The organism is Aminobacter sp. Piv2-1 (assembly GCF_037625995.1).
Classification (GTDB): domain Bacteria; phylum Pseudomonadota; class Alphaproteobacteria; order Rhizobiales; family Rhizobiaceae; genus Aminobacter.
The window spans coordinates 163,472-376,003 of sequence record NZ_JARKMU010000006.1; the positions used below are offsets into that span (position 1 = coordinate 163,472).

The 212,532-nt window shown below is 65.1% G+C and carries 200 protein-coding genes, 2 tRNA genes, 3 pseudogenes and 1 riboswitch (1 of these 206 running past the window's edge); of the genes and pseudogenes, 95 read left to right on the forward strand and 110 right to left on the reverse strand.

All coding sequences use genetic code 11. The features are described from left to right. From AmiPiv_RS13090 to AmiPiv_RS13115, 6 genes are all read left to right on the forward strand, one after another. Positions 1-1,231, forward strand: partial view of a sensor histidine kinase gene (locus AmiPiv_RS13090; RefSeq protein WP_340037902.1) — the 3' portion only. The gene continues 158 nt to the left of window position 1, outside the view; the window shows 1,231 of its 1,389 coding nt (coding positions 159-1,389); its start codon lies off the left edge, out of view; its stop codon occupies positions 1,229-1,231. Positions 1,232-1,472: 241 nt separating this feature from the next. Next, entirely contained in the window at positions 1,473-2,990 is a 1,518-nt protein-coding gene (locus AmiPiv_RS13095; RefSeq protein ID WP_340037903.1) for a GGDEF domain-containing protein, read from the forward strand. Between the two features lie 142 nt (positions 2,991-3,132). Beyond that, positions 3,133-3,882 carry a YebC/PmpR family DNA-binding transcriptional regulator gene (locus AmiPiv_RS13100; RefSeq protein ID WP_340037904.1) on the forward strand — a complete coding sequence of 250 codons (750 nt, stop codon included), beginning with the start codon at positions 3,133-3,135 and terminating at the stop codon, positions 3,880-3,882. A gap of 118 nt (positions 3,883-4,000) precedes the next feature. Further along, positions 4,001-4,765, forward strand: a complete 765-nt coding sequence (locus tag AmiPiv_RS13105; RefSeq protein WP_340037905.1) for an RDD family protein — start codon at positions 4,001-4,003, stop codon at positions 4,763-4,765. Beyond that, on the forward strand, positions 4,762-5,064 hold the full coding sequence (locus tag AmiPiv_RS13110; RefSeq protein ID WP_340037906.1) for a SelT/SelW/SelH family protein: 303 nt from the start codon (positions 4,762-4,764) through the stop codon (positions 5,062-5,064). The genes AmiPiv_RS13105 and AmiPiv_RS13110 overlap by 4 nt, the downstream gene beginning before the upstream one ends. Positions 5,065-5,162: 98 nt before the next feature. Beyond that, on the forward strand, positions 5,163-6,239 hold the full coding sequence (locus AmiPiv_RS13115; RefSeq protein WP_340037907.1) for a D-alanine--D-alanine ligase family protein: 1,077 nt from the start codon (positions 5,163-5,165) through the stop codon (positions 6,237-6,239). 32 nt (positions 6,240-6,271) lie between these two features. On the opposite strand, the gene AmiPiv_RS13120 is transcribed toward AmiPiv_RS13115, so the two are convergent. Next, positions 6,272-6,760: an anthrone oxygenase family protein gene (locus tag AmiPiv_RS13120; RefSeq protein ID WP_340037908.1), complete on the reverse strand. Its 489-nt coding sequence runs from the start codon at positions 6,758-6,760 to the stop codon at positions 6,272-6,274. After that, positions 6,757-7,599 (reverse strand): NAD(P)H-binding protein, encoded by an 843-nt coding sequence (locus tag AmiPiv_RS13125; RefSeq protein WP_340037909.1) that lies wholly within the window; start codon positions 7,597-7,599, stop codon positions 6,757-6,759. The genes AmiPiv_RS13120 and AmiPiv_RS13125 overlap by 4 nt, the downstream gene beginning before the upstream one ends. A 95-nt stretch (positions 7,600-7,694) precedes the next feature. On the opposite strand from AmiPiv_RS13125, the gene AmiPiv_RS13130 reads away from it, so the two are divergent. Together AmiPiv_RS13130 and AmiPiv_RS13135 are read left to right on the forward strand one after the other, a co-directional pair. Continuing rightward, entirely contained in the window at positions 7,695-8,318 is a 624-nt protein-coding gene (locus tag AmiPiv_RS13130; protein ID WP_340038108.1) for a TetR/AcrR family transcriptional regulator, read from the forward strand. Between the two features lie 477 nt (positions 8,319-8,795). Further along, positions 8,796-9,464 (forward strand): DUF3291 domain-containing protein, encoded by a 669-nt coding sequence (locus AmiPiv_RS13135; RefSeq protein ID WP_340037910.1) that lies wholly within the window; start codon positions 8,796-8,798, stop codon positions 9,462-9,464. Positions 9,465-9,557: 93 nt separating this feature from the next. Here the strand turns inward: AmiPiv_RS13135 and rpmE are convergent, their stop codons facing one another. Beyond that, positions 9,558-9,779, reverse strand: a complete 222-nt coding sequence (gene rpmE, locus AmiPiv_RS13140) for a 50S ribosomal protein L31 (RefSeq protein ID WP_340037911.1) — start codon at positions 9,777-9,779, stop codon at positions 9,558-9,560. A 188-nt stretch (positions 9,780-9,967) separates the two neighbouring features. Between rpmE and AmiPiv_RS13145 the strand changes: the two genes are divergently transcribed. From AmiPiv_RS13145 to AmiPiv_RS13155, 3 genes are all read left to right on the forward strand, one after another. After that, positions 9,968-11,773 (forward strand): ABC transporter transmembrane domain-containing protein, encoded by a 1,806-nt coding sequence (locus AmiPiv_RS13145; protein WP_340037912.1) that lies wholly within the window; start codon positions 9,968-9,970, stop codon positions 11,771-11,773. Between the two features lie 66 nt (positions 11,774-11,839). Then, on the forward strand, positions 11,840-12,070 hold the full coding sequence (locus tag AmiPiv_RS13150) for an AbrB/MazE/SpoVT family DNA-binding domain-containing protein (RefSeq protein ID WP_340037913.1): 231 nt from the start codon (positions 11,840-11,842) through the stop codon (positions 12,068-12,070). Beyond that, positions 12,067-12,477: a PIN domain-containing protein gene (locus AmiPiv_RS13155; RefSeq protein ID WP_340037914.1), complete on the forward strand. Its 411-nt coding sequence runs from the start codon at positions 12,067-12,069 to the stop codon at positions 12,475-12,477. The genes AmiPiv_RS13150 and AmiPiv_RS13155 overlap by 4 nt, the downstream gene beginning before the upstream one ends. A 4-nt stretch (positions 12,478-12,481) precedes the next feature. On the opposite strand, the gene AmiPiv_RS13160 is transcribed toward AmiPiv_RS13155, so the two are convergent. Further along, entirely contained in the window at positions 12,482-13,171 is a 690-nt protein-coding gene (locus AmiPiv_RS13160) for a nitroreductase family protein (protein ID WP_340037915.1), read from the reverse strand. 208 nt (positions 13,172-13,379) lie between these two features. Between AmiPiv_RS13160 and AmiPiv_RS13165 the strand changes: the two genes are divergently transcribed. Beyond that, entirely contained in the window at positions 13,380-13,670 is a 291-nt protein-coding gene (locus AmiPiv_RS13165) for a BrnT family toxin (protein WP_340037916.1), read from the forward strand. 97 nt (positions 13,671-13,767) lie between these two features. Continuing rightward, positions 13,768-13,989: a YegP family protein gene (locus AmiPiv_RS13175; RefSeq protein ID WP_340038109.1), complete on the forward strand. Its 222-nt coding sequence runs from the start codon at positions 13,768-13,770 to the stop codon at positions 13,987-13,989. 16 nt (positions 13,990-14,005) lie between these two features. On the opposite strand, the gene AmiPiv_RS13180 is transcribed toward AmiPiv_RS13175, so the two are convergent. Together AmiPiv_RS13180 and AmiPiv_RS13185 are read right to left on the reverse strand one after the other, a co-directional pair. After that, the gene (locus AmiPiv_RS13180; protein ID WP_340037917.1) at positions 14,006-15,658 is read right to left on the reverse strand and encodes an FAD-binding dehydrogenase; all 1,653 of its coding nucleotides are present in this window, start codon (positions 15,656-15,658) and stop codon (positions 14,006-14,008) included. A 140-nt stretch (positions 15,659-15,798) separates the two neighbouring features. Beyond that, entirely contained in the window at positions 15,799-17,283 is a 1,485-nt protein-coding gene (locus AmiPiv_RS13185) for a carboxypeptidase M32 (protein ID WP_340037918.1), read from the reverse strand. Positions 17,284-17,419: 136 nt separating this feature from the next. Here AmiPiv_RS13185 and AmiPiv_RS13190 point away from each other — a divergent pair, with 136 nt between their 5' ends. Continuing rightward, positions 17,420-17,773 carry a DUF1304 domain-containing protein gene (locus tag AmiPiv_RS13190; protein ID WP_340037919.1) on the forward strand — a complete coding sequence of 118 codons (354 nt, stop codon included), beginning with the start codon at positions 17,420-17,422 and terminating at the stop codon, positions 17,771-17,773. A 46-nt stretch (positions 17,774-17,819) separates the two neighbouring features. On the opposite strand, the gene AmiPiv_RS13195 is transcribed toward AmiPiv_RS13190, so the two are convergent. The 8 genes from AmiPiv_RS13195 to AmiPiv_RS13230 form a co-directional block, all read right to left on the reverse strand. Further along, complete coding sequence (locus tag AmiPiv_RS13195; RefSeq protein ID WP_340037920.1) at positions 17,820-18,221, reverse strand: hypothetical protein; 402 nt, start codon at positions 18,219-18,221, stop codon at positions 17,820-17,822. Between the two features lie 351 nt (positions 18,222-18,572). Beyond that, positions 18,573-19,604, reverse strand: a complete 1,032-nt coding sequence (locus AmiPiv_RS13200; RefSeq protein ID WP_340037921.1) for a peptidoglycan -binding protein — start codon at positions 19,602-19,604, stop codon at positions 18,573-18,575. Beyond that, positions 19,605-20,627 (reverse strand): MotA/TolQ/ExbB proton channel family protein, encoded by a 1,023-nt coding sequence (locus AmiPiv_RS13205; protein ID WP_340037922.1) that lies wholly within the window; start codon positions 20,625-20,627, stop codon positions 19,605-19,607. A gap of 196 nt (positions 20,628-20,823) precedes the next feature. Next, on the reverse strand, positions 20,824-21,513 hold the full coding sequence (trhA, locus tag AmiPiv_RS13210) for a PAQR family membrane homeostasis protein TrhA (protein WP_340037923.1): 690 nt from the start codon (positions 21,511-21,513) through the stop codon (positions 20,824-20,826). A gap of 76 nt (positions 21,514-21,589) precedes the next feature. Beyond that, positions 21,590-22,390, reverse strand: coding sequence for an inositol monophosphatase family protein (locus AmiPiv_RS13215; RefSeq protein ID WP_340037924.1), 801 nt, complete (start codon positions 22,388-22,390; stop codon positions 21,590-21,592). A gap of 33 nt (positions 22,391-22,423) precedes the next feature. Then, on the reverse strand, positions 22,424-22,990 hold the full coding sequence (gene efp, locus AmiPiv_RS13220) for an elongation factor P (RefSeq protein WP_340037925.1): 567 nt from the start codon (positions 22,988-22,990) through the stop codon (positions 22,424-22,426). Positions 22,991-23,096: 106 nt separating this feature from the next. Continuing rightward, complete coding sequence (locus AmiPiv_RS13225; RefSeq protein WP_340037926.1) at positions 23,097-24,224, reverse strand: tetratricopeptide repeat protein; 1,128 nt, start codon at positions 24,222-24,224, stop codon at positions 23,097-23,099. Beyond that, positions 24,224-24,874: a thiamine phosphate synthase gene (locus tag AmiPiv_RS13230; protein WP_340037927.1), complete on the reverse strand. Its 651-nt coding sequence runs from the start codon at positions 24,872-24,874 to the stop codon at positions 24,224-24,226. Before AmiPiv_RS13230 ends, AmiPiv_RS13225 begins: the two co-directional genes overlap by 1 nt. 174 nt (positions 24,875-25,048) lie before the next feature. Between AmiPiv_RS13230 and AmiPiv_RS13235 the strand changes: the two genes are divergently transcribed. Next, entirely contained in the window at positions 25,049-25,819 is a 771-nt protein-coding gene (locus AmiPiv_RS13235) for a sulfite exporter TauE/SafE family protein (protein WP_340037928.1), read from the forward strand. Positions 25,820-25,873: 54 nt separating this feature from the next. Beyond that, on the forward strand, positions 25,874-27,508 hold the full coding sequence (locus AmiPiv_RS13240) for an acyl-CoA synthetase (RefSeq protein WP_340037929.1): 1,635 nt from the start codon (positions 25,874-25,876) through the stop codon (positions 27,506-27,508). Positions 27,509-27,550: 42 nt separating this feature from the next. Here the strand turns inward: AmiPiv_RS13240 and AmiPiv_RS13245 are convergent, their stop codons facing one another. Continuing rightward, positions 27,551-28,102 carry a DUF2269 family protein gene (locus AmiPiv_RS13245; protein ID WP_340037930.1) on the reverse strand — a complete coding sequence of 184 codons (552 nt, stop codon included), beginning with the start codon at positions 28,100-28,102 and terminating at the stop codon, positions 27,551-27,553. A 455-nt stretch (positions 28,103-28,557) separates the two neighbouring features. Here AmiPiv_RS13245 and AmiPiv_RS13250 point away from each other — a divergent pair, with 455 nt between their 5' ends. From AmiPiv_RS13250 to AmiPiv_RS13360, 23 genes are all read left to right on the forward strand, one after another. After that, positions 28,558-28,947 carry a hypothetical protein gene (locus tag AmiPiv_RS13250; RefSeq protein ID WP_340037931.1) on the forward strand — a complete coding sequence of 130 codons (390 nt, stop codon included), beginning with the start codon at positions 28,558-28,560 and terminating at the stop codon, positions 28,945-28,947. A 379-nt stretch (positions 28,948-29,326) separates the two neighbouring features. Next, positions 29,327-29,860, forward strand: a complete 534-nt coding sequence (gene rcdA, locus AmiPiv_RS13255) for a protease adaptor protein RcdA (RefSeq protein ID WP_340037932.1) — start codon at positions 29,327-29,329, stop codon at positions 29,858-29,860. Between the two features lie 86 nt (positions 29,861-29,946). Continuing rightward, entirely contained in the window at positions 29,947-30,468 is a 522-nt protein-coding gene (gene ruvC, locus AmiPiv_RS13260) for a crossover junction endodeoxyribonuclease RuvC (RefSeq protein WP_340037933.1), read from the forward strand. A 60-nt stretch (positions 30,469-30,528) separates the two neighbouring features. Further along, entirely contained in the window at positions 30,529-30,780 is a 252-nt protein-coding gene (locus AmiPiv_RS13265) for an AbrB/MazE/SpoVT family DNA-binding domain-containing protein (RefSeq protein WP_340037934.1), read from the forward strand. Between the two features lie 116 nt (positions 30,781-30,896). Next, positions 30,897-31,166, forward strand: coding sequence for an AbrB/MazE/SpoVT family DNA-binding domain-containing protein (locus AmiPiv_RS13270; RefSeq protein WP_340037935.1), 270 nt, complete (start codon positions 30,897-30,899; stop codon positions 31,164-31,166). Further along, positions 31,147-31,560 carry a type II toxin-antitoxin system VapC family toxin gene (locus tag AmiPiv_RS13275; protein ID WP_340037936.1) on the forward strand — a complete coding sequence of 138 codons (414 nt, stop codon included), beginning with the start codon at positions 31,147-31,149 and terminating at the stop codon, positions 31,558-31,560. Before AmiPiv_RS13270 ends, AmiPiv_RS13275 begins: the two co-directional genes overlap by 20 nt. A 13-nt stretch (positions 31,561-31,573) precedes the next feature. Next, entirely contained in the window at positions 31,574-32,194 is a 621-nt protein-coding gene (ruvA, locus tag AmiPiv_RS13280) for a Holliday junction branch migration protein RuvA (protein WP_340037937.1), read from the forward strand. 66 nt (positions 32,195-32,260) lie between these two features. Then, entirely contained in the window at positions 32,261-32,554 is a 294-nt protein-coding gene (locus AmiPiv_RS13285) for an AbrB/MazE/SpoVT family DNA-binding domain-containing protein (protein WP_340037938.1), read from the forward strand. Further along, the gene (locus tag AmiPiv_RS13290; protein ID WP_340037939.1) at positions 32,551-32,943 is read left to right on the forward strand and encodes a PIN domain-containing protein; all 393 of its coding nucleotides are present in this window, start codon (positions 32,551-32,553) and stop codon (positions 32,941-32,943) included. Before AmiPiv_RS13285 ends, AmiPiv_RS13290 begins: the two co-directional genes overlap by 4 nt. A gap of 61 nt (positions 32,944-33,004) precedes the next feature. Beyond that, the gene (gene ruvB / locus AmiPiv_RS13295) at positions 33,005-34,045 is read left to right on the forward strand and encodes a Holliday junction branch migration DNA helicase RuvB (protein ID WP_340037940.1); all 1,041 of its coding nucleotides are present in this window, start codon (positions 33,005-33,007) and stop codon (positions 34,043-34,045) included. Positions 34,046-34,160: 115 nt separating this feature from the next. After that, positions 34,161-34,634, forward strand: a complete 474-nt coding sequence (gene ybgC, locus AmiPiv_RS13300) for a tol-pal system-associated acyl-CoA thioesterase (protein ID WP_340037941.1) — start codon at positions 34,161-34,163, stop codon at positions 34,632-34,634. Positions 34,635-34,993: 359 nt separating this feature from the next. Then, positions 34,994-35,707, forward strand: a complete 714-nt coding sequence (tolQ, locus tag AmiPiv_RS13305; protein ID WP_340037942.1) for a protein TolQ — start codon at positions 34,994-34,996, stop codon at positions 35,705-35,707. A 10-nt stretch (positions 35,708-35,717) separates the two neighbouring features. Further along, entirely contained in the window at positions 35,718-36,161 is a 444-nt protein-coding gene (tolR, locus tag AmiPiv_RS13310) for a protein TolR (protein WP_340037943.1), read from the forward strand. 8 nt (positions 36,162-36,169) lie between these two features. Then, on the forward strand, positions 36,170-37,237 hold the full coding sequence (locus tag AmiPiv_RS13315; RefSeq protein ID WP_340037944.1) for a hypothetical protein: 1,068 nt from the start codon (positions 36,170-36,172) through the stop codon (positions 37,235-37,237). 77 nt (positions 37,238-37,314) lie between these two features. Then, entirely contained in the window at positions 37,315-38,592 is a 1,278-nt protein-coding gene (tolB, locus tag AmiPiv_RS13320; protein WP_340038110.1) for a Tol-Pal system beta propeller repeat protein TolB, read from the forward strand. A gap of 244 nt (positions 38,593-38,836) precedes the next feature. After that, positions 38,837-39,343, forward strand: coding sequence for a peptidoglycan-associated lipoprotein Pal (gene pal, locus AmiPiv_RS13325; protein WP_340037945.1), 507 nt, complete (start codon positions 38,837-38,839; stop codon positions 39,341-39,343). A gap of 162 nt (positions 39,344-39,505) precedes the next feature. Continuing rightward, a complete protein-coding gene (ybgF, locus tag AmiPiv_RS13330) occupies positions 39,506-40,570 on the forward strand; it encodes a tol-pal system protein YbgF (RefSeq protein WP_340037946.1) in 1,065 nt (354 codons plus the stop codon). Between the two features lie 5 nt (positions 40,571-40,575). Then, a complete protein-coding gene (gene tilS, locus AmiPiv_RS13335) occupies positions 40,576-41,916 on the forward strand; it encodes a tRNA lysidine(34) synthetase TilS (protein WP_340037947.1) in 1,341 nt (446 codons plus the stop codon). Positions 41,917-42,020: 104 nt separating this feature from the next. Then, the gene (gene ftsH / locus AmiPiv_RS13340) at positions 42,021-43,955 is read left to right on the forward strand and encodes an ATP-dependent zinc metalloprotease FtsH (RefSeq protein ID WP_340037948.1); all 1,935 of its coding nucleotides are present in this window, start codon (positions 42,021-42,023) and stop codon (positions 43,953-43,955) included. A gap of 463 nt (positions 43,956-44,418) precedes the next feature. Further along, entirely contained in the window at positions 44,419-44,862 is a 444-nt protein-coding gene (locus tag AmiPiv_RS13345; protein ID WP_340037949.1) for a hypothetical protein, read from the forward strand. Between the two features lie 238 nt (positions 44,863-45,100). Continuing rightward, positions 45,101-46,453 carry a phosphoglucosamine mutase gene (gene glmM / locus AmiPiv_RS13350; protein WP_340037950.1) on the forward strand — a complete coding sequence of 451 codons (1,353 nt, stop codon included), beginning with the start codon at positions 45,101-45,103 and terminating at the stop codon, positions 46,451-46,453. A 211-nt stretch (positions 46,454-46,664) separates the two neighbouring features. After that, complete coding sequence (locus tag AmiPiv_RS13355; protein ID WP_340037951.1) at positions 46,665-47,444, forward strand: outer membrane protein; 780 nt, start codon at positions 46,665-46,667, stop codon at positions 47,442-47,444. 193 nt (positions 47,445-47,637) lie between these two features. Continuing rightward, positions 47,638-48,474: an outer membrane protein gene (locus AmiPiv_RS13360; protein ID WP_340037952.1), complete on the forward strand. Its 837-nt coding sequence runs from the start codon at positions 47,638-47,640 to the stop codon at positions 48,472-48,474. Positions 48,475-48,559: 85 nt separating this feature from the next. On the opposite strand, the gene AmiPiv_RS13365 is transcribed toward AmiPiv_RS13360, so the two are convergent. Continuing rightward, on the reverse strand, positions 48,560-49,216 hold the full coding sequence (locus tag AmiPiv_RS13365; protein ID WP_340037953.1) for an outer membrane protein: 657 nt from the start codon (positions 49,214-49,216) through the stop codon (positions 48,560-48,562). A gap of 359 nt (positions 49,217-49,575) precedes the next feature. Continuing rightward, positions 49,576-50,259 carry an outer membrane protein gene (locus AmiPiv_RS13370; protein WP_340037954.1) on the reverse strand — a complete coding sequence of 228 codons (684 nt, stop codon included), beginning with the start codon at positions 50,257-50,259 and terminating at the stop codon, positions 49,576-49,578. Between the two features lie 321 nt (positions 50,260-50,580). Between AmiPiv_RS13370 and AmiPiv_RS13375 the strand changes: the two genes are divergently transcribed. After that, entirely contained in the window at positions 50,581-51,756 is a 1,176-nt protein-coding gene (locus AmiPiv_RS13375; protein ID WP_340037955.1) for a phosphoserine transaminase, read from the forward strand. 180 nt (positions 51,757-51,936) lie between these two features. Next, a complete protein-coding gene (gene serA / locus AmiPiv_RS13380; RefSeq protein ID WP_340037956.1) occupies positions 51,937-53,535 on the forward strand; it encodes a phosphoglycerate dehydrogenase in 1,599 nt (532 codons plus the stop codon). A gap of 76 nt (positions 53,536-53,611) precedes the next feature. Here the strand turns inward: serA and AmiPiv_RS13385 are convergent, their stop codons facing one another. Beyond that, positions 53,612-54,526 carry a DMT family transporter gene (locus tag AmiPiv_RS13385; RefSeq protein WP_340037957.1) on the reverse strand — a complete coding sequence of 305 codons (915 nt, stop codon included), beginning with the start codon at positions 54,524-54,526 and terminating at the stop codon, positions 53,612-53,614. A 197-nt stretch (positions 54,527-54,723) separates the two neighbouring features. On the opposite strand from AmiPiv_RS13385, the gene AmiPiv_RS13390 reads away from it, so the two are divergent. Both AmiPiv_RS13390 and AmiPiv_RS13395 read left to right on the forward strand, forming a co-directional pair. Next, complete coding sequence (locus AmiPiv_RS13390; protein WP_340037958.1) at positions 54,724-56,022, forward strand: adenylosuccinate synthase; 1,299 nt, start codon at positions 54,724-54,726, stop codon at positions 56,020-56,022. A gap of 74 nt (positions 56,023-56,096) precedes the next feature. Then, a complete protein-coding gene (locus tag AmiPiv_RS13395) occupies positions 56,097-57,599 on the forward strand; it encodes a hypothetical protein (protein ID WP_340037959.1) in 1,503 nt (500 codons plus the stop codon). Positions 57,600-57,638: 39 nt separating this feature from the next. On the opposite strand, the gene AmiPiv_RS13400 is transcribed toward AmiPiv_RS13395, so the two are convergent. From AmiPiv_RS13400 to AmiPiv_RS13415, 4 genes are all read right to left on the reverse strand, one after another. After that, positions 57,639-57,938, reverse strand: a complete 300-nt coding sequence (locus tag AmiPiv_RS13400) for a CcdB family protein (protein ID WP_340037960.1) — start codon at positions 57,936-57,938, stop codon at positions 57,639-57,641. Continuing rightward, complete coding sequence (locus AmiPiv_RS13405; protein ID WP_340037961.1) at positions 57,938-58,180, reverse strand: type II toxin-antitoxin system CcdA family antitoxin; 243 nt, start codon at positions 58,178-58,180, stop codon at positions 57,938-57,940. The genes AmiPiv_RS13400 and AmiPiv_RS13405 overlap by 1 nt, the downstream gene beginning before the upstream one ends. Positions 58,181-58,329: 149 nt before the next feature. Beyond that, entirely contained in the window at positions 58,330-60,144 is a 1,815-nt protein-coding gene (locus AmiPiv_RS13410) for an ABC-F family ATP-binding cassette domain-containing protein (protein WP_340037962.1), read from the reverse strand. Positions 60,145-60,147: 3 nt separating this feature from the next. Next, positions 60,148-60,792: a thiamine diphosphokinase gene (locus tag AmiPiv_RS13415; protein WP_340037963.1), complete on the reverse strand. Its 645-nt coding sequence runs from the start codon at positions 60,790-60,792 to the stop codon at positions 60,148-60,150. 96 nt (positions 60,793-60,888) lie between these two features. Continuing rightward, positions 60,889-61,009: riboswitch (TPP riboswitch) on the forward strand. Between the two features lie 45 nt (positions 61,010-61,054). Here AmiPiv_RS13415 and thiB point away from each other — a divergent pair. The 4 genes and pseudogenes from thiB to AmiPiv_RS13435 all read left to right on the forward strand — a co-directional run bounded on the left by thiB (position 61,055) and on the right by AmiPiv_RS13435 (position 66,209). After that, positions 61,055-62,059 carry a thiamine ABC transporter substrate binding subunit gene (thiB, locus tag AmiPiv_RS13420; RefSeq protein WP_340037964.1) on the forward strand — a complete coding sequence of 335 codons (1,005 nt, stop codon included), beginning with the start codon at positions 61,055-61,057 and terminating at the stop codon, positions 62,057-62,059. A 144-nt stretch (positions 62,060-62,203) separates the two neighbouring features. Further along, positions 62,204-63,820, forward strand: a complete 1,617-nt coding sequence (gene thiP, locus AmiPiv_RS13425; protein WP_340037965.1) for a thiamine/thiamine pyrophosphate ABC transporter permease — start codon at positions 62,204-62,206, stop codon at positions 63,818-63,820. After that, positions 63,817-64,577: pseudogene (gene thiQ, locus AmiPiv_RS13430) on the forward strand (thiamine ABC transporter ATP-binding protein). Before thiP ends, thiQ begins: the two are co-directional and overlap by 4 nt. 162 nt (positions 64,578-64,739) lie before the next feature. Beyond that, the gene (locus AmiPiv_RS13435) at positions 64,740-66,209 is read left to right on the forward strand and encodes a M48 family metalloprotease (RefSeq protein WP_340037967.1); all 1,470 of its coding nucleotides are present in this window, start codon (positions 64,740-64,742) and stop codon (positions 66,207-66,209) included. A 3-nt stretch (positions 66,210-66,212) separates the two neighbouring features. Here AmiPiv_RS13435 and AmiPiv_RS13440 read toward each other — a convergent pair whose 3' ends face one another. Continuing rightward, positions 66,213-67,082, reverse strand: a complete 870-nt coding sequence (locus tag AmiPiv_RS13440) for an RNA polymerase factor sigma-32 (RefSeq protein WP_340037968.1) — start codon at positions 67,080-67,082, stop codon at positions 66,213-66,215. Positions 67,083-67,333: 251 nt separating this feature from the next. Here AmiPiv_RS13440 and AmiPiv_RS13445 point away from each other — a divergent pair, with 251 nt between their 5' ends. The 3 genes from AmiPiv_RS13445 to AmiPiv_RS13455 all read left to right on the forward strand — a co-directional run bounded on the left by AmiPiv_RS13445 (position 67,334) and on the right by AmiPiv_RS13455 (position 69,673). Further along, a complete protein-coding gene (locus AmiPiv_RS13445) occupies positions 67,334-68,107 on the forward strand; it encodes an amino acid ABC transporter substrate-binding protein (RefSeq protein WP_340037969.1) in 774 nt (257 codons plus the stop codon). A gap of 115 nt (positions 68,108-68,222) precedes the next feature. Beyond that, a complete protein-coding gene (locus AmiPiv_RS13450) occupies positions 68,223-68,903 on the forward strand; it encodes an amino acid ABC transporter permease (RefSeq protein WP_340037970.1) in 681 nt (226 codons plus the stop codon). Continuing rightward, positions 68,900-69,673: an amino acid ABC transporter ATP-binding protein gene (locus AmiPiv_RS13455; RefSeq protein ID WP_340037971.1), complete on the forward strand. Its 774-nt coding sequence runs from the start codon at positions 68,900-68,902 to the stop codon at positions 69,671-69,673. Before AmiPiv_RS13450 ends, AmiPiv_RS13455 begins: the two co-directional genes overlap by 4 nt. A gap of 96 nt (positions 69,674-69,769) precedes the next feature. On the opposite strand, the gene AmiPiv_RS13460 is transcribed toward AmiPiv_RS13455, so the two are convergent. From AmiPiv_RS13460 to AmiPiv_RS13475, 4 genes are all read right to left on the reverse strand, one after another. Further along, positions 69,770-70,354, reverse strand: a complete 585-nt coding sequence (locus tag AmiPiv_RS13460) for a CarD family transcriptional regulator (protein WP_340037972.1) — start codon at positions 70,352-70,354, stop codon at positions 69,770-69,772. Positions 70,355-70,708: 354 nt separating this feature from the next. Then, a complete protein-coding gene (gene fdxA / locus AmiPiv_RS13465) occupies positions 70,709-71,047 on the reverse strand; it encodes a ferredoxin FdxA (RefSeq protein WP_340037973.1) in 339 nt (112 codons plus the stop codon). A gap of 137 nt (positions 71,048-71,184) precedes the next feature. Then, a complete protein-coding gene (locus AmiPiv_RS13470) occupies positions 71,185-71,568 on the reverse strand; it encodes an RNA-binding S4 domain-containing protein (protein ID WP_340037974.1) in 384 nt (127 codons plus the stop codon). A gap of 5 nt (positions 71,569-71,573) precedes the next feature. Further along, positions 71,574-74,786 (reverse strand): helicase-related protein, encoded by a 3,213-nt coding sequence (locus tag AmiPiv_RS13475; protein WP_340037975.1) that lies wholly within the window; start codon positions 74,784-74,786, stop codon positions 71,574-71,576. Positions 74,787-75,530: 744 nt separating this feature from the next. On the opposite strand from AmiPiv_RS13475, the gene aqpZ reads away from it, so the two are divergent. Then, positions 75,531-76,220, forward strand: coding sequence for an aquaporin Z (gene aqpZ, locus AmiPiv_RS13480; protein WP_340037976.1), 690 nt, complete (start codon positions 75,531-75,533; stop codon positions 76,218-76,220). Positions 76,221-76,352: 132 nt separating this feature from the next. On the opposite strand, the gene AmiPiv_RS13485 is transcribed toward aqpZ, so the two are convergent. The 5 genes from AmiPiv_RS13485 to AmiPiv_RS13505 form a co-directional block, all read right to left on the reverse strand. After that, on the reverse strand, positions 76,353-77,435 hold the full coding sequence (locus AmiPiv_RS13485) for a porin (RefSeq protein WP_340037977.1): 1,083 nt from the start codon (positions 77,433-77,435) through the stop codon (positions 76,353-76,355). A 112-nt stretch (positions 77,436-77,547) separates the two neighbouring features. Beyond that, positions 77,548-77,775 carry a hypothetical protein gene (locus tag AmiPiv_RS13490; RefSeq protein ID WP_340037978.1) on the reverse strand — a complete coding sequence of 76 codons (228 nt, stop codon included), beginning with the start codon at positions 77,773-77,775 and terminating at the stop codon, positions 77,548-77,550. A gap of 302 nt (positions 77,776-78,077) precedes the next feature. Further along, on the reverse strand, positions 78,078-78,812 hold the full coding sequence (locus AmiPiv_RS13495) for a GntR family transcriptional regulator (RefSeq protein WP_340037979.1): 735 nt from the start codon (positions 78,810-78,812) through the stop codon (positions 78,078-78,080). Between the two features lie 359 nt (positions 78,813-79,171). Further along, complete coding sequence (locus AmiPiv_RS13500) at positions 79,172-79,894, reverse strand: beta-ketoacyl-ACP reductase (RefSeq protein WP_340037980.1); 723 nt, start codon at positions 79,892-79,894, stop codon at positions 79,172-79,174. A 111-nt stretch (positions 79,895-80,005) separates the two neighbouring features. Then, the gene (locus AmiPiv_RS13505) at positions 80,006-81,190 is read right to left on the reverse strand and encodes an acetyl-CoA C-acetyltransferase (protein WP_340037981.1); all 1,185 of its coding nucleotides are present in this window, start codon (positions 81,188-81,190) and stop codon (positions 80,006-80,008) included. A 296-nt stretch (positions 81,191-81,486) separates the two neighbouring features. Here AmiPiv_RS13505 and phaR point away from each other — a divergent pair, with 296 nt between their 5' ends. Together phaR and AmiPiv_RS13515 are read left to right on the forward strand one after the other, a co-directional pair. Further along, positions 81,487-82,089 (forward strand): polyhydroxyalkanoate synthesis repressor PhaR, encoded by a 603-nt coding sequence (gene phaR, locus AmiPiv_RS13510; protein WP_340037982.1) that lies wholly within the window; start codon positions 81,487-81,489, stop codon positions 82,087-82,089. Positions 82,090-82,328: 239 nt separating this feature from the next. Beyond that, positions 82,329-82,757: a GlcG/HbpS family heme-binding protein gene (locus AmiPiv_RS13515; protein ID WP_340037983.1), complete on the forward strand. Its 429-nt coding sequence runs from the start codon at positions 82,329-82,331 to the stop codon at positions 82,755-82,757. A 48-nt stretch (positions 82,758-82,805) separates the two neighbouring features. On the opposite strand, the gene AmiPiv_RS13520 is transcribed toward AmiPiv_RS13515, so the two are convergent. From AmiPiv_RS13520 to mtgA, 3 genes are all read right to left on the reverse strand, one after another. Further along, positions 82,806-83,219 (reverse strand): hypothetical protein, encoded by a 414-nt coding sequence (locus AmiPiv_RS13520; RefSeq protein ID WP_340037984.1) that lies wholly within the window; start codon positions 83,217-83,219, stop codon positions 82,806-82,808. A 159-nt stretch (positions 83,220-83,378) separates the two neighbouring features. Then, positions 83,379-83,561: a 50S ribosomal protein L32 gene (rpmF, locus tag AmiPiv_RS13525; protein WP_340037985.1), complete on the reverse strand. Its 183-nt coding sequence runs from the start codon at positions 83,559-83,561 to the stop codon at positions 83,379-83,381. Positions 83,562-83,716: 155 nt separating this feature from the next. Further along, positions 83,717-84,424, reverse strand: a complete 708-nt coding sequence (mtgA, locus tag AmiPiv_RS13530) for a monofunctional biosynthetic peptidoglycan transglycosylase (RefSeq protein WP_340037986.1) — start codon at positions 84,422-84,424, stop codon at positions 83,717-83,719. 129 nt (positions 84,425-84,553) lie between these two features. On the opposite strand from mtgA, the gene AmiPiv_RS13535 reads away from it, so the two are divergent. From AmiPiv_RS13535 to AmiPiv_RS13550, 4 genes are all read left to right on the forward strand, one after another. Further along, positions 84,554-85,471 (forward strand): polyprenyl synthetase family protein, encoded by a 918-nt coding sequence (locus AmiPiv_RS13535; RefSeq protein ID WP_340037987.1) that lies wholly within the window; start codon positions 84,554-84,556, stop codon positions 85,469-85,471. A gap of 118 nt (positions 85,472-85,589) precedes the next feature. Further along, positions 85,590-87,917 (forward strand): response regulator, encoded by a 2,328-nt coding sequence (locus tag AmiPiv_RS13540; protein ID WP_340037988.1) that lies wholly within the window; start codon positions 85,590-85,592, stop codon positions 87,915-87,917. 185 nt (positions 87,918-88,102) lie between these two features. Continuing rightward, positions 88,103-88,294 carry a hypothetical protein gene (locus tag AmiPiv_RS13545; RefSeq protein WP_340037989.1) on the forward strand — a complete coding sequence of 64 codons (192 nt, stop codon included), beginning with the start codon at positions 88,103-88,105 and terminating at the stop codon, positions 88,292-88,294. A gap of 2 nt (positions 88,295-88,296) precedes the next feature. After that, positions 88,297-88,767, forward strand: a complete 471-nt coding sequence (locus AmiPiv_RS13550) for a PTS sugar transporter subunit IIA (protein ID WP_340037990.1) — start codon at positions 88,297-88,299, stop codon at positions 88,765-88,767. 6 nt (positions 88,768-88,773) lie between these two features. On the opposite strand, the gene AmiPiv_RS13555 is transcribed toward AmiPiv_RS13550, so the two are convergent. The 3 genes from AmiPiv_RS13555 to AmiPiv_RS13565 all read right to left on the reverse strand — a co-directional run bounded on the left by AmiPiv_RS13555 (position 88,774) and on the right by AmiPiv_RS13565 (position 91,712). Continuing rightward, on the reverse strand, positions 88,774-89,625 hold the full coding sequence (locus AmiPiv_RS13555; protein ID WP_445206956.1) for a lytic transglycosylase domain-containing protein: 852 nt from the start codon (positions 89,623-89,625) through the stop codon (positions 88,774-88,776). Between the two features lie 2 nt (positions 89,626-89,627). Continuing rightward, entirely contained in the window at positions 89,628-90,881 is a 1,254-nt protein-coding gene (ispG, locus tag AmiPiv_RS13560) for a flavodoxin-dependent (E)-4-hydroxy-3-methylbut-2-enyl-diphosphate synthase (protein ID WP_340037991.1), read from the reverse strand. A gap of 99 nt (positions 90,882-90,980) precedes the next feature. After that, the gene (locus AmiPiv_RS13565) at positions 90,981-91,712 is read right to left on the reverse strand and encodes a class I SAM-dependent methyltransferase (RefSeq protein ID WP_340037992.1); all 732 of its coding nucleotides are present in this window, start codon (positions 91,710-91,712) and stop codon (positions 90,981-90,983) included. 161 nt (positions 91,713-91,873) lie between these two features. On the opposite strand from AmiPiv_RS13565, the gene AmiPiv_RS13570 reads away from it, so the two are divergent. The 5 genes from AmiPiv_RS13570 (at position 91,874) to AmiPiv_RS13590 (ending at position 98,607) form a co-directional block, all read left to right on the forward strand. After that, complete coding sequence (locus AmiPiv_RS13570) at positions 91,874-92,656, forward strand: 3-hydroxybutyrate dehydrogenase (protein WP_340037993.1); 783 nt, start codon at positions 91,874-91,876, stop codon at positions 92,654-92,656. Positions 92,657-92,684: 28 nt separating this feature from the next. Then, positions 92,685-93,803 carry a patatin-like phospholipase family protein gene (locus AmiPiv_RS13575; RefSeq protein WP_340037994.1) on the forward strand — a complete coding sequence of 373 codons (1,119 nt, stop codon included), beginning with the start codon at positions 92,685-92,687 and terminating at the stop codon, positions 93,801-93,803. Positions 93,804-94,059: 256 nt separating this feature from the next. Continuing rightward, positions 94,060-95,190 (forward strand): efflux RND transporter periplasmic adaptor subunit, encoded by a 1,131-nt coding sequence (locus tag AmiPiv_RS13580; RefSeq protein ID WP_340037995.1) that lies wholly within the window; start codon positions 94,060-94,062, stop codon positions 95,188-95,190. A gap of 3 nt (positions 95,191-95,193) precedes the next feature. Then, positions 95,194-98,352, forward strand: a complete 3,159-nt coding sequence (locus tag AmiPiv_RS13585) for an efflux RND transporter permease subunit (RefSeq protein ID WP_340037996.1) — start codon at positions 95,194-95,196, stop codon at positions 98,350-98,352. Positions 98,353-98,448: 96 nt separating this feature from the next. After that, on the forward strand, positions 98,449-98,607 hold the full coding sequence (locus AmiPiv_RS13590) for a DUF3309 family protein (RefSeq protein ID WP_340037997.1): 159 nt from the start codon (positions 98,449-98,451) through the stop codon (positions 98,605-98,607). A 185-nt stretch (positions 98,608-98,792) separates the two neighbouring features. Here AmiPiv_RS13590 and AmiPiv_RS13595 read toward each other — a convergent pair whose 3' ends face one another. After that, entirely contained in the window at positions 98,793-99,980 is a 1,188-nt protein-coding gene (locus tag AmiPiv_RS13595; protein ID WP_340037998.1) for an MFS transporter, read from the reverse strand. A gap of 366 nt (positions 99,981-100,346) precedes the next feature. Between AmiPiv_RS13595 and AmiPiv_RS13600 the strand changes: the two genes are divergently transcribed. Then, a complete protein-coding gene (locus AmiPiv_RS13600) occupies positions 100,347-101,192 on the forward strand; it encodes an SH3 domain-containing protein (RefSeq protein ID WP_340037999.1) in 846 nt (281 codons plus the stop codon). 220 nt (positions 101,193-101,412) lie between these two features. Here the strand turns inward: AmiPiv_RS13600 and pyc are convergent, their stop codons facing one another. The 7 genes from pyc to AmiPiv_RS13635 all read right to left on the reverse strand — a co-directional run bounded on the left by pyc (position 101,413) and on the right by AmiPiv_RS13635 (position 111,591). Beyond that, positions 101,413-104,871 (reverse strand): pyruvate carboxylase, encoded by a 3,459-nt coding sequence (gene pyc, locus AmiPiv_RS13605; RefSeq protein WP_340038000.1) that lies wholly within the window; start codon positions 104,869-104,871, stop codon positions 101,413-101,415. A 192-nt stretch (positions 104,872-105,063) separates the two neighbouring features. After that, entirely contained in the window at positions 105,064-106,179 is a 1,116-nt protein-coding gene (locus AmiPiv_RS13610) for a branched-chain amino acid ABC transporter substrate-binding protein (protein ID WP_340038001.1), read from the reverse strand. Positions 106,180-106,312: 133 nt separating this feature from the next. Beyond that, positions 106,313-106,660 carry a DUF6867 family protein gene (locus AmiPiv_RS13615; RefSeq protein WP_340038002.1) on the reverse strand — a complete coding sequence of 116 codons (348 nt, stop codon included), beginning with the start codon at positions 106,658-106,660 and terminating at the stop codon, positions 106,313-106,315. Positions 106,661-106,671: 11 nt separating this feature from the next. After that, positions 106,672-107,400 (reverse strand): ABC transporter ATP-binding protein, encoded by a 729-nt coding sequence (locus tag AmiPiv_RS13620; protein ID WP_340038003.1) that lies wholly within the window; start codon positions 107,398-107,400, stop codon positions 106,672-106,674. Continuing rightward, the gene (locus AmiPiv_RS13625) at positions 107,397-109,232 is read right to left on the reverse strand and encodes an ATP-binding cassette domain-containing protein (protein ID WP_340038004.1); all 1,836 of its coding nucleotides are present in this window, start codon (positions 109,230-109,232) and stop codon (positions 107,397-107,399) included. The genes AmiPiv_RS13620 and AmiPiv_RS13625 overlap by 4 nt, the downstream gene beginning before the upstream one ends. Further along, positions 109,232-110,683 carry a high-affinity branched-chain amino acid ABC transporter permease LivM gene (livM, locus tag AmiPiv_RS13630; RefSeq protein WP_340038005.1) on the reverse strand — a complete coding sequence of 484 codons (1,452 nt, stop codon included), beginning with the start codon at positions 110,681-110,683 and terminating at the stop codon, positions 109,232-109,234. The genes AmiPiv_RS13625 and livM overlap by 1 nt, the downstream gene beginning before the upstream one ends. Positions 110,684-110,688: 5 nt before the next feature. Then, entirely contained in the window at positions 110,689-111,591 is a 903-nt protein-coding gene (locus AmiPiv_RS13635) for a branched-chain amino acid ABC transporter permease (RefSeq protein WP_340038006.1), read from the reverse strand. A gap of 782 nt (positions 111,592-112,373) precedes the next feature. On the opposite strand from AmiPiv_RS13635, the pseudogene AmiPiv_RS13640 reads away from it, so the two are divergent. Further along, positions 112,374-113,034 (forward strand): annotated as a pseudogene (locus tag AmiPiv_RS13640) (GntR family transcriptional regulator). A 4-nt stretch (positions 113,035-113,038) separates the two neighbouring features. On the opposite strand, the gene AmiPiv_RS13645 reads toward AmiPiv_RS13640, so the two are convergent. Then, positions 113,039-113,356, reverse strand: coding sequence for a hypothetical protein (locus AmiPiv_RS13645; protein ID WP_340038007.1), 318 nt, complete (start codon positions 113,354-113,356; stop codon positions 113,039-113,041). A 357-nt stretch (positions 113,357-113,713) separates the two neighbouring features. Further along, a complete protein-coding gene (locus AmiPiv_RS13650; RefSeq protein ID WP_340038008.1) occupies positions 113,714-115,210 on the reverse strand; it encodes a CoA-acylating methylmalonate-semialdehyde dehydrogenase in 1,497 nt (498 codons plus the stop codon). Positions 115,211-115,395: 185 nt separating this feature from the next. On the opposite strand from AmiPiv_RS13650, the gene AmiPiv_RS13655 reads away from it, so the two are divergent. The 3 genes from AmiPiv_RS13655 (at position 115,396) to AmiPiv_RS13665 (ending at position 117,374) form a co-directional block, all read left to right on the forward strand. Beyond that, positions 115,396-116,277 (forward strand): LysR family transcriptional regulator, encoded by an 882-nt coding sequence (locus AmiPiv_RS13655; protein WP_340038009.1) that lies wholly within the window; start codon positions 115,396-115,398, stop codon positions 116,275-116,277. A gap of 61 nt (positions 116,278-116,338) precedes the next feature. Beyond that, a complete protein-coding gene (locus AmiPiv_RS13660; RefSeq protein WP_340038010.1) occupies positions 116,339-116,968 on the forward strand; it encodes a transcriptional regulator in 630 nt (209 codons plus the stop codon). Between the two features lie 4 nt (positions 116,969-116,972). After that, complete coding sequence (locus AmiPiv_RS13665; protein WP_340038011.1) at positions 116,973-117,374, forward strand: VOC family protein; 402 nt, start codon at positions 116,973-116,975, stop codon at positions 117,372-117,374. Between the two features lie 3 nt (positions 117,375-117,377). On the opposite strand, the gene AmiPiv_RS13670 is transcribed toward AmiPiv_RS13665, so the two are convergent. The 10 genes from AmiPiv_RS13670 to AmiPiv_RS13715 all read right to left on the reverse strand — a co-directional run bounded on the left by AmiPiv_RS13670 (position 117,378) and on the right by AmiPiv_RS13715 (position 126,990). Beyond that, positions 117,378-118,631 carry a D-amino acid dehydrogenase gene (locus AmiPiv_RS13670; RefSeq protein WP_340038012.1) on the reverse strand — a complete coding sequence of 418 codons (1,254 nt, stop codon included), beginning with the start codon at positions 118,629-118,631 and terminating at the stop codon, positions 117,378-117,380. A gap of 80 nt (positions 118,632-118,711) precedes the next feature. Next, complete coding sequence (locus AmiPiv_RS13675; protein ID WP_340038013.1) at positions 118,712-119,254, reverse strand: nucleoside-diphosphate kinase; 543 nt, start codon at positions 119,252-119,254, stop codon at positions 118,712-118,714. A gap of 64 nt (positions 119,255-119,318) precedes the next feature. Continuing rightward, positions 119,319-119,747 (reverse strand): nucleoside diphosphate kinase regulator, encoded by a 429-nt coding sequence (rnk, locus tag AmiPiv_RS13680; protein WP_340038014.1) that lies wholly within the window; start codon positions 119,745-119,747, stop codon positions 119,319-119,321. A 353-nt stretch (positions 119,748-120,100) separates the two neighbouring features. After that, on the reverse strand, positions 120,101-120,619 hold the full coding sequence (locus tag AmiPiv_RS13685) for an RNA pyrophosphohydrolase (protein WP_340038015.1): 519 nt from the start codon (positions 120,617-120,619) through the stop codon (positions 120,101-120,103). Between the two features lie 6 nt (positions 120,620-120,625). Next, on the reverse strand, positions 120,626-121,783 hold the full coding sequence (locus AmiPiv_RS13690) for a divergent polysaccharide deacetylase family protein (protein ID WP_340038016.1): 1,158 nt from the start codon (positions 121,781-121,783) through the stop codon (positions 120,626-120,628). 108 nt (positions 121,784-121,891) lie between these two features. Beyond that, entirely contained in the window at positions 121,892-123,220 is a 1,329-nt protein-coding gene (locus tag AmiPiv_RS13695; protein ID WP_340038017.1) for a S41 family peptidase, read from the reverse strand. Position 123,221: 1 nt separating this feature from the next. Further along, on the reverse strand, positions 123,222-124,541 hold the full coding sequence (locus AmiPiv_RS13700; RefSeq protein WP_340038019.1) for a murein hydrolase activator EnvC family protein: 1,320 nt from the start codon (positions 124,539-124,541) through the stop codon (positions 123,222-123,224). Between the two features lie 145 nt (positions 124,542-124,686). Next, positions 124,687-125,169 (reverse strand): 23S rRNA (pseudouridine(1915)-N(3))-methyltransferase RlmH, encoded by a 483-nt coding sequence (rlmH, locus tag AmiPiv_RS13705; RefSeq protein ID WP_340038020.1) that lies wholly within the window; start codon positions 125,167-125,169, stop codon positions 124,687-124,689. Between the two features lie 15 nt (positions 125,170-125,184). Further along, a complete protein-coding gene (gene rsfS / locus AmiPiv_RS13710) occupies positions 125,185-125,562 on the reverse strand; it encodes a ribosome silencing factor (RefSeq protein ID WP_340038112.1) in 378 nt (125 codons plus the stop codon). Between the two features lie 177 nt (positions 125,563-125,739). After that, complete coding sequence (locus tag AmiPiv_RS13715) at positions 125,740-126,990, reverse strand: MFS transporter (protein ID WP_340038021.1); 1,251 nt, start codon at positions 126,988-126,990, stop codon at positions 125,740-125,742. A 213-nt stretch (positions 126,991-127,203) separates the two neighbouring features. Between AmiPiv_RS13715 and AmiPiv_RS13720 the strand changes: the two genes are divergently transcribed. Beyond that, a complete protein-coding gene (locus AmiPiv_RS13720) occupies positions 127,204-128,034 on the forward strand; it encodes an AraC family transcriptional regulator (RefSeq protein WP_340038022.1) in 831 nt (276 codons plus the stop codon). Here AmiPiv_RS13720 and AmiPiv_RS13725 read toward each other — a convergent pair. The 4 genes from AmiPiv_RS13725 to obgE all read right to left on the reverse strand — a co-directional run bounded on the left by AmiPiv_RS13725 (position 128,024) and on the right by obgE (position 132,196). Next, entirely contained in the window at positions 128,024-128,626 is a 603-nt protein-coding gene (locus AmiPiv_RS13725) for a nicotinate-nucleotide adenylyltransferase (RefSeq protein ID WP_340038023.1), read from the reverse strand. The two genes, AmiPiv_RS13720 and AmiPiv_RS13725, sit on opposite strands and share 11 nt — an antisense overlap. 87 nt (positions 128,627-128,713) lie before the next feature. Beyond that, entirely contained in the window at positions 128,714-129,994 is a 1,281-nt protein-coding gene (locus AmiPiv_RS13730) for a glutamate-5-semialdehyde dehydrogenase (RefSeq protein WP_340038024.1), read from the reverse strand. Between the two features lie 4 nt (positions 129,995-129,998). Continuing rightward, complete coding sequence (proB, locus tag AmiPiv_RS13735; protein ID WP_340038113.1) at positions 129,999-131,141, reverse strand: glutamate 5-kinase; 1,143 nt, start codon at positions 131,139-131,141, stop codon at positions 129,999-130,001. Between the two features lie 17 nt (positions 131,142-131,158). Continuing rightward, complete coding sequence (gene obgE, locus AmiPiv_RS13740; RefSeq protein ID WP_340038025.1) at positions 131,159-132,196, reverse strand: GTPase ObgE; 1,038 nt, start codon at positions 132,194-132,196, stop codon at positions 131,159-131,161. A gap of 120 nt (positions 132,197-132,316) precedes the next feature. Between obgE and AmiPiv_RS13745 the strand changes: the two genes are divergently transcribed. After that, positions 132,317-133,177: an endonuclease/exonuclease/phosphatase family protein gene (locus tag AmiPiv_RS13745; protein ID WP_340038026.1), complete on the forward strand. Its 861-nt coding sequence runs from the start codon at positions 132,317-132,319 to the stop codon at positions 133,175-133,177. A gap of 12 nt (positions 133,178-133,189) precedes the next feature. On the opposite strand, the gene AmiPiv_RS13750 is transcribed toward AmiPiv_RS13745, so the two are convergent. From AmiPiv_RS13750 to rplU, 3 genes are all read right to left on the reverse strand, one after another. Next, entirely contained in the window at positions 133,190-133,780 is a 591-nt protein-coding gene (locus AmiPiv_RS13750) for a GNAT family N-acetyltransferase (RefSeq protein WP_340038027.1), read from the reverse strand. Positions 133,781-133,899: 119 nt separating this feature from the next. Then, the gene (gene rpmA, locus AmiPiv_RS13755) at positions 133,900-134,169 is read right to left on the reverse strand and encodes a 50S ribosomal protein L27 (RefSeq protein ID WP_340038028.1); all 270 of its coding nucleotides are present in this window, start codon (positions 134,167-134,169) and stop codon (positions 133,900-133,902) included. A 25-nt stretch (positions 134,170-134,194) separates the two neighbouring features. Further along, positions 134,195-134,626: a 50S ribosomal protein L21 gene (gene rplU, locus AmiPiv_RS13760; RefSeq protein WP_340038029.1), complete on the reverse strand. Its 432-nt coding sequence runs from the start codon at positions 134,624-134,626 to the stop codon at positions 134,195-134,197. Between the two features lie 428 nt (positions 134,627-135,054). Between rplU and AmiPiv_RS13765 the strand changes: the two genes are divergently transcribed. Continuing rightward, a tRNA-Ser gene (locus AmiPiv_RS13765) sits at positions 135,055-135,144 on the forward strand. Positions 135,145-135,273: 129 nt separating this feature from the next. On the opposite strand, the gene AmiPiv_RS13770 is transcribed toward AmiPiv_RS13765, so the two are convergent. The 10 genes from AmiPiv_RS13770 to rfbA form a co-directional block, all read right to left on the reverse strand. Next, positions 135,274-135,513 (reverse strand): hypothetical protein, encoded by a 240-nt coding sequence (locus tag AmiPiv_RS13770; protein WP_340038030.1) that lies wholly within the window; start codon positions 135,511-135,513, stop codon positions 135,274-135,276. A gap of 139 nt (positions 135,514-135,652) precedes the next feature. Further along, positions 135,653-136,912 (reverse strand): glycosyltransferase WbsX family protein, encoded by a 1,260-nt coding sequence (locus tag AmiPiv_RS13775; RefSeq protein ID WP_340038031.1) that lies wholly within the window; start codon positions 136,910-136,912, stop codon positions 135,653-135,655. Between the two features lie 2 nt (positions 136,913-136,914). Continuing rightward, complete coding sequence (locus tag AmiPiv_RS13780; RefSeq protein ID WP_340038032.1) at positions 136,915-137,751, reverse strand: glycosyltransferase family 2 protein; 837 nt, start codon at positions 137,749-137,751, stop codon at positions 136,915-136,917. A 288-nt stretch (positions 137,752-138,039) separates the two neighbouring features. Next, on the reverse strand, positions 138,040-138,795 hold the full coding sequence (locus tag AmiPiv_RS13785) for a TylF/MycF/NovP-related O-methyltransferase (RefSeq protein ID WP_340038033.1): 756 nt from the start codon (positions 138,793-138,795) through the stop codon (positions 138,040-138,042). Further along, positions 138,788-140,029 carry a glycosyltransferase WbsX family protein gene (locus tag AmiPiv_RS13790; RefSeq protein WP_340038034.1) on the reverse strand — a complete coding sequence of 414 codons (1,242 nt, stop codon included), beginning with the start codon at positions 140,027-140,029 and terminating at the stop codon, positions 138,788-138,790. Before AmiPiv_RS13790 ends, AmiPiv_RS13785 begins: the two co-directional genes overlap by 8 nt. 3 nt (positions 140,030-140,032) lie before the next feature. Further along, positions 140,033-140,941 carry a class I SAM-dependent methyltransferase gene (locus AmiPiv_RS13795; protein ID WP_340038035.1) on the reverse strand — a complete coding sequence of 303 codons (909 nt, stop codon included), beginning with the start codon at positions 140,939-140,941 and terminating at the stop codon, positions 140,033-140,035. Between the two features lie 23 nt (positions 140,942-140,964). Next, entirely contained in the window at positions 140,965-141,867 is a 903-nt protein-coding gene (gene rfbD, locus AmiPiv_RS13800) for a dTDP-4-dehydrorhamnose reductase (RefSeq protein WP_340038114.1), read from the reverse strand. Positions 141,868-141,869: 2 nt separating this feature from the next. Continuing rightward, a complete protein-coding gene (gene rfbB / locus AmiPiv_RS13805) occupies positions 141,870-142,949 on the reverse strand; it encodes a dTDP-glucose 4,6-dehydratase (RefSeq protein ID WP_340038036.1) in 1,080 nt (359 codons plus the stop codon). Then, positions 142,946-143,509 carry a dTDP-4-dehydrorhamnose 3,5-epimerase gene (gene rfbC / locus AmiPiv_RS13810; protein ID WP_340038037.1) on the reverse strand — a complete coding sequence of 188 codons (564 nt, stop codon included), beginning with the start codon at positions 143,507-143,509 and terminating at the stop codon, positions 142,946-142,948. Before rfbC ends, rfbB begins: the two co-directional genes overlap by 4 nt. Then, complete coding sequence (gene rfbA / locus AmiPiv_RS13815) at positions 143,502-144,383, reverse strand: glucose-1-phosphate thymidylyltransferase RfbA (RefSeq protein ID WP_340038038.1); 882 nt, start codon at positions 144,381-144,383, stop codon at positions 143,502-143,504. Before rfbA ends, rfbC begins: the two co-directional genes overlap by 8 nt. Before the next feature lie 663 nt (positions 144,384-145,046). On the opposite strand from rfbA, the gene AmiPiv_RS13820 reads away from it, so the two are divergent. The 3 genes from AmiPiv_RS13820 (at position 145,047) to AmiPiv_RS13830 (ending at position 147,308) form a co-directional block, all read left to right on the forward strand. Next, positions 145,047-145,640, forward strand: coding sequence for an ankyrin repeat domain-containing protein (locus AmiPiv_RS13820; protein ID WP_340038039.1), 594 nt, complete (start codon positions 145,047-145,049; stop codon positions 145,638-145,640). Positions 145,641-145,651: 11 nt separating this feature from the next. Next, positions 145,652-146,122 carry a nucleoside deaminase gene (locus tag AmiPiv_RS13825; protein WP_340038040.1) on the forward strand — a complete coding sequence of 157 codons (471 nt, stop codon included), beginning with the start codon at positions 145,652-145,654 and terminating at the stop codon, positions 146,120-146,122. An 85-nt stretch (positions 146,123-146,207) separates the two neighbouring features. Beyond that, positions 146,208-147,308, forward strand: coding sequence for a CaiB/BaiF CoA transferase family protein (locus tag AmiPiv_RS13830; protein WP_340038041.1), 1,101 nt, complete (start codon positions 146,208-146,210; stop codon positions 147,306-147,308). Between the two features lie 16 nt (positions 147,309-147,324). On the opposite strand, the gene lepB is transcribed toward AmiPiv_RS13830, so the two are convergent. The 8 genes from lepB to AmiPiv_RS13870 form a co-directional block, all read right to left on the reverse strand. Beyond that, a complete protein-coding gene (gene lepB / locus AmiPiv_RS13835) occupies positions 147,325-148,290 on the reverse strand; it encodes a signal peptidase I (RefSeq protein ID WP_340038042.1) in 966 nt (321 codons plus the stop codon). Between the two features lie 88 nt (positions 148,291-148,378). After that, the gene (locus AmiPiv_RS13840) at positions 148,379-148,777 is read right to left on the reverse strand and encodes a F0F1 ATP synthase subunit epsilon (RefSeq protein ID WP_340038043.1); all 399 of its coding nucleotides are present in this window, start codon (positions 148,775-148,777) and stop codon (positions 148,379-148,381) included. After that, positions 148,777-149,016 (reverse strand): hypothetical protein, encoded by a 240-nt coding sequence (locus AmiPiv_RS13845; RefSeq protein ID WP_340038044.1) that lies wholly within the window; start codon positions 149,014-149,016, stop codon positions 148,777-148,779. The genes AmiPiv_RS13840 and AmiPiv_RS13845 overlap by 1 nt, the downstream gene beginning before the upstream one ends. A gap of 1 nt (position 149,017) precedes the next feature. Continuing rightward, on the reverse strand, positions 149,018-150,559 hold the full coding sequence (gene atpD, locus AmiPiv_RS13850; RefSeq protein ID WP_340038045.1) for a F0F1 ATP synthase subunit beta: 1,542 nt from the start codon (positions 150,557-150,559) through the stop codon (positions 149,018-149,020). A 60-nt stretch (positions 150,560-150,619) separates the two neighbouring features. Next, on the reverse strand, positions 150,620-151,504 hold the full coding sequence (locus AmiPiv_RS13855) for a F0F1 ATP synthase subunit gamma (RefSeq protein WP_340038046.1): 885 nt from the start codon (positions 151,502-151,504) through the stop codon (positions 150,620-150,622). A 16-nt stretch (positions 151,505-151,520) separates the two neighbouring features. After that, positions 151,521-153,050 (reverse strand): F0F1 ATP synthase subunit alpha, encoded by a 1,530-nt coding sequence (gene atpA, locus AmiPiv_RS13860; RefSeq protein ID WP_340038047.1) that lies wholly within the window; start codon positions 153,048-153,050, stop codon positions 151,521-151,523. After that, a complete protein-coding gene (locus AmiPiv_RS13865) occupies positions 153,050-153,610 on the reverse strand; it encodes a F0F1 ATP synthase subunit delta (RefSeq protein WP_340038048.1) in 561 nt (186 codons plus the stop codon). Before AmiPiv_RS13865 ends, atpA begins: the two co-directional genes overlap by 1 nt. Before the next feature lie 238 nt (positions 153,611-153,848). Beyond that, the gene (locus AmiPiv_RS13870; RefSeq protein WP_340038049.1) at positions 153,849-154,244 is read right to left on the reverse strand and encodes an AGROH133_08824 family phage infection protein; all 396 of its coding nucleotides are present in this window, start codon (positions 154,242-154,244) and stop codon (positions 153,849-153,851) included. 143 nt (positions 154,245-154,387) lie between these two features. On the opposite strand from AmiPiv_RS13870, the gene AmiPiv_RS13875 reads away from it, so the two are divergent. Beyond that, entirely contained in the window at positions 154,388-154,906 is a 519-nt protein-coding gene (locus AmiPiv_RS13875; RefSeq protein WP_340038050.1) for an SAM-dependent methyltransferase, read from the forward strand. A 1-nt stretch (position 154,907) separates the two neighbouring features. On the opposite strand, the gene AmiPiv_RS13880 is transcribed toward AmiPiv_RS13875, so the two are convergent. Then, positions 154,908-157,091, reverse strand: coding sequence for a primosomal protein N' (locus tag AmiPiv_RS13880; RefSeq protein WP_340038051.1), 2,184 nt, complete (start codon positions 157,089-157,091; stop codon positions 154,908-154,910). 85 nt (positions 157,092-157,176) lie between these two features. On the opposite strand from AmiPiv_RS13880, the gene fsa reads away from it, so the two are divergent. Beyond that, positions 157,177-157,830 carry a fructose-6-phosphate aldolase gene (gene fsa, locus AmiPiv_RS13885; RefSeq protein ID WP_340038052.1) on the forward strand — a complete coding sequence of 218 codons (654 nt, stop codon included), beginning with the start codon at positions 157,177-157,179 and terminating at the stop codon, positions 157,828-157,830. A gap of 59 nt (positions 157,831-157,889) precedes the next feature. Here fsa and AmiPiv_RS13890 read toward each other — a convergent pair whose 3' ends face one another. Continuing rightward, positions 157,890-158,327, reverse strand: a complete 438-nt coding sequence (locus AmiPiv_RS13890) for an Lrp/AsnC family transcriptional regulator (protein WP_340038053.1) — start codon at positions 158,325-158,327, stop codon at positions 157,890-157,892. 133 nt (positions 158,328-158,460) lie between these two features. Between AmiPiv_RS13890 and AmiPiv_RS13895 the strand changes: the two genes are divergently transcribed. Next, on the forward strand, positions 158,461-159,360 hold the full coding sequence (locus AmiPiv_RS13895; protein ID WP_340038054.1) for a DMT family transporter: 900 nt from the start codon (positions 158,461-158,463) through the stop codon (positions 159,358-159,360). Here AmiPiv_RS13895 and AmiPiv_RS13900 read toward each other — a convergent pair. From AmiPiv_RS13900 to leuS, 3 genes are read right to left on the reverse strand one after another with little or no spacing between them, the layout of a single operon-like run. After that, positions 159,357-160,484 carry an AAA family ATPase gene (locus tag AmiPiv_RS13900; RefSeq protein WP_340038055.1) on the reverse strand — a complete coding sequence of 376 codons (1,128 nt, stop codon included), beginning with the start codon at positions 160,482-160,484 and terminating at the stop codon, positions 159,357-159,359. The two genes, AmiPiv_RS13895 and AmiPiv_RS13900, sit on opposite strands and share 4 nt — an antisense overlap. 25 nt (positions 160,485-160,509) lie before the next feature. Then, positions 160,510-161,073, reverse strand: a complete 564-nt coding sequence (gene lptE / locus AmiPiv_RS13905) for an LPS assembly lipoprotein LptE (RefSeq protein WP_340038056.1) — start codon at positions 161,071-161,073, stop codon at positions 160,510-160,512. Then, a complete protein-coding gene (gene leuS / locus AmiPiv_RS13910; protein ID WP_340038057.1) occupies positions 161,060-163,678 on the reverse strand; it encodes a leucine--tRNA ligase in 2,619 nt (872 codons plus the stop codon). The genes lptE and leuS overlap by 14 nt, the downstream gene beginning before the upstream one ends. 144 nt (positions 163,679-163,822) lie before the next feature. On the opposite strand from leuS, the gene AmiPiv_RS13915 reads away from it, so the two are divergent. From AmiPiv_RS13915 to AmiPiv_RS13925, 3 genes and pseudogenes are all read left to right on the forward strand, one after another. Beyond that, positions 163,823-164,485 carry a YggS family pyridoxal phosphate-dependent enzyme gene (locus AmiPiv_RS13915; RefSeq protein WP_340038058.1) on the forward strand — a complete coding sequence of 221 codons (663 nt, stop codon included), beginning with the start codon at positions 163,823-163,825 and terminating at the stop codon, positions 164,483-164,485. Between the two features lie 79 nt (positions 164,486-164,564). Then, positions 164,565-164,819: a type II toxin-antitoxin system Phd/YefM family antitoxin gene (locus AmiPiv_RS13920; protein ID WP_340038059.1), complete on the forward strand. Its 255-nt coding sequence runs from the start codon at positions 164,565-164,567 to the stop codon at positions 164,817-164,819. Further along, positions 164,819-165,213: pseudogene (locus AmiPiv_RS13925) on the forward strand (type II toxin-antitoxin system VapC family toxin). The gene AmiPiv_RS13920 and the pseudogene AmiPiv_RS13925 overlap by 1 nt, the downstream one beginning before the upstream one ends. A gap of 73 nt (positions 165,214-165,286) precedes the next feature. Here the strand turns inward: AmiPiv_RS13925 and AmiPiv_RS13930 are convergent. From AmiPiv_RS13930 to AmiPiv_RS13940, 3 genes are all read right to left on the reverse strand, one after another. Further along, positions 165,287-166,393, reverse strand: a complete 1,107-nt coding sequence (locus AmiPiv_RS13930; RefSeq protein WP_340038060.1) for a branched-chain amino acid ABC transporter substrate-binding protein — start codon at positions 166,391-166,393, stop codon at positions 165,287-165,289. 269 nt (positions 166,394-166,662) lie between these two features. After that, positions 166,663-167,790, reverse strand: a complete 1,128-nt coding sequence (locus tag AmiPiv_RS13935) for a DUF2235 domain-containing protein (RefSeq protein ID WP_340038061.1) — start codon at positions 167,788-167,790, stop codon at positions 166,663-166,665. Between the two features lie 110 nt (positions 167,791-167,900). Then, positions 167,901-168,173: an usg protein gene (locus AmiPiv_RS13940; protein WP_340038062.1), complete on the reverse strand. Its 273-nt coding sequence runs from the start codon at positions 168,171-168,173 to the stop codon at positions 167,901-167,903. Between the two features lie 309 nt (positions 168,174-168,482). On the opposite strand from AmiPiv_RS13940, the gene acs reads away from it, so the two are divergent. After that, positions 168,483-170,438, forward strand: coding sequence for an acetate--CoA ligase (gene acs / locus AmiPiv_RS13945; RefSeq protein ID WP_340038063.1), 1,956 nt, complete (start codon positions 168,483-168,485; stop codon positions 170,436-170,438). Between the two features lie 354 nt (positions 170,439-170,792). Here the strand turns inward: acs and AmiPiv_RS13950 are convergent, their stop codons facing one another. Both AmiPiv_RS13950 and AmiPiv_RS13955 read right to left on the reverse strand, forming a co-directional pair. Then, complete coding sequence (locus tag AmiPiv_RS13950) at positions 170,793-171,062, reverse strand: PepSY domain-containing protein (protein WP_340038064.1); 270 nt, start codon at positions 171,060-171,062, stop codon at positions 170,793-170,795. Positions 171,063-171,130: 68 nt separating this feature from the next. Next, positions 171,131-171,343, reverse strand: a complete 213-nt coding sequence (locus AmiPiv_RS13955; RefSeq protein ID WP_340038065.1) for a DUF1674 domain-containing protein — start codon at positions 171,341-171,343, stop codon at positions 171,131-171,133. A gap of 99 nt (positions 171,344-171,442) precedes the next feature. Between AmiPiv_RS13955 and htpX the strand changes: the two genes are divergently transcribed. The 4 genes from htpX (at position 171,443) to purH (ending at position 177,430) form a co-directional block, all read left to right on the forward strand. Continuing rightward, positions 171,443-172,453 (forward strand): zinc metalloprotease HtpX, encoded by a 1,011-nt coding sequence (gene htpX, locus AmiPiv_RS13960; RefSeq protein ID WP_340038066.1) that lies wholly within the window; start codon positions 171,443-171,445, stop codon positions 172,451-172,453. After that, a complete protein-coding gene (locus AmiPiv_RS13965) occupies positions 172,444-173,853 on the forward strand; it encodes an RsmB/NOP family class I SAM-dependent RNA methyltransferase (protein WP_340038067.1) in 1,410 nt (469 codons plus the stop codon). Before htpX ends, AmiPiv_RS13965 begins: the two co-directional genes overlap by 10 nt. A 102-nt stretch (positions 173,854-173,955) precedes the next feature. Next, positions 173,956-175,686, forward strand: coding sequence for a heparinase II/III family protein (locus AmiPiv_RS13970; RefSeq protein WP_340038068.1), 1,731 nt, complete (start codon positions 173,956-173,958; stop codon positions 175,684-175,686). A 127-nt stretch (positions 175,687-175,813) separates the two neighbouring features. Continuing rightward, positions 175,814-177,430 carry a bifunctional phosphoribosylaminoimidazolecarboxamide formyltransferase/IMP cyclohydrolase gene (gene purH, locus AmiPiv_RS13975; protein ID WP_340038069.1) on the forward strand — a complete coding sequence of 539 codons (1,617 nt, stop codon included), beginning with the start codon at positions 175,814-175,816 and terminating at the stop codon, positions 177,428-177,430. Between the two features lie 202 nt (positions 177,431-177,632). Here purH and AmiPiv_RS13980 read toward each other — a convergent pair whose 3' ends face one another. Next, positions 177,633-179,009 carry an MFS transporter gene (locus tag AmiPiv_RS13980; protein ID WP_340038070.1) on the reverse strand — a complete coding sequence of 459 codons (1,377 nt, stop codon included), beginning with the start codon at positions 179,007-179,009 and terminating at the stop codon, positions 177,633-177,635. Between the two features lie 117 nt (positions 179,010-179,126). Beyond that, positions 179,127-183,929, reverse strand: coding sequence for an NAD-glutamate dehydrogenase (locus AmiPiv_RS13985; protein WP_340038071.1), 4,803 nt, complete (start codon positions 183,927-183,929; stop codon positions 179,127-179,129). A 413-nt stretch (positions 183,930-184,342) separates the two neighbouring features. On the opposite strand from AmiPiv_RS13985, the gene AmiPiv_RS13990 reads away from it, so the two are divergent. Beyond that, entirely contained in the window at positions 184,343-184,657 is a 315-nt protein-coding gene (locus AmiPiv_RS13990; protein WP_340038072.1) for a YciI family protein, read from the forward strand. A gap of 71 nt (positions 184,658-184,728) precedes the next feature. On the opposite strand, the gene typA is transcribed toward AmiPiv_RS13990, so the two are convergent. From typA to AmiPiv_RS14005, 3 genes are all read right to left on the reverse strand, one after another. Continuing rightward, positions 184,729-186,549 carry a translational GTPase TypA gene (gene typA / locus AmiPiv_RS13995; protein WP_340038073.1) on the reverse strand — a complete coding sequence of 607 codons (1,821 nt, stop codon included), beginning with the start codon at positions 186,547-186,549 and terminating at the stop codon, positions 184,729-184,731. Positions 186,550-186,681: 132 nt separating this feature from the next. Next, positions 186,682-187,641, reverse strand: a complete 960-nt coding sequence (locus AmiPiv_RS14000; protein WP_340038074.1) for a small ribosomal subunit Rsm22 family protein — start codon at positions 187,639-187,641, stop codon at positions 186,682-186,684. Positions 187,642-187,788: 147 nt separating this feature from the next. Then, a complete protein-coding gene (locus AmiPiv_RS14005; protein WP_340038075.1) occupies positions 187,789-189,837 on the reverse strand; it encodes a M3 family metallopeptidase in 2,049 nt (682 codons plus the stop codon). Positions 189,838-189,967: 130 nt separating this feature from the next. On the opposite strand from AmiPiv_RS14005, the gene AmiPiv_RS14010 reads away from it, so the two are divergent. Further along, positions 189,968-190,444 carry a MarR family winged helix-turn-helix transcriptional regulator gene (locus tag AmiPiv_RS14010; RefSeq protein WP_340038076.1) on the forward strand — a complete coding sequence of 159 codons (477 nt, stop codon included), beginning with the start codon at positions 189,968-189,970 and terminating at the stop codon, positions 190,442-190,444. 56 nt (positions 190,445-190,500) lie between these two features. Continuing rightward, complete coding sequence (locus AmiPiv_RS14015; RefSeq protein WP_340038077.1) at positions 190,501-191,694, forward strand: multidrug effflux MFS transporter; 1,194 nt, start codon at positions 190,501-190,503, stop codon at positions 191,692-191,694. A gap of 120 nt (positions 191,695-191,814) precedes the next feature. On the opposite strand, the gene AmiPiv_RS14020 is transcribed toward AmiPiv_RS14015, so the two are convergent. Genes AmiPiv_RS14020 through AmiPiv_RS14035 form a run of 4 tightly spaced genes read right to left on the reverse strand, consistent with a single transcriptional unit; the run spans position 191,815 to position 194,170 of the window. Further along, positions 191,815-192,222, reverse strand: coding sequence for a nuclear transport factor 2 family protein (locus AmiPiv_RS14020; protein ID WP_340038078.1), 408 nt, complete (start codon positions 192,220-192,222; stop codon positions 191,815-191,817). Between the two features lie 25 nt (positions 192,223-192,247). Then, positions 192,248-193,006 (reverse strand): DUF429 domain-containing protein, encoded by a 759-nt coding sequence (locus AmiPiv_RS14025; RefSeq protein ID WP_340038079.1) that lies wholly within the window; start codon positions 193,004-193,006, stop codon positions 192,248-192,250. Beyond that, positions 193,003-193,908, reverse strand: coding sequence for a pyridoxal kinase PdxY (gene pdxY, locus AmiPiv_RS14030; protein ID WP_340038080.1), 906 nt, complete (start codon positions 193,906-193,908; stop codon positions 193,003-193,005). The genes AmiPiv_RS14025 and pdxY overlap by 4 nt, the downstream gene beginning before the upstream one ends. A gap of 4 nt (positions 193,909-193,912) precedes the next feature. Next, positions 193,913-194,170 (reverse strand): hypothetical protein, encoded by a 258-nt coding sequence (locus AmiPiv_RS14035; RefSeq protein ID WP_340038081.1) that lies wholly within the window; start codon positions 194,168-194,170, stop codon positions 193,913-193,915. Positions 194,171-194,277: 107 nt separating this feature from the next. On the opposite strand from AmiPiv_RS14035, the gene AmiPiv_RS14040 reads away from it, so the two are divergent. The 5 genes from AmiPiv_RS14040 (at position 194,278) to ppa (ending at position 197,899) form a co-directional block, all read left to right on the forward strand. Then, complete coding sequence (locus AmiPiv_RS14040; protein WP_445206957.1) at positions 194,278-194,907, forward strand: LemA family protein; 630 nt, start codon at positions 194,278-194,280, stop codon at positions 194,905-194,907. Positions 194,908-195,121: 214 nt separating this feature from the next. Beyond that, positions 195,122-195,955 carry a TPM domain-containing protein gene (locus AmiPiv_RS14045; RefSeq protein ID WP_340038083.1) on the forward strand — a complete coding sequence of 278 codons (834 nt, stop codon included), beginning with the start codon at positions 195,122-195,124 and terminating at the stop codon, positions 195,953-195,955. Positions 195,956-195,962: 7 nt separating this feature from the next. Continuing rightward, a complete protein-coding gene (locus AmiPiv_RS14050) occupies positions 195,963-196,601 on the forward strand; it encodes a TPM domain-containing protein (protein WP_340038084.1) in 639 nt (212 codons plus the stop codon). A gap of 139 nt (positions 196,602-196,740) precedes the next feature. After that, positions 196,741-197,247 (forward strand): GNAT family N-acetyltransferase, encoded by a 507-nt coding sequence (locus tag AmiPiv_RS14055; protein WP_340038085.1) that lies wholly within the window; start codon positions 196,741-196,743, stop codon positions 197,245-197,247. Between the two features lie 115 nt (positions 197,248-197,362). Next, entirely contained in the window at positions 197,363-197,899 is a 537-nt protein-coding gene (ppa, locus tag AmiPiv_RS14060; protein ID WP_340038086.1) for an inorganic diphosphatase, read from the forward strand. Positions 197,900-197,993: 94 nt separating this feature from the next. Here the strand turns inward: ppa and AmiPiv_RS14065 are convergent, their stop codons facing one another. The 3 genes from AmiPiv_RS14065 to AmiPiv_RS14075 form a co-directional block, all read right to left on the reverse strand. Continuing rightward, the gene (locus AmiPiv_RS14065) at positions 197,994-198,602 is read right to left on the reverse strand and encodes a hypothetical protein (RefSeq protein WP_340038087.1); all 609 of its coding nucleotides are present in this window, start codon (positions 198,600-198,602) and stop codon (positions 197,994-197,996) included. An 88-nt stretch (positions 198,603-198,690) separates the two neighbouring features. Further along, positions 198,691-199,014 (reverse strand): DUF167 family protein, encoded by a 324-nt coding sequence (locus AmiPiv_RS14070; RefSeq protein WP_340038088.1) that lies wholly within the window; start codon positions 199,012-199,014, stop codon positions 198,691-198,693. A gap of 15 nt (positions 199,015-199,029) precedes the next feature. Next, the gene (locus AmiPiv_RS14075; RefSeq protein ID WP_340038089.1) at positions 199,030-199,320 is read right to left on the reverse strand and encodes a YggT family protein; all 291 of its coding nucleotides are present in this window, start codon (positions 199,318-199,320) and stop codon (positions 199,030-199,032) included. Positions 199,321-199,599: 279 nt separating this feature from the next. Here AmiPiv_RS14075 and AmiPiv_RS14080 point away from each other — a divergent pair. Further along, a tRNA-Ala gene (locus tag AmiPiv_RS14080) sits at positions 199,600-199,675 on the forward strand. Positions 199,676-199,928: 253 nt separating this feature from the next. Here AmiPiv_RS14080 and AmiPiv_RS14085 read toward each other — a convergent pair. The 4 genes from AmiPiv_RS14085 to AmiPiv_RS14100 form a co-directional block, all read right to left on the reverse strand. Beyond that, the gene (locus AmiPiv_RS14085) at positions 199,929-201,638 is read right to left on the reverse strand and encodes a recombinase family protein (RefSeq protein ID WP_340038090.1); all 1,710 of its coding nucleotides are present in this window, start codon (positions 201,636-201,638) and stop codon (positions 199,929-199,931) included. 74 nt (positions 201,639-201,712) lie between these two features. Continuing rightward, entirely contained in the window at positions 201,713-202,282 is a 570-nt protein-coding gene (locus tag AmiPiv_RS14090; RefSeq protein WP_340038091.1) for a DUF2924 domain-containing protein, read from the reverse strand. A gap of 5 nt (positions 202,283-202,287) precedes the next feature. Continuing rightward, entirely contained in the window at positions 202,288-202,728 is a 441-nt protein-coding gene (locus tag AmiPiv_RS14095; RefSeq protein WP_340038092.1) for a DUF3489 domain-containing protein, read from the reverse strand. Positions 202,729-203,324: 596 nt separating this feature from the next. Further along, on the reverse strand, positions 203,325-207,353 hold the full coding sequence (locus AmiPiv_RS14100; protein ID WP_340038093.1) for a hypothetical protein: 4,029 nt from the start codon (positions 207,351-207,353) through the stop codon (positions 203,325-203,327). A 341-nt stretch (positions 207,354-207,694) separates the two neighbouring features. Here AmiPiv_RS14100 and AmiPiv_RS14105 point away from each other — a divergent pair, with 341 nt between their 5' ends. Both AmiPiv_RS14105 and AmiPiv_RS14110 read left to right on the forward strand, forming a co-directional pair. Then, positions 207,695-208,327: a tyrosine-type recombinase/integrase gene (locus AmiPiv_RS14105; protein WP_340038094.1), complete on the forward strand. Its 633-nt coding sequence runs from the start codon at positions 207,695-207,697 to the stop codon at positions 208,325-208,327. A 478-nt stretch (positions 208,328-208,805) separates the two neighbouring features. Then, positions 208,806-210,008: a hypothetical protein gene (locus AmiPiv_RS14110; protein WP_340038095.1), complete on the forward strand. Its 1,203-nt coding sequence runs from the start codon at positions 208,806-208,808 to the stop codon at positions 210,006-210,008. Between the two features lie 61 nt (positions 210,009-210,069). On the opposite strand, the gene AmiPiv_RS14115 is transcribed toward AmiPiv_RS14110, so the two are convergent. Then, positions 210,070-212,361, reverse strand: coding sequence for an AAA family ATPase (locus AmiPiv_RS14115; RefSeq protein WP_340038096.1), 2,292 nt, complete (start codon positions 212,359-212,361; stop codon positions 210,070-210,072). Positions 212,362-212,532: the final 171 nt, after the last annotated feature.

Genomic DNA, 212,532 nt, shown 5'->3' on the forward strand with positions numbered 1-212,532 from the left:
GGCGATTGCCGAGCGGGTGGTGGTGGCGGAGAACGGCGCGCTTGAAGTCGACATCCCCTATGTCGCGCTCGAAATGCTGACTTCCGCCGCGCAGGACCGGGTCTTCTACCGGGTCGACGGCCCGGACGGCTTCATCACCGGCTACCAGAACTTGCCGGTGATCGACGGCCTCGGCCAGGAGGAAAGCGGCTATTCGGACGCGACCTTCCGCGGCGAGCCGATCAGGCTGACTTCGCTCTACCGCGCCGCCTCCACGGGCGCCACCTCGATCCCCTTCGTCGTCACCGTCGCCGAAACGACCATCGCCAGGACCCAGCTGGCGCAGACGATCCTGCTGCGTTCGGCGCTCAGGCTGGCGATCCTGATCGGCAGTGCGGCAGCCATCGTCTGGTTTGCCGTCACCTTCTCGCTCAGGCCGCTCTACCGGCTGCGCGACGCCATTGCCGAGCGCAATCCCGACGACCTGCACCCGATCGAGCAGTCGGTGCCCAAGGAGGTGCGGGGGCTGGTCGACACTGTCAACTCATTCATGGGCAGGCTGGGTTCCGCGCTCGGGGCCATGCGCCATTTCACCGGCAACGCCAGCCACCAGCTGCGCACGCCGCTGACCATCATCCGCACCCAGCTTGCGCTGTCGTCGCGCGCGCATTCGCTGGAGGAGGCCCGCCGCGCCGCCCGCATCGGCGACGAGGCGGTGGCGCATGCCGAACGCGTCATCGCCCAGCTGCTGCTGCTCGCCAAGGTCGACCAGGCGGCATCCGAGCAACTGAAGAGCCTCGGCGCGGTGGACCTGACCGAACTCGCCCGGACGCTCACCGCCGACCGCATCACCCAGGCCCATGCCGCGGGCATCGACCTCGGCTTCGAGGGCGAGGAGGCGCTCTACATGCGCGGCGAGCCGATGCTCCTCGGCGAGATGATCCGCAACCTGATCGAGAATGCGCTCGCCTATGCCGGCTCGGGCGCCGAGGCGACCGTGAAGGTGCTGCGCGAGGGCGAGAACGTCATGCTCGAAGTCGAGGACACCGGGCCGGGCATCCCGGCATCGGAGTTCGAGACCGTGCGCCAGCGCTTCGCCCGCGGCCGCGCCGGCGACCAGCCCGGTGCCGGCCTCGGCCTGCCGATCGTCGAGGAGATCGCCGCGCTGTTCGGCGGCAGGCTGGATCTGTCTTCGGGTGCGGAAGGCCGGGGCCTGCGCGTACGGATAAGGTTCCCCGAAGCTTCCGCCTAGACGCGCCGCGGGTGGATCGAGGCCGGCAGCGGCTCGGCCCGATTGCAACCATGCATTGGAAGCCCGTCTGGCCGGGAACATCCTCGCAGCCGAGGCAGATGACGCTACGGCATCCCTAGCGCCATTCCGCCGCAACCGCGAGACAACCACAGGGCGAATTCGATGTTGCTTATTAAGCCCAAGTGAACTGTTTTCGACGATAGTCGGGATGAAGGGGCGTCTTGACGCGAACGGAAGGAATATGCTCGCTGCCAGTCGACGCCACCACCCAGCAGATATCAGCATTGCGCAAAGGTCACTGGTCGCCCTGACCGTTGGGGCGGCGGTCCTCGTCGCATCGCTCTTCGGGATATTTACCCGCCCAGTCGGTTTCCTGGCCGCCGTATGGCCGGCGAACGCCATTCTCCTGGGCCTGATGGTGCGCCACCCCGCCTATGCCGCGGCTTCCGGATGGCTGGCGGCCTTCGCCGGCTACATCGCCGCCGACTTCCTCACCGGCAGCGACCTGCGCACCAACCTCTGGCTGTCCTCCGCCAACATGGCGGGCGCCATGGCCGGCTCTGCGCTGTACAGTCCGATGTCCGAGAAAATTCGCAGGCTACGCTGCTCGATCTCGGTGCTTTATCTGTTCGCCGTGTGTTGCGCGGCGGCGATGGCGGCGGCAATCGTCAGCGCCGCCGGAGCAGCGCTGCTGTTCGGCCGCGACATCACCGACGGCCTGGCCTTCTGGTTCGCCAGCGAACTGGTCAACTACCTCGTCGTCCTGCCCGTCATCCTGACCTTTCCGGGTGCCGGCACGCTGATGCGCCAACGGTGGAAGCCGCTGGAGGCGAATCTGGCCACCCTGCTGCACGCCGCACCCGCCGCAGCTCTTGCCGGCACGGTCGGCGTGGGCCTTGTCGTAGGCGGTCCGGGCGCACTCGCCTTCCCCATCCCGGCCCTGCTGTGGTGCGCGCTGACCTACAGCCTGTTCACCACGACCACGCTGACCATGTTGATGTCGGCCTGGCTGCTGATCTCGCTCCCGGCCCAGCTGATCCCCTTGTCCAAGCTGCCGAACCCGCTCCGCGTGCTCGACTCGATCCGGCTGGGCGTGGCACTCATGGCGCTCGGCCCGCTGACGGTTGCGAGCACGAACGCCGCGCGCAAGGAACTGATAGACCGGCTGTTCAAGGCCGCGAATTTCGATTCCCTCACCGGGGCGCTGTCGCGCGGCGCGTTCATGGAACGGGCGAAATCCCGCCTCGCGGAGCTGTCGCGCGGCTCGCGCGGCGTCGCGCTGCTGACGATCGATCTCGACTATTTCAAGCGCATCAACGACCGCTTCGGACATGCCGCGGGCGACAGCGTGCTGACCGAGTTCGTCCGCCTGGTTTCCCCCGAACTGCGGGGGGCCGACCTGTTCGGCCGGACCGGCGGGGAGGAATTCGCGGTGCTGTTGCCGCAGGCCGACCTGATCGAGGCGACCGGCATGGCCGAGCGCATACGCCTCACGATGGAGCGGGCAGAACCGATGCTGCCGTCGGGCCAGCAACTGCGCATGACCGTCAGCATCGGGGTGGCGGCCTGCGCCGCCGTCGAGATCAGGGGGCTCGACGAGCTTCTGCTGATCGCCGACCGGGCACTCTATGAGGCCAAGGCAGCCGGCCGCAACATGGTGCGCGTCGGCAGGTGCGGCCCAGACGGCGGCAGGGAAAGCCCGGCCTCGGATACCGCCGAAGACCATGACGATCGGCCTGTCCGGAAGCGCGCGCAATGACGCCTTGGGCGAAGCACGGTCATCGGCGCGGCGTGCCCCCGTTTTCACGAGGCCTCGAAAGCCCGGAAGTCTGGACGTATTGAGCCGATTTATCTATAAGGCGGCCCATTCCAACACTGCCGAAGCGACAAACAGGGGTCCCATGGCCGGCCATTCACAGTTCAAGAACATCATGCACCGCAAGGGCCGCCAGGATGCGGTGCGGTCGAAGATGTTCTCCAAGCTCGCGCGCGAAATCACCGTTGCAGCAAAGACCGGCGTGCCCGACCCCTCGATGAACCCTCGCCTGCGCCTGGCGGTACAGAACGCCAAGGCCGTGTCGATGCCCAAGGACAACATCGCGCGCGCCATCTCCAAGGCCTCGATGGGCGACGCCGAGAACTACGAGGAAGTGCGCTACGAGGGCTACGGCCCCGGTGGCATAGCCCTCATCGTCGAGGCTCTGACCGACAACCGCAACCGTACCGCTTCCAACGTGCGCGCCGCCTTCACCAAGGCCGGTGGCGCGATGGGCGAAACCGGCTCGGTGTCTTTCATGTGGGACCGCGTCGGCGAGATCGTCTATGAAGCCAAGGCCGGCGACGCCGACAAGGTCATGGACGCGGCGATCGAAGCCGGCGCCGACGACGTGCAGTCGGACGAGGACGGCCACACCATCACCTGCGCCTTCGAAAACCTCGGCGAAGTCTCCAAGGCGCTCGAAAGCTCGCTCGGCGACGCCGAGTCGGTGAAGATCGTCTGGAAGCCGCAGAACAACATTCCCGTCGACGAAGAGCGCGCCCAGTCGCTGATGAAGCTGGTCGCCACCCTCGAGGACGACGACGACGTGCAGAACGTCTACGCCAACTTCGAAGTCGATGACGAAACGCTGGCCAAGCTCAGCGCGGCGTAAGCAAATCCACAGACTAGATCTCATTTCATTGGCGCCGGTCGAAAATCCTCGACCGGCGCCAATTGCGTTTGGGCAATGGATAGTCCAGCCTCGATCTTGGTGGGGGGAGACTATCGAGATGACTGACGTTCAGGGCGCTCCGGCGCGGGCAGGCTTTTGGCGGCGCTTTGCGGCACTGATGATCGACTTGCTGATCGTATTGGTGCCACTTCAAATCATCGTGGTGATCCTGTTTGCGATGAGCAACGGCGCGATCCAGGGCAGCTTTGGTCTCTCATCCAGAATTTGCGAGACCGCCACACAAGCGCCTGCCGGCCTTGAGCCACCTCCGCCAGCCGACGCCAACACATTCACAGAATGCAGAACCGGCTTCTTCGGGCTGCCGACCTCAAGAACTCTTGACGCTGGTATCGTCAAGCAGGAGGGCAACACGACGACCGGCCGCTTCGTCACATATTCGCTGGATGCTGACGGCAAGCCGATCAATGCCTTTCATACGGACTGGATCACGATACTCGCTGTGGTCATCTATCTGATCGCCATGGAACGGCGGTCTGGCGCCACGGTTGGCAAGCGGACACTAGGCATCCGGGCCGTGCCGACCAATGCACCCGGACAAGTCGGCCTGCCGCTGAAACAAGCCGTCATCCGTACGGCAGCCCAATGGATCGGCATGGTGCCGGCCCTGTTCTTTGCGCTCGTGGTGCTCTTTTTCATCGAGGATCCGATGGCCGCCATGGAGACGAGCGGCTACTGGAGGATGTTTGCCATCGCCGCAATCATCCAGCTCGCCTGGCTGCTCTGGATCATCATCTCGGTTTCCAGAAAGCGCGATCCGATCTATGACCGGATTGCAGGAACCAGTGTATTGAGAACTTCATGAGCCTTCCCCAGATCCGCATCACCTACTGCACCCAGTGCATGTGGCTGCTCCGTGCCGGCTGGATGGCGCAGGAGCTGTTGTCGTCCTTCGGGCAGGAGCTCGGCGAGGTGACGCTGGTGCCGGGCACCGGCGGGGTGTTCACGATCACCTGCAACGACACCCTGATCTGGGACCGCAAGCGCGACGGCGGCTTTCCCGACGCGGCCCAGCTCAAGCAGCTGGTGCGCGACGTGATCGATCCCGAGCGCGATCTCGGCCATTCCGACCGCAAGGGGCACAAGGCCAAGGGCGAGGCCTGAGAGCGGCGCGTCTCGCGCCAGGCGCCACAGATAAGCTGGAATCGCCGGCCACTCGGTAGGCTACTTAGTTGAAGTCGGTTCGGCTGGCTGGAGAAAGCATGACCAAAAGACCACGCATCGCAGTGCTGTTTGGCGGACGCTCCGCCGAGCATGACGTTTCCATCATGTCGGCGAGCAACGTGGTCAAGGCCATCGACCAGGCGCGGTACGAGGTGGTGCCGATCGGCATTTCCCGTGACGGGCGGTGGCTGCTGGCCGAGCTCGACCAAGAGGGCGCCCTGCCGCCTGCCGTGCCGGAAAGCGGCACGGAGGTGAGCCTGCTGCCCGGCGGCAAGGGTCGGCTGGTCGCCCTGCCCCAGGACCAGGCGCCCTTCGAGCTGCCCAGGATCGACGTGCTGTTTCCAGTCCTGCATGGTCCGTTCGGCGAGGACGGCGCGGTGCAGGGCCTCGCCGAGGTTGCTGACGTTCCCTATGTCGGCTGCGGCGTGCTCGGTTCGGCCAATGCGATGGACAAGGACACGGCCAAGCGGCTGATGAAGGAGGCCGGGCTGCCGGTCGCCCGCGGATTGACGGTGCACGCAGGCGAAAGGCCTGCCTTCGAGGCCGTGAAGGCAACGCTTGGCCTGCCCGTCTTCGTCAAGCCGGCGCGGCAGGGCTCGTCGGTCGGCGTCAGCAAGGCCGAGACGCCGGAGCAGCTTGAGACGGCGCTGGCCGAGGCCTTCCGGCACGACCGCAAGGTGCTGATCGAGGAGTTCGTCGCCGGCCGCGAGGTCGAGTTCGCCGTGCTCGAGGCGCCAGACGGCTCGATCTCCGTGTCCGTGCCGGGCGAGATCGTGCCGGCCGCGAGCCACGGCTTCTACACCTACGAGGCCAAGTACATCGACGCCGACGGTGCCGCATTGCGCATTCCCGCCGAACTGCCCGACGGCGCCACCGCCAAGCTGCAGGAGGTTGCCCGCGGCGCCTTTCTGGCGCTGGGCTGCGAAAGCATGGCGCGTGTCGACTTCTTCGTGAAATCGGACGGCTCGGCGCTGGTCAACGAGGTCAACACCATCCCCGGCTTCACCAACATCAGCATGTATCCGAAGACGATGGCCGCCTCGGGCGTTTCCTATCCCGACCTCGTCGGCCGCCTGATCGAACACGCCGTGGCGCGCTGGAAGCGCCAGGGCTGAAGCACGAAGGCCGGGGCGACCCGGCCTTTTCTCTAGATGGAGCGGGCGAAGGCCATGACGAAGGCACCGAGCGAGACGACGCAGGCGGCCGTGCGGACATGGTTCCACGGCAGCCAGTCGCGCAGGTAGGTAGCCCAGAGCGCTGCCCCCTCGGTGCTCGACGGATCGACCGCTGCAAGCTGGTCGTTGAGCGGCACGTTGAAGATGACCGTCACCAGGAAAGCGCCGACCAGATAGGCCACGGCACCCGCGAGCAGCCAGGCCGCGCCCGCCTCCGACCAGCCGAGCAGCGCCCTGGCGCCCAGCACCAGCGAGAGCACCACCATGCCCATGAACACCGCCATGAAGGCGGGGTTGATGATGGTCAGGTTGATCTGCTGCATGGCGGCGACGCCCTGCGCCGCCGGCAGCCTGGCGAACGACGCCATGATGGTGTTCGAGAAGATGAAGAACAGCCCTGCGGCAAGGCCGCTGCCGATCACGGCAAGGAAGATGAGCGCGGAAAACAGAGTGCCGATCATTTCGTTTCTCCCCAAGTACCCGTTGCGGCCACCGCGGTCGCGTAGTCGTGAAAGTCCCGCGCGGGTCGCCCGAGCGCGCGTTCGACGCCGTCGGCGATATGGGCGTTGCGACCGTCGAACACCTCAGTGAACAGCATCATCAGCAGTCCGACGAGATCCGCAGGCAGACCTGCGGCGCCCAGCCCTGCCTCGAATTCGGCCGATGTGATCTCGGTGAAGCGGACATCCCGGCCGGTAGCCCTGGCGATCTCGGCCACGGCGTCGCGGAAGCTGAGCAGGCGCGAGCCCGTCATCTCGTAGAGCTGGCCGATGTGGCGGTCGTCGATGAAGGCGGCAACGGCCGCGTCGGCGATATCGTCGGCATCGACGAAAGGCTCGCCGACGTCGCCGACCGGCAAGGCGACTTCGCCCGACAGCACCGCGTCCAGCAGGAAGGCTTCGCTGAAGTTCTGCATGAACCAGCTGCAGCGCAGGACGGTCCAGTCGGCGCCGGAGGCGATGACGGCCTGTTCGGCACGCTGGGCCTCGGGCTCGCCGCGACCGGAGAGCAGCACCAGGCGCTTGACGCCCATGCCGACCGCAAGGCGAGCGAAGTCGCCGACGATGCCGGCAGCGCCGGGAGCGGCGAGGTCAGGGTGATAGGCAATATAGACGGCGCGTACGCCCTGGAGCGTTGCCACCCAGGTCGAGCGGTCGTCCCAGTCGAAGGCGGGCGAAGCGGCGCGCGAGCCGATGCGCACCGGCAGGCCCCGGGCGGCAAGGCGCTCGGCGACGCGACGGCCCGTCTTTCCGGTGCCGCCGAGGATGAGGAAAGGAGCATTGGCAATTTCAGACTGCATCTTGGCCTCCACTAAACGTGAGCAATCCTCACATTTGCAAATGTGATAAACCCTCATATTATGTCCGTCAAGCGGAATCGTCGCAGGGCATGACCATGGACAAGATCGAGGAGAGCGGCGCGCTGCGCCGGGCGCCGAGCCAGAAGCGCAGCCAGGAGCGGGTGGAACGCATGCTGCAGGCCGCCACCGCCCTGATCGAGGAAGCCGGCAGCGATGCCATGCGCATGGGCGAGGTTGCCGAGCGCGCCGGCGTGTCGATCGGCTCGCTCTACCAGTATTTTCCGGACAAGGGCGCCATCGTGCGCACGCTGGCCGAGCGCTACAACGCCGAGGGCCGCGCCTGCATCGCCGACGGGCTGGCGGGCGTGCGCGACATGGACGGCCTGCTCGCGGCCTTCGGCGGACTGATCGACACCTATTACGGCATCTTCCTCGCCGAGCCGGTGATGCGCGACATCTGGTCGGGCACGCAGGCCGACAAGGCGCTGCGCGACATCGACCTGCGCGACAGCCGCGCCAACGGAGCGCTTCTGGCGGAAGCCTGGCAGCGGGTGGCACCGGGCGCGAGCAACGAAGACATTGCGCGCAAGGCCTTCCTGATCATGTCGCTGGGCGAGGCCACCATGCGGCTGGCGATCTCGGTCGAGCGGGCCGAAGGCGATGCGCTGGTGGCCGACTACAAGGCGATGGCGCTGAGGGAGATCGAGGCGGTCGGGTAGGCGGTCTGGCAGCCAGCGCCACGCTGCCCGTTCAAGAGAGTATTGCGGTGCCCCTCATCCCCTCCGGACCTTCTCCCCGCAACAACGGGGAGAAGGAGGCCGGCCGCAATGCTCGCGCCTCTTCCGGGACCTACGGTCTGACTCCAGCAGCACCTTAAATCAGCCGCAACGCCCCCCTCTCCCCGCCCGCGGGGAGAGGGTAAGGGTGAGGGGCAGCGCGCCACTTGCGAAGACACGCATCCAACCGCAAACAACAAAAAACCCGCCACGAGGGCGGGTTCCTTGTATTCGATGAAGCGGGCCGGCTTAGATGCCAAGGCCTTCGTAACTTCGACAGACGGCCGCCGCGGGGTCGAGCAGCGTGCTGGCCGCCGGTGGTGGGGGTCCTGCCTTTGGAGATAGCGTACCCCCACCCTTTATCCCTCCCTACAAAGGGGGAGGGAGGGCATCCGCGCCGGGCCGGCGTTGGCACGGCCGATGCAACACATCTCAACACTTGATTGCGGAGGCGCGAGCGTCGGCAATTGCAGCTATTTCCAAGATGATGCAGGTTGCTTCAAGTTTCTGGTAAACATCATCCACACGAGAGAAACTATGAAAGGAAAATTGCTGGCGTTGTACACCTTTGGTGTATTTCGCGCGCCTGCCGAAGACCCTCAGAACCAAGGCTTCCATGATCGCAACGACATCAACTTTGCAGTTGCCGAGACCAGCGAAGGATTTATCGCACGATCCGGTTACGAGGATGAGCCAGGTCCCGCCAGTTGGGGGAAGCAGGTATTTCCCAGGTTTTACGAGGAACGAGGCGATAACTGGTCGCCCTCGACGCTATCGCTCTGGAAAGACCTGGCGTCGCCGATGGCGTTTTCCTACGCTGGAATTCACGCCGAAGCCCTTAGGCATGGCCGGGAGTGGTTTCTCAAGCCTGCGTGGCCGCAGTACGTGCTCTGGTGGGTGGATGGCGATCACACTCCGACATGGGCAGAAGCCATCGCACGGCATGAACATCTGCACGACCACGGCGCCCAGCCATTCGCATTCAACTTCAAACAGCCGTTTGATCAAGATGGTCGGCCGACGACGATCGATCGCGAGAGCCTCAGGCTAAATGTTCGGTTGAACGAAGAAAGGCAGGCCGGGCTGTAGCCGCAGGGGCCCCTCCCTGCCCTTCACTCCTGCAGCCCAACAAAAAAACCCGCCACGAGGGCGGGTTCCTTGTATTCGATGAAGCGGGCCGGCTTAGATGCCGAGGCCTTCGTAGCGCTTCTTGAACTTCGACAGACGGCCGCCGCGGTCGAGCAGCGTCTGCTGGCCGCCGGTCCAGGCCGGGTGCGTGGTCGGGTCGATATCGAGGTTCATCGTATCGCCTTCCTTGCCCCAGGTGGAGCGGGTAAAATACTCGGTGCCATTGGTCATGACGACCTTGATGGTGTGGTAGTCGGGATGGATATCGGCCTTCATCGCTCTGTTCCTGCTGTCGCGGCGCGGCTTGCGCAGGTGTCCTGCGGCGATGCGCCTCTTCCTAAACTTCGAAGCCGCAGCTAGATAGGCCACGGCTTCAGAAACGGTCGGCGTGCCTATACATCAGCCGATTTCGAATCACAAGGCCGCGCAGCCGGCAAATGGGCCGCGGCCCGAAGGGAAAATTCATGGCGGATACGACCGAGGGCGCGAACCAGGAGCGCAGGCGTTCGCTGCGTCCGCTGAGCCGGCTGTCCCCCTATCTCGGCCGCTACCCCAAGCTGGTCGTCGGCGCGATCATCTCCCTGATCCTTGCAGCCGTGACCACGCTGACCCTGCCGATCGCAGTCCGCCGCATGATCGACCACGGCTTCTCGTCATCCGATTCCAGCTTCATCGCCCGGTATTTCGGAATGCTGGTGGCGATCGCCGCCCTGCTCGCGCTCGCCTCGGCCTGCCGCTACTATTTCGTCATCACGCTCGGCGAACGGGTCGTCTCCGACCTGCGCCGCGACGTCTTTGCCCATGTGACCAGGCTGTCCCCGGCCTTCTTCGACACCGCCATGTCGGGCGAGATCGTCTCGCGCCTGACCGCCGACACCACCCAGATCAAGTCGGCGGTCGGCGCCACCGCGTCCGTGGCGCTGCGCAACGTCATCCTCGGGCTGGGCGCACTTGCCATGATGGTGGTGACCAGCCCGAAGCTTTCCGGCCTGGTGATCGCCGCGATCCCGCTGATCGTCCTGCCGCTGGTCGCCTTCGGCCGTTCGGTTCGGCGCAAGTCGCGCACCGCGCAGGACACGCTTGCCAATGCCACCGCCTTCGCCAGCGAGCAGATCGGCGCCATCCGCACGCTGCAGGCCTTCACCAACGAGAAGCTGGTGACGGGCCGCTTCGCCGCCGCGGTGGAGACGGCCTTCCAGGCTGCACGCGCCTCGGTGCTGGCGCGCGCCATCCTGACCTTCTTCGCCATCTTCACCATCTTCGCCTCGGTGGTGGCGGTGCTGTGGTTCGGCTCGCGCGACGTGCTGGAAGGCACGATCTCGCCCGGCACGCTCGGCCAGTTCCTGCTCTATTCGGTGTTCGCCGCCGGTGCCTTGGGCGCCCTGTCGGAAGTGTGGGGCGAACTGAGTGCCGCCGCGGGTGCCGCCGAACGCATCACCGAAATCCTGGCCGAGAAGTCGACGGTCGCCGCACCGGCATCGCCGCAGCCGCTGCCGGCCAAGAGCACGGGCGCCATCGAATTCCGCGACGTAACCTTCTCCTATCCGGTGCGGCCGGACCGCGCCGCGGTGCACGGCCTGAGCTTTACGGTCAAGCCGGGCGAGACGGTCGCCATCGTCGGTCCGTCCGGCGCCGGCAAGAGCACGGTGTTCTCGCTGCTCCTGCGCTTCTACGACCCGGAGAGCGGTGCGGTGCTGATCGACGGCGTCGATCTCCAGAAGGCCGATCCCGAGGCGGTGCGCGGCCGCATCGCCATCGTGCCGCAGGACGTGACGATCTTTGCAAGCTCGGCCGCCGACAACATCGGCTTCGGCCGCCCCGGCGCGCCGCAGGCGGAGATCGAGGCCGCGGCGAGCGCAGCACTTGCCGACGAGTTCATCGAGAAGCTGCAGGGCGGCTACGACACCCAGGTCGGCGAGCGCGGCGTCACGCTTTCCGGCGGCCAGCGCCAGCGCATCGCGATTGCCCGCGCCATCCTGCGCGACGCCCCCATTCTGCTGCTCGACGAGGCGACCTCGGCGCTCGACGCGCAGAGCGAAAGACAGGTGCAGACCGCACTCGAACACCTGATGCAGGGTCGCACCACCATCGTCATCGCCCACCGGCTGGCGACGGTGCTCAAGGCCGACCGCATCCTGGTCATGGATGGCGGCCGCGTGGTCGAGGAAGGCACGCACCAGAGCCTGGTCGCCAGGGGCGGCGTCTATGCGCGCCTTGCCAAGCTGCAGTTCGACGCCGGCGCCAGCGCCCTTCAGGGCGCGGCGGAGTAGCTGCGCATTGTCTTGGCGGATATCGCTCCATGATATACATTCAAGCCGTATATCATGGAGGTTGCCATGCAGGTTTCGAAATGGGGCAACAGCCTCGCCATCCGCCTGCCGGCCCAGGTGGTCGAGGCGCTGGATCTGAAGGAAGGCGACGAGATCGACATCCGCGTCGCGGGTGAACGCGCCTTCGACATCGAACGCGACCGCAGCCGCGCGCGGGCGCTCGAGCGCATCCAGTCGCTGCGGAAGCCGCTGCCCAAAGGCTGGAGCTTCGACCGCGACGAAGCCAACGCCCGATGAGCGCGCCCGACGAGCTTCTCGACACCAACATCCTCGTCTATGCCTTCAGCACCGATCCGCGCGGGAAAACGGCAGAGGAATTGCTGGCCAAAGGCTGCTCGGTCGGTGTCCAGGGTCTGAACGAGTTCGCCAATGTCGCCCGCCGCAAGCTCGGCATGAATTGGGAAGAGATCGGCGCCGCCATCTCGATCATTCGCACGCTCTGCCCCCGCATCCTCCCCCTCGACGCGGAAACGCACGCCGAAGCCCTTGTCCAGGCGCAGCGCAACAACCTGTCGTTCTACGATGCGCTGGTGGTCGCCGCGGCCCTGCGCGCCAACTGCACGACACTGTGGTCTGAAGACATGCAGCACGGCCGCGTCATCGATGGACGGCTGCGGATCGCCAATCCTTTCATGGTGGAGTAGCGCCTCAGAGGAAGGTCGCGATCTCCAACAGCGGGCGCTTTTCCATCGCATGCGCCGGGATGGTGGCACCGTCCTTCGGATAGCCGACGACCATCAGGATATAGGGCTTGTCGTGCGGGTCGCGGCCGCAGATCTCGTTGAGGAAGCTCATCGGGTTGGGCGTATGCGTGAGCGTTGCAAGCCCGGCGCGGTGGAGCGCCGCGATCAGGAAGCCGGTGGCGATGCTGACCGATTCCGGCACGTAGTAGTTCTTGCGGGCGACGCCGTCGGCCGAGCGGCTCTTGCGCTCGCCGAAGACGCAGATCAGCCAGGGTGCTTCCTCGAGGAAGGGCTTCGACGCATCGGTGCCGAGCGGCGCCAGCGCCTTCAGCCACTCCTCGCCCGCCCTGCCCTCGTAGAAGGCGCGCTCCTCGACTTCGGCCGCCTCGCGGATCTGCCGCTTGATATCGGCATCGCCGATGACGGCGAAATGCCAGGGCTGGTGGTTGGCGCCGTTGGGCGCGGTGCCCGCGGCGAGGATGCAGGTCTCGATGATGTCGCGCGGCACCGGCCGGGTGGAGAAATCGCGGACGGTGTGGCGCGTGCGGATCTCGTCGTAGAAGGCCTGGGCCCCGGCGCGCATCTCCTCGACCGGCTTTTCGACGTAGTCGGGCAAGGGCACGGCGCGGTAGGCGTGGGCGGACTGTATGGTCATCGTCTGTTGCTCGTCATGCAGGGTTGGCAGCGGACAACTTGGGCGGCACGACGGCATTCGTCAATCGGGCAGCTTCTCCAAGCTTTCTGCGAAAGCAACCGAACTCTCTCGCAGATCAGCAGCGCTCCGCACTTTCCCTCATAACGATATTTACTTATTGTTGCATCGACACTTTCCATGACCACCATGTCACCTCCAATTCTGATCAATGAGAATCGACGGTTTCGACTGGGATGACGGCAATTGGCCCAAATGCGCCAAGCATGGGCTTTCCAAGGCTCAAATCGAATCGGTCTTCGACGGAGAACTCGACATTTTCGACGATCCCTTCGACTCCGATGAGCACCGCTTCCGCGCGATCGGGCGTGACGGTCAAGGACAACACATCTTCATCGTGTTTTGCATCCGTGAACTGCGTGGCCTAGAATTGCTCCGCCCGATCAGCGCCAGATACATGCACGCAAGGGAAATCAGGCACTATGAGCAGCAAAAAGCTTAAGCCTCTTCCTGACTTTGCGACCGACGAGGAAGCCGAGCGCTTTGTCGACGAGGCTGACCTGACCGAATTCGACCTGTCGGGAGCCAGATCGGTTGTTGTGCGTGCCAGCAAGGAGCAGCCGGCTCCGAGCAGAACAACGGCGTTCCGCTTCGAGATCTACAAGGACCGCTCCGGCAGCTTCCATTTTCGATTTCTCGCAGCCGGCGGCGAGGTGGTCTTCAGTTCCGAAGCATTCCAGTCGAAGACGGAAGCCCTCAAGGCGATCGAGTCCATTCGCGCCAACGCCGACCGCGCTGCAATCTCCGACGTAGCAGCCTGAGCCATCCCCAACGATTTCAGGCGCCAGCAAACCTCCCCGCATTCCTGCCCGAGAAGATGCAGCCGCCGAGGAACGTGCCTTCGAGCGCGTTGTAGCCGTGGTAGCCGCCGCCGCCGAAGCCGGCGACCTCGCCCGCCGCGTAGAGGCCGGGGACCGGCTCGCCGGCTGAATCCAGCACCTGGCCGTCGAGATTGGTGTGCAGGCCGCCCAGCGTCTTGCGCGTCAGCACGTTGAGGCGGACGGCGATCAGCGGGCCGTTGGCCGGGTCGAGGATCTTGTGCGGCCTCGCCGTGCGCACCAGCCGGTCGCCGAGATATTTCCGCGCCCCATGGATCGCCGTGACCTGAGCGTCCTTGGAGAAGGGATTGTCGATCTCGCGGTCGCGGGCGGCGATCTGGGCGTGCAGGCGGTCATGGTCGATGAGGTCGCTGCCGACGAGCGCGTTCATGCCTGCGACCAGTTCCGGCAGGCTGTCGCGGACGACGAAGTCCTCGCCGTGTTGCTTGAAGGCCTCGACCGAAGGCGGCGCGCCCTTGGCGCGGCGGCTCTTCAGAACCTCGATCCAGCGCTTCGAGGTCAGGTCCGGGTTCTGTTCGGAGCCGGAGAGCGCGAACTCCTTCTTGATGATCTTCTGGGTCAGCACGAACCAGGAATAGTCGTGGCCGGTCGAAAGGATGCGCCCGAGCGTGCCGAGCGTGTCGAAGCCGGGCAGGAACGGCGCCGCGAGCCGCTCGCCGAGCGCGTCGAACCACAGCGACGACGGGCCGGGCAGGATGCGGATGCCGTGGTTCGGCCAGATCGGGCTCCAGTTGGTCAACCCCTCGGTGTAGTGCCACATGCGATCGCGGTTGATGACGGTGCCGTCGGCGGCTTCCGTGATCGCGATCATGCGGCCGTCGACATGATGCGGCACGCCGGCGACCATCTTCGTGGGCGGCGGGCCGAGGCGATCAACCGGCCAGGCCTTGCGGACGAGGTCATGGTTGCCGCCGATGCCGCCGGAGGTGACCACGACGGCGCCCGCGTGAACCTCGAAATCGCCGATCACGGCGCGGCTCGATCGCTGGCCGCGCTCGACGGTCGATGGCTCGAGGACCTCGCCGGCGACGCCGGTCACCGCATTGTTGGTCTTAATCAGCCGGCTTGCCTGGTGGCGGAACCTGAGCGCGATGCGGCCAGCCGCTTCGTGTTCCCGCACCCGGCGCAGGAACGGCTCGAGCACGCCGGGACCGGTGCCCCAGGTGACATGGAAGCGTGGCACCGAATTGCCATGGCCATGCGCAAGCGCGCCGCCGCGCTCGGCCCAGCCTACGACCGGGAACCAGCGCATGCCCTGCGCGTGGAGCCAGGGACGCATCTCGCCGGCGGCGAAATCGACGAAGGCTTCCGCGACCTTGCGCGGCCAGAAATCCTCGGGCCGGTCGAACTGCGCCGAACCCAGCCAGTCCTGCATGGCAAGTTCGCGGCTGTCACGGATGCGCATGCGCCGCTGCTCGGGGCTGTCTATGAAGAACAGGCCGCCGAGCGACCAGAAGGCCTGGCCACCGAGCGAATTGGCGCCCTCCTGCTCGAGGATGACGACGCGCTTGCCCGTGTCGGCGAGTTCGGCCGCGGCAACGAGACCGGCGATCCCGCCGCCCACGACAATCGCATCCGCCCGTTCCGCCACCTGCCCCTCCCAAGGTCTCGTGGTTTGGATGCGAGTTTCGGGGAATGGTCCGCAAGTTCAAGCGGAAAGTCGGAACTTCGAGATACCGCTGCGGAAAGGCGCCGTGCTTGCGGCGCCTTTGGCAAGTCTTGCCCGGCCGCTCAGCGCCCGTAGCGCTTCTTGAGATGGGCGGTGAAGTAAGTCGCGTTCAGCTTTTCGCCCGTGGCGCGTTCGAGCAATTGCGGCGTCGACCAGCGCGAACCTTGCGACCAGATGTTCTTGTGGCGCCATTCGTTGATCGTCTCGAAATGGCCCCTGGCGATCTCGTCGTCGACGGCCGGATGCTGCCTGACGATCGCCGCCCATTGCTGTGCCGCCATCATCGCGCCCAGCGTGTAGGAAGGGAAATAGCCGAAGGCGCCGCCCGGCCAGTGCACGTCCTGCATCGGGCCGTCGGCCGGGTCGTCGATGGTGGACAGGCCGAGATAGTCGCGCATCTTGGCGTCCCACGCCTCGGGAAGGTCCGACACCGCCAGGCGGCTGGCGACCAGCTCCTGCTCCAGCTCGTAGCGCAGGATGACGTGCAGCGGATAGGTGACCTCGTCGGCGTCGACGCGGATCAGGCCGCGCTCGACCTGGTGCACATGTGGCAGGATCTCGGCGAGCGACCAGCTTTCGCCGAGGTGCTGGTCGACCAGCGGCAGCGCCCAGCGCCAGAAGGCCGGATTGCGGCCGAGCTGCTTTTCGACGAACAGGCTCTGGCTCTCGTGCACCGCCATGCCGCGCGCCTTGCCGAGCGGCCAGTGCGACCAGGCCTGGGGCAGGTTCTGTTCGTAGAGCGCGTGCCCGGTCTCGTGCAGCACGCCCATCAGGGCGGACAGGAAATCGCCGGTCTTGTAGCGCGTGGTGATGCGCACGTCGGTCGGCACGCCGCCGCAGAAGGGGTGGTGCGACACCGACAGGCTGCCGCGGGTGAGGTCGAAGCCGATTGCCGCCATCATCGCCAGCCCGAGTTCGCGCTGGCGCTCGACCGCATAGACGCCGGACAGCGGGCGCACCGGGTTGCTGGCACGCCGCTCTTGCTGCACCGCAAGCGCCTCGGGAACGAAGTCCTTCAGGAACCCCTTCAGGTCGGCGAAGACCGGCGTGATGTCGGCCGTCCGGTTGCCCGGGTCGTATTGTTCCATCAACGCGTCGTAGGGATCGAGCCCCAGCGCGTCCGAGCGCAACGCAGCCTCCTCGCGCACCAGCGTGACCACGCCCTCCAGCGCCGGTTCGAAGCCCGCCCAGTCGTTCTTTGCCCTGAGGTCGCGCCACAGCTGCTCCGAGCGCAGCCGCGCCGCGGTGAAGCGCTCGACGAATTCGGACGGAAGGCAGGTCATGTTGGTGTACTGGCGGCGGAATTCCTTAAGCGCTGCCGCCTGCTCCTCGTTCAGGACCTCCTTCTCCGCCGCGACGATCCAGTCGGCGATCTCGGGCGCGGTGGCCTGGCGGTGGTGCATGCCGGCCAGCGCCGACATCGCCTCCGCGCGCTTGGCGCCGCCGCCGACCGCCATATGGGTCGCCTCGTCGGCCCCGAGGATGGCGAGCGCGTGTTCCAAGGCTTCGAGCTTGCGGCCGAGTTCGTCGAGCTTGGCAAAGGACATGGCGACTCCTGTGTTGCGGAAAGGGCCGAAAGGATACCAAACACGGCCGCGCCGCAAGCCCGTTCGGCTGGTCCAGGCTTGTCCGGCATGCGCCCGGTGTGGTGAGGTAGAGGGCCAGAGAGGGAGGCAGGAAACGATGCTGGCTAAGGCACTGGTCGGGCTTGTGGCCCTCATCCATCTCTACATCGTCTATCTGGAAATGGTGCTGTGGGACACGCCGCGCGGCCACAAGGCCTTCGGCCTCCAGCCCGACTTCGCCAAGGCCTCGCGCGTGTTGGCCGCCAACCAGGGCCTCTACAACGGCTTTCTCGTGGCCGGACTGCTGTGGGGGCTGGTGCTAGGAGAATCAGGCCGGGCAGTGCAGGTCTTCTTCCTGGTCTGCGTCGCCATCGCCGGGCTGTTCGGCGCGGCGACCGTAAGCCGCAAGATCCTGTTCATCCAGACCCTGCCGGCGGCCGCGGCGCTGCTGGCGCTGTGGCTGGGCTGGTAGGCGCCCCCCGGATCGCTCCGGGGAGCGCTATTGCGTCGTCGCGGCGTCAGCCGCGCATGGCGTCGCGACCGATCTGGTCATTCAGCCCGGTGATCTGCGCCATGAGCTGACGGTATTCGCCGCCGGGGATCATACCGCTGGCGGCATCGGCGACCGCCGACTTGCGGATCGCCGCGATCCGCGCTTCGAGCCCACGCGCCTCAGCCGGCGTGATCAGCTTCGCCTTGCGGTCGGAAACGATGCGGGCATTGGTATCGCGCAGGTCGTTGAGCACGGCGCTGAGCTGGCCGCCCGGCACATAGGTGGGGAGCGGCGCGGCGTCGGTACCGTGGTCGTCGCGTTCGACGGAACGGAAATGCGGTTCGTGCGGAGAGGCCGCATAGGCCGCGGCAAGCGGCGTGGAGATGAGCAGAGCGGCAAGGGCAGTCCTGAAGGTCAAAGAGCGCATGGTCGCGTCTCCCGAAGATTGTCGGGGAGCCATTGCTCCCCGCACCGAGCAGCCCGTCCGGTTCCGTCGCGTCGCGGTGGGAGGCCATCGCCGGCGGTTCCCAGGCTGCCGGGGGAGTCTAGGTCCGCACCCCGCGCCGAGCCAAATTAAGAAAAGATAATGTTTGCGGGCCCGCCGCAGCCGCAATCGGCTCCCGGCTGCCGCAACTCCGCCCCAGTTGGGGCATGTCGGGCCGCGCACGAACTCTTGATCGAGAGCGGCGGCATTCTGACGAATGCCATTCCGCCGCCGAGCAGTTTTCTGAGCCGCGTCCGCGCAACGCCAGACGATTCCGCCTGGCTGCAAAGTGCTTCAGCGCTCGGTGAGCTTGAGTTCGATGCGGCGGTTCTTAGAGCGCGCCTCGGGCGTGTCGGCGGCGTCGAGCGGCTGGAATTCGCCGAAGCCGGCAGCCACCAGCCGGTTGGCCGGCACGCCGTTCTCGATCAGGAATTTCACCACCGAGGTCGAGCGCGCCGAAGAAAGCTCCCAGTTGTCGCGATACCGCCCGGTACCCGAAAGCGGGATGTTGTCGGTGTGACCGTCGACGCGCAGCACCCAGTTGATCTCGGGCGGGATTTCCTTCTGCAGCTCGATGATCGCGTCGGCGAGCTTCTTCATCTCGACCTTGCCGGCGTCGTTGATCTGCTCCGAGCCGGTCGGGAACAAGACCTCAGACTGGAATACGAAGCGGTCGCCGACGATGCGGATGTTCTCGCGGTCGGAAAGGATCTCGCGCAGACGGCCGAAGAAGTCGGAGCGATAGCGATTCAGCTCCTGCACGCGCTGGGCCAGCGCCACGTTGAGGCGGCGGCCGAGGTCGGCGATCTTGGTGTTGGATTCCTTGTCGCGCGCCTCCGAAGCGTCGAGCGCCTCCTCGAGCGCCGCAATCTGCTTGCGCAGCGCCGAAATCTGCTGATTGAGCAATTCGACCTGGCTGAGCGCCCGCTGGCTGATCTGGCGCTCGCTGTCGAGCTGGCCGGAAAGCTCGCCGATGCGCACGTTGGCCGCGTCGCCTGCACCCGCGCCTTGCGCCAGCAGTTGCTCGAGCCGGCTCTTTTCGGCTTCGGCGGAGGACAGGGATGCCTGCAGGTTGGCGAGCGCATCCTCGGCATCCTGCGAATTCGATTTCTCCAGCGCCAGAAGCTGGGTCAGCTCGTTGATCTGGGAATTCAGCCGGTTGAGCACCTCGTCCTTGCCGGAAATCTCGCGGCTGAGCAGGAACTGCGCCAGCACGAAGACCGAAAGCAGGAACATGATGGCCAGCAGCAGCGTCGACAGCGCGTCGACGAAGCCCGGCCAGTAGTCGATGCGGCGGTCGCCGCGCCGCCCGCGCGCCAATGCCACCTAGTGGACTCCCTCTTTCTTGAGGGCGTCGGCGATCTTTTCGAGCGTGGTGCGCATGGCCTTCTGTTCGTCGGACTGGGCTTCGACCCAGTCGCGCATGATCTGCTGCTCGCTGCGCATGTTCTTGACCAGGCCGGAGATGCCGTCGGCGAGGTTGGCCATGGCGGCGGCGACGCGCGGATTGGAACCGCCCTGCTCCTGCAGGTGACGCAGGCGCTCGGAGAGCACGCGGATCTCGTCGGAGGACGAGCCGTTCTTGGCATCGGCGACGACGATGTCGGAGGAGAGGTCGGTGACGGTCGACAGCCAGTTCTCGAGTTCGGTGTAGAAGCGCGTCTGGGCGCGGCCGGCCTGGAGATCGAGGAAGCCCAGCACGAGCGAGCCGGACAGGCCGAAGAGCGACGACGAGAACGCCGTGCCCATGCCCTGCAGCGGTGCGGCGAGGCCCGCCTTGAGCGCCTCGAGCACCGCGGCGGCATCGCCGGAGCCCGGATCGAGCGCCTGGATGGTGTCGCCGATCGAACCGATGGTCTGCAACAGGCCCCAGAAGGTGCCGAGCAGGCCGAGGAAGACGAGCAGGCCGACGAGGTAGCGAGAGACGTCGCGCGTCTCGTCGAGGCGGGTGGCGATCGAATCGAGCATCGTGCGCATCGAACTGGCCGAAAACGCCATCGACGAGGAGCGGCTGAGCATCGCCTTCATCGGCGCGAGCAGCACCGGCTCGGTGACCTCGGAGCCGGCGCGGAAGGAATTGACCCAGCGCACTTCGCGGAACAGCCGCCCGACCTGCACGAAAGCCAGCCCGATGCCGACGACGAGCACGCCGATGATCAGGCCGTTGAGACCCGGGTTGGTGACGAAGGCGTTCGAAATCTGGCGCGTCAGGATCGCAGCGATGAAGGCGACGATCGCTAGGAAGATGATCATCGTCAGCAGGAACACCTGCGGACTGGACAGGCGGTGCGGATCGTAGCTGAGGACGTCCGAGCCTCTGCCCGACCCGAGTGATTTCAACAATGCCATCGGCGCCCCGGTTTCCAATTCCCCGCGGTCAGGGCGCCGCGCCTCGAACGGAGGCGGCTGGGGCGCTCTGGAACCAAGTGTTTGCGCATCGCGCCGCCCAAGCCGACCCCGGCATCGGACCGATGCATCAATGGACCAAGACTGTAAGCGGAAATGTGACGAAAATGAAAGACGCTTGCGCGCAGCCGACGCGCAATCAGAGCCGCGCCACCACCAGAAGGTCGATCATCGCCGCCACATGCAGGCCTGCCCCGGTGATGACGAAGCCGTGCCACACCGCGCTCTGGAAACGCAAGCCGTGGCGGGCATAGAACATCACGCCGCAGGAATAGACGACGCCCCCGGCCAGCAGCAGCCAGAGCGTGGCCGGCGGCAGGGCGGCACCGAGCGGCCGCGCCACGACGATGCCGCTCCAGCCGAGCGCGAGATAGAAGACGAGCGCGAGCCGGTCAAAGCGCCCGGGCAGGAAAAGCTTGACCCATATGCCGACAATCGCCGCGACCCAGACGACACCGGCCATCCAGGCGGCGGTGGCGTGATCGGGCAGCTGCGCCAGGAACGGCGTATAGGTGGCCGCGATCAGAAGGAAGATGCCGGCGTGGTCGAAGCGGCGCAGCACCCATTTCGCCGGCGAGACCGGCCAGAGATTATAGGCGAGCGACACCGACAGGGAGGTGAGCAGCGCGACGACGAAGAACACAGCCGCGATGTACTCGCCGAATGCCGCGTGGAAGGCCGACACGGAAAGCAGCGTCGAGCCGGCGGCGATGGCCAGCACGATGCCGACCACATGCACCACCCCGTCGGCGATGAGTTCGGCGCGCGAAAGGGCGAAGCGCCCGGTGACGGGCACGGAAGCCTCGGCCGTGCGGAAATCGTCCGTCATCGCTCGCCCCTGCGCCTGAGACCAATATGGCCGGGCGCAGGCGGGGTAGGCAAGGTAGCCAAAAGGGCCAAGAGGGTCAGCGCGGGGTGACCGGCTTCTTCAGCGTCTTGAGCAGGGCCTTGTGGATGAGCTCGTTGCCGACGACGATCGAACCGCCCTCGAGCATGTCCTGGCCACCCTTGCCGTCGGAGACGAAGCCGCCGGCCTCGCGCACCAAGAGGATGCCGGCAGCGACGTCCCAGGGCGACAGCGCCGTCTCCCAGAAGCCGTCCATGCGACCGGCGGCGACATAGGCGAGGTCGAGCGCGGCCGAGCCGAGGCGACGGACGCCGGCCACCTCGGCCATGACGTTGCGCAGTTCGAGCAGGAAGTTGCCGTGGTGGCCGCGGCCGAGATGCGGCACGCCGCAGCCGATGACCGCGTCCGTGAGCTTGGTGCGCCCCGATACGCGCAGGCGACGGTCGTTGAGGAACGCACCACCGCCACGCTCGGCGGTGTAGAGCTCGTCCATCGCCGGGTTGTAGACCACCGCGGCGACGATCTGGCCCTGGCGCTCCAGCGCGATCGAGATCGAGAACACCGGGATGCCGTGCAGGAAGTTGGTGGTGCCGTCGAGCGGATCGACGATCCAGCGGTGCTGGCTGTCCTCGCCCTCGACAGCGCCGCGCTCTTCCATCAGGAAGCCGTAGCCGGGACGGGCCTTGGCAAGCTCGGTGAAGATGATGTCCTCGGCCTTGCGGTCGGCCTGGGAGACGTAGTCGCCCGGCCCCTTCAGCGAGACCTGCAGGTTCTGCACCTCGCCGAAGTCGCGCGCCAGCGACCGGCCGGCCTTCATTGCGGCCTGCACCATGACATTGATGATCGCCGAACGCGCCATTCTCTAGACCCTCAGGACTTCAGGTTGACGAGATCAGTCCGCGCGGCGGACGTAGGTGATCTCATTGGTGTCGACGATGATGCGCTCGCCCGACGAGATGAAGGGAGGCACCAGGACGCGGACACCGTTTTCGAGCACGGCCGGCTTGTAGGACGAGGCGGCCGTCTGGCCCTTCACGACGGGGTCGGCTTCGGTGATGGTCAGCGTCACCTGGTCGGGCAGCGCGATACCGATCGGACGCTCTTCATAGAGCTCGACGGTCACCATCATGCCGTCCTGCAGGAAGGCGGCGCGGTCGCCGACGAAATCCTTGAGCAGCTCGAGCTGTTCGTAGCTCTCGGTGTCCATGAACACCAGCGCATCGCCCTGCTCGTAGAGGAAGGAGAAGTCCTTCTGTTCGAGGCGGACGCGCTCGACGGTCTCGGCCGAACGGAAGCGTTCGTTGAGCTTGGTGCCGTTGATGAGATTCTTGAGTTCGACCTGGTTGTAGGCGCCGCCCTTGCCGGGCTTCACCGCGTTGGTCTTGACCGCCACCCACAGGCCGCCGTCATGCTCGATGACGTTGCCGGGACGGATTTCGTTGCCGTTGATCTTGGCCATGATTTGATTCCGGAAGAGAGCATTGCGCCGCCGAAGGGGCGCCATCGGCGCTCCCAAGACCACAAAATGCCCTTCTAGGCAAGAGAAGTCGCGCTTTTCGCGACAATCAGCGGATGCGGTTGGCCCGTTCCAGCGCCTGCCTCATCTCGTCGTCGGTGAGGCCGCGCAGAAAATCGTCCATTTCGGGATCGGTCAGGCCGGCGCGCCGCGCCACGATGTACCATGCGCCTGCCAGGATCGGATCCGGATCTACGCCGATGCCGCCCATGTAGAACTTGGCGAGGCGGTTGCGCGCGGCAACGTTGCCGCTATCGGCCGCGAGCTTCATCCAGCCGAAGGCCGATTTCAGGTCGCGGTCGCCGCCGCGCCCGTCGACCATCCAGAGCGACAGGTCGAACTGCGCCGTGTCGTAGTTCTGACGTGCGGCCTGGACGAGCAGCAGCCGCGCCCGGCGGTCGTCGCGCAGCTTGCCGCCGACGCCGTTGGCGTAGACCTGCGCCATCGCATATTGCGCATCCGCAAGTCCGGTCTCGGCGGACCGCTCGTAATAGGGGACGGCCTTGACGAGGCCTTTCTCGCCGGCCTCGCGCTGCACCAGCATCTGGGCATAATTGAACTGCGCGTAGCGGTTTCCGGCCTCGGCCGCCGCCTGCATCAGCGCGGTTGCCGCCTTCTCGTCGCGGGTGACGTATTTGCCGTCGAGCAGCAGCAGCGCATATTGGAACTGCGCCTCGGGCACGCCCTGCTCGGCGGCGCGCTGGTACCATTTGGCAGCCTCGGTATCGTTGCGAGGCATGCCCAGGCCGCGGGAGAGTATCTCGGCGATCAGCGTCTGCGCCGCAGCATCGCCTGCCTCGGCCCGCGGCAGGCCCAGATTGTAGGCGGTCTTGTAGAGGCCGCGCTGGAACGCGCCATACGGTTCGTCGGTGGCCTTGCCCCCGAAGCGGTTGGGATCGATGCCGTCGGGCGCCTTTGCAGTCGGATTGGCTCCGAGATCGGACGGAGACGCGGGATCTGCCTCAGGCTGCCCGGCCGGCGTCGTCTTCGTCGCGGGTGCCACCCCCTCCGCCGGGGCCGGCCCGAAACGGCTCGGATCGATCGTCTCGGCAGGCTTGCCGAGCGCAGGCACGGCTCCGGCGTCCGAAGGGTCGAGCAGCCCGCCCTCCACCGCGGCAGCGGGCTGGAGCCCAATGCCCAGACACAGTGTTGCAGCGAGAAGGCCCGGGCGCCGCATCACTGTTCCCCGAAGCTCGGGGCGGTCTCGTCGAGCATGGCATTGGCGCGTGCCACCGCGTCGCGCGGATCGACGCCATCGCCGAACACCGCCGCCGACAGGGCGACGAATTCGGCGCCGGTCGCGGCCACGGCCTGGACGGACGCGACGTCGGAACCGCCCATGACGATGCACGGAATCTCGATCATCTCGGCCCACCACTCGCCCAGCGACAAGTTGCGCGGATGCGGTTCGGGCTTGTTGTCGTAGCCGAAGCGGCCGAAGAACATGTAGTCGGGACGCTCCTCGCCCAGCTCGAGCGCGTCGTCGCGCGTCTTGGCGCCGCCGGTGCCGACCATGAGGCGGTCCTGGTGGCGCTCGATGGCATCGGCAAGCTCTTCCCTGCGACCTTCGACGTGGATGCCGTCGGCATGGATCCGTCCGGCGATGCGGGTATCCCCGGCAACCACGACGGCCACGCCGGCGCCGCGCGCCGTGGCGGCGACCTTCTCGGCGAAGCCCTGGAACGAAGCTTCGTCGACACCTTCGGCCGTCAGGATCAGCGAGGCGACGTCGCCGCCGCCGAGGGCCGCCTCGACCGCGAGCGGCGGCACGGACGGCGGCACAATCAGCACGATGCGGCAGCGATTGGGCGGCGTGTCTGGGTTCATCTTCCTCGATCCGGATGCTGTCGCCTATGCAAGGCGAACATGTTTGCATTGGGGCATAGAACAAAGTGCCGCCGTTGAACAGGACGCACGGCCCGGCCCAAGCATATGAAAAGACAGGCGCGGCTCTCGCCAACCGGCGGCAATGCCGCTATGGGGCGTTGACAGGGGCTCTCCATGACCGCGCTTCTCCTCGATCCATGGTTCTACGCAGCCGCCGTTCCGGCGGTGATTCTCGTCGGCCTGTCGAAGGGCGGCTTCGGCGGCGCGGTCGGCTTCGTCGGCGTGCCGCTGATGGCGCTGGCGATGTCGCCGGTGCAGGCGGCGGCGATCCTGTTGCCCATCCTCATCCTCATGGACATCGTCTCGCTGTGGACATGGCGCGGCGTCTTCGACCGCACGATCCTGCGGCAGATGCTGCCCGGCTCGGTTCTGGGCATCGGCGTCGGCTGGCTGACCGCCTCGACGGTGACGGTGGACATGGTGCGTTTCATCGTCGGCGCCATCGCCATCGCCTTCGTGGCGCGCTGGGCCTATACGAGCCTCCGACACGGTGCCGACCACAAGTCCCAGCCGAACGGGACAGCCGGTGCCTTCTGGGGCTCGGTCGCCGGCTTCACCAGCTTCGTCGCCCATGTCGGCGGCCCGCCCTTCCAGGTCTACACCCTGCCGCTCAAGCTCGACCCGAAGCTGCTGACGGGCACCAGCGTGATCTTCTTCGCGGTGACCAACGCCATCAAGCTGGTGCCCTATTTCGCGCTCGGCCAGTTCGACGCCACCAACCTGACCGCTTCGCTTGCGCTGATGCCGCTGGCGCCGCTGGCCACGCTTGCCGGCGCCTGGCTGGTGCGCCGGATGCGGCCGGAGATCTTCTACCCCTTCACCTACGCCACGGTGGCGCTCGTCGCCGTGAAGCTGCTTTACGACGGGGTACGCGACTTTATGTGAGGATGACCCCGCCGGGGCGGCAACATAGGCTCGGGACGACAAGGGAGGAACGCCATGGGCAAGTACGAGGACAACCTCGACAAGAACCCCGCCAACCACCAGCCGCTGACGCCGCTGAGTTTCCTGGAGCGCGCGGCCAAGACCTTCCCCGACCATGTCGCGGTGATCCATGGCAACCTGCGGCTCGCTTATCGCGAATTGTGGCAGCGGTCGCTGAAGCTGGCCTCGGCCCTTGCCGCCAAGGGCATCGGCAAGGGCGACACGGTGACCGTCATGCTGTCCAACACCCCGCCGATGCTCGAAGCGCATTTCGGCGTGCCGATGACCAGGGCGGTGCTGCACGCGCTCAACACGCGGCTGGATGCGGCGATCATCGCCTTCCAGCTCGACCATGCCGAGACCAGGCTCCTGATCGTCGACCGCGAGTTCTCGGGCGTGATGAAGGAGGCGCTGGCGCTCGCCAAGGTGAAGCCGCTCGTCATCGACTACGACGATCCCGAGTATCCCGAGGATGCCCCCTACCCCAAGGGCGAGCGCATCGGCAGCCTCGACTACGAGGCCTTCGTCGCCTCGGGGAGCGAGGCCTTTGCCTGGTCCATGCCCGACGACGAGTGGGACGCGATCTCGCTCAACTACACCTCGGGCACCACCGGCAATCCCAAGGGCGTGGTCTACCATCACCGGGGCGCGGCCCTGATGGCCTACACCAACACCATCCATGCCGGCATGGGCAAGCACTGCGTCTATCTCTGGACGCTGCCGATGTTCCATTGCAACGGCTGGTGCTTCCCGTGGACGCTTGCCGTGCAGGCCGGCACCCATGTCTGCCTGCGATGGGTACGCGCCAGGCAGATGTACGACGCCATCGCCGACCACGGCGTCACCCATCTCTGCGGCGCACCCATCGTCATGTCGCTGCTGATCAACGCCAGGGACGAGGACAAGCGGGAATTTCCGCAAGTCGTGACCTTCAATACGGCCGCCGCACCGCCGCCCGAGGCGGTGCTTTCAGGCATGGCCGACGCCGGCTTCGCCGTCACCCACCTCTACGGGCTGACCGAGACATACGGTCCCGCAGTGGTCAACGAATGGCACGGCGAATGGGACGGGCTCGACAAGGGCGCGCGCACCGCCAGGAAGGCGCGCCAGGGCGTGCGCTATGCCGCGCTCGAGGACCTGAGGGTGATGAACCCGGAGACGATGGAGAAGACGCCCGCCGACGGCGAGACCATCGGCGAGGTCATGTTCCGCGGCAACATCGTCATGAAGGGCTACCTCAAGAACGGGCAGGCCACCGACGAGGCCTTCGCCGGCGGCTGGTTCCACTCGGGCGACCTCGGCGTGATGCATCCGGACGGCTACATCCAGCTCAAGGACCGCTCCAAGGACATCATCATCTCGGGCGGCGAGAACATCTCGTCCATCGAGGTCGAGGACGCGCTCTACAAGCATCCGGCGGTCGCGTCCTGCGGCGTGGTCGCCCGTGCCGACGACAAATGGGGCGAGGTGCCGGTGGCTTATGTCGAACTGAAGCCGGGCAAGGCGGCGACCGAGGCCGAGATCATCGAGCACTGCCGCTCGCTGCTCGCCCGCTTCAAGGTGCCGAAGGCGGTGATCTTCGCCGAAATCCCGAAAACTTCGACCGGCAAGATCCAGAAATTCCGCCTGCGCGACATGGCCAGGCAGTAATGACGACGGATGCGGCGACCCCGGAGGCCGCCGCATCTCGTCTCAGGCGGCCGCCGCGGCAGCCGGACGCAACCCGTCGAAGGCCGCCCACAGTCCGAGCCCGAACACCGCGGCCATGGCCAGCAGGACGGGCACGTCGGATGGTGTCGGCTTGAGCACCATGTCGGCGACGATGACCAGCATCACCGCGTAGTCGAAGCGCGCCACCTTGAGGATGCGGCGACCGTTGTCCAGCACGGCTGGCGTGACGCCTTCGCGGGCGATGAGCGCCGACATGCGGTCGGCCGTCGGCTTGAACACCAGCGTGCCGATCAGGAAGGTGGCCGCATAGCCGGCGAGGCCGATGATGATCCAGACGTCGGCGAAACCGACCCAGAACCAGCACATGACGAGCCCGAGCAGCAGCGTGGCCAGCGAGGCCGGCATGAACAGCCTGTTGCCGAGCTCGCCGACCGAGCGCATGACCTGCAGCATGCCTTGGGTGTCGCCGGCACGGTCGGCGCGCACCGCAAGCAGCATGAGCGCAAAGCCGCCGCCGACCCAGACGGTGGCCGCCACGACGTGCAGGAACTTCACCACTGAATAGAAATCCATCGTTCCGAACCTTTCCATCCGGTTGGCCGAAGAGGCGGGCTGCCACTTCAGGCACCGCTGATTTTCGGCGGCGGCAAATAGCACCGGGGCTGTTTCGGCAGTGTGTCGGCGGAAGGCCATCCTTGTTTCCGGGCCGGATTCGGGACGCGCGCGGGCGCGGAAATCCGTGGAATTCCACTCTTGCAACCCCATTCCCGGTGCAGAGCTGGGGCAAAGGCCGGCCGGGTCATGCTATGCTTGGCCGCGCCGCCCAATCCGCGGTGCGGCTTCAGCGGGCCGTGGGGAGGAAACGGCCACCTCGCCAACCAGTGTAACCATCGGAAGCAAGCCGCAGGATCGCGCGGCATGCGGCGGAAACATCGCCGGTGCAAATGCGCCGGTACCGGCCGCTTGCCGCGGTCTGCCCACTCAACAACCCATTCCCTGCGGGGGGAAAAGGCAATCGGAGCAAAGGTATGCAAGGGGTCGCACGGAATTTCTTCACGCTCGCCGTCATCTACGCACTCGCCGGCATGGCGCTGGGGCTGTACATGTCGATCAGCCAGGATCACACCCAGATGCCGGTGCACGCCCACACCATGGTGGCGGGCTGGCTGATGTCGTCGGTCTTCGCCTTCTTCTACCACCTGTTCCCGGCCGCCCGCGACAAGGCGCTGGCAACGGTGCATTTCTGGCTCACGGCAGTGAGCGGCATCGGCCTGCTCGTCGGCCTGTTCTTCCTGCTCGGCGGCAACCCGGCGATCGAGCCGGTCGTCGCGGCTTCGTCGATGGGCTTCTACGCGGCGATGTTCCTGTTCGTCTTCATCGCCCTGCCGACCGTCTGGAAATCGCAGCCGGCAAACTAGCGGATCGTGCCGGCACTGTGCCGTGCCGGGACAGTGGGGGACAAATCGGCGTCAGCCTTAAGCCTCCATTAAGCATTCCAGTGTTTTACTGTGGGCATCCAGTCATCTGGATTCTTACCGAGTGGTTGGAGCCACTTTGTTTGACGCCTCCCTGTTAAACTCCTGAGAGCCGCGCATTTCCGCGGCTCTTTTTTTTTCGCGCTGCGGCGTGCGGGAGAGTTGCCGGCCAACCGCGGCGTTAACCCTTTGTTAAACATGCGCTTGCGTTCAGCCGAGCGGAAGCGCATTTTCAACGGGCTTGGCGTATTAGGAGCAGGCGCGCGCAGAATCCGTCGCGAGAGACGGGCGGGTCGCGAGCCAGGGATGCAGGGTATCAGTAATGAACGAGCCTTCGAGGGAAAGCGCGAACACCATCAAGCTCGCCGAGCGGCGGGTCTTTTCGCCCTCCTTCAAGCCCCTCTACAACGAGGGCATGGGGCTGGTGGAGCGCGCGGCCGAATATCTCGACGGCGCCGGCCGGGTCGAGGCGAAGAAACTGTCGCGACTGGCAGCGACCCTCTATGCCGCCGAATCGATGCGGCTGACGACACGGCTGATGCAGATCGCCTCCTGGCTGCTGCTGCAGCGGGCGGCCAACTCCGGCGAGATGACCCGCGACCAGGTCGCCTCGGAAAAATCCAAGGTCAGGCTGGACACCGCCTCCGCTCATGACGATGCCGCCGGCTGGAACGAGCTGCCCGCCGATTTCGTCGACCTCGTGCGCCGCTCGCTGCGGCTGCAGGCGCTGGTCCGGCGCATGGACGAGGAGATCTACGGAACCGGCGCGACCGTGATGCCGGTTCAGCCGATGCGTCGCAGCAATCCGGTCTCCGACCAGATCAACCTGCTCAACACGGCCTTCGCCCGCAACTGACGCGGTTCCCCGCCGCATGGCAGGGATTGTTTCCGGTTTGTTCACATTTGTCTGGCGTCTTGCCTCCGTGGAGATAGAGTTCGCGGATGAGAGAGACGATTCGCATCATAGGCATCGACCCGGGGCTCAGGCGCACCGGCTGGGGCATCATCGAATCGCTCGGCAATTCGCTGCGCTTCGTTGCCGCCGGCACGGTGCGCTCCGACGACAAGGCGGCGCTCGCCAGCCGGCTGTGCCAGTTGCATGACGGCCTCGCCGACGTGATCCATCGCGAGATGCCGCATGAGGCCGCGGTCGAGGCGACCTTCGTCAACAAGGACGCGACCGCCACGCTGAAGCTCGGCCAGGCACGCGGCATCGCCATGCTGGTGCCGGCCCGCGCCGGGCTGGCGGTCGCCGAGTATTCGCCCAACGCCGTCAAGAAGGCGGTCATCGGCGTCGGCCACGGCGACAAGAAGCAGATCGCCATGATGGTCAAAGTGCTGCTGCCCAAGGCCGGCTTCGACACCGCCGACGCCGCCGACGCGCTGGCGATCGCCATCTGCCACGCGCACCACCGCCAGAGCCCGAGTTATCGGTTGGCCGAGCTGGCAGCTGCCCAGGCTTGATGTTCTTGACTTGTTCTCATCGCTGAATCATTTCTTGCCGGCAAGAAGAGGAATGATTCCATGCGCGTGACCAGCAAGGGCCAGGTGACGATTCCGCGCGACCTGCGCGAGACCTTCGGCATCGTGGCGAATACCGAAGTGATCTTCGGCATCGAGGGCGGCAAGATCACCATCGTTCCCAAGGATGAGATCGGCCGGCTTGCCGAGCGCGACCGGCTCGACCGCTTCCTGGCGATACTGGACCGGCTGGAAGGAACCGTCGAACCGGGAATCGGCGCGGACGAGCTGTTTGCGTTGGCGCGGGAGAGGTAGCGCCGTACCACGGGACGGATCCGCTGCCTGTGCCAGCTGGCAGGCCGTCCCGTAGCAGCGCCATGTTCTTGACTTGTTCTCATGCGGCAGATAAGTAATACCTACGAGGTATTACCATGCGCGTGACCACAAAAGGCCAGGTGACCATCCCCAAGGAGATCCGCGACCGGCTCGGCATCGAGCCCGGCTCGGAGGTGGATTTTGTCGTGTCCGACGGTGTGGTCACGCTGGTAGCGCTCGAGGACGACGAGGCGCGGCAGCGCCGGGCAAAGGCCATCAGTGCCTGGGCGGACAAGGTGGCCGGGACGATCGACCTCGGCGGCATGACGACAGACGAATATATGGAGTGGCTGAGGGGGCCGCGCGATGACCTCGGTCCTCGTTGATTCCAACATCTTCCTGGACATGTTCCAAGGCGGCCCGGCAAGCGGCTGGTCGCGTAGCAACCTCGTGAGGGAGGGAAGCGTCGCCGCCCTTGTCGTCAATCCAGTCATCTGGTCGGAAATCTCGGTACGATTTCCGACGGAAGCGGATCTTGCGGAATCGCTGGCAGGCCTCGCCGTCCACAAGGCGCAGATCCCCTACGAGGCGGCTTTCGCAGCGGGCAAGGCCCATCTGGCATATCGCCAGAATGGCGGCAGCCACGATCGCACCCTGCCCGACTTCCTGATCGGGGCGCATGCGCTGGTGGCGGGACACAGGCTTCTGACCCGAGACGCCACGCGCTATCGCAGCTACTTCCCCGACCTCGACATCATCGCACCTGACACCCATCCATGACGGGACGCACCACATGATCGGCAAGTTGAAGGGCACGGTCGACGAGATCGGCGAGGACTACTGCGTGCTCGACGTGCATGGCGTGGGCTACGTCGCCTATTGCTCGGCGCGGACGCTGGCCTCGCTGTCGGGGCCCGGCGAGGCTGCCGTCCTCCACATCGAGACCTATGTGCGCGAGGACATGATCCGGCTCTACGGCTTCCAGTCGGAACTGGAGCGGGAGTGGTTCCGCCTGCTGCAGAACAACGTCCAGGGCGTCGGCGCAAAGGTGGCGCTGGCCGTGCTGTCGACGCTGGCGCCGGCCGACCTCGCCAATGCGATCGCGCTGCGCGACATCGCCATGGTGAGCCGCGCCCCCGGCGTGGGCAAGAAGGTCGCCGAGCGCATCGTCACCGAACTCAAGAACAAGGCGCCGGCCTATGCCGGCTCGGCCTCGGGCACCATCGGCCTCAAGCAGGAACTGGGCGAAGGCGTGGCCCCCGCCCCTGTCGCCGACGCCGTGTCGGCGCTGGTCAATCTCGGCTATTCGCGCGACATCGCCGCCAATGCGGTCGCCGCCGCGATGAAGACGGCCGGCGAAGGCGCCGATTCGTCCAAGCTGATCCGCTTCGGCCTGAAGGAGCTGGCGCGGTGACAACATTGCTCGCAGAAACATTTCTTACTATTTTTAGAAGGTAAGAACTTTCTGACGAGGTATGACATGGGTGCCTACACGACAATGACCTCGAAAGGACAGCTGACGATTCCGAAGGACGTGCGTGACGAACTCGCACTGACGCCCGGCACGAAGTTCTTTGTCACCGTTCGCGACGGTGAGGTCGTAGCACTGCCGAAGAACAAACGGATCGCCGATCTCGCAGGGATTCTCGGCGAACCTGTCATGGGGGCAGGCGCGACGCTCGAAGACATCGATGAGGCCATCGGCCAAGCGGTTGCTGAAGACGACGCGCGGATCATTCGTGAATGGAACGAACATCACGGAAACAAGACATGAAGGCAGTCGACACCAACGTCCTGCTCCGTTTCGTTCTCCGTGATGATGAGCAACAATTTGCTGCCGCGGCCGCCTTCTTCAACGCCCGTACGGCAGAAGACCCAGCCCTCGTAAGTCTGATCGTATTGACCGAACTGGTCTGGGCACTGCGTCAGAGATACGGATTCGATCGGGACAAAGCACGTTTCCTCGTCGAGACCTTGCTCGAAACGGCAGAGCTTGTTTTCGAAGACGAAGCGTCCCTCTCTCGCATCATTGCCCACGCAGACCGAGGCGACATCGCAGACCATCTCATTTCCCACTCGGCACGACGAGCGGGTTTCACTTCCACAGTCACATTCGATCGCGAGGCCGCCAAGATTGTCCCCGGCATGGAACTGCTGGCATGACTGCGGTTGCACAACTGCCCGGCGACGGACGGATCTCATTCCTTTCAGAAAGCGCTAGTCCTTGACTGCCAATCCCCGCCTCATCTCCCCCGACAAGCGCGGCGAGGACGCCGATGCCAGCCTGCGGCCGCAGACGCTCGACGAGTTCGTCGGGCAGGCGGCGGCGCGCGCCAACCTCAAGATATTCATCGAGGCGGCCAAGCAGCGCGGCGAGGCGCTCGACCACGTGCTGTTCGTCGGCCCGCCCGGCCTCGGCAAGACGACGCTCGCCCAGATCATGGCGCGCGAACTCGGCGTCAATTTCCGCTCGACCTCGGGCCCGGTCATCGCCAAGGCCGGCGATCTCGCAGCGCTGCTGACCAATCTCGAGGAGCGCGACGTTCTGTTCATCGACGAGATCCACCGGTTGAACCCGGCGGTCGAGGAAATCCTCTACCCGGCGATGGAGGACTACCAGCTCGACCTGATCATCGGCGAAGGCCCGGCGGCTCGCTCTGTGAAGATCGACCTCGCCAAGTTCACGCTGGTCGCCGCCACCACGCGGCTTGGCCTGCTCACCAATCCGCTGCGCGACCGCTTCGGCATCCCGACGCGGCTCAATTTCTATACGGTCGAGGAACTCGAGCTGATCGTGCGCCGCGGCGCCCGCATCCTCGGCATGCCGCTCGCCGACGACGGCGCCATCGAGATCGCGCGGCGCGCCCGCGGCACGCCGCGCATCGCCGGCCGCCTGCTGCGCCGCGTCCGCGACTTCGCCGCCGTCGCCGGTTCCGGCCCCGTCGACCGCCGCATCGCCGACGAGGCGCTGTCGCGGCTCGAAGTCGACTCACTCGGCCTCGACCAGCTCGACCGGCGTTATCTGTCGATGATCGCGATGAACTTCGGCGGCGGCCCCGTCGGCATCGAGACCATCGCCGCCGGCCTGTCCGAGCCGCGCGACGCCATCGAGGACATCATCGAGCCTTACCTGATCCAGCAAGGCTTCATCCAGCGCACGCCGCGCGGGCGCATGCTGACCGCCAACGCCTGGAAGCATCTCGGGCTCGACATGCCGCGCGACCTGGCCGTCCAGCAGATCAACCTGTTCCAGGAAGAGGACTGACGCGAGACGGCGCCGCCTGCCGCATGGAGATGGCGGCGGAGCTCTTGATCGGCGCGCCCAGGCCTGTCATCGGTCGCAAGCGGGCGGCGTCCGCGAACCGGAAGAAGGACCATCGATGCCCCATCATGCTGAACAGGACGTGCTTGCCGCCGGGCTTTCCGGGGCGCTGACGCCCTTCGGTCATCGGCTGATGGCACGGGTCTATTATGCCGACACGGACTTTTCCGGCGTCGTCTACCATGCGCGCTATCTCGAATTCTTCGAACGCGGCCGCTCTGATTTCCTGCGCCTCGCCGGCGTGCACCACACCGAGCTGCATGACGGCAAGCATGGCGAGAAGATCGTCTGGGTGGTGCGCCGCATGGAGATCGACTTCCGCGGCCCGGCCAGGATCGACGACATCCTCACCGTGGACACCAGCACCGAGGAAATCTCGGGCGCGCGCATCACCATGACCCAAAAGCTCAAGCGCGTCGACGAAGTGCTGGTCGAGGCACGCGTACAGGCAGCGATCGTCGGCGAGAATGGCCGCCCGAGGCGCTTTCCGAAGGAATGGGTCGCCGCCTTCATGCCGCAGGGCGAACGCTGAAGACGTTCCCAAGCAATTCTGGCCACCGATCCGCAAGTTGCCGCAGAGTCATGCCGCAGCGCGGCATATACTAACCCATCCTTAACCATAACGGTCCATTAAGGGCCAAGTGAAAGTCGTAAGGATTTCGATGCGGCCTTCCTTTCACCAAATTTCGCTCCGAAAAGGCCGCGAAAGGCGCATTTGGGGCACTTCCGGAAGCTTCGCGCGAACGGACCAAATGGGATGATGCGCATGGGCTAGCCATGAGCCTGTTTTGAACCTGGGACAGCGATGTCGACGCCACCTCGGCGTAGCCGCGTCCAGGGTTCCAAGCAGGTCGAGTAGCCAGGCCCGGAAATCTTAAGGACTGTTTCAAGATGGAAAACCTACCTCTCGCCCAGACCGGCGCAGAATTGTCGATTTGGGCGTTGTTCTGGCAGGCCGGCTGGGTCGTCAAGCTGGTGATGCTTGGCCTGCTCGGCGCCTCGGTCTGGACCTGGGCCATCGTCATCGACAAGGTGATCTCCTACAACCGCATGCGCGCGGCGCTGAACCGCTTCGAGCAGGTTTTCTGGTCGGGCCAGTCGCTCGAGGAGCTCTACCGCAACCTGTCGGACCGCAAGACCACGGGCATGAGCGCGATCTTCGTCGCCGCCATGCGCGAGTGGAAGAAGAGCTTCGAGAAGGGCGCGAAGTCGCCGCTCGGCCTGCAGACCCGCATCGACAAGGCGATGGACCTGGCGCTGACGCGCGAGATGGAGCGGCTCGAAGGCCGCCTCGGCTTCCTCGCCACCATCGGCTCGGCCGCGCCCTTCATCGGCCTGTTCGGCACCGTGGTCGGTATCATGACCTCGTTCCAGGCGATCGCCGGCTCGAAATCCACCAACCTGGCCGTCGTCGCCCCCGGCATCGCCGAGGCGCTCCTGGCAACGGCCATCGGCTTGCTCGCCGCCATTCCCGCCGTCATCGCCTACAACAAGCTGTCATCCGATGCCGGCAAGATCGCCGCGCGTATGGAGGGCTTCGCCGACGAGTTCTCCGCCATACTGTCGCGCCAAATCGATGAAAAAGTCGCGCAGCGGGCGGCCTGAGGAGTAGATCATGGGAATGTCAGTTGGCGCAGGTGGCGGCGGACGCGGGCGGCGGGGACGCCGCCACACGCTGGTGTCCGAGATCAACGTCACCCCACTGGTCGACGTCATGCTGGTGCTGCTCATCATCTTCATGGTGGCCGCACCCATGATGACCGTGGGCGTGCCGATCGACCTGCCGGAAACGCAGGCCAAGGCGCTCAATTCCGATACCCAGCCGATCACCGTCTCGGTCAACCAGGGCGGCCAGATCTATCTGCAGGAAACCGAGCTCGCGATCGAGGAAGTCGTGCCGAAACTCGAGGCCATCGCCAAGACCGGCTATGAGGAGCGCATCTATGTGCGCGGCGACAAGACCGCCGACTACGGCACCGTGATGCAGGTGATGGCGCGCATTTCCGCCGCCGGCTTCCGCAACATCGGCCTCGTCACACTGCAGGAACAGGACCAGTAGTCCGAAAAATGAAGACCGGCCTCGCGACATCTGTGGTCCTGCATGCAGCGGTGCTGGGCTTCGGCCTGTTCTCGCTGTCGGCGCCCTCGGCCCTGGAGGTTGCCGACGTCGAGGCGCTGCCGGTCGACATCGTGCCGGTGGAATCGATCACCCAGATCCAGAAGGGCGACAAGAAGGCGCCAGCCAACGAGAAGCCGGCCCCGACCCCGACCAAGCGGCCCGACATCGTGGCCGATGCGCAGAATGTCGGCGACAACCAGATCGACAGCGACAAGCCGCCGACGCCCGAACCGACCAAGAAGCAGGTGGAGACGACCGGCGCGCCGCCGCCCTCGCCCAAGCCCGAGCCCAAGCCTACGCCCGTGGAGAAGCCGAAGCCCGAGCCGGTGAAGCAGGCCGAGCAGAAGCCGGCGCCGGTGCCGGCGACCGAAGTGACGCCCGAGCCGCAGCCCAAGCAGGAAGTGAAGCCGGACCCGGTGGCCGAGACGATCGTCTCCGACCAGGCCGAGGCGGAAGCCGTGAAGCTGCCTGAGAATGCGCCGGCGCCGGAGGCGAAGCCCAAGCCGCCGCAGGCGCAGACGGCCAAGACGCCCGACCGCAAGCAGGAAGACAAACAGACCCAGCAGGCCTCGGCCAAGCCGAAGTCCGAGGAAAAGCAGTTCGACGCCGACGAGGTCGCAGCACTGCTCAACAAGGAGAAGCCGTCGGGTGGCGGCGCCAAGCGTTCAACCGAGCAGGCCTCGCTGGGCGGCAAGAAGGATACCGGCGGCTCGAAGCTGAGCCAGAGCGAGATGGACGCGCTGCGCGGGGCAATCCAGCGCTGCTGGAACGTGCCGGCGGGCGCGGCCGACGCCCAGAACCTGCGCGTGTCGGTCCAGTTCAAGCTGAGCCAGAGCGGCGAGATCGAAGGCCGTCCGGAGATCATCTCCGGCGGCGGCTCTGCCGGCATCGAACGCGCCGCCGCCGAATCGGCGCGCCGCGCGGTGCTGCAGTGCGCGCCCTACAACCTGCCCGCCGACAAATACGAAGCCTGGGCGGATGTCATCGTCAATTTCGACCCAAGCGAAATGTTCTGAGCGCCGCCCGCTCACCCGGAACTGAAGAGGCCTGTCTAATGAAGCAATTCATCAAAGCGATCCTTCTGATCGGCGCCATGGCGAGCGGCATGACCGCATTCGCAACCTTGCCCGCACGCGCGCTGGTCGAGATCGACGTCAACAAGGGCAACATCGAGCCGTTGCCGATCGCCATCACCGACTTCCTGTCGGGTGATGCGATGGGCGCCGAGATCGCCGGCATCGTCGCCGCCGACCTGCAGCGCTCGGGCCTGTTCGCGCCGATCGACAAGGGTGCTTTCATCGAGAAGATCTCCAATCCCGACGTCGCGCCGCGCTTCGAGGACTGGAAGGTCATCAACGCCCAGGCGTTGGTCACCGGCCGCGTCAGCCAGGAAGCGGACGGCAGGCTGAAGGCCGAGTTCCGCCTCTGGGACACCTTCGCTGGCCAGCAGCTGGCGGGCGAGCAGTTCTTCGCCAACAAGGCCAATTCGCGCCGCATCGCCCACATCATCGCCGATGCGATCTATGAGCGGCTGACCGGCGAGAAGGGGTATTTCGACACCCGCGTCGTGTTCATCGACGAGTCGGGCGCCAAGACCGCGCGCAAGAAGCGCCTGGCGATCATGGACCAGGACGGCGCCAACGTGCGCTACCTGTCCGACGGCCGCGCCATCGCGATGACGCCGCGCTTCTCGCCGACGCGCCAGGAAATCACCTACATGTCCTACGAGAGCGGCCAGCCGCAGGTCTACCTGCTGCAGATCGAAACCGGCCAGCGCGAACTCGTCGGCAACTTCCCCGGCATGACGTTTGCCCCGCGCTTCTCGCCCGACGGCCAGCGCGTGATCATGAGCTTGATGCGTGAAGACGGCAATTCGAACATCTTCTCGATGGATCTGCGCAGCCGCACCACCACGCGCCTCACCAACTCCAACGCCATCGACACCTCGCCGTCCTATGCGCCGGACGGGTCCAAGGTCGTCTTCACCTCCGACCGCGGCGGCCAGCCGCAGATCTATGTCATGGGCGCCGACGGTTCGGGCCAGACGCGCATCTCCTTCGGCGGCGGCAGCTACTCGACCCCGGTGTGGTCGCCGCGCGGCGACCTGATCGCCTTCACCAAGCAGTCGGGCGGCCAGTTCCAGATCGGCGTGATGAAGACCGACGGTTCGGGCGAGCGCATCCTGTCGACCGGCTTCCAGCAGGAAGGCCCGACCTGGGCACCGAACGGCCGCGTGCTGATGTTCTTCCGCGACGCTCCCGGCGGCGGCGGTCCGAGGCTCTTCTCGATCGACCTGACCGGTCGCAACGAGCAGGCGATCCCGACCCAGGGCTTCGCGTCCGACCCGGCCTGGTCTCCCCTGCTCGACTGAGACCGTTAACCCTACCGCCAGAGCGCGACCAATCGAAACAGGCGGCATCATTTGAGCAATGATGCCGCCTTTCTGCCGTATTTCGGCCTAGTCTGCGCGGCGAAATTGCTACGTACGGTGTCGCGGCGCGGGGACGCATAGGCTGGCGGCAACGAATTATTAACCATGTTTCTTGAATGGCCATTAACTGCAACGTGGTTACTGGACGTTCAACGAAATCACTCGAATGCGAAGGAGAGGCGGCATGCGCCGTATCGCGAAGTTTGCAACTAACCCCGTCGTCGTGGCCCTCGTCGCCACCATGGCAATCGCCGGCTGCGCCTCGAAGAAGAGCCCCAACAGTGCCGCCGACCTCGGCCTCGGCGGCGCCGGTGCGGCCACGCCCGGCTCGAGCCAGGACTTCACCGTCAACGTCGGCGACCGCATCTTCTTCGACACCGACTCCTCGTCGATCCGCGCCGACGCGCAGGGCATCCTGGCACGCCAGGCACAGTGGCTGAACCAGTATCGCCAGTACGCGATCGTCGTCGAGGGCCATGCCGACGAGCGCGGCACCCGCGAGTACAACCTCGCACTCGGCGCCCGCCGCGCCGCCGCGACCCGCGACTACCTCGCCTCGCAGGGCGTCGCCGCCAACCGCATCAAGACCATCTCCTACGGCAAGGAACGTCCGGTCGCCGTCTGCGACGACATCTCCTGCTGGTCGCAGAACCGCCGTGCCGTCACCACGCTCTCGGGCGCCGGCAGCTGATAGCGGCAAGACTGCAACACCTGTAGCTTGAAGGGCGGCCTGCGGGCCGCCTTTTGTTTTGCCCGGCTGCCGAAACAAAATTTGGCCGAAGTCTCGCGTCCTGATAAATGATGCGGGCGCATCGGCGCGAAGCAATCATTTCGGTTCCACGGCGAGAGGCTAATGCATTTTCGATCGATCCTGAGCGGCACACTTGCCCTCCTTCTCCTAACCGGGGCCGCGGCGCATGCGCGCGACGGCATCGGCATCGACCTTCCCAAGATCGGCCTGCCGGGCGTGTTCGGCAGCAAGAGCCAGAGCGACGAAGGCACGGTGCAGCTCGCCCAGGCGGGCGATCCGCGCGTCACCGCCCTCGAAGAGCAGATCCGCAAGCTCAACGGCTCGCTCGAGGAACTGAACTTCCAGATCCTGCAGATGCAGGAGCAGTTGCGGAAGATGCAGGAAGACAACGAGTTCCGCTTCCAGGAACTCGAGGGCAACGGCGGGCAGCAGAAGAAGTCCGACGCCTCCGGCAATGCCAACAGCTCCATCGTCGAGGCGCCCGCAGCGCCTCGACCCAGCCAGTCGCAGCAGGCGACCGGCACGGCGTCGCCCGCACCGGGCGACGACCAGACCGGCGGGGAAGTGATCGTGGAGCAGGGCACGGGCGAGCCCGGCCAGACCGCGCCGGGCACCGGCGCGCCGCCGCGGACCTTCGGCACCATCACCGTCGACGCCAACGGCAACGTGGTTTCCGGCGCCGCCAACGAACATGTCGAGACCGCGCCCGCGCCTGCGGTGCAGCCCGCAGCACCGGCCGCCGGCGACTCTACCGGCACGGACGTCGCCGCCCTGCCCGCGACCGACGATCCGGACGAGCTCTACCGTAATTCCTACCAGTTCGTGCTGTCGGGCGACTACAGCACGGCCGAGCAGGGATTCCGCGACCACATCTCCCGCTTCCCGGCCGACCCCAAGACGGCTGACGCGCGCTTCTGGCTCGGCGAGGCGCAGCTCGGCCAGAAGAAGTACCGCGACGCGGCCGAGACCTTCCTCAGCGCCAGCAAGGAATATCCGAAGTCCAAGAAGGCCCCCGAGATGATGCTCAAGCTCGGCATCTCGCTGGTCGGCCTCAAGCAGCGCGACGTCGCCTGCGCCACCTTCAACGAGATCGGCAAGCGCTACCCGAACGCCTCCGGCGCCATCAAGGAACGGGTCAAGCAGGAACGGGCTCTCGCCGCGTGCTAACGCCGGTGATCGACGCCGACCTTCTCCGAAATTTCTCCGAATTCGACTTCGCCGCGCAGCGCACGGTCGTTGCAGCTGTCTCCGGCGGCAGCGATTCCACCGCCCTCCTCATCCTTCTCAAATCGTATCTGGACCTGCACGCGCCGTCGGCGCGGCTGCTTGCCGTCACCGTGGACCACGGGCTGCGCCCTGGCTCCGCCGCCGAGGCTGATCAGGTCGCCCAATTCTGCGCCGGCCGCGGCATCGACCACCGCACCATGCTCTGGACCGGCGACAAGCCGGCGACCGGCGTGCCGGCCGCGGCCCGCGATGCGCGCTACGATCTCCTGGCGCAGGCGGCGCGCGAAGCCAGCGCGAGCGTCGTGGTGACCGGCCATACGGCCGACGACCAGGCCGAGACGGTGCTGATGCGCGCGGCGCGCGGCGCCGGCCGCGGCAGCGCCGGCATGGCGGCCGCGACGTTGTTTGACGGCGACGTCTGGATCCTGCGCCCGCTTATCGGCGTTCGACGCGAGCGGCTGCGCGAGGCGCTGCGGGCGCAAGCCATCGGCTGGCTGGACGACCCGACCAATGTCAACGAAAGCTACGAGCGCCCGCGCCTGCGCAGCGCGCTCAGGAACGGCGAAGGCCGCATTGGGGAGGCTCTTGCCGAAGCGCGGCGGGCCGGGGCGGCACGCGCCGATCTCGGCCGGCGGGCGGCGCGGCTGATCGACCGTCACGCAAGCCGGGCCGCGCCCGGGGTGATCCGCCTCGATCCCGCCTTCCCGACCACCGCCGACAAGGACGCCGCCGTCTATGCCCTGCGCATCCTGGCCGCCGTCGCCGGCGGCACGCCGCAACTGCCGGACGAGCCGCGGGCCGTTGGCCTGCTCGCGCGACTGACGGAGGCTGGACGGCCGCAAAAGCCCCGCCGCGCCACATTGTCGCGCGCGCTGATCGACGCCCGCCGAACGGGCATCTTCCTGCTGCGCGAGGCGCGCGGCGTTCCCGCCCCGGCACCGCTGCGCGGCGGCACCTGGGACGGCCGCTACCGCATCGTCGCACGGCCCGATCTTGCCCAATGCACGCTTGCGCCGCTCGGCGGCGCGGCCGCGAAACTCACCATCGAAGCGGGCGATGCTCCGGAAAGCCTTGCAAGGTCTGCACTCGCGGCGGAACCTGCCTTGTGGCGCGGCGAAGAGCTTGTCGGCAGGGTCGCTGCACCCGGGGCCCTGCCGCTTGCAGCCCCATGGTCGCGCTTCCTGCCGGGCTTCGATCTCGAGGCCGCCCGCGCGGTCGCAAAATTGCTCGGCGCGGCTGTGGTTCCGGCCCCGCCATGCCGCGGCCACAATGGCGTCGGAGCTTAACCGAGACTTAGGGACGCGCTTGGCAATGTGGCAGCCCGTCCCTATGTTAGGGGCAAGCTTACTCTCACCAAGTGCGTTCACCCTGGACGCCGACGGGACATTCGATGAATCCGAATTATCGCAACTTCGCGCTGTGGGCGATCATAGCCGTTCTGCTGATCGCCCTGTTCAATCTGTTCCAGACCCCGCAGACCCGCGGCGCGTCGAGCGAAGTGGCCTATTCGCAGTTCCTGCAGGAGCTTTCGTCGGGCCGGATCAAATCGGTGACGATCGCCGGCGACCGCATCAGCGGCACCTATATCGACAACTCGACCGGCTTCCAGACCTACTCGCCTGGCGACCCGACGCTGGTGTCGCGGCTCGAGGAAAAGAACGTCACCATCAACGCCCGTCCCGAGAACGACGGCTCCGGCTCGATCTTCAGCGTGCTGCTCTCGTGGCTGCCGATGATCCTCATCCTCGGCGTGTGGATCTTCTTCATGCGCCAGATGCAATCGGGCTCCGGCCGCGCCATGGGCTTCGGCAAGTCCAAGGCCAAGCTGCTGACCGAGGCCCACGGACGCGTCACCTTCCAGGACGTCGCCGGCGTCGACGAGGCCAAGGAAGACCTTGAAGAGATCGTCGAGTTCCTGCGCGACCCGCAGAAGTTCCAGCGCCTCGGCGGCAAGATCCCGCGCGGCGTGCTGCTCGTCGGCCCTCCCGGCACCGGCAAGACGCTGCTCGCCCGCGCCATCGCCGGCGAAGCCAACGTGCCGTTCTTCACCATCTCGGGTTCGGACTTCGTCGAGATGTTCGTCGGCGTCGGCGCATCCCGCGTCCGCGACATGTTCGACCAGGCCAAGAAGAACTCGCCCTGCATCATCTTCATCGACGAAATCGACGCGGTCGGCCGCCATCGCGGCGCCGGCCTGGGCGGCGGCAACGACGAGCGCGAGCAGACGCTGAACCAGCTGCTGGTCGAGATGGACGGCTTCGAGGCCAACGAGTCGATCATCCTGATCGCGGCCACCAACCGTCCCGACGTGCTCGACCCCGCGCTCTTGCGTCCGGGCCGCTTCGACCGCCAGGTCGTGGTGCCGAACCCCGACATCGTCGGCCGCGAGAAGATCCTCAAGGTGCATGTCCGCAACGTGCCGCTGGCGCCCAACGTCGACCTCAAGACGGTGGCGCGCGGCACCCCGGGCTTCTCGGGCGCCGACCTGATGAACCTCGTCAACGAGGCAGCGCTGATGGCTGCCCGCCGCAACAAGCGGCTGGTCACCATGGCCGAGTTCGAGGACGCCAAGGACAAGATCATGATGGGCGCCGAGCGCCGCTCCTCGGCCATGACCCAGGCCGAGAAGGAGCTCACCGCCTATCACGAGGCCGGCCACGCCATCCTGGCGCTCAACGTGCCGGCGGCCGACCCGCTGCACAAGGCGACCATCATCCCGCGCGGCCGCGCGCTCGGCATGGTCATGCAGCTGCCCGAGGGCGATCGCTACTCGATGAGCTACAAGTACATGGTTTCGCGCCTCGCCATCATGATGGGCGGCCGCGTCGCCGAGGAGATCAAGTTCGGCAAGGAGAACATCACCTCGGGCGCCTCCTCCGACATCGAGCAGGCGACCAAGCTGGCGCGCGCCATGGTCACCCGCTGGGGCTTCTCCGACAAGCTCGGCCAGGTCGCCTATGGCGAGAACCAGGAAGAGGTGTTCCTCGGCCACTCCGTGGCGCGCACCCAGAACGTCTCCGAGGAGACCGCGCAGATCATCGACGCCGAAGTGCGCCGCCTGATCGACGATGCCTATACGAGCGCCCGCTCCATCCTGACCAAGAAGAAGAAGGACTGGATCGCGCTGGCCGAAGGCCTGCTCGAATACGAGACGCTGTCGGGCGAGGAGATCAAGCAGCTGATCGCCGGCAACAAGCCCTCGCGCGACCTTGGCGACGACACCCCGACCTCGCGCGGCTCGGCCGTGCCGAAGGCCGGCTCGACCCGCGGCAAGAAGAAGGGCGAGGAGCCCGAAGGCGGCATGGAACCCCAGCCGTCGAACTGACCGGGGTCAGGATTGGTGGAATGCAAAACGCCGCGGGGGAAACTCCGCGGCGGTTTCGTATCCGCCACCGACAATCTTGTCAGGTAATCTTAAGTCCGCTCCAAACCTGCGTAAAAGGCTATCGGGGATTGACCGCATGGGGGAGCCGCATACCGGCTACGCGCCTGCGTCAGACTTAAGGATTGCGCTCTTTTGGCCTCGCCGATTCTATTTGGCAATAGTAGCAATAGTAAGAGAATCAGGGCCGATTATCTATCGTTCTGCAACTCTAATGGGGCACTCAATGTGGCTTAACTGCGAGACCGAGGAGCGGGAGGAAATTCGGATAATCACAGGGCATCTGCTTCGTTTGGTCAACTATGCCGAAGACTTCTCGTCCGCCCTTTCGCTGTTTAATTTCTGTGGAGGCTTTGACCCCCGAGTGACGGGAGGTTGGCCCTTTGTAGCCGCCAGAGACGGCGCAATGACAATCTATCACATTGGAAAGACATTTGAGCTAACTCACGCAGCATTGAAACGCACGCCTACGTTGGCCGCTGCGATCTTGAAGGAAAACCTATCCGCTGCAGCGAAAGAATACCGAACTAGCTTCCCCACGTTTGAAAAGATCCGCCATGCGGTTTCGCATTCGTCGGAACTTTTTCGGGATAGTGAGAACATTGCTAAGAACGCGTTCAGTGGCGACTACGACGACGGCCACATTCGCATAGAGAACTCTTCTAACGTCGTCGTATCGAACAGCTTGATGGGACGAAAGTATACAAACACCATCGACGGCAAGATCATCTCATACGAAATCAGCGAAGCAACCAAGGCCATCGTCTATCAGTGTGTGAATACCTTCTTATCTGGGTTCAAGCCGGCGTATGGCGACCCACTTCCAAGCGTTCCTGCGCCACGTTGGTAGACCGAAGTGCCTCAACACGGCGCTATTCGAATTCTCCCCGGACGAGTTTTTTCTATCGAACAGCGCGCGAGCACCTCGACAAGTCGATTGCCACATCCTGTACCCAAGCGAGGCGCCCACCCCCCAAAACCCCAACCATTTTCTAAGGTTTTATGACATAAAATCACCAAAAGTGATGTTTTTCCGGATGGCAACTGTGGCAAAGCAAAAACGGGTGGACACCACGGGGACAGGCAAAATGGCAGGACGCTATTTCGGCACCGACGGCATTCGCGGCCGGGCCAACAAATTTCCCATGACGGCGGAAGTCGCCATGAAGGTCGGCATGGCCGCCGGGCTTTCGTTCCAGCGCGGCAGCCATCGCCACCGCGTCGTCGTCGGCAAGGACACGCGGCTCTCCGGCTACATGATCGAGAACGCGCTGGTCTCCGGCCTCTGCGCCGCCGGCATGGACGTCTTCCTGCTCGGCCCGATCCCGACGCCCGCGGTCGCCATGCTGGTGCGCTCCCTGCGCGCCGACATCGGCGTGATGATCTCGGCATCGCACAACCCCTATCACGACAACGGCATCAAGCTGTTCGGCCCCGACAGCTACAAGCTCTCCGACGAGATCGAGCAGCGCATCGAGGCGATGCTCGACGATGACGTGACGGCGCTGCTGGCCGATTCCGACGGGCTCGGCCGCGCCAAGCGCGTCGACGGCGTGCATGACCGCTACATCGAATTCGCCAAGCGCACCCTGCCCCGCTCCATGTCGCTCGCCGGCCTGCGCATCGTCGTCGACTGCGCCAACGGCGCCGCCTACAAGGTGGCGCCCGCCGTGCTGTGGGAGCTCGGCGCCGAGGTGATCCCGATCAATGTCGAGCCCAACGGCTTCAACATCAACCACGAGTGCGGCTCGACGCATCCGGCCGGCCTGCAGAAGAAGGTGCACGAGGTGCGCGCCGACATCGGCATCGCGCTCGACGGCGACGCCGACCGGGTGGTCATCGTCGACGAGAACGGCACCATCGTCGACGGCGACCAGATCATGGCGCTGATCGCCCAGTCGTGGCAGCAGAGCGGCCGCCTCGCCGGCGGCGGCCTGGTGGCGACGGTGATGTCCAACCTCGGCCTCGAGCGCTTCCTCGGCGCCTTGAACCTGGAACTGCACCGCACCAAGGTGGGCGACCGCTACGTGGTCGAGCACATGCGCGCCCACGGCCTGAACATCGGCGGCGAGCAGTCCGGCCACATCGTGCTGTCCGACTTCTCCACCACCGGCGACGGCCTGGTGGCGGCCCTCCAGGTGCTGGCCTGCATCAAGCGCTCGGGCAAGCCGATGAGCGAGCTCAGCCGCACCTTCGAACCGGTGCCGCAACTGCTCAAGAACGTGCGCTTCTCGGGCGGCAAGCCGCTGGAGGAAGCCCCGGTGATGGCGGCCATCGAGGAGGCCCGCAACCGGCTCGGCACGTCGGGCCGGCTCGTCATCCGCCCGTCCGGCACCGAGCCGCTGATCCGCGTCATGGCCGAAGGCGACGACCCGCAGCTGGTCGAAACCGTCGTCAACGACATCGTCGGCGTCATTGCCGAGAGCCGTTCGGCCGCCTGACCAAGCCAATTCTTGCCGCATCAAGAAAGCCCGCCGCGAGCGGGCTTTTTTGTGCGCGCCGGACTGCGCTCGACTTGTGCCGGCAAAGATACCGCCAAGCATTCGTGGTTAACCGACAGGGTTAAGCCGGCCTTAACCTATACCAAGCATTATCCACGCCGGTTAGTCATGGTCGGGCACGTAGCAGGTCCGTAGGTATAGGGTATTCATCATGCACAACTTTGGAACAAAGGCATTTGTCGCCGCGCTGCTGCTGCTCGGCGTCGCGACCCCGGCATTCGCGGCAGACCCGGTCGAGCCCGTCATCGAGGTCGAGCAGCCGTCCTATGGCGGCTGGTATCTGCGCGGCAACATCGGCATGAGCAACCAGCGCATCAAAAGGCTGGAATCGAGTCTCTTCGCCTTCCCTGACGACTTCGGTTGGTATGACGAAGGCAGCTTCGGCTCGGCGCCGATCTTCGGGGTGGGTGTGGGCTACAAGTTCAACGACTTCCTGCGCGGCGATCTGACCGTCGAATACCGGGGCAACTCCGAGTTCAATGCCCTGGATTGGCAGGACAACGGCGGCGTGATCACCACCAACGACTACCGCGCCAAGAAATCGGAATGGCTGTTCCTGGCCAATGCCTATGCCGACCTCGGCGACTTCTATGGTGTTACGCCCTATGTCGGCGCGGGCATCGGTGCCTCGCGGAATACCATCTCGAGCTTCCGCGACATCAACATCATCAACGGCGGAGGCGCCTATGCCGCCGACAGATCGCGATGGGACCTCGCCTGGGCGCTGCATGCTGGCCTCGGCATCAAGGCAACCGATCGCATGACCATCGACCTGGGCTACAGCTACGTTTCGCTCGGCGACGGCCAGACCGGCGAACTCAAGAACGACGATCCGTCCCAGCCGTTCCCGCCGGCCGGCAACGACGGCATCCGATTCAAGGACATCGCCTCCCACGACTTCAAGCTCGGCGTCCGTTACTCGCTGAACTAGGCTGGCAAGACAATCCACCGAAGCTCTTCGAACCGCCCGGCCATGCGCCGGGCGGTTTCGTTTTTACGTCAGAGCGATGGGGCTGCTAACCAATCGTTATCCTTAACTGCGACTTAACCACTATGGTTAACAATGCTCCCGACGGCGGCTGGATTCACGGGCAACACCGGCGCCATTTCGGGAGAATGCACCCATGATGCTCAACTATCGCGCGGCACTGGCGCTTGCGGCGATGACGCTCTGGCCGCTGGCTGCCACCGCCGCCGACTACGATCCGCCGATCGTCGTCGAGGAGGCGCCGGAATATGTCCCGGTCGAAGTCGGCTCCGGCTGGTACCTGCGCGGTGACATCGGCTATGCCCTTTCGACCAGCGCCGGTTCGGCCAGCTACCGCACCTTCACCGCGCCGTCGACCTATGGCAGCGCGTCCTTCGACAGCGAAGACCTGGACGGCGAGTTCACCTTTGGCGGCGGCGTCGGCTATCGCTTCACCGACTACTTCCGCGGCGACGTGACGGTCGACGGCTTCCGCGCCGACTTCTCCGGCACGACGTCGAGCACCACGCCCTGCGGCGGCCCGGTGGGCACCACCTGCCGCAGCGAGGACAGCGCCGAAATGTCGGCCATCAGCATCATGGCCAATGCCTATGCCGACCTCGGCACCTATGTCGGCTTCACGCCCTATGTCGGCGCCGGCGTCGGCTACTCCTATGTCAGCTGGTCCGATCTCGACAGCACCAACTATTGCGTGGACGGCGGGGTCGCCTGCCCCGTCGCGCCGCCGACGACCGACACGCGCGGCGGCGCCAAGGACTGGCGCTTCACCTACGCGCTCATGGCCGGTGTCGCCTACGACCTCTCGCAGAACCTGAAGGTCGACCTGGGCTACAAATACCGCCGCATCGACGGCGGCGACATGTTCGGCTGGAACGCCACCGATTCCGCGGCAGGCGCCAGGGGCATCCAGGGCAAGGACGGCGGCCTCGACCAGCACGAGATCAAGGTCGGCCTGCGCTACGAGATCTGGTGAGCGACGACAGCTGCGATTGACCCGCAAACGAAAAGACCCCGGCGGATCGCCGGGGTCTTTTCGTTTTCTGCCGCAGTTGGGCGGTTCAGAACTTGTAGGCCGCGCCGAACGAGATCGCGTGCATCTTGAGATCGGCTTCGACGGTGGCGGGACCGACATCGAAGTCGTCGCTGCCGAAATCATAGTAGCGGTACTCGCCGCGCAGCGTGATGTTGTCGGTCACCGCATATTCGGCACCGCCACCAACCGTCCAGCCGGTATAATTCAGATCGTAACTCTCGCCCAGCACGTCGGCGGAGGCGCCGGCGAAGGCGACGCCGGCCGTGCCGAAGACGAGCGCACGGTCGAAGGCAAAGCCGGCGCGGCCGCGGACCGAGCCGAACCAGTCGAGTTCGGTATCCGCCTCGAACGGGCCGACCACGGCCGTCTCGTCGATCCACGCCTTGTTGATATCGGCCTCGATACCGCCAACAAAGCTGCCGGACTGAAAGTTGTAGCCGGCGTACAGGCCGGCGAACCCGCCATTGGCATCGAACGAATCCGAGAAGCCGGGACCGATGTCCACGCTCACGTCGACATCCGTCCAGCCGTAGCCGCCCTGGAGGCCGACATAACCGCCGCTCCAAACGAAGGCCGGCTTCAGTTCCGCGGCCGGCGCCACCTCCGGTTCGACCACCGCATCGGCGGCATATGCCGTACCTGCAAGCAGCGCCAAGACCGACGCAAAGACTATCTTCTTCATATCCCGCTCCATTACTTAGATTGCTTGACAGATAGCACAAGCGGGCGAGGATTCAGCCCCATATACAACCTTGAATCGCATAATTGCGAGTCAATGTGGCAATCGCGTCACAACCTATACAGGAACATGGCAAGCGCCTCTCAGCATAAGAAGATGAATTTGAAATCCCTATCCGGTATATGCGAGAACTCGCAAAGGACTGGCAACAAAATCAATGGTACCATTGTGCCGAAACAAATGCGGCTGACGACCGGACGCAATGAGGTCGCCGCTCTGCCCGATTTGGCGCTGTCGTGGCCGGATGCCAAAACAAAGGCCCCGGCATCGGCCGGGGCCAAGGCGCGGCGCGGCGTCCCTCGTCAGAACTTGTAGCTCAGCCCGATCGAAACCCTGTGCGAGGCGAGGTCTACCGTTGCCTCCTCGGCGACCACCCCGGTGGTATCGAATTTCGAAGAGCCATAGTCCGAGTAGCGATACTCGATTTGACCAATCAGGCTGTCGGTGAACGCGTAAGCCACGCCGGCGCCCACGGTCCAGCCGGTCGCCGTGTCGCCCCAGGTCGCATCGGGGTTGCCTTCCACGTCCGGCCTGAGGTCAAAGTCGAGAAAGGCGACGCCGGCCGTGACATAGGGCAAGAACCTGTCGAACGCATAGCCGGCGGTCGCGCGCAACGAGGCGTCCCAGTTGGCCTCGACATTGACGGCAGTCCCCGCATAGGCCTCGGTCGTATCTCCCGAAAGCCAGTTGGCATCCGCTTCCAGCCCGACCACGGCGCCGTTGCCGAACTGGTATCGAAATCCGGCGTGGCCGCCCAGTGCGACGGCATCGATATCGGGAGACGCCGTGAAGACCTCGTTTCCGGAACTGACGAAGTCGGACTGGATCGCAGCATAGCCGCCCTGGAGGCCGACATATCCACCGGTCCAGACGAAGGTCGGCGCGAGTTCGGAGACCGGCGCCGGTTCCTGCGTCACCACGGCGTCCGCCGCATGGGCCGCGCCGCCGAGCAACGCCAGCACGGATGCAAAGATGAACTTGTTCATGGTCCCCACCCCGATGTTCGATCGCCAAATCAGCTAGCATGTTCATCGTCGTGCGCAGACCGAAAAGCACAGCCTGGAAATGCGTTTCCCCACAGGTGTTGCGATGGCGACACGACCGGCAGTGGCCTCCAGTGGCACGCAAAGCAGCGGCATGGCGACGGTATCGGTGCGCGGGAAAAACGGTTTCGACATGCGACCCGCTGGCACAGATGTCACCTTGCGTCACATTGCCTATTGCGATTCCGGGCCAGTTTCTGTATCGCCGTCCGTGGGCCACCCCTCCCCAACGAGGGGCCAACTATCTGGAAGGATAGAACCACGATGACGATCGTCGCCAAGCCCGGACTCCGTCCGGCAAACCCCAATTTCTCCTCAGGTCCCTGCGCAAAACGTCCCGGCTGGTCGCTCCAGGCCCTCGCCGACGCGCCTTTGGGCCGCTCGCACCGCGCCAAGATCGGCAAGACCAAGCTCGAGCAGGCGATCGAGCTGACGCGCGAAGTGCTCAAGGTTCCCGCCGACTACCGCATCGGCATCGTTCCGGCCTCCGACACGGGCGCAGTCGAGATGGCGATGTGGTCGCTGCTCGGCGAGCGCGGCGTCGACATGGTCGCCTGGGAAAGCTTCGGCGCCGGCTGGATCACCGACGTGGTCAAGCAGCTCAGGCTCGCCGACACGCGCAAGTTCGAGGCCGCCTATGGCGAGCTGCCGGACCTCTCCAAGGTCGATTTCGACCGCGACGTGGTCTTCACCTGGAACGGCACGACGTCCGGCGTGCGTGTCGCCAATGGCGATTTCATCCCCGCCGACCGCAAGGGCCTGACCATCTGCGACGCCACCTCGGCAGCCTTCGCCCAGCGGCTCGACTTTGCCAAGCTCGACGTGGTGACCTTCTCCTGGCAGAAGGTGCTGGGCGGCGAAGGCGCGCACGGCATGCTGATCCTGAGCCCCCGAGCCGTCGAACGGCTTGAGACCTACAAGCCGGCATGGCCGCTGCCAAAGATCTTCCGCATGACCTCGAATGGCAAGCTGATCGAGGGCATCTTCAAGGGCGAGACCATCAACACGCCGTCGATGCTCTGCGTCGAGGACTATCTCGATGCGCTGAAGTGGGCCAAGGCCCTCGGCGGGCTCGACGCTCTGGTCGCCCGCGCCGACGCCAACTTCGCCGTCATCGATCGCTTCGTCGCAAACTCGAGCTGGCTCGGCCACCTCGCGGTCGTGCCTGAAACGCGCTCGAACACCTCCGTCTGCCTGTCGATCGTCGACCCGGACGTGGCGGCACTCGACAAGGATGGCCAGGCGGCCTTCGCCAAGGCCATGGTATCGGCGCTGGAGAAGGAAGGCGTCGCCTTCGACATCGGCGCCTATCGCGATGCGCCCCCTGGCCTGCGCATCTGGACCGGCGCCACCGTCGAGACCTCGGATCTCGTGGCGCTGATGCCCTGGCTCGACTGGGCCTTCACCAATCAGAAGGCCGCGCTCAAGGCAGCTGCCTGAGACGCATGCTCTCCCCGTGAGGGGAGGGTGGCGAACGAAGCGAGCCGGGTGGGATTCTGTCCACCCGCTCTCCATCCCTGAGAATTCACAGGCCCATCCGGCCTCGACAACTTCACCCGGTCGCAATGCGACCGACCTCCCCTCAAGGGGGAGGCAGGCCAATCGCAAGAGGATTTGCCCATGCCCCGCGTTCTCGTTTCCGACAAGCTCTCCACCACCGCCGTCCAGATCTTCAAGGACCGCGGCGTCGAAGTCGACTACCTGCCGGACCTCGGCAAGGACAAGGAAAGGCTGCTCGAAGTCATCGGCCAGTATGACGGCCTCGCCATCCGCTCGGCCACCAAGGTGACCGAGAAGCTGATCGCGGCTGCGACCAATCTCAAGGTCGTCGGCCGCGCCGGCATCGGCGTCGACAATGTCGACATCCCCGCTGCCTCGCGCCGCGGTATCATCGTCATGAACACGCCGTTCGGCAATTCGATCACCACCGCCGAGCATGCCATTGCGCTGATGTTCGCCGTTGCCCGCCAGATCCCCGAAGCCAACGCCTCGACGCATGCCGGCAAATGGGAAAAGAACCGCTTCATGGGCGTCGAGATCACCGGCAAGACGCTGGGCCTGATCGGCTGCGGCAATATCGGCTCGATCGTCGCCACCCGCGCCGTCGGCCTCAAGATGCATGTCGTCGCCTTCGACCCGTTCCTCTCCGAGCATCGCGCCGAGGAACTGGGCGTCGAGAAGGTCGAGCTCGACGAGCTGTTCCACCGCGCCGACTTCATCACGCTGCACACCCCGCTGACCGACAAGACGCGCAACATCATCGACGCCGAAGCGATTGCCAAGATGAAGAACGGCGTGCGCATCATCAACTGCGCACGCGGCGGCCTGGTGGTCGAGAAGGACCTGATCGCTGCGCTGAAGAGCGGCAAGGTGGCGGGCGCCGGCGTCGACGTGTTCGAGGTCGAGCCGGCCGAGCAGAACGAGCTGTTCAACATGGAGAACGTGGTCTGCACGCCGCATCTCGGCGCCTCGACTTCGGAAGCGCAGGAGAACGTGGCCCTCCAGGTCGCCGAACAGATGGCCGACTACCTGACCAAGGGTGCCGTCACCAACGCCATCAACATGCCCTCGATCACTGCCGAGGAAGCCCCGAGGCTCAAGCCCTTCGTCAAGCTGGCGGAAGTGCTCGGCGCCTTCGTCGGCCAGGTGACGGAAGACCCCATCACCGAGGTCGAGATTCTGTTCGACGGCTCGACCGCGCAGATGAACACCAAGGCGCTGATCAGCGCGGCCCTCGCCGGCCTGATCCGGCCGCAGGTCGCCGACGTCAACATGGTGTCCGCGCCGATCATGGTGAAGGAGCGCGGCATCATCGTTGCCGAGGTCAAGCGCGACAAGTCGGGCGTGTTCGACGGCTACATCAAGCTGACGGTCAAGACCGAGCACATGACCCGCTCGATCGCCGGCACCTGCTTCTCCGACGGCAAGCCGCGCTTCATCCAGATCAAGGGCATCAACCTCGACGCCGAGGTCGGCCAGCACATGCTCTACACCACCAATGCGGATGCCCCCGGCATCATCGGCCTGCTCGGCACGGTCTGCGGCGAGAACGGCGTCAACATCGCCAACTTCTCGCTCGGCCGCGACCGGCCGGGCGGCGATGCGATCGCGCTGCTGTATCTCGACGCGCCCTTCCCCGAGGACGTGCTGGCCAAGGTGCGCGCGCACAAGTCGATCGACTCGGCAAGGCGCCTGCAGTTCGACGTCAACGGCTTCTGACCGGCCCGAGAGATTGCCTGCCAAGGCTGAAGAAGGCGCGGCATGGTCCGCGCCTTTTGTTTGGCCTTTCGATAGCTCAACCGGGATTGGTGTTCGGCGGGTCCAGCGCCATCTTGCGGCCGCTGTGCTCGGCGATCCAGATGCCGCCGAGCACCAGCGTGAATGCGATCGCGTGGTAGAACTGGAAGTCCTCGCCGATGATGAGGACCGAAAGGATGGTGCCGAAGATCGGCACCATGTTGATGAACAGCCCGGCACGGTTGGCGCCGATCTGCTCGACGCCGCGGATGTAGAAGATTTGCGCGATGATCGAGGGGAACAGCACGATGTAGCCGGTGAGCAGCCAGCCCGTCGCATCCGGCAGGATCAGCCGGCCGGAATTCATCTCCCACAGCGCGAACGGGATCGACATGACGAAGGCCGATCCGGTCAGAACGATCATCAGGCTCTGCCAGTGGATTTGCGGCTTGAAGCGCAGGGCGACCGTGTAGGCGCTGTAGACCAGCACCGCGATCAGCATGAGCGTGTCGCCGAAATTCACGTCGAGCATGAGCAGCGTCGTAAGATCGCCGTGGCTGGCGGTGAGCGCGATGCCGGTCAGCGACAAGACGAAGCCCGCCACCTGGGCGATGGTGACCTTGATGCGGAAGAGCAGGAAGTTGGCGGCAAAGATGAACATCGGTATGCCGGCCTGCTCGATGCTGGTGTTGATCGCCGTGGTGAAATTGAGGGCGGAGTAGAGCGCGGCATTGAAGACCGTGAAGCCGAGCGCTCCGAGCAAGGTGAGCAGCGGCAGGTTGCCGCGCACGGCCGGCCAGTCGAGCCTGAGCTGCCGCAAGCCGATCGCACCAAGGATGACGGCGGCAATGCCCCAGCGCAACGCCGTCAGCAGCATCGGCGACACATGCCCGACGGCCAGCTTGCCCGCGACGGCATTGCCGCCCCAAAACAGGGCGGTCAGGAGCAGCAGGACATAGGCATTTCGATGCATTCGGTCGCGCCTTCGGGGGCAGGGAGTGGCACGTCCGGCGTAGGTGCGCCGGAGGGCCAAGTAAATGCGTCCAAAGCAGCATTTTGTTATGCCTCGGAGGGCAAAAGAAAGGTCGCGCATCCAATTGCTTGGCGCTATAGAGGCCTGTCATTTTGAACTGTTCGCGGCTTCACCCGCGAAACCGGAAGGAAAGAACCATGGCCAATGTGGTGGTCGTCGGCTCGCAATGGGGCGACGAAGGCAAGGGCAAGATCGTGGACTGGCTGTCGGAGCGCGCCGACGTGGTCGTCCGTTTCCAGGGCGGACACAACGCCGGCCACACGCTGGTGGTCGACGGCAAGGTCTACAAGCTGTCGCTGCTGCCTTCCGGCGTCGTGCGTGAAGGCAAGCTCTCGATCATCGGCAACGGCGTGGTCTTCGATCCGCACGCCTTCGTGGCCGAGCTGGAAAAGATCCGCGCCCAGGGCGTCGAGATCGGCCCGGATCGCCTGAAAATAGCCGAAAACACCGCGCTTATCCTGTCGCTGCATCGCGAGCTGGATGGTTTCCGCGAGGACGCCGCCTCCAATTCGGGCACGAAGATTGGCACGACACGCCGCGGCATCGGCCCCGCCTATGAAGACAAGGTGGGACGCCGTGCCGTGCGGGTGATGGACTTGGCGGATTTGGACACCCTGCCCCTCAAGGTCGACCGGCTGTTGACGCACCACAATGCGATGCGTCGCGGCCTCGGCCATCCCGAGGTGACCCACGAAGCCATCATGGCGGAGCTGACCTCGGTCGCCGACAAGGTGCTGCCCTATATGGACCGCGTCTGGAAGGTGCTGGACGACAAGCGCCGCGCCGGCGAGCGCATCCTGTTCGAGGGCGCGCAGGGCACGCTGCTCGACATCGACCACGGCACCTATCCGTTCGTCACCTCGTCCAACACGGTCGCCGGCCAGGCGGCAGCCGGCTCGGGCATGGGGCCGGGATCGATCCACTATGTGCTCGGCATCACCAAGGCCTACACCACCCGCGTCGGCGAGGGCCCGTTCCCGACCGAGCAGCAGAACGAGATCGGCGAATTCCTCGGCACGCGCGGCCATGAGTTCGGCGTGGTGACAGGGCGCAAGCGCCGCTGCGGCTGGTTCGACGCGGTGCTGGTGCGCCAGGCGGTCGCGGTCAACGGCATCAAGGGCATCGCGCTGACCAAGCTCGACGTGCTCGACGGCCTCGACGAGATCAAGGTCTGCACCGGCTACAAGCTGGATGGCGAGCTGATCGACTACCTGCCGGCCAGCCAGGGCGCCCAGGCGCGCGTCGAGCCGGTCTACGAGACGCTCGAAGGCTGGAAGGGCACGACGGCCGGCGCACGCAGCTGGAACGACTTGCCGGCGCAGGCCGTGAAGTATGTCCGCCACATCGAGGAGCTGATCGGTGCTCCGGTGGCGCTGCTTTCGACCAGCCCCGAACGGGACGACACCATACTTGTGACCGATCCGTTTGAAGACTAGTTATTGACACCCCGGCGGGCCGCAATGTCGGGCGGAGACGCGGCCCGAGGATGAACAGATAGGTCGACGAGAGCATGGCAGACTTCGTAGCGGTTCTGAAGAAGACGCTGGACGGCATGGGCGAGACGACGCCGGCCATGCGTGCGCGGGTGTACGACAAGGCCCGCGCGACGATTTCGGCCAAGCTTGCCGCCATCAACCCGCCGCCGCCGCAAAGCGTCGCCGACCGCCAGAAGAAGACACTGGAGGACGCCATCGCGACCGTGGAGGCGGAGTACGGCCCGAAGCCGACCTACGACGACCCGCTGGCCGAACTCGAGAACGTCTTCTCCTCCATCGACCGCAACAGGAACAAGCCGCTTCATACCCAGCCGGCCGCCATGGCTGCGCCGGCGCCGGCGCCGGCGCCCGCTCCGCTGGTGCAGCCGCGCCCCGCGGCTTCGATCGCGCCGCCGCCGCGCCCAAGCGCCCCGCCGCCGGAATTCCTGGCCGACGACGACCAGTATGACGAGACGCCGGAGGCCGCTCGCGACGATGACTTCGATGCACCGGAGAGCGATGCCGATCCGTTCCAGAAATACAGGCAGAAGCCGCGCCGCCGCATCGGCGGCGGCCTGATCGCGGCCGCTCTGGCCGTCGCGGTGGTCGGCGGCGGCGGTTACGCCCTGTGGTCGAACCGCGACGCCCTGATCGGTTCCGGCAGCGACAAGCCCGCCGCGCCCGCGCCAGCCGCAAACGAGGCGGCAGCGCCGGCGCCCGCCAATGGCGAGCAGAACGCCGAACCGTCGGCTGAAGACGGGCAGGTCAAGCTCACGCAGCGGCTGACCTCCGACGGCAAGGAAATCGACCCGGGTCCTGCCGGCGGCGGCAGCAGCATCGGCGAAGGCACCTCCGTCGCCACGCTGACCCAGGCGCCGTCCACCGCTCCCGAGCCAACACCCGGACCGACGCCGGCGACGCCCGCCCCAGCCGAAGCGGCCGGTGCCAATCCGGCGCCCGCGGCAACCGAAAACGCCCAGGTTGCAGTGGGCCAGAAGGCGATCTTCTACGAGGAACGCACCAACGTGGCCCAGGGCTCGGCCGAGCCCGGCTCGGTGGTCTGGTCGGTGGTGCAGGAATCGCCGGGCGGCGACCTGCCGCCGGAGCCCGCGATCCGCGCCGAGGCGACGATCCCCGGTAAGGACATCCAGCTGCGTATGACCATCCGCCGCAACGCCGACAAGACGCTGCCGGCGAGCCATATACTCGAGATGATCTTCCTCACGCCTGACGGCTTCGAGGGCGGCGGCATCGAGAACATCCTACGCGTGGCGCTGAAGAGCTCCGAGCAGGATGCGGGAAGCCCGCTCCTGGGCATCCCGGCCAAGATCGCCGACGGCTTCTTCCTCGTCGCGCTCAACGACACCAAGGCCGAGATGGACACCAATCTGAACCTGCTGCGCCGCCGCAGCTGGATCGACGTGCCGGTGGTCTACAAATCCGGCCGCCGCGCCCTCTTCACCATGGAAAAGGGCATTCCGGGCGACAAGGCGTTCGAGGAAGCCATGAAGGCCTGGGAGGCCAAGGCGGCCGGCTAACAGCCAAGCCGAATTGGCCTTCGACTGACGCGTCCCGCGTCAGAAGCCCTGGAACAGCATATCCAGGGCGTCAAGAATTTGGTCATGGCGCTCGCCTAGATTGGCGCGCAGTTGTCCCAATTCGGAAACCGCAACAGCACCGATGAGGTGTGTAGCCATGACCAGTTTCCGGCCATCGATATCGAATACCGGATTGAGCTTCCTGACCGGTGGCGGCGCGTCTTCCGCAGGCAACAGCGGCACCACCACCCGTGATTTCAGATGGTCGAGCAGGTCCGACTGCACGTCGAGCAGATAACTGCCGTCATACGGACCAGCGAACAGATCGTGTCTGGCCATCAGAACAACCGGTACTTGGCCAGAGGCAACCCGTTCTTGTCGACATAGTCGTTCCAAGCATCCAACTTAGCTTGGTTCTCGATCTTCCACCGTCGCGACTTTTCCTCGGAGACGGCCTTCGCCAAGGCTTCCTCAGCCAGTTGCGACATGTTGAGGCCGAGCGCCTTGGCCTCTTCGACCAGGGCGGCATCGATGGTCACGTTGGTCGGCTTGCGGACGGGTTTAGGAGCTTTCTGCAACATGGCAGTACCTCGATCATGCGCATAACATATGCGCACCGATCAAGTGCTGCAATCCGGCCGCAGCAATTCCAGCAAGGTGCGAGGCGGTTTTCGCCCGGAATTGCGTCGGGTTGGGGCGCTCTTGCGCTTCGAAGAAAAGCGGAAACGCTTCAGCCTTCGAGCTCCTCGCGCAGCATCTCCAGTTCGAGCCATTCCTCCTCCAGCGCGGCCAGCGACACGCGTTCCTTGTCGAGGGCGGCGATGGTTTTCTGGAAGCCGTTCGGGTCGCGTTCGTAGAAGGCCGGATCGGCGATCTGGTTCTCCAGCCGCGAGATCGATGCCGTCACCGCGTCGATCTTCTTGGGCAAATTGTCGAGCGCGAACTTCTGCTTGAAGGAAAGCTTCCTGGCCGCTGCCTTGGGGGCGTCCGCCGCCGGCCGGGAGCCGCCCGACGGCTCGGCATTCGGCTTGCGCGCCTTGCGGTCCTCGAGCCTGGCCACGCCGCGCTGCGCCAGCATGTCGGAATAGCCGCCGGCATATTCGACCCATTTGCCGTCGCCGTCGGGCGCGATGATGCTGGTGACCGTGCGGTCGAGGAAATCGCGGTCGTGGCTGACCAGGATGACGGTGCCGGCGAAACCCGCGACCAGTTCCTGCAGCAGTTCCAGCGTCTCCATGTCGAGGTCGTTGGTCGGTTCGTCGAGCACCAAAAGATTGGCCGGACGCGCCAGGACGCGTGCCAGGATCAGCCGGGCGCGCTCGCCGCCGGAAAGCTCGCGCACCGGCGTGCGCGCCTGCTCGGGCTTGAACAGGAAGTCCTTCATGTAGGAGACGACGTGGCGCTGCTCGCCGTTGATGACGAGGTTCTCGCCGCGCCCGTCGGTGAGGTAGCTCGTGAGCGTCTCGTTCGGGTCGACCGCCTCGCGCTTCTGGTCGAGGGTCGCGATCTCCAGGTTGACGCCGAGCCGCACGCTGCCGGCATCTGGTTCGAGTTCGCCGGTCAGCATCTTGAGCAGCGTCGTCTTGCCGGCGCCGTTGGGACCGACGAGGCCGACGCGGTCGCCACGCTGGATGCGGGTCGAGAAGCCCTTGACGACAGTCAGCTCGCCGAAGCTCTTGTCGATGCTCTTCGCTTCGATGACCAGCTTGCCGGATTCGGCCGCGTCGCTCGCCACCATGGTCGCCACACCTTCGGCGCCGCGATGGCTGCGGAAGCGCTGGCGCATCGATTGCAGCTCGCCGAGGCGGCGCATGTTGCGCTTGCGGCGCGCGGTTACGCCGTAGCGCAGCCAGTGTTCCTCGCGCACGATCTGGCGGCCGAGCTTGTGCTGCTCGCGCTCCTCCTCCTCGAGGATCTGGTCGCGCCATTCCTCGAAATGGGCGAAGCCGCGGTCGAGCCGGCGCGTCTGGCCGCGATCGAGCCAGACCGTGTTGCGGCTGACGCGTTCGAGGAAGCGGCGGTCGTGCGAGATCAGGATCAGCGCCGACGAGGTGCGGATGAGTTCTTCTTCCAGCCATTCGATGACAGAGAGGTCGAGATGGTTGGTCGGCTCGTCGAGCAGCACGATGTCCGGCTCCGGCGCCATGACGCGGGCGAGTGCCGCGCGGCGTGCCTCGCCGCCGGAAAGGTCGCCGGGCCGCTCCTCGCCGGTCAGCCCGAGATGGTCGAGCAGATAGGTGGCGCGATGCGGATCGTCGGCCGGCCCCAAGCCCGCCTCGACATAGGCGCGGACGCTGGCAAAATCGTCCATGTCGGGCGCCTGCGGCAGATAGCGGATCGTCGCCGAAGGCTGGCGGAACACCTCGCCGTCGGTCGGCTCGACCAGGCCTGCGGCGATCTTGAGCAGCGTCGACTTGCCCGAACCGTTGCGGCCGACAAGCGCGATCTTGTCGCCGGCCGAGGCGGAGAGCGTCGCTCCGTCGAGCAGCGGCACGCCGCCGAAGGTCAGCCTGACGGCGTCGAGATTAAGAAGCGGAGGCGCCATTTTTCAGAATTCCGAGGCAGGAAAGGGATGTGCGAGAAGCAAGGCGCGGCCGCCGGCCAGCGATATGCTGAGCCGCCCGCGAACTTCGTTCGACAAGGTCAGCGAGGAACCGAACGGCACCTCGACCTTGTCAAGAGGCCATTTGGCGCCCTCCTCGGAGAGGCCGGAGAGCGCGGAGAAGGCCAGCACCGAAAACAGCGTGCCGGCGTCATAGTCGAAGTCGGCAGCACCAGGGAGCAGAGGCACGCCCTCCTGGCGGCCGCTGGTGAGCAGCACCTCGGTGCCGGCTTCGGCAAGGCGAAGCCCCAACGCGAGATGGAGAAAGGCATGGTCGGCGCGCGGGCCGCCAAAGGCGCCGGCGAGAACGAGCGAGGTGGCGCCACGATCAAGCGCCGCGGCGATGGCCAACTCGCCGTCGGTCTTGTCCTTGTCGGCGGGAAAGGTCTCGCGCGGCAGGCCGGCCAGGCCGGGATCCAGGTCGGCCGGCACGGAATCGAAGTCGCCCAGCCAGAGTTCGGGGACGAGGTCGAGCGCGGCTGCGTGGCGGATACCGGAATCGGCCGCGATCACGCGGCTGCCCGCGACCTGGCGATCGAGGCGCGGCGTGCGGAAAACCTCGCCGCCGAGAAGGATGGTAAACCGGCTCATGCGAGGCCATTACCAGCCCGGCAGCCGAAACGGAAGGCCGCCGCGCGCGCCTGAAACTTGCGCTTGCACCGCCCCTTCGCCGGCTCTATTTCTTGGATCGCTCTAACGGGGTGCCTGTCGCGCGCAAGCGGGCCGGCTGAGAGGCTGGGAGAATTCCCGCCAACCCGCTGAACCTGATCCGGTTTGTACCGGCGGAGGGATTAGATGCTTCGGACGCCCCGGCGCTTCAAATTCCCTTTCAACCCTAATGAAGGAGGCGCCGATGCGCTCGCTGACCCTGTCGCTGACATCCGCCCTGGCGCTTGCCGCCGCTGCACTCCCCGCAGCGGCCGACGGCAAGCTCACCATCTACACCTATGAGAGCTTCACCGCCGAATGGGGCCCCGGCCCGCAGGTGAAGAAGGCTTTCGAGGCCGAATGCGCCTGCGCGGTCGATTTCGTCTCGGTGGCCGACGGCGTGGCGCTGCTCAACCGCGTCAAGCTCGAAGGTGCTGCGACTAAGGCCGACATCGTGCTCGGCCTCGACACCAACCTGACCGCCGAGGCCAAGGCCACCGGCCTGTTCGTGCCGCACGCCGCAGCGGGCAACGACATCAAGGTCCCCGGCGACTGGAAGGACGACACCTTCGTGCCCTACGACTACGGCTACTTCGCCGTCGTCTACGACACCGAGAAGCTGAAGAACCCGCCCAGGAGCCTGAAGGAACTGGTCGAGGGCAATCCCGAGGAAAAGATCGCCATCCAGGATCCGCGCACCTCGACGCCGGGCCTCGGCCTGCTGCTCTGGGTCAAGTCGGTCTATGGCGACAAGGCACCCGAAGCCTGGGCCAAGCTCAAGGGCCGCGTGCTGACCGTCACCCCGGGCTGGAGCGAGGCCTATGGCCTGTTCACCAAAGGCGAGGCGCCGATGGTGCTGTCCTACACGACTTCGCCCGCCTACCACATGGTCGCCGAGAACACCGAGCGCTACCAGGCCGCATCCTTCGAGGAAGGCCACTATCTGCAGATCGAGGTCGCCGGCATAACCACCACGGGCGCCAAGAACCCGCTGTCGGAGAAGTTCATGGCCTTCATGACCGGCCCCGGCTTCCAGAACACCATCCCCGAGACCAACTGGATGCTGCCGGCCGGCAAGACCGACAAGCCGCTCAACCCCGCCTTCGACAGACTGGTGAAGCCGTCGAAGACGCTCATCTTCAGCGCCGACGAGGTCGCCGCCAACCGCAAGGCCTGGGTCGACGAGTGGCTCGGCGTGATGAGCAAGTAAGACCATTGCTGAGATGATCGTGCCGCCCCTCATCCGCCTGCCGGCACCTTCTCCCCGTGAACGGGGAGAAGGGACAAGCGGCAACACCGACGCCCCCCTCTCCCCGTTCACGGGGAGAGGGTAGGGGTGAGGGGCAGCGCAGCCTTGACCAAATCCCCCACCGACCCCCGCATCGCCGCAGGCATCCTCGCGCTGGCGGCCATCGGCCTGCTGATCGGCGGTGCCTTCGCAGGCCTTGGGATCGAAGCCTGGCGCAACCCCGAAGGCGCCTATGCAGCCTTCGATTCCTATCTCTTTCGTATCGCCCGCTTCACGCTGTGGCAGGCCCTGCTGTCGATGCTGCTTTCGGTCGCCCCGGCGATTCTGGTTGCCCGTGCCCTGTCGCGACATCCCGAATTTCCCGGCCGCGGGCTGATCCTGCGCCTGTTCGCCGTGCCGCTGGCATTGCCGGCGATCGTCGCGGCCCTCGGCATCCTGACACTCTACGGCCGCGCCGGCTATTTCGCCGGCTCCCTCGGCGTGCTGGGCGGAGGCACCTGGCCCGGCATCTACGGCCTGTCGGGCATCCTCGTCGCGCATGTCTTCTTCAACCTGCCTCTCGCGACGCGACTGCTGCTCGAAGCCTTGCAGACGGTGCCGGCCGATCAATGGCGGCTGGCGAGCCAGCTCGGCATGGGCGCGCGCGCGAGCTTTCGGCTGATCGAATGGCCGGCGATGCACACGGCCCTGCCCGGCACCGCCGGGCTGGTGTTCATGCTCTGCATCACCTCCTTCACCATCGTACTCACGCTCGGCGGCGGCCCCGCCGCAACCACGCTGGAGGTCGCGATCTACCAGGCGCTGCGCTTCGACTTCGACCCCGCGCGGGCGGTGGCGCTGACGCTGCTGCAGATCGCGCTGACGGCGGCGGTGGTGGCCCTGCTGATGAAGCTCGGGGCCAACACGACGGGCGACGCCAACCTCTCGGTGGCGCGGCGCAATCATGTCGATGCCGGTATCGGCGAGAGGATCATGAACGGCGCCGTCATCCTCGCTGCACTGGTCTTCGTCGGCGGGCCGATGCTGGCCACCATCGCATCCGGACTGGAGGCCGACCTCGCTCGCCTTGCCGCCGAAGCCTCTGTCCGAAGTGCCACGCTGACGAGCCTCGTTTTCGCCTCGCTCTCGGCGACGCTGGCCTGCGCACTTTCCCTCTCGCTGGTCATGGCGCGGCACGTGCTTGCCGCCGCCCGAGCAGGCGACAAGCGACCGCTGATCGAGAAGATGACCGATACCGGCGCCGGCCTCGTCCTGGTGGTGCCGCCGATCGTCGTCGGAGCCGGCTGGTTCGTGCTGGTGCGGCAGGGCGTCGACGTCTTCGCGCTCGCGCCGGTCATGGTCGTGACCGTCAATGCGGTGATGGCTATGCCGTTTGCCGTGCGCGCCATCCGCCCGGCCCACGATGCCGCCGCCGAGCGCCACGAAAGGCTGTGCGCCCAACTGGGCATCGCCGGCTGGAGCCGCCTGCGCCTGATCGACTGGCCGGTGCTGCGGCGGCCGCTCGCCACGGCCTTCGCCTTCGCCGCAGCATTGTCGCTGGGCGACCTCGGCGTGATCGCGCTGTTCGGCAGCGACGCGGTGCAGACCCTGCCCTATCTTCTGCTCGCCCGCATGGGCAGCTACCGCACGGCCGACGCTGCCGGGCTGGCGCTGATGCTCGGGCTGCTGTGCCTGGCACTGATGATGCTCGCCGACCGGCTCGGCAAGGAGACTTCGCGATGACGGCAAGGGGCGAAGCGGTGCGGCTCGACCGGGTGCTGTTCAGCTATGCGGAAACCATGGTGCGTTTCGACGTGGACTTCGCTCCCGGCGAGATCACCGCGATCATGGGACCGAGCGGCGCCGGCAAGTCGACGCTGCTCAATCTGGTGGCCGGCTTCGAGGAGCCACGAGAGGGCCGTGTGCTGATCGGCGGAGCAGACGTGACCATCGCGCCGCCTTCCGGGCGCCCGGTCTCGATGGTGTTCCAGGAGAACAACCTCTTCGCCCATCTCGACGTCGCCAGCAATGTCGGGCTGGGGCGCTCTCCCGCCCTCAAGCTCACGGCTTCAGACCGCGAAGACGTGCAGGAGGCGCTGACGCGCGTCGGCCTCGCCGGCATGGCGAATCGGCTGCCGCGGGAACTGTCCGGCGGCGAGCGCCAGCGTGTCGCGCTGGCCCGAGTCCTTGTGCGCGACCGGCCGGTTTTGCTCCTGGATGAACCGTTCGCCTCGCTTGGACCAGCGCTGCGCGACGAGATGCTGGACCTGCTCGCGGGCGTGCATGCAGAACGGCCGATGACCGTGCTTTTTGTGACACACCAACCCGAAGACGCGCGAAAACTGGCCAAAAACATGGTTTTCGTCGAAGCAGGCACGGTCGCGGCAAGCGGCAAAGCCGTTGATTTCTTCGACAATTCTGGACCGGAGGCGTTCCGCCGCTATATCGGTGCCGAACGTGACTGAGCCGATCACGGGAATTTGCCCGGAAGCGGACATAATTTGCAGTCAAATCGCCACAATGACCAAGCGCGCCTTATTGTCTCGGCATGGTGAGTGTGGCTAGGTCCACGCGATACCGTCGGGTAATGCTTCGCCGCTGCCCAGACCACCGAAAGGAAGCTGCCCTGCCTATCCGCCGCCACGGCCCTACCGAGAAGCCCATGTCACGCCGCTCGCGACTTGCCCTCGCGGTCGCGCTGACGGCGCTCGTCGCCGGGTGCCAGGTGCTCAATCCGGCCGACGTCCGCGAGTCCGGCTTCCAGCCTTCGAACAACCCGGTGACGGTCGACAACGTCTCGCGCAACGACAAGTTCGCCGAGATCGCCAAGGCACAGCATCCGCGCATCCTCGCCACCTATGGCGGCGAGTATTCCGACCCGAAGCTGGAGCGCATGGTGGCTAAGGTGGTCGGCAGCCTGACCACGGCGTCGGCCAACCCGAACCAGACCTACCGCATCACCATCCTCAACTCGCCCAACGTCAACGCCTTCGCGCTGCCGGGCGGCTATCTCTACGTGACCCGCGGCCTGCTGGCGCTCGCCAACGATTCGGCCGAGCTCGCCGCCGTGATCTCGCACGAGATGGGCCACGTGACCGCCAATCACGGCGTCCAGCGCCAGCAGAAGGAAGCCGAGGAGGTACTGGCGACGAAGGTCGTGACCGACGTGCTCGGCGAGAGCCCGACGGCCAAGGCGGCACTCATCCGTGGCAAGCTCCGGCTCGCCCAGTTCTCGCGCAACCAGGAGCTGGAGGCCGACGGCATCGGCATCAAGACCAGCGGGCAGGCCGGCTACGATCCGTTCGCCGCGGGCCGCTTCCTGCAGTCGATGGCGTCCTACAGCGACTTCCGCTCCGTCAGCGGCGCCACCGACGCCAGCCTCGACTTCCTTGCCAGCCACCCCAACGCGCCGCAGCGCATCGACCTGGCCCAGCGCCACGCGCGCCAGTTCGGGGCGCCGGGCATCGGCCGGCGCGACCGCGACTCCTTCCTGGCCGGCATCGACGGTCTGCTGTTCGGCGATACGCCGGAAGAAGGCTATGTGCGCGGCACCAACTTCCTCCATCCCAAGCTCGGCATATCCTTTGCGGTGCCGCAGGGCTTCATCATCGACAACACGGCCGCCGCCGTCACCGCGACCGGTCCGGGCAACATCGCCATCCGCTTCGACGGCGTGAGCATCAACAACAACATGTCGCTGCCGGACTACATCCGCAGCGGCTGGGTGGCGGGCCTCGATCCCGCCAGCGTGCAGGCCCAGACCATCAACGGCAACGAAGCAGCCTTTGCGCGCGCCAGCGCCGAGGGCTGGCAGTTCGACATCGTCGTCATCCGGGCGGAGACGCAGGTCTACCGCCTGCTGACGGCAGCACCGACGGCAAGCAACCAGCTCGACAGCATCGCACGCACGGTGAGCTCCAGCTTCCACGTCATGACCGCCGCTGAGAAGGCTGCGCTCCGGCCGCTGCGCATTCGCGTCGTCACGGTTCAGCCGGGCCAGACCATGGGATCGCTTGCCGCGAGCATGGTCGGCGTCGATCGCAAGCTCGACCTGTTCCGCGTGCTCAACGCCCTTGGCCCCGGCGCCACCGTTTCGGCCGGCGACAAGGTCAAGATCGTCACGGACAGGTAGGCTTCAGGCACCGACGAAATCGACGTTCTGCTTGACCAACGCCGATTTCAGCTTCTCCAGCGCGCGCGTCTCGATCTGCCGGACGCGCTCCTTGGAAATGCCGAGCGTGGTGCCAAGTTGCTCGAGGGTGGCCCCCTCCTCGCTCAGCCGGCGCTCCTCGATGATCTGCAGCTCGCGCGCATTGAGCACGCCGAGCGCATCGCGCAGCCAGCCGGAGCGCCGCTCGATGTCGATCGCCTCGCAGACCAGTTCGTCCGGGAGCGGCTCGTCCGAAACCAGCAGGTCCATGCGCTCGCCGGCATCCATGTCGTCGTTGAGCGGGGCATTGAGGGAGGCGTCGGGCACCGACAGGCGCATGTCCATCGTCGCGACGTCGGCCTCCGACACGCCCAAGGCAACCGAGATCTCGTGATAGGCCGAAGAGCCGCCGATCAGCCCGCCGCTCTGGGCGAGCCGCGCGCGCATCCTGCGGAGATTGAAGAACAGGGATTTCTGGGCCGAACTGGTGCCGCCCCTGACGATCGACCAGTTGCGCAGGATGTAGTCCTGCATCGAAGCCCTGATCCACCAGGTGGCATAGGTGGAGAAGCGCACGTCGCGCTCCGGTTCGAAACGCGCCGCAGCTTCCAGCAGGCCGACATGCCCTTCCTGGATCAGATCGCTGAGCGGCAGGCCGTAGCGGCGAAACTTCACGGCCATGGCGATGACCAGACGCATGTGAGCGGTGGTGATGCGGTTCAAGGCATCCTGGTCGTGCTGTTCTTTCCAGCGGAAAGCCAGATCGCGTTCCTCAATGCGATCCAGGTAAGGCGCGCGCGATGCCGCCTTCAGCATCATCTGTTCGCCGGCGAGGCCTGCCCTGTCCATAGCCATGCCCTGCTCTCTCAAATTGCGCTGCCAAGGCGCGGAGCGCAACCTGACCCGCCCCGCAGAGCCATAAACGCGACATCGGGGCCAATGTTCCACGGTCGCGGCGATGCGCCCGGATTGCAGGAATTCCATTCTAAGAGATAAGTATAATTGAAATTTCATTCCTTATGCCGTTTCCTGGCTTCTGACAGATTGCGCCTCATCACAACGCGCCCGACAAACAAGGCCGGGCAAGGAAATCGGGATCACAGAAAATGAAGTCGCTGAAATCGCTGGCCCTCGCAGCAACGCTCCAGCTCGCAGCCGTCCTGGCCGGTCATGCCGGCGAAAACCTAGACCAGATCAAGGCCGCCGGGGTGTTCAAGATCGGCACCGAGGGCACCTACGCGCCCTTCACCTACCACGACGCCTCGGGCGCGCTGGTCGGCTTCGACGTCGAGATCGGCAAGGAGATCGCCAAGCGCCTCGGCGTGAAAGCCGAATTCCTCGAGGGCAAGTGGGACGGCCTGATCGCCGGCATCGACGCCAACCGCTACGACGCCGTCATCAACCAGGTCGGCATCACCGAGGCACGCCAGGCCAAGTACGACTTTTCCGAGCCCTACATCGCCTCCAAGGCGGTGCTGATCGTTCGCGGCGACAATTCCGAGATCAAGGGCTTCGCCGACCTCAAGGGCAAGAAGTCGGCCCAGTCGCTGACCAGCAACTTCGGCAAGATCGCAGAATCGAACGGCGCCGAGCTCGTCGGCACCGACGGCTTCGACCAGTCGATCCAGCTGGTGCTGAACGGCCGCGCCGACGCCACCATCAACGACAGCCTGTCCTTCTACGACTTCAAGAAGCAGAAGCCCGACGCCGACGTGAAGATCGTGGCCGAGGAAGCGAAGGCCGACTTCTCCGGCGTGATCGTGCGCAAGGGCGACCCGGAGCTGGTCGCGGCCATCAACAAGGCGCTCGCCGAGATCAAGGCCGACGGTACCTACAAGAAGATCTCCGAGACCTATTTCGGCACGGACGTCTCGCAGTAAGCATTCCTATCGGGGCGGGCCGCCGTCAGGCGTCCGTCCCCTTCCATTTTCTGCATGAACTCGCCCGGAAAATCTGCGATTTTCCGGGCTCGTCGTTATGGAAAGAGCCTTCGCCTTGCCCCACTGGCTTCAATTGATGCTGGACTCGCTCGGCCCGCTGCTGTGGGCCGCCCTTGTCTTCACCGCGCCCCTTACGCTGCTTTCCTTCGTCCTCGGCCTGGCGGTCGGCCTTGGGGCAGCGCTTCTGCGCCTATTCGGCCCGGCCCCGCTTACTGCCGTCGTCCGCTTCTACGTGTGGATCATCCGCGGCACGCCGCTCCTGGTGCAGCTGTTCCTGATCTTTTACGGCCTGCCCAGCCTAGGCATCGTGCTCGACGCCTTTCCGGCGGCCCTGATCGGCTTCACCCTCAACATCGGCGCCTATTCGTCGGAGATCATCCGCGCCGTCATCACCTCCGTGCCGAAGGGCCAGTGGGAAGCGGCCTATTCGATCGGCATGACCTGGACGCAGGCGATGCGGCGCACGATCCTCCCGCAGGCCGCGCGCGTGGCGGTGCCGCCGCTCTCCAACACCTTCATCTCGCTGGTCAAGGACACCTCGCTTGCGGCCGCAATCACGGTGCCCGAGATGTTCCAGGCGGCCCAGCGCATCGTCGCCACCACCTACGAGCCGCTGATCCTCTATGTCGAGGCAGCACTGCTCTACCTTGCCATGAGCTCGGTGCTTTCGACCCTGCAGGTCCGCCTCGAGAAGCGGCTCAACCGCTACGGCGGCTTCCTGGAGGCGCGCTCATGATCGGCCTTTCGAACATCGTCAAGCGCTTCGGCGACAACACGGTCATCAGGGACGTGTCGGTCGACATCCGCGAAGGCAGCGTGACCGCGCTCGTCGGTCCCTCGGGCGGCGGCAAGAGCACGCTTTTGCGCTGCATCAACCTTTTGGAAATCCCGACGTCGGGCACGGTGCGCGTCGGCGACGACGCCATAGAATTCAAGCCGGGCGCGCGGGCCTCGACCAAGGCCATCCAGAAGCTGCGCCGGCAGACCGGCATGGTGTTCCAGAACTTCCAGCTGTTTCCGCATCGCACGGCGATCGAGAACGTCATGGAAGGCCTGGTGACGGTGCTGAAATGGCCGGAGGCCAAGGCCCGCGAACGCGCCGCGGCATTGCTCGAAAAGGTCGGCATGGCCCACAAGGCCGACGCCTGGCCGGCGACCTTGTCAGGCGGCCAGCAGCAGCGCGTGGCCATCGCCCGGGCGCTGGCGCCTTCGCCCAAGGTGCTGCTCTGCGACGAGCCGACCTCCGCGCTGGATCCGGAACTCGCTCAGGAAGTGGTCGACGTGCTCGGCCAGCTTGCCAGCGAAGGCACGACCATGGTGATGGCGACCCACGACCTGCGGCTGGCCTCCAAGATCGCGCAGAAGGTGGTGTTCCTCGAGGCCGGCTCGATCGTCGAGGAAGGCTCGGCCAGCGAAGTGTTCGGCAATCCCAGGCACCAGCGCACCCGCCGCTTCATCGCCTCGATCACCCACCAGCACGGCGAAGGCAGCGGCGGCGAAGGCTGAGGATTTTCAGTCGGACTCCGAAACGGTGCCGGCTTGGCAGCAATAAAAAAACCCGGCCGAGGCCGGGTTTTTCATGATCTGGAATGATGCGGCCGATCAGGCGGCTTCTTCCTGTTCGGCGTCGGCTTCCTCGTTGTCGGCCTTGGCACCGCGCTTCGGACCCTTGTTGAGGTTGGTCTCGATGAGACGGACGGCCTCGGTCTCCGACAAGCGGTTCACGGCCGCGATCTCGCGCGCCATGCGGTCGAGCGCGGCTTCATAGAGCTGGCGCTCGGAATAGGACTGCTCCGGCTGGTTGTCGGCGCGGTAGAGGTCGCGCACGACCTCCGAGATGGAGATGAGGTCGCCGGAATTGATCTTCGCATCATATTCCTGGGCGCGGCGCGACCACATGGTGCGCTTGACGCGGGCGCGGCCCTGCACGACCTTCAGCGCGCGGTCGACATAGTCGGTCTCGGAGAGCTTGCGCATGCCGATGGAGGTCGCCTTGGCGACCGGCACCTTGAGGCGCATCTTGTCCTTCTGGAAGTCGATTACGAACAGCTCGAGCTTGTGTCCCGCCACTTCCTGCTCGTCGATGGAGACGATCTGGCCGACGCCGTGCGCCGGATAGACGATGAACTCACCGGTCTTGAAACCGTGACGTGCTGCGGATTTCTTCTGCGGGATGGAAGTTGCCATACGCCCTGAACTCCTTCTTGTGGCGCCGGCCCGCCGAGGCCGGCTTTAAGGGGCGGTCGCCAAGCGCGACCTTGTGCCGCACGCAAAATCGACCCCCAATCCGAGAGATTGAACCGGGCACTCGCAAATGCGACTGCCGGCCCAGATTTCTCTGGTCCGGATTGAGGTTGTCACCTTTCAGTGAATTAGGCTTCGCGCCATAGATCGACGTTGTGTCACCGGCATGTTGCCGTACCTCTAACACAAAAAGTCGGAAGAATCAAGATTTTGCTGCATGCGCGAAGAGACTGCCGCGTCAAGAGACAAGCGCGGCACGGAAACTTCACGCTGTGGCACGGGGCTGCGGCGCAGCCCTCAGTTGCCTTCGCCCGGCTCCGCCGAGAAGTACTTCTCGAACTTGCCTTCGACCCCGTCGAACTCCTTGGCCTCGGGCAATTCGGGCTTCTTGACCGTCAGGTTCGGCCACTTGCTGGCATATTCGGTGTTGACCTGGAGCCACTTCTCCAGGCCCGGCTCGGTGTCCGGCTTGATGGCGTCGGCCGGGCATTCGGGCTCGCAGACGCCACAGTCGATGCATTCGTCGGGATGAATGACGAGCATGTTCTCGCCTTCGTAGAAACAGTCGACCGGACAGACCTCGACGCAGTCGGTGTACTTGCACTTGATGCAATTGTCGGTGACGACATAGGTCATGCGGTAGGCTCCGGGACTTCCCGTACGGGCGAACTTTGTCGGTGAGGTAGCCCCTTTGCCGGGCCGTTGCAAGGGCGGCCATTCCACGCAGACGGCCCCTGGCGGAACGGCTTTCTCATCTTTGCGCTCCAGCCGCCTCAGTCGCCGCGCAGCCGGTCGGTAGCCCTGCGCTCCCGCTTGGTCGGGCGGCCGCTGCCGGCATCGCGCAGGGGCGGGCGCGCGTCGGGCGGCGCCTGGTCCTTGGGCGTCGGCGCGGGCGAGAGATCCTCGTAGAGCAGCCGCGCCTCTTCGGCCGGACCGCGGCGAAAGCCGGCCGACAGCACCTTGTAGACCAGGATACGGCGGTCGAGCGCGATCGTCAGCACGTCGCCCGTCTTGACGATATCGGATGCCTGGTCGAGCTTGCGGCCATTGAGGCGGACCCCGCCGGTCTGCACCAGCTTGGCCGCCAGCGAGCGCGACTTGACCGCACGCGAGAAGAACAGCCACTTGTCGATGCGCTGTCTTCCCTCGCCGGCCAAGGTTGCTACTTCTTGAGCTGGTCGCGCAACGCCGCGAGCTTGGCGAAGGGCGAGTCGGGATCGATCCGCGCCGGACGCTCCTCGCGCGGCTTCTGCTGGAATGCGGGCTTGCCCTTGAAGCCGCCGCGATCGCCGTGCTTTTCGCCACCCGGACGATCGCCACGGCCGCGGTGCTCGGGACGTCCGCCCTCGCCCTGCGGCTTGCCGCCGGGCTTGCGATCAAAGCGCGGACGACCGCCATCGCGTCCCTCGCCACCTTCACGCGGGCCGCCGCGATTGGCCTCGCCGCTGCGCGCCGCCTGGCCGTTGCGCTGGTCGCCGCGCGGACGGTTGTCCTGGCGATGGTTGCGCGGACGGTGCTCGAAGCGTGCCTGACGCCACAGCAGGATGGGCTTGGGTTCTTCCGCAGCTTCCGATGCCTCCGCCGCAACGGTTTCGACCGGTGCCGCCTCGGCAGCAGGCGCATCGACCGGGCCCGACTCCGGCTCGGCTTCGGCCTCGACCGCAGCGACCGGTTCGGGCGTCACTTCGGCAACCGGCTCGGCAGCGACCGCTGCCGGCTCGGCGGCAGCTTCCGGCGCCTGTTCGGCGTCCGGCGCCTCCGCGGCATCGGCAGCTTCGGCAAATGCCTCCGTCGATACCTCGGCAGCCTCGCCGGCCGCAGCCTCTCCGGCGGCTGCCGCCTTGGCCGCCGCAGCCTGGGCCGCCGCTTCGCGCGCAGCGGTGTCGATCGTCTCGAGCTTGTCCTTGACCTCGGCGGCCGGCTTGGGCTCGGCGCGATAGCCGAGGCCCTTGAGGATCTCTTCCATGTCGTCGCCGGTGGCGCCGAGGATCGACATCATCTGCGGCGTCACGATGAACGAGCTGCCGTCATAGGCTCCGTCGGGGCGCGCGCCGGCGCCCTGCCGCCAGGCCAGCGCCGGGCGGATGAGGTCGGCGAGACGCTCGAGGATGTCGACGCGCACCGCGCGGCGCCCGAGGTTGCGGAAGCCGGCCAGCCTGTAGAATGCCTTGTCGAAGGCCTGGTCGATGACGACCGAGGTGCGCCCTGCGGCCAGCGCATGAACGACGTCGCCGAAACCCGGCTTGTCCTTGCCGTCGTTCTTGAGAGCCCAGAGCAGGGTGACGAGCCCGGCGGGCGCCGGCTTGATCAGCGCCGGCACGAAGACATGGTAGGCGCCGAAGCGCACGCCGAGGCGACGCAGCGCGGCGCGGCCTTCCTGGTCGAGCGACTTCACGTCCTCGGCGATGTCGCGGCGGTTGATGAGACCGAAGTTCTCGACGAGCCGGAAGGCGATGCCCCGGCCGATGCCGGACAGCTGCTCGGCCGACTTGAGGTCGACCAGCGGCTTGAGCAGCAGTTCGGCCTGGAAATTGACGAAGCGCTCGGCGCGCGCCGCGACCTTGTCGCGCGCAGGACCGGTCAGCTGCTCGTCGGCGAGCAGCACGACGCGCGGCTTGAGCGGGTCCTCGCCCTCGACCAGCGTGCCGATCGGCGCGCCGATCCAGCGCAGGACGCCATCCGATCCCAGCGCGATGTCGCCATTGGGCGATGCGGCAAAGCGCTCGGCGCGCGTCTCGAATTCCGTCGCCAGCGCCTTCTGCGCCGCCGTGCGCACTGCCTTGGCATCCTCGCCGCCGGCGCTTTGGTCGGCGGTGAAGCGGAACCCTTGCAGTTCGCCGACATGGTGGCCTTCGACGAGGACGGTTCCGGACGGGCTGATTTCGGCTTCAAGCATGGTGTTTTCTCTAAGGCGGCGCATGAGGACGGAAGTCCTGCGGTCTACAAAGCGTTTCGTCAACCGTTCATGCAGCGCATCCGACAATCTGTCCTCGATGTCGCGCGTTTTTTCCTGCCAGTGTGCCGGATCGGCAAGCCAGCCGGGGCGGTTGGAGACGAAAGTCCAGGTGCGGATCTGGGCGATCCGGTGCGAAAGCGTGTCGATGTCGCCCTCGGTGGAGTCGGCGCGACGTACCTGCTCGGCCATGTAGGCTTCATCGACATGGCCGCGCCGGACGAGATCGTCATACATCGAGGCAATGAGGTCGGCATGCTGCGCAGGGGCTATCTTGCGGTAGTCTGGCAACGCGCAGGCTTCCCAAAGGAGCGCGACGCGCTCGCGATTGATGGCGAGCGAACGAATGGCGGGGTCGCGCGACAGGTGCTCGAGCGCCTGCGCATCCACCGCCGGCAGGGCGCGCGTAAGCCCCTCGACCGGCGCGACGGTATCTATCGACCGCTTGAGCGCGTCGAGGCTCGCGAAATCGAAGGTGGCGGTGCGCCACTGCAGCACCTTCACCGGCTCGAAGTCATGTCCTTCGATCTTCTCGACCAGTTCCTCGTCGAGCGGGTCGACCTGGCCGGTGACGCCGAAAGTGCCGTCGCGCAGGTGGCGGCCGGCCCGGCCGGCGATCTGGCCGAGTTCGGCGGCAGTGAGCTGGCGGTACTGGTAGCCGTCGAACTTTCGGTTCTGGGCGAAGGCGACGTGGTCGACGTCGAGGTTGAGCCCCATGCCGATGGCATCGGTGGCGATCAGGTAGTCGACGTCGCCGGACTGGAACAGGGCCACCTGGGCGTTGCGCGTGCGGGGGCTCAACGCGCCGAGCACGACGGCCGCTCCGCCCTGCTGCCGCCGGATCAGCTCGGCGATGCCGTAGACCTCGTCGGCCGAGAAGGCGACGATGGCCGAGCGGCGCGGCAGGCGGGTCAGTTTCTTCGAGCCGGCATAGGCAAGGTGCGACAGGCGCGGCCGGGTGACCACGGACACGCCCTTCAGCAGCTTCTGCAGGATGCCCTGCATGGTCCCCGCGCCGAGCAGCAGCGTCTCCTGGCGGCCGCGCAGATGCAGGATGCGGTCGGTGAAGATGTGGCCGCGCTCGAGGTCGCCGGCGAGTTGCACCTCGTCGATGGCGACGAAGGCCGCGTCGGTCTGGCGCGGCATCGCCTCGACCGTGCAGACGGAGTATCTCGCACCGGCCGGCTGGATCTTCTCCTCGCCGGTGATCAGCGCCACCTTGTGGGCACCGACCTTCTCGCAGATGCGGCCATAGACCTCGCGGGCGAGCAAGCGCAGCGGCAGCCCGATCACCCCGCTCTCATGCGAGATCATCCGCTCGATGGCGAGGTGGGTCTTGCCGGTATTGGTCGGCCCGAGAACCGCGGTGACGTCGCGGCCTGACAGGATCAGCGGATCGTTCTGCCTGGAATGCACATTCATTTCTAGGAACCGCCCTCGGCGCCAGGATCGGCCCGGCGTTGCGGCGCCCGCGGCGCCGAGTGGACACATAGGGATTTGCGCGCCAAAGCGAAAGCGGAATGTTCCGATTTAACGGTTGGAACGAGTCTGGAACGAATCAGCGACGAATCACTGACTCCAGATGATTCAGGTTTTGTTCACCCCAACATATTGAAGAAGGCAAGACAGGCCACACCACATGCAGATTCGCTAAAGTGAACATTTCGCACCTCGCCGCCAGACTCGTTAACCCTTGCCGGCCAATCGCCGCAGCGGACGGCGCCTGCTGAATCAAAGTAATGAAATCGTTCACCTTTCCTACCCTGGCGTTAACGGCGGGCAGGCCTGCAACCGGCATTTCGTTAAGATTTGAACCAAATGCGGAACGAACTGGCGACGAATCGCTGACCGGAGAGGTTTCCCGGTTCGTTCCCTACTAGATGTTGTGGGCATAACCGCTTGTCCACCGACTGCGCACAGGCCATGCACAAGCTTACCCACAATGCCGCACGTGGCTCGTTAACCCTTGCGTGCCAATCCGGCACAACATGATTCAGCGAAAAATACCTGTGATTGCATAACCTTACTGGAACCACACCCGTTGCGCGGGCGATCAGGCCATGTCTCCATGCCGGAGTTGAGTCTGTGCGGCGGGGGTTGCCAGACGGGGGCCTCCGGAAAATGCGGCGCACCGCGCAGGCGCGCGACACTGGAGGGAATGACATCATGTCCAAACGTCTGCTCGCCGAGTTCCTCGGCACATTCTGGCTCGTCTTCGGCGGCTGCGGCAGCGCAGTCCTTGCGGCTGCGTTCCCCGACCTCGGCATCGGGTTCCTCGGCGTAGCGTTTGCGTTCGGCCTGACCGTACTCACCATGGCCTATGCCGTGGGCGGCATTTCGGGGGGCCACTTCAATCCGGCCGTGTCGGTCGGTCTCCTGGTCGGCGGCCGTTTCGACGCCAAAGACCTGATCCCCTATGTGGTCGCCCAGGTGCTCGGCGCGATCCTGGCTTCGGCGGCGCTCTACCTGATCGTCAGCGGCAAGGCCGACTTCGCCGGCATCGGCGGCTTCGCCACCAACGGCTATGGCGATGCCTCGCCGGGCAAATACGGACTGTCCTCGGCGCTGCTCATCGAGGTCGTGCTGACCTTCATGTTCCTGATGATCATCCTCGGCTCGACCCACGGCCGCGTGCCCAAGGGTTTCGCCCCCATCGCCATCGGCCTGGCGCTCACCCTGATCCACCTGATCTCGATCCCGGTCACCAACACATCGGTCAACCCGGCACGTTCGACCGGGCCGGCGCTGTTCGTCGGCGGAATGGCGCTGCAGCAGCTCTGGCTGTTCTGGGTGGCGCCGATGGTCGGGGCGATCCTTGCCGGCATCGCCCACAAGGCGCTGTTCGAAACGGAATGAGCGATCGCAGGCGGGATCGGCCTGACGCCGCACGCCGCTGAACTGTTGCCGCGCTGCCGCGTGTCGGCATCCGGCAATGAAAAAGGCCCGCAGTCTCGCGACTGCGGGCCTCTTTTTGTTCGCTAGCTTCGATTAGAACGCTGCGTCGAGACGCAGGAAGCCGCTGAACACGCCGTCGCCGTTGTTGAGGGCCTCGAAGGTGTCGCCGTCATTGTAGTTGATGGCGAGCTTGGCATCGAGGTTCTCGACGATATTGTAGTCGACAACCGCACCAACCGCCCAATCGTTGGCCTTGCCGCCGTCGGCGGCAGTCCACGAATGCGCATTGCCGAAGTACTGACCGCCGAAGCCGAGGGCCAGCTTCTGGTTGACCTGGTACTTCAGGTAGGCGGCAACCGACCATTCGTAGCCGAAGTAAGGCGTGCCCTCGATCTCGGGCAGGATGCCCGGAAGACCGCTGACGCTCCAGTAGGTCGGGCCGGATTCGTAGAATGCAAGCATCTCGACGGAGAGTGCGTCGGTCGCCTTGATGGTGGCCATACCCTTGAGGGCGAATTCTTCGAAGGCGTTGTCATAGCCGGCGAACAGGGCGACCGAGCCCCAGCCCTGAGCAATCGACACCTTACCAACGACGAGCGGAACGTAGTCGTAGTTTTCCGACTCTTCTTCCAGGCTGAGCGAGACGGCAACGCCGTTGCCGGCATCGTAGGTGTAGCGGATCTGATTGATGCGCTCGCCGCCGCCGTTGTCGAATTCACCCGACAGGTCGCCGTCGAACAGCGTGTCGGTGTGACCGACGAGCAGGCCGCCGAGTTCGAAGAAGGCGTGACGCAGCGAGGTGCCGCTTTCGTCCGGGTTCTGGAAGTCGCCGTTGTCATCGAAGCCACCGCCGCCGGCGCGTGCTTCGAATTCGATATAGCGACGGAACGTGCCGTACTCGGTTTCCGAACGGGCGTCGAACTGCAGACGAGCCTTGGCAACCTTGTTCCAGCCGTCGTCGAGATCGGTGAAGCCGATTTCGTAGCGAACGAGGCCGCCGACCTTCAGGCAGGTCTCGGTGCCGGGGATGTAGAAGAAGCCGGCGCCGTAGACGTCGCAGACGCGGACATATTCAGCGGGCTCCGGGTCAGCGACGACGACAGCGTCCGCTGCACGAGCGCCGGAGACGGCGACCAGGGCCGCAGCGGAGCCGAGAAGAAGGCTCTTAATGTTCATTTTCAATTCCTCATGTGATGCACGGCGCCAGGCCGTTTAGATTTTCGCCACCAGAAATCTGATGCCGGAAAAAAATACATCGAGATGTATTAATTTCTGAATCGCCAATGCCTCATGAAGAGACGTCGATCAATGAAGAAATCGCATTCAGATTGGCCGCCTCATGCCACTTGATCGAGGCCCGTGCCAAAAATGTCACAATTTTGAGTCGCTCAGCCAACTTTGCGCGACAGTCACGAATATGGCTTTCTAACAACATGTTTTGCCATAACTTTTTTGTGAGATGACTTGGCGCGGCAAAAATGTTCCTGATCAGGACGACCGATTTTTGGTCTGACATCCAGTCATGTCTCCCTCAATGTAAATTGACTTCCCTGCCAATATGCATTGAGGGCAGCATGGACTCTTCCGCGCAAGAGCCATAGGGATCATGACAAGAGGGGGATTCAGCGGCAGCGAGCGACCGCAACGCGGCCGGCACACTGCGCCGAACATCGCAAGCCGCGACGACCGTTCAGAGACCATTTCAGATCAATCACGCGGCATCACGCGTCGAGGGCCGCTGCCCTCGCGCACAGGACGGGACACCAGATCCCGCTTACCGGTCTTTGCGGATGGATTGGCCGGATGAACAGGCCGAATTCAGCCTCGGCCGAGAATGGCCTTGAGGTCGACGCTGCCCGTGGCCGCGGCAAAGCGCATCGACTTCCGCGCCCGCTCGATGGCGGCATTGACGGTCAGCAGAGCTTCTTCCTTCCTGCCGTCGAAGATCATCTGATTGAGGGCAGCGGTATATTGCACGGCCGAGATGTTGCCGGTCACCCCCTGGTAGGCGGACAGCGCCAGCGCGAGCCGCGACGCCGCGCGCTCGAGCTGCGTTGCCAGCACCAGATTGCCGTAGATCAGGGCGAGCAGTATGGCGTGCTCCATATGCAGGCGCCGGATGGTGTGAAGCTCTGCGGCTTCTGTTTCGGCCTGGACATGCCGCGCCAGTTTCTCGCGCTGCTCGACAGTGATGGTCTGCGGCTGGTCGGCCAGCTTGCCGACAATGTAGGTGCACGTCGAGCCGACCGCTTCGCACAGCTCAAGTGCATCGCGAGGCGATGGCCGGGCTACATAGGCGCCACGGTTCAGCGGAAGCGAAACGGCACCTTCCTGCTCCATGATGACCAGGACCTTGCGGATGACGGTGCGGCTGACGCCGTAGATCTCGCTCATGGCGACTTCTTCGAGCTTGTCGCCCGGCCGCAGCGATTGGTTGATCACCGCATTCCACAAGTCGTTGTAGATGGTGGCTTCCACGCCAACCAAGGGAACCACGACCAGAGCCAATGCATCCTGATCGCTGATGGCCGGGGATAGGTAGCGGGCAGGCATGCAGGCTCCTTTGGACAGCTAAGAACGGAACCTAGCCAGCAGCGGCGCGAGGGCCAAGCCTTTCCACGCGTTGCCAGGCATCCGTCGTGCGCCATTGCGAATGGCGCCGCCTTCACCCGACCTTACATGTACCCGACTTGCACTCCACGGGCCGCGCGGCTTCTCCGCCTGCCTCTCCCCATGAAGCCTCTGCCGCCTGGAACTCCCCCCAAAGCGTCACTTGAATCGAATATCGTCCAGTTCCACCAGCTATAGCGCAGAACTTGCAGCAAGCTTAAAATTTTGTTCGACACCTGCTGCGATGCAAAGCGGCGCCTCACGGCGCCGCTTCACTTATTTCGGAAGCTCTGACCGGGCAATCAGACGAAATACTGCCCGCCGTTGGCGGTCAGCGTCGCGCCAGTGATGAACCCGGACTCATCGGAAGCGAGGAAGACGACACAGCGCGCGATTTCCTCGGGCTCGCCGAGCCTGCTGACCGGGATCTGGGCGATGATCGATTCGCGCACCTTCTCGGGAACAGCCATCACCATTTCGGTGGCGATGTAGCCGGGGCAGATGACATTGACGGTGATGCCGGCGCGCGCGCCTTCCTGCGCCAGCGCCTTGGTGAAGCCGATGTCGCCGGCCTTGGATGCCGAGTAGTTGGCCTGACCGGCCTGGCCCTTCTGGCCGTTGATCGAGGAGATGGTGATGACACGGCCGAACTTGCGGTCGCGCATGCCGCTCCACAGCGGATGGGTCATGTTGAAGACGCCGTGAAGGTTGGTGTCGATCACCTCGCGCCACTGCTCGCGCGTCATCTTGTGGAACATCGAGTCGCGGGTGATGCCGGCATTGTTGACCAGCACCGAGACCGGGCCGAGATCGGCCTCCACCTGCCTGATGCCGGCCTCGCAGGCTTCGTAGTCGGCAACCGACCACTTGTAGACCGGAATACCCGTCTCCGCCTTGAACTTCTGCGCGGCCTCGTCGTTGCCGGCATAGTTGGCAGCGACCGAGTAGCCCGCGTTTTTCAGCGCGATCGAAATAGCGGCACCTATGCCGCGCGATCCGCCGGTGACGAGTGCGACCTTACCCATGCGTTTCCCCTTTCTGCTGCTTGGATGACTTGCCCTTTTTCAGGCATTTGTTCTGACAGGCATTTGAAAACGAAGAGGGCGGCACATTGGCCGCCCTCTCGTATCTCTGACTTACATCGCCTCGACGCACATCGCGACGCCCATGCCGCCGCCGATGCAAAGGGTCGCCAGACCCTTCCTGGCGCTGCGTCGACGCATCTCGTAGACCAGCGTGTTGAAGATACGGGCTCCCGAAGCGCCCACCGGGTGGCCGATGGCGATGGCGCCGCCGTTGACGTTGACGATCGACGGATCCCAGCCCATGTCCTTGTTGACCGCGCAGGCCTGCGCCGCGAAGGCCTCGTTGGCCTCGACCAGGTCGAGGTCGGAGACCGACCAGCCGGCCTTTTCCAGCGCCCTGCGCGAGGCCGGGATGGGGCCCGTGCCCATGATCTGCGGGTCGACGCCGGCGGTCGCCCAGGAGACGATGCGGACCAGCGGCGTGATGCCGCGACGGGCCGCTTCGGCTTCGGTCATCAGCACGACCGCAGCAGCACCATCATTGATGCCCGAGGCGTTGCCGGCGGTGACCGTGCCCTCCTTGTCGAAGGCCGGACGGAGCTTGGCTACCGAATCGAGCGTGGCGCCATGGCGGATGTACTCGTCCTGGTCGACGATGGTATCGCCCTTCTTGCCCTTGATGGTGACGGGCACGATCTCGTCCTTGAACTTGCCGGCGACCTGGGCGGCCTCGGCCTTGTTCTGCGAGGCGACGGCGAACCTGTCCTGCTCTTCGCGGGTCAGTTGCCACTGGCGGGCGACGTTCTCGGCCGTGTTGCCCATGTGGTAGCCGTAGAAGGCGTCGGTCAGGCCGTCCTTGATCATCGTGTCGATCATCTTGAAGTCGCCCATCTTCACGCCGCCGCGCAGATGCTGGCAGTGCGGCGCCATCGACATCGATTCCTGGCCGCCGGCGACGATCACCTTGGCGTCGCCCATGGCGATCTGCTGCATGCCGATGGCGATGGTGCGCAGGCCCGACCCGCAGAGCTGGTTGAGCCCCCAGGCGGTGGCTTCCTGCGGGATGCCGGCGGCCATGGCCGCCTGGCGGGCCGGGTTCTGGCCCTGACCGGCCGTCAGGATCTGGCCGAGGATCACCTCGTCGACTTCCTTGGGATCGACGCCGGCGCGCGCCAGGGCTTCCTTGACGGCGATCGCGCCGAGCTCGTGGGCCGGCGTGTTGGCGAAGGCGCCATTGAACGAGCCGACCGCGGTGCGGGCCGCGCTGGCGACGACGATGGAGGACGAGGCGGACATGGTTCTCTCCAGACTTCGTGAATCGAATAGGCTTGTGGGCGAGGAAGACATTGCTCTCCCGACTTTTCTTGCCCGTTCCAGGACCCGAGTCAAACCGGAAAAAGCGGCACCTGGCGGATGCTGCGCTTGCGGTGCAGCAATGCTGCGCAGCAATTTTTGCCGGCATCGGCGCCGCTTGCGTTCTTGCACTGCACAAAGCGCTTGGAATCGCCGATGCTTTGCGCTTATCCTGACGCCCAGGCGAAAATGTTACCGGCTGCTTACATGGCATTCCGGTCTTCCGGGGGAGGATGCTGATGCCTGCCAAAGGCGAGCCGGTGGTTATCAAGAAATACGCAAACCGGCGTCTCTACAATACCGGCACGAGCACTTACGTGACGCTCGAAGACTTGGCCGAAATGGTCAAGAAGGGCGAGGAATTCACCGTGCAGGATGCCAAGACCGGCGAGGACATAACCCACCCGGTGCTCACCCAGATCATCTTCGAGCTGGAGAACAAGGATGGGCAGAACATGCTGCCGATCCCGTTCCTGAGGCAACTGATCTCCTTCTATGGCGACCAGATGCAGATGGTCGTGCCGAGCTTTCTCGAGCAGTCGATGATCGCCTTCGCCAAGGAGCAGGAACGCTTCCGCGAGCAGATGAAGCAGACGTTCGGCAAGGCGCCCGTGGACATGATGAAAGCGCCGCCCGTGATGAAGGCGCTGGAAGAGCAGACGCGCCGCAACATGGAACTGTTCCAGAACGCCATGCGCATGTTCACCCCCTTCCCGACCCCGCCGGCCGGCGGCACTGCTGCCGAACCAGCGACGAAGGAAGCTCCGGAAAAGTCGGACGAGCTCAAGGAGCTCAAGGAACAGATCGCCGCGATGCAGCGGAAGATCGATTCGATGGGGTGAGCAGCCGCTCCGCCCTTCGGCGGATCGCAATGTCCAGTGGACATCGCAAAGGATGCGAACGCCGGGGAAAAAACTGCCGGAGGCAGCGGGTCCCGGCAGGGTTAGGCCGAGACACAGTTGCGCCCGGCTTGCCAGTCCCCGCCCCACCCGTTTAGGCGAGAGATATTCAACCTGACGCAGGGTTTTCCTGGGGCCGCCAAGCGTGTTTGCTGGGGCGGGCAAATCAGGAGGAACCTGCCATGACCGAACTGACGCTGGCCAAGGCCAACGCCATCATCGCCACCGCGCTCGAATTGGGCGCCCAGAAGGGCTTCAAGCCGCTGGGCGTCGCCGTTCTCGACGCCGGCGGCCACCTGCTCGCCTTCCAGCGTCAGGATGGTTCACCCTTCATCCGTGCCGAAGTCGCGTCCGGCAAGGCCTACGGCGCCCTGGCCGTCGGCTCGAGCTCGCGCGCGCTCGGCGTCGCAGCCGTGGAACGGCCGCATTTCTTCCAGGGTCTGTCGGCGGTATCCGGGGGCAAGATCGTACCGGTGCCGGGCGGCGTGCTGATCCGCGATCGTGACGGCAATGTGCTCGGTGCGGTCGGCATCTCGGGCGACACGTCGGACAACGACGAACTTGCCGCCATGGCCGGCATCGAGGCCGCCGGCTTCGTCGCCAAAGTCTAGTCAAAAGAGCTAAAGCGTCCTTTGTGCGTTCTACGAGCGCACGGCGCTTCAGTCGCGGCCGAAAGTAACGTCCCGGCTGGCCGAACGGAGCGAGACCGAGAAGCCGGCCAGGACGTCGAGCAGCGAAATCACCATCAGTACGAAGAAGACCGAGTGCGCGGCTCCGCGCACCAGCAGGAATTCGACCAGGAAGGCGACGAAGACGAAAGTCGACAGCAGATGGTCGACCACCGAAGCGTTCGACGTGCGCGTCGCCTTGACGATTTCCACGAAGAACAGAAGCAGCGCGATCACGATCAGCAGATCGCCGAGCGTCAACCCGAAGACGCCGCCCGACATCATGCCCAGCGACAACATCTCGGTCGCCCAGGGATCGCCGGCGGGCCCTGTGCCGAACAGCCCGGCGAGCCCGGCATTGAACAGGATGAACGGAATGATCAGGAGGGGGATGCCAGCGAGCATTGCTGCAAGGTCTCCGCGTTGCGCCGGCATCCTGTAGAATCCCGGTTCGCCCCGAGGTCAAGCGCTTTCAACGCCCCGCAGCATGCAATCGGCACGCATAAAGAAAGGACCGGCGCGAGCCGGTCCTTTCGCAATTGCGCTTGACGCGGAAAAGCTGTCTCAGCTTTCCTTCGGCGTCAGAACCTGGCGGCCGCGATACATGCCGGTCTTCAGGTCGATGTGGTGCGGACGGCGCATTTCGCCCGAGTTCTTGTCCTCGACATAGGTCGGGGTCTTCAGGGCGTCGGCCGAGCGGCGCATGCCGCGCTTGGACGGGGAGGTTTTTCGTTTCGGAACAGCCATGGATACACTCCACTAATCGGTCAAGTGACCCTGTCCGCCCTCGTGAAAGGGCCGCATCCAAGGCCGGAATATGAGAAAGTCGGCGAGCCTATACACGGCGGAAGCCAGCTTGACCAGCCCGAACCGACTCTTTTTTCAGCCGGCGCACATGCGTCTTAGTCCAGGCATTGCACATAGGCGCCGGCGCGGGCGGCACGGCGTTCGATGACCGAGGCGAGCCGCCTGAGGCCGCCCCCCGGCCTGGCCGGGTTGCGTGCCGCGGGGTTGGGCAGCGTCACGGCGAGCAGGGCGGCCTGGCGGCGGGTGAGTTCCTTCGCCGAACGGCCGAAATAGTACTGGGACGCGGCCTCGACCCCGTAGATGTTGGGGCCCCACTCGGCGATGTTGAGGTAGATTTCCATGATCCGGCGCTTCGGCATCAGCGCGTCGAAGTAGATCGCCAGCGGCAGTTCGACCACCTTTCTCAGGAACGAGCGACCGTTCCACAGGTACAGGTTCTTCACGGTCTGCATGGGGATCGTCGAAGCGCCGCGGGTCGCCTCGCCTTCGAGCGCGTCGCTGATGACGCCCCTGAGTTCGCCGAGGTCCACCCCGCGATGCGCGCAAAACTGGCCGTCCTCCGACATGATGACCGAATGGGCCAGTACCGGGGCGATGTCGTCGAGTGGCACCCATTGCCGGTCGTATCCCTTCAGCGTGACGAGATCCTTGATCATCAGTGTCGAGATGGGACGCACGAATGGCGGCAGGTAGAGGACCGTCAGGACGACGGGCAGCGCCGCCATCACGGCAACCGCCAGCGCGCCCAGCCGCACCAGGCGACGCAGGCCTCCACGCGCGAAGAACCCGCGTCGTGCTCCCATCTCCAGTCCTTCGGTTTCCGGCTCTGTGATCGGTTCCGCCAATCCGCCCGCCCCTGCCTGTCAGCCCTTTCGGCATAAAGGCGCTTGGCTTCTTGCGCAACGCCAGACTGTCCGCTACCGCTCGCCGCCATGACGATAGACGCCAATCTCATGTTCGAAACCGCGCTTCGCGAGCGTGCCGACGCCGTGGAAGGGATGCTGCGCCAGATTCTGGGCGAACGCCTCCTGCCGGGAGAGATCGACCGGCCCGAGCACCTGATGGCGGCGATGCGCCACGGCGCGCTCAACGGCGGCAAGCGGCTGCGCCCGTTCCTGGTGCTCGAAAGTGCGGCACTCTTCGATGCCGACGGCGAAGCGGCGATGCGCGTCGCCACCGCGCTCGAATGCGTGCACTGCTACTCGCTGATCCATGACGACCTGCCCGCCATGGACGACGACGACGTCCGCCGCGGCCAGCCGACCGTCCACAGGGCCTTCGACGAGGCGACGGCCATTCTCGCCGGCGACGGCCTGCTGACCTATGCCTTCGACATTGTCGCCGACGAGGCGACGCAGCTTCCGGCTGAGCGCCGCGCAGCGCTGGTGCTGGCGCTGGCCCGCGCCGCTGGCCCGGGCGGCATGGTGGGCGGCCAGGCGCTTGATCTCGACGCCGAGCGCAACAAGCCCGACGAGGCAGGCATCATCCGCCTGCAGGCGATGAAGACCGGCGCCTTGATCCGCTTCGCCTGCGAGGCCGGCGCGGTGATTGCCGGCGCGCCGGCCGGCGAGCGCGAACGCCTGGCGGAGTTCGGCTCGGCAGTCGGCCTCGCCTTCCAGCTGGCCGACGACCTGCTCGACCTCACCGCCGACGCCGGCACGATGGGCAAGGCGACCAACAAGGACGCCGCCGCGGGCAAGGCGACGCTGGTTGCCCTGCACGGCGCCGCCTGGGCGCGCGCCCAGCTGGCGGGGCTGGTGACGCAGGCGCACGCCCTGCTCGAACCGTTCGGCGAACGCGCGGCGATGCTCAAGGCGGCCGCAAGTTTCGTCGCCGACCGCAACAGCTGAACCCCTTCTATCCGCCTGGACAATCTTCGCAGGCGCGCCGCGCGGGTCAGAAACTCTTAATGTTAATATTGTTTATTCCGGCCCATAAAAAAATGTGCGTAAGTGTCAGGGGTCGCGCATGCCGGAACTATTCATCCGCTCCGTACGGATCAGATATCTTACTGGCCTTCTGATCTTCGCCCTCACATCCGCCGCCGTCATGTACGCCTTCAGCCAGGGCAATGCCTTCCGCCGCGAGGTCGACACCATCGCCGCGGACCTGCTGGCCTTTTCGCGCGAACTGCGCAACGCCACGACCTTTGCCGAGACGACCACGACGGCATGGCGCGCCGACACGCGCGACTCGCTGGCGAGTGCGGCACGCAACCATGCGGCGCGGCTGAATTCCGGCATCGAGTCGCTGACCGGTGCGATCCAGAGGGTCCGCCCCAGCCTGTCGACAAAATCCCTGGCCGAACTCGACAGCGCATCGGTCAACGGTGACCTGTTCTGGTCGGCGCGCGACATGGTGCGCAATCTGGGCGCGCTGGCCGCCGCCCAGAGCTCGGACGAATGGAGCTATCGCGAGATTCGCAACCAGAACGACCTTTTCGCCCAGCCCACGCTGGTGCGGGCGCGCGGTGCGATGGAAGCGGAACGCCGCATGGCCGAAACCCGCAGCGACAGGCTGCTGATGACGGCGAGCGCCCTGATGATCCTGGTGATCGGCGGCGTGGCCGTCTGGGTTTTCCGGCCTATGGAACACGCCATTCGCCGCGCCTTCACCGAAAGCGCGGCGTCACTGGCCAAGGCCGAAGCCGCAGACCGCGCCAAGTCGGAATTCCTCGCCAACATGAGCCACGAGATCCGCACCCCGATGAACGGCGTGCTCGGCATGGCGGAGCTTCTGGCACGAACCGAGCTTACGCCGCGCCAGAGGACCTTCACCGACGTCATCGTCAAGTCGGGCAACGCGCTTCTGACCATCATCAACGACGTGCTCGACTTCTCGAAGATCAATGCCGGGCAGCTGACGCTCGACGTCGCCCCGTTCCATATCGGCGAGGCAGTCGAGGACGTGGCCACGCTGATGTCGGCGCGCGTCGCCGAAAAGAACCTGGAACTGATCGTCCGCATCGACCCGCACCTGCCGACCCATGTCGTCGGCGACGCCGGCCGCTTCCGCCAGATCGTCACCAACATGGTGGGCAACGCGGTCAAGTTCACCGAGCGCGGCCATGTCCTGGTCGACGTCTCGGGCGAGCTGGTGTCCGACATGGTCGTGCTCAAGGTCCGCGTCGAGGACACCGGCATCGGCATCCCCGCCGACAAGCTGCAAAGCGTGTTCGAGAAGTTCGCCCAGGTCGACGGCAGCTCGACCCGGCGCCATGAAGGCACCGGCCTGGGTCTCGCGATTGCGGCCCGCCTGGTGGACCTGATGGGCGGCCATATCGGCGTCGAGAGCGAACTCGGCAAGGGATCGGCGTTCTGGTTCACCGCCGTGCTGCCCGCCCATGCGGCGCAGGACGACGGCGACGGCGTGCCGGTCGACGTCACCGGCGCACGCGTGCTGGTGATCGACGACAATCCGGTCAACCGCGAGATCCTGCTCGAGCAATTGCGGAGCTGGAGCTTCGACTGTGCGGCCGCCGAAAGCGGCGCGATGGGGCTGGCCTTCCTCGATCGCGCGGCGCAGCTCGGCGCCAGCGTCGACTGCGTCATCCTCGACTACCAGATGCCGGGCATGAACGGCGCCGACGTGGCCAAGGCGATCGCCTCCGACAGCCGCACCTCGTCGATCCCGGTGGTGCTGCTGACCTCGGTCGACCAGGTCGACTTCAGCCGCATGGTGCTCGACTTCGGCATCGCCGCCCACCTTACCAAGCCGGCGCGCTCGGCCGTCCTGCTCGGCACCGTCATCGCCGCCGTCCAGAAGGCGCGCGCGCGGACGGGCCGGACCCTGTTCCGGCGCGAATCCGTCAGGCAGGAGCCGCAGCCAGCCTTCACCGTCATCCGCGGTCCGGTGCAGGCGCCGCTCGCCGCGCCCGCAGCCGCCCCGCTGCAGGGCGGCACGCTCGACGTCCTGGTGGCCGAAGACAACGAGGTCAACCAGCTGGTCTTCGGCCAAATCCTCTCGGGGCTCGGCCTCAGCCACCGCATCGCCGGCAACGGTCGCACGACGGTCGAGATGTACCGCACGTTCAGGCCGAAACTGATCCTGATGGACGTCTCGATGCCCGAGATGAACGGCTACGAGGCGACGCGTGCCATCCGCGCAGAGGAAGCCGACAGCGGCATGCGCACGCCGATCATCGGCGTCACCGCCCATGCGCTCAAGGGCGACAGGGAGAAATGCCTCGATGCCGGCATGGACGACTACCTGCCGAAGCCTGTGTCTCCGGACAAGCTGGGCGCGAAGATCGGCACCTGGCTGGGCGAGAGCGCCGAGCTGGTCCGCTCCGCCTGACAGGCAGCGGACCAGGACCCCGGCAAAGGCGGCCCGCCGCCCCACCCTCGCCGGTGTGGCAGCATATATGACTTCCTTATTTCTTTGCCGTCCCGCCTGTCTCGAATCCTGATGCGCCCGCTTCTAGCTTCCCGACGCGACCGGATGCGGCACCGCCGCCCGGCGCATAGCAAAGGAAGACTGCGATGCTGCGCACTCATCTGCCGCACCGGATGGCCGGTGCCGACATGCCCGAAACGACCACCCGTCCCGCCAGAAAACCGGCGAACGGCCACGCGCCGATAGCCCAGACCGAGCCATTCATGTTCACGCGGCTCTTCTTCGTCACCGGCGTGCTGCTCGGCGGACTGGCGCTCGCCAGCATGCTGTCCACCTGACCATGGACATCTGCGACGTGATCTCGGTCGAGGACGTGGTCCTCGACCTCAAGTCTGAAGGCAAGACGCGGCTGCTCAAGGATCTCGCCGTGCTTGCCTCCCGGCGCATCGGCATTCAGGCCGGCGAGATCGTCTCGGTACTGTCGGCGCGCGAGAAGCTGGGCTCGACCGGGCTCGGCCTCGGCGTCGCCATTCCGCATGCCAAGATGCGCGGGCTCACGCGGCCGTTCGGACTGTTCGCCCGGCTGGACGCGCCCTGCCCGTTCGAGGCGATCGACGGCCAGGCCGTCGACCTCGTCGTGCTGCTGCTGATGCCCGAGGCCTCTCCCCAGGAACATCTCAACGTGCTGGCAAGGATCGCGCGCCTGCTGCGCGACGGTGAAGCTGTCGCAGGGCTGCGCAAGGCAGCCGATGCCGAAAGCCTCCATCGCCTGCTCACGGAGGGGAAGAACCGGCAGGCCGCGGTGGCATGAGCGGGCTCAGCGGTTCCTGACGACGATGCAGGAACCGCCGGTGCCGCGCAGCTCCCGGCAGATGTCGCCCGCCTCGCCGCGATCGTCGGCACCGATCCTCACCGCATAGACCCCGCGCCGGCCCATCGGCGTGCGGACGCGGCTGACCACGGGGTCGTAGTCGGCCAGCGCCGGGAATCGCCCCTTGAGTCGCTGCCACTGCTTGATGGCCGCAGCGCGGCGGAAATTGCCGGCAACCTGGATGCCCCAGGGCTTCACATGTACGCTGGCCATGGCGACCGTCGCGGCCATGATGACTGGCAAGTTGCGGCAGGCATCCATAAAGGGTGCCTTCGGATCAAGCGGCCAGTTGGTGCCGGCATGGGCCCGGTCGGAGAAATTGTCGGCGGGCTCGCCCATGATGTCGAGCACGTAGTCCTCGGTCTCGAGCGGCAGGAAGCCGCCGGAGGAAAGCCAGCGCGCGACGCGGTTCTCGCCGGCATTGTAGGCGGCCGCAGCCAGGCCGAGATTGCCGAAGCCGGTCTTGAGTTCGCCGAGATAGCGCGCCGACGCGGGGATGGCCTGCTCGATGTCGAACGGGTCGGCGAGCCCGCGCATGGCCGCCGTGCCGGGCATGAACTGGGCGATGCCCTCGGCACCTGCCGGGCTGACCGCACCGGCGTCGAAGCGGCTCTCCTTCCAGATCAGCCGGGCGAAAAACTCGCTCGGCAGGCCTTGGCGCCGGGCGTGGGTATCGATCAGGTCGCAGACGCGGGCGACATGGTCCTTCTTGCGGGAGCGCGGCGGATCGGCAAGTGCGGTCGCGGCGAGCGCCAGCATGACGAGGCAAGCCAGTCCTGCCCCGGCCAGGCGCCGCATCGCTATTCGGCTGCGGCCCTGCCGCCGCGTCCGAAGCGCTGGTCGATGTAGTCGGCGACCATCTTCTCGAAGTCGGCGGCGATCGAGGGGCCGCGCAGCGTCGCCGCCTTCTTGCCGTCGATGAAGACCGGCGCGGACGGCGTTTCGCCGGTACCGGGCAGCGAGATGCCGATGTCGGCATGCTTGGATTCGCCGGGGCCGTTGACGATGCAGCCCATCACCGCGACCTTCAGTTCCTCGACGCCCGGATATTTCTCGCGCCAGACCGGCATGTTCTTGCGCAGGTCTTCCTGGATGGTCTGGGCCAGTTCCTGGAACACGGTCGAGGTGGTGCGGCCGCAGCCGGGGCAGGCCGCCACGATCGGCACGAACTGGCGGAAGCCCATGGTCTGGAGCAGTTCCTGCGCCACCTGCACCTCGCGGGTGCGGTCGCCGTTCGGCTCGGGCGTCAGCGAGATGCGGATGGTGTCGCCGATGCCCTGCTGGAGGAGGATGCCCATGGCAGCCGACGAGGCGACTATGCCCTTGGAGCCCATGCCGGCCTCGGTGAGGCCGAGATGCAGGGCATGGTCGGAGCGGGTGGCGAGCATGGTGTAGACCGCGATCAGGTCCTGCACCTGGCTGACCTTGGCCGACAGGATGATCTTGTCGCGCGAAAGCCCGATCTCCTCGGCGAGATCGGCCGAGAGCAGCGCCGACTGCACGATCGCCTCGCGCATCACCTGGTTGGCGGTGAGCGGCGAGCCGTTCGCCTGGTTCTCGTCCATCAGCCGGGTCAGCAGTTCCTGATCCAGCGAGCCCCAGTTGACGCCGATGCGCACCGGCTTGTCGTGGCGGATCGCCATCTCGACGATGTCGGCGAACTGCTTGTCCTTCTTGTCCTTGAAGCCGACATTGCCGGGATTGATGCGGTACTTGGCCAGCGCCTCGGCACAGGCCGGGTGGTCGGCGAGCAGCTTGTGGCCGATGTAGTGGAAGTCGCCGACGAGCGGCACGTTGATGCCGACGCGGGCCAGCCGGTCGCGGATGTGCGGCACGGCCGCCGCACTCTCGTCGCGGTCGACGGTGATGCGCACGATCTCCGAGCCGGCGCGGTGAAGTGCTGCCACCTGGGCGACCGTCTTGTCGATGTCGGCCGTGTCGGTGTTGGTCATCGACTGCACCACGACGGGTGCGGAGCCGCCGACGCTCACGCCGCCGACATCGACGGCAACCGACTTGCGACGGGGAAAGGGGGAAGAAAAGTAGCCGGACATGGACGGCCTTCAATCTCGAGACATTCGCGCCTGAGGTGGCGCGCGCGGTACGCGATGTCAATATCGCAGCTGGTCGCGCCCGCCAAGTGACAAGCGGCGCTAGCCGGCGACGACGATGAGTTCTGGGCTGGTCGGCAGCGCGGGCGACAGGTTCCAGTCGCCGTACCACTCGACCCTGGTGAAACCCGCTTGAGCCAGCATCGCAGCCAGTTGATCCCGCTCGACGAACCGCAGGACGCCCGGCGCTACGACCTTGTCGCCGCCGCCGAAGTCGAAACGGGTTTCGTAGCGGACGAGCTGGCCATCGACGGCGGTCATGTCATAGTGGACCGCGACCCGGCCGATGCCAGCCACCTCGACGGTCGAGGCGGTATCAGCCTGCGTCCATCCTTCCCAGTCGCGGACGGCCGGGTTGCGCGTCTCGAAGACGATGCGTCCGTTGTGCTTGAGATGCCGGCGCAGGTTGCGAAGTGCAGCGGCGATTGCCTCGTCGGTCAGGAAGACCTGGAAGACGTGCCCGGTCATGAAGACGAGGTCGAAGCGTGTCGGGACGTCCAGGCTCGCCGCGTCGCTTTCGATCCAGTCGACCACGTCAGCGCCGGCACGGCCGCGGGCGACGGCCATCATGCCCGCGGCCGGGTCGGCCCCAGTGACCTTGTGGCCGCGCCGCGCGAGTTCGACCGCGAGCGCGCCAGTGCCGCAGCCCATGTCGAGAACGAACTTCGGCTCGCTTCCCGCCATGTCGAGATAGAAGGCCGTATCGGCGCCGGCAGGATTGAGCGCATCGTAGACGGCGGCAAGACGGGGATCTGAGTAGCTGATGTCCGGCATGGCCGCGATGAGTGGCCAAGGCCCAGCACGATGTCAATTGCCGGGGCGTTTCGAACACACTCTCAGCGATTTCACGAAAGCGTGCGCCTGCGGTGCTTTTATTGCGCCGCACAGGACGTATATGTTGCAGCGCAACATCAATCGACCCGGAAGGAATTCCAATGAGCACGCGCAAGACCGCCATCGTCACCGGCTCGACCTCGGGCATCGGCCTCGCCATCGCCGAGGCATTTGCGAAGCAAGGCATGAACGTGGTCATCAACTCCTTCTCCGACACGCCCGCCGACCACGCGCTTGCCGAGAAGCTCTCCAGGGAGCACAAGGCCGAAATCGTCTACATCCAGGCCGACATGTCCAAGGCCACGGAGTGCCGCGCACTGGTCGCCAAGGCGGAAAAGGAGTTCGGGTCGGTCGACATCCTGGTCAACAACGCCGGCATCCAGCATGTCGCGCCGGTCGAGGAATTCCCGATCGACAAATGGGATGCGATCATCGCCATCAACCTGACCTCGGCCTTCCACACCATCGCCGCGGCCATCCCGCTGATGAAGAAGAGCGGCGGCGGCCGTATCATCAACGTCGCATCGGCCCACGGCCTCGTCGCCTCGCCCTACAAGTCCGCCTATGTCTCGGCCAAGCACGGCATCATGGGCCTGACCAAGACCGTGGCGCTGGAAGTGGCGCGCGAGAACATCACCTGCAACGCGATCTGCCCGGGCTACGTGCTGACCCCGCTGGTCGAGGCGCAGATTCCCGACCAGATGAAGGCGCACGACATGGACCGCGACACGGTCATTCGCGAGGTCATGCTGGATCGCCAGCCGACCAAGGAATTCGTGACGGTCGAGCAGGTCGCGGCCACTGCGGTCTTCCTCGCCTCGCCGGCCGCGGCGCAGATCAACGGCACGAACATCTCGGTCGACGGCGGCTGGACCGCGCAATAGTCGATCGAGCCAGAGACTGGACGGACGCATGAACGGAAACGGCAGGGCGGAGGAAACCAAGCCGATCAACGTCGCGCTGCAGGGCGGAGGCTCGCACGGGGCCTTCTCCTGGGGCGTGCTCGACCGGCTGCTCGAGGACGGCAGGCTCGAAATCAAGGCCGTGTCGGGCACCAGCGCGGGTGCGATGAACGCGGTCGCCCTTGCCGATGGCTGGGTGCGCGGCGGGCGCGACGGCGCCCGGCAGAAGCTCGAGGATTTCTGGCGGGCGGTCGCACGCAAGGGCCGCTTCAGCCCGGTGCAGCGCTCGCCCTGGGACGTGCTGTGGGGCAACTGGTCGATCGAGAACACGCCCGGCTACATCTGGTTCGACACCATGTCGCGGGTGTTCTCGCCCTATCTCGCCAATCCGATGAACCTCAACCCGCTGCGCGACGTGGTGGCCGAGGAGATCGACTTCGGCAACGTCCGCGCCTGCACGGCGATCGACCTGTTCATCTCGGCGACCAATGTGGAGACGGGCCAGTTGCGCGTCTTCAGCGACGGCGAGATCGATCTCGACACGGTGATGGCCTCGGCCTGCCTGCCGCAGATATTCCAGGCGGTCGAGATCAAGGGCGTGCCCTACTGGGACGGTGGCTATGGCGGCAATCCGGCGATCTACCCCTTCTTCAAGGCCAACGACACCGAGGACGTGCTGCTGGTCCAGATCAATCCGGTGGTGCGCGAGCAGACGCCTAGAACCGCCAACGAGATCCAGAACCGCATCGACGAGATCACCTTCAATGCCGGCCTGCTGCGCGAATTCCGGGCGATCGCCTTCGTCAAGGAACTGATCGCCGTCGGGCGCCTGCCGCATGGCGAGTTCCGCGACATCCGCATGCATCGCATCGATGCCGACGAAGCCTTCAAGGATCTTTCCGCTTCCTCGAAGATAAACGCCGAATGGGCGTTCCTCGAATACTTGCGCGATCTCGGCCGAGACGCGGCGAGCGACTGGCTCGAAGACAACTTTGATTCGGTGGGCAAGACCGCGACGCTCGATCTTTCGGGCGAACTCGACGACGGCTACAAGCCGATGCGCGGCCCGACGATGGGGCGGCGGGTGCGCGAATTCCTGGCAACGAGACCGAAGCCGGCAGCGGCCTGACAGCACAACCAGGCCGCGAAACCGCCGTTTCGCGCCATTCCGGCGACCGTGTGCTGACAACTCCTGCCAGTTTTGTCAGCATGATCTTCCCATTACTTTTTCTGACTATTTTGCGTTGCACATTTGATGTAGAAGACGGCGCTTCCGTCACTCTGCCCCCATGACGGATTGAACGCGGTGTGGCGCGCCCCCATATCGGGTCGACGTGCCAAGCAAGATGGCGGTGAGCCGCAGCCGTCCCTAACGGATAGCGACAATGTCGAAGATTAGGTTCCATAAGCTTGCAGCCTTGGTCGTGCTCGTCGGCTTCGCAGCCTGGATGGGCACCGGCAAATTCTCCTCGGTGGGCAGCGCACAGACAGCGCCCGAACAGAAGCCGGCCCAGGCCGAGCAGCCCAAGGCTCCGCCGCGCCAGGTCGCGGTGATCGCGCCGCCGCGCATCAATCATGCCCGCGCCATCCGCCTGTCGGGGCAGACCGAAGCCGACAAGCGCGCGACGCTCGCCACCCGCGCCGCCGGCATCATTGCCGAACTTCCTGTCAAACAGGGCGACCACATCAAGCAGGGCGACCTCATCCTGATGCTGGACGCGGAAGAGAAGGCCGCGGCCGTCGACACGGCTAAGGCCGTGCTCGATCAGCGCAAGGCCGAATGGGAAGCGGCGCAGAAGCTGACCAAGACCGGCTCGGTGGCCAAGCTGCAGGCGGACAGCGCCTGGTCGAACTACCAGACCGCGCTTTCCCAGCAGCAGGCGGCCGAAGCCGAACTCGCGCGCAACCAGGTCAAGGCGCCGTTCGACGGCGTCGTCGACCGCGTCAAGGTCGAGCTCGGCAGCTCGGTGATGCAGGGCGCCGAAATCGCCACCATCCTCAGCCTCGATCCGATTCTCGCCAAGGGCGAGATCAGCGAGCGCGACCTGCGCTACATCAAGATCGGCGACGAAGCCGAGGTCCAGTTGGTCAACGGCGACGTGGTGAAGGGCAAGCTGCGCTATGTCAGCCGCGACGCCACCGCCCAGACCCGTACCTTCCCCGTCGAGATCGCGATCCCCAACCCCGACGGCACGATCCCGGCCGGCATGACCGCCGAGATCACCATTCGCGCCAAGCCGGTCGATGCCGTGATGCTGCCGCGTTCGGTGGTGACACTGGGCGAGAACGGCGATCTCGGGATCCGTGCCGTCGATGCCGCCTCGAAGGTGGTGTTCTTCCCGATCGACCTCGTGGACGATACGCAGAAGGGCCTCTTGCTCGGCGGCATCCCGGCCGACGCGCGGATCATCGTCGCTGGCCAGGACCTGGTCAGGGAAGGCGACGAGGTGCAGGCGCAGCCCGCCAACGAGGCGATGATCAAGAAGCTCGTCGTAGACGCAACCGGGACCCAGTGATCCATGGATATCGTCAAGCTTGCGATCCGCAATTCGCGGCTGACCCTATCGGTACTGATATTCCTGGTGATCGCCGGTACGCTCGCGTACCGCGCGGTCCCCAAGGAAGCCGAGCCGGACGTCGCCATTCCGATCATGTATGTGAGTCTCGTCTATCAGGGCATCTCCCCTGAGGACGCCGAACGGCTGTTGCTCCGCCCGGTCGAATCCCAGCTTAAGAGCCTGAAAGGGCTCAAGGAGATGAAGTCGAACGCCTATCAGGGCGGCGCCAACGTCATCGTCGAGTTCGACCCCTCGGTGGACCTGGGCGACGCGCTGATCGACACGCGCAACAAGGTGCAGGACGCCAAGCGCGACCTGCCGGCCGGCGTCGAGGAGCCGACCGTCAACGAGGTCAACCTGTCGGAATTCCCGGTCCTCGTGGTCACGCTTTCCGGCGACGTGCCGGAACGCGCGCTGACCGCCGCGGCCAAGCAGCTGCGTGACCAGATCGAGGAGGTGCCCGGGGTCCTGGAAGGCACGTTGCAGGGCTCGCGCGACGAACTCGTCGAAGCGATCATCGACCCGGTCAAGCTGTCCTCCTACGGGCTGCAGCTGGACCAGATGATCCAGGGCATCGGGCAGTCCAACAGCCTCGTCGCCGCCGGCGCGATCGAGGGCAGCGAGGGCAAGTACGCCGTCAAGGTGCCGGCCCTGATCGAAACGCCCGAGGACGTGGCGCGGCTGCCCGTCGTCGCGACGCCGAACGCGGTGGTGCGCGTGCAGGACCTGGCCACCGTCCGCTCGACCTTCAAGGACGCCGAGACCATCACCCGTCTCGACGGCAAGCCGGCGATCGCCATCGAAGTCAAGAAGCGTATCGGCGCCAACATCGTCGAGACCATCGAAGGCGCCAAGGCGGTCGCGGATGCGTTCGTGAAGAACGCCCCGCAAGGGCTGAAGGTCACCTACACCCAGGACAAGTCGGTCTTCGTCAACCAGCTTCTGTCCGACCTCCAGAACCACGTGCTGATCGCCGTCATCCTGGTCTTCATCGTCATCCTCTATGCGCTGTCGGGCAGGGCCTCGCTGCTGATCGGCCTCGCCATCCCGTCGTCGTTCCTGATGGGCATCCTGGCGCTGGCGCTGATGGGCTACACGATCAACATGATCGTGCTGTTCAGCCTGATCCTGGCGGTCGGCATGCTGGTGGACGACGCCATCATCGTCACCGAGTTCGCCGAACGCCGCATGTCCGAGGGAATGCCCAAGGAGGAAGCGTTCGAACTGGCGGCCAAGCGCATGGCAGGCCCGGTGATCGCCGCCACCATGACCCGCATCGCCGCCTTCTCGCCGCTGCTGTTCTGGCCCGGCATCATCGGCGACTTCATGAAGTACCTGCCGATCACCCTGATCGTCACGCTGGCGGCGTCGATGGCCTATGCGCTGATCTTCGCGCCGACGCTCGGAGCCATCTTCGCCAAGGCACCGGTCCACGCGGAGGAGCACCTCAAGGACGGCGCCTACATGACCGTCGTCAAGAAGGCCGTCCACTATCCGATCACGGCCCTGGTGCTCACCCTCGCGCTGCTGGTCGGCGGCTTCTATTCCTACGTCAAGTTCGGCAATGGCGTGGAGTTCTTCCCGACGGTCGAGCCGGATTACGGCCTGCTCTACGTGCACGCGCGCGGCAACCTCTCGCTCGACGAGATGGACGCCGCCACGCGCGAGGCCGAGAACCGGATTCTCGGCTGGCCTGGCATCAAGTCGGTCTATACCCGCTCCGGCAAGTCGCGCGGCGGCCAGGACATTCCCGAGGACGTCGTCGGCGTGATCCAGTACGAGTTCATCGACTGGCGCGAACGCAAGTCGGCGCATGTCATCCTCGACGAGCTGCGCACGGTCATGGCCGGCATCCCCGGTGTCGACGTCGAGGTGCGCGTGCCCGACGCCGGCCCGCCCAGCGGCAAGCCGATCCAGGTGCAGCTGTCGGCCGTCGACCCGACCGGGCTCAACGACTACGCCAAGAAGGTCGCGGCGGCCGTCGCCAAGGTGCCCGGAGTCATCGACCTCTCCGACGGCCTGCCGCCGCCCGGCATCGACTGGGCGCTCGAGGTCGACCGCTCTAGGGCCGCGCAATACGGGGTCAGCCCGACGGCAGTCGGAACGGTGGTCCAGCTGGTCACCACTGGCCTCAAGCTCACCGACTATCGTCCGGCCGGCGCCGACGACGCGGTCGACATCAGGCTGCGCCTGCCGGAAGACCGCCGCACGCTCTCGGCGCTCGACCAGTTGCGCATCGTCACCCCGCAAGGCTCGGTGCCGATGTCGAACTTCGTGTCGCGCAAGCCCGAGCCCACGGTCGGGGTGCTGAACCGCATCGACGGCAAGCGCACGATCACCATCCAGGGCAACGTCGCCTCCGGCTTCCAGGTCGCGGCAGTCCAGGGCGAGGTGAGCAAGATCGTCGGCGACATGGCGCAGCCCGGCATCGACTGGAAGCTGGCTGGCTCCAACGAGGACAGCGCCGAAGCCAGCGCGTTCCTGAGCAACGCCTTCGGCGCGGCGATCTTCCTGATCTTCATCGTGCTGCTGGCGCAGTTCAACAAGTTCACCAGCGTGGTGCTGGTGCTGACCTGCGTGGTGATGGCGACCGTCGGCGCGCTGCTCGGCATGCTGCTCACCGGCCAGGCCTTCGTGATCGTCATGTCGGGCATCGGCATGATCGCGCTGGCCGGCGTCGTGGTGAACAACAACATCGTGCTGATCGACACCTATGACCGCTTGCGCGACGAAGGCTGGAGCAAGCTCGATGCCGTGCTGCAGACCTGCCGCGAACGTGCCCGGCCGGTGGTGCTGACGGCACTGTCGGCGATCCTCGGCGTGGCGCCGATCGCCTTCGGCCTCGGCCTGGAGATCTTCCACCAGGAAACGACGATCAACGCACCCTCGACCCAGTGGTGGATCGCGCTGTCGTCAGCCATCGTCTTCGGCCTGTCCTTCGCCACCGTGCTGACGCTGGTGGTGACGCCGGCGATGCTGATGGTGTTCACCCGCGAGAAGCGCAAGCCGGGCCAGCGCGGCTGGATCAGCCGGCTGTTCCGCCGCGGCAAGAAGCAGGAAGAGCAGGCCGCGCCGGCGGCGGGCGAACCCGCGACGGCATTCCCGAAGGCCGCCGAGTAGGCACGCCGACAGGACCCGACAAAAAGGCCGCCCGGAACGTCCGGGCGGCCTTTTGCGTTCAACCCTCGATATAATCACAAGACGAGGCAGAACGAGATGACCCTCACCACCCTGCTCCTCATCATCCTGATCCTCATCCTGATCGGCGCGGTGCCCGCCTGGCCGCACTCCCGCAACTGGGGCTACGGACCGTCGGGCATCGTCGGCATATTGCTCGTCGTGCTGCTGGTGCTGCTGCTGTTGGGGAGGGCCTGACGGTTCGAGCCGAGGCAATCCAGGAAAAGTGCAAAGCGGTTTTCCGTCCGGAATTGCGTCAAGACAAGATGGCGCGGCGGCGCGGCGCATGACCCGGCCGGCCCGCGGTGCATTCCAGACTCGCGGCAAGCGAATCCATCCGGCGCATGCCTCGCGCCGCAGCCTCGCCGTGAGGAACCGAAGCGCTATTCGGCGGGTGCGGCCTGAGGCACGGCGCGGAAGTCGGCATGGCGCGCAAGGCCAGCCATCAGGCAGACGACCACCAGCAGCCCCGACAGGGTCACGAAGATCGGTGCGAAGCCGGTGAACTGGGCAACGAAGCCGATCGCCGAGGGGGCGACCAGGATGCCCGAATAGCCCATGGTCGTGACGACGCTCATGCCGATGCCGGGCGGCACGCCGGGCTGGTTGCCGGCGGCAGAGAAGGCGATCGGCACCATGTTGGCGACGCCGAGGCCGCAGACCGCGAAGGCGGCGATGGCAATCCACGGGTTCGGCGCGAAGCCTGCGGCCAGCATGCCGGTTGCCGCAAGCAGCGCCGAGACCCGCAGCGTGTTCACCGCGCCGAAGCGGTTGCGCACGCCATCGCCGAGGAAACGCATCAGCGCCATGATCCCCGAAAAGGCGGCGAAGGCGAAGCCGGCCGTGGCGATGTCGGCGCCCAGTTCCTGCTTGAGGTAGAGCGCTGCCCAGTCGAGGACGGCGCCTTCCGGGACCATGGAGAACAGCGCCATGATGCCGACGAGATAGATGGTCGGCATCCGCGGCAGCCGGAAATGCTGGTGCTCGTGCGCCACCGGCTTGTCTTCGGCGATCAGGCCGCGCAACGCAACCGCCGTCATGGCGGCGGCCGCTGCCGTGACCAGGCCGGCATGGACGAGATGGCCGAAATTCTGGATCACGATGCCGCCGAGTGCGCCGCCGACGAAACCGCCCAGGCTCCAGAAACCGTGCGACGACGACATGATCGCCCGCGACAGCTTCTTCTCGACCGCAACCGCATTGGCGTTCATGGCGACGTCCATGGCGCCGATCGACCCGCCGAAGACGAACATCGTTGCCGCGGCCAGCCAGACGTTCGGCGCCAGCGCCACGAGCAGCAGCGCGAACGCCACGACCCAGGCGAAGCCGATGACCACCGGTCGCGAGCCCCGCTTCGACATCAGGTAGCCCGAGAACGGCATCGCCGTCAGCGCGCCGAGCCCGAACACGAGGATCAGCAGGCCGAGCACGAACTCGGAGATGCCGAGACGTGACAAGAGCAGCGGGATCTGCGGCGCCCAGCTTCCGGTGACGAAACCGTTGATGAAGAAGGCCGCGGCGACGGCCCAACGGGCCCAGGAGGGTTTGGCATCGGCATTCAAGGCGTTCATGGAGCGCGCTCCTAGCACATGCGCATGGCGACCGAAATCGACTTCAGCCGGCAGCCCGCGCCTGGGTTCGAAGGGGTAGCGGGGATCGAGCGATCCCTGGCGAGTTGCGTCGCCATTGGCGACCATCATTAAATCGATTTAATTTCCGGTCAAGGCAAGCGTCGCCGCAACCATTGGGCCAGACCGGTAACAAAAGTTAACGATTGCCCGAATTCCGTCGAATAGCGCATGTAGGCGATGTCTGAGGAACTGCGGCGGGGACAGGCAACACCATCCGCTTGCGCGTTCAGCACCTTGCATGCCGTTACGGGTTGGGGGGTCGATGCCGGCTGGTGGCCGGGTCGCACCATTGTGGAGTCCTGTGCCATGAATACCCCCGCATTCCGGCTTGCCGGAATTTCAGACCAGCTCGGCGATCACGTCCGCCGCGCCCGCCGGCTTGCGCCGCAGTTCGGCATGTCGCCCCTTCTTGCCAAGATCGTCGCAGGCGGCAGCGTGGCGGCGCTTGCAATCGTCGTTGCCGGCGCGGTGATCGGCAGCGGTCCGACGCCGGACCCGACCCAGACGGCTGCCGTGCCCCACCCCAAATTGCCGCAGGCAACCGGCACAAAGGCGGCCGCGGCCGCTGCAAAGCCCGAACTCGCGCCGGCGCCAGCCCCAACAGCCTCCGGCAGCATGGCTGCGTCCGGCAAGCAGCCCGACATGGCGCAGCTTGCAGCAGCCCCACTGTCCGCCGTGACCGCGCGCTTCGAGAGCCTGGACGCGGCCGCAACGGCCGGACCGGACGAGCGCGGCGCAAGCGCCGCAGAGCCATTGCTCGGAACCAAGCCCAGCCAGCCGCCCGAGGCGACCGCGGTGGCGCCCGAAGGACTGCGCGGCTCGATCGACGTCGAGGTGGCCGAGACCGAGGCTGAGGTGGCCATGCTCGAGCAGACGACCGGCATGATCGACACGCCGGCGACCGTCAATCCTGCCGACGGGCCATTGCCCGACCTGCAGCCGGCCAAGGTCGTCAAATATGCCAACCTGCGCGACGGGCCTGCCGACGAGGCCAAGGTGATCGCAGTCGTGCCGGCAAATGCGGCGATCGAGGCCGAGACCGACTGCAACTGGTGCACGGTCGTCTACAAGGACCAGCGCGGCTACATGTACAAGAGCCTCATCCGCCGCAGCGCCGCCGAAGAGGCGAAGGCCGGCCAGGGGCTGTTCTGAGCCCCTGGACGCAGCCTGAAGCCGCTCTCGCCGCGCGCCTCATCGGCCCCCTTCGTCAGTCGGAATGGGACCTAACTTAAAGTCCCCCTCACCGCCTCGCCCCTTCGACAAGCTCAGGGCTCGGCACCTCTCCCCCACTTCGTGGGGGCGAGGAACCCAAGTCCTGCAAGGGCATGCTGCTATCAGCGCCGGCCCAATAGTCGGCTGAGTCCGAGGAGCATCAGCCGTAGACGACGAGCAGGTCCTTGGCGTCGATCTGGTCGCCGGCGCGCACCAGCACTTCGGCAATCGTGCCGTCGCGCTCGGCATGCAGCGCCGTCTCCATCTTCATCGCCTCGATCGAGAGCAGCACGTCGCCAGCCTTGACCGGCTGGCCGGCCAAGACGGCGAGCGTCGAGACCACGCCCGGCATCGGCGCGCCGACATGGGCGTCGTTGCCGGCCTCGGCCTTGCGACGCGCCTTCGAAGCCGACGCGCCATGCGCCCGGTCCGGCACCTTGACGCGGCGCGGCTGGCCGTTGAGCTCGAAGAACACCGTGACCATGCCCTTCTCGTCAACGTCGCCGACGGCGAGGCAGCGGATGACCAGGGTCTTGCCCTTCTCGATGTCGACGAAGACCTCGTCCTCCGGCTCCATGCCGTAGAAATAGGTCGGTGTCGGCAGCACGCTGACCGGGCCGTAAGTCTCCTGGGCACCGGCGAAGTCGGTGAACACCTTGGGATACATCAGCCACGAGGCGAACTCGCTCTCCGAGAGCTTGCGTCCCAGCTTGGCCTCGATGTCCTTGCGGCCGGCCTTGAGATCGGCCTGCTTCAGCAACGAGCCGGGACGCACGGTGATCGGCGTTTCGCCCTTCAGCGCCTTCTTCTGCAGTGCCGCGGGCCAGCCGCCGGGCGACTGGCCGAGATCGCCGCGCAGCATCGACACGACGGAGTCCGGGAAGGCGATGTCCTTGGCCGGATTCTCGACGTCGGCGACGGTGAGTTCCTGGCTCACCATCATCAGCGCCATGTCGCCCACCACCTTGGACGACGGCGTGACCTTGACGATGTCGCCGAACATCAAATTGACGTCGTGATAGGCCTGCGCCACCTCGTGCCAGCGGGTTTCGAGGCCGAGCGAACGCGCCTGCTCCTTGAGATTGGTGAACTGGCCGCCCGGCATCTCGTGGAGATAGACCTCCGAGGCCGGCCCCTTCAGGTCGCTCTCGAAAGCGGCATACTGGTTGCGCACGGCTTCCCAGTAGAACGAGATGCGGCGGATCCATTCGGGATCGAGGCCGGGATCGCGGTCCGAACCGCGCAGCGCCTCGACGATCGAGCCCAGGCAGGGCTGCGAGGTGTTGCCGGAGAAGGCGTCCATCGCCGCATCGATGGCGTCGACGCCGCTCTCGACCGCCGCCAGCACGGTGGCACCCGAGAGGCCCGAGGTATCGTGGGTGTGGAAGTGGATCGGCAGGTCGGTCGCTTCGCGCAGCGCCTTGAACAGCGCCCGCGCCGCCGCAGGCTTGAGCAGGCCGGCCATGTCCTTGACCGCGATGATATGGGCGCCGGCGGCCTCGAGCTCCTTGGCGAGCCCGACATAATATATCAGGTCGTACTTGGCGCGGTTCGGGTCGAGGATGTCGCCGGTGTAGCACATCGCCGCCTCGCAGAGCTTGCCCTCGGCACCCACGGCGTCCATCGACACGCGCATGTTCTCGACCCAGTTGAGGCAGTCGAAGACGCGGAAGAGATCGACGCCGCCGGCCGCGGCCTGGCGGACGAAGTGCTGTACGACATTGTCCGGATAGTTGGTGTAGCCGACGCCGTTGGCGCCACGCAGCAGCATCTGCAGCAGGATGTTGGGCGCGGCGCGGCGCACCTTGTCCAGCCGTTCCCACGGATCTTCGGTGAGGAAGCGCATGGCGACGTCGAAGGTGGCGCCGCCCCAGCATTCGAGCGACAGCAGCTGCGGCAATGCCCGCGCATAGGTGCCGGCGATCTTGGCGATGTCATGCGTGCGCATGCGGGTGGCCAGCAGCGACTGGTGGCCGTCACGCATCGTCGTGTCGGTGATCAGCACCTGCTTCTGTCCACGCATCCAGGCTGCGAACTTCTCGGGCCCGAGATCGTCGAGCTTCTGCCTGGTGCCGTCGGGGATCGCACCGGTGAACCACGGCACGACGGGTGCCGCGGCCTCCGGGTTGGGCACCGCGCGACCGCGTGTCTCGGGATGGCCGTTGACGGTCACGTCGGCGAGGTAGTTGAGCAGCTTGGTCGCGCGGTCCTGGCGCTTGACCTGGGCGAACAGCTCCGGTGTCGAATCGATGAACCGGGTGGTGTAGGAATTGTCGTGGAAGGCCGGGTGGGTGATGATCGCTTCGAGGAAGGTGAGGTTCGTCGCCACGCCGCGGATGCGGAACTCGCGCAGCGCCCGGTGCATGCGGGCGATCGCCTCGTCGGGCGTCGGCGCCCAGGCGGTGACCTTCTCGAGCAGCGGGTCGTAGAAGCGGGTGATGACCGCACCCGAATAGGCCGTGCCGCCATCGAGGCGGATGCCGAAGCCGGTGGCGCCGCGATAGGCGGTGATGCGGCCATAGTCCGGGATGAAGTTCTGTTCCGGATCCTCGGTGGTGATGCGGCACTGCAGCGCGTGACCGTTGAGCCTGATGTCGGCCTGTGCCGGCACGCCCGATTCCGGCGTGCCGATGGCAAAGCCGTCGAGGATGTGGATCTGCGCCTTGACGATGTCGATGCCGGTCACCTGCTCGGTGACGGTGTGCTCGACCTGGATACGCGGATTGACCTCGATGAAGTAGAACTTGCCGGTGTCTGCATCCTGCAGGAATTCCACCGTGCCGGCGCCGATGTAGCTGGTCTCCCTGGCGATCTTCAGTGCATAGCCGCAAAGCTCCTGGCGCAGCGCAGCGGAAAGATAGGGCGCCGGCGCGCGCTCGACGACCTTCTGGTTGCGGCGCTGGATCGAGCAGTCGCGCTCGAACAGGTGGACGGCGTTGCCGTGCGTGTCGCCGAGGATCTGCACCTCGACGTGGCGGGCGCGCTCGATCAGCTTCTCGAGATAGACCTCATCCTTGCCGAACGCGGCCTTGGCCTCGCGCTTGCCTTCCATCACCTCGCGGACGAGGTCGGCCTCGCTGCGGATGGCGCGCATGCCGCGGCCGCCGCCGCCCCAGGACGCCTTGAGCATGACCGGATAGCCGATCTCGGCGGCGAGCTTCTTCACCACCTCCATATCGTCGGGCAGCGGATTGGTGGCAGGCACCACCGGCACGCCGACCTCGATGGCGAGGTTGCGAGCCGCGACCTTGTTGCCGAGACGGCGCATCGTCTCCGGCTTCGGCCCGATGAAGGTGATGCCATTGGCAGCGCAGGCCTCGGCGAATTCGGGGCTTTCGGACAAAAGGCCGTAGCCGGGGTGGATGGCGTCGGCCCCGGACAGCTTGGCGACGCGCATGATCTCGTCGATCGACAGATAGCTTTCGATCGGCCCCATGTCCTTTGAAAGCCAGGGGCCGCGGCCGACCTGATAGCTCTCGTCGGCCTTGAAGCGATGCAGCGAGTATTTGTCCTCTTCAGCCCAGATCGCCACCGTTTTGAGCCCCAGCTCGTTCGCCGCGCGGAACACGCGGATGGCGATTTCGGATCGGTTGGCGACGAGGATCTTGCTGATCGGCACGTAAACTCTCCAGGCTCCGGAATTTCAGGGGCGGCGAATGATTAGCGCGATAATGCTGCGGCGCAACCAAAAACACGCATCCTTAAACCGATTTAAATTCCCCAAGGTCAGGGAGCCTGATCTTGCCCGCCGGCAAATGAAAAATGCCCGGCGCAGAGCGCCGGGCATTGTCGCATTCAGGGCAGTAGGAGCTTACTGCTGGACGTAGGTGTACTTGCCGTCCGCACCCTTCTTCCACTCGTACATGACGTAACCGGGCAGCTTCGGATCGCCCTTTTCGTCATAGGAGATGTCGCCGAGAGCGGTCTTGAACGGACCCTTCTCCTTCATCGCCTTCGCCACTTCCTGCGGATCGACCGAGTTTGCGGCCTTCGCCGCGCCGGCGATCACCTGCATCGCAGCGTAGGAATAGAGCGTGTAGGCTTCCGGCTCGAAGCCCTGCGAGCGGAACTTCTCGACCAGATCCTTGTTCTCGGGGATCAGGCGCGGGTCCGGACCGAAGGTGTTGAGCGTGCCTTCGACGGCGTCGCCGGCGATCGAGGCGAGTTCGTTGGAGACGATGCCGTCGCCCGAAACCAGCTTGGCCTTGAGGCCCTGGTCGGCCGACTGGCGGATGATCAGGCCGGCTTCGGTGTGGAGGCCGCCCCAGTAGATGATCGAGACGCCGGCTTCCTTCATCTTGGCGATCAGCGCCGAGAAGTCCTTGTCGCCGATGTTGACGCCTTCATACATGACCTCGGTGACGCCGGCGGCGTTCATCGCCTTCTTGGTTTCGTCGGCGAGGCCCTGGCCGTAAGGCGTCTTGTCATGGATGACCGCGATCTTGGCGTCCTTGAACTTCTCGGCCAGATAGGCACCGGCGATACCGCCCTGCTGGTCGTCACGGCCGCAGGTGCGGAAGGTGTTCCACAGGCCGCGTTCGGTGAACTTCGGGTTGGTCGCAGCCGGGGTGATCTCGAGGATGCCGTTCTCGGCGTAGACTTCCGAGGCCGGGATCGAAACGCCAGAGTTGAAGTGGCCGACCACGAACTTCACGCCATCGGCGACGAACTTGTTGGCCACCGAGATGCCCTGCTTCGGGTCGGAGACGTCGTCGCCGACGACGACCTTGACCTGCTCGCCATTGATGCCACCGGCCGCATTGATGTCCGCCGCGGCCTGCTCAGCGCCCTTCTGGAGCTGCGCTCCGAAAGCGGCGTTGGGGCCGGTGATCGGACCGGCGACGCCGATGATGATTTCGGCCCATGCGCTGCCGCTGAACGCCACGAGCGCGGTCAGCGCAACTGCCGACAAAAGTGATTTTTTCATTGAAACACTCCCATTGTTGAGTGGGCGTGGAAGTTCTTTCATGCGATGCCCACCCATATCGCAGAAAGGTGAGTTTGCCGATTTTCCGGCAGTTGTCACGCCGATTCATGGCGAATCGGCGCGTTGTGACCCCTCAGGACTTTGACCTCCAAGAAAGAGGCGAGGCCTTTTCATAAAGCCAATGGTATTGCTTCACCATCTGGTTGGTGCGCGTGTATTTATAGCCAAGCGTTGCGAAAAAGAGCAACACGATGGTGTCGACGACATAATATTGCAGCGAAAACATCGTGCCGCCGAACAGCGCATGGTGAATGAATCGGATGCCGATGCCCAACCCGAGGATGTAAAGCACCAGCTTGCCAAAGGTCCGCCAGGTCTGCGCGCAGGCGCGGCCGGTCATCCAGGCCGCCCATCCGCCCAGCAGGCAGGTGACGAAGAAGAACTGCCAGATCGAGGCTTCCTCGTAGAGAATGCCCTGCATGATGCTCACTCCTAGTGGCGGCCGCCTTCGAGATAGGCGGCGCGAACTTCGGGATCGGCGAGAAGGTCCTTGCCGGTGCCGCTCATGGTGACGACGCCGTTGACCATGACATAGCCACGCGTGGCGAGCTTGAGCGCGCCGAAGGCGTTCTGCTCGACAAGGAACACGGTGAGCCCCTGCGTGCGGTTGAGCTCGCGGATGGCGTCGAAAATCTGCTTGACGATCAGCGGCGCGAGACCCAGCGAAGGCTCGTCCAGCAAAAGCAGCTTCGGTCGCGCCATCAGCGCGCGGCCGATCGACAGCATCTGCTGCTCGCCGCCCGACAGCGTACCGCCGCGCTGGCCGATGCGCTCCTTGAGTCGCGGGAACAGGGCGAACACCTTATCGACGTCCTCGTTGTAATATTTGAGGTTGTCGAGGCTCGCGCCCATCTGCAGGTTTTCCATCACCGTCATGCGCGGGAAGATGCGCCGGCCTTCCGGCGACTGCGCGATGCGCAGCCTGGCGATCTCGTGCGTCGGCATTTCGGTGATGTCGGTGCCGGCGAAATTGATGGTGCCGCGACGCGCCCTGGGGCTACCGAAGATGGTCATCATCAAGGTCGACTTGCCGGCGCCGTTGGCACCGATGAGCGCGACGATCTCGCCCTCGTTGACCGAAACGTTGACGCCGTTCAGCGCGCGGATATTGCCGTAGTAGGTCTCGACGCCCCTGATGTCGAGCAAGGTCTTCGCCGTCACTTGCCACCTCCGCGCTTGGCTTTCGCCGGCTTGGCCGCTTCACGCGCCAGCGCCTTGGCCTGCCCCACCCAGTCTTCCCGGTCGATGCGGCCGTCGAAGGCCAGATAGGCCTCGGCCGCCGCGATGTCGGCCTTCTTCCACGACGCGATCTGGTCGAAATGGAAGATGCCGTGATCGTTGAGCTTCTTCTCGTTCACCGGCCCGATGCCCTTGATGTCGATCAGCCGGTCGGCCACGCCGCCGCGCGGCGCGGGCAGCGTGTTGGCGATCGTCTTGGAGGCGGCAGGCTTGGCGGGAGCCGGCTTGGCTGGTGCCTTCGCAGGCTTTGGTGCGGCTGCAGCCTTGGCTGGCTTGGCTGCCGGCTTCGCGGGAGCTTTTGCTTCCGCCTTCACCGCCGCCGCAGGGGCAGGCTTGGCGCTTGCCTTCAGCGCCGGGGCCGATTTAACGGCCGGCTTGGCGGCAGGCGCGGCCTTGGCAGCGGGCTTTGCAGGTGCCGTCACAGCTTTTGCAGACGAAGCCGCTTTCGCCGGGGCTTTTGGTACGGGAGCAGTCTTCGGCGCTTCAGCCTTTGCAGCTTGCTTCTTCGGAGCCTGAGCCGGTGCGGCCTTGACAGCCGGCTTGACCGGCTCCTTGGCGGCAGCCGGCTTGGCCGCCACGGGTTTTGCCGCCGCAGCTTTTGCCGTCTTGGCGGCAGCTGTCTTCGGCGCAGCTTTCGCAGGCTTCGCGGTCGGCGCCGACATCAGCCCCGCGACCGGGGCCTTTTCGGCTTTGGGCGCTGCCTTCGCAGCGGCAGGCTTTGCCGATTTCGTGGCCATTGCCTCGACCTGCGCCGCTTTCGAGGCAGCCTTGGAAACCGACACGATCTCGCCATGGCCGTCGGTATGAACGACGGTCTCGCTGACGGGGCCGGCCATCATCGAAGCGGATGTGCTGGGACCATGGGCCGGATCCGGCAGGCCCTCGAGTTCCTCGATGACCTGCTCGTCGCCGACCTCGACCAGCACCTCGCCGACCTCCTCGTCGTCGACGCCGAGATAGGCGGCGATGACCTTGGGGTCGGTCCTGACGGAAAGCGGATCGCCGTCGGAGATCTTGCGGCCATACTCCAGCACCACGACGTGGTCGGAGATTTGCATGACCACCGACATGTCGTGCTCGATGAGCAGGATCGACGTGCCCGTATTGTCCCTGATGTCGTTGAGCAGGGTGTTGAGCGCCAGCGACTCCTTGGGGTTGAGGCCCGCCGCCGGTTCGTCGAGGCAGAGCAATTCGGGGCCCGTGCACATGGCTCGCGCGATCTCGAGCCGGCGCTGCGCGCCGTAGGGAAGGTCGCCGGCCGGGTCGTCGGCACGATCGATCAGTTCGGCTTTCTCCAGCCAGTGCTTGGCAAGGTCGATCGACTCGGCCGAGGCCTTGCGGTAGCCGCCGAGGCCGAGCAGCCCCATCACCGTGTAGCCGGAGGCCTTCATCAGCTTGTTGTGCTGCGCCACCAGCAGATTCTCGAGCAGGGTCATGCCCGAAAACAGGCGGATGTTCTGGAACGTGCGCGCCACCTTGGCCTTGGCCGTGATCTGGAAGTCCGGCATGCGCTCGAGCAGGAATTCCCCGCCCTCGCGCCCGTTGAACCGGATCATGCCCTCGGTCGGCTTGTAGAAGCCGGTGATGCAGTTGAAGACAGTGGTCTTGCCTGCGCCGTTCGGCCCGATCAGCGCGGTGATCTCGCCGCGCTTGGCTTCGAAGGACAGGTCGCCGATGGCAACCAGGCCGCCGAACTTCATCGACAGATGTTCGACCTCGAGGATCGGCTTGTTCATGGAAACGCTCGCGTTCATCAGCCGTGACCTTCCTTGGTGAAGGCGCTGGAAACGGCCTTTCGCTCATGCAGGAAGGCGGTGGGTTCTCGACTGCCGACGAAACCTCGCGGCTTCCACAGCATCACGATCACCATGGCCATACCGAACAGCAGCATGCGGTAGAGTTCGGGGGTGAAGTCGGCTCCGAAACCGGGAATGATCGTGGTTCCATTCCAGGTCAGGCCGGTTTTCAGGAACTCCATCTCGCGCAGGATTTCGGTGCCGCCGATCATCACCGCCGCGGCGACCGCGATGCCCACCAGCGAGCCCATGCCGCCGAGCACGACGATGGCCAGGATGATGGCCGACTCGATGAAGACGAAGGACTCAGGCGACACGAAGCCCTGGCGGGCGGCGAAGAACGAGCCGGCGAAGCCGCCGAACATGGCGCCCGTGGCAAAGGCCGTCAGCTTGGTCGTCGTGGTGTTGATGCCGAGAGAACGGCAGGCGATCTCGTCCTCGCGCAGCGCTTCCCAGGCGCGCCCCACCGGCATGCGGCGCAGGCGGATGGTGACGAAGGCCGTCAGCAGCGCAAGTCCAAGGATCAGGTAGTAGAGGAAGATCTTGTAGTAGGCGCCGGACTGGGCGATGCCGAGCACTTTGGCAATGTAGTTCGGGTCGGAGACGTTGAACGACACCAGGCCGAAGAAGCTCACCTTCGGGATGCCGGAGACGCCGGCGGCGCCGTTGGTCACCTCGCGCCAGTTGATCAGCACCAGGCGGATGATCTCGCCGAAGGCCAGCGTCACGATGGCCAGGTAGTCGCCGCGCAGGCGCAGCACCGGGAAGCCGAGCATGACGCCCCAGAAGGCGGACATGATGCCGGCCACCGGCAGCAAGATCCAGAACGACCATCCGAGCTGGGTGGCGAGCAGCGCATAGGCATAGGCGCCCACCGCATAGAAGGCCACGTAACCCAGATCGAGCAGGCCGGCGAGACCGACGACGATGTTCAGCCCCCAGGCCAACATCACGTAGATCAGGATCTGGATGCCGAAATTGTCGACCCACTTGAGCGAGCCCTGGAAACCTCCGGCAAGCGAGCCGTTGATCAACGTAAGTAAGAGGACGACGACGATCGGGTAGACCAGCAGCACGCCGATACCGATCTTGGAGAAGTTCTTGCGGACGAAGCCCGCCTCCTCGGCCACCGGCGCCGCCTTGGCGCGCTCGGCCTTGCGACGGTCGATGGCTGGCCGGACAAAGGCCGTCATGACGAAGCGGCCGAGCATCACCAGCCCGACGATGATGGCGAGCGTGCCCCAGCGCTGGACCAGGATCAGCTCGTTGCGGATGTTCTGGTCGGTCTTGAGGCCGATGAAGAGGACGAACAGGCCGAAGGATATGGCGCCGGCAAGGAGCGCCTCGCGAAGGCCGCGCTGGATGGGGGTGGCGGTATCTTCGCGTGTGGCTTGGGCGATGTTGGCCATGTTTCTCAGACCTTCTCGACTTCAGGCCGGCCGAGGATGCCGGAGGGGAGGAAGATGAGCACGATGGCAAGGATCGAGAACGCCGCGACGTCCTTGTAGTCGATGGAGAAATAGGCCGACCACATGCTTTCGATGAAGCCGATCATCAGACCGCCAAGCATGGCGCCCGGCAACGACCCGATGCCGCCCAGAACGGCTGCGGTGAAGGCTTTGACGCCCGGCACGAAGCCGTCGGAAAAGGCGACGACGCCGTAATACATCAGGAACAGCGTGCCGGCGACGGCGGCAAGGGCAGCACCCATGATGAAGGTGATGGAAATGGTGCGGTCGACATCGATGCCGAGGAGTGCCGCCATCTTGCGGTCCTGCTCGCAGGCGCGCTGGGCGCGGCCGAGCGAGGTCTTGTTGACCAGGTACCAGAACAGCGCCAGCAGCGAGACGGTGACGATGACGATGATGATCTGCTTCAGCGAGATCGAGATGCCGCCGACATTGTAGACTTGGCTGACCATCGGGGGGATCGGCTTGTTGCGCGGCCCCTGCGTCACCTGCACGAAGTTCGATAGCGCGATCGACATGCCGATGGCGGTGATCAGCGGCGCCAGCCGGAAGGATCCGCGCAGCGGCCGGTAGGCCACCTTCTCGATGGTCCAGTTGTAGAGGCTGGTCATCAGCATCGCCACGACCATCATGATGAGCAGGGCCACGACCACGGGCACCGAATAGAACATCGCGGTCAGGATCAGGAACACGATCAGGGCGACGAAGGCCCCGAGCATGAAGATGTCGCCGTGGGCGAAATTGATCATGCCGATGATGCCGTAGACCATCGTGTAGCCGATGGCGATGAGGCCATAGATGGACCCCAGCGTCAGCCCATTGACCATCTGCTGGACGAAATATTGCATATGAATGCAGCTCCCCTGGAACGTCGCGCCATGCCCGCGTTCCTTTTCGTATTTCCCCTAGTCCTAAAGTTTCGAGCCTGGATTGCAACGTGATTTTTAGGCACCGTTGCGTCTTGTCGGACGGCCTTTGCGGCCACCCATGTTTTTATGCTGTCCAGGCCCTGGACCATCGCGAACCTATCATTGGCTCAACGCAATGTCCTTGCCGATTCCGGCAACTTTGCGCGCCACTGTCGAAGAATGTAGCGCCGAACTGCCCAACCGCAACAACTCCTTGCGTCGCTTTGCCGATATCCCTCGCAAGATTGTCTAGACATAACGGCCGCTTCCAGTGCCCAGAATACGACTATTTTACTATGACCCTAGGGCAGGCGGATCGCGCCTTGTCGTTGAGGATCGCGCTCGGTCCGTCACGCCTGCAAGGCTCCGAGCGACGGCATGATCGCTGGCCTGCCGGCCACCTCGACCTCGCTTCGAGCCGCCTCCCAACGGCGAGCCAACGACAAACGAGGTCATTTCCAGCGCGGAGCGCTTCCACCGGCTTGATGCCCCGGACACGACAGGTCGACGCAGAGCGGACAGGCTGCCCGCCGATGATCTTTGCCGTCGTCTCATCCGCCCGATCTTCCCGGCATGCGCTGGCATCGGGCCTGTGCCGCCTCGATCAGCAGCGCTCCTCAACTGGCTACCGGCTTGATATATCCGTGATATATCATTCGAAAGCCAATATCGCTCCTTGAGATTCGATCTTGATATATCAACAATATATCATTTTTCTTTCAATGGATTCGGTCATGACGGCTGAGAAACTGGAACCGGTTGCAACGCGAGCCCATCACGAACTGGAACGGCTGATCGTGACCCTCGATCTGGCTCCCGGCAGCGTCGCCACCGAAGGCACGCTGATCGAGCGGCTGGGCCTCGGCCGCACGCCGGTGCGCGAAGCAATCCAACGTCTTGCCTGGGAGGGGGCTGGTCGAGATCAGGCCACGGGCCGGACTGGCGATCGCGCCCCTGCATCCCGGCGACTGGCTTCGCGTGCTCGATGCGCGCCGCGGCGTCGAGGTGGTGCTGGCGCGCTCGGCCGCTCGCTTCGTCACCCGCGACGCCGCAAGCCAGTTCCATGAAGCGGCACTAGCCATGCAGAAGGCAGTGATTGCAGCCGACGCACTCGGCTTCCTCGCCGCGGACAAGGCGATCAGCGAGGCGCTGGCGCTTGCCGCCGACAACGATTTTGCGGCGCGCCTCGCCGCCCCGCTGCAGACCCACAGCCGCCGATTCTGGTTCCGCTACCAGCGCGAAGCCGGCCTCGCCGCCTCGGCCGAACACCACGTGGCGCTCATCCGCTCGATCCTCGAGCACGACGAGGACGGCGCCGCCGCCGAGGCCGAGCGGCTGATGTCGATGCTGCGCGGCCATGCCGAGGCGGCCGCGACGCGCTAGATGCTCACGTGTCGCGGCCCGAGACAGCAACCGCCCCGATGCTTTCCCAACCGTCGCCGGCTGCTACGATGCAGCTTCGGCCCCTGACATCGGTCATCAGCATCGTCCAGGAGCCGCTCGCCGATACGAAGACCTCGATGATCGCCGCGTCGCCGGCCAGGCCGTAGCCGATACGCTTCTCCTGAAACGCTTCGGCCAGCCGCGCCACCAGGTCGTCGTGGTCGCTGCAGACGAATTGCGCCTGGGCCGAGTTCGCGCCTGCCATCGCCACGAGGGCGACAGCGGCAATCCTCATCCATCGAAACAAAAAACAGCGTGCCATGTGGCACCTCCTTCGCCTTCGCGATCCGGCAAAGGGAGGCACATGGGCAGCCTCAAAGTGCCGGAGCGCTCCAGGCCGGGCCCGACGTCTTCATCGCGTCGCTCCTTTCTGGTTTCCGGTCTGTCGTCCAGGAACGCGCCATTGCGCTCCTACTGAATCGATATGGTGAGTTCGTGAACGCGCCACAAGCCCCATGCAAAACGGCCCGGACGATCGTCCGGGCCGTTGTCTCTTGAAGACCTCGTGGCGGGTCTCAGTTCATCGTCGGAATGACGAACTCGGCGCCGTCCTTGATGCCTCGCCGCGCGCCCGCAGCTGCATCGCGGCGAGGACGCGCAAACAAGGAACCCGTCGGGCTTAGTTCATCGTCGGGATGACGAACTCGGCACCGTCCTTGATGCCCGACGGCCAGCGCGAGGTGACCGTCTTGGTCTTGGTGTAGAAGCGGAACGCATCCGGGCCATGCTGGTTGAGGTCGCCGAAGGACGAAGCCTTCCAGCCGCCGAAGGTGTAGTAGGCGATCGGCACGGGGATCGGCACGTTCACGCCGACCATGCCGACCTGAACGCGGGAGGCGAAATCGCGCGCCGCATCGCCGTCGCGGGTGAAGATGGCGACGCCGTTGCCCATCTCATGGTCGTTGGCGAGCTTGATGGCGTTCTCGTAGGTCGGCGCACGCACCACCGACAGGACCGGCCCGAAAATCTCTTCCTTGTAGATGCGCATTTCCGGCGTCACGTGGTCGAACAGGCAGCCGCCCATGTAGAAGCCGTTTTCGTAGCCCTGCATGCTGAAGCCGCGGCCGTCGACGACGAGCTTGGCGCCTTCCTTCACGCCGATGTCGACATAGCCCTTGATGCGCTCCAGCGCCTCGCGGGTGACCACCGGGCCGAAGTCGGCCGAGGAATCCGTCGACGGGCCGACCTTCAGGCTCTCGACGCGCGGGATGAGGCGTTCCATCAGCCTGTCGGCGGTATCGTGGCCGACCGGCACGGCAACCGAGATCGCCATGCAGCGCTCGCCGGCCGAGCCGTAGCCAGCGCCGATCAGCGCGTCGACCGTCTGGTCCATGTCGGCGTCGGGCATGATGATCATGTGGTTCTTGGCGCCGCCGAAGCACTGCACGCGCTTTCCGGCCGCGCAGCCGCGCGAATAGATGTAGTGCGCGATCGGGGTCGAGCCGACGAAGCCGATGGCCTTGATGTCCGGATCGTCGAGGATGGCGTCGACCACCTCCTTGTCACCGTTGACGACATTGAGGATGCCCGCGGGCAGGCCGGCTTCGAGGAACAGTTCGGCGATGCGCAGCGGCACGCCCGGATCGCGCTCCGACGGCTTCAGGATGAAGGCGTTGCCGCAGGCAATCGCCGGCGCGATCTTCCACAGCGGGATCATGGCGGGGAAGTTGAACGGGGTGATGCCGGCGACGACGCCGAGCGGCTGGCGCATCGAGTAGACGTCGATGCCGGGGCCGGCGCCGTCGGTGAACTCGCCCTTCATCATGTGCGGGGCGCCGATGCAGACCTCGACAACCTCGAGGCCGCGTTGGATGTCGCCCTTGGCGTCGGCAATGGTCTTGCCGTGCTCGCGGGCCAGCAGTTCGGCGAGGGCGTCGTATTCCTTGTTGACCAGTTCGAGGAAGCGCATCAGCACGCGCACGCGGCGCTGCGGATTGGTGGCCGCCCAGGCCGGCTGTGCCGCCTTGGCGTTCTCGACGGCGGCGCGCAGTTCCTGCGCCGAGGCAAGTGCCACGGTGGCGCGCACCGTGCCGTCCATCGGCTGCATCACGTCCTGCTTGCGTCCGCTGGTTCCGGCGACACGCTTGCCGCCGACGAAATGACCGTAATCGACCATCTGCTCTCTCCCACTTCCTTGTTGGTGGCCCATTGTCCTGCTTTGCGACGGCCTTTGCAACGCGAGGGCAAACGCAACCGTTGTGCATCAATTATAGCCCTAAGTCGCATTGAATGCGATTTCGTGCATAGTAGACTTTGCCGACCCATTGCCAGAAGAGAAGCATCCATGTCGACGGAGGCCGCATGAACTGGGATGACGTCCGCATCTTCCTCGCCGTCGCGCGCACCGGCCAGATCCTCGGCGCGGCGCGGCGGCTGGAGCTCAACCACGCGACCGTTTCGCGCCGGGTCGCGGCCCTCGAGGAAGCGCTGAAGACCAAGCTCTTCCGGCGCCTGACCACCGGCAGCGAGCTGACCCCCGCGGGCGAGCGCTTCCTCGAAATTGCAGAGCGCATGGAAGCCGACATGCTGACCGCCCGCGCCGAGATCGCCGGCGAGGGCGACGAGGTCGCCGGCACGGTGCGCATCGGCGCGCCCGACGGCTTCGGCGTCGCCTTCCTGGCGCAGCGGCTCGGCGCGCTCACCACCCAGCACGCCGACCTCAAGATCCAGCTCGTGCCGGTGCCGCGCACATTCTCGCTGTCGCGCCGCGAAGCCGACATCGCCATCACCACCGAGCGTCCGAGCGAGGGGCGCCTCGTGGCGGTGAAGCTGGTCGACTATTCGCTCGGATTGTTCGCATCGCGCGCCTATGCCGAGCAGAACGGCCTGCCTTCAGGAAGGACCGACCTGTCCAATCACCGCCTGATCGGCTACGTGCCCGACCTAGTCGTCAGCCCTTCGCTCGACTACGCGGCCGAGTTCAGCCCGACCTGGGAGTCGGCCTTCTCGATCTCGTCGGCCCTCGGCCAGGTCGAAGCCGTGCGCTCGGGCGCCGGCATCGGCATCCTCCACACCTTCATCGCCCGAACTGTCCCGGAGGTCGTGCCGGTAACGGCGATTGCGCCCATCCGGCGCGCCTACTGGCTGGTCTATCACGAGTCCGTCCGGCCGCTGCGCCGCATCCAGACCGTGGCGGGCTTCATCACCAAGGCGGTTGAGCGCGAGCGGGCGCTGTTCGTCTGACGCCTCTTCCGACAATCTCACACATCCGCTAACTTTGCCGCGCCGACGTGAGGAGATTGGCTTGCTGCCCCGCCCCTATGCCGAACTGCTGCGCCAGGCCAAGCGCGCCTCGCGCCGAGCCGACGAGGCGGAGGACCTGCTGCAGACCGTGCTCGTCGCGGCGGTGGAGTCCGGCAGGACCGATCTCAACAAGCCCGAGAACCGCCGCTGGCTGGAAGGCGCATTGCGGCGCCGGGCCGCCTTCGATGCGCGAACAGCCATTCGGCGGCGCCGGCGCGAAGCGCCTTTCGCGGTCGCGGGCTGCGAACCTGCGGACAGGGAAGAACTGCCGCTCCGCTTCGTCAACCAACTTCCTCCAGGTCTCCGCACCACTGCACTGCTTTCGCTGACCGGCCACACGCGCCAGGAGATCGCCTGGCTGCAGCGGCTTGCCGACACCGCGCTGCGCCAGCGCATCGCCGAGATCAGGCGCCGCTGGCGTAGCTTCGGCGGCGGCACGATCGAGGAACTGCCGGGGCTTGCAGGCGCCCTCGCCTTCGGCCGCATCAGGCGCTCCCTGCTCGCAGCCGCCAGGCAGCAAGGTGCCGTGCTAGCGAGCCACGACCCCGACGGGCATCTTTTCGTGATCGGCACCTCACAAAATCCGGGGGCACGGCAACTGAAGCTGCGTGCAACCCAAACCATGGAGTGATCAAATGTTTGGCAAGAGCAAGCTGGGCAACATCTGCTACTACGTCTCGGACATCGACAGGACCCAAGCCTTCTATCGCGACGTCATCGGCCTCGACGTCCAGCGCATGGAAGGCGACGGGGAGACGGGAGGCGACTGGCTCATCGCCAGCACCGTCAACGGCGTCGACCTGATCTTCTTCCGGATGGAATCGCGCCCCGGCAATTCGCCGATCATCGTCTTCGAGATCGCCGACGGCGGCATCGACGACGTCGTGTCGACGCTCGCCGGCAAGGGCGTGACCATCGTCACCCCGGTGAGTCATGCGCCGGGCGGCTGGTCGGCCGACATTGCCGATCCCGACGGCCACACCATCTCGATGTACCAGTCGGCGGAAGCGCCGCGATCGCTGAGGAACGTGGCCTGATCCTCAGGACCAGTAGCGCTGCGGCCCCAGCCCGCTCGCGTCGATCTCCGGCTCGCGGCCGGAGATCAGGTCGGCCATGACCTTGGCCGAGCCGCAGGCCATGGTCCAGCCCAGCATGCCGTGGCCGGCATTGACGTAGACATTCGGGATTTTCGTCCTGCCGATGACCGGCGGCCCGTCGGGCGTCATCGGCCTCAGCCCGCACCAATAGCTCGCTTCGCGCAGGTCGCCGACCCCGAACAGTTCGCGCAGCGACCGCTCCAGCTGCGCACGGGCCGACTCGCGAAGGGTGAGGTCGAAACCCGACATTTCCGCCAGCCCGCCGACCCGGATGCGGCGGCCGAGACGGGTGATTGCGACCTTGTTGGCTTCGTCGATCACCGTCGACGCAGGCGCGGCACCCTCGTCGGCGACCGGAACCGTCAGCGAATACCCCTTCAGCGGATAGATCGGCACGCGCTGCCCCAGCTTGCGCATGAAACGCTCGGTGTAGCTGCCGGTCGCCAGAACGAAGGCATCGGCATGGCCCATTCCGCCGGAGGCGGCAGCCCGCGCCACCTTCCCGCCTTCCATGTCGAAATGGAAAATCCTGCTGTTGAACCTGAAGGTGACGCCGCGCTTGGCCGCGAGGTCCACCAGCCGTTCGGTGAACAGCCGGCAATCGCCGGTCTCGTCGTCGGGCAGACGCAGGCCGCCGGCGATCCTGTCGCGTGCACCGGCCAAACCTGGCTCGGCGGCGATGCAGCCTTCGGCATCGAGAATTTCGTAAGGCACCTGGAACCTGTCGAGCATCGCAACGTCGGCGGCGGCGCGGTCGAACTGCTCCTGGGCGCGAAACAGCTGCAGCGTGCCGTGGCTGCCCTCGTCGTAGGAAATGCCGGTCGCCTCGCGCAGCACGCGCAGCATGTCGCGGCTGTATTCGGCCAGCGGCATCATCAGCGCCTTGTTGGCCGCGTAGCGCTCTGCCGTGCAATTGCCCAGCATCCGGGCCAGCCAGAGCCAATATTTGGGATCGAATTTCGGGCGGAAGACGAACGGGCCGTCCTTGGTGAACAGCCACTTGAGTGCCTTGAGCGGCACGCCGGGCGCGGCCAGCGGCGATGCGTATCCGGACGAAATCTCGCCCGCATTGGCGTAACTGGTCTCCTGGGCCGGGCCCTTCTGGCGGTCGAAGACGACCACCTCATGCCCGGCCTCGGCGAGGTAGTAGGCGGTCGTGACCCCGATCACGCCGCCGCCGATAACCACAACCCTCATTGCGCCCCCAGTAGGCGCATGGCACCGATCTCCATGCGCATGTCCGAACCCCGCAAGCCGACGCCGCGGACGGCGCGCCCTCAGGCTGCGGAAGGCCCGGGATCGTCGCCACTGTCCGAGATGTGCCGGATTTTTTGCCGCACGCCAAGTGGCTGCTGCTCGTCGGCGCTGAACACCAACACCGGGAAACGGCGCCCAGCCATCGCAGCACCGGGATCGGGCGTGGCTGGCTCAGGCCGCGTCGCCTCAGGCTGGTAGAGGATGTCGGCGACATGGATGGTCTCGGCTGTTCCGCGGCCGCAGTCGACGACGATCGACTGGCCCTTGCGCAGCCCGAGCAGCGCCAGCCCGCGCGGCACCGTGATCGGCATGGTCAGGCCGACCATCCCGTCCGTAGTACCCTGCGTGACGACCCGCGTGTGGCGTGCGCCACCATTGACGGTGAAGATGACGCGGCTGTTCAGCGTCACCACGTCGGGATCGGCTTCATTCGAAAACACCACCTGTGCCGAAGCGAGCTTGCGGCGCAACAGGTCGACGAGCGGACCGCCGGACCAGGCCAGGCGGTCGAGCATCGTCTTGACGATTGCAAAGTCCTTGGTCGTCAGCTGACATCGGGTCATGACGCGTCTCCACGGCGCGGCCATCGGCTCTGCGCCTGCAACGTTCGGGAAATCGGGAAGCCTCTCAGTTGGCGTCGTCGCGCGGCGCCTCGACGGAGACGATCTCGAACTCGAGCCGGCGGCCGTCGCGCGACGTCCAGGCGACCGACTGGCCTTCGCGCAGGCCGATGAGGGCCGCGCCGACGGGGGTGAGGATCGAAATCCTGCCCTCGGCGATGTCGGCCTTGCCGGGATAGACCAGCGTCACCGTCTTGACCTCGCCGTCGCCGCTGCGGAACGTCACCTTCGAGCCCATGCGGATGACGGTGGCCGGGATGCGGCTGAGCGGCGTCACCTTGGCGCGATCCATTTCGGACAACAGTTCTTCAGCGATCTCGGGCAGCCGGTCCAGGCTCGATTCGGCAAGGCCGGTTAGCCGGGCGTAGTCGTTTTCGCTCACCACGATATTGTGCTCGCGGCGCTGCTTGATGTTCTGGCGCAATGCAGACCTCATGAATTTCGTCCAGCCAGCGCTCCTCGCGGGAATGCGCGCGACCGGTCATCCGCCAACGCGGATGCGTGTATCTGTTCAGACCGGACCGCGAGGCGGCCAGCTGCAAATGATCTTATGCGTTGGAGAAAATGCCCCTAAGGCCCGGACGTCGCATGGCGACCGAGCCGGGGCTAGAATCCCGCGATGGGGCAGACCCGAAACAGGGCAAAGCTGCCGATGTGAGCGAAATTGCACATCGCCAAAGGGTTGCCGACCGGGCATCGCTTGTCAAGGGTGGCGCTTGGTCGCCGTCCCGGACGCTGAAAGAATGATTGTCCGTCAACTAGTTACGCGAATAACGCGCGAGCAGCCTGTCATGGCACGAGGTGCCTGAACGCGGAGACCACCTCCTCGTAGACCTTGCGCTTGAACGGCACGATCAGGTCCGGCAGCTCGCGCATCGGCTTCCACGCCCAGCGGTCGAACTCGGCCGAATGGCCGCCGGGAGGCGGATCGATGGCGATCTCGTTCTCGTCGCCTTCGAAGCGGAAGGCGAACCACTTCTGCGTCTGGCCGCGGTACTTGCCCTTGAGCGCGACCCCGATGAGATGCTCCGGCAGATCGTAGTTGATCCAGTCGGGCGCTTCGGCGAGCAGCGACACGCTGCGCATGCCGGTCTCCTCGTAGAGTTCGCGCATCGCCGCGGGAAAGGGTTCCTCGCCTTTGTCGATGCCGCCCTGGGGCATCTGCCAGAGCTGGTCGGTGTTCGACAGTTCGCTGTCGGGCTCGGCGATGCGCCGGCCGGCCCAGACCAGGCCCCGGGCGTTCAGCACCATGATCCCGACACAGGGACGGTAGGGCAGATCCCGCGGGTCGACCTTGTTCTTCGGCATGTCTTGCTATCCTCGTTCTGGGTCGCTGGCGACGGCGGAGATCGGTACGATCTCGATGCCGCGCTTGCGCACTTCGCTCGCCCACGCTGCCACGGCGTCGACGGTAAGCCCAAAGGCATTGCCGGTGCCGACGGCGAACCCCTTGGCGCGCGCCGTGCGCTCCAGTTCGTCGAGCTTGTCCAGGATCGCGCCGCGTTCCTGCACGGCGTCGATGATCGCGTCACCCGCGGCGAACGGCACACCGTTCTTGAGCGCCGTCTCCGGGGCCAGGCTGCGCGCCGACGAGCCGTCGTCGAGATAGCCTATGCCGCGCTTGCCAAGCTCCGCCATCATCACGCCCATCGCCTCGGGGCTCGTGGAGAACCGCGCGCCCATGTAGTTCATGACCGCCGTATAGTTGGTCGTGCGCGACAGCACCCAGCGCAGGTTCTCGAGGTTTTCGTCCGCGCCGGCATCCACCTTGAGCGTGTTGCGGCCGGGATTGACGTTCGGAAAATCGAAAGGCTCGAGCGGGACCTGCATGACGATCTCGTGGCCCTCGCGCCGCGCCGCCTGCATCCAGCGACCTAGGCTGTTGCCCTGCGGAGCGAAGCCGAGCGTGATCTCGGGCGGCAGCTTGCCGATCGCCTCCTGCGTTCCGGTCTGCGACAGGCCGAGCCCGCCGATGACGATCGCGATCCTGGCGCCGCGCGCGCCCGACCAGGCCCGCGCATAGACGTCGAAGGGGCGGCGGCCGTCGGCGGCACGGACCGGCAGCGGTCCCGTCGGGCTGTCCTCGACCAGTGCCTGGTCGGGGAGGTGCGCGACCCTGAGGTTCTGCCCGACCGCCGACGGATCGCGGATGACGACGACACCGTTTTCGCCGGCCGGCGGGTTTACCTTGATGATGGCCGGACCGTCGCTGCGGACAGCGGCCGGCTGCTTGGTTTCAACTTCAGGCTTCGCGGCGATGGGCGCTGGCTCAGGCTGGACGACGGCCGCGGTCTCGGGAATGCGAAACGGCTGCTCGCGCAGCGCTATCATGGCCGACACGGCGGCGACCGCAGCGGCGCCCAGTCCGGCGGCCACGGCTCCCTTCCGCAGCGCGGGCGCGCGCCGCGTGCCCGAAGGCGGACGCAGCCCCTGCCCGAGCGGACGGTCGATGTCCTTGTCGATCTGCACCACGCCGTGTCCTGCGGCCGAAGCCGGCCCCCGAATCAAACTGCCGGGACCTTGCGGTCCCGGCAGCATTGCATTGCCCGGTCGAGCAGGCCAGCCTTTCGCCGGCGAGCCCTACTGGTTGTTCATCACCGCCTTCTCGGGGTTGGGCGGGAAGGACGGATCCGTCTTGATGCCGCGAAGCAGGTCCAGGGCGTAGTTGAGCTGGATGTCGTCCTTGGGCTCCGGCGGCACGTAGGCTGCCGAACCCGAACCCTGGTCGCTCTCTTCCGCGCCCTTGATGTGGCCCTTCAGTGCCGACTCGCCGCGGGTCACGTCGCGTCCCTGCAACTCCGCCGGCAGCGGCTGGTCGACCTTGACGTCCGGCGTGATGCCCTTGCCCTGGATCGATTTGCCCGACGGCGTGTAGTAGAGCGCCGTGGTCAGGCGCAGCGCGCCGTTCTCGGCCAGCGGGATGATGGTCTGCACCGAGCCCTTGCCGAAGGACTGCGTGCCCACGACGGTCGCGCGACGGTGATCCTGCAGCGCGCCCGCGACGATCTCGGAGGCGCTCGCCGAGCCACCGTTGACCAGGACGATCAGCGGCTTGCCGCCGATGTCGTCGCCGCTGCGTGCATCGAACCGGGTGATGTCCTTCGGGTCGCGGCCGCGGGTCGAGACGATCTCGCCACGGTCGAGGAAGGCGTCGGACACGCTCACCGCCTGGTCGAGCAGGCCGCCGGGGTTGAGGCGCAGGTCGAGCACGAAGCCCTTCAGCTTGTCCGCGGGGATCTGCTTCTCGATCTGCTTGATGGCATCCTGCAGGTCGTCATAGGTCTTTTCGGTGAACGAGGTGATCTTCATGTAGCCGACGTCGTTCTCGACGCGGAACTTGACCGCCTTGACCTTGATGATGTCGCGCTTGATGGACAGCTCGATCGGCTTGTCGGCGCCCTCGCGCAGGATCGTCAGCTTGATCGAGGTGTTGACCAGGCCGCGCATCTTCTCGACCGCGTCGTTCAGCGTCATGCCGCGAACTTCCACGCCGTCGATCTTGGAAATGTAGTCCCCCGCGAGCACGCCGGCCTTTGCGGCAGGGGTGTCGTCAATCGGGGTGATGACCTTGACCAGTTCGTTCTCCATGGTCACTTCGATGCCTAGGCCGCCGAACTCGCCCTTGGTCTGGACGCGCATGTCCTTGGCGGCTTCGGCGTTGAGATAGGACGAGTGCGGGTCGAGCGAGGTCAGCATGCCATTGATGGCATTCTCGATCAGCGCCTTCTCGTCCGGCGGGGTCACGTACTGGCCGCGCACGCGTTCGAAGATATCACCGAAGATGGCGAGCTGGCGGTAGGTCTCGGAGCCTGCAGCGTTCGCCGTCGAACCGGGTGCGCCGTAAACGAGGCTCATCGCTGAGGCACCCATCAGCGCTCCGGCAAGCAGAAGCGACAGTTTACGCATCATTTCACGTCCTTCCAGAGGTGCGGTCCGCCCACCACGGGGCCGGATCGACGGGTTTTCCATCCTTGCGGAACTCTACATACAGCTCCGGCGTCGCATTCGCATTTCCCGAGGCAGAGGTGCTCGCCACCCTCGCCTCTCCCATCGCACCGATCGGCTCGCCTGCAAGAACGGACTGACCCGGCGCGACGCTGATTCTGCTCATCCCCGCCAGGACGACATGATAGCCGTCGCCGGCATTGAGGATCAAGAGTTGACCATAGGAGCGGAAAGGCCCCGCATAAAGAACACTTCCATCCGCCGGAGCCGTCACGATGGCGCCCGATTGTGTCGCAACCATGTCCCCATACATGGTTCCGCCGCTGCCATCGTCCGCCCCGAACCGGCGTTTGATGCGTCCCGTGACCGGCAGAGCGACCTGCCCTTGCAACACGGAAAACGGTGCGGAAGCAACGAGTTGGTTGGCCTCAGGCACCTCCGGAACGACCGGTTGGTTGCGCTGTCCAGCGGCTGCCTCGGCGGCCTTGCGATCGGCCTCGGCGGCGGCCGCCTGCTTTGCCGCCTGCTTGTCGAGGGCGGCAATCAAATCTTTGAGACTCGCTGACCGCGCGGCCAGTTCGGCAGCCTTCTTCGTCTCTTCGGCGAGAGCGGTCTCGGATTCACCCCGCAGCCGCTCCTTGGCGGCCAGGAGCAGGTCGAGGCGCTCCTTCTCGCCCGCCTGCGCGGTCATCGCCGTCTTGAGGCGGTCGCGCTCGGCCTCGATCGAGGTGACGACGCGCGTCAGCTCCTTCAGGTCGGCCATCAGTATCTCGGTCTCGGAACGCAGTTCCGGGACCACGGCGCCGAGCAGGATGGCGCTGCGCACCGACGACAGCGCGTCCTCCGGCTTGACCAGGATCGCCGGCGGCGGGTTGAGACCCATGCGCTGCAGCGCGCCCAGCACTTCGGCCAGCACCCCGCGGCGCAGGATAAGCGAGTTGCGGATGCCCGACTCCTGCTCCTTCAGGCCGTCGACCTTGCCGGCGATGTCCTCGATGTCCTGCGCGAGCTTGCGCTCGGTCTTGGCCGACTGGATGAGTGCTGCCGTGATCGAAGCGTAGTCCTTCTTCATCTGGGCGATCTCGGCCGACAGCTTCTCGCGCCGGTCGGCAGACACCTGGATGTCGCGGGCAACCGCCTCGAGTTCCGACCGCGTCCTGTCGGGGTCGGGCAAGGACGGGCCGACCTGCGCCAACGCGGCGCCCGAGGCGAGCCCGATCAGCGCCGCGGCGAACACGCCGCGGCATGGCCTGCGCCACGCCTTCAGGGGAAATTTCCGCGCCATCGGATGATCCGGTTACAAGCTTGCGACCTTAGCGGCGGCATCGTTAACGAACCATCAACCATAACGCCGGGCATTGCCGCCAGAGGCGACGATTGGCCGGCCATTTTGTCGATTTTGCGGGCGCTCGAGGGCCCGTCGCGAACGGTCATGCGCGGTGGTAGGGATGCCCTGAAAGTATGGTCGAGGCGCGGTAGAGCTGCTCGCCAAGCATGATCCGCACCATCTGGTGCGGCCAGGTGGCGGCACCGAAGGACATCAGCAGCTGCGCCTCGCTGCGCAGTGCCTCGTCGTGGCCGTCCGGGCCGCCTATGGCAATCATCAGCCCACGCTGGCCGCCGTCGCGGATAGCGGCGATCTTGTCGGAGAACTGTTGTGAGGAAAGGTTCTTGCCGCGCTCGTCGAGAAGGATCAGCGCCGTGCCTGGGCCGAGTTGCGACCTCAGCCTGTCGGCTTCCTCGCGGCGGCGCTCGTCGACGTCGCGCGCCCGGCTCTCGGCGATCTCGGTCACGCCCCCGAAATCGAGGCCAAGCGGCCCGCCGCTCTTGGCAAAGCGGTCGAGATAGCGGTCGGCGAGTTCCTTCTCGGGGCCGGCCTTCATCCGGCCCACGGCATGTATCCAGACCTTCATCCCCGACGTGACGGCTCAGTGAACCGTTTCTTCCTCGAGATCCGGCGCCTGCCACATCTTTTCGATGTTGTAGAACTCGCGGATTTCGGGACGGAAGACGTGGACGATCACATCGCCTGTGTCGACGAGCACCCAGTCGGCGCCGGACAAGCCCTCGACGCGCGCATTGCCGAAGCCGGCATCCTTGAGCGCCTTGAGCAGGTGGTCGGAGACCGCCGCGACGTGACGGTGCGACCGGCCCGAGGCAACGACCATGTAGTCGCCCAGGCTGGACTTGCCCTGAATGTCGATGGAGACGATGTTTTCGGCCTTGGAGTCTTCCAGACTGTCAAGGACCGTCTTGAGGGCGCGGGAGACAGCGTCAATCTCGCTTATCCCGGCCGGCGAAGGCAGGATTTCCGCCTTCTTCCGCAGTGCTGTTCTCAGTGTCTTTCCTTTCCGACAAGAACAACCAAATCACCCCGGACTCAGGGTGACACCATTTAGATAGGCAGAGTTGGGCGACAGTTTCAAGACAAAGGCCGATATGCGGCTTCATTGCGTGACATCGGACCCGATCGGCGACGCCGGCTATGGGTCGATGGACGGGGGCACCTGCGCCGCCATGGGCGAAAACGCGCCCGTCTCGCCCGCAGGTACTGCCCGACTTTTGCGAAGGCGCCAGAGCACGAAGGCGGAGTAGGCGGCGGCAATGACGATCGCCACATACATGAACGCCTGGGTTCCATAGGCCGCCGTCAGCAGCGTGCCGATGCCGGGAACCACGAAACCCGACAGCGACCAGGCAAACAGCATGCTGCTCGACAGCGCGACCAGGTCGTCCTTGCTGGCGCGGTCGGAGGCATGCGCATTGGCAAGCGAATAGATCGACTCGCTCGCACCGCTCCAGACGATGTAGATCGCGACCATGATCGGCAGTGCGCTGCCGTCGAAGCGACTTGCCGCGAGGCCTGCGACGACCACGAGCAGACTGGCCGCCACCAGCACGAACCGACGGTCGGTTCGGTCGGAGATCCAGCCGAAAGGGATCTGGAACAACAGCGTGCCCAGCGGCATGGCAAACAAGAGCGTCGCCACCTCCTGCTGGTCGAGCCCGATCGCCGTGGCGTGGATGGGAGCAAAGCCGGCGATCATCATCGACAGGCCGCCCACCGCCAGCATACCAGCGACGCCGACGGGCGAAACGCGCCAGGCGCGGGCCAGGGCCACGGAGGCAGCCCGTGGCGCCGGCGGCTGGCGCAGGCGCGTGAGCCCGACGGGCAGGATCGAGATCGCATTGAAGGCTATGCCGAGCAGCGGCGCTTCGGCATTGGAGATGTCGACGAAACGCAAAAGGAAGGAGCCGCCGCCCAGGCCGACGACATAGGCGACGTAGAAGATCGCCATGACCCGCCCGCGTATGTCGTTGCCGACGGCATCGTTGAGCCAGCTCTGGGCGACGATGAACATGCCGCATATGGCGAAGCCGTAGAGCGCCCGCGCGCCGATCCAGACGAGCGGATAGATGCCGGCGCCGATCACCGCATTGGACAGCACGATCAGGGCCGAGAACACCAAATAGGCGCGGGCATGGCCGACCCGGCGCACCAGCGTGCCGGTGAGCAGGCATCCGGCGAGCCCGCCGGCGGAGAGGCCGGTGAGGATCGAACCGGCCCAGGTCGGGGCGTAGCCCGCGGCACCGAGGCTGACGGGGATGTAGCCGAACATCAGGCCGTTGCCGACGGCAACCAGCGCCATCGCCGCGATCACGCCGGCGACCGCGATTGCCGGCGTCCGCTCGCCCTCCTCGTCCGCAGCTGTCACATCGTCCCGCTGATCCATCCAGCGAGTTTCGCCTGCCCGCGGCGCTTGCGCAGCCGCAATTGCGACATGGGCCGCGCTGGCTTGGCCAATATGGCGGGCTGGATCAAAAGCGGGCTGATTGCGTTTTCGCCATCGACAGCGGCGCAAAAAAAAGCGCTGAGCAGCAATCACGATCAAACGGGACGTCCCGCCAGCAGGCATATCAGGGGCGTCCTCATGCCGGAAAGACCAATGACCCCCGTTCAAAAAGCCATCTGGTTCATCGAAAGCCACTATGCCGGGGACATCGGGCTCGACGAGGTCGCCGCCATAGGCGGCGTCTCGCGCTTCCACATGTCCCGCGCCTTCGGTGCAGCCACCGGCCACTCGGTCATGGGTTATGTCCGTGCCCGCCGCCTGACGCGGGCGGCCGGCATGCTGGCCGATGGCGCGCCCGACATCTTGGCGGTCGCGCTCGACGCCGGCTACGGCTCGCATGAGGCGTTCACCCGGGCCTTCCGCGACCGCTTCGGGCTAACGCCCGAGGAGGTGCGCGCGAACGGCACCGTGCCCCAGCCTCTGATCATGGAGCCCATCAAGATGGACGAATCCTTTGTCGACAATCTCGCCCAGCCGCGCTTCGTCGACCGCGACGCGCTGCTCGTCGCCGGCTTCGGCGAGCGCTATACCAGCGAGACGAGCCACGCCATCCCCTCGCTCTGGCAGCGCTTCGGACCGCATTTCGGCAACGTGCCGGGCCAGAAGGGCATGACCGGCTATGGCGTCTGCTGCAACTTCGACGACGACAGCTTCGAGTACATAGCCGGTGTCGAGGTCTCCGATTTCTCGGAGTTGACGCCGGAATTCAGCCGCCTGCGCATCCCGCCGCAGCGCTATGCCGTGTTCGCCACCACCGACCACATCTCGATGATCCGCCGCATCACCAACACGGTGTGGAGCAAGTGGCTGCCGACATCGGGACATCAGGCCGCCGACGGCCCCAACTTCGAGCTCTATCCCGAGAGCTTCGACCCAGTGACCGGCAATGGCGGCTACGAGCTCTGGATCCCGATCAAGAGCTAGGTTTTTCCTTGGCCGAACCGTTCCTCAGCGCCGTCGATGACAGCAGCGAACGCGGCCCGTGGATGAAGGTCCATGCAGGGGCCTTCATCCGCGCCAGGCGTGGTGCGTCGCCCTCGTCGACGCGGGCGTAGTCGAAGGTCTTGGCGACGACCGAAGACAGGAACGACAACGTCGCCCCCGGCCGGTCGATGACGGCTATCGGAAAGGTCATGACGATCTGCCGCCAGCGCTGCCAGCGGTGGAAGTCGCGCAGGTTGTCGGCCCCCATGATCCAGACGAAATCGACGCCCGGGTTGCGCGCCTTGATCAGCGCCAGCGTGTCGGCGGTGTAGCGCACGTGATGGCTGGCCTCGAACGCCGTGACCTTGATGCGCGGATTTTCTGCGATCTGCTCCGACAGCTCGATACGCTTCGCGAGCGGCGCGAGTTCCCGTGTACTCTTCAGCGGATTGCCGGGGGTGACCATCCACCACAGCTGGTCGAGTTGCAGGCGCCGCATGGCGATCTCGGCGACGAGACCATGGCCCGCGTGCGGCGGATTGAACGACCCGCCGAACAGCCCGACCTGCATGCCCTTCATCGCATGCGGCATGCGCAGGTATTTTTGCGAAACTGGCGGCTCTGACGGCAAAAGCAACTTTAGGCCCCCTGAGCCGTCACACCGACCCGATGTGTCCCATCACGGCCGGAGCTGGCCGTTGCCGCGCACGCGGTACTTGAACGAGGTCAGTTGCTCGACGCCGACCGGCCCGCGGGCATGCATCTTGCCGGTGGCGATGCCGATTTCCGCCCCCATGCCGAACTCGCCGCCATCGGCGAACTGGGTCGAGGCGTTGTGCAGCAGAATCGCCGAGTCGATCTCGTTGAAGAAACGCTCCACCGCCTTGGCGTCCTCGGCGACGATCGCCTCGGTGTGGTGCGACGAGAACGTCTCAATGTGCTCGATGGCGCCCGAGATGCCGTCGACCAGCTTGGCCGAGATGATGGCGTCGAGATATTCGGTCGACCAGTCGGCGTCGGTCGCGGGCTTAGCGTCGGCAAAGGCCGCCAGCACGTGTGCGTCGGCATGGATCTCGCAGCCCGCCTTGCGCAGCGCTTCCAGCACCGGCACCAGATGTGTCGAAGCCACGGCCCGGTCGATCAGCAGCGTCTCGGCCGCACCGCAGATGCCGGTGCGGCGCATCTTGGCATTGACGGCGATGGCCACAGCCATGTCGAGCTTGGCCGACCTGTCGACGTAGAGATGGCAGATGCCCTCGAGATGGGCGAACACAGGCACGCGCGCCTCGGTCTGCACGCGCTCGACCAGGCTCTTGCCGCCGCGCGGCACGATCACGTCGATGTTACCCGACAGGCCCTTGAGCATTTCGCCGACGGCGGCGCGGTCGGCCACCGGAACCAGCTGGATCGCATCCTCGGGCAGGTTGGCCGACTTCAAGCCTTCGACCAGGCAGGAATGGATCGCCACCGACGAGTTGAGCGAGTCCGAACCGCCACGCAGGATCACCGCATTGCCGGCCTTGAGGCACAGCGCGCCGGCATCCGCCGTCACATTGGGACGGCTTTCGTAGATCACCCCGATGACGCCGAGCGGCGTGCGTACGCGCTCGATATGCAGGCCGTTGGGACGATCCCATTCGGCGATGATCTCGCCGACGGGGTCCCTGAGGTCGGCAATCGCCCGAATGCCGTCGGCCATGTCGCCGATGCGGCCGGGCGTGAGCTTCAGCCGGTCCATGAACGAGCCGCTGATGCCAGCCTCCTCGCCGTTCTTTACGTCGATGGCGTTGGCGTCGAGGATCTCGTGCTCTCGGCGCAGGATCGCGTCGGCCATGCCGATGAGCGCGGCGTGCTTGCGCTCGGCGCTGGCGGTCGCGAGTGGGCGCGCGGCAGCCCGGGCCCTGCGGCCGATCTCGGCCATCAGCCGTGCCGTGTCCTGGCTCTCGCGCGCCTTCAGCATGTCCTCACCCTTCCGCCTGCGCCGGCACCGCGTCCGCGTGGCTCACCACCAGGTCGTCGCGATGGATCATCGCCGAGCGCGCCTCGTAGCCAAGCACGGTCTCGATCTCCGTCGACTTCAGCCCTGCGATCCTTACGGCATCCGCAGCGTCATAGGCAACCAGCCCGCGCGCGATCTCGCGCCCCTCGGGCGACAGGATCGCCACCGTGTCGCCGCGCGAGAAATTGCCGCTGACCAGCTTCACGCCGGCGGGCAGCAGCGACTTGCCCGAGAGCAGCGCGCCCACCGCACCGGCATCGACGGTCAAGCGTCCGGCCGGCTCGAGCTGGCCGGCGATCCAGGTCTTGTAGCCCTTCACCGGGTTGCCGCTCGGGCGGAAATAGGTGGCGCGCTCGCCACGCTCGATCGCCATCAGCGGCGACATCCTGGTGCCCGCCGTGATGATCATCGCAGTGCCTGACGCGGTCGCGATCTTGCCAGCATCGAGCTTGGTGCGCATGCCGCCACGCGACAGCTCGGAAGCGGCCGCGCCCGCCATCGCCTCGATGTCGGGCGTGATGCGGTCGACGACCGGGATGAACTTCGCGTTCGGGTCATGTGCGGGCGGTGCGGTGTAGAGCCCGTCGATATCGGAGAGCAGCACCAGAAGGTCGGCACCCATCATGGTCGCCATGCGGGCGGCCAGACGATCGTTGTCGCCATAGCGGATTTCGGTGGTGGCGACCGTATCGTTCTCGTTGATGACGGGCACGGCCTTCATCTTGAGCAGCGTCGAGATGGTTGCCCGCGCATTGAGGTAGCGGCGGCGCTCCTCGGTGTCGCCGAGCGTCACCAAGATCTGGCCCGACTTCAGCCCCTTGCGGCCGAGCGCATCCGACCAGGCGCCGGCAAGCTCGATCTGGCCGACGGCGGCCGCCGCCTGGCTCTCCTCGAGCTTCAGCGCCCGCTTGCCTAGGCCGAGGATGGTGCGGCCGAGCGCGATGGCGCCGGAGGAGACCACCAGCACGTCCGCGCCGGCCTCGGAGAGCGTCGCGATGTCGTCGGCCATCGAGGCCAACCATTCCCGCTTGAGGCCGGTCGAACGGTCGACCAGCAGCGCTGAGCCAATCTTGACGGTGATGCGCTTGTAGGACCTGAGCGAAGGGATCGTCATGTCGGTCGGGCCTACTTCGTCCAGCGTGCGTCGGCTGGCGCTACGTCGCCGCTTGCCTGGCGCGCTTCCTCGACGATGCTCATCAGCGCGCGCAGCGTCTCTTCGACGCCCTCGCGGGTGACGGCCGAAAGCAGGATCGGGGCGCGCCCGGCGGCGCGCTTCAGCGAGGCGACCTTCTTCTTGCGCGTATCGGGATCGAGCGTGTCGATCTGGGCGAGCGCCACGATCTCGGTCTTCTCGGCCAGGCCGTGGCCATAGGCTTCGAGCTCGCCGCGCACGACCTTGTAGGCCTTGCCCGGGTTCTCTTCCTGCGCCGAAACCAGATGCAAGAGCACGCGGGTGCGCTCGACATGGCCGAGGAAGCGGTCGCCGATGCCGACGCCCTCATGGGCGCCCTCGATCAGGCCGGGAATGTCGGCGATGACGAATTCGCGCGCGTCGATGCGGGCGACGCCGAGGCCTGGATGCAGCGTGGTGAACGGATAGTCGGCGATCTTCGGCTTGGCCGCCGTGACCGAGGCGAGGAAGGTCGACTTGCCGGCATTGGGCAGGCCGACCAGGCCGGCGTCGGCAATCAGCTTGAGCCTGAGCCAGATCCACATCTCCTGGCCTTCAAGGCCGGGGTTGGCGCGGCGCGGCGCCTGGTTGGTCGACGTCTTGAAATGCTGGTTGCCGAAGCCGCCATTGCCGCCCTTGGCGAGCAGGAAACGCTGGCCGACCTGGGTCAGGTCGCAGATCAGAGTCTCGTTGTCTTCCTCATAGACCTGCGTGCCGACGGGCACCTTGAGTACGATGTCGGCGCCCTTGGCGCCGGTCATGTTGCGGCCCATGCCATGGATGCCGGTCTGCGCCTTGAAATGCTGCTGGTAGCGATAGTCGATCAGCGTGTTCAGCCCGTCGACCACCTCCAGCCAGACGTCGCCGCCGCGGCCACCGTCACCGCCGTCGGGGCCGCCGAACTCGATGAATTTTTCGCGCCGGAACGACACCGCGCCCGCACCCCCGTTGCCGGAGCGGATGTAAACCTTGGCCTGATCGAGAAATTTCATCGGACTGTTCGTCTTCTGCTGTTATCTGGTTGTTTCAGCGCACCTGCCATAGCGCAAGGCGCGGCGAAGGGCGAGAGCGGATTGGGCGTGGACGCTTTGCCGCGCAATGAGGGGAAGTCGATGAAGCTGGTCACCTACAACACCCAATATGGCGTCGGCCGCGACGGGCGCTACGACCTCGAACGCATCGCCCGCGCCGTCGAAGGCGCCGACATCGTGGCGCTGCAGGAGGTGACCCGCAACTTCATGCGCAACAACATGGCCGACATGGTCGACGGGCTGGCGAAGCTCCTGCCCGACTATTTCCACGTCTACGGCGTCGCCATGGACATCGACTTCGGCATGGTCGGCGACGACGGCAAGCCGGCCAACAAGCGCCTGCAGTTCGGCAACATGGTGCTGTCGCGCTGGCCGATCGTGGCGTCGCGCAACCTGCTTCTGCCGCGCAGCCGGCGGATCAGCCGCGGCAACCTGCAGCGCTCGGCACTCGAGGCGCTCATCATGGCCCCCTCCGGTCCGTTGCGCGTCTATTCGGTACATGTCGACCACGTCAGTCAGGAGGAGCGGCTTCTGCAGATCCGCCACCTCAAGGAGCGGGTCTACGCCTTTGCGATGGAAGGCGGCGCCATCACCGGTGCCGCCGAATACGGCTTCCCCGAGCTCCCCTGCCCCGAGGAATTCGTGCTCATGGGCGACTTCAACATGGTGCCGGGCTCGCCCGAGCACCTCGTCATGACCGGCATTCCCGACCCGGTGGAAGGTGCCCAGATCGTCGCCCATCACCCTGTCGACGCCTTTGCGCTGGCGGGCGGCGTTCCGGACGGATCGGTCTCCTGGAGCGACACGAACCATTCGGAAAAGACCCGCCTCATCGACTATGTCTTCGTCCAGGCCGACCTTGCGGCGAAGGTCAAATCCGTCCGCATCGACACCGATGCGGACGGCTCCGACCACCAGCCCGTATGGGTCGAGCTCGCCTGAACGAACGTCACCTTAGAAGCGCGCCCACGACCTGAGGCTCGCCCAGGTCTTGCGGTCGAGGCGATAGCGCTCGACCGGCACCTGGCCGGCGACGATCGAATTCAGCATGCCCTGGCCGGCATACTGGAATCCGCACTTGTGGATGACCCGCCGCGAAGCCGGATTGATGACCCGGCACGAGACGTTGAGCACATTGGCGTCGGTCGCCCGGAAAGCGAGATCGACCAGCGCATGCGCAGCCTCGGTGGCATAGCCGCGCTTCCAGTAGGGCTCGCCGATCCAGTAGCCGAGTTCGAGGCCGCGGTCGGTGGCGTTGAGGCCGGCCGAGCCGACGAAGGCGCCGCTGTCGGCAAGGGTGATTGCATAGACGCCGCCGCCACCACGCTTGGCCCGCGCCATCGACAGGAACGCACGCGCCTCGGCCTCGCCATAGGGGTGCGGCATGCGCGACAGCATTTCAGCGACGTGGCGGTTGTCGGCGAGCTGCACCAGTTCGGGGATGTCGTCCTCGTGCGGCGGGCGCAGGACGAGCCGCTCCGTCAGCAATATGGGGCAGTCTATCGACAGCCTTTCGTCTTCGAAATCTTCCTTCTCGGCAACCATTTCAGTCCTCCAGGCAAAAGAAAAAGGGGAGATGGCGACCCATCTCCCCTGATCCTTTTCCTGGCTTGGCCAGACACCGGTTCCCGAGATGGGGCGCCGGTGTTGTAGTGCGGAACCGGCTACTCCGCGGCCTTGAGAATCGGATTCACCGATACGTAGGTTCGGCCATTGGCTTTTTTCTTGAAGGTCACGGCGCCGGCTTCGAGCGCAAAAAGCGTATGATCCTTGCCCATGCCGACGTTGACGCCGGGATGCCAGGTGGTGCCGCGTTGACGGACGATGATGTTGCCCGGAATCACGGATTCGCTGCCGAACTTCTTGACGCCAAGGCGCTTCGACTCTGAATCGCGACCGTTGCGCGACGAACCGCCAGCTTTTTTATGTGCCATGGATGTTCTCCTTCAGTCGCTCTGATTACTCTGATTCCGCGACGGCTGCAGCCTTTTTCGGCGCTGCCTTCTTCGCGGGCTTCTCGGCGGCCTCTTCAGCCGCGGCTTCGGCCTTCACCGCCGCCTTCTTCGAAGGCTTGGCACCGCCCGTCAGGATCTCCGCGATCCGGACCGCGGTGTAATGCTGGCGGTTGCCGCGCGCACGGCGCGAGTTCTGGCGACGACGCTTCTTGAAGGCGATGACGGTCGGAGCGCGGCCCTGTTCGACCACTTCCGCCGTGACCACGGCGCCGGCCACGAAGGGCGCGCCGATCTCGGCCTTGTCGCCCTCGCCGACGGCGAGCACTTCGACGAATTCCACGGTCTCGCCGGCGACACCGGCGACCTTCTCGATCTTGATCACATCATTGGCGGCGACGCGGTACTGCTTGCCGCCCGTTTTGATGACTGCGAACATTTTATGCCTTTCGCTGTTCGGTCGGCCTTGTTGGATCACTGGGTGGTCCGGGCCGTCTTTTTGTCAGTCGTTGCGGGTTCAAAAAACAAGCGGCGCAGAGAACCCTCCACGCCGAATGCAGGCGTCCCGTAACCGATGGTTGTCGCGAAGTCAAGGCAAGCGGCGGCAAAACCGCATTCGCTTGCCAGGCCACCCCGGCTGTGGCGCCTCCAGCATGTTCGGTGCCATCCGCATGCGGATGCGCTGATGACGATCGAGCGTGGTCGCCTCACAGCGAGGCGCCAACTAGGTGGAGGCAACAAAACGGCCTCCGCTGCATGACTCTTCGGGGCGGCAAAAGATGCCGCGACGAAACGCAGATTTGGCCTTGTGCGATCGGCGATCAGCCGTTATCTAGTGCGCCGCGCCGGCAAGGCCGACCACGCTGCGGAGAAGTGGCTGAGTGGTTGAAAGCACCGCACTCGAAATGCGGCATACTCGCAAGGGTATCGGGGGTTCGAATCCCTCCTTCTCCGCCATTCCCCTAGAAATCCACGCACCCTGACCCGCAACGGGTCGCGCCTGTCCGCGCCGGCGGCAATCTGGGGCTCGACCGAGCCTCGCCCGGCCGAACCACATGGCGGTTGCTGGATCAAGCTTAGGGATGCTTAGATGCCCAGCAGCTTCTTGGCTTCGTTGAGGGCGGCTTCCGACCCGGCGTGATCGCCGGACTGGTGCAGGGATTCGCCCTGGGCGCGCAACTCCTTGACCTTCGTCATGTCGGCCTCGGAAAGCTTTGCCGACGGCAGCGCTGCGTCGATTGCGGCCATGATGGTCGGACAGGAACTGGCAAAGGCGGTAGCGGGGAAAATTGACAAGGCAAATGCAAGCGTAATTGCACGTAACATGGCCGTTTCCTCCAAGCCGGGCCGCGGCATGCGGCGTTCGACAACCGGCGGTGGCGATGATACACGGGCGCTCGCGCGGCTACAATCGCGCCTCGTGGCCCACCGTCTGCCAGGGACGCGGGCCCCGGACAACGCCTAACTACTTGGCGTAGTCCCTGATGGCGGATGCGCAGGCCTCGAGATAGGCGTAGCCGTATCGCAGGTCAGGCTCCAGATAGGCTCCCTCGCCCCATTCGTTCCAGGCATTGACGAAAACCAGCCTTTCACCGGCGGGGTTCGCAGCTGCGCGACGCATGGCATGGGCGAGCCAGCCCTCGAATAGGTCTGGGGTCGACCCGTCATAGATCTGGGCCGAGGTCGGGCGCCGCGCGCTGTTGTCCCAGGCAGGCATGACGCCCGGATGGATCACCCCAGTCGGCGTCCCCTTGGCAGTCTCCGCCGCCACCACGTCGCCGTAGCTGCGGATGCGGCCGCCTGTCCGGGCAGGCGAAACGGCAAGCTGCCCCTCTATGCTGGGCGTGCTGACGCCATGCGGCGGAAATTCCGACAAGGCATCCAAGCCGTGACCCGCGTGACCGGAGAAATCGAACGCGTTGGTCGCAACCAGATAGATTCCGGAGTAGCCCATCCGCTCCATTTCGGCACGCCATCGCGCCACGGTGCCCCCAAGATCCGGGAACAGCCCGGCGCGGTAGATCGTCAGGACCGGCTTGCCGTCGATCCTGAGATAGCGGGGGTCTCGGAAATATTTGTCCAGGTCGCGGATGACGGCGATGTCGTCTTCCGGCGAATGCCGCTGAGCCATGAGCACGTCCTGCTCGCGTCCCGTCCACCTGCGCGACCAGCTTTCATTGGCCCAGCACAGGCAAAACGGCAGGTCGAGTTCGGCAGACTGGAGGAAATGATCCAGCGGCCTTTCGAGCAGCCGCTTTCCACCGAACCAGTAGAAATGGAAGCAGAAGGCCGAAATGCCGTAGAGCTTGGCGAGTTCCACCTGCCGGCGCATCACCTCCGGCAAGCGCAGGTCATAGTAGCCCAGTTCACCGGGAAGCCGAGGCTGGTAATGCCCCTTGTAGACGGGAAAGGCGCGGGCGACGTTGCGCCATTCGGTGAAGCCTTTGCCCCACCATTCGTCATTCTCCAGGATCGGGTGGAACTGCGGCAGGTAGTAGGCGATCAGCCGAACATCGGTGAGCGGCGGCGGCACCGAGGCTATCGGCACGAAATCCTTCGCCGGATACCTGCCCAGCGCGTTGTCGACGTGCCAATCATGCAGGCCGCGCGTTGCCGCGCGTGCCGACTGCCAGCCGCCCGGGCGCGCAATGCGGCGCAACGCCGCCCACAACCAGCGGGACAGCGAATGTTGCTCGCGCCAGGGTGCGCCGGACTGCGGCTTCATGGCTATTTCCCGATCTGGTCCATCGGGCCGCCGCCCAGTCCGTGCAGGAAGCCGAGCAGTTTCTCGCGGCGCGCGCCGTTGAGCAGCACATGCGGGGACAGAAGCTTCAGCCATGCCTTGTGGCGCTCGGCCGGCACATCGAGCCGCAGATGATGCTTGTTCATGACATAGACCAGGGATCGCCCCATGGCCTCGCCCTTGATCCGGCCCGAACGAGACGACCGCAGGCTCGAATTGCCCTCGGCGTGGTCGACCATGGCGCCAGCGGCGAGGCGCAGTTCGACACCTGCCTCCCGCAGTCTCAGGCTGAGATCGTCATCTTCGTGGAACAGGAAGATCCTCGGGTCGAATCCGCCCACCATCTCGAAATGGTCGCGGCGCATGAAGATGCACGAACCGTGCAACACCGGAATTGTGCAGTCGCCATCCGGCGGAGAGCCGCGCCAGCATTGTGATGCCGGCAGCAGTCGCGACCATTTCCGGAACCTCCGCCGTGAGCCCGAATAGATGCGCGGATTGAAGGCAGCGTTGGGAAATGCCGCCGCGGCTGCGACAAAAGCCTCGATCGCGCCTGGCTCGAAACGCATGTCGGGATTGGCGAACATGAGGAAGGTGGCGTCGCTGGCGGCCGCCCCGATGTTGCAGGCACAGCCATAGCCGACATTCTCACCGATCTCGACGACCTTCGCCCCCGCAGCTCGCGCAACCTCCACGGTGTCGTCCGTGCTCGCATTGTCAGCGACGATGACGCTGACGACGTCAGGAACGCTGTCCAGAAACACCTGCAGCACCGCCCCGCTGTCGTGCGTGACGACGATGATGTCGAGGTCAACTTTCATGGCGGCGTAGATCTCCTTTGCGAAAAGGAGGCGCTTTGAGTCCTCTATCCAAGCCCATTGCCTCGAACCCTCGGCTGTCAGCCAGATTATGTCGAGCCAAACTTGCGCGCTCCTGCCGCATTGCCAAACACCCGTTGCTGTTGGCTTTCTCGATCAGCGTGAGCTGCGGACCCGCCCGGCGTAATCGTCTATGTAATGGTCGACCTGCGTACTCGAACTGACACTCAATTTGGTGATCAGGAATCGATGTAGGATCAGGCCGCATCCAATACTTCCCGGGCTCAGCCATCACGGAACTCTGAAGAAAACGCCTACGCCGTCAATCTCCGTCATATTTACAGCAATCCCCCTCCCTTCAAGAAAGTCATTAACAGCCTTCTTGGCTGCCGGGACTACATTGTAGTCATCAACAATGACCCAGCCGCCTTTGGGAATTCGGTCATAGAGATGAATCAATGGATCCATAGTGGATTCGTACATGTCGCCATCGAGCCTCAGCACTGCAACTTGCTTGCAGGGCAGAGTTGGCATCGTGTCTCGAAACCAGCCTTTGACAAAGACAACCTGCTCATCAAGCAGATCAAATTTTGCAAAATTGGTCTTCACAGCCTCTATTGAGACTGACAATTCAGGATAAGCATGGAACGTTGAGCCGCTATCAGCTGGGTACTTTTCTGGATCAGGCGGTGGAAGCCCCTCAAATGAATCGCAGGCATATACGCGACGGTCCTTGACGCAATATGCCTCCAAAACCGCACGAGCCATAATGCTGGCCCCGCCCCGCCATACCCCGGTCTCTACAAAATCCCCGGGCACCCGTTCTCCGATCACTGATTCCATGAGCTTTCTGACGTTCTCGAGGCGTTTCGATCCGACCATCGTAAACGCCCGTGAAGGCCAGTCCCAACCGTGCGTCCTGAGATTCGCGTCATAGACAGTCGCACCGCTTGAAGGCAACGGAGGGTCCTCGTAAATCGAGCCATCAAGGGTCGCCGCCACGACCTTCAGGTAACGGTCGCGGATTACCTGGATATAGTTACTCATTTGCTTGTCTTTTTGTCGACTTCAACCTGTTCTTTATATGTTTTATCGCACGACTAACTGGATTTTTGCGCTTTGGCCTGAAGTATTGTATAGTGGCTCCGTTGATTACTGACTCCGGCGGAATGCCGCGATGTGTCCAGTCAGTCACGGAAGACCCTTGTTTCGCCCGCAATGTCGCTTCCAAGAAGCGGTGGCCGTATCTTCTATCCGGCTCCAGATGGCAGCCTTCCGCCCATTCGTTCCACGCATTGACAAAGAGGAGTCGCTCTCTGTTGGGATAGTTCTCCACGGTCTTGCGGATCGCCTCGGACAGCCAGAATTCATAATTCTCCGGTGTTCCGTTCAATATTACCGTACCACGGACACCACGGCGCGCCGTATTGTCCCAGGATGGGAAGACCCCCCGAAATCCACTGTTCGCATCGCTGTATTCCCTGGCAAGATACATCTCCGCGATCTCGCTGTAGTCAGGGCAGTAACCCTCGAACGGAGCAAAGAACGACAGTTCGTTCGCCCGATTGGGCGCCCTCATATTGTGTGGGGGGAACTCGACTCCACTGTCGAAACCATATGCCGTATGATCCCAGTTACCGTGAGTGAGCGCACAGGCAACGTGCAGGCGAGGAATCCCGTGAGCGGCGCAGTACTGTCGCCAAATCTCGACGGACCGTTTCGAGTCAGGCAAATGCTGCGGCCGATAGACGATTAACAGCGGGGCTCCGTCGACACGGATGTACCGTGGGTCTTCAAAATACGGCATCAAGCTCTTGATGAACTCCACGTCGTCGGTTGGCCGATACTCCTGCGCGATCAGGATTTCTTGTTCGGCGGCATCCCAGCGACGGGTCCAATTCTCGTTGGCCCAGCACAAGCAGAATGGCATGTTACTTTCTGGATCCAAGAGCATGTCTTCGAGTGGCTTTTCCAGCAAGCGCTTGCCTGAAAACCAATAGTAATAATAGCAGAAGCCATCGATGCCATATGACTTGGCGAGTTCGATTTGATCTCGCCTGGTTTCGCGCACACGCAGGTCGTAGAACCCCATATCGGACGGCAAATGTGGTTGATAGTGCCCGGCAAACTGCGGACCTACCTTGGTTACGTTTGTCCACTCAGTAAAGCCCTTGCCCCACCACAGGTCATTCTCTGGTATTGGATGAAACTGGGTTAAGTAGAAAGCAATCAGCTTAACCCCATTGCGGTTACCTTTGCCCGACACTTGATCAAATCCCAACGTTTATCCAAACACCCTACGAGCCAATCTACCGATATATCCGGGCACCAGATCACTGGAGGCAGCGCCATCCCTTATCGTCGATCTTGTATCTCTGGTATCTTCTATCGGAATCGAAGACATGACTGATCGCCAATACAACTCCACTTTCTTGTCAGGCGGCGAAACATCGAGACGCATAAGGTCGATATTGTTGACTGCACGCTCTCGCGGAACCGATCTGGTCACGACTTGATAGACATGGGAGAAGCGATTGCGCTCCAGCGCCTGCTTGACCTCCTCCGGAAGCCGAGTCCAACGATGCACAAACTCTGTCATCTCAGGAGAACGAACAACAAATTCAGCCTGTTCAATCACGAGTTCCTGAGATCGAATTAGGTTCTGAACGTTCTTGATACCGAAGAAGCGGATGTGCGTCTTGTCCAGAAGCCCCCAAGGCCCATACTGGAAATCCTCATCGAGCAGGCAGGCAGCCACCGCAGAGTGTCCGACATGAGGAATTGAGAGAACCACCGATCCCTCATCGCTGAGCAAAGCCTTCATCCCGCCGAGTACGCTCCAGGGGTCATAGACATGCTCAAGGACGTCCGCAGCGATGACGACGTCGAACTTCCCTTCCAGTTGCTCGATCTGTTGATGCCATGCGGCGTCGTTCAGATCCAACTTGTACACGCTCCGCGCAAAGGGCTTGAGTTTCTCAAGTGCTTCCGGATCGATTTCGAGCGCCACGACATCGCATCCAAGCGTTCCGGAAAGATGCCGCGTAATGGAACCCGGTCCGGCACCAATTTCCAGAACCCTCTTGCCCCGTCCCACCATGCGCAGCACGCGCGCCGGCGCGACGTCGCTATCTAAGTCGATGTCGTATTCATACTTGTGTGTGTTCTCTTGGTCCCGCCTGACCATCTTCATTACCCTCGTTGTAACCCTTCAATTCAACCGATGCGGCCAGCCGCACGCGATTGACGCCAAGAATCGATCCCCCTCACCACTCCTTCGACCCTCTCCCGCCACTCGCCCGCCCGATAGCCGAAGTCGCGATTGAAGGCGTCCGAATTGAGCTCCGAATTTGCCGGCCGCGGCGCCTTCGCTGGCCATTCGTCACTGCCGATCGGCTCGACCTCGGCCCAGGGGCCGCCAATAGCCTTGCTTGTCGCCATCACGTGCCGTGCCAATTCGCACCAGCTCGCGCGCCCTCGCCCCGCGAGATGATAGAGGCCCTGCGGAAAGCCGCCTTCGCGGAGCCGGACCAAGGCCGCCGCAAGCAGGCCGTCGGCGATGTCGTGCGCCTCCGTGGGATTGCCGAACTGGTCGGCCACCACCTGCAGCCTGTCGCGGGTCTGTGCGAGACGCAACATCGTCTTCACGAAATTGTGGCCATACGGGCTCACCACCCATGCCGTCCGAACCACCATGTGATCTGGGTTGCCGGCGCGGACGGCCTCCTCCCCCGCAAGCTTGCTGCGGCCGTAGATCGTTTGCGGATTGGTAGGGTCGGTCTCGACATAAGGCCGCGGTGACCTGCCGTCATAGACGTAATCGGTGGAGACCTGGACGAGAGGGATGCGCCGCAAACGCGCCAGCCGCGCCAATTCGGCGGGCGCCTCGGCATTGATCCTGAACGCACGATCGGGCTCGTCCTCCTGCTGGTCGACCGCCGTGTGTGCCGCGGCATTGATGACGAGGTCGGGCACAACCGCCTGGAGGACCGGCGCGAAGCTTGCCGGGTCTTCGAGATCGAGATCGGGCCGGCCGACACAAATGATCTCGACGCCGGCCGTCGCGGCGCGGGCCGCGAGCGCGCGCGCAAGTTGGCCGGATGTCCCCGTGACGAGCATCTTCACTGGGCGCCGACCAGTCCCTGACGCGCCCCGCCGAAACGCTGCTCGCGGATCGGCCGCCACCACCAGCCGTTTTCGAGATACCAGTCCACCGTGTGGGCGAGACCGGATTCGAAAGTCGCCTGCGGCCGCCAGCCGAGCTCGCGCTCCGACTTGGTGGGATCGATTGCATAGCGCCTGTCATGGCCCGGACGGTCGGTGACGAAGGCAATGAGATCGAGATGGGATTTGCCGTTGCTCCGAGGCCGGCGCGCATCGAGCAGCGCGCAGATGGTCTCCACCACCTCCAGATTGGTGCGTTCCGCACGCCCGCCGATATTGTAGCTTTCGCCGACCCGGCCCTTGGTTATGACGGCCTCGAGCGCCCGTGCATGGTCTTCAACGAACAGCCAGTCGCGCACATTGGCGCCCTTGCCGTAGACGGGCAGCGGCCGTTCGTCGAGAGCATTGGCGATGACCAGAGGGATCAGCTTCTCCGGGAAATGGTAGGGACCGTAGTTGTTGGAGCAATTGGAGAGCACCACCGGCAGGCCGTAGGTCTCGTGCCAGGCGCGGACGAAATGGTCGGAGGCCGCCTTCGACGCCGAATAGGGCGACGACGGCCGATAGGGCGACTCCTCGCTGAACACCCCGGAATCGAACGGCAGGTCGCCGAACACCTCGTCGGTCGAGACATGGTGGAAGCGGAAGGTCTCTCGCCGCGCGGCATCCAGCCCGCGCCAATGATCGAGCGCCGCCGACAGCAGGCTGACCGTGCCCACGACATTGGTGGACACGAACTCCATCGGCCCGTCGATCGACCGGTCGACATGGCTCTCGGCTGCCAGGTGCATGATCCTGTCGACCTTCTCGGCCGCGAGGATATGCCTGATCGCATCGGCGTCGCAGATGTCGGCCCGATGGAAGGCGTAGTTCGGATGACCTTCGATGTCGCGCAGCGAGGCCAGGTTGCCCGCATAGGTCAGCTTGTCGAGATTGACGACCCGGCAGCCGCCGCCGGCAACCAGGTGCCGGCACACGGCCGAACCGATGAAGCCTGCGCCGCCTGTGACGAGAACCGTTTGAACTTCTTGCTTCACGGGTAGACGAATCCGGTTTCGATTTCGGAGAGGCGGGGTGCCGCGCCGTCCTTCGCCGACACGGTCATCTCCGCGGCGGGAACCGGCCAGTCGATCGCAATATCCGGATCATCGAAACGGACCGAGCGGTCGTTCGGCTGCGAATAGGGTGCGGATACCTTGTAGATCACCTCGGTGTCGGGCTCGAGCGTGACGAAGCCGTGGGCAAACCCCTTCGGCACAAGGATCTGGTTCCACTTCTTCTCGGAGAGTGTAACTCCCACCCATCGGCCGAAGCTCGGCGAACCTTTGCGGATGTCCACCGCCACGTCGAAGACGGATCCGCGCAGCACGCGCACCAGCTTGTCCTGCGCGAAGGGCGGCGTCTGGAAGTGCAGTCCGCGCAGCACGCCACGTGGGGCCGAATACGAATGATTGTCCTGCACGAATTCGATTTCAACGCCGGCTTTCGCCAGCTTTTCGGCGTTCCAGGTCTCGGAGAAGAAACCCCGTTCATCCTGGAACTTGGGCGGCACTATTTCGAGGACCCCGTCGAGGCCGAGGCTGCGCACCTCAACCATGCGCGATCTCCCGCACCCGACGCTGGAGGTAGCGCGCGTAGTCCGTCTTGCCCAGCACGGCGGCCCGCTGCATGACCTCCGCCTCGGTCAGCCAGCCGAGCTCGAATCCGATCTCCTCGGGACACATGATCTTGATCCCCTGGCGGTGCTCGATGGTGCGGACGAAGGACGACGCCTCGTGCAGGCTGTCGTGGGTGCCCGTGTCGAGCCACGCATAGCCGCGGCCCAGGCGGACGACGTGCAACTGACCCCTGTCGAGATAGGCGCGGTTGACGTCGGTGATCTCCAGTTCGCCGCGCGCCGACGGCCTGATCGACGAAGCGATGTCGACCACCGAATTGTCGTAGAAATAGAGGCCCGTCACTGCCCAGTTGGAGCGTGGCTCGTCCGGCTTCTCCTCGATGGACAGGGCTTGCCGGGTGGTGCGGTCGAATGCAACCACGCCGTAACGCTGGGGATCGTCGACCTGGTAGGCGAAGACCGAGGCGCCGCGCTCGCGGGCGACTGCCTCGCGGCAGCGCTCCGACAGCCCGTCGCCATAGAAGATGTTGTCGCCCAGGATGAGCGCGACCGAACTGTCGCCGATGAAGTCGCGTCCGATGACGAAGGCTTCGGCAAGGCCGTTGGGTGCCGCTTGTTCGGCATAGGAAAACGCCACGCCGAAGGCCGAACCATCGCCGAGCAGTTGTTTGAACTGCGGCAGGTCGCGTGGCGTCGAGATGATCAATATGTCCCTGATACCCGCCAGCATCAGGACGCCGAGCGGATAGTAGATCATGGGTTTGTCGTAGATAGGCAGTATCTGCTTCGATACCGCCAATGTTGCCGGATAGAGCCGGGTTCCGCTTCCACCGGCCAGGATTATGCCCTTCACCACCGAGTTCCGTATGTCGAGTTGCCGCTGACCCCCGCCCGGCTGAGATTCGCGCGACTGTATGACAAACGCTGAAACGGCGCCATGCATCCTCGCGTGTGCTCGTACAGATTTGATTTCACGTCGTAATATGACGAGAAAGCCAGCTTTGCGGCCTCCGCCGCCCGGATCATTGCACGTTGTGATTGCGGTGTCATGCTGACCTGCGGACGACCTGCCATTTTGGGCGAAGGCGCTCGCGGTGACGGCTCCATCGATCGGGTATCGGGAAGACCCCAGACCTTCGCCCGGCACCCTGTGCTCTCAGGTCACCACGCGACCCGCTGAAGCTGCCGCCGTCGATAACCACCAAGAGGCTTGAGGTGGTCCGGGGTCACCGGAAAGACATTCAAATCCCCAATATATCTCATTGGGACATTTAATTTTGAAATGGCTATGCCGCTCCCTATTTGGCTTGAAGGTCGTTGCCAGGCTCTGGGCCGCCAGCAGGCGGAGCGACCTCGCGGCCGGCATAGCCGGCGTTTGTGCAGCCGCCGTCGTGGCAAGCGTCGACGGCGGCAGCTGGAGTCAGGAAGGACAAAGATGCCTAAGACACTATCCACATTCCTTTATGCATTGATCGTCATCCTGACGTGGTTTTCACCGGCATCGGCAGGAGGGGATATGCTCGAGCGCGAACTGTATCAGGCGGCAGAAGAAGGCAACGCCGCTTCCATTCAGCAACTTCTGGCCAAGGGCGCCAAGATCGATGCCAAGGACGACGCAGGCCGCACGGCGCTGCTGATCGCCACCCACGCCAACCAGGTCGAGGCCGCAAAGGTGCTGATCGAGGCCGGGGCCAACGTCAACGCCAAGGACAACATCAACGACAGCCCCTATCTCTATGCAGGCGCGCGGGGCCACCTGGAAATCCTGCGCATGACGCTGGCCGCCGGCGCGGACCTCAAGAGCACTAACCGCTACGGCGGCACGGCGCTCATTCCTGCTTCCGAGCGGGGACATGTCGAGACCGTGCAGACGCTGATCGAGGCGGGGGTCGACGTCGACCACATCAACAACCTCAACTGGACGGCCCTGATGGAAGCGATCGTGCTGTCCGACGGCGGCCCGCGCCACGTTGCGATCGTCAAGCTGCTGATCGACGCCGGCGCCGACGTCAACATTCCCGACGGCGACGGCCTCACGCCGCTTCAGAATGCCCGCGACCGCGGCTATTCGGAGATCGAGAAGCTGCTGGTCGCCGCCGGCGCGCGCTGAGGAGGGTTGCAATGAACAAGACGGAGCGCTTTCTCTGCGAGGCGGTCGAACTCGCGCGCGCAAACATAGCCAGGGGCGACCGTCCGTTCGGGGCCGTTGTCGTCAAGGACGGCGAGGTCATCGCCAGCGGCGTCAACGAGGTGCTTTCGACCAACGACCCGACCGCCCACGCCGAGATGTCGGCGGTGCGGGCGGCAGGCCAGACGCTGGGCTCGCCGCGGCTCGACGGCTGCGCGGTCTATGCCAGCGGCAATCCCTGTCCGATGTGCATGGCCGCGATGCGCATGGCCGGCATCACCGAAGTGGCCTATGCCTACTCGAACGACGACGGCGAACCATACGGCCTGTCCACCGCCGCCATCTATGCCGATCTGGCAAGACCTGAAGCCGAGCAGTCGATGAAGATTGCCTATGTCCCCGTGCGGCCGGACGAAGGGTTGCATCTCTACGCCGAATGGAAGGCCGCCTCTTCACGAACCTAGGCATGCAATCTGCGTGATATCCCTCCCGGCAGGCTTCACATGCGCCCCCGTGAGCCGCTAGCCTCCACCGCAGGGAGTGGCGAAGATGTCGAGACCAGCCAAGGGACCGCTTGTCGGCCTGCGCATCGTGGAGTTCGTCGGGCTTGGGCCGGCGCCGTTCGCGGCTATGCAATTCGCCGACATGGGCGCGGATGTCATCCGCATCGCCCGACCGGGCGCCGAGGCAGCTCCGCCCGACCCGATCTGCGGTCGCGGCCGCTCGACGGTGGAAGTCGATCTGAAGAACCCCGACGAAGCGGAAATGGTGCGAAGGCTGATCGATGAAGCCGATGCCCTCATCGAAGGCTTCCGGCCCGGAGTGATGGAGCGGCTCGGCCTCGGGCCGGACGCGCTGCTCGGCCGCAATCCGCGCCTGGTGTATGGGCGCATGACCGGCTGGGGCCAGACCGGCCCGCTCGCCCCCCACGCCGGCCACGACATCAACTACATCGCGATTTCCGGCGCGCTCGCGGCCATCGGCACGGCCGAGCGGCCGCTGCCGCCGCTCAACCTCGTCGGCGACTTCGGCGGAGGCTCGATGTTCCTCATTGCCGGCATGCTGGCAGCACTCTGGTCGGCGCAACGCACCGGCGAAGGCCAGGTCGTCGACTGCGCCATCTGCGACGGGGCAATCCAGCTGATGGCGATGATGCATGACATGGCTGCGGCCGGTTGGTGGCGACCGGGGCGGGCCTCCAACCTTCTGGACGGCGCAGCGCCCCACTACGGAGCCTATGAATGCGCAGACGGCGCCTTCATTGCAGTCGGGCCGATCGAACCGCAGTTCTTCGAGCTGTTTCGCAAGGCAATCGGGCTGGAGGAGGACGCGCACGCCCTGCGCGCCGATCCGCGCAACTGGGCAGCACTCCGGGAGCGGATCGCAGCGCGCATCCGCACCCGGCCGAGAGCCGAGTGGCTGGCCCTGCTCGAACATTCCGACGCCTGCGTCTCGCCGGTGCTCGACATGAAGGAAGCGGCCGAACATCCGCACCTCGCTGCACGGAAGAGCTTCGTCGAACTCGACGGCCTCATGCAACCGGCACCGGCGCCGCGCTTTTCGGCCACGCCGACCGAAGCGCGCGCCCGGCCGCGCACAACAATTGCGCTTGCTGACGCCCTGTCGAAGTGGGGAGGCAGGTCCGCGTGACCATGATTGCGTCTTTTTACCGCCCTGCGGCCACCTTTTGGCGAGCGGTGTAGTCGTTTCCAAACGCATTCCAGAAGATCCGATCTGCCCTGCCTCGGAGATAGTCGAACGGAACCGTGCCTAACTCGAACCGGCTGTCGGCAGAAAGGTCCCTGTTGTCGCCAAGCATGAAATATTGGCCCTCTGGGACTTTTACCGGCGCCGTATCATCCCCTATCGAGTCATCGGAGATGTTCAAGACCTTGTAGGAAACGCCATTGGGCAACGTCTCGCGCTGGCGGACAATCGGCCGATCCAACATCTCGGCGTTCTCGTAGGTCCCGTCGGGCTCGAGGGCGGCGGGTACGTTGTCTATATGCAGAACCCCGTCGATCATCTGAATGGTTTCGCCCGGCAGCCCCACCACCCTCATGATGTAGTCCGCCTCGAGATTGAGCGGAGACCTGAAAATAACGACATCGCCACGTTGCGGCTGCTCGGCCAACCAACGCTCTTCTGCAGGCCAGCTGTCAACCAGCTCGATGAAGAGGCCGTAGCCATAGGCATTTTTTGTCGCAATCAGATAGTCGCCCTGCTCCACATTCGGAGCCATACTCATGGCGGCCATTGACAGTGGCTGAAACAGGAATGTCCGCACCCCAAGGGCAACGCCCAAGCCCACTGCACCAGCCAGCAATAGAACCGACGCGCCATGGGAATACCACTTGTCCGGTATCGAGCGTCCGGCAAATGGCACGACAAGCCCGCTCCAAAGAAGGCCCACAAGGAGAGAAGAGTAGCTCGCCAGAGCTTCGTTCAATCGCGTACCCGGAAACACCGGGAAGCCAATGTACAACAGCACAACGCCCAGCCCGCTGATCAGCAGGAGGCAGGATATGGCCGCCAAGCCGCGCCCTATCCAAAGAAATCCGGCAAATGGGCCGCCAACAAATGAAATCAGTGCAGTTGTCCACACTGATCGCGAAGCAATGCTGTCTGCCATCTATGCGCCCCCAAGGATGACTTGGGCCTAGATAGCAAAAAAAGCGAGGCAAAGCCCCGCTTTTTCTGTCGATGAACTTCAAAAAGTTTTAGATCGCCAATTCCAGCGTCGACAGATGGTTCAGATAGGCTTCCGCCTTCGAACGCGTGCTGTCGTCCTTGGCGTCGGTCACATCCTCGCGGGCGTTCTGGATGCGGCGCAGCAGCTCGGCGCGGTCGATGTCCTTCACCGCCGTCGCCGATTCGGCGAGCAGCGTACAGCCCGACGGGACGATGTCGGCGAAGCCGCCGAACACCACGTAGCGCTCTTCCTTGCCGCCGGCAGTCTTGACCGTCACGACGCCCGGTTTGACCGTGGTCATCAGCGGCGCATGATTGGCCATGACCGTCATCTCGCCTTCCGAACCGGGAATGACGACAGACTCGACCTGTTCCGAAACGAGCAGGCGCTCGGGCGAGACCAGTTCGAATTTGAATGATTCGGCCATTATTGCCGCGCCTCTTTGGCTAGAGCTTCCACGTCCTGAATGTGGGTACCGCAGAATGGGCAGTACGCCACTGCTTGATCCATGAAGCCCAGACCGTCCTCGGTCTCGACGAGCCCCACAACCATCATCAGAACTTCATCTTCTGACACATAAATGGTCGGAGATGCCGGCTCAGGAAGTTCCGCCGTAGCCGCTCGTAGAGCGTCACAGCAGAAATCGGAGTCGGCATCTTCATCCATCTTACGCCGCTTCCGCAGCCAGGCGCTGAGCCTTCTCGATCGCCATGTCGATGCCGCCGACCATGTAGAAGGCAGCCTCCGGCAGATGGTCGTACTCGCCTTCGACCAGGCCCTTGAAGCTCTTGATCGTGTCTTCGAGCGGAACCAGCTGGCCCGGCGAACCGGTGAACACCTCGGCGACGAAGAACGGCTGCGACAGGAAGCGCTCGACCTTGCGGGCGCGGGCAACCGTGACCTTGTCCTCTTCCGACAGCTCGTCCATGCCCAGGATGGCGATGATGTCCTGCAGCGACTTGTAGCGCTGGAGGATTTCCTGGACGCGACGGGCGACCGAGTAGTGCTCTTCGCCGACGATCAGCGGATCGAGCATGCGCGAGGTCGAGTCGAGCGGATCCACGGCCGGGTAGATACCCTTTTCCGAGATCGCGCGATTGAGAACGGTCGTCGCGTCAAGGTGCGCGAACGAAGTCGCCGGCGCCGGGTCGGTCAAGTCGTCGGCGGGCACGTAGATGGCCTGCACCGAGGTGATCGAACCCTTGGTGGTGGTGGTGATGCGCTCCTGCATGGCGCCCATGTCGGTCGCCAGCGTCGGCTGATAGCCCACGGCCGACGGAATACGGCCGAGCAGAGCCGACACTTCCGAGCCCGCCTGGGTGAAGCGGAAGATGTTGTCGACGAAGAACAGCACGTCCTGGCCCTGGTCGCGGAAGTGCTCGGCGATGGTCAGGCCCGAGAGGGCGACGCGAGCGCGCGCACCGGGCGGCTCGTTCATCTGGCCGAACACCAGGGCGCACTTGGAACCCTCGGTCGAGCCGTTGTTCTCGTGCGGGTCCTTGTTGACGCCCGACTCGATCATCTCGTGATAGAGGTCGTTGCCTTCGCGGGTGCGCTCGCCGACGCCGGCGAACACCGAGTAACCGCCGTGCGCCTTGGCGACGTTGTTGATCAGTTCCTGGATCAGAACGGTCTTGCCGACGCCGGCGCCGCCGAACAGGCCGATCTTGCCGCCGCGGGCGTAGGGAGCGAGCAGGTCGACGACCTTGATGCCGGTGACCAGGATCTGGGCTTCCGTCGACTGCTCGACATAGGCCGGTGCGTCCTGGTGGATGGCGCGGCGCGACTTGGTCTTGACCGGACCTGCCTCGTCGACCGGCTCGCCGATCACGTTCATGATGCGGCCAAGGGTCTCGTCGCCGACCGGAACCGTGATCGGCGAACCCGTGTTGCGGACGGCCTGGCCGCGGACCAGACCTTCGCTCGTGTCCATGGCGATGCAGCGCACGGTGTTCTCGCCGAGGTGCTGGGCAACCTCGAGCACCAGGCGGTTGCCGCTGTTGTCGGTCTCGAGCGCGGTCAGGATGGCCGGCAGCTCGCCGTCGAAAGCGACGTCGACGACGGCGCCGATGACCTGCGTGACGCGGCCATTGGCACCCGCGGCGATTGCCGTCTTCTCGACCTTGGCAGCGGCTGCCTTCGCAGGCGCCGCCTTCTTTGCTGCGGGGGCCTTTTCCGCCGCCGCTTTCGGAGTAGCTGCTTTAGCCATCGTTGTAACCTCTGTGTCCGTTCCTTGTTTCACGCAAACCCTGCCCTAGGGGTCGCGTGCCTAGAGCGCTTCGGCGCCCGAAATAATCTCGATCAGTTCCTTGGTGATCTGGGCCTGACGCTGGCGGTTGTAGGTGATCGTCAGCCTGTTGATCATGTCGCCGGCGTTGCGCGTGGCGTTGTCCATCGCGCTCATCTTGGCGCCCATCTCGCCCGCCGCATTCTCGAGCAGCGCCCGGAAGATCTGCACAGAGATGTTGCGCGGAATGAGATCGCCGAGGATTTCGCTCGGCTCCGGCTCGTATTCGTAGATGGCGCCGCCCGCCGACGATTGATCCGCCGTGGCCGAAGCGGCCGCCGCCGGGATGAGCTGCTGCGCGGTCGGGATCTGGCTGATGACCGACTTGAACTCGGAGTAGAACAGCGTGCAGACGTCGAAGCCGCCTTCGTTGAACAGCGTGATCACCTTCTTGGCGATCATGTCGGCGTGGACGAAACCGACCTGCTTTGCATCGCGCAGTTCGACGCGATCGATGATCAGCGACGCGAAATCGCGGCGCAGGACGTCGTAGCCCTTCTTGCCGACGGTGATGATCTTGACCGTCTTGCCCTGGCCCTGGAGCTTGCGGACGTGGTCGCGGGCCAGACGCGAGATCTGGCTGTTGAAGCCGCCGCAAAGACCGCGCTCTGCGGTGCAGACGACGAGCAGGTGCACGTCGTCCTTGCCGGTTCCGGTCATCAGCGCCGGAGCGTCGCCGTCGCCCCCGACCGCCTGGGCGATGTTCGCGAGAACGGCACCCATGCGCTGCGAGTAGGGACGCGCGGCCTCGGCGGCCTCCTGGGCACGACGCAGCTTTGCCGCGGCGACCATCTGCATCGCCTTGGTGATCTTCTGCGTCGCCTTGACCGAGGCGATGCGGTTGCGGAGGTCTTTTAGCGAGGCCATGCCTTATCCGTCAGTGTCAGGCGAAGTTTTTCGCGAAGGCGTCGATGTGAGCCTTGAGCTTGCCGCGCAGGTCGTCGCTCAGCGCCTTCTCCGTGCGAATGCCGTCGAGGACGTCCTTGCCTTCCGAATGCAGATGCGCCAGCAGGCCCTGCTCGAACTTGCCAACCTGCTTCAGGGCGAGCTTGTCGAGATAGCCGTTGACGCCGGCGAAGATCACCGCGACCTGCTCTTCGGTCTTGAGCGGCGAGAACTGCGGCTGCTTGAGCAGCTCGGTCAGGCGCGCGCCGCGGTTGAGCAGACGCTGGGTGGCGGCGTCGAGGTCCGAGCCGAACTGCGCGAAGGCCGCCATTTCGCGGTACTGCGCGAGCTCGCCCTTGATCGAGCCGGCGACCTGCTTCATCGCCTTGACCTGGGCGGACGAGCCGACGCGCGACACCGACAGACCGACGTTCACGGCAGGACGGATGCCCTGGAAGAACAGGTTGGTCTCGAGGAAGATCTGGCCGTCGGTGATCGAGATCACGTTGGTCGGGATGTAGGCCGACACGTCGTTGGCCTGCGTCTCGATGACGGGAAGCGCGGTCAGCGAACCGGCGCCGTTCTCGTCGTTGAGCTTCGCCGCGCGCTCGAGCAGGCGGGAGTGCAGGTAGAAGACGTCGCCCGGATAGGCTTCGCGGCCCGGCGGGCGGCGGAGCAGCAGCGACATCTGGCGGTAGGCGACGGCCTGCTTGGACAGGTCGTCATAGGCGATCAGGGCATGCTTGCCGTTGTCACGGAAGTATTCGCCCATGGCGCAGCCTGCGAACGGCGCCAGGAACTGCATCGGTGCAGCGTCCGAAGCTGTCGCGGCGATGACGATCGAGTATTCGAGCGCGCCGCGCTCTTCGAGCACCTTCACGAACTGCGCGACGGTCGAGCGCTTCTGGCCGACGGCGACGTAGACGCAGTAGAGCTTTTCCTTTTCCGGACCGGCGACGTGGATCGCCTTCTGGTTCAGGATCGTGTCGAGGATGATGGCGGTCTTGCCGGTCTGGCGGTCACCGATGACCAGCTCGCGCTGGCCGCGGCCGACCGGGATGAGCGCGTCGATGGCCTTGAGACCGGTCGACATCGGCTCGTGCACCGACTTGCGGGGAATGATGCCGGGGGCCTTGACGTCGACGCGGCGGCGCTCCTTGGCCTTGATCGGGCCCTTGCCGTCGATCGGGTTGCCGAGGGCGTCGACGACGCGGCCGAGCAGCTCCGGACCGACCGGAACGTCGACGATAGCGCCGGTGCGCTTGACGGTGTCGCCTTCCTTGATGTCGCGGTCGCTGCCGAAGATGACGACGCCGACATTGTCGCTTTCGAGGTTCAGCGCCATGCCACGGATGCCGCCCGGGAACTCGACCATCTCGCCCGCCTGGACGTTGTCGAGACCGTAGACGCGGGCGATGCCGTCACCCACCGACAGGACCTGACCGACTTCGGAAACTTCGGCTTCCTTGCCGAAATTCTTGATCTGGTCTTTCAGAATTGCGGAGATTTCCGCGGCGCGGATGTCCATCAGCCGACCTCTTTCAGTGCAAGCTTGAGCGAATTGAGTTTGGTTTTGAGCGACGTATCGATCTGGCGCGAACCCATCTTCACGACGAGACCGCCGAGCAGCGAGGGATCGACCGAAACGGTGATCGCGACATCTTTGCCGGCCACGCCCTTCAGCGCCGTCTTGAGTTCGGCAAGCTGGGCGGCCGTCAGGTCATGGGCCGACGTCACCTCGGCCGCCACTTCGCCACGATGCTCGGCGGCGATGCGGTGGAATGCTGCGATCATACCGGGCAGGACGAACAGGCGGCGGTTGCGCGCGACCAGGCGCAGGAAATTGCCGGTGAGGCCGACGATCTTGGCCTTGTCGGCGATCGCCGCAATGGCCTTTTCCTGCTCTTCGCCGGAGAAGACCGGGCTCTTGATCAGGCGCTCCAGATCGGGGCTGCCCGCGAGCAGCTCGGAGAAACGGCCGAGATCGGCTTCGACCTTGGCGACGGCGCCAGCTTCGAGCGCGAGATCGAAGAGCGAACCCGCATAGCGCTCAGCAACACCGGAGATTGGCGAGGAAGATTGGGTCACGGACCGTCTTTTCTCTTGTCTGACAGGCCGCAAGATTCATGGCGCGAGTGTGATATACCCAGCTAAATCTTTGACCTTACTGCGTTTTTTGACCCCGGAGCTCGCGTCAGCCGCATCCCCCCGGCCGAAAGTCGATTGCCGTCTAGCACAGGCTTTTGAGGACCGCAACACGTCCTCTAACAGGCTTTCTGGCACTATTGTCGCATCTTGACGGGGAAGACGTCGGGTAGGCGCCGATTCAGGGCCAGAAGCCGAAAACAAACCCAAGGGGTAGGGCCGCCAGCGCCAGTTCGATGACCATCGCTACCCAGTTGTATGGGGTGTTGGCCCCGTCCGACATCATGGCCACGATGCGCCCGAAAGCCGTGAACAGCCAGGAGACGCCGAGCGCCATGTAGAGCCATGGCTGGGCGAGCAGGATCGCGCAGAGGCCGACGCCGAGGAAGAACCCCGCCATGGTGGCGCGCCCCTGGGCGATCGCCTCCGGATGATCGGGGCGGGGCTGGAGCCTGAGCAGCCGAAAGGCGATGCGCGGCGCGAAGAACAGGATCACGCCGAACAGCAGCGTAACGGCCGCCGAACCCCAGGCCAGCCATTCGCCCTGGCTCATCGGCCACGGAAATGCGAACTCCATATTTCCCCCTCCGGCTTCCGCATCGCTGACGCGCCGCGAATCCCGGAGGATCATAGCCGACCCGGCACACAGTACCAGAGGAGGAACTGGCGAAATGCCAGCGATCGGCTATGCTCCCGGCTGGGGAACGCCGGGAGGGGGACATGGCGATACCGGAGAGGATCATCTGGTCGATCGGCCACCTGGAAATCGGCCCAGGCGACCGCATTCTGGAGATCGGCTGCGGCCGCGGCGTGGCCTTGGCCGAGGTCTCCCGGTTGCTGGCCGATGGCCATATTGTCGGGCTCGACCGCTCCGACAGTGCAGTGAAGGCAGCCATCGATCGGAATGGGGAAGGGATTGCCGCTGGCAAGGTCGAGATCATGCAGGCCGCCCTCGCCGACTACGCCGCCTCGGCCGGTCGCTTCGACAAGATCTTCGCCATCAACGTCAACCTGTTCTGGCTCGAGGCCATGCGCGAGCTGACCGTGCTGAAGCCGCTTCTTGCTGCGGGCGGCAGGCTGTACCTGTTCTTCGAGCCGCCGAGCGCCGGCCAGATCGACACCATCAGGCGCGCCATCGAGGTCAGGCTGAAGACCGGCGGCTATGTGGTCGACGAGGTGGTGACCGGCCCGACGCCGACCCCGCCGCTACTGGGCATCATCGCCCGACCCGGGGCTTAGGCTAGAGAAAGCTCTGCGGGTCGATGTCGACCTGCACGCGCACCGAACCGCGTATCTTGGGTCCTTCGGCCAGCATCGCCTTGATGTAGCCCTGGATATCGGCCTTGCGGTCGGCCTGAACCAGCAGCCGGAAGCGGTGGCGCCCGCCGACCAGCGCCAGCGGCGCCTCGGCGGGGCCGAGCACATGCACGTCCTGGGCAGTCTTCGCCGCCCGGCGCAGGCCGCGCGCATGGCTCTCGGCCTCGGGCCTTGTCGCTGCGCTGACGATGACGCCGGCCAGCCGGCCGAAGGGCGGCAGCGCGGCGCGCTCGCGTTCGACGATCTCGCGCTCGTAGAAGGCCTCCGAATCGCCGGAGACGATCGCCCGCATCACCGGATGGTCGGGCTGGAACGTCTGCAGCAGGCCAAGGCTCTTCTTGCCGGTGCGCCCGGCGCGGCCGGTCACCTGCGACAACAGCTGGTAGGTGCGTTCGGCGGCGCGCGGATCGCCATTGGCGAGGCCGAGGTCGGCGTCGACCACCCCCACCAGCGTCATGTTCGGGAAGTTGTGCCCCTTGGCGACGAGCTGCGTGCCGATGACGATGTCGGCCTCGCCATTGGCGATGGCCTCGAGTTCGAGCCTGAGCCGCTTGACCCCGCCCAGCATGTCCGACGACAGAACGATGGTGCGAGCGTCGGGGAAATGCTGCACCACCTCCTCGGCGATGCGCTCGACGCCCGGGCCGCAGGCGACCAGGTGATCGAAGGTGCCGCATTCCGGACAGGCTTCCGGCCGCTTCTCGTTGTGGCCGCAATGGTGGCAGACGAGCTGGCCGCGGAAACGATGCTCGACCAGCCAGGCCGAGCAGACCGGGCAGCCGAAGCGATGGCCGCAGACGCGGCACAGGGTCAGTGGTGCATAACCGCGACGGTTGAGGAACAGGAGCGATTGTTCCTGCCGGCCGAGATTCTCGCGCATCTTGCCGAGCAGCACCGGCGACAGGAACCCGCCGCGCGCCGGCGGCGAACGGCGCATGTCGATGGTGGCGAGATGCGGCAGCGCCGCCTCGGCGAAGCGTGCCGACAGCACGGTGCGGCGATACTTGCCCTGTTCGGCATTGACGCGGCTCTCCACCGACGGCGTGGCCGAGGCGAGCACGACTGGAAAGCCACCGATATGGCCGCGCACCACGGCCATGTCGCGGGCGTTGTAGAATACCCGGTCCTCCTGCTTGTAGGCAGGGTCGTGCTCCTCGTCGACGACGGTCAGGCCGAGCTCCCTGAAAGGCAGAAACAGCGCCGAGCGCGCGCCGACCACCACCCGCACGCCGCCCTCCGCCACCTGGCGCCAGACGCGCTCGCGCATGCGCGGCGGCAGGTCCGAATGCCACTCCGCCGGCTTGGTGCCGAAGCGGTTCTGGAAGCGCTCGAGGAAAGCCTGGGTGAGTGCGATTTCCGGCAACAGGATCAGCACCTGCCTGCCCTTGTCCAGCGCCGCCGCCACCGCTTCGAAATAGACCTCGGTCTTGCCCGAGCCGGTGACGCCGTCGATCAGGCTGACGCCGAAGCGATCGGCTGCTACCAGCTCGCGCAGGTCCTTTGCCGCCGCCAGCTGCTCGCCGACGAGTTCGGCAGCCGAATAGGATGTGTCCGGCGCGGCCACGACCGGGCGCGGCGGGATCATCACCGTCTCGAACACGCCCTGCGCCTTCAGCCCATCGACGACGGTCGACGACACGCCGGCGGCATGCGCCAGCCCCGAGCGCGTCCACGCCATGCCGTCGCTCGCCATCTCCAGCACGCGCTCGCGCGCCGCCGTCATCCGGTCCGGGCTCGCCTCGGTGCGGACGATGCCTTCCGTCCACGGCTCGGGGTCGAAGGCTTCCGGCGCGCGCAGGATCATGCGCGCCACCATGCCCGGCGGCGAGATCGTGTATTGCGCCACCCAATCGACGAAGCGCCGCATCTGTTCACCGATCGGCGGACAGTCGAAGACATGCGAGATCGGCCGGAGCTTCCTGGGATCGACCGTCTCGACCGGTCCGTCCCAGACGATGCCGGCCACTTCGCGTGGCCCGAGCGGCACGCGCACGATCGAACCGGGCACGACGTCCATGCCTTCCGGGACCGCATAGGAGTATGCCCGCTCGGCCGGCATCGGCACGAGCACGGGTGCGGCCCTTCTTGTTGGCGAATCGGCGGTCATGACGCGTGACCTTGCCCCGAACTTGGTTTAGAGCAAAGGCCGACCCGTTGGGTGCCCCCCAAGCCCCGCCACGAAGGAGACTGAAATGAAGTTTTTCGTCGACACCGCCGACGTCAAGGAAATCCGCGAGCTCAACGAGCTCGGCCTGCTTGACGGCGTCACCACCAACCCGTCGCTGATCCTGAAGTCGGGCCGCAACATCGCCGAAGTGACCAAGGAAATCTGCGACATCGTCGATGGTCCGGTTTCGGCGGAAGTCGCTGCCACCGAATATGCCGAGATGATGAAGGAAGCCGAGGTGCTGTCGAAGATCGCCGACAACATCTGCATCAAGGTTCCGCTCACCCTCGACGGCCTCAAGGCCTGCCGGACGCTCACCTCCGATGGCCGCCTGGTCAACGTCACGCTGTGCTTCTCGGCCAACCAGGCGCTGCTCGCCGCCAAGGCCGGCGCCAGCTTCATCTCGCCCTTCATCGGCCGCCTCGACGACATGGCCGTCGACGGCATGGAGCTGATCGCCGAGATCCGCCACATCTATGACAATTACGGCTTCGACACCGAGATCCTCGCCGCCTCGATCCGCTCGACCGAGCACGTCAAGCGCGCCGCCCTGATCGGTGCCGACGTCGCCACCGTCCCGCCGGCAACGCTGAAGGCGCTGGTCAAGCACCCGCTGACCGACAAGGGCCTCGAGATGTTCCTGGCCGACTGGGCCAAGACCGGCCAGAAGATCGGCTGATCCTTCCAGCCAAGACAAAAAAGCCGGCGCCACCAGCGCCGGTTTTTTTGTGCCCGCGTTCAGAGAAGCGGCGGCAATCGCCGTTTCACCGGCTGCGCCTTGACGATCGAGCTGTTGGTTTCGGCCTTGTCGGTGATCTGGTCGAGGATCTTGTCCAGCTCGTCGATCGAGCGGATGTGCAGCCGGGCGACAAAGCAGTCGTCGCCCGTCACCTTGTCGCATTCGGAGAATTGCGGGATTTGCTGGATCAGGTCCTGCACCATATGCAGCTTGCCGGGCAGCGGACGGATGCGGACGATGGCCTGCAAGGTGTAGCCGAGTGCCGCCGGGTCGACCTCGATGGTGAAGCCGCGGATGACGCCGCGCTCCTCCAGCCGCTTCAGCCTTTCCGACGCGCTCGGCGACGACAGTCCGACCCGCTGGGCCAGTTCTTTCAGCGAAACCCTGGCGTCCTCGACCAGGATTTCGACGATGCGCCGGTCGATGTCGTCAAGCATGCCACGCTCCGAAGGCAAAATCCTGAAATGACCTTACATTATCAGGCATATGAGGGCAAATTGCTCTCCCAAGCCATGGTTTTCGGCCCCGCCCCTGCGGATAATGCGCATCACCTAGCAAGGGAGCAGGGACATGACGGAAACGACGCGCGGCACGGTCGAGATGACTACGGCAATGGTGATCTCGGGCACGATCGGTCTGTTCGTCGTCCTCTCCGGCCAGCCTGTCATGTCGGTGGTGTTCTGGCGCTGCGCCTTCGGCGCGGCGACGCTGCTGGTCATCTGCGCCGCACTCGGCCTGTTCCGCAAGAACGTCATCTCCCGCACCCAGATCGCCTATGCGGCCTTGGGCGGCGTGGCCATCGTCGCCAACTGGGTGCTGCTCTTCGCCGCCTTCCCGCGCGCCTCGATCTCCATCGCGACCGCCGTCTACAACACCCAACCCTTCATGCTGGTGGCGCTGGGCGCGCTGCTCTTCGGCGAACGCATCACGCTCGCCAAGCTCGGCTGGCTGCTGGTGGCGTTCACAGGCATGCTGCTGATCGTCCAGGGCAAGTCGAGTGCTGCCCATGTCGGCACCGACTATCTCGGCGGCATCCTGCTCGCCCTTGGCGCTGCCTTCTTCTATGCCATCGCGGCAATCGTCGCGAAGAAACTGAAGGGCGTGCCGCCGCACCTGATCGCGCTGATCCAGGTCGTCGTCGGCGTCATCATGCTGGCGCCCTTCGCCGACCTCGGCCACCCGTCCGCCGACGCGCGCAGCTGGGCCATCCTCATCGCCATAGGCGTCGTCCACACCGGGCTGATGTACATCCTGCTCTACGGCGCGATCCAGAAGCTGCCGACCAATCTCGTCGGCGCGCTGTCCTTCATCTACCCGGTGGTGGCGATCGCGGCTGACTACATCGCCTTCGGCCAGCGCCTGCAACTCATGCAACTCGCCGGTGCCGGCGCGATCCTTCTCGCCGCCGCAGCCATGACGCTGGGCTGGACGTTCACGCGGCGGCGCGTGACCTGCCCCGAGGCCGGCTAATCGTCGTCCATCGCGCCGGTGATGCGCATGCCGTCGATGGTGGTGGCGCCTTCATTGCGCACCACCGTCATCGGGCGCGCGCCGGTGCGATCACGCACGATATCCGCCAGTTCGCGCGAATGGGTGACGATCCAGATCTGCGTCCGCTCCGCCGCCGCCGCGATCATGTCGGCCAGCGCCGGCATCATGCGCGGATGCAGGCTCGCCTCCGGCTCGTTGAGCGCAATGAGCTTCGGCAGGCGGTAGGACATCAGCGCCCCGGCGAGCGCCAGGAAACGGACCTGCCCGTCCGACAACTCCTGCGGCTTGAAGATGCGCTGCGGAAACTCCGGCAACACCAGGCCGAAGGTCGCGCTTTCCTCTGGCACCGGAACGTCCAGCTGCGCCCCACCCAAGGCGTCGGCGACGCAGCGGTCGAGCTCGACCGTGTCGCCGCGGATGTGCTTGAGCGTCGCGAACACCGCCGCCAGGTTGGCGCCGTTCTCGTCGAGCATCGGCGAGGTCGTCGCGAGCGCCGCCCGGCGCGTCGGCGACTCCGCATCGGTGCGGAAACCGTGATAGAAGCGCCAGCCGCCGACGGTGGCGCGCATGTCGCCGACCTCCGGGTAGCGCCCTGCCCCGCCGAGCAGCGCCAGCGCCGTCTCCGAGTTCAGCACCCGCTCGGGATGCTCCACCCGGCGCCCGGCGGCGTCGCGGGCGAATACGGCCTGCCCCTTGCGCGACATCATCTCGACCGGGCGCCTGCCCGCATCGACGCTCAGGCTCTCTTCCTTGACGTGGGGTTCGAAGGCAAAGCCGGCGGAGACAGGGGGCGGCAGCCCGATCTCGACCTTGTAGGTGTAGCGCGCCGCCGTCTCGTCATCGAGCAACTCGGCATCGATGACGACGCGAACCGGCTGTCCGGTCCGCCGCCGGCCCGACCATAGCGCCGAACTCATGCCGCCCTCGCCGGCGATCTCGCGGGCAAGCGTGCCTTCGGCCGAAGCCTTGATGAGCTGCAGGGCGCGATAGAGGTTGGACTTGCCGACGCCATTCTCGCCGACGAAGACCGAGACCTGGCCGATGTCGAGCCTGATGGACCGCAGCGAGCGGTAGCCGGCAGCCGAGAATGACGTCAACCGCATCGAGCGATCCCGCCCTTCGCCCGTCTCAGCCCTTGGACATGTCCTGGGCTATCGCCAGCCTCAGCAACTCGGCCAGTTCGCGCGCCGCCCTGTTGGAGGCGTCGCGCTGCGCCCGCATGTTGGCGAACTCCTGGCGCGGCCGGTCGTAGGATGCCGACACGTTGCGCTTTCCGGCAGCTATGCGCTTGCCCGTGCGGTTCTCCGTGACGACATAGGTGCCGGTCAGCGTGACGGTACCCGCGGTGGGCTCGTCGTCCTCGGCCGTCACCGGCGCCAGCAGCGCCGATTCGGTGAGCTCCGAGACGGAAAGCTCCATCGTGTAGGGCGCGCTTGCCTGCTGGCCCGCACCGCCGTTGAACAGGAAGATCAGCTGATTGCGGACTTCCTGGCCATAGCGGGTGTTGACCGGCTTGATGTTGATCGAGGCCAGCTGCGTGGCCGTGCCGGCTTCGACACCGGCCGACGCCGGGCCGTCCGAATAGAGCGGACGAACCGTGCAGGCGGAGATCAGTACAAGCGACGCCGCCAGGGCCAGCCCGACAGCAAATCGCGACGAACGCGGAGTTGTCCGCGCCTCAGGCAACGACATTGACGATCCTCTGCGGAACAACGATCACCTTGCGCGGAGCCTTGCCGTCGAGTGCCTTCTGCACTGCTTCCAAAGCCAGCGCCGCTTTTTCGACCGCCACTTGATCTGCGTCGCGGGCAATTGTCAAATCCGCGCGCTTCTTGCCGTTGATCTGCACCGGATAGGTGATCTCATTGTCGACGACGAGCGCCGGATCGAAGGCCGGCCACTGCCGATCGGCCACGAGACCATTCCCGCCGAGCGCCACCCAGCACTCTTCGGCCAGGTGCGGCATCATCGGCGCGATCATGACGACGAGGATGTCGATCGCCTCGCGCAGGGCCGAAACCGTCTCGGCCGGAGCCTTGCCGGCGGCAGCGTCGGCCAGCGGCCCCTGCAGCGCGTTGGACAGTTCGTAGATGCGGGCGACGGCCTTGTTGAAGGCGAGCTTGCCGATGTCCTCGCCAACCGCCTTCAACGCCTTGTGCGCTGCCTTGGAGACTGCCGCAGCATCGCCGTCATGCGCTGCCTTCGGCTCGGCCTTGGCCAGCACCTCGGCCGATTCGGAGACCAGGCGCCAGACGCGCTGGACGAAGCGATGGGCACCCTCGACGCCGGCCTCGGTCCAGATCACGTCGCGCTCGGGCGGCGAATCCGACAGCATGAACCAGCGCGCCGTGTCGGCGCCGTAGCTGGCGATGATGTCGTCGGGGTCGACCACGTTCTTCTTCGACTTCGACATCTTCTCGATCGAGCCGATCTCGATGGGCGTGCCGTTGGAGATGAGCGAGGCGCGACGCTTGCCGTCGACGTCCTCGATCCTGATCTCGGCCGGCGTCACCCAGCCGTCCGGCCCCTTGTAGGTCTCGTGCACGACCATGCCCTGGGTGAACAGGCCCTTGAACGGCTCGGCGAGGTTCAGATGCCCGGCCTCGCGCATGGCGCGGGTAAAGAAGCGCGAATAGAGCAGGTGCAGGATCGCGTGCTCGATGCCGCCGATATACTGGTCGACCGGCAGCCATTCGTTGGCGGCCGCAGGATCGGTCGGCTCGTTCTCCCACGGCGCGGTGAAGCGCGCGAAGTACCACGACGAGTCCACGAACGTGTCCATCGTGTCGGTCTCGCGGCGCGCATCCTTGGCGCAGTTCGGGCAGGCGACATGGCGCCAGGTCGGGTGACGGTCGAGCGGATTGCCGGGACGGTCGAACTCGATGTCGTCGGGCAGCTTGACCGGCAAATCGGCCTTCGGCACCGGCACGACGCCGCAATCGTCGCAATGGATCATCGGGATCGGGCAGCCCCAGTAGCGCTGACGCGAAATGCCCCAGTCGCGCAGGCGGAACTGCACCTTGCGCTCTGCCATCGGCCGGTTGCCGATCGATATCTGCTCAAGCCGATCGGCAACGTCGTTGAACGCTGCCTCAGGCTTCATGCCGTCGAGGAAGCGCGAATTGATCATCACGCCGTCGTCGGTATAGGCCTCCTCGGTGATCTGGAAGGTTGCCGCGTCGCCACCCTCGGGCATCACCACAGGCACCACCGGCAGGCCGTACTTGTTGGCGAAGTCGAGGTCGCGCTGGTCGCCCGACGGGCAGCCGAAGATGGCGCCCGTGCCGTAGTCCATCAGCACGAAGTTGGCGACATAGACCGGCAGCGTCCAGCTGTCGTCGAAGGGGTGCACCACGCTGATGCCGGTGTCGAAGCCCTTCTTCTCGGCGGTCTCCAGTGCCGCGACCGACGTGCCCATGCGGCGCACGTCTTCCATGAAGGCGGCGAGTTCGGGATTGTTCTCGGCAGCCTTCCTGGCCAGCGGATGGTCGGCCGAGATCGCCATGAACGAGGCGCCGAAGATCGTGTCCGGACGCGTCGTATAGACCTCCAGCTCGGTCTCGCCGGCGGGTGCGGTGCCCTTGGCCAGCGGCCAGCGGATCAGCAGGCCTTCCGACCGGCCGATCCAGTTGCGCTGCATCAGCTTGACCTTCTCGGGCCATTCGTCGAGGCCAGCCAGCGCGTCCGACAGGTCCTGGGCGAAGTCGGTGATCTTGAAGAACCACTGCGTCAGCTCGCGCTGCTCGACCAGCGCGCCGGAACGCCAGCCGCGCCCGTCGATCACCTGCTCGTTGGCAAGCACGGTCATGTCGACCGGGTCCCAGTTGACCTTCGACGACTTGCGCGTCACCAGCCCCTTTTCGGCGAAGTCGATGAACAGCATCTGCTGGCGGTGATAGTAGTCGACGTCGCAGGTGGCGAATTCGCGGCTCCAGTCGAGCGACAGGCCCATCGACTTCAGCTGGGCGCGCATCGTGTCGATGTTCTGGTAGGTCCAGTCCTTGGGATGCACCTTGTTCTGCATGGCCGCGTTTTCCGCCGGCATGCCGAAGGCGTCCCAGCCCATCGGGTGCAGCACGTTGCAGCCCATGGCGCGGCGATAGCGCGCGACGACGTCGCCCATCGTGTAGTTGCGCACGTGGCCCATGTGGATGCGCCCCGACGGATAGGGGAACATCTCGAGCACGTAGTACTTCGGCCGCGGATCGTCGTTCCTGGTCTCGAAGAGCTTCGCCTCGGCCCAGGCCTGCTGCCATTTGGGTTCGGACGCGCGCGGATTGTATCGTTCGGTTGCCATCGGATGTTTTTCACTTAAAAGCGTGCGTGGACCGGGGCGAAAACCCGCGGTTCAGGAAATCGTCGTCGGGTGTTCATCATGGATTCCCGGACCCGTCAACTCCGGCAAGGCGGGGGCGGGCAAAAAGCAGCAGGGCCAGCGGGCATGGAAAAGTCGGTCGAACAGCTAGCGCTGGTGAAGCATAAGATAGGTGCGGCCGAGCGCGAGACCAACAGGCCGGAAGGCTCGGCGACGCTTGTCGCGGTGTCCAAGACCTTCGATGCCGAGCACATCCGCCCGGTCATCGAGGCCGGCCAGCGCGTCTTCGGCGAAAACCGCGTCCAGGAAGCGCAGGGAAAGTGGCCGGAGCTGAAGGCCGAGTTCCCCGACATCGAGCTGCACCTCATCGGTCCGCTGCAGTCCAACAAGGCCAAGGAAGCCGTCGCCCTTTTCGACGTCATCGAGACGGTCGACCGGGAGAAGATCGCCGCCGAGCTGGCCAGGGAAATCGAACGCCAGGGCCGCGCGCCGAAGCTCTACGTACAGGTCAACACCGGCTCCGAGCCGCAGAAGGCCGGCATCGAACCGCGCGAGGCTGTCGCCTTCGTCAGGCGCTGCCGCGAGGTCCACGGGCTGACGATCGAAGGCCTGATGTGCATCCCGCCAGCGGACGAAAACCCCGGCCCGCATTTCGCCCTGCTGGACAAGCTGGCGCGGGAAGCCGGCGTCGCAAAACTGTCGATGGGCATGTCGGGCGACTACGAACTCGCCGTCGCCTTCGGCGCCACCAGTGTCCGCGTCGGCTCGGCGATCTTCGGCAGCCGGTAGCGCTCCGTCACGGGTGGCCGTTGAGCCGATCGTCGTGCTGCACTATATTCTGGCTAGCCAAGCTAGCCAGGTGACGACGATGAACTGGCATCTGCAGGACGCCAAGAACAATTTCTCCAAGCTGGTCCAGCGTGCCCGGAAGGAAGGGCCGCAGACGGTCACCGTGCGCGGCGAACCGGCCGTGGTCGTGCTGTCGACGGAAGAGTACGAAAAACTCGTCGGCAAGCGCAAAACTCTCGCGGAATACCTGCTTTCTGGGCCGGGCTGGGATGATGAGTTTGCAGCGGAGGTGGAGCGACGCTCTGACACGATGATCCGTGATGTCGAGCTCTGATGTATCTGCTCGATACTAACATCGTCTCGGACGTCCAGCGGCGCCTGACCAAGCCCACGGGTTGGCTTGCCTCGATCGATCCGGAATCGGTCAGCTTGAGCGTAATCACCATAGGCGAAATCGAACGCGGCATCGTCAAGCAGCGACGGCAGGACGGGCGATGCGATTGGAACTGTGGTTGCGCGAATTGCGTCATGAAAACGCGGGTCGGATCCTCCCGATAACCGACGAAATCGCGCTGAGATGGGGCCGACTGACAGCAGGGCGAACCAGGGGCAGCGCCGACACGCTCATTGCAGCCACGGCATTGGTTCACGATCTGGTTCTCGTGACGCGAAACGTGGCCGATTTCGACGACACCGGGGTGTCGCTGTTGAATCCCTGGAGCCTCTAGGCTCTCTCAACCTTAAGAATGAGAAAGGCCGGAGCTTGCGCCCCGGCCTTTGTCCTTGGCTTTTCGCTCCGGCTTACTCGGCCGCGACGATCTTGCCGCCTTCCCACTTGAACAGCGAGAAGCTCGGCGAGGTGAGGTCCCCGCTTTCGCCATAGGTGAGGTTGCCGATGGCGGTGGTGATCGGCTCGCCCGACTTCAGCGCGGTGGCAACCGCGGCCGTGTCGTCGGTCTTGCCGGCCTTCTCGATGCCGGCCTTGAGCACCTCGACCGCGGCGTAGGCGTTGAGCGTGAAGGCCTCCGGCGGAATGCCCTTGTCCTTCAGGATCTTGACCGCGTCGGCCGAGGCCGGGTTCTGCAGCGCGTCGGAAGCGTTGGTGAACAGCGTGCCGGCTGCCGCCTCGTTGCCGATCGCCCAGAACTCGGTGTTCGACAGGCCCTCGCCGCCGATGATCAGCGCGTTGACGCCGCCGTCCTTCAGCTGGCGCGCCAGCAGGCCGCCTTCGGGGTGGTAGCCGCCGAAATAGATCACCTCGACATTGTCGGCCTTGAGGCGGGTGATGAGCGCCGACAGGTCCTTCTCGCCCGGGGTGAGCGAGTTGTACTGAACTTCGGTCACGCCGCCCTTGTTCAGCGCCGCCTTGAAGGCGTCGGCCAGGCCCTTGCCGTAGGTGCCCTTGTCGTGGATCACCGCGACGCGCTTGTCCTTCATGTTCTTGAGCACATAGGCAGCGGCGACTTCGGCCTGCTGGTCGTCGCGGCCGCAGGTGCGCAGCACGTTGGTGAGCCCGCGGCTGGTGAGGTCCGGTGCGGTGGCGGTCGGGGTGACCATCAGGATACCGTTCTCGGCGAACACGTCCGAAGCCGGGATCGCAACGCCCGAGGTGACCGGACCGACGACATACTGCACGCCTTCGCCGACGAGCAGGTTGGCAGCCGAAACGCCCTGCTTGGGATCGCCCGCGTCGTCGGCGAGCTTCAGCACCACCTTCTCGCCGAGGATGCCGCCCTTCTCGTTGATGGCGTCGACCGCCGCCTGGGCGCCGTTCTTGACCTGGTCGCCATAAGCCGCCACCGGGCCCGTCAGCGGCGCCACCAGGCCGATGGTGATGTCGGCGCGCGCGACCGATGCGAAGGCAAGCATCGCGACGAGCGAAACGCCCGCAAAAGTCTTCACTTTCATGGCATTATCTCCCTTTGAGCCGCCGTCCCCGCAGGGTCCGGCGGAAGTTGTAGAGCGGCGTGCGTCGAGGTGACGACGGGGCGCGCTCTGCCACTTTGACAAGGCACTCTTTCCTCCGGCGAGCGAACGCACCCGCCCGGAAAGTGCACTGTCGCGGCAAATAGCGTGCCGGCGACCGCACGGCAATCGGCCCAGCACCGCCGGGAGGGGAATTGGATTGTGCCAGCATTCCGGTGGGACACTGGAACTGTCGAGTTCCGGCCGCGACGTCAGTAATAGTGCTTCACGCGTGGGTGCGGCCTCAGCGGTTCGGGCCTGTAGCCTGGAACATAGAGATCGAAGCGCTGTTCGATGTCCGGGCAGAGCAGATCGACGTCGACCTCCCGCGCCCGCACGCTTCGCTGACCTGGCATCCAGAAAATGCCGAACCCCGTGCGCTCGTCGTGAGGCGCTCCCCGCAGCTTGTCCTTGAGATCGACGGCCATGGGAAAGTCGAGATCGGCCAGCGCCCGCACCCGGTCGAGCATCCAGCCGAGGCTGACGTGGGAGAGCCTGTCGTCATCGTCGTATCCCCCGCCGATGTCGGAGTGCACGCCGGGAAACCAGCATTGTTCGATGACCTGTCCCCGGGCTCGGCTCGCGGCATCGACATCCTCCCACAGCACCGGCGCGAACGTCTTGCGGTTCTCGTCGACCGAAAGCGCATGCAGGCCGACGGGAATTCGCACCGAGAGTTCGTTGTCGTGGAACTCGTGCTTGAAAGGGTTCACGACGTTCATGATGCCGGGCAGGCCGAGCGCCCTCACGGTATCGAACACACCGATCACGTCGGGCGTGGCCTCGGCTGCGGCATAGCTTGCCCCGAATCCCGCCCCGGCAGCCTGCCGCTTCGCCTTTTCCTTGATCTTGTAGGCGGCTACGGCCTCGTCGGCGATGGCGCGCCGCCTCTTGGCGCCGGCGCCTTCCTTGTCCCGCGAGATCGGTGCGCCATTGTCGGAAGTCGCTATCCCGCATGTCGCCAGCACGCCGCCGAGGCAGCGAACCGTGTAGGCGCCCCGGCTGAAACCGAAGCAGCCTATCTTCATGCCCGGCTCCCAGGCCAGCATCAGGGCCTCGTAGCAGTCGACGATGTTGGCCGTGATGCCCCAGCCTGTGGCCTTGCTCCAGAGGTTGCGGAGCGTTCGCGTCCAGCCCCATTTGCCCGCCTCCGGGGCGCCGAGCCCGGCATCGTAGAAGGCGCGCACGCCCGGCCGGCCGTCGATCGCCGCATACATCTGGAACACGTTGGTGTGCCTGACGTTGCAGAATTCGGGCTTGGCGCCGGCGTCGGCACGCACGCCGCGCTGCCCCGTCCCGTCGGAGAAGATGAGCACCCAAGCGCTTGCGGACTCAGGCATGCCGGTTTCCGCGATTGACCCCGATCGGGCTATATCACAATTTACAGTTGTGGATCAATATCTGCCAAATTCATGAGTTGAACGAAGGGCGATTTCGGAACTTCGCGGACCTAGTGCAGGAGAAGTTCGCCATCCACCCGGCGCCATTCGTTCGGCGCGATCAGCTTGCGGTGGGTGTAGTGCACCGAGTGCAGCGGCCCGTCGAGCTTGGCGCGCCAGAACTCGATGAAGCCGAACAGGATCGGAAACTTCGGCGCCAGATCGTACTCCTGCCAGATATAGGTCTGCAGCAGGTGCGGATGGTCGGGCAGACGGTAGAGTATCTCGGCCGTGGTCAGGCCGTAGCCCTTGAGCATCAATTCCAGTTCAGAAGCGTCGCGCATCGCAAGCCCTTCCGCGTCGAACAGTTCCTCCTCGGCACAGCCTGCGCCGCGATGGTTAACCGTCCGCTAAATCAACGAAAATCGCATATGATAGTTCCAAGAAATCAGCAGTTTAGCACTCGACCTCGGGCCTTGCTGATAGCTATATAGCGGCGGCGATTTGCCGCTGCGGAATGACCGCAGCCAAATCCAAGGTCTAATATTGTGGCGAGGCGCGAATTGATAATAATGCGCGCCAACGCGGCTCCGACGCCGCCGTCCGACGGCCACGACGAGCCGCCGGATCGTTTCCGGGAGGAAGGGAGAAAAATGTCCGAAGTCCGTGTCCACCGCGTCCAGCCGGCGTGGAAGAAGAATGCGCTGATCGACAACGACACCTATCTGAAATGGTATGCCGACAGCGTGAAGAACCCCGACAAGTTCTGGGGCAAGCACGGCAAGCGCATCGACTGGTTCAAGCCCTACACCAAGGTCAAGAATACCTCCTTCAACGGCAAGGTCGCGATCAAGTGGTTCGAGGACGGCCTGACCAACGTCTCCTACAATTGCATCGACCGCCACCTGAAGAAGCGTGGCGACCAGGTGGCGATCATCTGGGAAGGCGACAATCCCTACGACGACAAGAAGATCACCTACAACGAGCTCTACGAGCACGTCTGCCGCCTCGCCAACGTGCTGAAGAAGCACGGCGTCAAGAAGGGCGATCGCGTAACCATCTACATGCCGATGATCCCGGAAGCGGCCTATGCGATGCTCGCCTGCACCCGCATCGGCGCCATCCATTCGATCGTCTTCGGCGGCTTCTCGCCCGACGCGCTGGCCGGCCGCATCGTCGACTGCGAATCGACTTTCGTCATCACCACTGACGAAGGTCTGCGCGGCGGCAGGACGATCCCGCTCAAGGAGAACACCGACAAGGCGATCGACATCGCCGCCAAGAGCCATGTCCTGGTCAAGGACGTGCTGGTGGTGCGCCGCACCGGCGGCAAGATAGGCTGGGCACCGGGCCGCGACCACTGGTACCACGATGAGGTCCGCTCGGTGAAAGCCGAATGCAAGCCCGAGAAGATGAAGGCGGAGGATCCGCTGTTCATCCTCTACACCTCGGGATCGACCGGCAAGCCCAAGGGCGTGCTGCACACCACTGGTGGCTATCTCGTCTATGCCTCGATGACCCACCAGTATGTCTTCGACTACCATGACGGCGACATCTACTGGTGCACGGCCGATGTCGGCTGGGTGACGGGCCACAGCTACATCGTCTACGGCCCGCTCGCCAACGGCGCCACGACCCTGATGTTCGAGGGCGTGCCGAACTATCCGTCGGCCTCGCGCTTCTGGGATGTCGTCGACAAGCACAAGGTCAACATCTTCTACACCGCCCCCACCGCCATCCGCGCCCTGATGGGCGCCGGCGACGAGAACGTGAAGAAGACATCGCGCAAGAGCCTGCGCGTGCTGGGTTCGGTCGGCGAGCCGATCAATCCGGAAGCCTGGCAATGGTATTTCGACGTCGTCGGCGAGAAGAAGGTGCCGATCGTCGACACCTGGTGGCAGACCGAGACCGGCGGCATCCTGATTACGCCGCTGCCGGGCGCCACCGACCTCAAGCCCGGCTCGGCGACACGGCCGTTCTTCGGCGTCAAGCCGGAACTGGTCGACAACGAGGGCAAGGTGCTCGAGGGCACGGCCGATGGCAATCTCTGCATCACCGATTCCTGGCCGGGCCAGATGCGCACGGTCTATGGCGACCACGAGCGCTTCATCCAGACCTACTTCTCGACCTACAAGGGCAAGTACTTCACCGGCGACGGCTGCCGCCGCGACGACGACGGCTTCTACTGGATCACCGGCCGCGTCGACGACGTCATCAACGTCTCCGGCCACCGCATGGGCACCGCCGAGGTCGAGTCCGCACTGGTCAGCCACGACAAGGTTTCCGAGGCGGCGGTCGTCGGCTACCCGCACGACATCAAGGGCCAGGGCATCTACAGCTACGTCACGCTGATGGCAGGCGTGGAGGCGACCGAGGACCTGCGCAAAGAACTCGTCACCCATGTCCGCAAGGAGATCGGCGCCATCGCCTCGCCCGACAAGATCCAGTTCGCGCCGGGTCTGCCCAAGACGCGCTCGGGCAAGATCATGCGCCGCATCCTGCGCAAGATCGCCGAGGACGATTTCGGCTCGCTCGGCGACACCTCGACGCTGGCCGATCCGGCCGTGGTCGACGATCTCGTCGCCAATCGCCAGAACAAGAAGGCCTGACGGCCTTCCCTCCCCTCGCGCCGAAGGGGCGCGAGGGGACTTCCTCGCCATTGATGCGACCTGTGCTTTTTGGGCACTTGCGCAATCGACAAAAGCACCCCACCTTTGCGTCCGTGTTCAACGAACTGAAAGGAGGTGATCCGATGTCGAGTGATTTCGTTTTCCTGAACGTGGCCTCTGCGGATTGCCTTCTCGGGAAGCAGCCTTCCTGAGCTATGCATGACGTGCGGTCAGTGATGCCAAGGCATCACGGCTGACGGCCGCGCCACGGACGAAACACGGGAAAGGCCGCTCCTTCGCCGAGAAGGGCGGCCTTTCTTGTTGGCGCCAAACTTGTCTTCTTGGGCCGAGCCCTTACAGCCGCGGCTCGCCGCTCACCACGTCGATCTTGATTTCGACCTTGGCCTTGTCCGTCGTGTAGTAGATCACGTCGTAATAGCCTTCGCGGTTCCATTCCACTTCCGAAACATAGCGGAACTGGCCGCGCTGCTCGATCCTGGCGATGATCTCGGACAGCTTCAGCGATTTCTCGGGCGGTATTGGCGGATCCTTGGTCTGAGCCTGCACCTGGGTGGCCACGAAAAGCGCCACGATGAGCACAGCAAGGACTGTCGATCTGGTCATGGTCGTCCCCTCCTTCGCATGGTGCGAGAGAAACGAACGACAACCTTCGGTGGTTCCCGGACGGATCGTCAGAAGTCGCTGGTCAGGCCCTTGATCTCCCAGTCGCCGTAGCGCCCCGGCTCGAGGCCGCCGCGTCCGCCGAGCTCCCTCGCGACCTTGCCTTCCTGTGCCTTGTAGGCCTCGCGCCGCTGTTCGGCCTCGGCCAGCGCGCGTTTGGCGGCAGGTGAAAGCTCCTTCGGCGCCGGCGTCTCCGCGTCGGTTTCTGGCTTGACGTCGTTCATCGGATTCCCGTGAAGATGATTGAAACGGAACCTGCCCTCTCCCATCATATAGCGGAGGCCGGCGCGATCTGCACCCCCGCGCGGCTACGGGAGTTGACGATGAACATGATGCGGACGGCGATGCTGCTGGCGACGATGACGGCGCTTTTCATGGGCGTCGGTTATCTGATCGGCGGCAGCGGTGGCATGACCATCGCCTTTCTGCTCGCGGCGGGCATGAACCTGTTCAGCTACTGGAACGCCGACAAGATGGTGCTGCGCATGAACAACGCCGTCGAGGTCGACGAGCGCAATGCGCCCGAATATTTCGCCATCGTGCGTGGACTGGCCGCCAATGCCGGCCTGCCGATGCCCAAGGTCTATCTGATCGACAATCCGCAGCCCAACGCCTTTGCCACCGGCCGCAATCCCGAAAACGCCGCGGTCGCCGCGACCACCGGCCTGCTGCAGCGTCTCAGCCGCGAGGAAGTGGCCGCAGTCATGGCCCACGAGCTCGCGCATGTGCAGAACCGCGACACGCTGACCATGACCATCACCGCGACGCTCGCCGGCGCCATCTCCATGCTGGGCAACTTCGCCTTCTTCTTCGGCGGCAGCCGCGACAACAACAACCCGTTCGGCTTCGTCGGCGTGCTGGTGGCGATGATCGTCGCCCCCTTTGCCGCCATGCTGGTGCAGATGGCGATCAGCCGCACCCGCGAATATTCCGCAGATCGCCGCGGCGCCGAGATCTGCGGCAACCCGCTCTGGCTCGCCTCCGCCCTTGACAAGATCGCCCGCAACGTCGAACGCATCCACAACCCCGAAGCAGAGCGCAATCCAGCCATGGCGCCGCTGTTCATCATCAATCCGCTTTCCGGCGAGCGCATGGACAATCTTTTCTCCACCCACCCCAACACCGAAAACCGCATCGCGGCGCTGCAGGCGATGGCGCAGGACGGCGTCGGCCGTCCCGCCGCCCGCCAGGCCCAGCCGCAGCCGAGCCAGGCCGCGCCTTCTGACGCCGGCCCGTGGGGCGGCCGCCCCGCCGAGCCGCAACAGTCCGAGCAGCCGCGCCAGTCCGGTCCCTGGGGCCGCAATCCCTCCGGGCCGAAGGGCCCGTGGTCGTGACGGACGCCACACGCGGCCGCCCGCGACACCGCCCGAACGCCGGCAACAAGAGGCCGCCGAAGCCGGACGCTGCGCCCAGCGCGCCCGGCTTGGCTGCCCGGATGGCGGCGGCGCGCCTCCTGGCTGCGACCATCGACGCCAGGACCCCGCTCGACGGGCTGACCGACCATGAGCACGGCCATCCGCAGTTCCGGGCGCTGGACATGCGCGATCGCGGTCTCGTCCGCGCCATCCTCGCCACCGCCCTGCGTTATCGCCTGACCATCGAGAAGCTGATCGCCCGTTGGCTGGAGAAGCCGTTGCCAGCCAATGCGACCGCGCTTTCCCACATCCTGCATGTGGCGGCGGCACAGATCCTGTTCCTCGACGTGCCCGACAGCGCGGCCGTCGACCTCGCCGTCACCCACGCCAAGTCCGACCCGCGCACGGTACGTTTCTCCGGCCTCGTCAACGGCGTGCTGAGGGCGCTCGTCCGCGCCAAGGATGCGGAGCTGCCGCAGGCGCTGGCCGACACCAACGACGCGCCCGGATGGTTCGTCACCCGGCTCGTCGCAGCCTACGGGGAGGACCAGGCAAGCAAGATCCTGGCCGCCCACCGGCTGGAATCGCCAGTCGACTTCACCGTCAAATCCGATCCCGAAAAATGGGCCACGGCCTTCGGCGGCATCGTGCTGTCGACGGGTACCGTCCGCATCGAGAAGCTGGGTGGGCCGGTCTCCGAGCTTCCCGGCTTCGCTGACGGCGCATGGTGGGTTCAGGACGCCGCGGCAGCCTTGCCGGCCAGGCTGTTCGGCGACATCGCCGGCAAGCGCGTCGCCGACCTCTGCGCCGCCCCCGGCGGCAAGACCGCCCAACTCGCGCTCGCCGGCGCGCAGGTGACGGCCGTCGAAGCCTCGAAGAACCGGCTCACCCGCCTTGCCGCCAACCTCGCCCGGCTCGGCCTCGACGCCGAGAAGGTCAATGCCGACCTGCTCGCCTATGAGCCGGCAGAACCCTTCGACGCCGTTCTGCTCGACGCGCCCTGCTCCTCCACCGGAACGGTCCGCCGCCATCCGGACGTGCTGTGGACCAAGTCGCCCGAAGACGTCACCAAGCTCGCGTCCGTGCAGCGCAAACTGCTCGACGGCGCGGTCAGGCTCGTAAGGCCAGGCGGCACGATCGTCTTCTCCAACTGCTCGCTCGATCCCGAGGAGGGCGAGGCACTCGTCGCCGCGTTCCTCGCCGACCACAAGGGCAGGATCGAACTCGACCCGATTCGGCCCGGCGAGGTGCCTGGCATCTCGGCCTTCGTCACAACCGAGGGTTACCTGCGCACCACGCCGGCCGGGCTCGACCTCGGCAACCCGGCGATTTCGGGGCTCGATGGTTTCTTCGCCGCGCGGTTCCGCCGCCTGGCTTGAAAGCACAGCCTAATTCATCCAGCGGTTGTTAACGCAAAATTCACTCTCGCGCGCGCCTCTGAAACCACCTAACGTGGCCGGGCCTGGGTGTTCAGGAGGGAAATGTCGATCGCGGCGGACAACACGACGCGCCTTTGGGCGCTCGTCGCCAGGGAGTTTTGGCGCAAGACGCGCCGGCGCCTCCGCGCCGGTCCGATCTATCGTTGGCGCTACTCCGGGCGCACGCCCGAGCGCGTGCTGATCGCCCCGCCCGACCTGCGCCTCGCCGACCCGCAGATCGCGCTGGAGATCTATTACGGCCGCTTCCCGCTGTCGGGCCATCTGGTCGAGACCGGCGGCCAGTCGCCCTTCCTCGTCGAGGTGCCGAACCGAGGTTGGCAGCGCAGCCTGCACGGCTTCCGCTGGCTGCGCCACATGCGCGCCGCAGGCACCGAGCTCGCGGCGGCGAACGCCCGCGCGCTCGTCTCCGACTGGATCGCCATGCACGGCAACCGCATTTCGGGCGTCGCCTGGGAGCCGGCCACCACCGCCAAGCGCGTCATCGCCTGGCTGCAGCATTCGTCGGTCGTGCTGCAAGGCGCGGAGTTCGCCTTCTACCGCGCCTTCCTGCGCTCGCTGGCGATGCAGATCCGCTACCTGCGCTCCATGGCGCGCGAGATGCCCGACGGCAAGGACAGGCTCAGGGCGCGGGTAGCGCTTGCCTTCGCCGCGCTCTCGCTGCCCGTGCCGTCCACCGCGCTGCGCTCGGCCACCCGCAACCTGGCCGAGGAACTCGACCGCCAGATCCTGCCCGACGGCGGGCATGTGTCACGCAATCCGATGGTGGTGCTCGAGATCCTCGCCGACCTTCTGCCGTTGCGCCACACCTACGCCAACCAGGCGGAGCAGCCGCCGGCCGCACTGATCCACGCGGTCGACCGCATGCTGCCGGCGCTGCGCTTCTTCCGCCACCAGGACGGCAGCCTGGCCCGCTTCAACGGCATGGGCGCCACCATCCAGGACCGCATCGCGGCGATCCTCCGTCACGACGACACCGGTGGCTCGCCGCCGCTGCACGCCACCCACTCGGGCTACGAGCGCCTGTCCCTGGGCGGGACCACCGTAATCGCCGACACTGGCACGCCGCCGCCGGTCGAGGTATCGAACCATGCCCATGCCGGCTGCCTCTCCTTCGAGATGTCGTCCGGCCGCCAGCACTACATCGTCAATGCCGGCATCGACACCTACGGCGTCGCGGATTTCCGGCCGCTGGCCCGCGCCACCGCCGCGCATTCGACCGTCACCATCAACGACACCTCGTCGGCCAGCTTCGCGCATTCGCAACGCCTCAGCGACCTGCTCGGCAGCCCCCTGGTCGGCGGACCGCGGTCGGTGCCCTGCCAGCGTACCGACAAGCCCGGCATGCAGGGTTTCATCGCCAGCCACGACGGCTACGCCCAACGCTTCGGCCTCCACCACGAACGTGAGATTTCGCTCTCGGCCGGCGGCAACATCCTTTCGGGCTGCGATCGCATCCTACGTTCCGGCGGTTCGCAATCGAGGCGCAACGGCCCCGAGGCCGTCACCGTCCGCTTCCACGTCCATCCCGACGTCCAGCTCTTCCGCGACCAGAAGGAGCGGCTGGTGCTGACCGGTCCCGACCTGGACACCTGGGTCTTCGTCTCGCCCGACGTGCCGGCCGAGGTCGAGGAGTCGATCTTCTTCGCCGGCCTGGCCGGGCCGCGCCGCAGCCGCCAGATCGTACTGTCCTTCCGGGCCTCGGAAATTTCGGAAGTGCACTGGCAGTTCTCGCGCACCCGCATCATCAGCCGGGTCGATAGCCCGCGCGGCTGAGCGGACACCGCGCGCCCGCCGGGAAAGCGGCCCGAAGCGACGGGTCGCGCCTTGATTTCCGGGCCTCATGTGCTAGGCCGCCCGCGAGAGACGCATCTTCCCAACCCAGCCGTGAAAGGCCCCTCGCATGGCCGTCGTGTCAAAGAAGATTCCCGCCCCCGACCTCGTACCCGTGCGCCGTGCGCTGCTGTCGGTCTCCGACAAGACGGGCCTGATCGATTTCGCCCGGAGCCTCGCCAACATCGGCGTCGAGCTGGTCTCGACCGGCGGCACGGCCAGGAGCATCGCCGCCGAAGGCATCGCGGTCCGCGACGTCTCCGAACTCACCAACTTCCCGGAAATCATGGATGGCCGCGTCAAGACCCTGCACCCCTCGGTGCATGGCGCGCTGCTCGGCGTCCGCGACGACCCCGAGCATGCCGCGGCCATGGCCGCCCACGGCATCGAGCCGATCGACCTGGTGGTGGTGAACCTCTACCCCTTCGAGGAAGTCCGCAACTCAGGCGGCGACTACGCCTCGATCGTCGAGAACATCGACATCGGCGGCCCCGCCATGGTGCGCGCCTCGGCCAAGAACCACGCCTATGTCGCCATCGTCACCGATCCAGCCGACTACAAGCAGGTGCTCGACGCCATCGTCGCCAACAACGGCGCCCTGCCGCTCGCCTTCCGCAAGAAGCTCGCCGCCAAGGCCTTCGCCCGCACCGCGGCCTATGACGCAGCCATCTCCGGCTGGTTCGCCGATGCGCTCGAGATCGAGAACCCCGACTGGCGCGCCTTCGGCGGCCGCCTCGAGAGCGTCATGCGCTACGGCGAGAACCCGCACCAGTCGGCCGGCTTCTACCTCAGCGGCGACAAGCGTCCCGGCGTCGCCACCGCGACCCAGCTGCAGGGCAAGCAGCTCTCCTACAACAACATCAACGACACCGACGCCGCCTTCGAGCTCGTCGGCGAATTCGATCCGGTCCGCACTGCAGCCGTCGCCATCATCAAGCACGCCAATCCGTGCGGCGTCGCCGAGGGTGCGACGCTGAAGGCAGCTTATGAAAAGGCGCTCGCCTGCGATCCGGTCTCGGCCTTCGGCGGCATCGTGGCTCTGAACCGCATCCTCGACGCCGAGGCCGCCGAGGAGATTGTCAAGATCTTCACGGAGGTCATCATCGCGCCCGACGCCACGCCCGAGGCGCAAGCGATCGTCGCCGCCAAGAAGAACCTGCGCCTCTTGGTAACCGGCGGCCTGCCCAACCCGCACGCAGCCGGACTTGCGGTCAAGTCGGTGGCAGGCGGCCTGCTCGTGCAGTCGCGCGACAACGCCGTCGTAGACAACCTCGACCTCAAGGTCGTCACCAGGCGCGCGCCCAGCCAGCGCGAGCTGGAGGACCTGAAATTCGCCTTCCGCGTCGCCAAGCATGTCAAGTCGAACGCCATCGTCTATGCCCGCGACCTTGCGACCGTCGGCGTCGGCGCCGGCCAGATGAGCCGCGTCGATTCGGCCCGCATCGCCGCCCGCAAGGCGCTCGACGCCGCCGAAGCCGCCGGTCTCGCCGAGCCGCTGACCAAGGGTTCGGTGGTCGCATCCGACGCCTTCTTCCCCTTCGCCGACGGGCTGCTCTCGGCCGTCGAAGCCGGCGCCACCGCAGTCATCCAGCCGGGCGGCTCGATGCGCGACGACGACGTCATCGCCGCCGCCGATGAGCATGGCATCGCCATGGTCTTCACCGGCGTCAGGCACTTCAGGCATTGAGGGGCAGCGTTTTCTCCTTCTCCCCATGCGGGAGAAGGTGGATCGGTGCACAGCACCGAGACGGATGAGGGGTGCTGGACGGAATGCCGCGTTTCAATGCGGCTACGTTCAGCACGCTCGCATCAGCGTCTCATTTCTTCCAACACCCCTCATCCGTCGCCTGCGGCGACACCTTCTCCCACTTGGGAGAAGGAATAACCGGTTACTCCACCTCGTCGGCCGGATAGGGCGTGCCCAGAAGCACCAGCAGCCCGCCGAGCAGGAACAGGATGATCATCGCCATGCCGAGCCGCGGAGAACCGGCCGCGGCAGTGACGCTGGCGACCAGGAACGGCGCGAGGAAGCTCGTCGCCCGGCCCGACAGCGCATAGATGCCGAAGTAGCGGCCGGCCTCGTCGGCCGAGACGCTGCGCGCCATGTAGGAGCGCGACGAGGCCTGCACCGGGCCGAAGGCGATGCCGATGAGCAAACCGAAGGCGATATAGGCCTTTTCCGCCGGCGTGGAGAACAACCCTGGCCCATCGGCGCCCGGCATCTGCCACAGACCGAACAGCGTGTAGCCCGGGCCGGTGGACACGATGCCGATGGTGGCAAGCGTCAGGAGCACCAGCGACATCACCACCACGGCCTTCGACCCCAGTGTCGTGTCGAGCCGGCTGGCGACCAGGCAGCCGAAGATGGCGACCACGTTGAGGATGATGCCATAGATGCCGATCTCGGTGATGGTCCAGCCGAACATCGCCGCCGCAAAGGCGCCGCCGAGACCCAGCAGCGCGTTGACGCCGTCCTGGTAGACCATGCGCGCGATCAGGAAACGGAAGATGCCGCTGCGCTTGCGCACCTCGCCGAGCGTCGACTTGAGCTCCGCCAGCCCCTCGCGCACCGCCGGGCCGATGGCCATGCCCTTGCCGCTGTCGGGGGTGAACAGGAACATCGGCAGGATGAAGATGAAGTACCACAGTGCCGAGATCGGCCCGGTGGCGCGGGCATCCTCACCCAGCCTGGAGTCGATCCCGAACAGCGGATCGGCACCGATGATGGTCTTGCCGGTGTCGGGCGAGCCGGCGAGGAATGCCACCACGAAGATCAGCACGATCATGCCGCCGAGATAGCCCAGGCCCCAGGCGATGTTGGAAACCTTGCCGATGTCCTCCTTCGACACCAGCCGCGGCATCATCGAATCGTTGAAGACGATGGAGAACTCCGCCGCCACCGATGCGAGCGAGAAGAACAGCACGACGGGCACCAGCGCCGATCCGGGCTCGGCGAACCACAGCATGCACAGGCTGAATATCTTGATGGTGGCGAAGAAGCCGATCCACGGCTTGCGCGGGCCGGTCTGGTCGGCGATCGAACCCAGCACCGGCGACAGGATGGCGATGACCAGGCCCGCCGCGGCAATGCCGTAGCCCCAGGCCGCCTGCCCCATCGCCGGGTCGGTGGCCATGCGCGAGACAAAATAAGGTCCGAAGATGAAGGTCGTGACCACGGTGAAGAAGGGCTGGGCGGCCCAGTCGAACAACATCCAGCCCCAGATGCCGCGCCGGGGCGTGCGCCCGACAACAATCGTCTCAGCCATGGTCCCTCCACGAACGCGGCCGCCCCGCGCCGGGTACCTTCCTAGCGCCGCAGGCTTGCACGATCCTGGACGAAGAGGCCCGCCGCGGCAACCGCGGCAGGCCAATTGGGCAGGCGGTCACCTCGCCGAGAGATCGCTCATCAGGCCGGCAGCCACCGTCAGCCGCGACACGCTTATGTCGCCGCCCTCGGTCAATGCCTGCAGCCTCTCGCGGATGCGGCCGATGCGCTCGCCACCCGCCTCGAGCCATGCCGCCACCGGGTCGACGGCGCTGCCGAAGCCCGTCAGCACGGCGACCGCGATGCCGCGGCGAGCGGCGCCGATGGTGTCGGACGCCCGTGCCAGAGCCATGCCCTCGTAATAGTCGGCGGTCGAGATCGCATGCGCGGCATCCTCGATGCGCGGGATGCGGAACGCCTCGCTGACCCCGAAGAACGCCCTCGCGGCGGCGACGATGTCGGCGCCGGCGGTCTTCGCCACCAGTGCGATGTCGGGTACAAGCTCGCCCACCTCGAGCAGCGACAGCCGCTCGGCGAGCTTTTCCGGTGCGCCGGCGGCGGCAAAGCCCGCCTTCCGGCCCTGGACGCGGTCGCGGGTGTAGGCGGGCAGCATGCCCTCGAACTTGTGCTCGAGCGCCGTGCGCGCCTGCCGCAGTTCCTCGATGCGGCTCACCAGCGGGGCATCGCCGTGCTCGTTCCTGAGGTACCAGCCGCTGGTGGCAAACAGGAGCCGGCTCACCGCTTGATAGAGGTCGAGCTGGGTAATGCCGTCGACGACGTTGTCCAGCGCGTCGATCTCGGCATAGAGCGCCGGCAGCGCGAAGCCGTCGCGCACCACCGCAAAGACACGCGCCACATCCGCCGCCGTCCGTCCGCTCGCCTCCTGCAGGCGGTTGACGAAGGACGGCCCGCCGCGATTGACGAGGTCGTTGACGAGCACGCGCGTGATGATCTCGCGCCGCAGCCGGTGGCCGCCGATCTCGACATCGTACTTCTTCGCCATCCGCTCGGGGAAGTAGCCCATGAGGTCGCGTGCGAGATGCGCATCGTCGGGCAGGTCGCTGGCGATGATATCCGAGAACAGCACGATCTTGGCATAGGCCAAGAGCACGCCGAGCTCGGCCCGCGTCAACGGCTCGCCGCGCGCCTGGCGCTCGGCAAGTGCTGCGGCACTCGGCAGGTTCTCCACCCCGCGGTCGAGCAGACCACGCCCTTCGAGCGTGCTCATGAACCGACCCTGATGCGCGATGTCCTGCAGCCCGCGACGCTGTGCCAGGGACAGCGCCAGCGTCTGCTCGTAGTTGTTGGCGAGAACCAGGCCCGCGACCTCCTCGGTCATCTCGGCCAACAGCTTGTTGCGGGCCGGACGCTGGAGCGAGGCCTTCCGCATCGCGGAAGCCAGCGCGATCTTGATGTTGACCTCGACGTCGGAGGAGTTCACGCCGCCCGAATTGTCGATGGCATCCGAGTTGCAGCGCCCCCCCTTGAGGCCGAACTCGATGCGCGCCCGCTGCGTCGCGCCGAGATTGGCTCCCTCGCCGATCACCTTCGCGCGCAGCTCGCCGGCGGTGACGCGAACGGCGTCGTTGGCGCGGTCGCCGACTTCCTGGTTGGTCTCGCCCATCGCCCGCACATAGGTGCCGATACCGCCGAACCACAGCAGGTCGACCGGCGCCTTGAGGATGGCGTTCATGATCTCGGTCGGCGAGGCCGTGGTCTTTTCGAGGCCGATGGCGGCTGCAGCAGCCGGCGACAGCGTCACCGACTTCTGCGACCGCGACACGATCGCGCCGCCCGACGATAGCTTGGACTTGTCGTAGTCCTGCCAGCTCGAGCGCGGCAGGGCGAACATGCGCGTGCGCTCGGCAAACGACGCTGCCAGGTCCGGATCGGGATCGATGAAGATGTCGCGGTGGTCGAAGGCGGCAATCAGCCGGGTCTGCTCGGACAGGAGCATGCCGTTGCCGAACACGTCGCCCGACATGTCGCCGACGCCGACGACGGTGAAGGGCGAGGTCTGGATGTCGCGGTTCATCTCGCGGAAATGCCGCTTGACCGCCTCCCAGGCACCGCGCGCGGTAATGCCCATCTTCTTGTGGTCGTAGCCGGCCGAGCCGCCCGAAGCGAAGGCATCGTCGAGCCAGAAGCCGTGACCTTCGCTGATCGCGTTGGCGGTGTCGGAGAAGGTCGCCGTGCCCTTGTCGGCTGCGACGACGAAGTAGGGATCGTCGACGTCGCGCCGTACCACACCGGCGGGCGGCACCACCTTGTCGCCGTCCAGATTGTCGGTGATCGACAGCATCGATGATACGAAGTTGATGTAGGCCGCCTTGCCGGCCTCGAAGACGGCATCGCGGCTGCCGCCGGCGGGCAGGCGCTTGGGGAAGAACCCGCCCTTGGCGCCAACCGGCACGATGACGGCGTTCTTGACCTGCTGTGCCTTCACCAGGCCCAACACCTCGGTGCGGTAGTCCTGGGCGCGGTCGGACCAGCGCAGGCCGCCGCGGGCAACCGGGCCGAAGCGCAGGTGCACGCCCTCGACCTCGGATCCGTAGACGAAGATTTCGCGCCACGGGCGCGGCTCGGGCAGACCGTCGACGCTGCGCGAATCGAGCTTGATCGCCAGCGACTGGCCACGCTCCTTCTTGCCGGCGACGAAGTGGTTGGTCCTGAGCGATGCCTCGATCAGGTTGACGTAGCGCCTGATGATGGTGTCGTCGTCGATGTTGGGCACGCCTTCCAGCGCATCCTTGATCTTGGCCTTGAGATGCTTGGCCGTGACCAGCCCATCCTGGTCCTGCGCCGGGTCGAGCCGGGCGACGAACAGCTGGTGCAGTCCGCGCGCGATGTCGGGGTAGCGGTTGAGCGCCGCCGCGATGAAGTCCTGGCTCTGCGGAATGCCGGCCTGCTGCAGGTAGCGGCCATAGGCGCGCAGGATGACGATCTCGTTGGCGCCGAGACCGGCCGTTTGGGCCAGCGCATTGTAGCCGTCATTGTCGGCATCGCCGTTCCAGACCGACAGGAACACTTCCTCGAACAGCGCGCCGCCGTCGTTGAGGTCGATCGGCTGGCCGTAGGCGTTCTCCAGCTCCATGTCGTGGATGAATATCTGGTCCTCGCCCTTCTCGCCGAGCTCGAACGTCCGCTCGCTGATGACGCGGAAGCCCATGTTCTCGAGCAGCGGCACGCGCCGCGACAGCGCCACCGGCGCGGCGTAATGATAGATCTTCAGCGACGCCTGCTCCGGCGCCTGTCCGGCATCGCGATAGCAGTCGATGACGATGGGGTTCGACGGGCCGATGCTGGCGATACGCTCGGCGTCGACCAGTGCTGCCGCCGGCTTGAAGCTGTTCTGGTAGTCTTGCGGGAAATGGTTGGCGAGGCTGACGAGCGAAGCGGAAGAGCCCGCTTCGGCGGAAGCTTCGCGCAGTCCGTCCTCCCAAGTGCGCACCATGTCGCGGATCGCCGCCTCGATGGTCGATTGCTCGACCCTGGGCGTCTTGCCGCCGGAGCGGCCGATGATGAAGTGGACGCGCGCCAGCCCGCCCTCGGGGAAGGCCGGATAATAGGCCGACAGCCGGCCCTCGAACACCGTCTTCAGATAGGCGCCGATCTTCTCGCGCACGACCGAGTCGTAGCGGTCGCGCGGCACGAAGACGAGGACCGAAACGAAGCGGTCGAACTGGTCGACGCGCACGAGCGCGCGCACCCGCGGCCGCTCGATCAGGCCGAGGATCGCCTCGGAATGCTTGCGCAGCGTCGGCACGGCGACCTGGAACAGCTCGTCGCGCGGGTAGGATTCGAGCACGTTGGTCAGCGCCTTGCCCGAATGGTCGGCGGGATCGAAGCCCGACTTGTGGATCACCGCCTCCGCCTTGGAGCGGAGATAGGGGATCTTCATCACCGAACGCGTGTAGGCGGTCGAGGTGAACAGGCCGACGATGCGCAGTTCTCCCGAGAGCTGGCCCTTGGCGTCGTAGGTCTTGACCCCGATGTAGTCGAGATAGGCGCGGCGGTGCACGGCCGACTTGGCATTTGCCTTGGTGACGATCAGCGGATCCGGGCCGTGCAGGAAGGCGCGAATCTCCGGCGTCGTCGAGGTGGCGTCCACCGTGTCGCGGCGCAGCACCAGCACGTCGGGGTCGGCGAGGATGCCGAGGCCCGGCTTTTCGGCCCGCTCCAGCGTACCGCTCTTCTCGCCGCCGGTGTATTTGAACTCGCGCATGCCGAGGAAGGTGAAGTTGTCGTCACGCAGCCATTCGAGGAAGGCGATCGCCTCCGTCACCGCATTCTTGTCGAGCGGGATCGGCGCGTAGCGGAATTCGGAGATCGCCTGGTCGAGACGGGCCAGCATGCGCTTCCAGTCGGTCACGGAGGCGCGCACCTGGCCGAGCAGCTTCTTAAGCCGCTCGCGCAGCGCTTCCGCCGCATCCTTGCCCTGGGCCGGAATATGCACGTGGATGACGCTGACCTTGTCGGCGGCCTCATCGCCCTTGTGGCTGCCGCCGTCGCTCAGGATCTCTTCAACGCTCGAGCGGCCATGGCGCACATGAATGACCGGATGGGTGACGAACACCGGCTCGCCCGCAGCGTCGGTGATTTCGCCGAGCACCGAATCGAACAGGAACGGCATGTTGTCGTTGACGACCGTCACCACCGTCACGGGCCGGCCGTGACGCACGAGGCCGGCCTCGGTCTCGATGTCTATAACCGAAGAGCCCTTGCGGTGCTTCATCACCGCCTTCTCTGCCAGTTGCGCCGCTCGCTCCAGCATGCCGGGCTCGTAGTCGGCCACGTCTTCGGCAGGAGCGCGGGCAAGCAGCAGTTCGAGAAGCTGAGGCGGCCGGTTGGCGGATTTGGTGGAATGCGAAGAAGAAGCGGCCTTGGCAGTTTTTGCCTTGGACTTCACGGATGCGGCCATGACGTCAGTATCTCCCGTCCCGTCATATATGCTTTTACGACTATCGTAGCAGAAGGCCTGCCGTTAGCGACAAAGGTTTGACGAAAGGTATGGAAAAATGCCCGCCCGATAGGCGGAAACTGCCTATTCGACAGGCTGACGCAGCGTCCGCAAGCAATGCCGCCACGCCAGGTTGCCGACAAAAGCGTCAGGATCGCGCTGCGATGGCTGCGGCCGCCCCCACGATCGTGGTTGCACTCACCCGATTCGCGATTCGCATTGCCCATCTGCAGCGTAGAAGCCGGCATGCCTGGGCAGCCGAATTTGCCCGACCGGCGCAATCCGGGCTTGTCCATAACCCGCTTCGGGCGGATGGTTGCGCTGCGCCGGCGGATGCCGGACGACCCGGCATGACGGCGACACGGAGGCAGGTCATGACCAAGTTTCTCTATGTCTATCATGGCGGCTCGATGCCGCAGTCCGAGGAAGAAGGCGCCAAGGTGATGAAAGCCTGGACGGACTGGTTCGCCGGTCTGGGCGCTGCCGTCGTCGACGGTGGCGCGCCCGTCGGCAAGTCGCAGACGGTCTCGCCGGGCGGTTCGGTGGCCAATGACGGCGGCGCCAACCCCGCCAGCGGCTATTCGGTCATCGACGCCAAGGACCCGGCCGATGCGGAGCGCATCGCCAAGGGCTGCCCGATCCTCGACGCCGGCGGCTCGATCGAGGTCGCGCCGATCATCCAGATGTAGGCGAAGCGGCTCCTCAAATGAAAAGGGCGCCTCCAGTGGAGACGCCCTTTCGATGTTCCGGAGAGCCGGGGTTATGCCGCGCCCTTCGACTTCTCGAAGCGCTTGCGCTCGTTCGGGTCGAGATAGAGCTTGCGCAGGCGGATGGTCTTCGGCGTCACCTCGACCAGCTCGTCGTCCTGGATCCAGGCCAGCGCGCGCTCCAGCGTCATGCGGATCGGCGGGGTCAGCTTGACCGCCTCGTCCTTGCCGGCGGCGCGGATGTTGGTCAGCTTCTTGCCCTTGAGCACGTTGACTTCCAGGTCGTTGTCACGGCTGTGGATGCCGATGATCATGCCCTGGTAGACCTTCACGCCGGCGTCGATGACCATCGGGCCGCGATCTTCCAGGTTCCACATCGCATAGGCAACAGCCTCGCCCTGCTCGTTGGAGATCAGCACGCCGTTGGTGCGGCCGGGCAGTTCGCCCTTGTAGCCCTGATAGGAATGGAACAGGCGGTTCATCACGGCCGTGCCGCGCGTGTCGGTCAGAAGCTCGGATTGGTAGCCGATCAGGCCGCGGGTCGGCGCATGGAACACCAGGCGCTGGCGGTTACCGCCGGAAGGCCGCAGCTCGACCATCTCGGCCTTGCGCTCGCTCATCTTCTGCACGACGACCCCGGCATGCTCCTCGTCGACGTCGATGACGACTTCTTCGATCGGCTCCTGCAGTTCGCCATTCTCGTCCTTCTGCATGACGACGCGCGGACGCGACACGGCCAGCTCGAAGCCCTCGCGGCGCATCGTCTCGATCAGCACGGCCAGCTGAAGCTCGCCACGGCCCGACACGAAGAACGAATCCTTGTCGGCCGATTCCTCGATCCTGAGGGCAACGTTGCCTTCGGCTTCCTTGAACAGGCGGTCGCGGATGACGCGGCTGGTGACCTTGTCGCCCTCGGTGCCGGCCAGCGGCGAGTCGTTGACGATGAAGGACATGGTGACGGTCGGCGGATCGATCGGCTGGGCATGCAGAGGCTCGGTCACGGCCGGGTCGCAGAAGGTATCGGCGACGGTGCCCTTCGACAGGCCGGCGATGGCGACGATGTCACCCGCCTGAGCTTCCTCGATCGGTTGGCGCTCGAGGCCGCGGAAAGCCAGGATCTTCGAGACGCGGCCATTTTCGAGCAGCGAGCCGTCATGGTGCAGCACCTTCACCGCCTGGTTCGGCTTGAGGGTGCCGGATTCGATCCGGCCGGTGATGATGCGGCCGAGGAACGGGTTGGCCTCGAGAATGGTGCCGATCATGCGGAACGGGCCGGGGTTAACGGTCGGCGCCGGAACGTGCTTGAGCACGAGGTCGAACAGCGGCGCCAGGCCCTGATCCTTCGGGCCTTCCGGATTCTCGGAAACCCAGCCGTCACGGCCGGAACCATAGAGGATCGGGAAGTCGAGCTGCTCGTCGGTGGCGTCGAGGGCCGCGAACAGGTCGAACACCTCGTTGATGACTTCCTGGTGGCGGGCGTCCGGACGGTCGATCTTGTTGATGACGACGATCGGCTTCAGGCCGACCTTGAGCGCCTTGCCGACCACGAACTTGGTCTGCGGCATCGGACCTTCGGCGGCGTCGACCAGCACGATCGCGCTGTCGACCATCGACAGGATGCGCTCGACCTCACCGCCGAAATCGGCGTGGCCGGGGGTGTCGACGATGTTGATGCGGGTGTCCTTCCAGTCGACCGAGGTCGCCTTGGCCAGGATGGTGATGCCGCGTTCCTTTTCGATGTCGTTCGAATCCATCGCGCGTTCTGCAACGCGCTGATTTTCACGGAACGAGCCGGATTGCTTGAGGAGCGCATCGACGAGCGTGGTTTTGCCATGGTCGACGTGCGCGATGATCGCGATGTTGCGGAGGTTCATATGTCTACTCGGGAGCGTTGCGGGCACTGCCTGTCGACGCGCCGCGTTTTCGGTTGGCGGGCTCATACAGGTTTTTTCGCAGATGCGAAAGGGGGGCGGACAAATCGACTGAGATTCAGCGCGCCGGCAAGCTTACAAAATGTCGCCCCAGTCGGCGCGGCGGGCCCGCCTGAACAGGTCGCCGTCGCGCTTGGTCAGAAGCCGCTCCTCGGCAGAACCGTCGGCCAGGCAGAGCTTGAGGTCGACCTTGCCCGAGCCGCCACGGGCCGGCGCAAGCACCCTGGCGTCGAAGGATTCGGCCGGCTGGCGGGCGGCCGCGACGAAGATGTACTTCTCATCCTCCCACGGCACGTCGCCGCGCTTGGTCAGCCGATGCAGGCGCGAACGGGCCACGCGGCGCGAGAAATGGCACCAGTCGGGCTCGGCGAGCGGGCAAGGTTTTGAATGCGGGCAGGGAGCGACCAGATGCGCCCCGCGCTCGATCAGCAGCGCCCGTACGGCCATCACGCGCTTCCAGCCGGCGGGGGTGCCCGGCTCGACGATGACCAGCAAGCCGTCAGTCGCCGCCCAGAGCCTTTCCACCAGCGCCAGCCCCTCGGCGGGCGACAGTTCGTCCAGCACATAGGCGAGCGTCACCAGGTCGGCCTTTCCCGCGTCGATGGCCTTGCTGGCGTCGGCCGACGTCCACTCGACCCTCTCGAGCCCGGCATGGGCCGACAGGGATTCGCCAACTTTGCGGATCGAAGGGCTCGCCTCGAGCATCCGGGCCGACGCCAGCGACGGCCAGCAATCGGAGGCTGCCCAAAGTGCCGTGCCTGGACCGGCTCCGACATCGAGCAGGCTCTTCGGCGCGAAGCCCGGGATCAGTTCGGCAGCGCTTTCGAGGCTTGCCCTGACAGCGGCAAAGGTTGCCGGCAGCCGCGTCGCCAGATAGGCACGGGCAAACATCTCGTCCGACAGGTGCAGGCGGCCGTCACGCACCTCGGCCCGATAGCGCCGCGACAACGTGTCGGCAGCACGCTGCAACTCGGCGAGCGGCACGCCTTCCAGCGCCCGGTCGACCGCCGCCCGCAATGCTGCCGGTAGTTCCATTTTCTATCCGAACTGGGCTCTTCCGGGATTCAGGTCAGGCCGCGCTGAAAATGGCGGCTGCCGAGAACCGGAGCGGAGCGTACATTTAGGTACGTGAGCACCGGAAGCGCAGGCAGCCGCCATTTGCAAGCCGGGCTCACCTGAATCCTACACCAACCCGCGCTTTTCCATCATCGCCTCGGGTGACGGCATCTTGCCACGGAACGCCTTGTAGAGCTCTTCCGGATCGGCAGAACCGCCGGCCGAATAGATGTGCTTGCGCAGCTTCTCGGCCATGTCGGCGTTGAAGGCGTCGCCCGTCTCCTCGAAGGCGGCGAAGGCATCGGCGTCCAGCACCTCCGACCACATGTAGGAATAGTAACCGGCCGAATAGCCCTCGCCCGAGAACACGTGCAGGAAATGAGGCGTGCGGTGGCGCATGACGATCGCCTCGGGCATGCCGAGCTTTTCGAGCGTCTCGGCCTCGAAGGCCGCCGGCTCAGCCGGTGCGTCGGGACGCGCGTGATAGGCCATGTCGACCAGCGCCGACGAGGTGAACTCGACGGTGGCGAAGCCGGCGCCGAAGGTCTTGGCCGCCAGCATCTTGTCGAGCAGTTCCTTGGGCATCGCCTTGCCGGTCTTGTAGTGCAACGCGTGTTTTTCCAGCACCGCCGGCACCGTCAGCCAGTGTTCGTAGAGCTGCGACGGCAGCTCGACGAAGTCGCGGCTGACCGAGGTGCCCGAGACCGACGGCCAGGTGACGTCGGTCAGCATGCCGTGCAGCGCGTGGCCGAACTCGTGGAACAGCGTCTTTGCCTCGTCGAGCGACAGCAATGCCGCCTCGCCTTCCTTCGGTTTGGCGAAGTTCATGATGTTGTAGATGATGGGGCTGGCACCCTTGCCGAGCTTGTAGCCCGACTGTAGCGAGCTCATCCACGCGCCAGAGCGCTTCGACGGCCGGGCGAAGTAGTCGGCCAGGAACAGGCCGCGCTTGCTGCCGTCGGCGTTGAACACCTCGAAGACGCGCACGTCGGGATGCCAGGCGGCGATGCCGGGCACTTCCTTGAAGGTGATGCCGAACAGACGGGTTGCGACGTCGAAGCAGGCGTCGATGATGCGCTCGAGCTGGAGATAGGGCTTGAGCTCCGCCTCATCGAAGGCGTATTTCTCGGCGCGCAGCTTCTCCTGGTAGAAGCGCCAGTCCCAGGCGGCCAGCTTGTCGTTGCTGCCGGCGCTTGCCGCCAGGCGCTGAAGCTCCGCCTCGTCGGCGGCCGCCTTCTCGCGTGCCTTGTTCCACACCGGCTCCAGCAGTTCCATCACCGCCTTCGGGGTCTTGGCCATGGTGTCGTCGAGCTTCAGCGCCGCGTAGCTCTCGTAGCCGAGCAGTTTGGCCTTTTCGGCACGCAGCCTGAGCGTGTCGCGCACGACGCCGGCATTGTCGGTCTCGCCGCCGGTTTCGCCACGCCCGGCAAACGCCTTGAACGCCTTTTCGCGCAGGTCGCGACGTTCGGAGAAGGTGGTGAACGGCTCGTAGATCGAGCGCGACAGGGTGACGGCATACTTGCCATTCTGTCCGCGCGTCTCGGCAGCCTGGGCCATCGCCCCGCGCACGAACTCCGGCAGGCCGGCGAGGTCGCTCTCGTCGAGGAACAGCACCCACTCCTTCTCGTCGGCAAGCACGTTCTGACCGAACCTGGCGCCCAGCGACGCCGCTTCCTCGTTGATGGCAGCCAACCGCTTCTTGCCCTCGGGGTCGAGCCTGGCACCCGAACGGACGAAGCCCTTCCAGCTTTTCTCCAATACCCTCAGCGTCTCGGCATCGAGGCCGAGCGAGGCACGGCGGGAATGGAGGTCGTCTATGCGGGCAAACAGCTTCTCGTTCATCGAGATTTCCGAGAAATGGCGGGCCATCTTCGGCGAAATCTCGCGCTCCATCGCCTGGATCGCATCATTGGTGTGGGCGCCGGCGCGGCACCAGAAGATCGACGACACATGGTCGAGCGCTTCGCCTGCCAGCTCCAGTGCCTCCAGCGTGTTGGCGATGGTCGCCGGCTCGCCATTGTTGGCGATCGCCTCGACCTCGGCCGCATGTGCGGCAAGCGCCGCATCGAACACCGGTCCGAAATCGCCGTCCTCGATCCTGGTGAAGTCGGGCAGGCCGAGCAGCCCGGTCCAACGGGTCAGCGGATGGCGCGCGAGATCGGTCGTGGCGGACATGAACAGCTTCCTTGATTGGCCTTCGGTGCGGACCGTCCCGATGTAGGGCTGCGGCCGGGACTGCGCAACCGCCTTGACGCACCGCGTCCGATAAACTAAGTAAACCATATAATAAGGATTACTTACTATTATGGCTGCCAGCAGCGAAACCGAGACCTTCGGCTTCATCGTCACCGATATCGCGCGCATGATCCGCGCCGAGATGGATCACCGCACCACCGAGGCTGGTCTCGGGCTGACGACGGGTGAAGGCCGCGTACTGTTCAACGTTCGCCGCGCCGGCCCGATCCGCCAGTCGGCCCTCGCCGAGCGCCTCGGCATCGAGGCGATGACGCTGAGCGGGCTGATCGACCGCCTCGAGGGCAAGGGCTACGTCGAGCGCCAGCCCGACCCGGCCGACCGCCGCGCCAAGCTTGTAAACCTGACCGAGGCCGGTACCAGCGTGGTCGCCCGGATCGAACCGATCGCCGCCGGCATCCGCGGCGATGCCGCACGCGGCATCGATCCCGACGATTGGCAGCGCGTTCTCGCCGCCCTCAGGACTTCGCGCGAAAACCTGCTCGCGCTCCGGGCCGAGGCACAGTCCGGCGAGAGCGCGGCGGCATGAACATGCGCTCCGAAATCAACGCGGCCGGCGCAGTGGAACCGGCATCGGAACCGATCATGAGCGAACGCCGTGTGTCGCTGATCGGCGGCCTCATGGTCGCCATCGGTCCGATCTCGCTTGCCCTCTTCACACCGGCCATGCCGGAGATCGTCAAGGCCTTCGGCACCACCGAGGCGGCAGTGAAGATGACGCTGTCGCTCTATTTCGGCGGCTTCGCCTTCGCCCAGCTGGTCTGCGGCCCGCTGTCGGACGGCTTTGGCCGAAGGCCGATCACGCTTGCCTTCATGGCCATCTACCTCGCCGCCAGTGTGCTCGCCCTGGTCGCCCCCAACATCGAGATACTGGTCGTTGCCCGCTTCCTCCAGGGCGTGGGTGCAGCCGTCGGCGTATCCGTGTCCCGCGCCGTCGTCCGCGACGTCTTCACCCACGAGCGCTCGGCCCGCATCATGAACATGATCGGCATCCTGCTGGCGCTGGGTCCGGCGATCGCGCCCACCCTCGGCGGCGTGACGATGGAACTCTTCGGCTGGCACGCGATCTTCATCGTCATGGTGCTGCTCGGCGTCGTCGTCATGCTGGTGACGATCTTTGCCCTGCGTGAAACGGTGCAGCGCGACCTGAGCCGCATCCGGCCGGGCGCGCTCATCCGCTCCTACGGGTCGCTGCTGCGCAGCCCCTATTTCATCCTGTGCAGCCTGGTCGTCGCCGGCACCTCAGGTGCCATCTACACCCAGGCGACGGTGCTGGCATTCATTCTGATGGAGCGCGTCGGCCTGACGCCGACCCAGTTCGGCATAGGCATGCTGATGCAGACGGCGAGCTTCATGCTCGGAGCGCTCATCACGCGCCGGCTGATGCCGCGCTTCGGTGCGGCTCGCCTGGTGCCGTTCGGCCTGGTCTTCGTCGCCCTGGGCTCGATCTCGATGGCGATGCTCCTGCGCATGTACGAGCCGACCTTCCTGCTCGTCATGGGGCCGATCGGCATCTATGCCTTCGGCATCGCCATGGTCCTGCCTGCGATGATGACGGCAGCCCTTGCACCTTTCCCCAAGAATGCCGGCGCGGCTTCAGCGATGATGGGCTTCTTCCAGATGGGCGCAGGCCTCGTCGGCGGCACGATTTCGGCGATGATCGGCGATCCGGTGACGGCACTTGCCACCGTCATCCCCTGCATGGGCCTGATGGCCATCGTCTCGTGGTTGACCTGGAGCAGGCTGCCCGAACCGTCCATCATGACGCGGCTGAAATAGCCTCCGCGCAACGGCAGCTAGAGCATTTTGCAGCCAGACGGAAACGTCTGGCGTCGCACAAATGCGGCTAAGAAAAGCAGCTGGAGCGGCGCAATGGCATTCGTCAGAATGCCCGCCGCTCTAGATGCCGTCGCAGTTCTCGCCGAGACTCACCTGCGCCGTGGCGACGACCCGCTCGGCCCTGATGGTGAAGGTCTCCCGCATCAGCGTATCGTTGCTGGGGAAATCGTAGCAGGCAAGGACGGTCGTGATGTCGCCGTCCCTGCTCTCGACCCTGTGGCGGATGGCGGCGCCCACCACGGCCTCCTCCCACTCGTCCATCGACGCGATGAACTCGGCCTTGGTCTGAGCAACACCGACATCCTCGAGGCGGATCGCGGCATCGTCGGCAAGCAGATCGGCAAGCACTGCCCGGTTGGCCTGGAGCAGCGCCTCGTACCAACGGTCCACGACATCGCTTTCCCGGGCGGACGCATGGGCGGCAACCAGCAGGGTGGCGGCTGCGACAAGCCTCGACACGGCCCTCATGGACGGCCTCCTCCTCGAACCGGGATCAGGCCCATATCGCCACCGGAATGCCATGGGCATCGTGCTCCGGTGGGGTCGGAAAGCTTCCGGTTTCGCCGCGCCGGTGGCGCTCGGCAACCAGCATCATCGCGCAGGCGTCGAGGAAGTCGTCGGTCGCAGCACCCCGCGGCGGCGGCCTATCGAGGAACGCCCGGTCGTGCCCCACCCGCGCCAGCAGCGCCTTGCGCTCCTCCATGCCGGCAGGGTTGACCCTGCTCTTGATCTTCTTCGGCAGGCTCATCGCACGCTCGCCGTTGAGCCTCCAGAAGGCCACTTCGGGATGCGATTCGATCACCCGCCCGCGCAGCTCCGGCCGCGCGATCAGCAGTGCGTCGATCTCGCGGATCTTGGAGAAGATGCCGAAGGCCTGGATCGACACGCCGCGCGGCGGCGATGAAGTCCGCATCGCAACCTCGCTTGCCCGCCGGTGCGCCGCATACCAGGCGTCGAGATCGGTGAACGCTGCGGTCTCGGCATGCACCGCCGCCCGCGACGGGATCGAAAAGACGCTCGACTGTCGTTCGCCCAGCAACGGCCGCACGAGGGCCTCCGGCCCGCGACCGCCCCTTCCCGAAAGCTCGGGCAGGCCGATCGGCATGTCGACCGCCACGGTCGCATCATCGGGCAAGGCGGCCAGAAGCTCTGCAAAGGAGGCAGACACCCTGGCCTCGGGCAGCGCTGCGGCATCGGATCGGATCACCGCGATCCAGCCGGCCTTGCAGCCGTCGACGCCGGCCACCGTCACGCGCCTGTTTCCGTACCGGGTTTTCGGCTCCGCGACGGGTGAATGAGCGTCCTAAGCTCCACCTGGGCCATCGGATGCGACAGGCTCGGCGCATCGGTTTCGAGCTGCAGCTCGTCGCCGCCCCGCCTGGAGGTGCGGGCGAGGATTTCGTAGACGGATGCGGTGGTCGTCTGCAGCGCCTTGGCCATGGGCTGGCCGGCCAGCAGCCGCGCCAGGAACACCGCGGCCGTCAGGTCGCCCAGGCCGTTGGGCGGGCGCTCGACGATGCGGTGCTCGGCCAGCATCGCCTGCGAGGCGGTCACCAGCAGATTGCCGGTGCCGCCCGTCATCATCGCCGGTGCCGACGTCACCAGCATCGTCGCCGGCGGTGCGGCAAGTGCCGCCGCCATCGTCGCGCGCATGTCCTCCAGCGAGGTACCGGCCAGCCATTCCAGCTCGTAGCGGTTCGGCGTGGCGATGTCGGCCAGCGGCAACAAGCTGTCGCGGATGCCCGCAGCCAGCGGCTCGGCGACATAGAGCCCGCCCTTGTCGCCGATGACGGGATCGCAGACATAGAGCGCCTTGTCGTTGCGGGCCTTCACCGCCTTCACCAACGATGCGACGGCCTCGACCTGCCCCGGCTCGCCAAGATATCCCGACAGCACCGCCGTCACCTCGCCGAGCCACGGCGCGCGTTCGAGATCGGCCATGAATGCCGCGAACTGCTCGGTGGGCGGCACGATGCGTGTGGCCCTGCCATGCCCGGGATGCCAGGGCAGGATCACGGTCGGCACCGCCCAGACCGGGTGCCCCAGTGTCTCCAGCGCGAACACCGCCGCGCGGTTGCCGACCGATCCGCGCGCCACATGGCTCGACACGACGATGACCGCGCGCGGCGCGGCTTGTTCGGCCCGAACGGTCATGAGCTCATCCGCCCCGCACCAGGAAATTCACCAGCCACAGGATCAGCCCGATGGTCAGCACAAAGCCGAGGATGCGGCCGATGCGCGTGCCGATATGTTCGATGCGGTCGGACCTGTCGACGTCGGCGGCGCCGAGGTGGTCGCGCATCTCGCCCGCCTTGCGCCTGACGAAGGCCCCGCCGCCGGCCTCGCTCTCCCGCGCCACGCGGTCGAGGATGCGGCGAGACTCCTTCTCGCCATCGCTGTTTCTGGGCGCCGCCATCGTCGAACATCTCCCGGCGACTTTGCCGTCTGCGCCCGGTTTTCTCCTGACGCGTTTGTGATAATGCTTTGCCATCGGTTGCTTTGTCGAGGACATTCACAATGCAGATGCGCGCTTCGTCGGCACTTCCCTCCTTCCGCCTCCTTCCTGCATTCATCTTCATGCTACTTGCCCTGCCGCTCTTGTCGGCTTGCGGCTACAACACCATTCCCACCCAGGAAGAGCAGGCCAAGGCGGCCTGGAGCGAGGTCCTGAACCAGTACCAGCGCCGTGCCGACCTCATCCCCAACCTGGTCGAGACGGTGAAGGGCTATGCCGCGCATGAAAAGGACACGCTCGAAGGCGTCGTCGAAGCCCGCGCCAAGGCGACCCAGGTGACGGTCACGCCCGAAACGCTCACCGATCCCAACGCCTTCAAGACCTTCCAGGAGAACCAGGCCGGCCTGACCAGCGCGCTGTCGCGGCTGCTCGCCGTGGTCGAGAACTATCCCGACCTCAAGGCCAACCAGAACTTCATCGCCCTGCAGGCGCAGCTCGAGGGCACCGAGAACCGCATCGCGGTCGCCCGCCGCGACTACATCGAGACCGTCCGCGTCTACAACACCTCGCTCAAGACCTTCCCGGCCATGCTGTGGAACACCTTCTGGTTCCGCAGCGAGCCGTTCCAGAACTTCACCGTCGCCGAAGACAAGCTCGAGGCGCCCAAGGTGAATTTCGGCACGAGCCAGGGCGGGTGAGCAGCCAGGCTGACGTCGCAGCGATTTGGCTGACATCAACATGCAAGCGAGCGCCTGGACACCCCCCTCTGGCCTGCCGGCCATCTCCCCCGCAAGGGGGGAGATCACGCGGACGCACGGCTTGCGCCCATCGCAAAGACTGAAAGCCCAGCGCCGAGGCCAAAGCTGCCAATCTCCCCCCTTGCGGGGGAGATGGCCGGCAGGCCAGAGGGGGGTGTCCAGGCACTTCCCTGCGATTCTAGCCTTCCTGCTTTTGCTGTTCGTAGCCCCCGCCCTCGCCGCCGAACTCCCCACCCTCACCGGCCGCGTCGTCGACGACGCCAACATCATCGATCCGTCGATCGAGGCGGAACTCGTCCAGAAACTCGCGGCCTTCGAGCAGAAATCCTCCGACCAGATCGTCGTCGCCACCGTACCCAGCCTCGACGGCGAAGAAATCGAACCTTACGCCAACCGGCTGTTCCGCGCCTGGAAGCTCGGCCAGGCCGGCGAGGACAACGGCGTGCTCCTGATCGTGGCGCCAAACGACCGGCGCATGCGCATCGAGGTCGGATACGGCCTCGAGGGTTCGCTCACCGACCTGCACACCAAGCTCATCATCGAGAACACCATGGTGCCGGCCTTCCGCGCCGGCGATTTCTCCGGCGGCATCTCCAAGGCCGTCGACGACATCATCATGGTGATCGAGGGCGACGGCGCCGAGCTGGAGGCCCGCGCCAAGCGCAACGAACAGTCGGACCTGTCGGGCTGGAGCGAGGACGAGATCATCTTCTTCGTCTTCCTCGCGCTCTGGGCCGCGATCTTCTTCGGCGGCATCGCCACGTCGATCCTGCCGCGCATCTATGGCCGCAAGCTCGGCCCCGGCCGCTACGAATGGCTCGGCATGACCTTCGACTACACTCAACGCTCACGGTCGTCGCGCGGCGGCTGGACCTCGGGCGGCGGTGGCTGGTCGGGCGGCGGAGGCGGCGGCTGGTCGTCCGGCGGCGGCGGCTTCTCCGGCGGGGGCGGCTCGTCGGGCGGCGGAGGCTCCTCGGGAAGCTGGTAGGGACGAGATGACGGCACCAACCCTCAATCCCGGCGACCACGACCGCATCGCAGCGGCGATCCGCGATGCCGAATCGCAAACGGCGGGCGAGATCTATTGCGTCGTCGCGCGCCGCAGCGACGGCTATTTCTTTCCCGCGGCCTTCTCCGTCACCTTGGGAATCCTGCTGGTGAGCCTGGCTGCCGCAGCGGCGCTCGAATACTGGTGGATCGCCATGCGCCTGCCCCACTTCGTCATCGTCCAGCTGCTCGCGGCGGCGGCTGCCTGCGCGCTCATATGGCAGTTCCCGGGCCTCAGGCTGTGGCTGGTGCCGCGCAGCCTGCTCTGGCGCTCCGCGCATGCCAATGCGCTTCGCCAGTTCCATGCCCGCAACATCCACCTGACCAACGCGCGCACGGGCGTGCTCGTCTTCGTCTCGATCGCCGAGCGCTACGCCGCGGTCATCGCCGACGCCGGCATCAATGCCAAGGTGGAGCAGGGCCAATGGGACGGCATCGTCGCCGAACTCATCGGCCATGCGCGCGACGATCGGCTCGCCGACGGCTTCGTCACGGCCATCGCCGGCGTGGGCACCCTTCTGGCCAGGCATTTTCCGGTCCAGCAAGGCGACGCCAACGAACTGGACGACCATCTCGTCGAAATCTGAAGCCGGGCCACTCCCCGCGACCGGGTGTGTCCAATTGGACTCACCCGCAGTGCGACGCACGGCCGCGGACCCAAAAGCGGGGGTGCTGAAGCAGCCGACTCTTTGCAAGGAACGCGACGCGGTTTATGGTTAAGAAACCATGAACACGCTGACGATCGATATCAGGAAAGCCGAGCCCCGCGACGCGGATGCCATCGCCGAGGTCCATCACGAGGCCTGGCGCGGCGCCTATGCCGGCATCATCCCGCACCGCGCGCTGACGGCCATGATCAACCGTCGCGGCGGCGAGTGGTGGGCCAACGCCATCCGCCGCGCCGCGACCGTGCTGGTCATCGAGATCGGCGGCAAGATCGCCGGCTATGCCACGCTCGGCCGCAACCGCGCCCGCGAGTTGAAGCAGCAAGGCGAGATCTACGAACTCTACCTCCGCCCCGAGTGCCAGGGCATCGGCCTCGGCACCCGCCTGTTCGCGGCGGCGCGCCAGCGGCTCGCCGACCATGGCCTCAAGGGCATGGTGGTCTGGGCGCTGGAGGAGAACGACAATGCGCTCGCCTTCTACACCGGCGCCGGCGGCCGCGACGTCGCCGAAGGCGTCGAGGTGTTCGACCAGAAGGCGCTGAAGAAGGTAGCCTTCATCTGGGAGTGATCCCGGCTGGCGAGGCTCCCTCGCCTTTGGTCGCAATCGAGCGAAATCAATATTGCATTGCACGCGCGGCCCAACGCGGCTATCGGGAGGCACCTTAAATCTGGAGCTTCCCCTCATGCGCATCGATGCCATCGCGATCGGCAAGAACCCGCCTGAAGACGTCAACGTGATCGTCGAGGTGCCCGTCGGCGGCCAGCCCATCAAGTACGAGATGGACAAGGAAGCCGGCACGCTGGTCGTCGACCGCTTCCTCTACACGCCGATGACCTATCCGGGCAATTACGGCTTCGTGCCCCACACGCTCTCCGGCGACGGCGATCCGATCGACGTGCTGGTCTGCAACACGCGCCAGCTCATCCCCGGCTGCGTCATCAACGTTCGCCCGATCGGCGTGCTGGTGATGGAAGACAATGCTGGCCAGGACGAGAAGGTCATCGCGGTGCCGTCGCCGAAGCTGACCCGCCGCTACGAGAACGTCTTCAACCACACCGACCTGCCGGAGATCACGCTCAAGCAGATCGAGCACTTCTTCGAGCACTACAAGGATCTCGAGCCCGGCAAGTGGGTCAAGATCGGCGGCTGGCACGATGCGGCCTACGCCAAGAAGATGATCGTCGAGGCCATCGAGCGCGCCAATCAGCTCAAGGCCTGAGGCAGCCTGTCGAACGCGCCTTCTCTGCGGCAAGCGGAGAAGGCGCTGTGTCGTCTCTGTCGCTCCCGGCCGGAATGCCGGGAGATGCCTGCCGTCAGTTCGCCGTCTTGTCGACGCTGAGGAATTCCGGCATCGGATCGCCGACAGTGACTCGCTCGTCGGCACCGCAGGCAAAATCCCGGACCTGCTCGTCCGCCAGTCTGCGCGCCATCTCGTTGGCGTTGGGCTTGCCGCTGGCCAGCACCAGCCCGACGACGCAGCCTTCGGCCTTGCCGGGCTGGCCCACCTTCGCCACCACCAGCACCTCGACTTGCTTCGACTGGTCCGCATCGTCCTGGACATACCAGCGATGGATGGTCGCGAACGGGACTCCGTCCACGGCGGCGATCCGCCACTCGATCCTGCCGCCGGTCGAGTTGAAATGGCCGAAGCTCTGCCAGGGGATCTGGTCGAGGTCCGCGGGTGGAAATCCATAGAAGACGGATTCGCGCAGGTCGGCCGTGAACATCACGACCGGATAGCCGCGATAGCCCGGGCAGACGAGGTTGGCGAAGTCGCCTTCGTCGGGTGCGGCCTGGTCGAAGGTCACGCAATCCGGTCCGGCCGTTATGTCGGTATAGGCGCTCGAAATCTCTTCCGCCGAGGCCGGCCGCCAGGCCAACGCCACCAGCGCCGCCGAGGCGGCCAAGAGGAATTTCCGCATCTTCGACCCTCCCCTCGCACGGCCGGAGCGGCGACGCGGATCGCCATCCTCCCCGGCCATGGCCGGATTATGCAGTGCCGGCCGGTTCCTATCCAGGGGTTCGGCGGGGCGCAAGCCCTGCGAGCTTGCCGGCAAGCTCGCTGGCCGCGCCGAGGATCCGCACGGTCTTCAGACGCGACGTTCCGCCGGCCACGACCGACACGGATTTTTTGGGAACCCCGAGTTCTGCGGCGAGCAGCTTCTCCAGCGCCGCATTGGCCGCGCCGTTTTCCGGCACGGCGCGCACCCGCGCTGCCAGGTGGCTGCGCCCGTCGGCTGCCGTCTCCACGCCTTCGATCGCATCCTTCGCCGATCTCGGCGTCAGCCTGACGAAGAGATCGATGCCGTCTTCCCGAAGTCGGAAATGCGTCAAGTTTTGCTGCAAAGATCAGCCGAACATGGGGCGTACGCTCGTCGCAAGGAACACGCGCACGAAATAGATGCCAAGCAAAAGAATGATCGGCGAAATGTCGATACCGCCGAGATCGGGCATGAAGCGGCGGATCGGCCGGAGCGCCGGCTCGGTCAGCCTGTACAACATACTGCCGACAGCGCCGACAAACTGGTTGCGCGGATTGACCACGTTGAAGGCATAGAGCCAGGAGAAGATCGCCGAAGCGATGATGACCCACCAGTACAGACTCAGGGCAAGGTCAATGGTTGCTATCAACGCGAGCATGCCGTTCTCCAATGAATTGCCGACATTTAGACATTGCACGCCTGAGCGGCAAGCCCTGCCGCGGCTGGCTGCCTTCGGACCGGGCGTGCGGTAGCTTATTGCGAGCTGGCCCTCGGCCGCGCGACCGTCTCCATCACGACGTTGCCAGATATAGCGGGTTGGGAAGACGGACGATGCCCGGAGGGGACCCTTCCCGCACCTGACAAGCCAAGTTGATCGCGGAGCAAACCTCGCTTGACATCCGCCCCGCGCCACCAATAAATGCGCCATCCGCTGGACGGGGCTGTAGCTCAGCTGGGAGAGCGCGTCGTTCGCAATGACGAGGTCAGGGGTTCGATCCCCCTCAGCTCCACCAGCGGAATATTGACAAACTACCATTTCTCCCCCTGCTCAGAATTACCTTGACTTTTCCGTGGCTTAGCGCCGTGAGAGACCAGATTACTGGTCTCATTGGGGCTTGAGAGCGGCTTTTCTGGAGCATTTGCCGGCACCGTCTCTTGGGCCGTTTTCCTTGACCAATTGGCTGAACGAATGATTGCGCCTGCATCGCGAGGATGCAGGCGTTAAAGCGCAACTGCGAGCTTGTTACGTAAACAGTTACGGAAGCTCTAGCTACGAAGTTGAGCAGCCTGTTCGGACCAATCCGTCGATAGGTCCATCCGCGACAAGGAGCGCGCGGACAGCTCAGTTGGCTGTAGGCCCGTCAGGATCTCATTGGTAAGCTGCGGCGATAGGAATGCCAGCGGCAACAAGCGACTGATCTCAGCCGGGTGTACACGGAAATGTTCCGCGATCTCGACAAGCGTGATTCCTGCTCGCTCGGTCAGCATTCCCAGGTAGAGATGGGCCTTGGCAATGAGAGATACGAGCGGTGCGGCTGGTTGCTGTGCCCGAGCATTTTCGGGATCCAGGATAAGTCGCGCTTCGACACCGCGGCGCTTGAGTGCGATCGGAACGCAGATGGTTTCCATGGCTGCGGCACAGAGATCGGTCGAGTTGGCCTCGGCTAATTCAGCATGATCGCTTCCCTCGATCAGCATCCGGACCAAGGCTGCACGGTCGATGTCAAAGCGGATCTCCGTTGCAGAGAGTGTGATCCGTTTGAACAACACGTGCAGTATGGCCTTCGCCTGGACATTCGTTTGACAGGACGCCAGGCGGTCGACGATCTGTGATGCGCCACTCAAGCCCGTAGGAACCATATCTGGCGAGGTATCTGCAGCGATCCAGTCCGAGAGCTTGATCTGATCAGACAGTAGCCTCTTTGTGAACGAGCGGACGACGTTTTCCAACTCCGAAGCCGGAACGCGCCAGCCGCCCTCATCACGACGATCCTTCGGCAGGAGTCTGCTCGAGATGTAATAGCGATAGCGTTTGCCATGATTGGTCGCATGGGTTGGCCGCAGCCGGTCCCCCGTTTCGTCAAAGACAATCCCTGACAGCAAATGCGTGTCGGGACGAACGGACGAACCCTTCGCGCGGACGGCGCCCAGTGCCATCAGTTCTTGGACCTTATCGAACAAATCATTGTCGACGATGGCTTCGTGTTCACCGTCATGGACGTTGTCGTGATGACGCAGCTTGCCGATATAAAGCGGGTTGGCCAGCATCTTGTAGACCATGCCAGCATGCATCTGGCGGGTGAAGGGAACGGCGCAATCGTCCTGTGTTTGGGCGACGCTGTCCGCCTGCCTATTTACCTCTGCTACAAGCGCCGGCACCGACCGGAGTTGCACATAGCGTTCGAACAAGCCTCGCACGAAACCGGCTTCCGGCTGCTTGATGATCAGTTTCCTTTGCTGCACCGCATAGCCTAGCGGCACCGTACCGCCCATCCACATACCCTTCTTCTTGGAGGCGGCGATCTTGTCACGGATCCGCTCGGCGGTGACCTCGCGTTCGAACTGGGCAAAGGACAAGAGCACGTTAAGCGTGAGCCTGCCCATTGAGGTGGTCGTATTGAACTGTTGCGTGACGGAGACGAACGAGACACTGCTGTCGTCGAAAATCTCGACGATGCGCGAGAAGTCCATCAGAGAGCGGGTCAACCGGTCGATTTTGTAGACCACCAGGACATCTATCTTGCGATCGCGGATGTCCTGGAGCAGGCGCTGCAATGCCGGTCGCTCCATGGTACCACCCGAGATGCCACCATCATCATAACGGTCAGTCACCAGTTTCCAGCCAAGCCCAATTTGCGAGGCGATGAAGGCGGCACAAGCTTCACGTTGAGCGTCCAGTGAGTTAAACTCCTGATTGAGACCTTCCTCACTCGACTTACGGGTATAGATCGCACAGCGCAGCTGCTGTTTCGACATACCGAGCCTAGCCTGATCCGATGGCTGGTGGGTGCTCCCATGCCGGGGATTGCGGGAATGTCGTGTGGCCGCGTTCATCGCGTCACCAGTCCGAAGAATCTTGGCCCCGACCAGTGGGTTCCAGTGATCTTGCGAGAGATTGCAGTCAGCGAGGAGTAGAGCTGGGCTTCGAAGACATAGCCACCTTCGATCACGTCGACGACATGTGTTCGGCCGTTCCAGTCGCGGATCAACCTGGCTCCCGGCTGCGCATCGCGACGCTTCGGCTTCGACAAGATTCCATTGCCCGTTCTTGGTTCAGCAGCAGCCGGCGGCTCACTGCGACTTGTGCTGTGCCAATCGTCTCCAAAAGCGTCGGTTGATCGGGTGCCATCTGCTTGCTCAGCGTGCTGATCGGCGCGGCGATCGGCCAACGTCTTGCTAACGTCCGCCATGGCAATCTTGAGGCGGCGGCGCGTCTCGGCGGAGTAACCGCCGAGACGTTTCGCCTGGAGATGCCAGGCGGCCGACCGGATCAGGAGCTCGCGACGCATACCGGTCGGCGGCAGGTAGCCATATTGCTTTTGCCAACGGACGCTAAGTTCCTCCCGCGAGAGGGTATCCAGTTCCGCAAGCACCTGCTCAAATCTGCTGTCCGCTTGCATGAGGTTCAGGCCGCCGCGGCGGTGTCATCGATGCGATAGCGTCGCAAGCCGTCTTTGCTTGTCTCGCTGGTGAGGTTGAGGCCGAGCTTCTTCTTCACTGTTCCGGAGAGAAAGCCGCGCACTGAATGGGCCTGCCAGCCGGTCGCCTCGATAAGCTGATGGAGCGTTGCGCCCTTAGCCAACCTGAGCTTCTTCAGCACCACATCCGCCTTGGTTTCCGTTGGCCGGGTCTTCTTGACCTTGGACACTGACGTCCCGGATGTAGCCGCACCATTCGGCTTCGTCGCCCCACGCTTGGCCTGTGCCATGCTCTTTGGAGCGGGCGTCGCAGCAGCGCTCGAGTCGCTGACTGCGCTCGTGCCTGCCGGACCCGCCGCAACATCACTGGCAGGTTCCGCCCGCATGAACTCGACTGCATCCGAGGTCGAGGTTTTGGAAATGGCCATGGTCTTTCTCCGCAATCACAGCGCCGACCATTCGGCGCCGGTACTGACGGAAGCCCGCACTTGCGGGCGAGACTGTTTGGGGTGGTTGCGAGGTCACTGCATGTAGGCGCAGAAGCTCAGAACTTGGCGAAGGCGGGCATCGGCTTCATGCTCTGCTGACTCTTCATTTCTTCCTTCGGCATGAGTGAGCCGCCGTATTTGCGTTCGGAACCACACATGCTTGCTGTCACTAGGAAGTCCAGCAAAAGGTGACCCAACTGTCAAAGCCCGCTCTATTTCTGCCCTTCGGCTGCTTTGCGCCCCATCCCAGACATTCAGGAACACGTCGCCTCGAGCCAGAAGCGGACGTCGCGAGTCGTCTGGCCGTATGCCGCCTCAAAGGGGTCATTCAGTGCTCGGGGTAGCCGCGTAGCAGTGTGCTGAAGCGCAGGGTCGGCCGCCTCAAGCTCCCCTCCGGCGCGCCACCTTTTTTCAGCAGGCATTCCCGCCTTCCATTGGCGGTGCTGCACGCCTCCCTTGAATCATCTCGCGTGCCACAATCATTTCGGGGGAGCTTCCGCGTGCGCAGGTGCTTGATCGTGAGACGTGGCGGAACTTCAACCGTTGGTGCGACGCCTTACGCGGACAGCGGGGGCGGCTGTCGCAGCAGCGCGTGATACATCGAGAACAACCACATCGATCAAGGTCCGCAAGGATTCCGGCACCTGCACCACGATAGCGTCCCTGAGCGCATCAGCAGAAGCGATCCCTGTCGTCATCCGGCCCGCCACCGACACGTCCGGGCCGTACCAGAAGACGAGGAAAATACCTTGCCCGGCTGCGTCCGGATGAATGGCGTAGCGTTCGGCGAGCTGTGCCGACGCGGCGGTGTAAAGTTCCGCGTTCCACTGCCCTTTCACCTCGATGACGAGAAGCCGGTGCGTGCCCGGCAGCGCCGCGCTTACCGTTATGTCGCACCGATTCCCATCCGCCATGTGACGTTCGATCACCACAGGCAAACCGAGCGCCGTCATACGGGCAGAAAGTCTGTCCACGATCCGGTTACGTCCGGTGTTCTCGTCGACATGTTCGCCACCCGTGTAGAAGGTGTCGAGCGGATCGGTCTCAGAGCCACGCAGCCAGGTCTGCAAGGCCGCAAGCTCTTCCACCAGAAGCGCGCGCAAATCCTCAACGGTAGCGACGTGATTGCGATCGAGCATGGCGGTGATCTGCGCAGGCGTTGGCGCGGTGAAGTCACGGAGCGCGAGCGCATGCAGCGTCTCGGCCCGCAGCGTGAGCAATTGTGCGCGGAAGACCGCAAAGCGCGCGTCGGCGAGCATAGCCTCCAACACCGGCAGCGCGCGGTCAGGCTCTCCCCTGCCGATCTTCCAGATGATCTCTTTGAAGAAACGGAAAGCGCGCTCCTCCCGTGGCGAGCCCGTACCATAGCTGCTTGGGAGCGGCACCGGCGGCCACGCCGCGACGAACGTATCGAGGATGCGGTAGATCGATTCCGGGGATAGGGGCGGCAGATAGGAATCCTCGCGACCGCCGAGCCATCCAACGCGATCCTGGAGATCAAGGACAACGCTCGGATCTTGCCGCAACTCCGCCCACGCAAGTTCCAGCGCCGGTGTTGCGAAGAAGAAGCTGTGCAGCGCCCAAATGCGATGACGCCGGGTGGCGTATTGGTCTTGCGGCGTATCTTCGCCGCTGTCCGCGACCGGGTCCAAGAAGCGCGCGTCAATCAGTTCGACCAGCCGCGCACGGTCGCCGTGCAGCACCGCCATCTCGAAGAGCGTTTCCATCGCATTCACCGGCATAAACGGATAGCGCTCGAGCCATTCGAGCGGCTGCTCAGCGAGAAAGTCGGCGAAGGTCGGTTTGCGCCGCAGCCAGTCGACGTTTGTCGGCTTGTCCTCCGTTGAGGAGAGCGCAGGCTCGATATAGTCGGCAACAAACACGCCGGCGGTAGCTGGATCGGCAAAGACCGCTGCCTCGAGTGCAGCGTCAAACTCAGCCTCCTCCGCGTCGTTATCCTTGAAAACCGGCCATGACCCTGACTCCGTGTAAGCTACGCACAGCACGGCGGGATCGAGGTCTGACAGGGCCGCGCCATCACGGAAGCGGATGAGGCAGTGCGCGAAGAGGACCTGCGCAACCTCACTTCCTGTGCCTCCGGAGAGTTCACTCAGCGAAGGCGCCTGTCGCATAACGTGCGGTAGGCAGTTTCGCAGCGCATCGACCGGCGTCGTCCCATACGGCATGGCCGCAAGCTGGTCCGGTTCGATAAGCAGCATGCGCGCGAAATGGCCCGTCCACCATCCGAACAGGCCGTTTGCGATCGCCTCGCGGTTTTCAAGGAAGTGCGCGTAGTTGTCGGCGCGCACCTGCGCATCGCGCCGCTCCCAACGGCCGCGGCGGAAACGGAGGCCAGCATCATCCTGCTTGCGCATCAAACGCAGCTTTCGCTCGCGCAGCGCCCAGATGCGCATCAGCGCGGGATCGTTCAGTGCATGAGCGCGCTGGAGGGTTCGGATTGGGCTCGACCGCTGCTCGGTGTTGTAGCGGTTGTGCGACACGAGCAAGCACTGCCACAGGACGTGATTTCCGGCGTTCTTTGCCCTGGTCGATAGCGCGGCATAATCGTCAGCGTGAAAATGCATGCCCGCATGGCTCGTGCTCATCGAGACGTCGATCACCGCTTCCTGTGTCGCCTCGAGCGTTGGATGCCCGGATATCGCAAGCCACTGTACCGCAAGGCGCAGCCCGTGATCTTCGGTCAGAAACCGAACGGACGCACTGCTGTCTCCGCCACGGCGCTGATAGAAATGGAGCGGCCTTAACCACCGCCACACACGGTCTGGTTCATGCGGGCCGACCGCGATATCAAAATACCGGTCGAGGAGCGCGCCGACGACCTTGCTGATCCCGATGCGGCACCGGCAACGCCACCGCTGCCGCGGCGCGCAGATACACACGAGTCCCTTCGTCAGGTCGTCAAGCGCGCTTCGCAGCGTCTGCGCATCCAGTGATGAAATCATTGTCTTGATAAAGTAGCGTCGCTCCGCCTCGCGGTCGCGAGGGCCATCATCGGTCGGATATAGGGCCGCCGCCTGCCGCAGAAGGGCCAGGAGCTGCGCGAGGCCCACCCGCACGGCGCCAAACTCCATAACCGCGTGGGCCGCGAGGTCGAGCGATGTGGAACTCGCTTCCGCGATAAGGGCCGGCGCCAAGGCAAGGGCGCGGCCAGCATCGGCCTCGACGAGCGTGGCGTAAGCGCCCTTGCGCGCGCCGCGTCCCAATGGAACGGCAAGCGAGATGCGTTCGAGGTCTGGCACAAACATCGCGCCCACCTCCGACGAGGCAACCAGCTCGAGCACAAGGTCGCGAAGCGGCCCGTCCGGCGCGGTGGGGTCCAGGATCGCTGACACCGCGCTACGCACGTCCTCAGTGAAGAAGCCGCTGATATTGAAGCGCCGCCAGACATCGCCTCGCCGGAAGTAGGGATCATTCTGTGAGACTTCGGAGAGGCCGGCGATCAAATGGTGCTTCGCCCGAGGCGTAAGCTGCGCGGGGTCACCGTTGGCAAGCACCGCGTAGGAATCAAGGTCGATCATGGCGCATTGGGTAACTTCTCGACCTAGCGCTGCCATCCAACCAACGAGGCCGCGCAGCTCCGTGCGCACAGCGCCGGACGGAGCGATGATGGAGAGCAGGCGGGGCAGCGAAAGTCCATCGCCGCTGTCCTCGACGCGGCGCGTGAGGTAGCGGGCGCCGCAGTACTCCGCGACGATCCGGTGCACGGGCTCATGGCGGTCGTCACCGTCCCCGGGTTTGACAAGTCGCGTATCGAGGACGAACGATCCGTTCGGCCCCGCGATTGAGGGAAGGAATGGATAGTCTCGGTCGCCGAGTGACTCCACCGTCGTGATGCCGGCCGCACCTGACAGCAGCAACTTCGCAAAAATCTCATCTCCGGCCGCAAGGATGCGGTCACGCGGCGGCCGGCCCGCTGTCCGCAGTCTGGTATTCGCTTCATGCGCGAGCCGCTGCGTAGCGTCGGCGAAGATCCCCGCCTTGGATGTGAAGACGTGCCCGCTCTCGATATAGGCCTCACCGAGAAGCTGCAGGAATTGCGGGTTGCCGAGCAGGATGCCTAGATCTATGCGCCGTACCTCGGCGTGGAAATCCTCGAAGGCGAGTCCCGGGAAGGCCGCATCAAAGAGCTGACGTTGCTCCGCTTCCGTGAACGGGCGCAGTCGCACGATCACGGGCTTGACGCCGAAGCAATCCTCTACGAAAGCCGTCCGGCTCTGGTCCCATTCACTCGACCGCCCGGCAAACACAGTCGTATGGCGGCCGAGATCTGCCGCCGTCGCGACAATGGCATCCACGGCCGCCGGGTCGGTCCGGGCCACCTCGTCCATTGCATCAATGACAAGGCCGGGGCCCTGCGGCGCGGCGCGGTGTCTAAAGATGCTTGCTCGCATGCTCCTTGTTTCGAGAAGGCGCGCGAACTCCCCCAAGAGGTCAGACTTTCCGGCACCGGGTTCGGCTAGGACAATGAAAACCGCACCTATTCCCAGCAATGCCTGCTCGGAATAGGTGCAATCTTCGACGGTCAGGGTCCGTTCGATATACATGTTGCCAGCCTAGCGAGTCCGGTCCGGAGTCACCAGAATGAACCACGGTTCTACCCAGCTTTAGGCACAGAGACTGTAACTTGTTGGTAGCTGACGCGAGCATATACATCCGTCTCGAACGTCGGACTTGTAAGGAACCTCTTCGGCTGGGAAATGGCCGCGCAAAAACGGCGGATGCCTATGTTCGCTTTGGGCCAGAAGCGGAATTAATAAAGTGAATCGCCAGTGGCGGTCGGAGGCAGAAAGGCAGCTTACCGCCTGGTGATCCTCAGAACCGGACAGTCCGTTGTCGACCCCGCACTATCTCTCCATTGGCCATGTTGGCCAAAGGGAGAAATTTTATGGGTATTTCACAGTATGACCCAGCCGCCAAAGGTCGGCCAGCCTGGAATGCAGGCAAGCAGGTCGGCGCCAAACGTGCGCTCAATGTGAAGCAAATCTGGCTGATCCGCTTCTTCTTGGATCGCGAAGTGCGGATGCGGGACCGGGCATTGTTCGACCTTGCAATCGACAGCAAACTTGGGGGTTGCGACCTCGTAAAAATGAAGATCGGATCGCTTGTTTCCGGCCCGACAATACGCACCCGATCAATGGTGATCCAGCAGAAGACCGGCCGGCCCGTTCAGTTCGAGATCACCGCTGACACGAGGGCAAGTCTGCTCGCGTGGCTCGAGCGCCGCGGCGGCAGTATCGAGGACTACGCGTTCCCGAGCCGAGTCGACCGCGAGGGGCACCTTAGCACTCGACAGTACGCGCGATTGGTCGATGAATGGGTCTCGGCGATTGGATTGCGTCCCGAAGAATACGGAACCCACTCGCTTCGTCGTACCAAGGCAGCCCTGATCTACAAGGCCACCGGCAATCTTCGAGCTATTCAGATCTTGCTAGGACACACCAAGATAGAAAACACGGTTCGATATCTCGGGGTTGATATCGATGACGCATTGACGCTCGCCGAGACAACCGAGATCTGAGAGCCACGGCCTCACGAGAATTGGCGAGGCCGTGTTCAGCAACGCGCCCGCATTCCGGAAGTCGGGTCAAACTTGCCGGTGCCCGAAAGCAGACGACCCGCAGTAGCCGCGGGGCTACGGCAAATCAAGATGCTGCTCGCCATCTCAAGCACATCGTACTTCCATTGCCGATGAAAGCGGCGAGATATACGGCCTCACCCACCTGAGATATCAGTTTATCGCGCCCACCTGCTGCTTTGTTAGCGGTATCTGCTGATTTAGAATGGCCGCTTCTGCAAAATACGACAGATAGCGGACGGGCCCCATTTCTGCCATTCGGCCTCAGGATGTGCGATCCAGAAGCTGCCACTTGGATTGCTGGTGATGAGCCATGGATGGAGGGTGTCCAACGTGCTCCTAGCCGTCCGATCAGTATTCACCTTTGAGTAGCGAGTCCTATCACGAGGTCTAGCGCTCATTCCAAGATGGAGCATCTGTGTTGAAAAGGAAGGAAGCGGAAGTGCAGTTCGGAGGAATGGTAAAGAGGTCGTTCGTCGCGAAATGCCCGAACGCGAACTGTGGTCATCCGCATCGGTATGTCGAGGTGACCCATCCCATGGCGAACGACTGGGGAGGTTGGGTGGTCGAGTGCGAGAACTGCAAACGACTGTTCACCATCAGGCTCCGCAATCCGGAAGACTCTTTCCCGAAGGATTTCAATTTCAAGGAGACCTTCGACGATGAGGGCGGGTACGATGGGGCCGCGCCACCGGCCAAAAAGGTCATTCAGTTCTCGCTAGATATGAATTCCAACCGGCTGCGGTTCAACTACGGGAAGCACCCAATCTACTATTGCACACAGACGGGCAAAGAACTGGAAACTCCAGCGCTCAAGGAACTCCAGCGCCATTTGGCTCAGGTGCATGATGAGTTTGCCAATGCCGAAAACAATATCCTAGCACGACGCGCGCCTGACATGGCATACGTGGTGATCCGGATTCCGGTCCCCTGTACCTGTGGCGCGGTCCATCGAGCGGCCTTCTATTTTTCGTTTCGACCGGGTCTTTGGGACAGACCTAATGCCGAGGACATGCTGCTCGCCGATATCGAAGGCACTTCGCTCGCGGACGACTTGACCGGTATTTTCTCGAAGACGGTCCTAATGGATGCGCTTGAGAAGTTGATCGCACGTTGGCGGCTGAAGTACGATCAAGTGGTGATCGCGAGTCCGTTCATCGCCCATCAATTCTTGACCAGGGAAATGAAGCTTGAGGTCTGGGAATGGCTCCTCGGGATTCTCGATCCGGGGCGCACAACGTTCGTAACTCGAGCCGCCAGCTACAAGGATTATAAGTCGGCCCTGCTAGAATCCGGGCTCGACCACAGTGTTCTCCAGGAGTTCGGCCTCGAGAACAGGATCGTGGGGGCAGGTAACAAGAAGCAGGCCTTCCATGCAAAAGTCTATATCGGGCTAGGTGACACCTCCGAGGTTTTCAGCGGCTCAGCTAACCTTGTGCGTGGCCCATCGCTGGAGAACGCTTCATTTATGGCCATCCCTCTAGCCCGCGTGCAACGTCGATATTTGGATCCGTTGAGCATAACGATGAAGTCCGCGACAGTCCGTTCGACGCATCATCTTCTGATCGAGGCTCGGGATGGAAAATGGGGCGCTTGGCCCGCTGTAGGGCCGTCGCCGATCTAGATGACGAACGGCAACTTCTTAGGTCAACTGACAGAAACTTGCCGGTCCGCTCACGGCCCCGCTAGCGCCGCGACGCAAAGACCAGAGTGCGCTGTGCGAAGTCGGATAGCTCCGCGTCGTTAATCGCAGCCGTTTGCCAGGCCGGATTAGTGTCGTGGTGAAACCGATTGGCGTAGTTGAGCAACAATCTGAGTTCGGCGATATCAGCAGCCGAGAGTATCTCGTTCGGCCCGCCGACGCGCTGGTCGCATATCCCAATGAACGGTCCGAGAAGCGTTCCCGGCGGAAACTGCTCCGGGTACGCCACGCGCGTGAACGACTCCAGTATCGGCCGAAGCGCCTGCGCTACCTCACGTTCCTGAGCGGGATTGGCAACCCGTAAATATCCCCGTACGAGCTCATGGCGCTTGTCGTGCTCGGAAATACCGTCGCTCCGAACATCCCAGACCGTGATTTCAGAACCGACCGCCGCCCTGTTGATCCTCAAGGCGACGGAAGCGTTCCTGTCTGCCTGCTCCCAAAGGCTGCACAAGAACGGCTTGGAATGTGAGAGTACAATCACCTGACTGACCCTTGCGGCTAACGCCATGATTTCCTCGCGGGTTCGCAAAGTGCGATGGTCGTCAAGACTGGTCATCGGATCGTCGATTACTACGACCTTATTCGCCAGGCGAGGGTCCTGTTCCAGCGATGCGAAAAAGAAAGCGAGGGCGAGCGTATTTCGATCTCCCGCGCTAAGGGTGTTTCTGAAGGACGGGCCAGCTTCGGCTGTGAGATCCACGTTCTGCTGATTAATCACGACGACATACGACGCCGACGAACCCGATCTGTTGTTGACCGACTGCACTTCCCCCAATCGAAACGACGCGCCAAAACGGCGCAAGTAGTCGTTGATCGCCGCCTCAAAGGCAGGGAAAATCTGCTGCCGATACTGGTCGAGGGATGCGCGGGCCTGCGTTCGAAGCGCCTCCGTTGCAGTTTTCGCCGCCTTCTCTGTCAAATAATTCACGCAGTGGGGCGATACTTCTGGCTCGAATCGCGCTTTCTGCGCATCCAGTTTGGCGAGGTCGGTGCGCAATGCAGAAAGGTCATCTGCGGCAGCTTGCTCTTTGACGAGTTCCAGCCGGGCGTTGGCTCCGACAAGGCGCTCAGAAAGCGCCGCCACCTCGGCGACACGCGCTCGATAGTCTTGGATAGACTGCCGTGTTTCCTGTGTCAGCGTCATCGCTTCCAACGGCGAAGTGGCCTTTGCGCGAAGCTGTTCGAGGACTGCCTCGCGGGCTGCATTCCATTGCCGAGCTACCGCCGCAGTATCGAGGTCGATTGCCGGCAGCTCTGCGAAGTCCTTCCAGAATTCATGAGCCTGCGCAGCCGTACGCACGTCCCGCTCGAAAGAAGGAGGTATGTCACCGCCATGGGCATCGCGTACGCCGATCCCGGTCTGCCGTATGGTGGTTTTTAGATCCTCATACCCTTGGCTGAAATAGGCACGGTAGTGGGCGATCAGGTCAGAACCCGCGAGGCCTTGTGCGCAGAACGGGCAGACCTCGCCATCGTTTCCTGCCGAGGCGGGCGCTATGAGTGCCATGCCTTCGGATACCCAGTTTTCACCGCCGCGCCCTAGCTTGCCGATGTGGTTGCGCACACGGTCGGCGGCAGCAGCTTCGAGATCATCAAGAGTGCGCCTGAGAACGCCATCAATGCCGTCGATGTCGAAATCTGGAACGCGGATCGCTTGAAATCCCGGTCGTTGCCGTATTGCATCGGCCGACCGCGCTGCAGCAAGCCGTCGCTCCGCTTCTTGAATCTTCCGGTCTATCTCCGCGTCCTGTTCGAGGTCGCAGAAGGCGTCAATCTTGTAGGGGCCAAGGGCTCCGGCAGGGATGGCTTCGGCGAGCTGGCGCAGCGCAGCGTTGTGTTCTTCGATTCGAGAAACGTGCCCCTGCAGAGCGCTGCTGAGCGCAACACCCTGCGCGCCCAGGATCAGCTCATGCAGATTTTGGCGGTGTGCCGTTTGAAGTTCGATACCCGAACAGACATTCGCAGATACGAAAGCATCATCGAAGATGGCAACATCTGGCAGCGGGTGTGACCACGCGCCGTTCTGGAAAACAGCGGCTCCTCCGGCGTGGCGGACAACGATTTGGGGCGGATGCTGTGCGCCAAGCCGATGGCGATCGAGGACAAGCTGCGGATTGTTGGTCGCCAAGGAACGCAGCACCGCTGCCAGCGTGGTCTTGCCACGTGCGTTTTCGGCATAGATCAGAGTGAAAGGCGTGAGTGCAGTTGGGGCCGGAGGGCTAAGATTGTCGAACTGCCCGACATTCCGCAGTAGTTGAAAATGTTCGATCATATCGGCAGCCTCCCCCAAAAAAGCACCGAGCCCGTGGATGATATCAGCCTAGAGCGACGGACTTTCATATGAGTCCATATCCAGCGGCGTTGAAGTAGTTTCTGCATTCTGTTGGCGAGAAGAGATTGCAGATGTCACCGATGGCCTTCCACAGGGCATCGATGGTTCTGA

Excerpts from the sequence above, each read along its gene's own strand:
- AmiPiv_RS14000 (WP_340038074.1), bottom strand. The coding sequence starts at position 187,641 with ATGGAACTACCGGCAGCATTGCGGGCGGCGGTCGACCGGGCGCTGGAA.
- AmiPiv_RS13870 (WP_340038049.1), bottom strand. The coding sequence starts at position 154,244 with ATGGAGTTCGCATTTCCGTGGCCGATGAGCCAGGGCGAATGGCTGGCC.
- AmiPiv_RS13715 (WP_340038021.1), bottom strand. The coding sequence starts at position 126,990 with ATGGATCAGCGGGACGATGTGACAGCTGCGGACGAGGAGGGCGAGCGG.
- AmiPiv_RS13110 (WP_340037906.1), top strand. The coding sequence starts at position 4,762 with ATGAGCCTTCCCCAGATCCGCATCACCTACTGCACCCAGTGCATGTGG.
- ruvA (WP_340037937.1), top strand. The coding sequence starts at position 31,574 with ATGATCGGCAAGTTGAAGGGCACGGTCGACGAGATCGGCGAGGACTAC.
- AmiPiv_RS14050 (WP_340038084.1), top strand. The coding sequence starts at position 195,963 with ATGACGGCACCAACCCTCAATCCCGGCGACCACGACCGCATCGCAGCG.
- AmiPiv_RS14075 (WP_340038089.1), bottom strand. The coding sequence starts at position 199,320 with ATGCTCGCGTTGATAGCAACCATTGACCTTGCCCTGAGTCTGTACTGG.
- AmiPiv_RS13570 (WP_340037993.1), top strand. The coding sequence starts at position 91,874 with ATGAGCACGCGCAAGACCGCCATCGTCACCGGCTCGACCTCGGGCATC.
- AmiPiv_RS13405 (WP_340037961.1), bottom strand. The coding sequence starts at position 58,180 with ATGTTGCAGAAAGCTCCTAAACCCGTCCGCAAGCCGACCAACGTGACC.
- rfbC (WP_340038037.1), bottom strand. The coding sequence starts at position 143,509 with ATGGTTGAGGTGCGCAGCCTCGGCCTCGACGGGGTCCTCGAAATAGTG.
- AmiPiv_RS13825 (WP_340038040.1), top strand. The coding sequence starts at position 145,652 with ATGAACAAGACGGAGCGCTTTCTCTGCGAGGCGGTCGAACTCGCGCGC.
- AmiPiv_RS13750 (WP_340038027.1), bottom strand. The coding sequence starts at position 133,780 with ATGGTTGCCGAGAAGGAAGATTTCGAAGACGAAAGGCTGTCGATAGAC.
- AmiPiv_RS13655 (WP_340038009.1), top strand. The coding sequence starts at position 115,396 with ATGAACTGGGATGACGTCCGCATCTTCCTCGCCGTCGCGCGCACCGGC.
- atpD (WP_340038045.1), bottom strand. The coding sequence starts at position 150,559 with ATGGCTAAAGCAGCTACTCCGAAAGCGGCGGCGGAAAAGGCCCCCGCA.
- fsa (WP_340038052.1), top strand. The coding sequence starts at position 157,177 with ATGAAGTTTTTCGTCGACACCGCCGACGTCAAGGAAATCCGCGAGCTC.
- AmiPiv_RS13780 (WP_340038032.1), bottom strand. The coding sequence starts at position 137,751 with ATGAAAGTTGACCTCGACATCATCGTCGTCACGCACGACAGCGGGGCG.
- AmiPiv_RS13230 (WP_340037927.1), bottom strand. The coding sequence starts at position 24,874 with ATGAACCCAGACACGCCGCCCAATCGCTGCCGCATCGTGCTGATTGTG.
- mtgA (WP_340037986.1), bottom strand. The coding sequence starts at position 84,424 with ATGGGAGCACGACGCGGGTTCTTCGCGCGTGGAGGCCTGCGTCGCCTG.
- rlmH (WP_340038020.1), bottom strand. The coding sequence starts at position 125,169 with ATGAAGGTCTGGATACATGCCGTGGGCCGGATGAAGGCCGGCCCCGAG.
- typA (WP_340038073.1), bottom strand. The coding sequence starts at position 186,549 with ATGAACCTCCGCAACATCGCGATCATCGCGCACGTCGACCATGGCAAA.
- AmiPiv_RS13455 (WP_340037971.1), top strand. The coding sequence starts at position 68,900 with ATGATCGGCCTTTCGAACATCGTCAAGCGCTTCGGCGACAACACGGTC.
- AmiPiv_RS13590 (WP_340037997.1), top strand. The coding sequence starts at position 98,449 with ATGACCCTCACCACCCTGCTCCTCATCATCCTGATCCTCATCCTGATC.
- AmiPiv_RS13195 (WP_340037920.1), bottom strand. The coding sequence starts at position 18,221 with ATGCGCTCTTTGACCTTCAGGACTGCCCTTGCCGCTCTGCTCATCTCC.
- atpA (WP_340038047.1), bottom strand. The coding sequence starts at position 153,050 with ATGGACATCCGCGCCGCGGAAATCTCCGCAATTCTGAAAGACCAGATC.
- AmiPiv_RS13940 (WP_340038062.1), bottom strand. The coding sequence starts at position 168,173 with ATGCGCGACGCTTCTGAACTGGAATTGATGCTCAAGGGCTACGGCCTG.
- rfbD (WP_340038114.1), bottom strand. The coding sequence starts at position 141,867 with ATGCTCGTCACGGGGACATCCGGCCAACTTGCGCGCGCGCTCGCGGCC.
- AmiPiv_RS13980 (WP_340038070.1), bottom strand. The coding sequence starts at position 179,009 with ATGGCTGAGACGATTGTTGTCGGGCGCACGCCCCGGCGCGGCATCTGG.
- AmiPiv_RS13145 (WP_340037912.1), top strand. The coding sequence starts at position 9,968 with ATGGCGGATACGACCGAGGGCGCGAACCAGGAGCGCAGGCGTTCGCTG.
- AmiPiv_RS13950 (WP_340038064.1), bottom strand. The coding sequence starts at position 171,062 with ATGACCAGATCGACAGTCCTTGCTGTGCTCATCGTGGCGCTTTTCGTG.
- AmiPiv_RS13500 (WP_340037980.1), bottom strand. The coding sequence starts at position 79,894 with ATGGGTAAGGTCGCACTCGTCACCGGCGGATCGCGCGGCATAGGTGCC.
- AmiPiv_RS13115 (WP_340037907.1), top strand. The coding sequence starts at position 5,163 with ATGACCAAAAGACCACGCATCGCAGTGCTGTTTGGCGGACGCTCCGCC.
- AmiPiv_RS14020 (WP_340038078.1), bottom strand. The coding sequence starts at position 192,222 with ATGAGGGCCGTGTCGAGGCTTGTCGCAGCCGCCACCCTGCTGGTTGCC.
- AmiPiv_RS13955 (WP_340038065.1), bottom strand. The coding sequence starts at position 171,343 with ATGAACGACGTCAAGCCAGAAACCGACGCGGAGACGCCGGCGCCGAAG.
- ispG (WP_340037991.1), bottom strand. The coding sequence starts at position 90,881 with ATGTCCGGCTACTTTTCTTCCCCCTTTCCCCGTCGCAAGTCGGTTGCC.
- AmiPiv_RS13610 (WP_340038001.1), bottom strand. The coding sequence starts at position 106,179 with ATGAAAAAATCACTTTTGTCGGCAGTTGCGCTGACCGCGCTCGTGGCG.
- AmiPiv_RS13290 (WP_340037939.1), top strand. The coding sequence starts at position 32,551 with ATGAAGGCAGTCGACACCAACGTCCTGCTCCGTTTCGTTCTCCGTGAT.
- lptE (WP_340038056.1), bottom strand. The coding sequence starts at position 161,073 with ATGTCGTTGCCTGAGGCGCGGACAACTCCGCGTTCGTCGCGATTTGCT.
- trhA (WP_340037923.1), bottom strand. The coding sequence starts at position 21,513 with ATGACGGACGATTTCCGCACGGCCGAGGCTTCCGTGCCCGTCACCGGG.
- AmiPiv_RS14010 (WP_340038076.1), top strand. The coding sequence starts at position 189,968 with ATGGCTGCCAGCAGCGAAACCGAGACCTTCGGCTTCATCGTCACCGAT.
- AmiPiv_RS13985 (WP_340038071.1), bottom strand. The coding sequence starts at position 183,929 with ATGGCCGCATCCGTGAAGTCCAAGGCAAAAACTGCCAAGGCCGCTTCT.
- AmiPiv_RS13535 (WP_340037987.1), top strand. The coding sequence starts at position 84,554 with ATGACGATAGACGCCAATCTCATGTTCGAAACCGCGCTTCGCGAGCGT.
- AmiPiv_RS14035 (WP_340038081.1), bottom strand. The coding sequence starts at position 194,170 with ATGGCGGCGCCCAGAAACAGCGATGGCGAGAAGGAGTCTCGCCGCATC.
- AmiPiv_RS13770 (WP_340038030.1), bottom strand. The coding sequence starts at position 135,513 with ATGTTACGTGCAATTACGCTTGCATTTGCCTTGTCAATTTTCCCCGCT.
- ybgF (WP_340037946.1), top strand. The coding sequence starts at position 39,506 with ATGCATTTTCGATCGATCCTGAGCGGCACACTTGCCCTCCTTCTCCTA.
- AmiPiv_RS13485 (WP_340037977.1), bottom strand. The coding sequence starts at position 77,435 with ATGAACATTAAGAGCCTTCTTCTCGGCTCCGCTGCGGCCCTGGTCGCC.
- rcdA (WP_340037932.1), top strand. The coding sequence starts at position 29,327 with ATGAACGAGCCTTCGAGGGAAAGCGCGAACACCATCAAGCTCGCCGAG.
- AmiPiv_RS13820 (WP_340038039.1), top strand. The coding sequence starts at position 145,047 with ATGCTCGAGCGCGAACTGTATCAGGCGGCAGAAGAAGGCAACGCCGCT.
- AmiPiv_RS13625 (WP_340038004.1), bottom strand. The coding sequence starts at position 109,232 with ATGAACGCGAGCGTTTCCATGAACAAGCCGATCCTCGAGGTCGAACAT.
- ruvC (WP_340037933.1), top strand. The coding sequence starts at position 29,947 with ATGAGAGAGACGATTCGCATCATAGGCATCGACCCGGGGCTCAGGCGC.
- AmiPiv_RS13440 (WP_340037968.1), bottom strand. The coding sequence starts at position 67,082 with ATGGCTATGGACAGGGCAGGCCTCGCCGGCGAACAGATGATGCTGAAG.
- AmiPiv_RS13345 (WP_340037949.1), top strand. The coding sequence starts at position 44,419 with ATGACAATCTATCACATTGGAAAGACATTTGAGCTAACTCACGCAGCA.
- AmiPiv_RS14100 (WP_340038093.1), bottom strand. The coding sequence starts at position 207,353 with ATGTATATCGAACGGACCCTGACCGTCGAAGATTGCACCTATTCCGAG.
- AmiPiv_RS13665 (WP_340038011.1), top strand. The coding sequence starts at position 116,973 with ATGTTTGGCAAGAGCAAGCTGGGCAACATCTGCTACTACGTCTCGGAC.
- thiB (WP_340037964.1), top strand. The coding sequence starts at position 61,055 with ATGCGCTCGCTGACCCTGTCGCTGACATCCGCCCTGGCGCTTGCCGCC.
- AmiPiv_RS13240 (WP_340037929.1), top strand. The coding sequence starts at position 25,874 with ATGGGCAAGTACGAGGACAACCTCGACAAGAACCCCGCCAACCACCAG.
- AmiPiv_RS13700 (WP_340038019.1), bottom strand. The coding sequence starts at position 124,541 with ATGGCGCGGAAATTTCCCCTGAAGGCGTGGCGCAGGCCATGCCGCGGC.
- AmiPiv_RS13390 (WP_340037958.1), top strand. The coding sequence starts at position 54,724 with ATGGCCAATGTGGTGGTCGTCGGCTCGCAATGGGGCGACGAAGGCAAG.
- pal (WP_340037945.1), top strand. The coding sequence starts at position 38,837 with ATGCGCCGTATCGCGAAGTTTGCAACTAACCCCGTCGTCGTGGCCCTC.
- AmiPiv_RS13475 (WP_340037975.1), bottom strand. The coding sequence starts at position 74,786 with ATGAATGTGCATTCCAGGCAGAACGATCCGCTGATCCTGTCAGGCCGC.
- AmiPiv_RS13675 (WP_340038013.1), bottom strand. The coding sequence starts at position 119,254 with ATGACCCGATGTCAGCTGACGACCAAGGACTTTGCAATCGTCAAGACG.
- AmiPiv_RS13890 (WP_340038053.1), bottom strand. The coding sequence starts at position 158,327 with ATGCTTGACGACATCGACCGGCGCATCGTCGAAATCCTGGTCGAGGAC.
- AmiPiv_RS13125 (WP_340037909.1), bottom strand. The coding sequence starts at position 7,599 with ATGCAGTCTGAAATTGCCAATGCTCCTTTCCTCATCCTCGGCGGCACC.
- AmiPiv_RS13490 (WP_340037978.1), bottom strand. The coding sequence starts at position 77,775 with ATGTCAGACCAAAAATCGGTCGTCCTGATCAGGAACATTTTTGCCGCG.
- pdxY (WP_340038080.1), bottom strand. The coding sequence starts at position 193,908 with ATGACCGTTCGGGCCGAACAAGCCGCGCCGCGCGCGGTCATCGTCGTG.
- AmiPiv_RS13270 (WP_340037935.1), top strand. The coding sequence starts at position 30,897 with ATGCGCGTGACCACAAAAGGCCAGGTGACCATCCCCAAGGAGATCCGC.
- livM (WP_340038005.1), bottom strand. The coding sequence starts at position 110,683 with ATGGCCAACATCGCCCAAGCCACACGCGAAGATACCGCCACCCCCATC.
- acs (WP_340038063.1), top strand. The coding sequence starts at position 168,483 with ATGTCCGAAGTCCGTGTCCACCGCGTCCAGCCGGCGTGGAAGAAGAAT.
- rpmA (WP_340038028.1), bottom strand. The coding sequence starts at position 134,169 with ATGGCACATAAAAAAGCTGGCGGTTCGTCGCGCAACGGTCGCGATTCA.
- AmiPiv_RS13730 (WP_340038024.1), bottom strand. The coding sequence starts at position 129,994 with ATGCTGAAGGCGCGCGAGAGCCAGGACACGGCACGGCTGATGGCCGAG.
- AmiPiv_RS13275 (WP_340037936.1), top strand. The coding sequence starts at position 31,147 with ATGACCTCGGTCCTCGTTGATTCCAACATCTTCCTGGACATGTTCCAA.
- AmiPiv_RS13875 (WP_340038050.1), top strand. The coding sequence starts at position 154,388 with ATGGCGATACCGGAGAGGATCATCTGGTCGATCGGCCACCTGGAAATC.
- AmiPiv_RS13095 (WP_340037903.1), top strand. The coding sequence starts at position 1,473 with ATGCTCGCTGCCAGTCGACGCCACCACCCAGCAGATATCAGCATTGCG.
- serA (WP_340037956.1), top strand. The coding sequence starts at position 51,937 with ATGCCCCGCGTTCTCGTTTCCGACAAGCTCTCCACCACCGCCGTCCAG.
- AmiPiv_RS13370 (WP_340037954.1), bottom strand. The coding sequence starts at position 50,259 with ATGAACAAGTTCATCTTTGCATCCGTGCTGGCGTTGCTCGGCGGCGCG.
- AmiPiv_RS13460 (WP_340037972.1), bottom strand. The coding sequence starts at position 70,354 with ATGGCAACTTCCATCCCGCAGAAGAAATCCGCAGCACGTCACGGTTTC.
- AmiPiv_RS13550 (WP_340037990.1), top strand. The coding sequence starts at position 88,297 with ATGGACATCTGCGACGTGATCTCGGTCGAGGACGTGGTCCTCGACCTC.
- AmiPiv_RS13160 (WP_340037915.1), bottom strand. The coding sequence starts at position 13,171 with ATGACCATACAGTCCGCCCACGCCTACCGCGCCGTGCCCTTGCCCGAC.
- AmiPiv_RS13720 (WP_340038022.1), top strand. The coding sequence starts at position 127,204 with ATGACCCCCGTTCAAAAAGCCATCTGGTTCATCGAAAGCCACTATGCC.
- AmiPiv_RS13725 (WP_340038023.1), bottom strand. The coding sequence starts at position 128,626 with ATGCCGCATGCGATGAAGGGCATGCAGGTCGGGCTGTTCGGCGGGTCG.
- AmiPiv_RS13990 (WP_340038072.1), top strand. The coding sequence starts at position 184,343 with ATGACCAAGTTTCTCTATGTCTATCATGGCGGCTCGATGCCGCAGTCC.
- efp (WP_340037925.1), bottom strand. The coding sequence starts at position 22,990 with ATGGCCAAGATCAACGGCAACGAAATCCGTCCCGGCAACGTCATCGAG.
- glmM (WP_340037950.1), top strand. The coding sequence starts at position 45,101 with ATGGCAGGACGCTATTTCGGCACCGACGGCATTCGCGGCCGGGCCAAC.
- ftsH (WP_340037948.1), top strand. The coding sequence starts at position 42,021 with ATGAATCCGAATTATCGCAACTTCGCGCTGTGGGCGATCATAGCCGTT.
- AmiPiv_RS13205 (WP_340037922.1), bottom strand. The coding sequence starts at position 20,627 with ATGGCATTGTTGAAATCACTCGGGTCGGGCAGAGGCTCGGACGTCCTC.
- AmiPiv_RS13775 (WP_340038031.1), bottom strand. The coding sequence starts at position 136,912 with ATGAAGCCGCAGTCCGGCGCACCCTGGCGCGAGCAACATTCGCTGTCC.
- AmiPiv_RS13235 (WP_340037928.1), top strand. The coding sequence starts at position 25,049 with ATGACCGCGCTTCTCCTCGATCCATGGTTCTACGCAGCCGCCGTTCCG.
- rpmF (WP_340037985.1), bottom strand. The coding sequence starts at position 83,561 with ATGGCTGTTCCGAAACGAAAAACCTCCCCGTCCAAGCGCGGCATGCGC.
- AmiPiv_RS13245 (WP_340037930.1), bottom strand. The coding sequence starts at position 28,102 with ATGGATTTCTATTCAGTGGTGAAGTTCCTGCACGTCGTGGCGGCCACC.
- AmiPiv_RS13830 (WP_340038041.1), top strand. The coding sequence starts at position 146,208 with ATGTCGAGACCAGCCAAGGGACCGCTTGTCGGCCTGCGCATCGTGGAG.
- AmiPiv_RS13555 (WP_445206956.1), bottom strand. The coding sequence starts at position 89,625 with ATGCGGCGCCTGGCCGGGGCAGGACTGGCTTGCCTCGTCATGCTGGCG.
- AmiPiv_RS13645 (WP_340038007.1), bottom strand. The coding sequence starts at position 113,356 with ATGGCACGCTGTTTTTTGTTTCGATGGATGAGGATTGCCGCTGTCGCC.
- AmiPiv_RS13685 (WP_340038015.1), bottom strand. The coding sequence starts at position 120,619 with ATGCCGAAGAACAAGGTCGACCCGCGGGATCTGCCCTACCGTCCCTGT.
- rnk (WP_340038014.1), bottom strand. The coding sequence starts at position 119,747 with ATGAGGTCTGCATTGCGCCAGAACATCAAGCAGCGCCGCGAGCACAAT.
- AmiPiv_RS13375 (WP_340037955.1), top strand. The coding sequence starts at position 50,581 with ATGACGATCGTCGCCAAGCCCGGACTCCGTCCGGCAAACCCCAATTTC.
- AmiPiv_RS13880 (WP_340038051.1), bottom strand. The coding sequence starts at position 157,091 with ATGACCGCCGATTCGCCAACAAGAAGGGCCGCACCCGTGCTCGTGCCG.
- AmiPiv_RS13795 (WP_340038035.1), bottom strand. The coding sequence starts at position 140,941 with ATGAAGATGGTCAGGCGGGACCAAGAGAACACACACAAGTATGAATAC.
- leuS (WP_340038057.1), bottom strand. The coding sequence starts at position 163,678 with ATGGCAACCGAACGATACAATCCGCGCGCGTCCGAACCCAAATGGCAG.
- AmiPiv_RS13190 (WP_340037919.1), top strand. The coding sequence starts at position 17,420 with ATGCTGGCTAAGGCACTGGTCGGGCTTGTGGCCCTCATCCATCTCTAC.
- AmiPiv_RS14095 (WP_340038092.1), bottom strand. The coding sequence starts at position 202,728 with ATGGCCATTTCCAAAACCTCGACCTCGGATGCAGTCGAGTTCATGCGG.
- htpX (WP_340038066.1), top strand. The coding sequence starts at position 171,443 with ATGAACATGATGCGGACGGCGATGCTGCTGGCGACGATGACGGCGCTT.
- AmiPiv_RS13505 (WP_340037981.1), bottom strand. The coding sequence starts at position 81,190 with ATGTCCGCCTCGTCCTCCATCGTCGTCGCCAGCGCGGCCCGCACCGCG.
- AmiPiv_RS13495 (WP_340037979.1), bottom strand. The coding sequence starts at position 78,812 with ATGCCTGCCCGCTACCTATCCCCGGCCATCAGCGATCAGGATGCATTG.
- AmiPiv_RS13515 (WP_340037983.1), top strand. The coding sequence starts at position 82,329 with ATGACCGAACTGACGCTGGCCAAGGCCAACGCCATCATCGCCACCGCG.
- AmiPiv_RS13315 (WP_340037944.1), top strand. The coding sequence starts at position 36,170 with ATGAAGACCGGCCTCGCGACATCTGTGGTCCTGCATGCAGCGGTGCTG.
- AmiPiv_RS13930 (WP_340038060.1), bottom strand. The coding sequence starts at position 166,393 with ATGAAAGTGAAGACTTTTGCGGGCGTTTCGCTCGTCGCGATGCTTGCC.
- AmiPiv_RS13745 (WP_340038026.1), top strand. The coding sequence starts at position 132,317 with ATGAAGCTGGTCACCTACAACACCCAATATGGCGTCGGCCGCGACGGG.
- AmiPiv_RS13410 (WP_340037962.1), bottom strand. The coding sequence starts at position 60,144 with ATGGCGCCTCCGCTTCTTAATCTCGACGCCGTCAGGCTGACCTTCGGC.
- AmiPiv_RS13135 (WP_340037910.1), top strand. The coding sequence starts at position 8,796 with ATGCAACACATCTCAACACTTGATTGCGGAGGCGCGAGCGTCGGCAAT.
- AmiPiv_RS13355 (WP_340037951.1), top strand. The coding sequence starts at position 46,665 with ATGCACAACTTTGGAACAAAGGCATTTGTCGCCGCGCTGCTGCTGCTC.
- AmiPiv_RS14015 (WP_340038077.1), top strand. The coding sequence starts at position 190,501 with ATGAGCGAACGCCGTGTGTCGCTGATCGGCGGCCTCATGGTCGCCATC.
- tolQ (WP_340037942.1), top strand. The coding sequence starts at position 34,994 with ATGGAAAACCTACCTCTCGCCCAGACCGGCGCAGAATTGTCGATTTGG.
- AmiPiv_RS13435 (WP_340037967.1), top strand. The coding sequence starts at position 64,740 with ATGTCACGCCGCTCGCGACTTGCCCTCGCGGTCGCGCTGACGGCGCTC.
- AmiPiv_RS13100 (WP_340037904.1), top strand. The coding sequence starts at position 3,133 with ATGGCCGGCCATTCACAGTTCAAGAACATCATGCACCGCAAGGGCCGC.
- AmiPiv_RS13635 (WP_340038006.1), bottom strand. The coding sequence starts at position 111,591 with ATGCAATATTTCGTCCAGCAGATGGTCAATGGGCTGACGCTGGGGTCC.
- AmiPiv_RS13285 (WP_340037938.1), top strand. The coding sequence starts at position 32,261 with ATGGGTGCCTACACGACAATGACCTCGAAAGGACAGCTGACGATTCCG.
- phaR (WP_340037982.1), top strand. The coding sequence starts at position 81,487 with ATGCCTGCCAAAGGCGAGCCGGTGGTTATCAAGAAATACGCAAACCGG.
- AmiPiv_RS13615 (WP_340038002.1), bottom strand. The coding sequence starts at position 106,660 with ATGCAGGGCATTCTCTACGAGGAAGCCTCGATCTGGCAGTTCTTCTTC.
- AmiPiv_RS13120 (WP_340037908.1), bottom strand. The coding sequence starts at position 6,760 with ATGATCGGCACTCTGTTTTCCGCGCTCATCTTCCTTGCCGTGATCGGC.
- AmiPiv_RS13165 (WP_340037916.1), top strand. The coding sequence starts at position 13,380 with ATGAGAATCGACGGTTTCGACTGGGATGACGGCAATTGGCCCAAATGC.
- AmiPiv_RS13785 (WP_340038033.1), bottom strand. The coding sequence starts at position 138,795 with ATGAGTAACTATATCCAGGTAATCCGCGACCGTTACCTGAAGGTCGTG.
- AmiPiv_RS13545 (WP_340037989.1), top strand. The coding sequence starts at position 88,103 with ATGCTGCGCACTCATCTGCCGCACCGGATGGCCGGTGCCGACATGCCC.
- AmiPiv_RS13595 (WP_340037998.1), bottom strand. The coding sequence starts at position 99,980 with ATGAACGCCTTGAATGCCGATGCCAAACCCTCCTGGGCCCGTTGGGCC.
- AmiPiv_RS13365 (WP_340037953.1), bottom strand. The coding sequence starts at position 49,216 with ATGAAGAAGATAGTCTTTGCGTCGGTCTTGGCGCTGCTTGCAGGTACG.
- AmiPiv_RS13565 (WP_340037992.1), bottom strand. The coding sequence starts at position 91,712 with ATGCCGGACATCAGCTACTCAGATCCCCGTCTTGCCGCCGTCTACGAT.
- AmiPiv_RS13670 (WP_340038012.1), bottom strand. The coding sequence starts at position 118,631 with ATGAGGGTTGTGGTTATCGGCGGCGGCGTGATCGGGGTCACGACCGCC.
- AmiPiv_RS13385 (WP_340037957.1), bottom strand. The coding sequence starts at position 54,526 with ATGCATCGAAATGCCTATGTCCTGCTGCTCCTGACCGCCCTGTTTTGG.
- AmiPiv_RS13130 (WP_340038108.1), top strand. The coding sequence starts at position 7,695 with ATGGACAAGATCGAGGAGAGCGGCGCGCTGCGCCGGGCGCCGAGCCAG.
- AmiPiv_RS13970 (WP_340038068.1), top strand. The coding sequence starts at position 173,956 with ATGTCGATCGCGGCGGACAACACGACGCGCCTTTGGGCGCTCGTCGCC.
- AmiPiv_RS13845 (WP_340038044.1), bottom strand. The coding sequence starts at position 149,016 with ATGGATGAAGATGCCGACTCCGATTTCTGCTGTGACGCTCTACGAGCG.
- AmiPiv_RS13855 (WP_340038046.1), bottom strand. The coding sequence starts at position 151,504 with ATGGCCTCGCTAAAAGACCTCCGCAACCGCATCGCCTCGGTCAAGGCG.
- AmiPiv_RS14055 (WP_340038085.1), top strand. The coding sequence starts at position 196,741 with ATGAACACGCTGACGATCGATATCAGGAAAGCCGAGCCCCGCGACGCG.
- AmiPiv_RS13395 (WP_340037959.1), top strand. The coding sequence starts at position 56,097 with ATGGCAGACTTCGTAGCGGTTCTGAAGAAGACGCTGGACGGCATGGGC.
- AmiPiv_RS13185 (WP_340037918.1), bottom strand. The coding sequence starts at position 17,283 with ATGTCCTTTGCCAAGCTCGACGAACTCGGCCGCAAGCTCGAAGCCTTG.
- AmiPiv_RS14040 (WP_445206957.1), top strand. The coding sequence starts at position 194,278 with ATGCGCGCTTCGTCGGCACTTCCCTCCTTCCGCCTCCTTCCTGCATTC.
- AmiPiv_RS13150 (WP_340037913.1), top strand. The coding sequence starts at position 11,840 with ATGCAGGTTTCGAAATGGGGCAACAGCCTCGCCATCCGCCTGCCGGCC.
- AmiPiv_RS14085 (WP_340038090.1), bottom strand. The coding sequence starts at position 201,638 with ATGTCGAAACAGCAGCTGCGCTGTGCGATCTATACCCGTAAGTCGAGT.
- AmiPiv_RS13915 (WP_340038058.1), top strand. The coding sequence starts at position 163,823 with ATGGAAAAGTCGGTCGAACAGCTAGCGCTGGTGAAGCATAAGATAGGT.
- AmiPiv_RS13900 (WP_340038055.1), bottom strand. The coding sequence starts at position 160,484 with ATGCGGTTGACGTCATTCTCGGCTGCCGGCTACCGCTCGCTGCGGTCC.
- AmiPiv_RS13250 (WP_340037931.1), top strand. The coding sequence starts at position 28,558 with ATGCAAGGGGTCGCACGGAATTTCTTCACGCTCGCCGTCATCTACGCA.
- AmiPiv_RS13520 (WP_340037984.1), bottom strand. The coding sequence starts at position 83,219 with ATGCTCGCTGGCATCCCCCTCCTGATCATTCCGTTCATCCTGTTCAAT.
- AmiPiv_RS13540 (WP_340037988.1), top strand. The coding sequence starts at position 85,590 with ATGCCGGAACTATTCATCCGCTCCGTACGGATCAGATATCTTACTGGC.
- AmiPiv_RS13265 (WP_340037934.1), top strand. The coding sequence starts at position 30,529 with ATGCGCGTGACCAGCAAGGGCCAGGTGACGATTCCGCGCGACCTGCGC.
- AmiPiv_RS13155 (WP_340037914.1), top strand. The coding sequence starts at position 12,067 with ATGAGCGCGCCCGACGAGCTTCTCGACACCAACATCCTCGTCTATGCC.
- AmiPiv_RS13445 (WP_340037969.1), top strand. The coding sequence starts at position 67,334 with ATGAAGTCGCTGAAATCGCTGGCCCTCGCAGCAACGCTCCAGCTCGCA.
- tolB (WP_340038110.1), top strand. The coding sequence starts at position 37,315 with ATGGCGAGCGGCATGACCGCATTCGCAACCTTGCCCGCACGCGCGCTG.
- AmiPiv_RS13585 (WP_340037996.1), top strand. The coding sequence starts at position 95,194 with ATGGATATCGTCAAGCTTGCGATCCGCAATTCGCGGCTGACCCTATCG.
- AmiPiv_RS13695 (WP_340038017.1), bottom strand. The coding sequence starts at position 123,220 with ATGATGCGTAAACTGTCGCTTCTGCTTGCCGGAGCGCTGATGGGTGCC.
- ppa (WP_340038086.1), top strand. The coding sequence starts at position 197,363 with ATGCGCATCGATGCCATCGCGATCGGCAAGAACCCGCCTGAAGACGTC.
- AmiPiv_RS14105 (WP_340038094.1), top strand. The coding sequence starts at position 207,695 with ATGGGTATTTCACAGTATGACCCAGCCGCCAAAGGTCGGCCAGCCTGG.
- AmiPiv_RS13650 (WP_340038008.1), bottom strand. The coding sequence starts at position 115,210 with ATGGTCGATTACGGTCATTTCGTCGGCGGCAAGCGTGTCGCCGGAACC.
- AmiPiv_RS14090 (WP_340038091.1), bottom strand. The coding sequence starts at position 202,282 with ATGCAAGCGGACAGCAGATTTGAGCAGGTGCTTGCGGAACTGGATACC.
- AmiPiv_RS14115 (WP_340038096.1), bottom strand. The coding sequence starts at position 212,361 with ATGATCGAACATTTTCAACTACTGCGGAATGTCGGGCAGTTCGACAAT.
- AmiPiv_RS13580 (WP_340037995.1), top strand. The coding sequence starts at position 94,060 with ATGTCGAAGATTAGGTTCCATAAGCTTGCAGCCTTGGTCGTGCTCGTC.
- aqpZ (WP_340037976.1), top strand. The coding sequence starts at position 75,531 with ATGTCCAAACGTCTGCTCGCCGAGTTCCTCGGCACATTCTGGCTCGTC.
- AmiPiv_RS13575 (WP_340037994.1), top strand. The coding sequence starts at position 92,685 with ATGAACGGAAACGGCAGGGCGGAGGAAACCAAGCCGATCAACGTCGCG.
- AmiPiv_RS14005 (WP_340038075.1), bottom strand. The coding sequence starts at position 189,837 with ATGTCCGCCACGACCGATCTCGCGCGCCATCCGCTGACCCGTTGGACC.
- tolR (WP_340037943.1), top strand. The coding sequence starts at position 35,718 with ATGGGAATGTCAGTTGGCGCAGGTGGCGGCGGACGCGGGCGGCGGGGA.
- AmiPiv_RS13600 (WP_340037999.1), top strand. The coding sequence starts at position 100,347 with ATGAATACCCCCGCATTCCGGCTTGCCGGAATTTCAGACCAGCTCGGC.
- obgE (WP_340038025.1), bottom strand. The coding sequence starts at position 132,196 with ATGAAATTTCTCGATCAGGCCAAGGTTTACATCCGCTCCGGCAACGGG.
- AmiPiv_RS13415 (WP_340037963.1), bottom strand. The coding sequence starts at position 60,792 with ATGAGCCGGTTTACCATCCTTCTCGGCGGCGAGGTTTTCCGCACGCCG.
- purH (WP_340038069.1), top strand. The coding sequence starts at position 175,814 with ATGGCCGTCGTGTCAAAGAAGATTCCCGCCCCCGACCTCGTACCCGTG.
- AmiPiv_RS13840 (WP_340038043.1), bottom strand. The coding sequence starts at position 148,777 with ATGGCCGAATCATTCAAATTCGAACTGGTCTCGCCCGAGCGCCTGCTC.
- AmiPiv_RS13935 (WP_340038061.1), bottom strand. The coding sequence starts at position 167,790 with ATGCCTGAGTCCGCAAGCGCTTGGGTGCTCATCTTCTCCGACGGGACG.
- rpmE (WP_340037911.1), bottom strand. The coding sequence starts at position 9,779 with ATGAAGGCCGATATCCATCCCGACTACCACACCATCAAGGTCGTCATG.
- AmiPiv_RS13215 (WP_340037924.1), bottom strand. The coding sequence starts at position 22,390 with ATGGCGCGTTCGGCGATCATCAATGTCATGGTGCAGGCCGCAATGAAG.
- ybgC (WP_340037941.1), top strand. The coding sequence starts at position 34,161 with ATGCCCCATCATGCTGAACAGGACGTGCTTGCCGCCGGGCTTTCCGGG.
- lepB (WP_340038042.1), bottom strand. The coding sequence starts at position 148,290 with ATGGCAGACAGCATTGCTTCGCGATCAGTGTGGACAACTGCACTGATT.
- AmiPiv_RS13920 (WP_340038059.1), top strand. The coding sequence starts at position 164,565 with ATGAACTGGCATCTGCAGGACGCCAAGAACAATTTCTCCAAGCTGGTC.
- AmiPiv_RS13400 (WP_340037960.1), bottom strand. The coding sequence starts at position 57,938 with ATGGCCAGACACGATCTGTTCGCTGGTCCGTATGACGGCAGTTATCTG.
- AmiPiv_RS13225 (WP_340037926.1), bottom strand. The coding sequence starts at position 24,224 with ATGCGGCGCCCGGGCCTTCTCGCTGCAACACTGTGTCTGGGCATTGGG.
- AmiPiv_RS13360 (WP_340037952.1), top strand. The coding sequence starts at position 47,638 with ATGATGCTCAACTATCGCGCGGCACTGGCGCTTGCGGCGATGACGCTC.
- rplU (WP_340038029.1), bottom strand. The coding sequence starts at position 134,626 with ATGTTCGCAGTCATCAAAACGGGCGGCAAGCAGTACCGCGTCGCCGCC.
- AmiPiv_RS14065 (WP_340038087.1), bottom strand. The coding sequence starts at position 198,602 with ATGCGGAAATTCCTCTTGGCCGCCTCGGCGGCGCTGGTGGCGTTGGCC.
- AmiPiv_RS13105 (WP_340037905.1), top strand. The coding sequence starts at position 4,001 with ATGACTGACGTTCAGGGCGCTCCGGCGCGGGCAGGCTTTTGGCGGCGC.
- fdxA (WP_340037973.1), bottom strand. The coding sequence starts at position 71,047 with ATGACCTATGTCGTCACCGACAATTGCATCAAGTGCAAGTACACCGAC.
- AmiPiv_RS13895 (WP_340038054.1), top strand. The coding sequence starts at position 158,461 with ATGACGGAAACGACGCGCGGCACGGTCGAGATGACTACGGCAATGGTG.